A 230,686-nucleotide genomic window follows, 5' to 3' on the forward strand; every position below is an offset into this window, starting at 1 on the left:
CAGGCTGCCGGTCATGCCGGCGGTGCGGTGGTGCAGGTAGTCGGTGAGCTCGAGCAGGCTTCCGGGTTTGTGGCGGTGCAGCCGTAGCGCGCTCGATGGTGGCGATGAGGCTGTTCCACTCGGCGGTGCGAGGGAACGCAGTAGTCGGCCATCCGGGGTGTTGCTGCTGGAGGGACGGTCCTATAGAGGACCGGAATCCGGTCGTTGAGGCCGGGATGGCGGGCGGCGTCAATGGCCTGGTGAGTCTTGCCGAACTGGGTGATCGCGGTGGTTTTTGCCGGTCCCGGCCGGCCCGGAGCGGATGAGTCCTCGCCCGGCGGAGATCGCGGGCCGGCTTCTACGACGCCGGCCCGCGCGCGGATTGGGCCCGGCGGAAGGCGCCGGGTGCCATGCCGTAGGCCCGGCGGAAGGCGCCGGCCAGCGCCGACTCGGTGGAGTACCCGGCGCGGCGAGCGATCGCCGCGAGCGGCGCGTCGGTCTCCCGGAGCAGGCGGGCGGCGTGGCCGAGCCGGTGGGTGAGCAGGTAGTCCGCCGGGGGGCGGCCGACGGCCGAGGTGAAGCGGCGCGTGAAGGTGGCCCGGGACATGCCGGCCGCCCGGCTCAACTCCTGCACCGTCCAGCGGGTCTCCGGGTTGGCGTCGATCGCCCGGACGGCTGCGGTGATCTTCGGGTCGGGGGTAGGGAGATGGTTCGCCGCCGCCAGCCACCGGCCGAGAGCGCTCGCGAGCATGAGGTCGAGAAACGCGTGGCGGGCCGCGTCAATGAGCAGCCCCGCCGCCTGTTGTTCGTCGAGCAGGGCAGCCACCGGGTCAGCCCGGCCGGCCGCCGGAACCACGATCGGGTCGGGCAGGGTGGCCAGAAAGGGGTGCACGTCCTGGCCCGGGTGCAGGCGGTACGCGCCGCAGAGGAATTCGAAGCCGTCGGCCCCGGATGCCGGCTCGTCGGTCCCCAGCACGACCGGCGGCAACCCCCGCAGCGGTCGGGGAAGGGAGGCGAGCCCGTGGTCGACGCCGGAGGTGATCACAACGACATCGCCCGGGTTGAGCTCGACCGGCGGCCGGTCCTCGGTCAGAAGCCAGCCGGTGCCCCGGAGCACGACATGAAAACCGCTGCCGGTCAGCCCGGCGTAGCTCAGGCCCCACGGGCCGGCCATCCGAAAGCGTCGCACCGTGCCCCTACCCACCCGCAGCGCGGCGATTGCCTGACTTATCCCATCCACCGGCGTCATGCTACATACAGGCATCTACGTGCGACACGGAAGCATTTTCGCCTCGCTGGGGAGGCGATTAACTGGACCCATGTGGGACTGCGTAATCATCGGGGCGGGTGCGGCCGGGCTCAGCGCCGGGCTGACGCTCGGGCGGGCACGGCGTACGACCCTGGCCGTCGACTCAGGCCGGCCGAGCAATGCAGTCGCGCGCGCGATCGGCGGCCTGCTCGGGCACGACGGGCGACCGCCGCTGGAGTACTACGCCCTGGCCCGCGCGGAACTGGCTGCTTACCCCTCGGTCGAGCTGGCCGACGGGGAGATCACGGCGGCGGACCGGCAGCCCGACGGCACGTACGCGGTGACCTTCGCCGACGGGCGCCGGGAGCAGGCCCGAACCCTCCTGCTGGCAGCCGGGATGGACTATCGGTACCCGCCCGTTCCGGGGCTGGCCGAACTTTGGGGCGGCGACGTGTTCCATTGCCCGTTCTGCCACGGTTGGGAGGTGCGCGACCGGCCGACGGCCGTCCTGGCCACGGGGGCGGTCGGTCTGCACGGCGCACTGAACCTGCGCGGCTACACCGACGACATCACCTTGCTGACCAACGGCGCAGAGCTTTCCGGGGCCCATCGGGACCAGTTGGCCGCCGCCGGTGTCAAGTGGAACGAGCGCCCCCTCGCCACCGTCGAGGGCGCCGGCTCCAGGCTGCGCGCAGTCACCTTCGCCGACGGCACCGAACTCGCCGTCTCGGCCATGCTGGTCAAGGCCTTCCTCCGCCAGCGGTCGACCCTGGCCCGAGACCTCGGCGCCACGGTGTCCATGTCGAACGAGAACCTCGGCGTCGAGGCGATCGCCGTCGACCCGATGTTCCGCACCGGCGTTCCAGGGCTCTTCGCGGCCGGCGACGCGGCCACCTCGATTCCGCCGTCGATGGCGGCCGCGGTAGCCTCGGGTTACCTGGCCGGCGCGAGCGCCGCCGTGCAGTTGACCGCCGGATTCTGAAGGGCACGGCAGCAGTTCCCGTTCGGCCGGAACAGCCGTAGCAGGGTGCGGTAGCGGTGTGGGGAACGCCGCATGCGTCGAGGCAGGCATCGTCTACCCCATACTCGTGGCGTTCGAGAGTGCGGGATGGCTGGTCAGCCGCGAGGAGGATGCGGATCCGCACACCGAAGGCCGTCCGCGGCGCCGCTATGCCGTCTGACACCTGACGGTGTCGCTGCGGCCAGGCGTGTTCAGGTGGCCTCGGAGCTGCGTCGCCGCCGGGCCGGTGCCCGGCAAGGCTTGGCATGGTGAACAGAGAACGTGTGCTTGGCACGCCTTGCCGAGGCGTTACCGCATCGCGCTGCGCGTTGTCGCCGGCTACCGGACCGGCGGCCGACGTCGTCAGTTGGACTCCGCCCGGCGCAGGCTTGGGCAGCGAGTACCTGGACTGACGGTATCGAAGGCGGGACACCAGGCCCTCTTACAGTGATGGTTACCGGGTCCTCGCTGCCAGAGTCTCGAGACCGCCCACAAGCAGGTTCGTCTGATCAGCCAGGGACGCGATGATCGCGTTCACGTCGGCGATCTCGTCGACCGAGCGTTCCAGCGCCCGCACTCTCTCGCCGGCGGAGGCCGCGGCGTCCTTGCCTTCGGCCGTCGAGGTGGCCGCCGCCCGCGGCTGACGGCCACCACTTCGCCGATGAAAGACGAGGTGAAGAGCAGGATCACGGTTTGCAGCCGGAGATACCGCCAGGAGGTCTAGCGTCCTCTACAGAACGGTCCGAGGCGGGGGATTTCCAGGATGACAGATCACGGCCTGAGGCCCGAGTACGGCGACCCGGCGCATCTGGCCGTCGCGGTGGGCGGGCTCCCAGCGGACGGCCTTGCCATGGCGTACGACATCTTCACCCGGGCGATCGGTGCCTTGGCCGTGCGCTCGACGCCCGGGGACGGAACGAAGTGCACCATCCTCCCTTCCGACGTGACGGTACGGGCGTGACACACGCGCACTCGCGGATCCCGTCCGGCCCAGACCACCCCACGGCCGGCGCCCCCGCCTCCCGGACCTCTGTCAGCCGTACCGGACAAGGCGCGGAACAGGCCGGCGCGAGATCGGAAAGGCGCGCACGCTCCGGCCTGTCCGTGCTCTCCCGGCTGTGGATTCTGACCGGCGTCGGACTGCTGTCGGTGCTGTCATTGGGCGTATCCGCCTGGTACGCGTCCGCCGAGCAGACAGCCGCCATGAGGCAGATCACCTCGATCAGCGCGGGCATGGACCGCCAGTGGAACGCGGACATGATGCACGACGCCCTGCGCGCGGATGTGATGGCCTCGCTGTACGCCACGACGGACCGCCAACGCGAGTTGTACGCCGTTGACGAGGTCGCCGACCACGGCGACGCCATGATCACCAACTTCGACGCCGCCGCGAGCTATGCGCCGGCCTCACTGACTGAGCGATTCGTGGCTACCCGCCCAGCCGTCCAGGAGTACGCGCGATCAGCTGCGGATATCGCGGCAACCGCTGGTACCGACAGGAGCGCCGCGATCGCTCGCCTCGACGGTTTCCTGACGCTCTACTCCCAGCTCGAGGAGAACTTGGGCGGCCTCGACGAGGACATGGCCACCGCGGTCGCAGCCGCCGGAGCGAACGGCGCCACGGCAACTCGCGTAAGTCGACAGATCATCACGCTGGCCGCCGCTGCGCTTGTGGCGGTCATACTGATCGTCGGGATCAGCACGCACCGGGTAATCCGGCCGCCGCTGCGACACATGCTGGCCGGACTGCAAAAGGTCGCCGGTTATGACCTCGACGTGCAAGTCCCCGTCCTGCGACGCGACGAACTGGGCACGATGGCCGGCGCCCTCAATCACGCGGTGGCCGCGGTACGCGAAACTGTCGCGGCCACCGCCACGGGAATCGAGACCCTCTCCAGAACCAGCACCGACATGCGCGCGTTCGCCGCCGAACTCGATCAATCGGCCGAGCGGACCTCCCAGGAAGCCGGGCAGGCCGGCGCCGCCGCACACACCGCCCAGTCGGCGGCCGACCAGATGACGCGGGCCACCGAAACGATCGCCGGGTCGGTGAGCGACATTGCTCGCCAGGCCGGCGCGGCTACCACCATCACCGGGCAGGCCGCGGCCAACGCAGAGCACACCGCCGCGACGGTGACCAGCCTGAGCCGGGCCAGCGGCGAGATCGGCGAAGTCGTGGCGCTGATCAGCAGCATCGCCGAACAGACCAACCTACTGGCGCTGAACGCCACGATCGAGGCCGCCCGCGCCGGAGAGGCGGGCAAGGGATTCGCTGTGGTGGCGACCGAGGTCAAGGACCTCGCCCAGGAGACCGCCCGCGCCACCGCTGACATCACAGCCAAGATCACCAACATTCAGCAGATGGCCACCGACACCGCCACAGCGATCACGGCCATCACCGACGTCATCGCCGACATCGACGCCAGCCAGCGCGAGATCGCCTCAGCCGTCGACCAGCAAGCCGCCACGACCAGCCAGATGAACGGCCAGGCAAACGACATGACCGACGCCACGAATCAGATCGGCGCCACTCTCGCAACCATCGCCGATTCCGCCCGGACAACCGCACGCAGCGCCGCCGCGACCCGGGAAAGCGCCGAGCAGATCAGCGCCGCCACCAGCGACATCCATACCCTCATCAGCCGGTTCCGGTACGTCTGTCCATGATCCGATGCGGCGTTCTCGGTGGGTAGAGCGTGGGCGGATAGAATCGCCAAACGCTCGCAGGAGGCACCGGGCAGCCATGTTCGGACATATCTGCGAGCGAGAAAGCTCGCAAGGCACCGAGCGGCTGGCCGAATCGGAGAGCCGCTCTCGGCCGACCGACCCGGCCGTGTGATCGCCGGCGGAGTCAGCCTGGCCGCCGTGGTGGAAGCCCGCTTGTCGCGGCCGGGCACCCAGGCTGCAGGTATTGTTCGCCGGCGGTGAGCACGAAACTTCGCTGCCTGTGCTGCGCATCGTGCAGCTGACTGCGCAGACCGACCGGCGATCAACCTCGGGGCTCGGTTACGTGGGCCGGCCCTGGAGGTCCGCGTCCGGCCGCTCGTCGACGTGTTGCCCCCGCCGAGGCGGTTGTCAGCTCATGACCGAGGGTGCGGACTCGCGGGGCCTACGTTGCTCGGCGTATGCGGAGCCGCGCTCTCCCGGCCGGCAAGGTGCCTGCCGAGGTGCTCGGCGGCGATGGCGATGAGGTCGAAATGGGGCACGAGCCGGTTGTTCTCGGGTGTGCCCATGCCGATCAGTGGTCGCTGCAGCAGATCGTTGGTGGTCTTGGCGGACTCCTCCCAGACGGATTGTTCGATGGCGTGCAGGTCCGGGACGACGAGCCCGGCGGTGGCGCCGGGGGCGACGGTCACCAGTAGCACCCGGTCAGTGGCGGGGTCGGGCGTGTGTGGGCGCCCGAGTAGCACGGGCAGGTTGATCAGCGGAATTGTGGTGCGGCGGTGAGTGAACATGCCGATCAGCGGGGCCTCGTCGAGGCTGAGATGGTGGCTGGGGTAGGGGAGGATCTCATCGATCTGCTCCAGTGGCGTGGCGGCCTCGACCCCGATGCTGTAGGTGAGGAACTTCCGCACGCTGGGGATGACCCTGTGCTTGTCCCGCCCGGCGGCGTCGGTGTCGCCCGGCGGCGGATCGGCCGGGGAGGCTTGCGAGTCGAGGCGTAGGTTCAGTGCTCCGAAGGCGGCCAGTTCGGGGTTCTCGCGCAGTGCCTGCCCATCGAGGACGAGGTACTGGCGATCGTCGGTGGTGAGCAGCCCGGCGAGCAGGGCGTGGTCGGGGCTCGGCAGCTTCGGGATGGGCAGGATGTCGTCGGCGGGCACGGTGGTGATGTCGGTGACGTCAGTCGCGGTGAGTGTGATCAGGCCTCGTGGCAGGGAGACCACGACCCCGCGGTGGGTGTCGGTTGTCGCCTGCAATCCCAGGCCGAGCAGCTTGATGGGGTCGATGACCGGGACGGCGTGGCCGTCGAGGTGGGCGACGCCGCGGCAGATCGGGCCGTCCAGGGGTGAGGAGTGCAGCTCGAGGTCAGGCATGACGGAGTGCACGTGGGTGACGTCGATAGACAATCCGGTGCCGCCGCACTCGAACATCAGCAGGGTGCGGTGGGGCTCCTGCGACTGCGCTGCGACCGAGGCCGTCACGGGGGTGGGAGTGCCCGGCTGCTGGGCGGGGTCGGCAACGGCGGGGATCGCCGGCGTGTCGATGATGGTGGCGGCGTCCAGCAAGGCGACGACGGCGCGGTCGTCGGCGCGTTCAAAGGTGTGCGAGAAGAGGGCCGGCACGCCGCCGCCGATGCGCACTGCGAGCAGGGCGTCGGCGGCCACGTGGGTGGAGCCCTCGATAGCGTCGGCGAGAAGGCCGAACAGCCGGCCGTCGCTGGAGACGATGATGATGACCTCGCCCGTCTCGGCCGCTGACGGCCGCCCGGCGAGCAGGCACGGATCGAGCACCGGAATCACGGTGTGGCGCAGGTTGACCGCGCCGAGCAGTCCCACCCCCGCGGTGGGCAGAGGGCTGAACTCGGCAGGCCGGACGATGACCTCACGAAGCTCCTCGAGTGGCAGCGCCATGCGCAGGCCCCCGGTGCGGAAGACGCCGTAGAGGGAGGAGACAGCCGTTGGTGTCATGACGCGGCCCGGTCGTGCTGGTCGGCGCTGCTGCCGTTGACCAGGTCGTTGATGAGCCCGGCGACGTGGTGCGACACGGTCTGCTGCTCCTCGGTCGAGGCAGCGATTCGCCGGATGGTTTCGCTGGTCTCGGCGACGTTGGACAGGATCTGCCCGAAAGAGCTCTGCGCGCGCTGGCTGACGGTGGCGCCCTGGCTGACCCGTCCGGCGGACTCGTGGATCAGCTGGGTGATCTCGCGGGCCGCGGCAGAGGACCGCTCAGCGAGCTTGCGGACCTCACCGGCGACCACGGAGAAGCCGATGCCGTGCTCGCCGGCGCGGGCGGCCTCGATGGAGGCGTTGAACGCGAGCAGGTTGGTTTGGCCGGCGATCTCGCCGATCACCGTGACGATCGCCGCGATCTGCTCCGACGACTTCTGGATCAGCTCGATGGCGTCGATCGATTTGCGGAGTTCCTCGTAGCCCTCCTGGGCGTTGTGATTGGTGGTGTCGGCCAGGGTGGTGGCCTGCGTGGCAGCCGCGGTGATCTCGTCGATCGCCGCGGTCAGCGCGGTCACCGACGCCTTCATGTCGTGGGTCTTGGTCGCCAGCTGGTGCTCCAGCAGGACCTGGTCGGTGATGTCGTAGGCGTACTTGACCACCTTGTAGACGACGTCGTGCAGGTCCCGGATCGGGATGTAGCTGGCCCGGATCCACACCTCGCGGCCGTACTTGCCGACCCGGTGGAAGCGGCCGCTGTGGATCTCACCGGCGGCGAGACGGTGCCAGAAGTCGCGGTATTCGGGCGAGACGATGTAGTCGGCCGGGCACAACATCGAGTGGTGCTGCCCGATCAGTTCTCGCTCGCTGTAGCCCATGGTGCGTTGGAAGTTGTCGTTCGCGGCGAGGACGTTGCCCTCGAGGTCGAACTCGATGACCGCCTGGGCGAGGCTGATCGCCGTGTCCTTGCCCTCGAACTCGGCGGTGCGCTGCTTCGCGGTCGTGACGTCGACGGCGAACTTGATCACCTTGGCGGGCCGGCCCTCGGCGTCGAGGATCGGGTTGTAGGTGGCCTGCAACCACACGTCGTGGCCGTCTTTGGCAATGCGCTTGTACTCCCCGCCCTGGAACTCGCCGCGCGCCAGCCTCTCCCAGAACAGCGAGTACGCGGCCCCGGAAGCCTCGGACGGGTCGACGAACATGCGGTGGTGATGTCCGACGATCTCGTCAAGGGTGTAGCCCGTGCTGTCGAGGAAGTTCTGGTTGGCGGTGAGGATCGTGCCGTCCAGGTCGAACTCGATGACCGCCTGGGACCGGCTGATCGCGGCGACCTTGCCCTCGAACTCGGCGGTGCGGTGCTGCTCTTCGGTGATGTCCGCGGCGAACTTGAACACCTTGACCGGCCGGCCCTCAGCGTCGAGGACCGGGTTGTACGACGCCAGCAGCCACACCTCGCGGCCGCCCTTGGCCATCCGCTTGAACTCACCGGACTCGAACTCGCCGCGCGTCAGGTGCTTCCAGAATTCGGCGTACTCCGGGCGGTCGGCCATGCCGGGCGGCATGAACATGCGGTGGTTCTGTCCGACGATTTCGCCGAGTTCGTAGCCCATGGTGTCAAGGAAGTTCTGGTTCGCGGACAGGATCGTGCCGTCCAGGTCGAACTCGATCATCGCCCGCGACCGGCTGATCGCGTCGATCTTGCCCTCGAACTCGGCGGTGCGCTGGCGGTCGGCGGTGATGTCCGCAGCGAACTTGACCACCTTGACCGGCCGCCCATCAGTGCCGAGAATCGGATTGTAGGTCGCCCGCAGCCATACCTTCCGGCCGTTCTTGGCCACCCGGGTGTACACCCCGGATTGGAACCGGCCCTCGCCGAGCGCTTCCCAGAGCTCGCGGTACTGCGTCCCGCGGGCCTCCTGTTCCGGCACGAACATGCGGTGGTGCTGACCCACTACCTCCTCGCGGGTGAAGCCCATCGTTGCCAGGAAGTTCTCGTTGGCGTCCAGGATCGTGCCCGACAGATCGAACTCGATCACCGCCTGCGAGCGGTTGAGGGCCGCGATCTTGCCTCGATCGTCAGCGGCGCGCTGCGCCTCGTCGACCATCTGCTCGACCCCGGCCGTGGACGGAGAAAACTTCGAATCCGGCATGCCTGCTCCTCACCCTGGATGTTGTGTCAGGCTCTTCGGCTGGCCGGTATGGCAGTTGACGGCTCGATCAGTGAGCATTGCGTTGCGATTCCGGCCATCTGCCGGCCCTTTTGGGGGCGCCGAGTCGATAACCGCCACTTCGTCGCGCTCGCCGGGGTCACCTTGGCGCTCACGAGACCGTGACTGGACCCCGATCATCACCTCAGCCCTGATCCCTTCGGCTGGTTGCGCGGCGTGGGTGTCGTTCGTCCACCCCTGCCTCCGCCGCGTGCGTGGTGGACGGTAGCCGCCTCGAAGTCTGGTGCACGCGCTACCGGCAGCAGGGATGGGCGGCGCCACCGGACACGAGGGCAAGCTGCCGGTGTTCGCACGCATTCAGGCGATCGGCCTGCTCCCCGGTGATGACGTCGCAGACCCAATCCCAGTGCAGCGCCACCCGGTCGCCGGGGGTGAGACCGGGCAGCAGCGATCGACCGTCCACCGCCCAGCTGACCACTTCGTCGCGCTTCGATCCGTGAGCCAGCACGCCGTCGCGCCAGAGCAGCGGCCGGGACCGGACGGTGGCGATCTCGCTGCGCACGGCGACGACGGTGCCTGTGCGAATTCGGCACCGGTCGAGCACCGAGACTGCGGCGGGGTTCCCGGTACGCCGCAGGACGGCCGACCAGGGATACACCTCGAACACGTGGAAACTGTGGTGTGCGAGCGCCCGGGCGGCCGCGCCGGCCCAGGTGCCGCCGGGCTGCCCGGCGAATCGGTCCCGCAGGAAGGACACCAGGTCCGGCGACGGCACCCGGTCGAGCAGCTCGTTGCCGACCCAGTACGCCTCCACCACCGCCTCGTCGAGGGGATCGGTGAGGCCGGCCGCGCGCGCAATGAACTCCAGGTAGCTCCACGCGCCCTCGAAAAGGCGGGCGCGCCGGGCGATCTCGTCCGGGGCATCCCCGCGCAGCAGGGCGCCGGCGCCGTCCGGGCCGCAGTAGCCCAGCTGGTTCGGAGGGTAGGCGTACCGGGCGAACAACAGCGTCCCGCGCACGCTCACGTCAGCAGATCCTGGGCAGTTGCTCGCCGATCGGCATGCTGACCACGCGGGTGCCGCCGAGCGCGGTGCGGGCCACCACCATGCCGGGGTGCTCTGCCACGCAGGTGCCGATCCGGCGGGCGCCCGCGCCGTACGGGTGGGCCCGCATCGCCGCCAGCACCTCGTCGGCGCGCTCGGCCGGCACGAAGGCCAGCAGCTTTCCCTCGTTGGCCACCTGCAACGGGTCGAGGCCGAGCAGGTTGCACGCGTCGGAAACCTCGGACGGGACGGGCAGATCGCGCTCCACCAGGTCGACGCCGACCCGGGCGGTCCGGACGATCTCGTTGAGCGACGCCGCCACCCCGCCGCGCGTGGGGTCGCGCAACACGTGCACGTCGGCGCCGGTGGCCAGCATCGCGGCGACCAGCCCGTGCAGCGGCGCGGTGTCGCTGGACACCGTGGTGCCGAATTCCAGGCCCTCCCGGCAACTCATCACCGCCACCCCGTGCACCCCGATGTCGCCGCTGATCAGCACTGCGTCGCCCGGCGCGGCCCGGTGCGGCGCGATGTCGACGCCGTCCGGGACGATGCCGACGCCCGAGGTGTTCACGTACACGCCGTCGCCGCTGCCGTTGTCCACCACCTTGGTGTCGCCGGTGACCAGCCGGACACCGGCGGCCCGGGCGGCGGCGCCCATCGCTTGGGCGATCCGGCCCAGGTCCGCCATCGCCGTGCCCTCCTGCAGGATGAAGGCGGCCGACAGGTACAGCGGCGTCGCGCCCACCATGGCGAGGTCGTTGACCGTGCCGTTGACCGCCAGGTCGCCGATCGAGCCACCCGGGAAGAACATCGGCTTGACCACGAACGAGTCGGTGGAGAACGCGATCCGGGTGTCGCCGGCCGTGACCACCGCGCAGTCCGCCAGTTCGGTGGCGGCGCCGGCCGCGCCGTACCCCGGCAGGAACAGGTGCTCGACCAGCTCGCCGGACATCGCACCACCGCCGCCGTGTCCCATCACCACGGCCGGGGTGTCGCGCAGCGGCACCGGACAGGTCCAGTTCTCGAAGTCCAGCTCGGCGGTCATGAGATCTGCACCAGGTCCAGCCGGCGGTACGCGTAGTAGGCCGCGCATGCACCCTCGGAGGACACCATGGTCGCGCCCAGCGGGTTGCGGGGAGTGCACTGCTTGCCGAACGCCGCGCACTCGTTCGGCTTCAGCAGACCCTGCAGCACCTCGCCGGAACGGCACAGCGCTGACTCCTGGGTGTGCAGGCCGGACACGTCGAACCGCAGCTCGGCGTCGAATTCCCGGTACCGCTCGGAGAGCCGCCAGCCGCTGCCGGGGATCGTCCCGATGCCGCGCCAGGTCCGGTCGGTCACCTCGAACACGTCGCGCAGCATGGCCATCGCGGCGACGTTGCCCTCGGCGCGGACCGCCCGCGGGTACGCGTTCTCCAGCTCGTGCCGCCCGGATTCCAGCTGTACCAGCGTCCGGCGGATGCCTTCCAGGATGTCCAGCGGCTCGAACCCGGTGACCACGATCGGCACGCCGTACTTCTCGGCCAGCGGCGGGTACTCGGCGGTGCCCATCACGCTGCACACGTGCCCGGCCGCCAGGAACGCCTGGACCCGGCAGCGCGGCGACTCCATGATCGCGGCGATCGCCGGTGGCACCAGCACGTGTGACACGAGCAGCGAGAAGTTCGGTATGCCGAGCCGCCGGGCCTGGTAGACGGTCATCGCGTTGGCCGGCGCGGTGGTCTCGAAACCGATGCCGAAGAAGACCACCTGCCGGTCCGGGTTCTCCCGGGCGAGCTTCAACGCGTCCAACGGCGAATAGACCACCCGTACGTCACCGCCCGCGCTCTTGATGCCGAACAGGTCCTGGCTGCTGCCCGGCACCCGGAGCATGTCTCCGAACGAGCAGAAGATCACCCCCGGCTGCGCCGCGATGGCCAGCGCCTTGTCGATGATCTCCAGTGGGGTGACGCAGACCGGGCAGCCCGGCCCGTGGATCATCTCGACACCTTCCGGCAGCAGCTGGTCGATGCCGTGCCGGATGATCGAGTGCGTCTGCCCGCCGCAGACCTCCATCATCGCCCAGGGCCGGGTGGTGACCGCGTGGATCTGGTCGACCAGCCGGCGGGCCAGGTCGGGGTTGCTGAACTCGTCGAGATACTTCACCGGTCTGCTCCCGCCTGGTCGCCGAACTCCTCTTTCAGGATGCCGAGCCGCTCGAAGTTGGCGAGCGTCTCCTGCGCCGAGGCCTCGTCGAGGCGCTGAATCGCGAATCCGACGTGCACGATGACGTATTCGCCGACCGCGACGTCCGGTACGTACTCCAGGCACACGTCCTTGCGTACGCCGCCGAAGTCGACCTGCGCCATCGATGTGCCGTCGACTTCGGTGATGCTCAGGACGCGCCCGGGAACGGCCAGGCACATGGGCGTACTCCCTTCTCTGTGAGGCTCGGCTCGATGAGCGTCAGCCGGACGCGCCGATGACGAGCTGGCCGAGGGCGATGCCGCCGTCGTTGGGCGGCAGCAGGCGAGGGCGCAGCACGGTGAAGCCGCGCTCCCGCAGGTTCTGTCCGGCCGCGTCGATCAGCAGCGCGTTCTGGAAGACTCCGCCGCCGAGAACGACCACGTCGAGCCCGGTCTGCGCCCGGCAGCGCTCGGCCAGCTCGGTGATCAAGGTGGCCACGGCGGTATGGAACCGGGCGGCGATGACCGCGGGGGCCACGCCGGACCGCGCCTGGACCGCGATGGCCTGGATCACCGGGCCGGGATCGGCGACGATCGGGCCGCCGGCCGGCTCGTGCAGGCCGAAGGCATAACCGGCGCCACCGTCGGCGTGCCGCGCCAGCCCTTCCAGCACGATCGCCGCCTCCGCCTCGAAGTCGGCCCGGTGCCGGACGCCGGCCAGCGACGAGACGGCGTCGAACAGCCGGCCCATGCTGGAGGTGGGCACGCACCCGAATCCCGTCGTCAGCTGGTGAGCGAGCACATCGCGTTCGGCCGGCGGGCAGGCGGCCACCGCCGGCAAGTCAGGCTGCCAGCCCACACCGGCGGCGCGCAGGTGCGCGAGTGCCATCCGGTACGGCCGCAGGACGCCGGCGTCACCGCCGGCCAGGGGCACGTAGCCGAGGTGGGCCGCCCGCCGGTACGCCTTGTAGTCGGCGATCAGCACCTCGCCGCCCCACACCGCGCCGTCGTCGCCGTACCCGGTGCCGTCGAACGCCACCCCGATCACCTGTTCGTCGGCGCCGATCCCGTGTTCGGCCATCACCGCGGCGATGTGGGCGTGGTGGTGCTGGACCCGCCGGACCGGCCGGCCGGCCGCGTGTCGCCGGGCCCAGTCGCCGGACCGGTATTCCGGGTGCCTGTCGGCGACCAGTATCTCCGGCCGGACGCCGGTGAGTTCGCCCAGATGCCGTTCGGTGCGGGTGAGCGCCTCGATGGTGCTGACGTCGTCCATGTCGCCGATGTGCTGGCTGACCCAGGCGTACCGGCCGCTCCCGAGCGCGCAGGTGTTCTTCAGGTCCGCCCCGGCGGCGAGGATGGGCGGGACCTCGAACGGCAACGCCAGCGGCAGCGGGGCGTAACCGCGGGATCGGCGGATCGGCAGTTCGGCACCGGCGACGTGCCGGCTCACCGAGTCGTCACAGGGCACGCGGATGCCGCGGTCGTGGCGCAGCCATGCCTCGGCGAGCGGCGCGAGGCGGGTCAGCGCGTCGGCGTCGTCGGTGACGATCGGCTCGCCGGACAGGTTTCCGGAGGTCATCACCAGCGCGTCCGGCCCGGACTGGTCGCCGGGCAGCCCGAACAACAGGACGTGCAGCGGAGTGTAGGGCAGCATCAGGCCGAGGTCCGGGTTGTCCGGCGCGACCTCGTCAGCCACGCCGTCGGTGGTGCCGGCGCGCCTGGGCAGCAGGACGATCGGCCGCCGGATCCCGGTGAGCAGATCCTCCTCCCCGGGGGTCAGCGTGGCCAGCCGCCGGGCGGCGGCCAGGTCGGCGGCCATCACGGCGAACGGCTTGCCGCCCCGGCGCTTGCGGCGGCGCAGCTCGGCCACGGCCGCGGCGTTACGGGCGTCGCAGGCCAGGTGGTAGCCACCGAGGCCCTTGACTGCCACGATCCGTCCCGCGGCCAGCAGCTCTCGCGCGCCGCGCAGGGCGTCCTCGCCGTACGCCGCCGGGTGGCCGCCGGTGATCAGTTCGAGCCGCGGACCGCAGTCCGGGCAGGCGATCGGCTGGGCATGGAAGCGGCGGTCGGCCGGATCCTCGTACTCGGTGCGGCAGGCGGCGCACATCGGGAAGCGGGCCATCGTGGTGGCGTCCCGGTCGTAGGGCAGCCGGGTGATGATGGTGAATCGCGGGCCGCAGTTGGTGCAGGTGATGAACGGGTGCCGGTACCGCCGGTTGCCCGGGTCGCGCAGCTCGCGCAGGCAGTCCGCGCAGATCGCGACGTCCGGCGACGCCAGCGTCCGGGCGGGTCCCTCCCCGCCGGACGCCGCGATGGTGAACCCGGTGCCGCCTTCGACCGGCAGGTCCGCTTCGGCCACGGCGGTCACCATGGCCAGCGGCGGCGCGTCCTCCCGGAGCCGGAGGCCGTACTCGGCGACCGCGTCCGGGTCACCCTCGACCTCGACCACCACCCCGTCGACGGTGTTGCCGACCGATCCGGTGAGCCCCAGGCCGGCCGCAGTCACGTAGGCGAACGGGCGGAACCCGACGCCCTGCACCAGACCGGAAACCGTGTACCGGCGCCGGATCCGGTCGCCGTCCGGCACCTCGTCGCGGGGCCGGCCCATCAGCTCCAGTCCGCCCATCGCCTCCTCGGCCCGCGCGGCGTCGATGACCTCCAAGGCGAAGCCCATGTGGATCAGCACCCAGTCGCCCGCCGCCGGCGGCGCGTCGAGCATGCCGACGTTCACCCGGCGCTGCGCGCCGACCACGTCGACCAGCGCGAGCTGGCCGGCGTAGCCGGGAACGATCTCCACCACCCGGCCGGGTATGCCCAGGCACATGGTCAGCACCTCCGGATGCCGGCCGGTGCGGCGGCGATCAGGCGGCCCACCAGGGTACGCACGGCCTCGACCGCGGCCGGGACGGCGGCGGCCACCGGCGCGCTCAGCCCGATGCCCTCCCCCACGTCGGCCACCCGGCAGCCGACGACGTAGGTGGCCGGCAGCGTGCCGCCCAGGCGCTCCACGCCGGCCAGCATCGCCACCGGGTTCATCCCGTGCGCGTCGAACTGGCCACTGCCGAGATCGTCCGGGCCGATCTCGAAGACCACCACCTCGCCCGGGGCGCCACCGCCGGGAAGCGCGTCCACCAGCACCAGCGCGTCGCAGGGGTCGAGCAGGTCATGGGCGAGATGCATGCCGCGGATGCCGTAGTCGACGACCCGCACCTCCGGCTCCAGCGCGTTCTGCTTCGCCAGCCGCCGGACGACCTCGGGGCCGAAGCCGTCGTCGCCGAGGAAGAGGTTGCCGATCCCGGCCACCAGCATGCGCGCCGCCATGTCAGGCCTGTCGGTGGGGTCGGTCATTGTGGGTCAGCCTCCGGGTTGAAGGTTGGGTGCGTCCGGGTCCTGCGGCGCCTCCGGCGTCTCGCTCATGGCATGCGCCTCCTCCGGCTCACATCGTGCGGATCTTCAGGTAACGGCGGATGTCCGGTATGGACCGGACCAGCACAACCGCACCGATCACGGCGACGGCCATGGACACGGCGGTGGTGATGACACCCAGGGTCTTCACGATCGATACTCCTCTCCAGGAGCCGGCCCGGCCACCGGCTGCAACTCGTCAGGGGCGAAGTAGAAGTAGCGGCCGTACCAGTCGTGCAGGTCGGCAGCCGGATCGTCGACGAGCACAACCGCCACATGCACGTTGTCGTCGAAGTCGGTGACCACCTTGGCGACCCGGGCGATCTGATCGGCGAAGAACAGATCCTGGGCGTCGGCGCGCCGGGACGGGTGGACCCGGACGAGGCTGCCCTTGGCCACCCGAACGCCGGCGATGACGACCGCATCGAGGTCCGGTTCGACCGCGACGTCTTCGCGGATGTCTCGCCGGGCGCCGTGCAGGCGCAGCAGGTCGGCGGCTGACATCGCATCGCACCGGTCCACAATGGCCTGTGCCCGCGGATCGGTGGCCCGTGCCTGGGCCTTCTCCGCCTCGGTCATGGTCATCACGCGCAGGGTCAGGATCTCGTCGATCTCCGTGGAGTCGAACAACTGCCCCGGACTCTGCTCGGCCACCTCCGGGTGGTCGTACAGGATGATCGGCGCGCCGAGCACCACCGTCCGGGTGCCGGGCGGTCCGGCCAGGACCGGCCAGCAGCGACGCTGCCGGCACCGGGCGGCGGCCGCGGCGGCCTCCGGCGGCGGCTCCAGCAGCGACACGAATGCCACGCCCTGAGCCTCCACCAGCAGGTGGGCGCCGACCAGCGAGCGACGGATGGCGCTGTCCTTGCCGGTCACCGTGCCGGGGTGCTCGTTGGCGACCGCCACGGTCAGCCGGAGCAGGCCGTCGTCCGGCTCCACCGTGGTACGCACCCGCGCGGTCAGCGGCCATCGGCGCCGCACGATCCGGCCGGCCGGCCCGCCACCTGGCCCGGCGATCGGTTCGATCTCCTCACCGCCGGGCACGTCGACCGGGAACTCCGCCGGACCGGTCAGCGGCAGGTCCGGCCGGCTGATCTCCCGCTCCACCGCCTCGTCCCAGCTGAGCAGCGTGGCGCCGGCGACGGTCAGGGCGTCCACCGGCCGGTACGACCCGTCCGGTTCCAGCCGCTGCACCTCGCGTGCCTGCACCTGCAGGAAGCGCAACCGGACGGTGACCCGGCCGGTGCCCTCGCCGGGAGCCACCAGGCACTGCATGGCCATGTCCGGTGGCTCGCCGAAGGCCTGCGCCGCGGCAGCCGGCGGGCCCAGCACGCCGAACTGCCACCGGGATCGGTTCTTCGCCGCGCCGGCCCGGTACGGGTACAGCAGATACCCCTCGTAGAGCACCGCGTCGGCGACGGCGCGCACCGCGTCGGTGGTCATCGGGCCGGCCCGTCCGCGGCGGTCAGGAGCTTCTGCATCGTCTCGTCCCAGCTGACCAGGCCGTGCCGGGCCCGATAGGCGGCCAGCTCGGTCAGCACGTCCGAGCCGATCCGCAGCCAGCCGGTGTTCGGGTAGTACGACTCGATCATCTGTCGCCACACCGCCACCGGCAGGCTGTGCCGGGCCTCGCACGACCACGGGATCTGCTCCACCCCGAAGCCGGTGCTGCCGCGGGTGAACACCGTGCCGGAGAAGAGGAAGGTCAGCGGCACATCGCCGGCGTCGAGCGCGTGCAGGTAGCGGCTGCCGATGACCTCGAGGTCGTACGTGCACGGCAGCGCGAGGTCGGCCTCGGTGCGGCCGGTGAAGCCCTGCACCGTGGTGTGGCACTGCATCCACTGGAACGGCTTGACAGTGTCCGCCCACCGCTCCCGCTCGCCGAACAGCCCACGAAGCCGCTCCTCCTCGGCCGGGTCGTATCGGCGACGCTGCGGTTCGATACGCACCTGGCAGCGCAGCGTGATGGCGTGGATTCGCTGGCCGGTGGTCTCCTCGATCCCCAGCCGCGCGGTCAGTTGGGGTGCCATCGCGTACGGCTCGGCGGCTACGTCGAGCACAGCGAACCGGTAGTCGCTCATGCCGCACCGGCCGGCGGAGCGGGCCGGCTGAGCGCCCGCACCCGATCGAAGAACTCGTCCATGGCGTCCTGTGCCTCGCGTCCGCCGTCGAAACCACGCCACCGGGCGCGGAGCCGTCCGACGAGTTCGTAACACGCGTCGATGGGCACCAGGTGGCACACCGTGTCCGTCGCCGGGCCCGGCCGGGCCGGCCGGCGGACCAGCACCGCCTCCACGTCCGGCCGCAGCACCGCCAGCTCCGGGGTACGCGCTACGATCCGGTCCCAGGCGGCCAGCGGCAGCTCCGACTCGGTGGCCCCGGCCGGGCCGGGATAGAGCGCGACCATCCGGTCCTGCACGGAGTTGCGGAAGAGGAAGGCCAGTCCGACCGGGATCTGCAACTCGTCCCAGGCCCGCTCGTCGAAGGCGGAACCGGGGAAGGACAGGTAGCGGTCCGGCACGGCCCGGTAGTGCAGCACCGCATGCTCGTCGGTGAACAGCAGAGAGCAGGGCCGGCACGCGCACATCAGCGCCCGGCTCTGCAGGTCGACCACGTGCCGGTGGTCGTCGCCGATGACGGCCGAGCACATGTCGCAGTGCTCGGCGGCCGCCGCGGCCGGCCGGCTGCGGGCAATCCGCCGCAGCGCGGACAACGGCGCGCCGGACCGCGGAGCAGTCATGTCGCCACCTTCCGGTCCCCGCCGACCCGGGTGAACAGGGCGGACACCGGGATCACCGCCGCGGCGGCCAGTGCGTCGTCGACCTCGACGGCGGTCACCTCCGGCGCCGCGGCCTCGATCGCCGCCTCGACCGCGGAACGGTGCGCGGCCGACGAAGACCCGCAGCCGGCCGGCATCCGCAACCGGACCACCCCGTCCGCGGTGATCTCCAGCAGGTCCACGTCGTGGCCGGCGAGCGCCCGCTCGATCCGGGTCTGCGCGTCGTACGGATGCAGGCCGTGCACCAGCAGCAGGCCGGACACCAGGTCGTCGTCGGCGACCGCGTCGAGCGCCTCGTCGGTCAGCGCGCCGTGCTCGTGCAGCACCTCGAGCAGCCGTTCCAGCCCGGCGCCGTACAGGTCGGCCACCAGGCGCACCAGTTCCTCGGCCCGGTGGCGGGCGGCCGGACCGGCGGACGCGCTGGCGGCGATGAGCGATTCGATGCGTTCCCCGGCCGCCTGCCAATCCTGTTCCGGCACCGGTCACTCGCCTCCGGCCGACTGCGTCGGCGAGTGCAGGAGCTCCAGCTTCTTGCCGCCGCCGAGATACATGTGCACGCCGCAGGGCAGACACGGGTCGAAGCTGCGCACCGTACGCATGATGTCGATGCCCTTGAAGTTGTCCCGGTCGTTCTCCTCGAAGATCGGCTGCCCCTGCACCGCGTCCTCGTACGGCCCGGGGGTGCCGTAGCTGTCGCGCGGGTTGGCGTTCCACGGCGTCGGCGGGTACGGGTGATAGTTCGCGATCTTGCCGTCACGGATCACCATGTGATGCGAGAGAACGCCACGGACCGCCTCGGTGAAGCCGCAACCGATGCCCTCGTCCGGCACCTCGAACGGCTCCCAGGTCTTGGTGCGGCCGGCCCGGATTTCCACCAGCGCCTTCTCCGCGAAGTGCAGGGCGCAGGCGGCGGCGTACGCCTGGAAGTAGGTGCGGGCCCGGTTGCGCTCGATGGTGTTGCTCCAGCGCGGGATCGTCCACTCCAGCTCCACCGGGCCCTTGAGCGCGGTCTTCGGCAGGTTGATCCGCACCGAGCTGCCGGTGGCCTGCACATAGCCGATGTCGACCAGGCCGGCCAGCGCGGTCACCCAGAGCCGGGCCAGCGGGCCGCCGCCGGTGTCCAGCGCGAGGTAGTCCTTGCCGTCGTACCAGCGCGGGGACATCACCCAGCTGTACTTGTCGTCCAGGTCGCGCTTCTGCGGCTTCGGGTTGGTGTGCTGATTCCACGGATGCCGCCGGTCCACCGGGTTGCCCAGCGGGTCGTGGGTCACGAACATCTCCTGGTCCGTCCAGTCGTCGTAGTAGGACGAGCCGAGCAGGATCCGGATGCCCAGGTTGATCTTCACGAGGTCGGTGGTGATGAGTTTGCCGTCCACGACGATGCCCGGGGTGACGTACATCTTGCGGCCCCAGTCGGTCATGTCGGCGTACGAGAAGTTGCAGTGCTCCGGGTCCTGGAACGAGCCCCAGCAGCCGAGCAGGACGCGCCGGTTGCCGACCTGCTCGTAGCCGGGCAGCGCCTGGTAGAAGAAGTCGAACAGGTCGTCGTGCATCGGCACGACCCTCTTCATGAACTCCACGTACCGCATCAGCCGGCTGAGGTAGTCGGTCATCAGCTGGATGGTCGCGACCGTGCCGACGCCGCCCGGATACAGCGTGGAGGGGTGCACGTGGCGGCCCTCCATCAGGCAGAACATCTCCCGCGTCATGCGGCTGACCTGCAGCGCCTCGCGGTAGAACTCACCGGTGAACGGGTTCAGCGACCGCATGATGTCGCCGATGGTGCGGTAGCCGTGGTCGCCGGCGTGCGGCGCCTCGGTCCGGTTCGCCTGCTCGAGCACGCCCGGGTTGGTTTCGGCGACCATCTTCTCGCAGTAGTCCACCCCGACGAGGTTCTCCTGGAAGATGTTGTGGTCGAACATGTACTCGGCCGCCTCGCCGAGGTTGACGATCCACTCCCCCAGGTGCGGCGGCTTCACCCCGTACGCCATGTTCTGCGTGTAGCAGGAACAGGTGGCGTGGTTGTCGCCGCAGATGCCGCAGATCCGGCTGGTGATGAAGTGGGCGTCACGGGGATCCTTGCCCTTCATGAAGATCGAGTAGCCACGGAAGATCGAGCTGGTGCTCTTGCACTCCGCGACGATCCGCTGCTTGAAGTCGATCTTCGTGTAGATCCCCAGGCTGCCGACGATACGGGTGATCGGGTCCCATGCCATCTCCACGAGATCGGCCATCCCAGCGTCTCCTTCCGATCACCAGGTGCGGGTGGCACCGGTGGTCAGCTTCCGGCCCGGCTTGCGCCACTTGGGCTCGCGGTCGAGGGTGTGCGTGGTGATGCTGCGCAGCCGGCGGATCGCCGGCCCGTACAGCCCGACCGCGCTGGTGGAGAGGCGGCCGCCGGGCGGCTCGTCCATGAACGGCATGAACTTGTCCGGGAAGCCGGGCATGGTGCAGCCGATGCAGATGCCGCCGACGTTCGGGCACCCGCCGATCCCGTTCATCCAGCCCCGTTTGGGCACGTTGCACTTCACCACCGGGCCCCAGCAGCCGAGCTTGACGATGCACTTCGGCGACCCGTACTCGTCTGCGAAGTCGGCCTGCTCGTAGTAGCCGGCACGGTCGCAGCCCTCGTGCACGGTCTGCCCGAACAACCAGGTCGGCCGCAACGCCTCGTCCAGCGGGATCATCGGCGCCTGACCGGTGGCCATGTAGAGCAGGTAGGTCAGGGTCTCGGAGAGGTTGTCCGGCTGGATCGGGCAGCCCGGCACACAGACGATCGGGATGCCGGCCTTGGACTTCCACTCCCAGCCCAGGTAATCGGGCACGCCCATGGCGCCGGTCGGGTTGCCGGCCATGGCGTGGATGCCGCCGTATGTCGCGCAGGTGCCCACGGCGACCACCGCGGTCGCCTTCGGCACCAGCCGGTCCAGCCACTCGGAGGTCGTCATCGGTTGTCCGGTGGCCGGATCGTTGCCGAAGCCGCACCAGTAGCCGTGATCGTGCAGCTTCTCGTTGGGGATCGACCCCTCGACCACCAGCACGAAAGGTTCCAGCTCGCCGCGGTCGGCTTTGAAGAACCACTCGAGGAAGTCGTCGGCGCCACCGTTCGGACCGCATTCGAAGTCGATCAACGGCCAGTGCACGGCGATCCGCGGCAGCCCGGGCAGGGCGCCGAGCGCGATCTCCTCGATGCTCGGCTGCGTGGCCGCGGTCAGCGCGACCGAATCACCGTCGCAGCTGAGCCCGGCGTTGATCCAGAGAACGTGGATGAGGGTGTCGGCTGCTTTCACCGCTTCTGCTGAGGGCATGGCAGACCCGCTTCCCGGGGTCGTCCGGACCCCTGCGGCGCTCAAAAGATCGACACTGGGTATCAGCAGTGTGACGCACGGAACAGCCTGCTCCTCCACGTGCGACAATGTCAACCGATCCGACCCGGGCCGGAGCGAGGGCTGATGCACGAATTGTCGATCGCCGAGAGCGTGGTGGCGGCGGTGTGCGAGCGGGCCGGCGACCGCCGGGTGCACAGCGTCCGGATGCGGATCGGCGCGTTCACCGCGGTGGTGCCGGACGCCATGCAGTTCTGCTTCGGACTGGCCGTCGAGGGCACCGTCGCCGACGGCGCGCGGCTGGACATCGAGCACCGGCCCGGTGCCGTGCACTGCCGCGCGTGCGGCGCCGACACCGACCTTGCCGACATGCTGCTGCTGTGCCCGTGCGGCAGCGCCGACGTGGCCGTGACCGCCGGCCGCGAGCTGCAGATCGTCTCGATGGAGGTGGGCTGAGCCATGTGTGCGACGTGTGGATGCGGGCAACCCGACGACCGTCCGCACCCCACGATCACCCCCACGCCCACAGCCCGGCCACCGAGACGATCTCCCTCGAGGAGAAGGTGCTGGCCCGCAACGACGCGATCGCTGCGGAGGTCCGCAGCCGGCTGGCCCACCGTGGCATCGTCGCGGTCAACCTGATGAGTTCGCCCGGCTCGGGCAAGACCACGTTGCTGGAACGGACGATCCGGGATCTGGACGGTGACCGTCCGGTCGCGGTGATCGAGGGCGATCAGGAGACACCGCTGGACGCCGAGCGGATCCGCCGCACCGGCTGCGCCGTGGTGCAGGTCAACACGGGCGCCGGTTGCCACCTGGACGCGGCGATGATGCGTGCGGCGGTGAACAAGCTGGATCCGTCACCGGGAACCCTGCTGTTCGTGGAGAACGTGGGCAATCTCATCTGTCCGGCGCTGTTCGACCTCGGCGAGCGCGCCAAGGTGGTGATCATCTCGGTGACCGAGGGGGCCGACAAGCCGCTGAAGTACCCGCACATGTTCGCGGTGGCGGATCTCGTGCTGGTGAACAAGGTGGACCTCCTGCCGTACGTGGACTTCGACCTCGACGCCTGCCGCCGGCATGTGTCGGCGGTCAATGCCGGGGCGCGAGTGCTGGCGCTGTCGGCCACCCGCGGCGACGACGTCGATGCCTGGTACGACTGGCTCACGGCACCCGCCATCAGGTGACGCTCGGCTCGGGGTGCCGCCGCCACACCTGGTACAGCTCGGCGCCGCCACCGGTGCCGAACACCCGCAGCACCCGGTCGGCCCGGACCAGACTGGAGATCTCGGCCGTGACGTCGTGCAGGACGCCCGGTGCGGTGAACACGACGGGCAGGCTGCCTGCATCGAGGGCCCGCTTCAGCGTGACCGCCTGCCGGCGCGTCTCCATGCCCGGCCCGCCGACCTCCAGGCCGAACACATCACGCCGGGGCAGCCGGCCGCGCAGCCGGGTGACCACCGCGTCGTGTCCCGGCCGGATGCAGGACGCCCGCTCGCAAACCACCAGCAGCTCGTCGTCGGCGGCCAGCTCGGCCAGTCGGGCCATCACCGCGTCGATGCCCGCGTCGTGGTCGCGCAGGACCGCGACGGTGGTCGTGGCGTCGCCGCCGTGTCCCTCGTCGAGATCCGCCTGCGCACGCCACCAACCCTCCTCCGGTTCCCGGATCACCGCGGCCGGCGCCGCCGTACGACGGCACAGTGCCTGCGGTCGCCCCGACGCGAATCGGCGCGTGGCCGGGAGGCCCGGTGGGCGCCGCGTGGACTTTCCTTGCCAAATCACGTTTCTGCCACCTCAGCTCGTCCGGCGCCGTGGGTCCGGCACCGGCACCCAGCGTGCACGGCGCCGGAAGGAGGCACCATACCCAGCCCTGTCCACCCACAAGTGGCCGTCACGCAGGCCGCTGCCTGAGACATCTTCCCTGCTCAGGGCGGCGATGGACAGAAGTGTCCACCGGGACCCCCGAGCCTCTGTACCCCGAGCGGGGTAACCCTCACCGCCCGGCCGGCCTCGGCCGGGCCGACACCTGCAGCAGCGGGAGCGGCGCCGGCGGGACCACCACGTCCACGCCGGACAGCTCCGGCGCGGCCCGCATGACGACCGCTTCGACCTGCCGCACCACCGCCTGCCGGGACGACGGGCAGCCACCACCGCCGGCGAGGCGCAGGTGTGCCGTCCCGTCCCGGTCCACGCCGAGCACGTCGACCCCGGCCGCGGGTCGCATCCGGTCCAGCGCACGCCGGATCCGCGCCGCGGTGTCCATCGGATGCAGGTCGTGCACCAGCAGCAGGCTCTCCACCAGCGGATCAGCGCACAGGTCGGCGAGCCGGGCCGGGCCGAGCCGCTCGGCGATCCGGGCCAACCCGGCGCCGTACAACTGGACGAGGCACGCCGTCAGCTGCTCGGCGGCCTCGGCGGCGCGCCGGTCGGGCCGCGCGCGCAGCTCCGCGAGCAGCTGGCCGACGCGCTCGGCGGTCTGCTCCGCGGCGTCGTCGGTGGCGTTCACGGCGACCTCCGATCAGGGGTAGGCAATCAGCCGGCTATCCGCACCGTGAAGCCGCGGAGGGTCTTGACCACCGGTGCGTACACATCGCCGGACGGGATGCCGCCGGCCACCGGTGTCTCCATGAACGGCATGAACTTGTCCGGGAACCCGGGCATGGTGCAGCCGATGCAGATGCCGCCGACGTTGGGACAGCCGCCCACCCCGTTGATCCACCCCCGTTTGGCGACGTTGCAGCGCACCACCTGGCCCCAGCACCCCACCTTGACCAGGCAGGTCGACGACCCGTACCCGGAGGCGAAGTCGTTCTGGTCGTAGTAGGACGCCCGGTCGCATCCGGAGTGCACGGTGGTCTCGAACAACCAGCTCGGCCGCAGTTCTTCGTCCAGCGGCATGGTCGCCGCCTGCCCGCTGACCTGATAGAGAAGGTGCAGGATGGTCTCGGAGAGGTTGTCCGGAGGGGTGGGGCAGCCCGGCACGCAGACGATCGGCAGCCCGGCGCGGGACCGCCAATCCCGTCCCAGGTAGTCCGGCACGCCCATGGCGCCGGTGGGATTGCCGGCCATCGCGTGGATGCCGCCGTACGCCGCACAGGTGCCCACCGCCATCACCGCGGTGGCCTTGGGAGCGAGCCGGTCCAGCCACTGCGTGGTGGTGATCGGCTGGCCGGTCAGCGGATCGTTGCCGAACCCGCTCCAGTACCCGTCGCCCTTGTTGTCCTCATCCGGCACCGAGCCCTCGACGATCAGGATGAACGGATCCAGCTCGCCGCGGTCCGCGCGGTGGAACCACTCGATGAAGCTGTCGGCGGCGCCGTCCGGGCCGTTCTCAAAGCTGAGGTACGGCCAGTGCAGCGCGATCTGCGGCAGCCCGGGCAGCGCACCCAGCACCAGGTCCTCGATGCTCGGCTGGGACGCCGCGGTCAGCGACACCGACTCGCCGTCGCAGCTGAGCCCGCCGTTCATCCAGAGGATGTGCAGCACTTCGTCCTCATCGGCGGACAGGCCGTTCACAAGCCGTCACTCCGATCAGGATCGAGGTCGGCCGGACCGTGTCACCCTAGTCTCGTCGACGGTCACAGCAAAAGGTGACAACCGCGGGCGTCACCCGATCGGGTACGGCTGGGCACCGTAAGCTGGATCTGTCACACCGGACGCGGCGGAAGGGGACGCAATGCCGGCGCCTCCCGATCCCCGCACCGGGCACATCGAGGTTCTCCCGCTCATGGTCGTCGCGCAGGCCTTTCCGGCGCGGCCCTCGGCGCTTCCGGACGTCCGCGACTTCGTCCGCCGGCAACTGACCGACACGCGGTTGTCCGACGACGACGTCCGCATCCTCGGCGAGCGGGTCGCCGACGTGCTGCTGGACGCGGCCGGTTCCAGCGGTGCCATCCAGGTGTCCCTGCGGATCTTCCCCGACTCGGCCGAGGTGGACGTGCTGTTCTCGCCGGACCCGGCGGTGGCGGCCGGCCCGGCCGGGTCGCCGCGCCGAGGCGCACCGCCGGCGGCCGGCACCAGCCCGGCCGCCGACCGCGGCGCCCGGATCGCGGACCATCGGCCCCGGCCCGCGCCCGAGCCCGAGGCGCTGCAAGCGCCGCCGGACAACGGGTCGCCGTCGTTTGCCGCCTGGTTGTCCAATCGGCTCCGCGCCGAGGGTCTGACCATGGACGCGGCCGCCCGGCGGCTGGAGGTGTCCACCAAGACGATCAGCCGCTGGGTGAGCGGCACGACCGAGCCGCGCCTGCGCGATCTCTACCGCATCCGGGACGTCTTCGGCGAGCCGCCGTTCCGCTGACATGGGCCGCGCCGCCCGCCGGCCGGCAGCCACCTCACGGTGACCTGGAACGCGACCGCCCTGCACCACCCGACCTGCGGCAACGTGGACGCGCAGGCCGCCGCCCTGAGCTGAGCGACGGCCCGCGATCGGTGGGCTCGGATCAGTTCGCGCTGCCGACACCGGTGAGAATGCGGCTGCGGATGTACCGGCCCGACTCGGTCAGCACGCCGGCGCCGGCGAAGTTCGTCCCGGCGCAGGTGCCCTGCACGAAGGCCGAGTTGGTCTCGCGGCCGTCGGAGAGGCTCCACATGGCGTACCCGATCTTGTTGTCCTTGAGCAGGTCCAGCCAGGCGTCGGTGCTGGCGAAGTCGTTGCCGCCGTCACCGGTGAAGGTCTGGGTGCCGAACTCGCTGACGAACAGCGGGAGCTTCTGCGCCGCGCGGGCGACGACCGTACGGCGGTCGGCGCCGTGCGAGGCCGCGTAGAAGTGGAACGTGTACATGATGTTCTCGAAGCCGATCGGGTCGTCGAGGATCTCGGTCTCGTCGGCGCCGTCGGTCAGGCCGAGCGACGAGAACCCGCGGGTGCCGACCAGCACGACGCTGTCCGGGGCGTTCCGGCGGATCACCGGGATGACCTGGTCGGCGTAGTTCTTGATGCCGTCCCAGCTGACCCCGTTGGGCTCGTTGGCGATCTCGTAGATGACGTTGTCCTTGTCCCGGTGCGCGGCGGTCACGTCGGCGAAGAACTTCTTGGCCAGGTCCGTGTTCGCGTTAGGGTCGCCCGGGGTGAGGACGTGGAAGTCGACGATCACGTAGAGGCCCAGCTCCGTGGCGTCGTCGACCAGGCCGTTGACCTTGGCGGTGAAACCGGCCGGGTCGGTCTCCAGACCGCCCTCCTGTGCGTACATGCTGAGCCGGATGAAGTCGGCGTTCCAGTCGTTGCGCAGCGCGTCTAGCGAGTTCTCGTTCACGCAGTTCGGGAAGAACTGCAGCCCGTGACTGCTCATGCCGCGCAGCTGGATCGCGGTGCCGGCCTCGTTGCAGAGCTGCACCCCGCAGACCTGGAGCCGGCCGTTGCGCGCCACCGGGGTGCCCGCCGGCGCCTCCTGGTCGTCAGCGTCGTCGCCCGCGGGCGGGGCGGTGGTCTCCTCGGCCTCGGCCGGGACGCTCTCCTGCGGCGCCGCGGTGGTCGGCGCGGCAGTCGGGGCGGTGGTGGCCGGCGCCGCGACGGTCGGGACCGCGGTCGGCTGCTGCCCGGACGCGCCACCCTTCTGGTTCAGCGTGCACGGGGCCAGGCCCTCGGCGTCGAGGTCGGGGCGGGCGGCGTTGCGGGCGATCGCGGTCTCGATCCGTTCGATGGTGGCGAACCGCTTGTCCCGCAGCGGACCGAGGATCGCGTTCTGCACGAAGTTGGGGCCGCCCTGGCCCTGGGTGCTGACGATCCGCTTGTCGGCCTCGTCGATCTGCTGGTTGAGCAGTTCCAGGTTGCGTTGCACGTCGGCCTGCTGCTGGGCGGGCACGGCGACGCCGATGGTCAGTTTCGGGCAGTTGACGGTCGGCACCGACTCACCGGCGGAGGCGACCCCCAAACCGACACCGACGCCGAGCACGGTGACCCCGGCCACCGCGGCGACCTGCCATCGGCGCACCTTGGTCGGGTTCTGATTGAATCGGGATCTACGCATGGGGGCCTCCGCTGGCGTTCACTGACACCAGTCATTACGGGAGCGCTCCCAATTCGGATCAACGGCCGGTCGACCGGCCCGGCCGGGGACGGACCACCCGGCCGCGCGACGGGGAGACCCCGTCGGACCGATTCGTCGCGGGCCCGAGCGGATGCTTCGTGGTAGCCGTCTCAGCTCGCACGTGGGTTCGGCATGCGCCGCAGCGTCACTGTCATGCGGATCAAGCTGGCCGGCACGGCGAGCGTCATGGGCCAGGCCCACGAGGGCGCGGCGAGAACCAGGATCGTGAGCATCACCGCGTCGAGGACGACGAGCGCGGCCGCGCCGATGTGGCCCAGTCGGGTGCGGCGATAACCGTGCCGGGTGGTCGCGGCAAGTGCGAGGCATCCCACGACAGCGAGGAGGGAACCGGCCAGCATCACCGCCATGGTGGCGGGAACCGGCCACGTCCAAGCTCGACCCGCGACCAGGCTACTGCCCCAGCAGACGCCGACGATGGGGCCGGAGGCGAGCAGAAGACGAGCCGTTCGACGCCCGCCGGCGTGGGCGACGAAGGCGTCTACGATCTGGGCCGGAGCGCCGAACTCGGCGATCGCGGCGTGCGCGGCGCCCGCCGGATCCAAGCCGCGTTCGAGGTGATGTCGCCACGTTTCGTACACGCCGTCGGCGAGCTCGTCAACGGCGTCGCCCGGCAGGCGATCGGCCAGCTCGTCAAGGTAGTCGTCGATCAGGTGGCAGCCGGCCATGACTTACCGTCCAGGATGGCGGTGACCGCGGCAGCGAAATCGCGCCACGAGCCCCGGTCGGCGTGCAACCGCCGATGCCCGGCAGGCGTCAAGTGGTAGGTCCGCCGGCGGCGCCCGTCGACGACTGACCACGCCCCGGCAACCAGCCCCGCATCCTCCAGCCGATGCAGGGCCGGGTAGATGGTTCCGGTCGGCAGATCGAACCGGCCGCCGCTGCCCTCACGCAGCGCCTCCTTGACCGCATAACCGTGGCGCGGACCGTCATCGAGCGCCGCGAGCAGCAGCACGTCAAGGTGACCCTTCAGCGCCTGGGCATCGGCCTTCATGAACGCGATCCTACCGGCCTATAGGTAGGTATGCTACCGTCCGATGATAGGTAGTAAATCTAGCTATGATCGCGGTGATGGCGATGACTGATCAGCCTGCGGTAGCGGCGAACGGCCTGGTCAAGCGGTTCGGCGGGGTGACCGCGCTGAGCGGACTCGACTTGGTGGTGCTGCCCGGGCAAGTGCTCGGTCTGCTCGGCCCGAACGGAGCCGGCAAGACCACCGCGGTACGCATCCTGACCACGCTGCTGGTTCCGGACGCCGGAAGCGCCCACATCTTCGGACGAGATGTCATACGTGAACCGGCGCGGGTGCGCCCGCTTCTTGGGCTCTCCGGCCAGTACGCCGCGGTGGACGCCTACCTGACAGGCCGGGAGAACCTGCGAATGATCGGCCGCCTGTCCGGCTTGACCCGGCGGGGCGCCAGGCGCAGGGCCGACGAGCTACTGGAACTGCTCGACCTCACGGCGGCCGCTGACCGCACCGCCCGCACCTTGTCGGGCGGGACACGCCGCCGTCTGGACGTCGCCGCGAGCCTGGTCATCCAGCCGCCGGTGTTGTTCCTCGACGAGCCCACCACCGGCCTGGACCCGCGGGGGCGGACCCACCTCTGGCGGCTGCTGGAGGAGGTGGTCGCCAACGGTACCGCCGTGGTGCTGACCACCCAGTACTTGGAGGAGGCGGACCGGCTCGCCGACCAGATCGTGGTCCTCGACAGCGGACAGGTGATCGCCGCCGGCAGCCCGCAGCGGCTCAAGAGCCAGATCGGCGGCGACCGGCTCGAACTGCAGGCCGCGCCCGACACGGATCCTCACCAACTGGCGGTGGCGATGTCCGGGCTCGGCGCCCCACCGAGCGTCGATCGCGGAACAGCTCGCGTTCTGGTTGCGGTGAACGGCGGGCCCGGCATCCTGCCCGACGTTGCCAGGCGGCTGGCCGCCGGTGGACTGCGGGTGACTGAGCTGGCACTGCGCCGCCCGACCCTGGACGAGGTGTTCCTCGCTCTCACCGACCATCCGCGGCCGTCCACGCGTGCCGCAGCCGGCACCGGGACAAAGCCATGACGTCCGCCGTCCGCCCCGTCGAAGTGACCCGATCGGGGGGCGGTCCGCGGCGGCTCATCATCGACATCGGCGCCGTGACCGGCCGCAACCTGCGCCGGCTGGTCAGGGTGCCGACGCTGATCGCGTTCGCGACCGTGCAGCCAATCATGTTCGTACTGCTGTTCACCTATACGTTCGGCGGCGCAATCCATCCGCCGGGCGTCACGACGTACATCGACTACGTCCTGCCTGGCATCTGGGTGCTGTCCCTCGCATTCGGCTGCTCCCAGACCGGCGTCGCGGTCGCCGACGACCTGGCCACCGGCATGATCGACCGATTCCGGGCACTGCCGGCCGCTCGCTCGGCGCCACTGGCCGGCCGCGCGGTCGCCGACGCTGTCCGCAACCTGTTCGTCCTGGCCCTGATGACCGGCGTCGCCTCGCTGATCGGATTCAGGTTTCACGCCGGCCTACCGGCCGCCCTTGCCGCCATCGGCTTGGCGCTGAGCGTCGGGGTCGCCTTCTCCTGGATCTTCGCCTTGCTCGGGCTCCTGGTACGCGACCCCGAATCCGCCGGGATCGGCGGCCTGCTCGCTGTCATCCCCCTGATCTTCACCAGCTCCACGTTCGCCCCAGTGGCCACCTTTCCCGGCTGGCTACAGGCCTTCGCAAAGATCAACCCCATGACTGCGGTTGTGGATGCGCTTCGCGCGCTGACCCTCGGCGGACTCACCTCGGAGGTCATATGGCTGGCCGTGGGGTGGGTCGCCGGGTTGCTCGCCGCCGCCATCCCGGCCGCGGTCATCGCATTCCGCAGAGCGGCCGCCTCCTGAACTCCGGCGCCGGCCCGAATCCGCTGCTCGAGCGCCGTGTCACGGGCACCGTACCGGGCGACAGCACCGCTCGCGAGGCGGGCTACGACCCGTACTCCGTCGAGACGGTCGCTGACGATCACATGGGCTACCACCCCGAGCCGTATCCGCATCACCGGCGACCGGGCCGATCCCCAGCACTGCCGACACGTCGAAGTTGATTGCCGCCCGCGAAGTCGTCCAGCCGGGCGGGGACGACAGTGGCGGGCGCCGCGCCGGACCAGGCGTCGCCCAGCAGACTCCGCCATTGGGTGGCTACGCCTGCGCCGCGGCTTCCGGTCGTGCGGAATGCCGCTCAGCGACATCCGCCGGTACGCGGAACTGATCGCGGCCGGGCCGGGCAACGAGCGGGAGGGCTGGAGCGGCTGCGCGCCCACGAGGTCCGCGTACGGGCCGAGCTCTCCGAGAACCTCGGGGTGATCGAGCCGAAGGCCACGTTGTACGCCGAGCGCCTCGACGCCGGCACCGCGTCGAACCTTTGGACGGGCGACGCCGTCCTGCCTCGCACCGGAGGCGACCGCACCCCGCAGCCGCTGAGCACCGCCGGCTCAATCCCGTGGTGGGTTCAGTCGGCGTTTGCAGTGGCGCCGAACCACGACTTTGCCGGGGCCCCGGGCCGTGACCGGAAGAGTGTCTCCCGCCGGCCACAGCCCGCTCGTTGGTCAGCTGCGGCCGAGCATCTCGGCGGTCAGAATGTTGCCGCCAAGGCCCCAGCCGCCTTCGGCAACCTCGTCGACCAGCACGAGCGTGGTCGCGCGGGCGCGCTCGCCGTAGACGTCCGCGTAGGCGTCGGTCACGGCGTCGATGAGCTTCTTCTTCGACTCGGGCGTCAGGGTGTCAGCGGGAACTTTGAGGTTGGCGAAAGGCATGTCGCTCTCCTGGCTGGTAGTGGTTTTCAAAGCGCGGCGTTCGAGGGCAGCAGACCCTCGACGCCGAGTCTGCGGTAGAACTCAGCCCGGATCCGGTCGGCCACCACGGAGACGACCTCGCTGCCGTCGCGGCTCGGATCGATGTGGGTCCGGAAGGGCCGAGAGTCATCCGGCAGGTCGACGACGCGGGCGATCTCGTCGGCCACCGACTGCACGTTGGCGTCAGGCGGGACGAGTGCCGGCAAACGCCGGTCGATCAAGGCACGGATCTCACCGTAAAGACCGTCGTACGCAGCCTCGGTGGTTGTGTCCTGCGGATGACCGGCGTGCGCAAAGTGGTTGGTTCCCGAGGTGAAAGCGCCGGGCACGACGATCGTGGTGCCGATGCCGAAACGGATCAGCTCAGCGGCGTAGCTCTCGGCCAGGGCGTCCATCGCCGCCTTGGCCGCGAAGTAGGGCGCCAGGAACGGTGGGTGACCGCCGCGGGTTGAGGAACTGCCGACCCAGACCAGCAGCCCGGCGCCTTGGCCGCGCAGGGTGGGCAGGGCGGCACGGTTGACCCGCTGAGTGCCCACCACATTGATGTCGTACACGGCAGCGAGTTGCTCGGGCGTGAATGCCTCGGCCGGTCCCAGAACCATGTGACCAGCGTTGTGCACCACCACATCGAGCCGGCCGTGGCGCTCGAGGATCACGGCGATGGCCTCGTCGGCGGAGGATTGTGACTGCACATCGAGCTCCACGGCGGAGAGCGTCAGATTCTCGATGCTGCCCAGCTCGTCGAGTTCGTGCGCCGCTGCTGCGTTACGTGTCTGGGTTGCTCTCATACCGGCCACGACACGGTGGCCGGAGCGTGCCAGGGTCTGGGCGGTCAGCCTGCCGAAGCCGCTGGAGGCGCCGGTGACCAGGATGACCTTTTTCCCGGCAGGCATCAGATGATGCCCCCGTTGGCGCGCAGAACCTGACCGTTGACCCACCGTCCGCCCGGGCCGGCAAGGAAAGCGACGACGTCCGCGATGTCCGCCGGGGCGCCGAGCCGCTCGAGCGGGGGCTGCTTGGCCAGCCGCTCGATGGTCGCCTCGTCCTTGCCCTCGAAGAACAACTCTGTGGCGGTCGGACCGGGTGCGACAGCGTTGACGGTGACATCGCGGCCGCGAAGCTCCCGGGCCAGGATCAGCATCATGGCCTCGACCGCGGCCTTACTGGCGACGTATGCGCCGTAATTCGGGAACTGCAGACCGACCACCGATGTCGACAGCATCACGATCGCGCCACCGGCACGAATGCGGCGAGCGGACTCGCGAGCGATCACAAAGGACCCGCGGATGTTGGTCCGGTGCAAGTCGTCGAGCACGTCGAGGTCCAGCTCGGCGATCGGTGACAGCGCCAGTTTCCCCGCGGAGTTGACGACCACATCGACGCCGCCGAACGCATCGACGGCGAGGTCGAACATTGCCGACACCTCATCCTCCTCGGCCACATCGGCCTGCGCCGCGATCGCCTTGCCTCCAGCGGCGGCGATCTCCTCGACGACCTCCTTCGCCGCCGCCTCGTTGCCGGCATAGCCGACGACGACCGCTTGACCGTCCGCGGCAAGGGTGGTGGCGATGGCGCGGCCGATACCGCGCGACGCTCCGGTAACAACAGCGACCCTCTGATCTGCCATGACACCTGTCCCATCAGTAGCAGTGATAGCTCGCGTGCATTTCACCGATACGAAGACGCTAGCACGGACGTCGAATCAGCGCTAGCAATGTGACGTATCATCGATTTTCGGGTGACCGGAACATCGACGCGGGAAGAGAGCCGCAGAGGCGTCGACGCAGCACTGCCGGGCTTGCCCGGCGACCAAGAGCCGGCTGAGCCGTCCGCCAGTGGCCGCCCGCACTCATCGACAGCGCAACCACTAACCTTACAAATTACGGTAAGGTGTGGTCATGGCGAAGGGGCGCGTGGATTGGGCGCACGTCGACTGGCCGGCGCCGTTGCGCGACGCCGTCCTCCGGTGGGGTACGCCGGTCGGGGTGGAGGATGCCCGTAAAGACTGGGCGCGGTTGATCGACTCGGCGCAGGCAAGGGTACCGACGTTGATCACCTACGAGCGCAGCGGCTGGATGTGGGCGGTGCTGGTGCCGCTGACCGAGTTGAACGAGCCGCCGGCACTCCTGCCTTCTCATCAGGTGTCGGAGGCACGACCGAAGATCGCCGAGCTGTTACGCGCAGCTCACGCCGGCACGCCGCAACTGCTGCGCCGCCACAACACGGCGGTCGCGGCGCTCATGAGCACGACTCCCAGCGAACGGCTGAACGTCGAAGAGCTGCTGCGCGCCGGAGCGACTATCACCCTGCAACACGACCCCGGCGATCCGGGAGACGTGAGCGAGGACGGCAACGTCGGCCGGTTGCCGCAGCCGGAAACCTTCCGGGCCATCGCGGTCGACCCGTCCGGCGCTCACATCGGCGCGAGCACCGGCGCCAGCGTCGCCCACGCCCTCGCCCGCCTACGCCGTCCGCCCGCAGAACCACCCATCGAGTACGGCGAGACCGCCCCGGCCTGAGCGAGCTGCTGACGCAGCAGCGGATTCGGCGCGGCGGAAGGTCACGAACACGACGCGCCCTCATTCAGCCGCCGGCAAAGCGCGCAGCCACGGTGGAGCATCGCCACTCCGCTGCTGGCGGTCAGCGCATTCATCCCCGTCCTCCTGATGGCCCGGGAACCCGGTCGGCGCAGCGCGACTCCGAACGCCGAACCGTCCAGCTAGGAGCGCACCAGCGCGGCGAGGATGTCGTCGGCGTGACCGTAGAAGAGGAAGTGCCCTTCTTGATTGAAGAACTCGAGGGCGGCTCGCGGCACGGCTGCGGCGTAATGCTCGTGGCGAAAGGCGACCGTGGGCGGGTCAGCATGCCCACGGCCGCCGGTGACGCGAAGGAACGCAGCGGCATACCGCCGCTGAGGACGCCTCGCTGAGCGGCGGTGAATCTAGCGACGGTTCGCCAGGTCGAGCCAGACCAAGCGGTGGTCGGAGGTGGGGAAACCGTTCACCGCCGACCACCGCGGGTCGTAGACACCGCTGAGCCGGGACAACGGGTCGGCCTGGACCGGCCAAAAGACGCCGGCACCGGTGACCTTGAGACCGCGACGCGGCAGCACGTAATCGGCCCGCAGGTTGCCTGGCGCGGTGTCGGCGAAGTCGGCCGTGTCGAGGTGCGGGTCTCCCTTGTGTGTCAGGTTGGCGCCGCCCTGCAGCGTCGCCGCCTCGGCCGCGCCGTCGGCGGCCGGGGCGGTCCGTGAGTTGACGAAAGGGTGCGACAGGAGTTGGCGGATGGCGTTGTCGTACGAGTCGCCGTCGTACGGGTCGGCGTTCTGGTCGCCGGCGATGACGAACGCCGCCCCTGGCCTCAGCCCGCCCCGAAGGCCCTGGTCGTCGTAGAAGTACGACTTGCCGCGGACGTAGTCGGCCCAGAAGCGGATCTCGTCGTGGTTACGCCGGCCGTTACGGTCCTCGGGACCGTCGAAGGTGGGCGGCGTCGGATGCGATACCAGCAGGTGCAGGGTCTTGCCGCCGACCCTGATCGGCACGTCCCAGTGGCTCTTCGAAGACAGCCGCAGGACCGCCTGCTCCTCGGGCGAGTAGAAGTCCGCCGGGATCAGGTTGCCGGGCATGTCGCGCCACTTGAACTTCTGGAACGTACGCACATGGTGCCGATCGATCGGGTACTTCGAATACACGACCATGCCGTATTGGCCGGGGAACAGGCCGAAGCCGAATGAGTCGTCGCCGTACGCCTGGTCTCCCGCTGTGGTGTCGACGACGCCGTTGTTGTTCAGGTCGAAGCCGGAGGCGATGCCGGTGTTCGAGGGCGCGGCAAACCGGTACGGGTAACGCTGCGCGGGCGCGCCGTTCTGCGGTACCGCGAGGAAGTTGTCGGCGAACAGCCGTACCGCCTCGGGGTCGTAGTCGAACTCGTTGAGCAGCACGATGTCGGGCGCGGCGCGTTGAATCACCTCGGCGACGTTGCGTGCCTGGCGCCGGTACACGTCGTCGACGTCCGGGCTTGCCAGGTGCTCACGCAACAGCCCTTCGGCGGGCCGGTTCAGCGAGAGGTTATAGGTGGCGATACGCAGATCATGGTCGCGGTTGTGCGCCGACGCAACGGTGGACGGCGCCGTCACGAGCAGGACCGCCGCGAGCGCGGTACTGAGAAGTTTCATGGGGTCTGATTACCATCTACATCTCCCCGTACATGGATGATGATCTTGTCAGGACGGCGGCCGCAAAGCGGACGAGGCGGTGAGGCTACGGAACGCGGGTATAGATGACGCCGAGCTTGTCGATCTCCGCGCCGGACCGGCCGTGGAAGCCGCTGATCTGCCAGCCGGTCGGCGCGGCGTAGGTGACGGTGCTCGTCGTCGGGGTGCCGCCGGCGAGGGTACGGCCGAGGTTGGTCGCGAAGCGGGCGTAGAAGACGCGGGTACGGCCGTCACGCCGGCCCGTGTGCAGCGTCACCGAGGTGAGGTGCTCGCCCGTGTCCAGATTCAAAGTGCTCAGCGTGCCGCCCTGGCCGCCGTGATCGTATGACAGCCCGTTGGCCATCGTGATCCCGAGACCGTCCACCCGCGAGCCCGCTCGCAGACGTAGCTGACCGACCCGCCGGCCCACCGGCACCGCGGCGACGTCGGTGAACGCCGTGCCGTGCGGCCCACCGAAGGCGTCGCTGAGCGAGAGTTCGGGGTTGAGCGTCCAGCGGAAGTCGGCAGCGATCGGGTAGTGGTCCGACAGCATCGCGCCGGCCGCGGTGCGGAACGCGGCATTCTCGTTGCGGTACGAGGTGAGGGCCAGCGTCACGTACTGGTTGCCGCGGTACAGGATCTTGTCGACGACCTCGCAGGCGTCCGTGACGGTCGCGTCGTCGCAGACCAGCGCCGGGCTGCCGGCAGCCGGCGGCACCCCACCTCGCTCCTCCTCGACCCAGGCGTCCGTCAGGCCGTTGGCGGTCAGCAGGTCACGGATGTTGTCACCGGCGCGGGTGTAGCGGGTGTTGGTGTCGCCGGCGACCACGACCGCGTTGCCCGCGGAGTTGGCCGCGATGAAGGCCGAGAGCTCGGTGAGGTTGGCGCGCCGGGCGGCGAGATCGGCGTCGGTGCTGCCCGCGTTGGGGTGCAGGTTGTAGAAGTCGATGGCGACACCCTCGGCGATCCGTTCCCGCGACCAGGTGAAGCCCTTGGGCGTGAGGCAGTCGGTGCCGTTGCAGGCGTTCCAGTCCTCGCGGGTGAGGTCGTCGTACGGGTAGTCGGACAGGGTGTTCAGGCCGTCGCCGAACGCGGCGCCGCCGCTGGTGGGCGTCCGGTACGGATGGGTGTTGTTGGCGTACAGGGCGGCGTGGTAGTTGAAGTCCTCCTGGACGTGTACGACGTCGTACGGCCTGATCCGCTGGGCGATGACCGGCGTGTTCGCCTTCGGGCTACCACTGGACAGCCCCTCCGGCAGACCGGCGATGTTGTAGCTGAGCACCGAGAAGGATCCGGTGGTGGCCGACGCGGCCGCCGCCGGCGAGGTGGGGACGGCTGTCGCGGATATTGCGGCCGCGAGGCCGACCACCGCGCTGAACAAACGAAGGGGTCTCATCGGGGGCTCCCTGGCGTCAACGAGATCAGGGAGGGGACCATATCAAGATAGGTGAATGTTTTTCGGAACCAATGAGTGGCCGCGAGATGATCGGTTACCTGTGGATGGATCATGCCGGGTTCTCGGAGGAACGTTTGGTAAACAAGGTGAATGACATCTGACTGGTCGACCATCGGCGCCGTCGAGGTGAACGGTGTCCGCCTTGGCTACCGGGATTCGGGCGATCCGGCGGGCACACCAGTGGTGCTGCTGCACGGAAGCGGCAGCAACTCGCGCACCTGGGACCGATTCGCCGCACAACTGATCGCCGCGGGTCATCGGGCGGTCGCCGTCGACCTGCGCGGGCACGCCACCAGTGCCCGCACCGCCGACTACCCGCTGGCCGGCATCCGGGACGATGTCCTCGGCCTGCTGGACACTCTGGATCTGCGAGACGTGGTCCTGATCGGGCACTCAGTCGGCGGGTACGCCGCGCTGGCCGCCGCCCAGCACTCGCAGCGCCGAATCGCCCGGCTGGTCATGGAAGACTTGGCGGCCCCGCCACGACGCACCGCGCTGCTGAACGGCATCGGCCCGATGCAGCTCCTGGCCGCGGCGGCCGCCGTCGCGATCACGCCCCGCGACTTCGAGTTGCGGGCGATGCGGTCCATCTTCCGCCAGCTGGCACGCCCGGACCCTGGCTGGTGGGCGCGGCTCGGCGATGTGCGGCAGCCGACCCTCATTGTGTCCGGTGGCCCGTCCAGCTTGATCCCGCCGCAGCGGCTGGCCGACGTGGCGGCGGCGATCCCGGGCGCTCGGTTCACGACGATCCCGGTCGGGCATCGCGTGCACAGCCTCGCGCCGGGCCGATTCAGCGCCGAGGTCATCGCCTTCCTCGACGAGAAGGTAGCGGGAGCCGGCACGTCCGGCGCCGGACGAATCGCCTGACCCAGCTCGGATCCGCCCAGGGCCGCTCACCCAACGCGTCGATGACGGCGAATTTCTCGCCGTCCACCGTTCCGTGATTCTTGTACTTGGCCGGCCACGGCAGATCCGCTTCCGGCGTGGGCCGGAGGTCGAGACCCGATACACAGACGACACCGCGTGGCCCCTACCTCCGGAGAACTCCATCATCAGAGCTGATTGGAGAGACAGACGGTGGGGATGCCTGAAATCTGCATGGCCCCGCGGTTGAGAACGGCACGGCCCAGTCGCCGTCGGTGAGGGACGCCAGCAACGCTCAACTGAGCGGCGGCCTCGATCGAGGAGTTGTCGGCAGGCCGCCACCAGGGTGCCCGTCGTACCGGCCATCCGTGTCACCTTCCGGTACCGCGATGCTTTGGGCGGTCAAGCCCAGGCCTGGTCGAACAGCGGTCGACCTGCCGACGAAATGTTCACCACATCACGGCAACGTCACGACGGCCGTCCGGAAGCGCGCAGCTCAGCCATGAGCTCCCGCTCCACCAGGAGCGGCACGAAATCCCGGACTCGCGCGTCCGCGTACCGCTGGTGGGCGCTGCGGACCCGCTCCGCGATAGCCTCGGTCGGAACGCCGGGGTAACGGTCCCGAACCGACCGCGCCACATGGTCGAGCGCCTGGGCCTCCTTCGCACTCACCGCTGCCTTGCCGTCATCGCTCATACCGCCAGCGTCGCCTGTGACAGGCGGGTCTCGCATCGCACGAAGGACTCCTCCTCTCCGGACCAAGAGCCCTGGTGAGAGGGCGGCGCGATCGGCGCCGTGGTGGGGTCGGTCGCACCCGGCGAGGCAACGCGCATCGTCCGCACCAAGCCGGACGGGCAGCGCCTCGGCGCGGAAAAGGGAATCGACCTGATCACCGCGCTGGATGAAATCCTCACCCGCATGGGCGCGGTGCGGCACAAGAGTCGCACGCTGCTGCGTCGCATCCGATCCTGGGACGACCAATGAACCCAACCTCGCGGCATCGCCGACCGCGCCTGTCACGGCTGACGGCGAGTCGTCCGTCACGGCACAGCGATCAACCGGACGTGGGTGACGACGACTCCTTCGACAAGACGGCACCGAACGAGCGGCTGGTTCTTCACCCGATCCGCCGCCCCGCCCAGGCCGGCAGCATCCAACCGCGCCGGGAGGCTGACACCGTGCCTCCCAGCCGACGGCGCTGACGTCTGGGAGGCACGGCGGGTCTCAGTGGTTCAGCCGGCCCGGCAGGAGGTGTCTCGGGCCGGCATCCTGCCCTCGACCAGCCAGTCCGTGGTGATGTTGAGGGCGCAGGCGTTGGTGTGGACAAGGAAGACGCCGTGGCCGCTCTCCTCGGCCGTCACCAGCTTGGCGCGCTGGGCGAACTTGTCGCGCAGCAGCTTTCCGCCGGCCCACGGGGTGACCGGGTCGCGGCGGTTCTGCAGGATCAGGATGTTGGCCGGGCCCGTGTTGTCGACCTGTACCGGGGGCTCGTACGGCTCGTGCTTCCAGTTGGCGCAGGGGGTGATGTTGGCGGTTGCGGCGCCGTACAGCGGGTAGCGCCTGCGGTCCTCAGCGACGGCCCGGCGGTAGGTCGCCACGTCCTCGGGCCAGTCGACGTCGTTGCAAGTGGTCGCGAGGAACGCCGTGAAGGCGGTGTCCTGAGGGCTCGGCGTCGCAGCCTGCTTGGCCGCCGGGGTGGTGCTGGGGTGCAGATAGGTCTGCCAGATGCGCGCGGTCCGCCCGTACAACATCTCGCTGTAGAGGCCGGCGAAGGTGAGGTAGCGGAAGACGGCGCCGTCCACCCCGTCGGGGGCGGGAGCCTGGTCGAGCCGCCCGGCGATCTTCAGGTAGGCCCGGCGGACCTGCTGCGGCGTACGACCCAGGCCGTACGCGTCGTGCCGGGCCGCCGCCCACCGGGCGAAGTCGGGGAACGTCTGCTCGAAGCCGAGCCCGAACCGGCGCAGGCCTGCCCGGTCGAGGTGGGTGTCACCGACGTTGCTGTCGAGGACGATCCGGTCGGTGGTCTTGGGGAACAGGGAGACGTACGCCGCCCCGAGCGCCGAGCCGTAGGACGCCCCGTAGAAGCTGGCCTTCTTCTCACCGAGCGCGGCGCGGACCCGGTCGAGGTCGCGGGCCGTGTTCGCGGTGGAGAGGTGCCGCAGCCGGTCCTGCTTGTCGTTGGCGGCGCACTTGTCGGCCACCTGCTTGGCGATCACCGCCTGGCGGGTCACGGCGGCGTCGTCGACCGCGTACGGCGGAATGTTGGCCCAGTACGGATCCTCGAGGGTGAATCCGCAACTCATCCTCGTTGAGCCTCCGACGCCGCGGGTATCCATGCCGATCAGGTCGTACGCGTCCGAGACGGTGGCCGGCAGGCCCCTGCTGACGAGGAAGGCGCCCTGGTCGATCCCGATGCCGCCGGGCCCGCCCGGGTTCAGCAGCAGGATGCCGCGCCGCTTGGCCGGGTTGGTGCTGGCGATCTTCGAGATCATGATGTCGATCTGCTCGCCGTCGGGGTCCCGGTAGTCCAGGGGTACGTGGATCTTCGCGCACTGCACCGCGACCGGCGCCGGCATCACGACCTCGGCCGGGCACGCCTCCCACGTCAGGCCGGCTGCGGCCTCCCGCGCCACCGCCGCCGGCCCGGCCACGACGAACGTGCCGAGCAGGGCGACCACGCCGACCAGCACCACGCCACGTTTTCGGTACATGTCCAACCTCCGGTGTCGTCCGTCGACTTTCGGTACCGATGCGACACCGTGTCACCGGAACACAGTCAAGAGGCGGCCGGACATCGGAACAGTGGCGCAGCTTCGGCCGCAGGTCGTGGCGGGCCTGACCGGGCTGAAGAAGGGCCGCGGTGACATCCCGCCGGCCACGCTGACCGTGTCGGTGACCGTTGGTACCCCGGTACCAGCGGTGGCGCGGAGGTGTCGACCGCGGTACCACAATTGCACCTTCCCGCGCTCCTAGCGTGGTGAGCATGATTCAGGTACGCGAACTCACCAAGCGGTACGGTGCGAAGACAGTCGTGGACCGGCTGTCGTTCATCGCGGAGCCGGGGCAGGTCACCGGCTTCCTCGGACCCAACGGCGCCGGCAAGTCGACCACCATGCGGATGATCGTCGGCCTCGACGCGCCGGCCTCGGGCGACGTGTTGATCAACGGGCGGCCGTACGCGTCGTCCAGGGCCCCGTTGCACGAGATCGGCGTGCTGCTCGAGGCCAAGGCCATGCACCCCGGCCGCACCGCGGTCAGCCATCTGCTCAGTCTGGCCCGTACGCACGGCATCTCCCGCTCGCGCGTCGATGAGGTGCTGGGATTGGTCGGGCTGTCGGACGTCGCCCACAAGCGGGTTGGCGCCTTCTCACTGGGCATGGGCCAGCGGCTCGGCATCGCCGCCGCGCTGCTCGGCGACCCGGCCGTCGTGATGCTGGACGAGCCGGTCAACGGGCTCGACCCCGACGGTGTCCTCTGGGTGCGCAACCTGCTCACCGGCCTGGCCGCCGAGGGGCGCACCGTGATGCTGTCCTCGCACCTGATGAGCGAGGTCTCGCTGATCGCGGACCACCTCGTCATCATCGGCCGGGGCAGGCTGCTGGCCGACACCACCGTGGCCGACTTCGTGACCACCGAAGGTGTCCGGGTCGTCACCGCGGCGCCCGACGAGTTGCGGAGGCTGATCGCCGGGCCCGGCGTCACCGTGACGTCGACCGGTGTCGAGGAACTGCTGGTTGCCGGCACCACCGCCCGCGAGATCGGGCTGGCCGCGGCCGCCCGAGGCATCCCGCTGTTCGAACTCACCCCGCAGAACGCCTCCCTCGAGCAGGCGTTCATGGACCTGACCCACAACGCTGTCGAATACGAGGCCTCCCGATGAAGATCACCCCTGCCGGCGTCGTCGCCGCGGAGTGGACCAAGTTCTCCTCCCTGCGTTCCACCTGGATCACGATCGGCATCTCGGTCGTGCTGCTGATCGCGTTCGGCGTGATCGCGTCGGCGTCCTTCTCGGGCGACAACCTGTCGGCCGTCGACCTGGCCCTGTCCGGCAGCATCCTGGCTGCCCTCGCCGTCGGCGTGCTCGGCGCGCTGCTGGGTGCCGGCGAGTACACCACCGGCATGATCCGGGCAACGCTGGCCGCGGTGCCCCGCCGGCTGCCGGTGCTGTGGTCGAAGAGCCTGGTGGCCGGGGCCGCCGCGCTGGTGACGATGACCGCCGGGGCCTTCGCCGCTTTCGCGCTGGGTTCGGCCGTGCTCAACGACGCGGTCGGCGGTGTCGGCCTCGGCGACGACGGCGTGCTGCGCGCGCTGCTCGGCGCCGGCCTCTATCTTGGCCTGGTCGCGGTTCTCGGCGTCGCGCTCGGCATGCTCGTCCGGTCCGGCGCCGGCGCCATCGCGATCCTGGCTGGGCTGCTGCTGATCGTGCCCGGCCTGGCCGCCCTGCTGCCGGACCCGGTCGCCGAGACGATCACCCCGTACCTGCCGAGCAACGCGGGCAGCGCCGTGATGGCGCTGACCCCCGCTGACGGCGCCCTGGGACCGTGGACCGGGCTCGCGGTTTTCGCCGGCTACGTCGTGGTGGTCCTCGCCGCCACGGCCCATCGCCTCAAGAAGACCGACGCGTAAGAGGAGAATCAGGCGATGAGCGCGCAAGGATGGCTGGTCGACCGGCAGACATGGCTGCGGGCGCTCGACCGGCACCGCCCACGCGTCATGGACACCCTGGTGGCCGTCCCCGTCGTCCTCTTCAGCATCCCGAACCTGATCGAGAAGCCCGTCTCGGCCACGATCGCGACCCTGGTGCTGCTGCCACCGCTGTACTGGCGGCGACAGCACCCGTTCCTGGCGTTCCTGGCCGTCGTGGTCATCGACCTGATCGAGGGCGTGCTGGACGCCGCCGTGGGCGCCGGGGTCATCCTGCTCGTGATGCTCTTCGGGGTCGCCTCGCGGGGAACGTGGCGGGCGCTCGCCGGGGCCTCCGCGATCACCGTCGCGCTGTTCACCGCCGAGATCTACTTCCTCGGGCCGGTGACGGAAACCCCCACCCTCACGATGTCCCTGGCGCTCGGCATCTCGGTGGCCGCTGTCGCTTCCGGCGTCGCGGTGCGCACCCGCCGGGCGTACCTGGTCGCACTGGAGGACCGTGCCGCCCGGCTCGAGGTCGAGCGGGACCAGCGGGCCCGCCTCGCCGTGGCCGACGAGCGGGCCCGGGTGGCCCGCGAGATGCACGACATCATCGGGCACCACGTGTCGGTGATCGTCGGCCTCGCCGACGGGGGCGCCGCACTCGCCAGATCGCGGGAGGAGCAGACCGCCGAGCCGCTGCGGCTCATCGGCGAGACCGGCCGGCAGGCCCTCGCGGAACTTCGCCGGACGCTGGGCGTGCTGCGCGGCGAGGACGCCGACCCGCAACTGAGGCCCCAGCCCGGCATCGACGATCTCGACCGGCTGTTGCCCAGCATCCGGGGAGCGGGGCTCTCGGTGACCTACTCGACCTCGGGTGAGCTGCACAGCCTGGGCAAGGGCCTGCAGCTCGCGGTCTACCGCATCGTGCAGGAAGCGCTCACCAACACCCTCAAACACGCGGGACGCGGCGCGGCTGCCACCGTCACGCTCACTGCCTCCGACGGGGAGGTACGCGTACGGGTCAGCGACAACGGCCGTGGCGGACCTGCCGCCCTCAGCCACGGCCTGCTCGGCATGCGCGAACGCGCCGCCATGTACGACGGGGTGGTGACCGCCGGCCCGGCCGAGCAGGGCTGGATCGTCGACGTCGTCCTCAAGGAGCCCGCGTGACCACTGTCCTGATCGCCGACGACCAGCCCTTGCAGCGCCTGGGTTTCCGGATGCTGCTCGACGGCACCGCCGGGATGATCGTGGTCGGCGAGGCGTCCAGCGGCGGCGAGGCGGTGCGGCTGGTGGACCGGACCCACCCCGACGTGGTCCTGATGGACGTCCGCATGCCCGGCATGGACGGCATCGAGGCCACCCGCCGGATCACCGCGGCCGGCCCACGCACCCACGTGCTGATCCTGACCACCTTCGACCTGGACGAGTACGTCTACGCCGGACTGCGGGCCGGGGCCAGCGGGTTCCTGCTCAAGGACGCCCAGCCGGACGAGCTGATCGCCGGCATCCGGGCAGTGGCCGGCGGGGACTCGGTGGTGGCCCCGAGCCTCACCCGCAAGCTGATGAACGCCTACCTCCAGGACACCGCACCGGCCGCGGACCCGGACCCCCGGCTGGCCATGCTGAGTGAACGGGAGCGGGAGGTGCTCGAGGCGATCGGCCGCGGCGCCACGAACGCCGAGATCGCCGTCCGTTTCACCCTTACCGAGTCGACCGTGAAGAAGCACGTCGGCCGCGTCCTGGCCAAGATCGGCGCCCGGGACCGGATCCAGGCAGTGATCTTCGCCTATGACAACGGCCTGGTTCAACCACGCACCTGAGCTGCTTTAGGAGAGACGACGTGGCCTGGAGCACGCGCGAACTCGCGGAGCTGGCCGGAACGACCGTGAACACCGTCAGGTATTACCACCGGGTCGGCCTGCTCGAGGAACCCGGGCGCCGGTCCAACGGCTACAAGGAGTACGGACCTCAGGAACTCGCACGTCTCGTACGCATCCGGCGGCTCGTCGAACTGGGCGTGCCCCTTGCTCGCATCGGCTCGGACGGCGCCGTGCTACCGGAGACGCTTCGCCAGGTCGACGCCGACCTGGCGGCGGACATCGAACGCCTGAACCGGGCCCGCACCGGCATCGCGGCCATCCTGCGGGGGTCAGCAGGTCTGGAAGGGGTTTGTCCCGAGTCACATCCAGGTCCTGGCGCCCCAAGGCAGCCGTTCTCAAAGCCGATTGGTGCGGGTGGTTGAGTCCGGCTCATTTCCTCTGACCGGGGGACGCACCGGGTCAGGGGGCCAGCGTCGCGGTGACGATGGTGCCGGCGGCATCCGATTCGACGCTCACCTCTTGACATAGCTGGCGGACGATCCACAAACCGCGGCCACCGGTCGCCGTGGGCGGTACCGGTTCACGTCCCGCCAGCTCCGGATCGGCGATCCCAGGTCCCTCGTCGCGGATCTGACAGTGCAGCAGACCATCGGCATGCCAAAAACGCAGGGTGCCGCTCCCGCCGCCATGCCGCACCGCGTTGCTGGCCAGCTCACCGATGACGATGAGGAGGATGTCGACTGCGGCCGACGACACGCCGCCGGCGTGGGCGTGCGCGGTGACGGCAGCCCGAAGCGTATACAACTCGTTCTCGGTGAACGGCTGGGTCAGGTCGAGGATCGCGGCTGGCTCGACGGCGCGCGTCTCCTGCTCCGGGCCGGTCATGGCGCGACGGATACCCGGAGTTGTTCGATATCAACCCCTCCGCATAACCGCAGGAGCTTGCCCACCAGCGGTCCGCACAGCACTGTCATGTGACGCCCGGGTGGCAGCTGTGCCGCTGCGCGTACGATCTCGGCGGCGCATGCCGCGTCCGTGTAGTGCAGCTGCCGCAGATTGAGATACAGGTTGTGATCGAGGCGGATCGATTCGGCGAGTGCTTGCTGCAGGACGGTGATGTTGCGAAAGTCCAGCTCCCCGGCGATGCGGACTCCCGGTGGCCGGTATTGCCGGCACACCCGAAGCAGCGCGTCCTCGTGGTAGACCTGGGCGGCGATCGCGTTGTTGTGGACCTCGGCGGCGAACGCCAGGGTGACCGGGTCGAAGATCTCCCGGTCGTACTGGCAGATGGTGGTCAGGAAGCGCGCCGGAGCGAGGGAGCCGAGCTGGCGTTCGAACCGCAGCAGCTCCTGCGCGGCAGCGTGCGGCCGACCGGCCCAGGCCATGTCGGCGGTTACGCGCAGACCTCTGAATCCTCCGGCTGCGGCCGCGGCGAGTTCTTCGGCGATGGTGTCGAGCATTCTCTGGGCGGTCGGTACGCCCGCCTGCAGCCAAGCGGCGGCGCAGTCGGCGACACGTAACTCGCCGCGGCTGGTCGCCTCGTCATACGCGATCGACCGCTCACTCAGTTCGGCGGCGAGTGTCCCGGATGCCACCGCATCGGTGAAACAGACGACACGGTCGCCGGCGTCCAGACCTTCACCCACGAACGCGGCCAGCAGATCAAACCGCTCGTCCTGGTCGGTGAAGGTCAGGCACGCGTGAGTGCCTGCCGCGAGTTGATCGACCGTGATTGCCTCGGCCATCGCGGCTGTCCACCCTCTCCTTCATGTGTACGCACACCCTAGTACTGCACCGGCACGTGCGTGTCGGCTGGCTGCTGTTTGCGCTGACTGGTTGCGACTTGCGTTGACGTCGAGTCGTGGCAGGCTGGGCTCGACGGCCTGCTGGAGATGGTTGGTTCGCGTTTCGGCAGGTCAGAACCGCGTGGACCCCGGGCGACCCGGAGTTCCCCTACGTCGGCGAGTACGTCAACACGCTGGCCCTGGCCCAGGTGCGCACCCTGAACTGCGGCTCGAAGACCCTGGCTGACCGGCCTGGGCAACTCGCCGTGCCGGGCGCCCGCATGCCGCTGCTCAGCGAGGTCTTCGCCCTGGTCAAGCGATACCGGGCGCTGAAAAACGCTTGGCGGGGCGCGGGTCCCGTGCGCCCCGCCGAGCGCTGCCCCCGGGCGGCGGTCCCGGTTCGCAGCCAGGTCACGGCGACGGCGACCAGTCCGACGACGCCGAGCACCGGACAGGACATCAGGCCGGCTGCGGTCAGCCGGCAACGGCTGCCCCAATCCTGGGGAGGCGAGGCCGGTGTCGGGCTCACGGAATGCGTGCCGGGCGTCTCGCGGTCATGTGGCCGTCATGCGGGGTGCAGGCGGCCGTCAGCTGGACGGCCTAGAACCGGAACCCATGACAGTGAAGATCGGCAATGCCATTGATCGGCGCCGGCTGATCGCCGGGGCCGCCGCGGTCGCCGGTGTCGCGGCCCTGGCGCAGGTTCCCGCCGACGCCGTTGAGGCCGCCCCGGCGGTGCCCGGCGGCAAGTACCCGTTCACGCTCGGCGTGGCCTCCGGCGACCCCACGCCGACCGGGGTGGTGTTGTGGAGCCGGCTGGCGCCGGAGCCGTTCGCGCCGGACGGCGGTCTGCCGGCGCGACCGCTGCCCGTGCGCTGGCAGGTGGCCCGCGACGAGCGGTTCAAGCGGGTGGTACGCGAGGGCGTCGCTTGGGCGCTGCCCCAGCTGGGTCACAGCGTCCACGTCGAGGTGGACGGTCTCGCCGCCGACAGCGAGTACTACTACCGTTTCGCGTACCGTGATCATCGCTCGCCGCTCGGACGGACCCGGACCGCTCCTGCCCGCCGCTCCCCCGGCGGGGTCCTGAATCTGGCGGTGGTGTCCTGCCAGTCCTGGGGTGACGGCTACTACCCGTCCTACGCCCATATCGCCCGCGATGATCTCGACCTGGTGCTGCACCTGGGTGACTACGTGTACGAGGGTGGCATCTCGGCGACCGGCGGCTACCGCAACGTGGCCGTGCCGGAGACCGCCCGGCCCGCGCCGGGCACGCTCGATCAGTGGCGGATCCGGTACGCGCTCTACAAGTCCGACCCGGACCTGCAGGCCGCCCACGCCCGGGTGCCGTTCGCGGTGACCTGGGACGACCATGAGGTGGTCAACGACTACGCCGGGACCGCCCAGGAGCACAACCCGGACATCTCCGCGCTGCGCGCCGCCGCCTACCAGGCCTGGTACGAGCACCAGCCGGTCCGCGCCCCGGCCCGGCCCACCGGCGACGGGCCGCGGATCTACCGGCGCCTGCACTGGGGCCGCCTGGCCCAGCTCGACATCGTCGACGGGCGCCAGTACCGCACCGTCCCGGCCTGCTCATGGGGTGAGGGCGACGCCTGCGCCGGGCAGTACGCGCCGGAGGCCACCATGCTGGGCGCCGCCCAGGAGAAGTGGCTCTACGCCGGCCTGGCCGCCTCCACCGCCCGGTGGAACCTGCTCGGCAGCAACGTCATGCTGGCCCGCCTCGACCACGACGGGGACGCCGGCGACCGGCTCTGGCACGACGCCTGGGACGGCTACCCGGCGGCCCGCAACCGGCTCACCCGGGCGTGGGTCCGGCACGAGGTGTCCAACCCGGTTGTGCTCACCGGCGACTGGCACTCCACGTTCGTCAACGACATCCACACCGACTTCGACCAGCCCGGCTCACCGGTGGTGGCCACCGAGTTCGTCGGCACGTCAATCTCCTCCAACGGCGACCGGGAGGTCTACGGCCCCTACTACGGGCCGATGATCAAGCACAATCCGCACATCCGGTACTTCGACGGTGACCGGCGCGGCCACCAGCGGATCCGCCTTGAACGCGGCGCCCTGCGGGTGGAGGCCCGGATGGTGACCACGGTGTCGCGGCGCGACGCCCCGCAGTACACCCACGCCGCCTTCGCGGTGGAGAACGGCCGGCCCGGCGCCCAGCAGGCCTGAACCGCGTGGGCCCGCCTTCCCGCCGGGTCGGCATGACCGGCCCGGCGGGCAACCGGCTGTACGTGTTCTCGCAACGCGCGGCACGTCCGAATCCTGGTGAGCGGTGTCACCTACTACGTGACCGGGCCTTTCCGTGCCTGAGCGTGTGATCGATAGCCGGGCTGTGAACGCTGCCTGAACCCTCGGCGCAGCCCCGCTCGACCGCCCTGCGACCCGCCTAGCATCGACGGACAAAGGGGAATCGGCCGGAGGCTGTCATCGAATTCTGGTGGAGCGTGGCGCTGGCGACGTTCGGTGTGGTGGTGCCGGCCGTCGCGGCCGTGTACGAGTTCGTCATCAAGGGCCGCAAGCGACTCGGCTACCGGGTGCAGATGGACACCACGGTCACCGACGTCGTGCAGAGCGAACACGCCGGACCGCTGCGCGAGCTGCGCCAGGGCGGCGACCCCCTCGCCAAACCCACACTGGTGCTGCTGCGCATCGAGAACAACGGCGCCACCTTCATCGACACCCACGACTACGCGGTGCTCGACGACAGCCGGGTCGGCCTGCGGGTCCGCTTCCCCGGCCGCCGCGTCGCCGGCATGGTGGTCACCGAACTCAGCGACGACTACCTGCGCGACAGCTTCACCAACGGCGACGGGTTCGCCGCCGACGGCGATCTGATCGAACTGCCCCGTACGCCGATGAACCGCTCGGCGCACTACAAGGTTCTCGCCGCGCTGGAACGCGCCGACGGCAGCGCCGGCGCCACCTTCGACCCGCCCGAGGTGATCGGCGGAATCAAGGGCGGCCGCATCGTCGAGACGCAGAGCCGCACCGGCACCCCGAAACGGGCCATCGCCCTGGTCGGCTTCCTGGTCGTCCTGGTCGTCGCCCAGCTGCTCGTGTTCCTGCGCAGCAACACCACCGCGCCACTGGACTGCGCCACCGGCCGGCTGCAGGTGGTCGGGTCGACGGCGTTCGCCCCGATCGTGCGCGAAGCCGCCGACTCGTACCGCAAGCTCTGCCCGGGCGCCGAGTTCGCGATCGACATGCGCGGCAGCGGCGAAGGCCTGCAGGCGCTGCAGCAGGCCGACGCCGGCGTGCTGGCCTTCTCCGACGGCGAGAAGCCGGACGGCATGCCCGCCCTGCTCCCCCGGCCGATCGCGTTCTTCCTGTTCACCCTCGTCGCGCATCCGGACACCGGGGTGCACGATCTGTCCCCCGAGCAGATCCGGCGCATCTACCGCGGCGAGCTGACCAACTGGCGCGAGATCGGCGGCAACGACCTGCCGATCCGCCTGGTCAGCCGCAATCCCGGCTCCGGCACCCGGGCCGCGCTGCAACGCCGCGTGCTCAACGGCGTCCGCGAGCCAGGCAGCAACTCCGACGACTGCCACACCCCGGATCCCGGCGCCGAACCGGGCGTGCTGCGCTGCGCGCGCAACTCCACCCAGGAGGTGCTGCGCACGGTGGCCGACACCCCGGGCGCGCTCGGCTACGCCGAACTCGGCGCCGGCGAGGGCCAGGACGGCCTGACGCTGGTCCGCATCGGCGGGCACCGCGCCACCGTGTCCGAGGCCGACCACGGCACCTACCCGTTCTGGGAGACCGAGTACGGCTACACCCACGGCGAACCGGACGCCCGCTCCCTGACCGCGAGCTTCCTGCGCTATCTCACCAACCAGGTCGGCGCGGACATCATCCGCGCGAACGGCGACCGGCCCTGCGCCGACCTGGCCAACCCCGCGATCTGCCGGCCCGCCTGAGTGTCCCGGTCATCGCTGCTCGCCGAGCACGTCCTGCTCTTCTACGGGCTGACCGGCCTGCTGTGCGTGGTCGACGTGCCCGGCGGGCCCATCCCGGTGCTCCTGGTCGCGGCGGCGATCGCTGGCGCGTACCTGATGCACGTTGCCAAGACGGAACTGTGGCGGGCCTGCAGCGCAAGCGGTCACTCACCGGCCCACCCACGGTGATTCGTCGGCCAGGTCGACGAAGAAGCCAATCCAGCCGTGACTCCATTGGCGCGTCTCGTACCCACCCAGCTCGGCGCGGAGCGGCCCGGCCCATCCGAGGCGCTGCCCGTCGACCGGCAGACCGGCGTCGCCTTCCGGCACCGGCTCGAACGGTGGCAGCTCCGGCCGCCGCCCGTCCGGCATATGCGGCAGGGACTGGCTCGCGACCGCTACGAAGACGGCCGACTGGCGCGACATCGCCGGCATCACCAGATAGCGGGTCAGCGTGTTGCCGTCGTCCCAACCGATCCCGAACTCCCACTCCACAACGCCGTGGAAGGATCGAGGGCCGGTGACGTCCGTCTGAACGTCCAGGTTCGCGCGAATGACGTCACGGATGAACGCCGCTGCCTTGTCGGGGAACACGACGTCCATTGTGACCTGCCGGGCGACGCCGTCACAGCCTGATCCGACCGGCCGACGTGGCGGATCCGCGCGACGCTCGTCGTAGGATTCCTTCCGGGAGCGGATCGGGGCGGCGGCCTCACGCGACAGAACCGACATGAGCCCGGGTCGAACGCATCGACGGTTATGGCCTTCGGCAGGCGGCGGGCTGCACAGGTGAAGTCGAGCTTCAACCGCTCGCGGCCCGGAGTAATGCGGCGGCGCGCACGTCGGCGGCGGTGTTGAGGTCCCGGCGCTGAACTGCGGTGAGCTTGCCCGCATGCCGGCGGCCCAGCCGGTCGACCAGCGGGGGCAGCCCGACGGCGAGCGCGCACTCGCCGTCCGCGACTGCCACCGCTGTCTCGAACGTCAACGCTTCCCCGGCGGGCCGGTTGGCGCGGAGGGCGCTGCTCACGGCGGCGCGCGCCGCGCTCATCGAGTCGTACGGGTGGCCCCGGCCACGCATGCACGAGGACCACTTTCGCGTCGCCTCGTGCAGGTCCGGATCAGCGGCGATGTGCGGGAGCAACGCGTTGAACGCCTCCTGCGGCACGTAGTCGGCCCGCGCCGCGTCCATCACATCGCCGTACAGCCTGATCCGGCTCTCGGCGAGGCAACCGGTGGTGGCGAAGGTGAACCGGGGCCCGCTGGACAACCGCAGCGTCGCTCGCCGTTCCCCGGACAGCGCCGATTCATAACCGCTCCGCTGGGAGCCGGTCAGGCCGGGAGGGTAGCGGCCGGCCGACGGACCGGGCCGGGCGAATCCGTACCCGTGGCGGCGCCGGCTGTCGAGATCCGGACGCCACGGGTCGTCGAGAACGGTGTCGGTGCCGGCCGCCGGATACGGGTAGCCCCGCCGGGCCATGCAGTCGCGGGTCAGCGCGTGTTCGGTGCGCCTCAGGAGCGATTGCTCCTCCCGGTACGGCTCGGCTCGAACCGCCAGGTCGAGTGCCGCCGCGGTGAGGACGGCCGAGCCGCCGGCGGGGTCCGCGGGCGGTCCGGCCGGCGGCACGGTGGTGCAGCCGGCCAGCCCGGCGACCAGGACCGCGACCGCGAACCCCGATCGCTTGGTCCCCATCGCTATCCACACCACCAACTGTTGGAGCTGATCTTGTCGTTCCAGTTGCCGCCGCCGGGCATGCCCCAATCGGCGAGGTCGGCGGCCTCCGTGTCCCGGTTGATCACCCACGAGGCGCCTGTCATGTTGATTCCGTCGTAGACGACCGCCTCGCAGTGGAGGCCCTCGTTCCGGATCGACGACGCGCAGTTGCTCCACCGTCTGCGGTCGGCCTCGTCACATCCACCGTTGAAGTAGCTCCAGTCGGTGTTCGAATTGACCACGTGGCCGAATCTTCCGCCGAAGTTCGCATGCTGCCAGAAGCACAGCCAGCCGCTCTCGTCCGTACAATCCGATCGGGCGGCCTGCGCCGCGCCGGGGAAGACCATCCCGGCGCCGACGCTGAGCAACGCACCGGCAATGACGACGCCGACGCGTCGCATCATGGGACTCTTGGCCATTGATGTGCCTCCTCGTCGACAGTGGGGATCACGGCGTGGTGCGGATGCGGAAACCGAGCGCTGGCTCACCCGTGTTGGCCAGCTGAGTCGTCACGTGGGAATGGATGTTGGACACCGGCGTGTAACTGCTCCACTCGGTGCCGGCGGGGCTGGCCGGGCATGCGCCGGTTCCCGCGTGACCGGTGGACAGGATGCCGTACGCCATGCCGTCGATCTCGCTGAACAGCGGGCCGCCGCTGTCCCCGGGCCGGGTGCAGATGTTGGTGCGGATGCCGCCGTCCTTGCCCGTCACCTCGCCGCAGCGGGTGCCGGGCACGTAGTTGACGTTGCGCGTATAGCCCGAATCGGAACCCGCGTCGCCGGACCCGGTACCGCAGACGACCCAGCCGACAGCGATCGAGTTGTAGGTGTAGAAGCCGCGGATCGCGAAGGTGCCGTCCACGCAGCCCTGCCACGTCGAGGAGGTCCACCAGCACCAGGAGACGACCTGGTTCTTCGCGTACGGGCCGGACCAGTAGTCGTACCAGTTGTAGCCGTCGTTCACCTGGTACGGCTGGATGGAGTAGTCGTACGGGTAGGTCGGGCCGCAGTCCGAGCCGTTGCACCCGTTCTCGTAGTTGTGCACCTCGTAGCTGACCGGGGTGTAGGTCCCCGCCGAGTAGGTGCGGTTGATGCCGACCTTGTAGCTGCCGACCATGCAGTGCCCGGCCGTCATGATGTAGTTCCAGCCGCGGTTGTCGGACACGTTGAACCCGTTGGTGCACTGGCCGTACCAGGGGTTGAGATATCCGGTGCTCGAGCCGGTCGGCGCCGCCTGGCTGCGGCGGACGTTCAGCCGCATCCCGCCGCGCATGGGCGGCCCGCACTGCCGGGTGTCACAGCCCGGCCCGACTGGCGCGTCCATCGTCACCGGTCCGGTCTTCTCCGCGCCGGCGACCAGCTGCCGCACCTCGGCGCGACCGGCCTCGGCGACGACCGCGGCGGTGAGCGTCGCGTCGGCTACGGCGGGGCGGGCCTGCGCGGCGTCGGCGGCCGCGGCGCTCAGCCGGGCCGACGACGGTGCCGTCATGCCGGCCCGCTGATAGACCGCCACGGTGTTGCCCGGCACGTCGATCGCGAACTCGGCCTTGCGCGCCGTCGTCTCGTGTGGGTCCCCGACGGTCCTCCGCAGCCGCGCCTCGGTGGCGGTCAGCTCAGCCAGGCTCCACTTCACCTTCGCCGCCACCACGTGGGCGCTGTCCCCCGCGGCGGCCAGGGCAGCTGTCATGCCTGCCGGGTCGGTGCTGTTCACCACGAGCCGGCCGCCGCCCGCCTGGTCCAGGTACGACCCGGCGAACGTCTTCGGGAACTTCTTCGCAAGCTCGGCGTCCAGCGCCGGAGCCAGCTTCTGCAGAGCAAGCCGCCGCAGCGCCTCGTCCTCGGAGATCTTGTAACGCGCGGTCAGGTAGGCGATCGATCCGCGGTTCTCCTGGGCCACCGGAGCCGCCTGCCGGGGCAGGTCCAGCGACACATCCGCGGCAGCCGGACCCGCGACGGTCAGACTTCCCGCCGCCAGGACCGTCGCGGTCACGACCGCGATGACGCTTGTTCGTTCCACTGTTCCCCCTTCAGTGGGTGTTACTGCGATTGATGGACGGAATGGATCCGGCGGAACCTGTCGCGCCAGGTCACCACCGCTGCTCCCAGCTCGAGACGTAACCGATGTTGATGTCGGGGGAACACGTGTTGACCCCGACCTCGGTCCGCGCGGTCTGTGTCGAGGAATTGCGGGTCACACCGGTCCGCTGGGCCGGGTAGTAGCCCGGGCCGGTGAAGTCGGCTGACGTGAAGGTGGGCCGTGGGACCCCGTTGACGAGGAAACCAAGCCGCAACCGGATGCACCGGCCACCCGTGTTGACCATGTAGGCATCGCCGACAAGTTCCTTCGAGGAGTCGCGATAGCTGATGCAGGTCTGGACAGTTACACCGCCGACGCTCTGCGTGCGGCAGCCGCCGCCCGAGATGGGGCCGGCGTAGGCCGCGGTGGGATAGAGGATCGCCGTCGCCACCGCCGTGGCGACGACACCGGCCATGAGTTTTCGCACGTGGTCCTCCAGGTAGAGCTAGATTCGCCAGAAAAAATGGTCAGCAGGGTTCGATGGAGTCGACCCGGTACCAACCCATGCCGGAAGACTGCTCGGAGTACGCGCCCGGCACGTACCAGTGGGTGCCGTCCATGTAGTTGATCCGTGCCCGCGTACCCGGAGTCTGGTTGTTGATCCAGGACCCGTTGGTCGAGGACCATCGGAACTTGTACACAGCGGCACAGTCCTCCGCGTAGACGGCCTGGCCCCGGAAGTTCGCGTATGGGAACGCGCAGAAGGTGTAGTACGGGCAAGGGCTGGACGCCTGTGCCGCGCCGGCGGGAAGCAGGGCGCCGAACAGCCCGAGAAGGGCCGGCAGCCCGAACGATCCTGCGGCCCGGCGGTTGTTCTTCAGCATGTCAGTTTCCCCTCACTCTCCAGGGCGCGGCATGGACGTTGTGCCGTTCGTCGAGGTCTGTGTCTAGCAAGGTGCGAGTTGTCTGGGCCCTGCTCGCGGTCGTCAGACAAACAACTCTGGACAACGCGAATACAGTGGACGGTGGGCTGAGGGGAGTCGGGGAATGCCGAGGCCGGAGCGACCTCTGGACGGGCTGGGTGGCCCGATCGAGCAGTTCGCGGCTGAGCTACGGCAGTTGCGGGAGAAGGCGGGCCGGCCCGGGTACCGGCAGATGGCCGCGCGGGTGAACTACTCCGTGGCGACGCTGTCCGCAGCCGCGTCGGGCCGGAGGCTGCCGACGCTGGAGGTGACCCTCGCCTACGTCGCCGCGTGCGACGGTGACCCACAGGAGTGGGAGCGGCACTGGCGAGAAGCGGAACGCCGCAGCGCTGCGCCGGCCGAGGATCCGGACACGGCGGACGGGCACGACCGTGCGCCGTATCCGGGACTGGTGACGTTTCAGCCGGAGGACGCGGACCTGTTCTTCGGCCGTGCCGCGCTGGCGGACGAACTGGTGCGCCGCCTGCGGGAGCGGCGTTTCCTGGCGGTGTTCGGCCCGTCGGGAGCCGGGAAGTCGTCGGTGGTCCGGGCAGGGCTGATCCCGGCCGCGGGAAGGCCGGCGATGGTGTTGACGCCGGGTGCCCACCCGATGGGTGAACTGGCGGTTCACCTGGCGCGGCACGTTGGCGTTCCGGCCGGCGGGCTGCTGGACGAACTGCGCCGGGATCCGGCACGGGCGAATCTGCTGGTCAGGCAGGGCCTGCCGGGCGCGCGTACGGATGTTGATCTCCTGGTTGTGGTGGACCAGTTCGAGGAAGTGTTCGTGAACTGCGCAGATGCGGCCGAGCGGAACGACTTCGTGGCCGCGTTGCTGGCGATGTGCCGGGAACCCGACGGCCGTGCCCGGGTGGTGCTGGCCGTGCGCGCCGATCACTACGTCCGGTTCACCGAGTATCCGGAGTTGCTGGCCACGCTGGCGGACTCGCAGGTCCTGATTGGCGGGATGAGCCCGACGGAGCTACGTGAGACGGTGACCCGACCGGCTGAGCGGCGTGGTGCCCGGGTGGAGGGCGCGCTGGTAGCCACGATCGTCGCGGAGGTGAGCGGTTCGCCCGGGGCGTTGCCGATGGCCGCGCACGCGCTGCGCGAGGCTTGGTTTCGCCGACAGGGTGCAGTCGTGACGCTGGCCGGTTATCAGGCCGCCGGCGGCGTGGCCGGCGCGGTGGCCCACACCGCGGAAGCGGTCTACAACGGATTCGACGACCGACAGCGGGACACCGCCCGGCAGGTTCTGGTTCGACTGGTCGCGTTAGGGGAGGGTGTCGAGGACACCCGCCGCCGGATCAGGCGCGGCGATTTGGACCTGCCTGGCCTCGGCGCGGTCCTCGACCGGCTCGCCGCGGCCCGGCTCATCGTGCTCGATGAGGACACCGTCGAGATCGCGCACGAGGCTCTCATCCGCGCCTGGCCGCGGCTGCAACGCTGGCTGTCCGTCGACCGGGACGGGCTGCGCACCCATCGGCAGCTCACCGAGGCCGCCCGCTCCTGGGAGTCGCTCAGCCGCGACCCCGGTGCGCTGTACCGGGGAGCGCGGCTGGCCGTAGCCCGCGAGTGGGCCGGCCTCGATGGCCGTACCGCCTCCATGACGGCGGCGGAGCGGGCGTTCCTGGACGCCTCGATCGAGCAGGCCGGCCGGGAACAGGCCGCCGCCGCCCGCCGTAACCGACAGCTCAGTTACCTCGTTGCCGCCTTGAGTGTCCTGTTGGTGGCCGTGGTCGGCGCCGGCACGGTCGCTTTCCTTCAGCGCCGCGACGCGGTCGCGCAGCAGCAGATCGCGGTCTCCCGGCAACTCGCTGCCGAATCGCTCGGGCTGACCGGCACCGAGCCGGAAACGGCAATGTTGCTCGCCGTGCAGGCGTACCGCACCGCGCCAACGATCGAGGCGCGCAGCGCCCTGCTGAGCATGTCGGCCCACCGTGGCCACCTCGGCAAGCTCCTCGGCCACACCGGAGCCGTCTCACGGCTCGCGTTCCGCCCGGACGGCAACACGTTGCTCAGCGTCGGCCGCGACCGGACCCTGTCGCTGTGGGACACCGGACGGCGCGCCAGAACGGCCGTCCTCACCGGTCACGACACGTGGCTGACCGCCGCCGCAGTCAGCCCGGACGGGCGCACCGCGGCGACCGGCGGCGACGACAGGAAGATCGCCGTCTGGGACCTCGACCGACGCGGCCGCATCGCTACCCTGACCGGTCTCTCCGAGCAGGTACAAGACATCGCGTTCAGCCCCGACGGCCGCCGCTTGGCCGCCGCCACCGGCAACGACGTGATCCTCTGGGATCTTCAACGGCAAACCCGCGGGCCCGTCCTGTCCGGTCACACCCGGGCCGTGCGTGCGCTGGCGTTCAGCCCTGACGGGCGCACTCTTGCGACGGCCTCCACCGACTCGACCGCAATCCTCTGGGACCTTACCCGCTCTGCCCCGATTGCCACATTGACCGGTCACACCGGCGGCGTGTACGCCATCGGGTTCAGTCCGGACGGCTCGACACTGGCCACCGGGGGCGACGCCACGACGATCATGTGGGACGTGGCCACCCGCACCCGGCTCGCCACCCTCTCCCGGAAGAGCGGTCAAGTGCTGGCATTGACCTTCAGCCCCGATGGGCGCACCCTCGTCACGGCCGGTGACGACACCTCGGTGCTGCTCTGGGACACCCGCCATCGGATCCTCCGCGCCCGGCTGGCTGGACCCCGAACCTCGGTCTACACCCTGGCGTTCAGCCCACGCACCTCGATGCTTGCCGCGGGCGGTGAGGATGGCGCCATCCTGCTGTGGGATCTCAGGCAACCCACCACCACCGAGCACCCCACCATGGTCAACGCCGTCGCGTTCAGCCCCGACGGCAACACCCTCGCCACCACCAGCCGCAACCGGACAGCACTGTGGAACGCCGCTGACCGATCCCTCCGTACGATCCTCCCCGACAACCGCGTGTTCACCAACGCTGTAGCCTTCAGCCCCGACGGCCATACCTTGGCCACCGTCACCCAGCCGTCACCGTGCTGCCCGCCAGGTGAGGCCGGCAACACGCTCACCCTCTGGAATCTCCACGCCGGCACCGCCGTCCGGCTGGCCGGACACACCGCCGCGGTGCTCGACCTCGCGTTCAGCCCCGACGGGGGCCGCATCGCCACCGTCAGCGTCGACCGCACTGTCAAGGTGTGGGACGCCAGCACCGGCGTCGTCCTCAAGACCGTCACCGCTCACGCCGGTCCCGTCAACGGAGTCGCGTTCAGCCCCGACGGGCGCCTACTGGCCACCGCCGGCCACGACGGCACCGTCAAACTGTGGGACGCGCGCACCGGCGCTGAGCTCGCTGCCCTCACCGGTCACACCAGCTGGGTCCGGAGCGTCGCCTTCAGCCCCGATGGACGCATCATCGCCAGCGCCGGCCACGACCAGAGCATCATCCTGTGGGGCGTCGCCACCCACACTCGGCTGACCACCATCACCGACCACAGCGACGCCGACTTCACCGGCACGGCATTCAGCCCCGACGGCCGCACCCTCGCGTACACCAGCGGCGAAGCCGACATCGTCCTCTGGGACGTACAGCGCCGCGCCGCAACGGCTCGCCTCACCGGCCACACCGACCGCGTCCACGCCGTCGCCTTCAGCCCCGACGGCAACACCATCGCCAGCGCCGGCTCCGACCAAACGCTCATCGTCCAGGACGTCAACCCGCAACGCGCTATCACTCAAATCTGCACCGCGACAGTCCGGAACCTCACCCCCGAGGTTTGGCGCCGCTACCTCCCCACCACCCCGTACACCGACACCTGCCCAAAACAGTGACCGCATCTGCCTCCTGACCCGTGTACGGGAGCGGGACCTGGCGCTGTGTGTTCAGGGTGAGGGCCTTCTCGCCGCGCCGCGGGCTCGAGGCGCTCGATCCCGAGGACTCGTTCCATCCGAACACCCGCGGCTATCAAGCGGTCAGCGATCGCCTGCGGAGTGCGCTGGGCCTGCCCTGACCCAGGGGCCGGGCCGCGGCCGGCACCGCGAGCTCGCCCGGCTGCCCACCGTCTGGCGGCCGGTCACGGAACCCCCGAACACCACCGCCTCGCCGACCACAGCCGCATCGACACGATGACCGGGCGGCCAGGACAACGTCCGTAGCAGGTTGCGGGCAGAGAACCGGCCTGAAGCATCCAGCCGCGCCTGATCCAGCACCAGCGGCCGGGTGATCGTTCACCACGCTCGCAGCTTCTCATCTCTGACCATCCGAACTCGACAGTCAGATGATCACCGAAGGGCTACGCGCCCGCATTTCCAAGCCGGATCGGTCAGCGCCCCCGCTTCAACTTCGCGACCCCCGAGACGTTCGTGGCGTGGCGTGACCGAAACGGCTGGTAGCGGACGCCAGGGCCGCCTGCGACGATTTCCGCCATGCAGACTCCAGGACTGCTTGATCGTGGACCTACTGCCAGGGGCCGGTCACCAGGCCGGTGTTCGTGGCTGACGTCAAGCGCCTGGTCCAGCACGTCAACCGGAAGATCCATCTGATCGGGGACCGCCACCCTGTGCACCGCCGGGTCGAGATCCGGAACTGGCTGGCCAAGACGGCGCCCAGATAAAAGTGTCGCCGGGCACGCAACCGAGCGAGACCCGGTCGACCTGCTCAACGGCCTCGAATACGTGAGGCAAGCGAATGATCGCAGCGATTCGGAGGTGTGTTCGATGGCCGGGTTTGTCGAGGTGGCTTTAGGCGATGGTGGTCGGCTGCTGTTGGAGTCGATGGAGGACAGTTCGGGGCCGGTGAAGGCTGGTCGGGCGGCAGACGCGGTCGAGGAGCTGAGAGGAGGACTGCAGTCGATCTTGCGGCCGGTGGTACAGGCGTCGCGGGAGGTGCTGGTGGAGTTGCGTGCGGCTGGTCCGGATGAGGTGACGGTTGAGTTCGGGGTGAAGGTGACTGCCGGGATGGGTGCGGTGGTTGCTCGGAGTACGGCCGGCGGTCATTTCAAGGTCACGTTGGGATGGACGCGTGACGACGGCGCCGAGTCCGGTTCAGAGAGTGGTCAATCGTGACGCTGGTCGGTGACCTTGCCAAGGTCACGGCGGGTTCCGAGCGTGGCCGCGGCGTAGTGGTCGTTCTGGATGCGGCCGGGGGCTCACGTGGGGTGGGGTTTCTGGCCGCGGATGGTGTGGTGGTGACCTGCGCTCATGTCGTTGAGGCAGCCGGGGAGGGGCCGGGCGGGCAGGTGTCGTTGGCGTTCCCGCTGCTGGAGGGGGCTCCCAGGGTTACTGGGCGGGTTGACCTCGACCGGTGGCGGCAGGACACCGACGTGGCCGTCTTGCAGCTGGGAGACGTTCCTGCCGGTGCGGTCCCGGTGGTGTTGGGTTCGTCGTCGGGGTGCCGAGGGCGGCGGGTGTCGGTCTTCGGCGTGCCTGACGGCGAGATGCGGGGCCGGTTCGGTTATGCCCGCGCTGGTGATGTGCTGCCGGAGGTCGATGGCAGTGGGGCGTTGTTGCAGCTTGCCGAGGCCAACGATGTGACCGTGGGGTTCAGCGGTTCCCCTGTCTTCGACGAGGTGACCGGGCTGGTCATCGGGATGGTCACCGCGATCAACCGGGTGGACGCCTTTGAGCGTGGCGCGGGGGTGGCGTACGCGACAGCTGTGGAGACGCTGCGGGAAGCGGATCCTGCTCTGTCGGTGCGGGCAGTGTCTCCATATAGGGGGTTGGCGCCGTTTCGGGTCGAGGACGCGGGCTGGTTCCACGGCCGTGACACTGCGGTGGCGCGGGTCGTTGACGCGCTGGCGCGGGATGCGGTGCTGCTTCTCGGGCCCTCGGGTTCGGGGAAGTCGTCGCTGGTGCATGCCGGGGTGCTGGCCGAGATCGCCGCCGGCCGCTTGGTGCCGGGCTCGGACACCTGGTATGTCATCTCGGCGCGGCCGGGTCAGGACCTCCTCGCCGGGCTCGAGCAGGCGGGCTTGGCTGGGGCGCGTACGGGGGGCCTTGACGCGGCGGTCCGGGCTCGGGCTGCGGCATTGCAGGCGGGGTCGCGGCTGTTACTGGTCATCGACCAGTTCGAGGAGGTCTTTACCCAGCAACCTGCGCGGGATGCGGCCGGGTCGGAGGTGTTGCGGCAACTCGGGGAGCTGATCGGCTCCGTGCTGCCGGTGACGGTGGTGCTGGTGATGCGCGACGACTTCTACCCACAGCTTGCCGCTGCGTCGCCGCAGTTGTTGGAGGCCTTGTCGGCTGGGGTCGTCAATATCCCTGCCGGGCTTACCCGCGGCGAGCTTCACGACATCATCGCCGCGCCCGCCGACATGGCGGGGCTCCGGTTCGAACCGGGGTTGGTCAACCAGATCCTCGCCGACCTGCAGGCTCTCGGTGACGGCGACGCCGGTCGGCGGGTGCCGGTCACCGTGTTGCCCATCTTGGAACTCTCCCTGTTGCAGTTGTGGGAACGCCGGGTCGAGGGCCGGTTGACCCATGACGGCTACCAGCGGATCGGTCGGCTGGCCGGTAGCCTGACCAGCCGCTGCGATCAGAGCATCGCCGCGCTCGACATCGCGCAGCAGTTGGTCGCCCGGCGGGTCCTGACCGCGCTGGTACGCCCCGCGGATCCGGAACGCAACATTCCAGCGGTGCGTCGGCAGGTGCCCCTTGACGAGTTGCGAGAGCTAGCCGCCGGCCATAGCCGGACGGAGAAGGATGAGAGTGCTTTCGACCTGGTTCTACACGCGTTGACCAGTACGACTCCGCTTATCGTCACTCATGCCCAGCCGGACCGGCCCGACGCGCCGCCGGTCGCTGAGCTGATCCACGACGCGCTGATCCGGGACTGGGCAAGCCTGCGTGACTGGATTCGCCAAGACGCCCGATTTCACGACTGGCTGCGCCGCGCCGCGGAGCAACACCAGCGTTGGACAGCAACGAGCAACACCGCGGATCTGCTGCACGGCTCCGACCTGGCCGAAGGGCTTGACTGGGCACGCACGCGCCAACTGCCCAGCACCACGACCCTGTTCCTGACGGCCAGCCAACGCGCGGCGACGGCACGGCAACGACGAACCCGCATCACGATCGCCGCCATGGCCACCTTGCTGGTGCTCGCGGTGACCGCAGCTACTGTCGCGTTCATCCAGAGGCAACGCGCTGTCCAGCAACAACACGCCGCGCTCTCGCGCCAACTCGCCGTTCAGTCCCAGACACTCGCCTCAGGCAACCCCGACCTCAGCGAACTACTGGCCGCCTACGCCTACCGCACGAGTCCAACCAGCGAGGCGCTCAGCGCCCTCGCCTCCGCGTACTCCCAAAGTCGTCCGTTGCGCCGCACCCTGGCCGGCCACACCAACTCGGTCGCCTCGGTGGCGTTCAGCCCGGACGGCAAGACCCTGGCCACCAGCAGCGACGATGCCACAGTGCGATTGTGGGACCTGGCGACCGGCACCAGCTCGCGCACCCTGACCGGCCACACCGGCGCTGTCTACTCGGTGGAGTTCAGCCCGGACGGCAAGACCCTCGCCACCGGCAGCCTCGATAAAACGGTGCGGTTGTGGCAGGTGGCGACCGGCGCCAGCCAGCGCACCCTGACCGGCCACACCCACGCGGTCGCTTCGGTGGCGTTCGGTCCGGACGGCAAGACCCTGGCCACCGGGAGCGCGGATGCCACGGTGCGATTGTGGGACCTGGCGACCGGCACCAGCTCACGCACCCTGACCGGCCACACCGGCGCTGTCTACTCGGTGGAGTTCAGCCCGGACGGCAAGACCCTGGCCACCAGCAGCGACGATGCCACGGTGCGATTGTGGGACCTGGCGACCGGCACCAGCTCGCGCACCCTGACCGGCCACACCGGCGCTGTCTACTCGGTGGAGTTCAGCCCGGACGGCAAGACCTTGGCCACCGGGAGCGCCGATGCCACGGTGCGGTTGTGGCAGGCGGCGACCGGCACCAGCCAACGCACCCTGACCGGCAGCACCATTGGGGTCTTCTCGGTGGTGTTCAGCCCGGACGGCAAGACCCTCGCCACCGGCAGCCTCGACAAAACGGTACGGTTGTGGCAGGTGGCGACCGGCGCCAGCGAGCGCACCCTGACCGGCCACACCAACACGGTCACCTCGGTCGCGTTCAGCCCGGACGGCAAGACCCTCGCCACCGGCAGCCTCGACACCACGGCGCGGCTGTGGGACGCGGCGACCGATGCCAGCGAGCGCACCCTGACCGGCCACACCAACACGGTCGCTTCGATGGCGTTCAGCCCAGAGGGCAAGACCCTGGCCACCGGCAGCCTCGACAACTCGGTGCGGTTGTGGGACCTGGCGACCGGCACCAGCCAACGCACCCTGACCGGCCACACCAATGGGGTCTTCTCGGTGGAGTTCAGCCCGGACGGCAAGACCCTCGCCACCGGCAGCCTCGACACCACGGCGCGGCTGTGGGACGCGGCGACCGGCACCAGCCGGCGCACCCTGACCGGCCATACAGGCGCTGTCTTCTCGGCGGCGTTCAGCCCTGACGGCAAGACTCTGGCCACCGGCAGCCGCGACAACACGGTGCGGTTGTGGGATCTGGCGACCGGCACCAGCCGGCGCACCCTGACCGGCCACATCAACGAGGTCGTCTCGGTGGCGTTCAGTCCCGACGGCAAGACCCTGGCCACCGGCAGCCTCGACAACTCGGCGCGGTTGTGGGACCTGGCGACCGGCACCAGCCGGCGCACCCTGACCGGCCACACCAATGGGGTCTTCTCGGTGGAGTTCAGCCCGGACGGCAAGACCCTGGCCACCGGCAGCCTCGACGCCACGGTGCGGTTGTGGCAGGTGGCGACCGGCACCAGCCGGCGCACCCTGACGGGCCACGCTGACACTGTCTTCTCGGTGGCGTTCAGCCCTGACGGCCAGACCCTGGCCACCGGCAGCCGCGATGACACCGTGCGGTTGTGGCAGGTGGCGACCGGCACCAGCCAGCGCATCCTGACCGGCCACGCTGACACTGTCTACTCGGTGGCGTTCAGCCCTGACGGCAAGACCCTGGCCACCGGCAGCGCCGATAACACAGCACGGCTGTGGAATACCGCCGTTCCGCCCCCAGCTGCCATGATCCAGCATATTTGCGCAGCCATCGGCCATGACATTCATGCGGATGATCTGCATACATACGTAGCCGATCAATCCACCGGTCGGGCATGCCGGTGACAGTAAGGCCGGCATTCGCATTCAAACCGCGCATCTGCCAGCTCACCGGGCTGGTCATCTGCGGACCGTGCCGGCGCCGGGCCGAAGGGCACATTGGTGGGGTCAACGTGTCCGGCGCCCGACCTCGCCAATCGGGTTGCCGTCCGGGAAGTCGACGGTGACCGTGAGGCCGCCTTCGGGGCCGGGTTCGGCGGTTACGGCGCCACCGTGGGCGCGGGCGACCGAGCGGACGATGGACAGGCCGAGTCCGGTGCCGGTGGCCGAGCCGACCCGGTCGGTGAGGCGCTGAAACGGTTCGAACAGACGAGGGATCTCGTACGCCGCGATGACCGGCCCCGTGTTGGTGACGGTCATCCGACCGGGTCCGCAGGTGACGGTGACCGTCCCACCGGGTTGGTTGTAGGCGACCGCGTTCTCGACCAGGTTCTGCACCATGCGTTCCAGCAGAATCGGGTCGCCGCGCATGGGGGCCGGCTCGGTCGTCACGTCCGTCACCTCGTGAATCGAAGCCACGTGGGCGACCACGTCGGCCAGGTCTACAGGAACGAGCTCGGCCGGCGAGTGATCGCCGCGCGCGAGCAGCAGCAGTCCGTCGATCAGACGTTCGTGGCGAGCGTTGATGACGAGCAGGGTCTCGCCGAGGCGGCGTACATCGGCTGACGGGTCGGGGTGGCTGAGCGCGACTTCGATCAGGGTTCGGTTGATGGCCAGCGGCGTACGCAGCTCATGGGAGGCGTTGGCGGCGAATCGGCGCTGAGTCTCGAATGCTGCGTCCAGCCGGGCGAGCATGTCGTCGAAGGTGTCGGCGAGTCGGCGTAACTCGTCCTTGGGGCCGGTCATGCCGATGCGTTGGTGCAGGTTGCGGTCGGCGACCCGGCGTGCTGTGGCAGTGATCTCGTTCAGTGGCCGCAGGGTGCGTCCGGCCGCGAACCAGGCCGCCAACACCCCGGCGACCCCGACCCCGCCCAGCGCCAGCACGCCCTGCTGGAGCAGCGACATCATGGTTGCCGACCGGAAGTCCTGCTGGAGCCTGACTGCGAGGTCGTATCGGCTCACGAGCTCGCCTTGGGTGAGAAGGGCGGTTTTGTCATCGGCGGGCACCGCCGCCCGGGCCGGCACCGAGGAGGCCTCTGTCCCGGTCGCCGGAACGCTGATCGTGGCGGCGCTGATCGGCTGGCGGGCCAGCGCCTGCCCGAGCAGCAGATAGGTGATGGTCAGCAGAGCCGCCCCGGCGAGCAGGAACAACCCGCCGTAAAGGGCGGTCAGCCGGAGACGGACGGTCCAGCGGTTCCTCATCTGATCCGGTACCCCACTCCGGTGATCGTCTCGACCACCTGCGGCGGTCCGAGCTTGCGGCGCAGGGTCATCACGGTGACCCGTACGGCGTTGGTGAACGGGTCGGTGTGCTCGTCCCAGGCCCGTTCAAGCAGCTGCTCGGTGCTGACTACGGCGCCGTCCGCGCGCAGCAGCTCCTCGAGCACGGCGAACTCCTTGCGGGACACGCCGACGACGCGGCCGTCCCGGAACACCTCGCGATGGGTGGTGTCCAGGCTGAGGCCGGCGCGTTGCAGGACCGGCGGGGCGGCCGGGCGGGCACGGCGGCCGAGGGCGCGGACCCGAGCGACCAGTTCGGCGAAGGCGAAAGGCTTGGCCAGGTAGTCGTCGGCGCCGAGGCCCAGGCCGTGAACCCGGTCGGTGAGGTCGCCGGCGGCGGTCAGCATCAGGATGCGTACGCCGGGGTGCTCCCCAACGACGGCCCGGCACACGTCGTCGCCGTGCACCCGGGGCAGGTCACGGTCGAGGACGAGCACGTCGTACTCGTTGACGGCGAGCCGTTGCAGGGCGGCGTCACCGTCGTTCACGGTGTCGACTGCGAGCGCCTGGAGGCGCAGCCCCTGGGCAATCGCCTCTGCCATCACGACCTCGTCCTCGGCGATCAGTACACGCATCGGGACATGGTTACCCGTCCGGCTATAAGGAAGCTGTAAGTGTTCGCGCTGATGTGGATCTTATGAGCGGTGGAGTCTGCTGTGCGGCATGAAGAAGTTCGTCGTACCCCTGCTGGTCCTGACCTTTGCTCTGAGCGGTTGCTCGAAGGCGCCACGTGAGCAGCCGGAGCCCGAGAACGACACGGCCAAAGTGCTCGCATACACGAAATGCATGCGCGAGAACGGCATCGACATGGAGGACCCGCCGCCCGGGAGCATGGCCGTCCCCGGGATCCCTGCGCTGGACGCCGGCTCGCCCGCGATGAAGAAGGTGGAGGCGGCTGCGGAGAAGTGCGCCGAACTGCTGCCCGCGGACACCGCCGAGGGACGCAAGATCACGCCCGAAGACCTGGAGAAGGCGCGGGCGTTGTCCAGGTGCATGCGGGAGAACGGACTGCCGGACTTCCCTGACCCCGATCCGGAGAGCGGCGCGGTCAAGCTCGATCCGGACGTCAAGTTCGACGTGCGCAAGGTGGAAGAGGCCGGCAAGAAGTGCGGCGGCACGCTCCCGGTCCAGGCGCGCTGATGGGGCGCCGCACCATCGTGGGTGTCTCGGTCGCGGTCGCCGTGCTGGCCGGGGCGGGCACGACGGCCGTCGTGCTCCGTCCACCGCCGGGGCCGCCCGAGTCCAGCGCGGTTGACGGACCGACGACCACGGTCGAGCGCGAGACGTTGCTGGGTTCGGTCACGGTCGATGGAGAACTCGGGTACGGCGAACCGGTGCCGATTGCCGCGAAGGCGCCCGGCACGGTCACGTGGCTCCCGAAGGTGGGCGCCAGGATCAGACGCGGCGGTGCGCTGCTGCGCGCCGACGACATGCCGGTCGTGCTTCTCTACGGGGCGCTGCCGATCTACCGCGAGCTGCGGCCCGGCGCCGAAGGTCCGGATGTGGCCCTGCTCGAACGCAACCTGCGCGCCCTGGGCTACACCGGCTTCACCGTCGACGACGAGTACACCGGCGTGACCGCCGAGGCGGTGCGCCGCTGGCAGAAGGACCTGGGCCGCGAGGAGACCGGGGTGGTGGACCCGACGTGGCTGGTCGTCGCCGACGGTGCGATCCGGGTGGCGGGCCTGAAGGTGCGCCCCGGTGCGGCGGCGACCGGGGAGGTGCTCACCTGCACCGGCGCTGCGTCCGTGGTCACAGTCGACGTCGAGGCGGACGGGGCCGGGTGGGCGCAGCCCGGCGTCAAGGTGACAGTGACGCTGCCCAACGACAAGAAGACGCCGGGCACGGTCGCGTCGGTCGGCGCCAAGGCGGAGCCGAAGGAACCCGGCGGCACGGCCACGATCCCGGTGACAGTTGCGCTCGGTGACGAAGCTCCGCTCGGGAAGCTGCGCGAGGGGCCGGTCACCGTGACGTACGTCAGCGAACGGCGCGAGAACGTGCTCGCCGTGCCGGTCGCGGCGTTGGTCGCCCTCCCCGAAGGCGGCTACGGGCTCGAAACAGTCGACGGCGGCACGCGCCGTTTCCTGCCGGTCGAGGTGGGGTTGATCGCCGACGGCAAGGTCGAGGTACGCGGTGCCGGCCTGGCCGTAGGCATGACGGTGGGGCTGCCCAAATGATCATGATGAGGAACGTCGCCAAGCTCTATCCGGGCGGGGTGACCGCCCTGCACGACGTGTCACTGTCGGTGGAGGCGGGCGAGATGCTCGCCGTCGTCGGACCGTCCGGCTCCGGCAAGTCCACCATGCTGCACCTGCTCGGCGCCCTCGACCGCCCGTCCGCCGGGACCGTGCACATCGACGGTCATGCGGTCGCCGCGCTGTCCGACCGGTCGCTGTCCACGCTGCGGGCCCGGACCATCGGATTCGTCTTCCAGCAGTTCCACCTGGCGTCCGGGGTTTCCGCCCTGGACAACGTCGCGGACGGCCTGCTCTACACCGGGGTACGCCGCCGGGAACGCCGGGCTCGGGCGGCACGTGCGCTGGAACGGGTCGGTCTCGGCCCTCGGGTCCACCACCGTCCGCACGAGATGTCCGGTGGTGAGCGGCAGCGGGTGGCGATCGCTCGCGCTGTGGTCGCCGACCCGGCTCTGCTGCTGGCCGACGAGCCCACCGGCAACCTCGACTCGGCTTCGGGCGCGGTCGTCATGAACTTGTTGCACGACCTGAACCGGGCCGGCACGACGACGGTCGTGATCACCCACGACCGGGACATCGCCGCCACCCTGCCCCGCCGGGTGGCTCTGCGCGACGGCCGGATGGAGGCGGCGTGACCTCGTTACGCCCTGCTCGCCTGGCGGGCTCCGACATCCTTCGGCTGGGCGCGGCCGGGCTGCGAGCGCGGCCGTTGCGCATGGTGTTGTCGGCAGCCGGCATCGCCATCGGCATCGCGGCCATGCTGGCGGTGGTCGGCATCTCCACGTCCAGCCGAGCCAACCTCGACCGTGCCCTCGATGCCCTGGGCACGAACCTGCTGACCGTCACCCCCGGCGACAAGCTCACCGGCGGCGAAGCGAGCCTGTCGCCGGACTCGATCGCCATGATCCGCCGAATCGGCTCGGTGCTGTCGGTCAGCGCCACCGGGCGGCTCGAGGCGAGGGTCTACCGCAACCAGTACATCCCGGTCGCCCAGCACGGCAGCATCAACGTGCTGGCCGCCCGCCCCGACCTGCTCGCCACCCTCGGTACGCGCATGGCCCACGGCCACTGGCTCACCATGACCAAGCCGGGTGTACCCGCGGTCGTGCTCGGCTCTGACGCGGCTGGGCGGCTCGGCATCCGCGCGCCCGGCCCCCGGGTCTGGCTGGGTGGGCAGTGGTTCGCGGTGATCGGCATCGTCGAGCCCACTGCGCTGGCACCCGAGCTGGACTCGTCTGCCATCGTCGACTGGTCCACCGCCACCGGACTGCTGGGCTTCGACGGCCATCCGACGACCGTCTACACCCGATCCGTCGAGAACGAGGTGGAGAGGACCCGCCACCTGCTCGGCGCCACGGCCAGCCCCGGAGCCCCCAACGAGGCACGGGTGTCCCGCCCGTCCGACGCGCTGGCCGCCGCCCGGGCCACCGACTCGGCCCTCAACGGCCTGCTCCTCGGCCTGGGCGCGGTGGCCCTCCTGGTCGGCGGCGTAGGCGTCGCCAACACTATGGTCATCTCCGTCCTGGAACGCCGCGGCGAAGTCGGCCTGCGCCGCGCGCTCGGCGCCACCAGCCTGCATATCTGCCAGCAGTTCCTCACCGAGTCGTTGCTGCTCTCCAGCATCGGTGGCCTGGCCGGCACCGCGTCCGGGGCCCTGGTCACAGCCGCCTGGTCGTGGTGGCAGGGCTGGCCGGTGGCGATCCCGCTGTGGGCCGCGTCCGGCGGCCTCGCCGCAACCGTCCTGGTCGGCGTGATCGCGGGCCTCTACCCGGCCGTACGAGCGGCGCGCCTCGCCCCGACCGAAGCGCTGGCCCGCTGACCACCATGCCTTGACGCCCGCATCGATCAGCTGCGCTGAACTCACCCGGCGGCGCAAGTCGCGGAACGCCCTCGAAGCCTGCTCGCGGATGTCGTGGAGCGGCGGGACCGGCTGCCGGCGAACGCGTCCACCCGGAACCCGTCAACGACGGCCCCGAGCGACGCCGTGCCGCAGCGCGAACCCGCCGTGCAGCAGCCGCCGCGGGCATCCCAGCTCCTCGAAGCGGATACTCGCGGCTTGCCGGTCACTGTCCGGGGTCAGCCGCGACGCGCGGGCTGACCTGCGGCCGGTCGTCGGCCGCCTTGGCCACGCTGTACGCGACCTGGTCCTCCCCGCTGACGTAGCTGCCGGGGAAGAACGACACCGTCGCGACGAGCGCGCCGGGCCGAAGCACGGGCACTGCCAGCACGGTGGCGGCATAGTGTGCGCGCACGCCCGAGGTGAACATGTCGTCCCACACCCGCAGCGGCTGCTCCCAGAACGGGCCTTGCATGTCCGCGTAGCGGTCCTCGTGGTAGGCGGCATAGCCGCCCCACACGTTGTTGACCAGCAAGTCCAATCCGCCGTGCTCGGCCTGCACACGCTCGAACAGCGTGGCCGTCTGCTCGTCGTCGGTGTGGTCGCAGGGCACCGGCACACCGGCGCCGCCGGCTGCGGTCACCGCCGCGGCAGTCTCGTCAACCGTTCCGCCGACCGCCGGAAAGGTCACCCGGTCACCGGTCGAGCGGCCGGTCACGTACACGACGTAGCCAGCCGCACCGAGCGCCAGCGCAATCCCCTTGCCCACTCCTCGGCTCGCGCCGGTCACCACCGCTACCCGTTGCCCGGTCATGGCAGGAAGGATGGCAGAGGGGTACGACAAGAACCGGCGACAGCGCCGGAGGCGACGGCGGACAACGGCCAAATCCTCTCAGGACGGTCGCGGCCGATGATTTGCCGGAAAGGGCTTCGAATCCCTTCCGAGCACGCATGCCTCACAATAGACGCGACCCTGCCGGGCTGACCAAAAAGCATTTTTATTGGCTCTTGTCGGATCGAGCCGCAGAATATCAAATTACCTGAAGGGAGTTCCAGCCGCCGGGCGGGCCTGCTCTGCACCGGCTGGAAAAGACACCCGAAAGAGGCTTGCGCGTCACTTTGGGTCATGGGAATGTAACGGTTATCGACCGCCCCTGAAAGGGGTTCTGGGATGTCCGAACTTCCTGTGATTCGCTCCGCCGCGGAGGCCCGCGACGTCGACCCCGAGTCCCGCGTTCTCATCGAGGTTTCCGGCGCCAGTGCCGCCACCATGTTGTGGTTGGAAAAGATGCTGACCGACCCGGACGACAGCGAGCCGGGCCGCGTGGTGAAAAAGCTGATGGCCGCCACCAGCCGACCGGCCGAGTGAGCGCCCCGATGGAGACCGTGCTGGCCGGCCCGCCGGCAGTCCCTCGTCAGCTGTCGCTGGTCGGCGGCGTGCACTTCAGCCACCCGTTCGATCTGGAGGACGGGTCCTCCGCGGCCCTCGAGCTCTATGTCGAGGAGCTGGACCGGCTGGCCCTCGAGCCGATGGCGTCCGGGTGCGGTTGCACCTGGTCCAGCGTCGCCTGCGACTGCCTGGAGACCCTGTCCACGATTTTCTGCTACTCCGCTGAGCCGGAGACCGTGGAGTCCTCGTTCGAGGCAGCGTGAGCGCCACCGCCGGCTGGATCTACCGCAAGGTCTACGTGGGCGTTGTGGATGCCGGGCTCGACCACCTCATCACCCGCCTGGCGCCACAGATTCAGGCGCGGTCCGACCTGCGCGGGTGGTTCTTCATCCGATACATCGACGACGGCGGCCCGCACCTGCGGTTGCGGGTCCTGCCACGCGACCCGGACGGTGATCTGGCGGCATCCCTCGACGCGATGATCGGCGACGCGCTCCGGGCCCTGCCCACCTTGCCGCCCTCGTGGTATCGGCCGGTCATCGTGCTCCCCCGCGCCGAGCAGCGCGGACGGCCGGCCGTGCTGCGTTCCGTTCCCGATGTGTACGAGCCGGAAACAGACAAATATGGGCTGCACACGACAGTGATCGCCGAGTTGCTTTTCCAGCATTCCAGCGCCGTCGCGGTTCAGGTGCTGCGGGACGAGAACAACGACGAGTATTCGCGCAAAACGGTCGTTCCCTGCCTCATGCAGGCGGTCGCCGACGCGTTCGTACCGTCGCTGGGGTCGCATTTCTGGGAGAACTACAGCAACTATTGGCTCAGGGTCTGCCACGCCGACCCGGGGTGGCGCGAAAGGTTTGCGGCGAAAGCCGGCGAGTTGCGCGCCACCGGCGTTGCCGTCGTGGCGGCCGAGGCCGATCTGCCGGCGCAGGCGGCGGCCGCGGTGTCGGCCTGGCGGGGTTACGTCGGCGACGCTGCCGAGGCGTACGCCGCCGATCAGCACGAGCCGGCGCCGAGCGCTGTGTCGCTGGCCTTCCACTTCGCTCATCTGATGAACAACCGGCTGGGCGTAGGCCCGCTCGAAGAGGCCTACTACGGCAGCCTTCTGAGTGCCCACGCCACGGCGGCCGTATGAGCGGCACGACCGGCGTCGCGGAACCGGGCCTGCTCGCCACGCTGCGCGCCGGCAACCGGATCGGTTCGCTGGTGCAGCCGCGCGGCGGGCTGATCGGCGCGGTGCAACGGCTACCGGTGCGTCCCGGTGAGGCTGAAGCCGAGGTGGTGGCCGCCTCTCTCGGCGCGCTGAGCAGGACGCTGCCGCAGGTCACCGCGGGTGACAGCCCGGGCGGGGCGGGCAGCGACCGCACCGTCGAGATCGCCTGGCTCAAGGCGGTCGTCGAGGCCGCGGAACGGTACGCGTGCATCGTCCACGACGAGAACGACTTCACGATCGCGTCCGCCACCGATCTGGGCCGGGCGGCCATCGACCTGACCGGGATCGCCCGCTGCTCGGCCCGCGAGTACGCCGATCCGCGGTGCCCGGTGCGACCGGCTGACCCCGACCGGCCGATCCGCTGGGTCCGCGGTGTCTCGCTGATCGACCACACCGACCGGTTCGTGCCGGCCGCCATGGTCCACCTGCACTTCGAGCCCACCGTCGACGAACGGTTCTGGCTGCAGACCTCGACCGGGGTGGCCGCGCACACCAGCCTGCCCGCCGCCCTCATCGCCGCGCTCTGCGAGGTTGTCGAGCGCGACGCGCTGGCCCTGGCCTGGCTCGGGCGTCTGCCGCTCGACCGCCTCGCCGGGACACCCCGGGCCGAGCAGCCCGAGCGCACTTCGCAGTTGCTGGCCCGGGCGGCCGGCTCGATGGTGGACTTCCACTATTTCGACGCGACCACCGACCTCGGCGTCCCGACAGTCCTGTCCGTCCAGACGCGGACCGGCCATCCGTACTGCGACGTGACCGTCAGCTGCGCCACCGCCCTCGACGGGAACTCCGCCCTCGCCAAGGTGATCTGCGAGGCGACTTCGGCCCGGATCGCCCTGGACAGCGCGCAGCACATTCCGGCCGCTGTCGAGGACTTCACCAGTCTCACCCACGGCGCCCACTACTACGGGCGCGGCGGCCAGCGGAGGGCGTTCGATTTCCTGCTCGACCGGCCGGCCACCGAGCCACCGGACGGGTGGGCGATTCGTAGCTGCCTGCCGGACCTGTCCACGGCCAGTGACGAGCACCGGCTTGCCGCGCTCGTCGCCGTGCTGCGACAGCACGGCATGGACGTCGTCGCCGTCGATCTGACGACCGAGGAACTGCGCGAGGCAGGACTGTGGGTGGTGCGGGTGGTCGTTCCGCAGCTGATGCCGATCTCCTTCGTGCACCGGGCCCGTTTCCTCGGCACCCCACGGCTGACCGGGTACGTGGGGCGAACCCGGCCGGGATTCACCGAGTCCGACGCCAACCCCGACCCGCTCCCGTTCGCGTAAAGCCATGACCTTCGTTCTGTTCACCGCCGGTGAGTTCGGCGACGCCGTCGGGGAGCACCTGCGCCCACGGGTGCCGTCGCTGCATGTCACGCCGATCTGGGCCGCGCCCGACCTCGAAGACCTCGTGGCCGCGGCGGACTTCGTGGCCACCGCCCTCTGGCGCCGCTATCCGGCCGAGCTCGACCGGCTCGACGAGGCCTGCCACCGGCGTCAGGTGCGCTGGACGAGCGCCGTCCTCGAGGAGACGCAGCTCCGCACCGGCCCGCTGATCCGGCCCGGCCACGGGCCGTGTCACGCGTGTTACCGCACCCGATGGATGACGCACACTCCGGCCCCCGACCGCCAGGACACCTTGGACACGGCGTACGCGACTCATCCGTTGATCGGGGTTCCCGGCTTCACCCCCGGGACCGTGGCGATGGCGGCGGCGGCGCTGCTGATGGACCGCGACGAGCCGGACGCCGCACCCGGCAGGCTCCGCGTCATCGACCTGCTGCAGTGCACGATCGAGCAGTCGCAGGTGGTCCCGGTGCACGGCTGCGCCCGCTGCGGACCCGCCCACGAACCGGGAGAGCGCTATCACCGGTGGCTGGGCGCCGCGCTGCGCGAGGGCCCGCCATGACCAGAGCCGTCAACATCGTCCACGCGCAATCCATCGGCTATGCGTTCGCCAGCGACACCGAGCTCACCCTGCCACGCCGGCCCCGGCTGATTCCGGAGCTGCTGATCTGCCCGAGCCCGCCCGACGGGCTCCTGTTCGCCGGCGCCGCCGGCACCGAGGTGATCCGCGGCAGCAGCGCACGACAAGTGCTCCCGCGCCTGCTGCCGCTGCTGGACGGCCGCCATGACCTCGACGACCTGCCGTCGGCCCTGCCGCCGTTGACGGCCCGGCAGGTGCACGACGTCGTAGCCCTGCTGCACAGCCGTGGCCTGCTCGAAGACGCGGACACCGGCCCGCCCGCGGCGCAGGACGAGGACACCGCGGTCGCGTCGTTCGTCGGCCGCCACATCGACGTGACCCGGGTCAACCGTAATCGCCGGGAAGCCTTGGCCAGGCTCGCCACCGCCCGGCTCCGGCTGATCGGCGAACCGGAACTGTGCCGTCTGCTGCGCGTGCAGCTCACCGGATCCGGCGTACAGGTCCTCGACGACGATCCGACGGTGACCGTCGTGGTGTCCACCGGGGCCGCCCCGGTCGTGCCCGGGGATCTGCGGGACGGCCCGTTGTTCCCGATCCGGCTCGGCGCCGCGGAGGCGCACCTGGGGCCGATCCTGACCGACGGCGTGACAGCCTGCCCGGCCTGTCTGGCGGCTGTCCATCCGCACCCGCCGGGCGCGCCGGCGCCCCTTCGCGCCGAACTGTGGCTCGGGCTCGCCGCGCACCAGCTGGTTCTGGAGCTGACCCGTCTCGGCTCGTCGGTCGCCTACCGTGGCCTGCGACGTTACGTGACCGACCCGGTTGACGGCGGCGGGGAGATCCGGCTGACCCCGCGCATGCCCGGCTGCCCGGCCTGCGGCATACCCGGCGAGCGCTGGGCGCCGGACGATCCACGCCTGCTCGGCTGGATCTACCACGTGGGCAGCAGCATGACCCCCCGGGCGACACTGGCGCTGAAGGACCACCAGAGCCACTACTCGGGGGCCAACCTGCAACTGAGCACAAGCAGGACCCCGATGATGTACGGCGTGGCCATACCGCTGCCGGAGCCTGCCACGGCGGCGCAGCCGGGACCACTACGCCTGGCCGTCCTGGCGACCGTCCTGGCCAAAGCCGCCGGCGAGTCGGGCACCGGGCATCTGCGTCGCCGGCTCGCCCCCACCGGCGGGAACCTCGGCTCGTCGCGGCTGTGGGTGCTCGCCCGCCGGGTCGAGGACCTGGACCCGGGCGCCTACCTCTACGAACCACATGACCATTCGCTGCGGCGGGCGGGCGATGTCGACGACGCCGGCGCGCTGCACGCCCTCGACCCCCACGGCGACCCGCCCGGGCAGCTCGCCGGTGATCCCGACTGCGTGCTGCTCGGCGCCGGAGATCTGGCGAAGGCGTACCAGAAATACCAGGCCTTCGCGTACCGGCTCGTGCACTACGACGCCGGTGTCGCGCTGGCCTACATCCACCTGGTGGCTCGCACACTCGGCGTGACGCTCACCGAATATCCCGACGCCGGCCACCACCTGGCCGCCACGTTCGGCGTCGCGCGGCGCTGGGAGTTCCCGCTGCCGACGTTCGCCGTGGGGCTTGGTGGACGCCGTGCCGAGCCCGCGGCCACCCCGGCCATTCCCGCCCCTCGAACAGCATCTGCCGGACGACCGGCGACGCTGACCCCGCCCGACTACACGCTCAACGCCGTCGTGCCGATGATGCAGGCGGCTTCGGCGGCGCCCGCGGCGATCCGCCGGCCCACCCCCGCCCCTGCCGAGATCCTGCCGGCGCGTTCATTGGACCAGGTCATGACCGTGCGTCGCGCCATCCGCACGTTCGCCGCCGAGCCGCCCACCGCGGAGGCCGCCCGGGCCGTGGTGGCGGCGGCCGGCGCCGTGCTGCGAGCCCGGCAGGCGGCCGGTTCCGCGCGCAGCCTGGTGCGGCCCGTCCTGCTGGTGAGCACCGATCTGCCGGGGCTGGCCGCCGGCGTCTACGACACCGTCATACCGGGCGCCGAACTGACCCGGCTGTCCGGCTTCAGCACCGAGGACGCCGTCGAATCCACCTTGCAGCAGGGCCTCGCGGCCGCCCCCGTCACCGTCATCATCGTTGCTGATCTGCGCACCGCCCTGACCGATCGTTCGGCCCGCGGATACGCCGACCAGGCCACCCACGCCGGTGCGGCGATCGGCGCGGCATGGCTCGCGGCCACGGAGCGGGGGCTGGTCGGCACCGCGGCCGGCGGGGTCATCCCCCACGGGTTGCGCAGGGCCGCGGGCTTCGACGGATTCAACGACTGCCCCCTGCTCGGCCTGCACCTCGGCCTGCCGGCAGCGGACGGCGACTAGCCGTGCTGGCCCCGTTCGCTCTGCTGCGCACCGCGGGTCTGCCCTTCGACGCCCTGACCGCGCTCACCTTGCCGGGAACCTCAGCCGCCATCGGCCGAGCCCGCCGAGCGCGACGTGCCATGGCCGCGGAACGGGAGCAGCTGGAGGCGGCGCTCTACGCGCTCATCCCCGGCTTGAAGGCTGCCGACCGGGCGCCGGCGCTGGCGCTGCGCCGCGACATCCACAACGGACGCAGTCACCTCGCCCGCCCGGCAACAGCCGCCATCCGAGCCCAGCTCCCGGCCGAGGACGGCGCTGCCCTCGACACCTGGCTCGCCGCTGCCGCCCGGCTGGCCGAGGCCAGACAATGGGTGCGGCAATACGGCGACGACGAGATCCACCGTCACCTGAGGCCCGCCCTGCGCACCACGACCACAGGCGAGGATTTCCGGCGTCCGCTCGCCCTCGCCGCGCCGCAGTTGCTGGCGAAACTGCTGTCAGCACCGGCCGGGGACTCCGGCATTCGCGCCACCAGGACCGAACGCTCCCTGATCAGCTACCTGATGCGCGCGGCCGCGAAGACGAGCCCGTTCAGCACGTTCATGTACACCAGCGTCGTCGACCTGTCCGCGGGCGCCGGCCCCGAACCCTGCCGGCGCACCTCCCGAAGCACCCTCAACCGCGGGCTGGTGGACGCCCTGCGCCGTGCCGCCCGGGGCTGCTGCGGCGATCCGGAACACGCGCGCCTGGTCAAGAACCCGGCGATCACCTGGACCTCCTCCGGCCTGGAATCGATGGCGCCCACGCGTGGCGCCCACGACGGCCGCGTTCTGCGGCTCGCCCGGCCAGTTCGCGCGACCCTCCCCCATCCGGTCGCCCGCGCCGTCGCCGGCCTCCCGGCCGAGTTCGGCGCCGCCGAGCTCGCCGCGGTGCTCGATGAAGACACTCCGGTACGCGCACTGATCGACCAACTGCTGAGCATCGGCGTCCTCGCCGCGGCACCGTGGACCGACGCCTTCGACGAGCGCCCGGACACCCCGGTCAAGGAAAGCAACTGCCCGCGCGCCGGCGAGCTGGACGCCCGTCTGTCGGTCATGGCGCGCCGGGCGACGCAACTCGCCGGGCAGACAGCGTCCGAGCGGCTCGGCACGCTCGCCGGCATCCGTGCCGGCGCCGAGCGCGCCGCCCGAGACCTGGGGATCGAACTCGGCGAGACGTTGCGGACGCCCGTCACCGAGGACGGCTACGCCCACCACAGCGGTCACCCGGTGCCCGAGTTGTCGCCGCTGCTGCGGGAGGTGGCCGCGGTTGTCGCCGACCGCGTCGAGGAGCACCCGCACCACGCGGCCCTCCGACAGCAGTTCGTCGACCTGTACGGCGAGGGCGGCACCTGCTACGACACGATCGAGTTCCTCCGGCACGCCGCCTCCGGACTGTCTCCGGACACCATCCCCATCCCGGGTGCCGTCGCCTCGGCCCGGCCGCCGGTCCCCGTCACGGCAATGCTCCAGCTGTCGCCCGACATGGCCGTCCTCAACGCGCTGTACCCCGGCTGCGGATCCTTGAGTGCCCGGCGCGCCCGCGGGGACACCGACCTCACGAACGCTCTGCGCGACTGGTTGCCCCGGGTCACCTCGCCCGCCGAGCCGGTCGACGTGATCGTGAGTGGCGACTGCAACGAGCTGCAAGCCCACCCGTTGCTCACCGACCGCGTCCTGGCCGGGCCGCTGGAACCCAGCCTGCACCCGGCGACCTTGTCCTGGCGGGACGTGATCCTGCGCCACGACGCGGAACACGGTCGCATCACCGTCGAAGCTGACGGCCGCGCCATCGCACCGGTCTACCTCGGCGCCACAGTGCCGCACCCGGGCTGGGGGCCCACTTACTGGCTGCTCCTGCTGTCCAACCCGTGGCGGCCACGGCCGCTACGGGCGCCCCCGCCACCGAAAGACGCCGCCACCATCGGCTTTCACGAGCGCCGGACCATCGGCCGGGTCCTGCTGCGCCGGCGTACCTGGTGGGTGCCCACCGCACGCATCCGTCAGCGGTGGCTGCGAGGCGCCGGTGCTCAACGCGCCTTCGACACCGCGCTCGACTGCGCCGATCTCGGGCTGCCGGACCAGTTCTTCCTCACCCCGTACGGCACCGTGCCCGCCACCACCGCGCGCCACCGCAAGCCCTTCTGGATCGACGTCGGCAACCCGTTCCTGCTGGACTGCCTCGAGCACCTGATCGGCGACACCTCCTGGGCCCGGGTGGTCGAACCGCTCCCCGACGGCCCAACCGGCCGTCGCCAGGTCAGCGAGCTGCATGTGGAGATGCTCGTCTGAGCGCCGAGGCACCCGGGCAAACCTCGCCGGGTTCGGGCGAATCGGACGACTGCTCCGTATCCGGTGGCTTCAGCCGCGGTCCGGCTCGGGACGCCAGTCCTGCACCGAGACGATTCCCGGTTCCCGCAGCTCCAGACCGGTGAAGGAGCGCGAGACCTCGGCCGGCGTGCACGGGCGGCGGTGAGGGCGGGCAGGGGCTCCGGGCGCGGCGAACGCCGGACCGGTACGGACTCCGAGAATTCCGGCAAGGTATCGAGAGTTTCAATGACGTGTGTGTTACGGTTCGGCAACTCCACTGATGATGGTCGATGGGACACCGGCCTGAAGTTTCGGCGTGTCCGCAGGAAAGGAGCCCGATGTGAGACGCACCGGACGCCGGACGATGCTCGCGACAGTGGCCGCAGCGGCCCTGGTGGCGGGAACGGTCGTCGCCGTACACACGAGCCCGCCGGCAGCGGCGGCCGAGACCACCCTGCGGGCCGCGGCCACGCAGGCCGGCCTGTTCTTCGGCGTCGCCGCGAACCCGAACCGGCTCAGCGGGATCGTCAACCAGGAGTTCGGGCAGCTCACGCCCGAGAACGCGATGAAGCCGGACACGCTCGCCACGTCCAGCGGCGGCCTGCAGAACACCGGCGGCGCGGACACCCTGGTCAACTACGCTGCGCAGAACAACATGCTGGTCAAGGGCCACACCATGGTCTGGCACTCGCAGGCCGGCGCGCTGCAGGGGTCGAACCAGAACACGCTGAACAACTTCATCGGCAACGCGCTGCTGCGCTGGGGCAACCGGGTCCAGTACTGGGACGTCGTCAACGAGGCGTTCGAGGACAACAACACCGGACGCCGCCGCACCCAGTGGCCGCACACGATCAGCCGGGACGCCAACGGTGACGGCGATGTCCTCGACGCCGGCGACACCGACGTCATCCGGGACTCGTTCCGCCGGGCCAAGCAGGTCGTCCAGCAGAACAACCTGACCACCAAGCTCTGCATCAACGACTACGACGTCGAGGGCCTGACGGTCCAGGGCGGCGCCCGCAACAACAAGGCGCAGGCGCTGTACGAGACGGTCCGCGCGTACACCCAGAGCTCGGAGAAGCTGATCGACTGCGTCGGGTTCCAGGCGCACTTCAACGACAACCCGAACAGCATCATCAGCAACGACCTCCAGGCGAACATCCAGCGGTTCGCCGACCTCGGGGTCGAGGTGCACATCTCCGAACTGGACATCGACGACGACCTGAGCAACAACGACATCGGCCAGGGCCAGGCGGAGAACTACCGCAAGGTCGTCCGGGCCTGCCTGAACGTCTCGATGTGCAAGGGCATCACGGTGTGGGGCATCGCCGACAGCGAGTCGTGGCGCGCGTCCGAGCGGGGCCTGCTGTTCACCGGCGGCAACGGCAACTACCAGAAGAAGGCCGCGTACTACGCGGTGCTGGAGGAGCTGAACCGCGGCCGGAACCCGGACAGTCCCACCTCGCCGCCGACCAGCTCAAGTCCGTCGAACCCGCCGTCCGACCCGCCGTCCGACCCGCCACCCCCGGCCGGCTGCTCCGCGACCGCGTCGTTGAACTCCTGGAACGGCGGCTTCGTCGCCACCGTCCGGGTCACCGCCGGCTCGTCCGCGATCAACCAGTGGACGGTCACCGCGAACCTGCCCGGCGGCGCCGCGGTCACCAACGTGTGGAACGCCGACCGCAGCGGCACCAGCGGCACCGTCCGCTTCGGCAACGTCAACTACAACGGCCGGATCGGGGCCGGGCAGTCGACCGAGTTCGGCTTCCAGGGCACCGGCTCGGCGGAGGGCCTGACCGTCGCCTGCTCCGCGTCCTGAGGTTCACCTTCGCGGCCCGGGTCACCATCGGTGACCCGGGCCGCTCCGGTTCCCCACCAAGGCTGGCAGACAACCACGCTCTCGCCGCTCGACGGAATCCATCGGGACACCCCCGCGGCTGCGTCATCAACCTCACCCACGCCACTTCATGATCAACGCAACGAAACCGGTCAACGGCTTGCGTTCAGCTGCACTAGGGTGGCGTGGTGAAGTTCGGTCTGCTCGGCCCGCTCGAAGTCGTCCACGAAGGACAGCCGGCGCCGATCCGGGCCGGCAAGCATCGGGCGTTTCTCGCCGCTCTGCTTCTGCGTACGGGCCGCTCCGTGCCCTTCGGCGATCTGGTCGACATCGTGTGGGGTGATCGGCCGCCGGCCAACCCGCGGGCCACCATCCAGGTCTATGCGACCCGGCTTCGCGCGGTGGTCGGTGACCTGGTCGAGACAACATCCGACGGGTACCGCATCACCGTTCCGGCAAGCGACACCGACATCGGGCGTTTCGAGGACCTGCTGGTTCAGGCCCGGCACCACGGCGAGCGCGACGACCCGCACGCGGAATCCGAGGTCCTGCAAGAAGCGCTGTCCTTGTGGCGGGGCGAGCCGCTCGCGGACGTGCCGTCCGATGCCCTCCACCGCGACTTCGTCCCGCAGCTGCTGGAACTGCGGGTGCGTACGATCGAGCGACGTCTCGACGCCGACCTGAGACGAGGCCGACATGCGGAGCTGATCGGTGAGCTGATGACTTTGACAGCCCAGCATCCGTTGCGAGAACGGCTGTGGGGGCAGCTCATGACGGCGTTGCACCGCGACGGCCGGCAGTCCGAGGCGTTGCAGGCATACCGGACCGTACGCGACTTGCTCGCCGACGAGCTCGGCATCGAGCCGGGGCCGGAGCTGCAGGAAACGCATGCAGCTGTGCTTGACGGCCGGCCCATACCGAGTGGGCCCCTGATATTGCCGAGGCAACTACCGCCCGCGCCGCCGGGATTCTGGGGCCGGGCCGGCGATGTGGCCCGGCTCGATGCGATGCTGCGCGACACCGGCCGGAGCCCAGCCGGCGCACCCGTGATCGCCGCTGTCAGCGGCACCGCCGGGGTCGGCAAGACCGCGCTCACCGTGCACTGGGCGCACCGCGTTCGCGAGCACTTCCCGGACGGGCAGCTCTATGTGAATCTGGCCGGTTACGACCCGGGCGATTCGCTGGTGACCCCGACCGAGGCGGTTCGCGGCCTGCTGGCTGGGCTGGGCGTGCCGGCTCAGCAGGTTCCGCCGGACCTGGCCGAGCAGACCGCGCTCTACCGCAGTCTGCTGGCCGATCGTCGCATGCTGATCCTGCTGGACAATGCCCGGGACGCCGAGCACGCGCGGCCGTTGCTCCCGGCGTCGTCCGGCAGTATCACCCTGGTCACCAGCCGGGACGCCCTCGGTGGACTGGTCGCCGAAGGTGCCCGTCCGATCGTCCTCGGCCTGCTGTCGCCGGACGAGTCGGCCGGCCTCCTCACCCAGCGCATCGGCCGGCCGCGGATGGGCGCGGAGCCGCGAGCGGTGGCCGGGATCGTGGCGAGCTGCGCGGGCCTGCCGTTGGCGCTGGCCGTGGTGGCGGTGCGCGCCGCCACCAACCCGTCCTTCCCGTTGTCCGCGCTCGCGGCGGAGCTGCGCGACACCCGCGACGCCCTGGACGCCTTGCACGCGGGCGACCCGGCCAGCGACGTACGCGCAGTGCTGTCCTGGTCATACCGGGCACTGGACCCGGACGCGGCCCGGCTGTTCCGGCTCCTCAGCTTGCACAGCGGCCCCGACATCGGCGTTGCCATGGCGGCGAGCCTGTTCGGTGCGCCGGCCCGCCGGGTCCGGGCGCTGCTCGCGGAACTGGCCAGGGTGCACCTGCTGTCGGAGCACCAGCCGGGTCGATACGGCATGCACGACCTGTTGCGTGCGTACGCCACCGAGCTGTGCGGCGAGATCGACTCCTCCGTCGACCGGCGCGACGCCAGCGGCCGGGCGCTGGAGCATCTGGTGCACACCGGCTACGCGGCAGCCATGCTGATGCACCCGACCCGGGAGCCGATCGAACTGGCCGCGCACCGGTCCGGCGTAGTCCCGGAGCAGCTCGCCGGCTACGAGCAGGCGCTGGACTGGTTCACCAGCGAACACCGGGTCATGATGGCCACCTTACGCCGCGCCCAGGATCCTGATGTGGACCGGCTCCTCTATCAGCTCGCCTGGACCATGACCACCTTCCTGCTCCGCCGCGGGTTGTGGCACGACTGGGTGGACGTCCAGAGCGCGGCGCTGGCCGCCGCGCGGCGACTCGGCGACCGCGCGGCGCAGGCCGCCGCGCATCGTGGTCTGGGTCGTGCCCTGGGCGCACTGGGCCGGGCGGAACAGTCCGACGCCGAGTACCGCCGAGCGTTGGAAGGCTTCGCCGAACTCGGGGATGTGGCCGGTCAGGCAACCACCCACGACAACCTGGCGGCCCTGTTGGCCGGGCAGGGCCGGTACCCGGCCGCGCTGGCGCACGCCCGGCAGGCCCTGACCCTGTACCGCGCCGCCGACCGGACGGACGGCACGGCGAGCGCGTCGAACTCGGTAGCCTGGCTGCTGACCCAGGTCGGCGAGCCCGGACAGGCGATCGGGCACGGGCAGGAGTCGCTGGTCCTGCACCGGGCCATCGGGGACCGCGACGGCGAGGCCGCGACGTGGGACACCCTCGGCTACGCGTACCACCGCCTGGGCGACCTGCCCGGCGCGGACGCCGGCTACCGGCATGCCCTTGCGTTGTACCGCGAGCTTGGCGACCGCTACAACATCGCAGCCACCCTGTCCCACCTGGGCGATACCCAGCAGGCCGCGGGCGACACGGCCGCCGCCCGTAAGTCGTGGCAGGAAGCGCTGACCGTGCTGGAGGCGCTCGGCCATCCTGAGGCGAACGATGTCCGGGCTCGGCTGGCCGGTTCCTGATCCGGCGAAAGCGCCGCGAAAGCACTGCGAAAGCACTGCTTCCTAGGCTCAGCGCAATTGATCACGGTGGGCACCGCCGCGAGGTGCCTCGCGGCCGGGCCAAGCCGGCCGGATCCCGAATCGGAAAGGGAACCCGATGAAGAAGCCGATGTACTCCATGCGACGACTGGCGGCTGTGGCCGCGGCCGGTCTGCTTTCGATCGTAGGCATCTTGGCCGTGCCCACGCCGGCCATGGCATCCGCCGACAGCTGCACGGGGGCCCCGAACGGCTACGTGTGCGTGTACGTCCAGGGCGAGGGTGCTTTCATCGACACGATAACGGTCAGTCGTGGGAGCATCAACATTCCCATGGGCATCTGCAACTGGCGGGCCGACGCTTGGATCGACGACAACACCGGCCGCCAGATCAAGTTCCTCCGCTACGATTACGCGGGCTGCAACTATGGCCGTGCGTGGGTCGACTTCCCGCTCAATCACGCGTGGGTCGGTTGCGGCTCGCGGGTCTACGCCGCGTTCTACGAGGACGGCAAGCGGCAGGGCGGCTACGCCGGACCGGTACGAATCTGCGGCTGAGCCACGAGGCGAGGGCCCGGCCGGCTTGAGCCCCGGCCGGGCTCACACGTCGGACGAGCAGCCGCAGGAACTGTCCAGTGGTGCCCGCAGGGTCAGATGTCGCGGCTGTTCAGCGTCGTTCGGATCTGGTGTAGCAGCGTTTCGGCGTTGAAGGGCTTGTCGATGATGGGAACGCCCGCGGGGAGCCGGCGCTCGTTGTCAGCGGTGTACCCGGACATCAACACAATCCGGATCGTGGGGCGGAGGGCGAGCACCGTCTCGATGAACTTGAGCACCGGCATTCCCGGCATGATGACGTCCGACAGCAGCAGGTCGAACGAGCGTGTGTCGTCGCGGAGCAACTCCAGCGCTTCCTCCCGCGTGGCGGCGTCGGACACCTCGTATCCGCTACGGGTCATGATCCGGCGAGTGATGGAGCGGATGCCGTCGTCGTCCTCGACCACGAGTATTCGCTCGCCCTGGCCCTCGCCGGGGCTTGCTTCGGCGGTCGGTTTGTCCGGCGCCGTGGTGAGTGCCCCCGCTGCCGCGGCCGGCAGGTACACGCTGATCCGCGTTCCCGCCCCCGGTGCGGAGTCGACCGTGATCGCGCCCGACGCCTCTTGGACGGCGCCGTAGACGGTGGCCAGGCCCAGCCCGCTCCCCTGGCCCGTGCACCTGGTGGTGAAGAACGGTTCGAACGCGCGCCGCTGGACCTCCTCGCTCATTCCGCAGCCGGTATCGGCGACGGTGAGGCAGACGTAGTCCCCCACGCCCGGCGGCACCCCGATCGCGGTGGCGGGAATGTCACTCGCGTCTGCCGTCCGGATGCGGAGATGCCCCCCCTCGGGCATCGCGGCGCGGGCGTTGACCACGAGGTTCATGATGATCTGTTCCAGGCGGCTGGGGTCGATGGTGACCCATTCGCGACCCGACGTGAGCTCGACGCCGAACTCGATGTCCGCGCCGATCGTCCGGCGTAGCAGCCGTTCGATCTCGCCGACCACGGTGTTCAGGTTCACCACCTGGGGCCGGGACGGCTGCAGGCGGCTGAAGATGAGCAGTTGACGGGTCAGGGCGGCCGCGCGCTGGGCGGCGTGGTCGATGTTCGCGAGGTCGGAACGGCACGGATGGCCGGGGCCGAGCTCGTCGAGCACGAACTTGATGTGGCCGCTGATCACGCCGAGGATGTTGTTGAAGTCGTGGGCGACGCCGCCGGCGAGCTGGCCGAGGGAGTCGAGCCGTTCCGCCTGGTGCAGTTTCCGCTCGAGTTCCTGGCGCTGCTCGGCCGCCTCCACCTGCTCGGTGATGTCACGCAGGATGCCCTCGACGGCGATCAGGACGTCGTCGTCGTACACCGCCACGAGACGCTGTTCGGCACACGCACGGGCGCCGTCGGGCCGCGACCAGCGGAGCGGGAGAGGACTGGCGGTCGGTGACTGCCACGACCGCCGCATGAGGTCACGGTCTTCGGGCTCCATGATGTCGAAAAGCAGGTCCGGCCGCTCGTAGAGCTGCTCCGGAGAAAGCCCGGTGATCGCGGCGATGGCCGGACTGATGTATTCGAGCACCGGCGCCGGGCCGGGCCGGAACCGGAACAGCACGTCCTGCAGGTTTTCCGCGACGAGCCGGAACCGCTCTTCGCTGTCGCGCAGCGCTGCCTGCGCCCGCCGCCGCTCCTGACGGTCGCGGGCTTCGCGCAGTTCGCGTTGCACCGCCGGTCCGAGCCGAGTGAGCTTGTCCTTGAGCACGAAGTCGTGTGCGCCGGCACGCATCAACGCGGTGGCGGACTCCTCACCGATCTGACCGGAAACGACGATGAACGGAACATCCAAGCCGGTGTCGCGGAGCAGCCGCAGCGCGGCCTCCGCGTTGAATGCCGGCATCCCGTTGTCGGAGATCACGATGTCGGGTGCTCGGCGCCGCAGCGCAGCGGCCATCGCGTCGGCGGCCTCGACGCGTTCGTATTCGATGCGCAGGCCGGCCCGGCGCAGCCGGTTGGCCACGAGGAGCGCGTCGTCCTCGCTGTCCTCGATGAGCAGCACTCGGACGGCTGGTTCGTCAGCCATGGAGCTGTCCTGCGGGTCGGTTGACCAGCAGCCAGTACATGCCCAGCAGACGCACCGCCTCCAGGAACTCGTCGAACGCGACGGGCTTGCGGACGAAGCTGTTGGCCCCGAGGTCGTAGGTGTTCACGATGTCGCGCTCCTCGGTCGAGGTGGTGAGGATGACGACCGGCAGATATTTGGTGCGGGGATCGGCCCTGATGCTGCGTAACACCTCCAGGCCGTTGATCTTGGGCATGTTCAGGTCCAGCAGAACCAGTGCGGGCAGGGCTGCCGTCCGCCGGCTCGCCGCCTCGTCCGATCCGAACAGGTACTGCAACGCCTGTTCGCCGTCGGTGGCGATGTCCACGGCGTTGGTGATGTTGTTCTTCCTCAGGGCACGCAGGGTGAGCGCCACATCGTCCTGGCTGTCGTCGACGAGGAGAATCCTGTCGCCGAAGGTCATGGCTTGTCCTCTCCGGTGCCGGCCAGGCTGAAATAGAACGTCGCCCCCCGGTCCACCTCTGCCTCGGCGAAGATCCGGCCGCCGTGGCGGCGCACGACGCGGGCCACGATCGCGAGCCCGATGCCGGTGCCCTCGAAGTCGGAGGTCGTGTGCAACCGCTGGAAGGCGTCGAAGAGTTTGCCGGCATAGGCCATGTCGAAGCCCACGCCGTTGTCCCGTACGAAGAAGAAGGTCTCGCCGGAGCGGACGACCTGGCCCACTTCGATGATCGCGTCGGACCGTTTGCCGGTGAACTTCCAGGCGTTGGACAGAAGGTTTTGCAGAGCAAGACGCAGAAGCTGGGGATCGGCTTCCACGGCGAGGCCATCCGGCACGGTCAGCGTGGCCACTCGCCCCGGATTGGCGGCCCGCAGGTCGGTGAAGATCTCCTGGGTCATCCCGGTGAGGTCGACCGTGCTGCGCTCCAGGTCGGCCCGGGTGGCGCGGGACAGGTTGAGCAGGTCGTCGATCATCCGGCCCATACGTCCCACGTTGCGCTGCAACCGCCGCAGGTAGTCCTGGCCGACGTCGTCGAGGACGTCGCCGTAGTCCTCCAGCAGCGCATCGCTGAATCCGTGCAGAGAGCGCAGGGGCGCCCGCAGGTCGTGCGAGACGGAATACGCGAACGCGTCGAGCTCCTTGTTCGATGCTTCCAATTCGGCCGTACGCTGCAGAACCCGCGTCTCGAGACTCGCGTTGAGCCGCCGGACCTCGTCCTCGGCCCGCTTGCGCTCGCTGATGTCGGTGGAGATGCCGCACACGGCGTAAGGCTTTCCGGTGCCGTCCAGCACCGGGAACTTGACGGAGATGTAGGTGCGCTCGCCGTCGATCCCGTCCGCGGTCTCCTCGTACTGCACCGATCTACCGGCGGCCGCGACGCGAAGGTCGTTGGCGCGCAGCTGGTCGGCGAGTTCGGCCGGGAAGACGTCGTGGTCGGTCAGGTTCACCACTCGGTCCCGGGTGACTCCGAACAGTCGTTCCCATTCCTTGTTGACGAGCAGGTACTGGCCGTTGTCGACCCGCTTCATGTAGATGTTCGACTCGGTGTTGTCGATCAGCTTCTGCAGCTGGTTGTCGCTGGCGGCGGCCTCGTTCTGCGCTTCGGCGCGTGCTCGGTCCGCGCCCTTGACCGCCTTCAGCGCATACACCCCGAAGGCGCCCAGCAAGACGACCTGGGCGCCCGCCATCACCGTGGTCGAGACGTCGACGTCCGGGAAGACAAGCAAACAGCCGAGGGCCGAGCTCGCCGCCACCGCGGCGAGCAGAGCCCGGCGCAGTGCGGTCGCTGTCGCGACATGAGCCAACCCGCGCCTGCGGACTCCGAAGCCTCGCCGTGCTCCCGGCTGAGTGCCGATCACAGGAGTCGTTGACATGGCGGTCCCCGATGCCCCCCATCACGCTGAGAGTCGAAGCTATCACCGTGAGTAGCCGCGCGTGCTCGGTTCAGGGCTTCGCGGTGAGGTGGTCGTACTCGATGTCGAGCGTCGAATGGATGAGGTCCACCAGGCGCTGCACCTCCCGGTGGGCCGGGGCCGACCCGTGCACGATGCCGAGATAGGCGAGTGTGCCCCGCCTCCAGTCCAGGGCCGCACCGGGCTCGGCGAAGATCTCGACCAGATGGATTCCGGCGGCATGACCGAGTTCCTCGACTCCCTCGAGACGCCGCAGCGCGACCGCTTCCATGGGGGGAGTCAGGAAGTACTGGAACGCATGCCGTCGGTACGCCGTCGAGGGCGGGGCACACGGCCGCCCCAACGCCACCGTCAACGCCGCCCGCACGAGATCGAATCCGCGCGCACGCCGCACCAGGTCGGCGACGTATCCGCCGAGCCGGCCGTTGACCTCGATGATCCGCGGACCGTCAGGGGTGAGCTTGACCTCGGTGTGCGTGACTCCGTGCCGGACACCGAGGGCGGTGAGGGCTGCTCCGGTGAGCGCCAGCACCTCCTCCCGCCGCTTGCCGCTCAGCGTGCTGGGCACCACGTAACCGGTCTCTCGCAGGGGCATGGCCAGCGGGAACTTCCCGGTCACCTCGACGTGCCGGACGTCGCCGTGCGAGGTGACGGACTCCACCGAGACGTAGTCGGCCCAGCCCGCCCCGGCGATCGAGGGGTCGCCGCGCAGGAGTTGCTCGATGACGAATTCGCCGCTGATGCCGCGGGTCACCGGATCTGTGAAAGCCCGCAATCGCGCGGCGGCCTCGGGGCGGCTGTGAACGGTGCAGGTGTAGGTGCTCGCCGCGCCGCGGCGGGGCTTCAGCACCGCCGGCAGGCCGACGACGTCCAGGGCCGTGTCGAGGTCGGCGAGATCGCGGACGAGGCGGCACTCGGTGTCCTGCACGCCCGCCTCGGCGAGCATCCGCCGCTGTGTGTACTTGTCGGTCACCGCTGCGGCGGTGCGGACGTCGAGGAAGGTCAGGTTGAGACGGGCGGCCAGGGCGGCGGTCCGGTTGATTTGGCTCTCGCTGAAGGTGACGATGCCGGCCAGGTCGGCCGCGGCCGGCTGAGCGAGGACCTCGTCGTCGGTCAAGCCGGTGATGTCACCGACCGAAGCCAGCGTACGAAGCTCGTCGAACAGCGGCCGGACGTGGGGCAGGTCCCGGTCGCAGAGGAACACGATCTCGGCCAGGTCGCGGGCGGCGGCCAGGATGCTCATCGGGCTGGCCGAGCCGAAGTCGAACACGACCGCCAAGCGGGGCAACCGGCCGGGGGGTGTCACGACGCTCCGGAACGCGAGTCGCTGATCTCACTACTGGCGTCCGGGACGGGGAAGTACCCGGAACGCTGGAAGAAGCGGACGTAGTGGCCCAGCAGCGCAGCATCGACCGGAGGCATCGAGAGGGCCGTTCCGGCCAGTGCCCGCTCAGCGTTGCTCCGGCCGAAACGGGGGAAGTGGGTGGCGAAGTACATCTCCTTGACCACGAGCCCGCTCCGCGGACATCGGTCCACCCAGAGCGGCACGAACGGAGTGAAGGGGTGCCGGGGGTTCTCGGCGACGAACGCCACCGCCCGAGTCACCCAGTCGTCGAACGACAGGGTACGGATCCGGTAACCGTGCCCGCGCAGAACCTCGGTCATGGCGCCCAGCGTGGCGGGCCTCGGGTTGGTCAGGTGGTAGGTACGCGTCTCGCGGGTACGGGTCAGCGCGATGTGCACGATCTGCGCCGCCAGGACGTCGACCGGCACGAGGTCGAGCGCAAGATCGATGTCCGGCGCGATGCCCGTGTCGACGATCAGCCGCAGCAGTGCGCAGGTGGCGTTCTCCAGATTCCACGCCCCGTGCGTGAGATCACCGGACACCTCGTACGGCCGGTGGATGCCGACCGGCAGCCCGTCGCGGGCCGCGTGGCCCAGCACCGTCTCGGCGACCCACTTGGTCTCGGTGTAGCCCATGAACAGGTGCTCGGGGTAGGCCAGCGGCGTGTCCTCCGAGACGTCACGCACCCCCGCCGCCCCGAACCCGGCGAGCACAGCAAGCGTGGAGACGAAATGCACGGGAACGCGTCTCGGCATGGCGAGCCGCACGATCTCCCGGGTGCCGCCCACCGTCACCGGCGCCAGTTGGGAGTACGGGTACGTGAAGTTCACGTAGGCGCCGGCGTGCACAACCAGGTCCATCCGATCGGCCACCTGGCCGAATTCCCGGTCTGACAGCCCGAGCTGCGGGCGGCCGAGGTCACCCACCAACGGTCGTACCCGATCGGGCGGAAGATCGCCGAGGCCGTACCGTTGCTGCCCGTCCAGCAACCGACGCCGGGCCGAGTCCTCGTCGGCCGCCCGGACCAGGCAGTGGATCGTCGCCTCGGTGGTCGTCAGCAACCGACGTAACAGGTAGCCGCCGAGGAAACCGGTGCCACCGGTCAGCAGAATCGCTCCGCCCGGCAAGCGCAGCGGCTCGGTGGCCCGGCTGTCGTCGGCCGGCAATCGTGGCCGGGTCACCGCCCTCGGCGCCTCCGTGCCGGGTCCTGTCCGGTCATCGGCGTCAAGTCCGCTCTCGCGCCGGAAGTCCGGGTCCAACGCGACGCTGTTCCGGTCGAGCAGGCCGGTACGCGCTTCCTGTACGGCGGCGGCACTGGCGGCCAGGGTCGGATCGGCCAAGAGCCTCGACGTCAGGAACCTGCCTTGGGCACGGCCGACACCGAACATGGTCTGCAACCGGACGAACAGGCGCGCCGCCAGCATCGAGTTGCCGCCCAGATCGAAGAAGCTGTCGTCCAGGCCGACCTCGTCCGCTTCCACGTCGAGGACTTCCGCCCACAGCCGCGCGACACCCACTTCGATCGGTGTTCTGGGCGGGCGGACGGCCGGCACAGCCGACGTGCCGTCCGTACGGTGTGCGCCGCGCACGGTCCCGGGCTCGAGCGCGGCCAGCGAAGCCCGGTCCACCTTGCCCGTGCCGGCCAACGGCAGCCGGTCCACCGGCACGATCCGGGCCGGCATCATGAAGTGCGGGAGGCGGTCGGCGAGAAAAGCCCTGACTTCCGTCTCAGTCACGCCGCCCGGGTCATGCTCGCCGCCGTCGCGCGGTGTGCGGTGAGCCGGCTGGTAGTACGCCACGATCGTCCGCGTGTCCGAGTCGTCACCGGTGGCCACGACGGCCGCCGCGGCAACACCGGCCGAGCCGGCAAGCACCGCCTCGATCTCGTCCAGCTCGACCCGGAACCCCCGGATCTTCACCATCCGGTCACGCCGGCCGAGGAAGTCGATGTCGCCGTCCGGCAACCACCGGGCCCGATCACCGGTACGGAACAGTCGCGCGCCGGGGTGGCGCCCCAGCGGATCCGGCACGAAACGCTCGGCGGTCAGCGCGGTGTCGTTGACGTATCCCAGCGCGACGCCGTCACCACCCACCCATAGTTCACCTTCGACACCGATCGGCACCGGATCACCGCGGTCGTCCAGGATGTGGCAGGTGGAGTTGGCCACCGGGCGCCCGATCGGAATCCGTCCGGCCCCGTCCGGCACCTCGGCAATCCGATAGGTGGTGGAGAAGGTTGTGTTCTCCGTCGGCCCGTAACCGTTGAGCAGCCGCTCCGGTGGCCCGCTGGCCACCACCTGGCGTACCAGTGCGGGATCGAGCACGTCGCCACCCGCTATCAGGCAGCGCAAGCCGCCGAACATGCCCGGCAGAACCCGGACGCACTGGTGGAAGACTCCGGCGGTCAGCCATGCGACCGTGACTCCCTCTCGCGCGAACAACTGGTCGAGCCGGACCGGATCCAGCAGGACAGCCTGATCGACGATCACCAACCGGGCGCCGTTGAGCAGCGCACCCCAGATCTCGAACACCGACGCGTCGAACGCCGGATGGCCGGTGTGCGACACCCGGTCGGCCGGACGAATCCGAAGATCGTCGTCGCCGAGGACGAGCCGGGCCACCGCTCGATGCGGCACGGCAACAGCTTTCGGCGCACCGGTCGACCCGGAGGTGAACATGATGTAGGCCGGATCTGCACCACCGGTTCCCGGCGCCGGCGGCGGAGGGCCTTCGCGATGCTCCGTAGCCACGAGCGAGACGGCGCCCTCCAGAATTCCCGCGGTGCCCGACAACGTGACGACGTGCCGGATCCCGACCTGGCCGGCCAACGTCGCCAGCCGGCTTTCCGGGTCCCCCGGGTCCAGTGGCACATACGCCCCACCGGCCTTCATGATGGCGAGCATCCCCGCCGGCGCCTCGAGGCACCGCTCGCCCAGCAAACCCACCGCGTCACCGAGCCGCACACCGGCCTCGAACAGCCGCCCGGCCAACGCATCGGACCATCGGTCGAGCTCCGCGTAGGTGATACGGCGATCCCCGTCGATTATCGCCGTCGCATCGGAAGACGCCGCGACCTGCCGCGCGAACAGGTCCACGATCGAGGACTGGTCGGGATAGTCGGTTACTCTGCCGAACCACTGCACCGGCGGCAACGCTGCGCCGGATTCGTCAACAGTCATGTCAGGCCTCCCTCCGCCGTCGGGCATGGGCCCGACACCCACGCCGCAGTCCAAGAAGCGCTCCCCACCAGGCCTTTCCCCATGCTGTGGGCAGGCAACCTGTTTGTGAAGGTCAGTCCTTCCATCTGCTGACAGGCGGTACGCCTTGTCAGATCAACGGCGCCGCGTTCCCCAGCCGCCCGAGCGTGCCCGACGCTGATGTCCTATCCCCCGAACGGGCGATCCGGTCAATGGCCCCACCCGGGGACAACCGGTACCGTCGATCGGGACCGGTGCGGGAAACGACGGAACCCGCCCCGGATGACGCCACCCGGGGCGGATTCTCAGATGTCACGGTAAGCAACAGCGGTGCGGTCGAGGTTGGTCACCCGTCCTCGGGGTCGAGCGGCCCGCTCCGTTCCATGGCCTGACGTAGACCGGGCACGTCGACGACGATCAGCTCGGTGTCGTCGGCGCGGCCCGCGATGCGGCCGTCGTTGCCCGGGAAGTTGTTGTCGTTGGCAACCAGCACCTTGTCACCGGACAGCGGCAGGACCGATTCGACCGACTGCAACGGGAACGAGAACAGCGGACCGACACCGTACTCGTTCGGACGGGCCGGGGTTGACACGCCGGACGGGTCGGCGATGCGCATCAGGTCGACGGCGGTACGACGCGGAAGGACCCCCGAGGCGTCGGCCTCGTCGAGGTCCGTGACCACCAGACGCTTGACCGCGGACTGCGGGCCCATCGCGTTGTCCCGCTCGATCAGCAGCAGCCGGCGGCCGTCCAGCACCGCGGCGTCCCCCACCACGAGAGACGGGTCGTCGACGCGGAACGTCCAGGTGCGGCTCGTGTAGCGGTTGGCGCGCACGTCGAACTCGTACACGATCCGGCGGCGCTGGTCGGCGTCGTCGATGCGGGCGCCTTCGAGGATGGGGTAGAGCGTCTTCCCGTCCTGGCTTATCGCGACCGCCTCGAAGCCGCGGCTGGCCGGCACGGTCGCGGTCTCCCCCGGTGCCAGGTCCGGCGACTGCGGTGACTTGCCCCCGTCCGGCAGCGGGATGGGCGCCTGCAGCACCTTGCCGGTGCGGTCGGTGCGAACCAGGTACGGCCCGAACTCCTCCCCCAGCCACAGGTCGCCGCGGTAGTCACGGGCCAGCGACTCGATGTCGAAGTCGGCGCCGGTCAGCAGCCGGTCCTTGGTGGCCGCGTTGACGATCGGGAACGGCACCTTGCGGTCCGGGTCGCGGAAGCTGATGAAGCCGCGGACACTCACCTCGTGTTCACGGTAGTCCGGGTCGATGCGGTACGCGCGGAGCAGGAAGTCGGCCGAGTTGTTCTTCGCCCCGAAGCCGTTGTCCGGCATGGCGAGCAGGTGGCGGCCGGACCGGTCACCGGCGTCGGCCGGGATCACCGCCGAGAACCCGGGGATCGGCTGGCCGGGGAACGGCGCGGTGATGCCGTTCACCGGGGTGGGATCCAGCTGCGTGCCGGAGACCGGACCCGGCTGGTAGGCCGTCGCCGACAGGATCGCGCGGCTCCGCAGCGTGGCCTCCGGACGGATCGTGACGGCCAGCGTGTAGAGCCGGGTGATCTGGGTGGCGCTGCCGTTGTCGTCGGAGATCAGGTGCAGCACGCGACGACCGCCGGGCAGTCGCTCGCCGAGCGCCATGCCCTCGATGTTGTCGAGCAGCGGGTTGGGCTGCGGCTGCTTCGCGGTCGCGCCGGACGCCGGGCAGTTCACGAGGTCGACCAGCAGTTCCTTGCCGAGCCAGGCGCGCGGGTCGGTGAGCGTCGTCAGCGACTCGACTGCTGTCACGTCGGGCGCGCCGGTCGCCGAGACCCGATAGATCCGTACGGTGTTGCCGACGCCCGCGGTGAAGCCCCGCTCCATCGCGAGCAGCTGGTTGTCGCCGAGCGCCACCAGCTCGACCAGGCCCAGGGCGGGGTCGGTACGGTACGCGTACTGGGCGACCGGCTTGTCGTTGAAGTACCGGATGATCCGATGCCCGTCACCGTCGCCGGCCAGCGGTCCTTCCATGCCGGCGTAGAGCACCTGGTGGTCCGGGGTGGCTGCCAGCGCCTCGAAGGTCTGGTTCACCGCCGCCTGGCCGGCCGGCGTCACCTGGAACCGCGCGGGCACCGGCAACGAGGCGATCTCCCGGCCGTCGGTGAGCCGGAACCGCCGGATCGACGGCTCCCTCTCGGAGCTGGCCAGCACGGTGCGCCCGGACCGCTCGACCACGAGCCCTTCACCGTCGAAATCAGTTCCCGTATACGCCGTTCCGTCCGGCCGGGTCAGGAAGGTGACCCCGCGGACGGCCTTCCGGGCCAGGTCCACGTCGTAGATCCGGGCCGGGGTGGCGCCGATGTTGTCGACCAGCGCGAGCGCCCGCGGGCCCTGGGCCGGGGCCAGCGCGGACAGTCCGGCGACCTGGGTGCCCCGGAACATGGTCTTGTCGAGCGCGTCGGAGAAGCCGAGCAGCGAGGCGTCCGGCCCGCAGGACTTCTGGGTGCCCGCCGCCGCGGGCGAGGCCGGCGTCACCGCCAGCGCTGAGATCACAACGGCCGCCACGGCGGCCGCCCTTACCTGTCGCGGGATTGTCGTCACGCGGACAACATGCACCATCGCCGGGAACGCAGCGTGCCATCGCTGCCGCTCGATGGTCACCACACAGTGAACAACTGGACCGTGCTCCAGCACAGCGCCGGCCCGCTGAGACGCGCACGCCGGCAGCGCCGTGACCTTCAGCGAGCCCCGTCCGCACCGCCGGCCATGGCATCAGGTCATGCGCGATCTGCACCATCAGGCCGCGGTGCGGGGTCGGTGACCTTTCCGTTCCCGCCCTTCCGGAATGCGCGAATGCGAAAGGCCTACGGGTCTGCCCTTTCGGGCACATCACCATTCAGCGATGCCGCCGCCGCGGAGTCGGCCTGACAATCTTTTTCATCGCTTCCGGCGCGGCGACGAGCGGGATGGCCTGCTTATTTATGGACAGCGTCGATGAAAATGTTTTTCGCACTTCACCGCGGCCCGCGAGCCGATGCCTCAGCGCTCGGATCGCTAATAAAAATTAGCGATGTCAGCAATTGACAGTTGTGCATGCCTGCTGTTTCCTCGGGGTGCTTGCCCCATCCCCTTCCCACTCCCCCGACCCCCGGAGACTGCGCATGTCGCACACGCGCCGGATCGCCGGCATCACCGTCGTCGCCCTCGCCGTCACCGCCGCTCTCGTCGAGGCCGTCCACTCCGCGGACCAGGCCGGAGCCGATACTGTCGCCCCTGCTCCCGCCGCCTTGGCGGTCACCTTCGGCCGCACCACCCTGGGCGGCGCCGACCCCAGCGTGATCAAGGTCGACGGCCGCTACGTCTCGGCGAAGTCCGCCGACGGCGGCATCGTCGTCCGCACCGCCTCGACGCTCGAGGGCATCGCCTCCGCACCGAAGAAGAAGGTGTGGTCCGACACCGGCAATCTCGGCGAAGTCTGGGCTCCGGAGATCGTGCATCACGGGGGCAAATATCGCATTTACTTCTCCGCCGGGCGAAGCTCGGCGCATCGGATGTACCACATCAGCTCCACCGCTCCCGATTCCGGTTACAGCTCGCACACCAAGGTCGCACTGCCCGACGACCAGTGGGCAATCGACGGCGCACCATTCACCTATCAGGGCCGGCGCTGGTTCGTCTGGTCCGGCTGGTCCGGCGCGGCCGGAGCCAACGAGCAGAACCTGTACGTCGCGAGAATGAGCAACGACACCACTGCGACCGGCAGCCGCTACGTCATTTCCCAGCCGCGCGAGCCGTGGGAGCGCACAGTCGGCAATCCGTACATCAACGAGGCGCCGCAGCCGGTGATCGACCCGGACGGCCGGCTGCACGTGGTGTACTCCGCGAACGGCAGCTGGAGCAGCAAATATTGCCTGGCCGACCTGCGGCTGCGGGCCGGCGGGAACCCGACGTACGTCTGGGACTGGTACAAGAGCAACGGCTGTGTATTCGGCTCGCACGCCCCCAACATGATGGCCGGCTGGACGCCGACGGTGCAGGTGGACGGTCCCGGGCAGAACACGTTCGTGCTCGACCACGGCGACATCGCCAAGAGCCCGCCGTCCGGCAACCGGTTCCCGATCATGTACCACGCGGTCGCGAAGGGCACGCCGTACTCGTGGTCGGCCCGGTACTGGTACACCGGCACCGCAGTCTGGTGGAGCAAGACCACGTACCGGCGGGCGAACGTCCCCGGCGCGACCACCGACTCCGGCTACAGCTTGAAGTTCTTCGAATGAGCCGGCCCGTGCGCCTCTCCCGACGTTCTCTGCTGACCGGATCGGCCGCCACGCTGGGCGCTCTCGGAGCTGCCGCGGCGGGCCTGTCCCCCGGCGCCGCCGAAGCGGCCGCGCTGCCGAGCGACGTGTCCCGGGCGATCGTGGACTCGACGACGACCCGCTTCACGCCGGCCAGCTTCGGCGACTGGAGCTACCACAAGGCGCTGTACCTCTACGGCCAGTACCTGGTCTACAAGCGCACCGGCGAGGCTCGCTACCTCGACTTCATCAAGGCGTGGGTGGACCGGTTCGTCACGGACTCCGGCAGCACCAGCAAGTTCAACAGTCTCGACTCGATGCGGCCCGCGCAGCTGCTGCCGTGCAGCGCGGCTGGCTCGGCGAGGAGTACCGGGCCGTAGCCATGAAGGGGTCGTTCATGCCCACCCGCCGGGCTCTACTCGCCGCATTCGGTGCCGCCGCCGGCACCCTGGCCCTTCCTCTTCCCACCCTCGCGGCGGCCGCCGACCCGGTCGCCGACCAGTACCACCGTCTGCTGCTCCTGCACACCCGCTGGGTGCAGCAGCAGTGGGACACGACGATCGGCGCCTACCGAGGGGACGACTTCCGGTTCGCCGCCGTGCTCGGCAACGCGGTGCTGCTCACCACCGACGGCTACGACGCCGACCTGGCCGGCGTCGACGCGGACACCCTGCGCCGTCGCACGATCGACACCATCACACACTTCGCCGCCACGAACCGGCTCGCCGGCGGCAGCGACTGGGGGAAACGTCTCTTCTGGGACTCGACGTTCGAGCTCTACTTCGTCCTGGCCGCCCGGCTGCTGTGGGCCGACCTCAGCGCGGCGACCCGGACGAAGATCGACGCCATCGCGCGGGGCCAAGCCGCATACGCGTACGGGCTCGGCACCGGAAACGACCCGCTGAGCGGCTCCTGGAGTCCGAACGGCAGCTCGGGCGGCTTCGCCGGCGACACCAAGCTGGAGGAGATGGGCGTCTACGCCCAGGCCATCGCGCCCGGTCTGGCATGGGCTCCGACCGGCGACGCGGAGGCGGCCCGCTGGCGGGAGCGGTTCGTGTTCTGGGCGGCCAACGCCAGCGGCCTGCCTGCCGCCGATCGGGCCAACCCGGCGGTCGTGGACGGCAAAGCGATCAACACGTTGAACGTCGCGCACAACCTGCACGACACGTTCGCGGTGGAGAACCACGGCTCGATCAACCCGCACTACCAGGCCGAGTTGTGGCGCACCGCCGGACGGGCGGCGGCGCACTTCCTCGTCGCCGGCCGGGACCTGCCGCAGGTGCTGACCCGTCAGCCGAACGGGCGCGAGCTGTGGGCCACCCTGCGCCAGCTCGCCAGCGACGCGGGCGAGCCGGTGATGCCCATGGTCGCCGACCGATATCACCTGTACGGCCGGGACGTGCTGCCGCTGGCGTTCCTCGCCCAGGTCCAGGGTGACACCCATGCCGCCCGCGCCGAGGCCGACCTGGCCACCCGGCTGGAGCCTTACCTGAAGTACGCGCCGGAGTACCGGCTCACCAAGTTCAGCGGCGAGGAGAAGTACGAGCCGGAGGCCCGCGCCGAGCTCGCCATCGCGTACCTGTTCCACCGCAGGCGGACCACGCCGGTGCAACCGGTGACCAGCGCGGCGTTCTTCGCCGCGGCCGCGGGCGCCCGCTCCTTCGGTACGGCCGTCGGGCTGACCGCGCACCAGAGCGTCACCGGCTTCGCGGCCGCCGTCACCAAACCCGGCCAGGAACGCTTCCTCTGGCAACCCGGACACGACAACTGGCTGATCGACACCCGGTCCTCCGCGTTCCTGCCGCCTCAGACGACCTCACCCACCCGCAAGTGGACGGCCGCCTACACCGCCGCCCGCGACGGCGCCGACGCCACCGCCACGGTGCTGCAGACCGCCGCCGGATGGGCCGGTTACGCCACGCTGCCGACCGGCACCGTCGTCTACGCCGGACCCGGGCCGTCGGCGCTGGCGCTGTTCAACCTGACCATGCCCGGGGTACCCGGGCTCGACGGCTCCCGCAGCTTCACCGGCTCGGCCGGCACCGTGACACCGGCGGCCGGTCTCGGCGACGGCGGCACCGACAAGGTGACCTTCCCCGCCCGCGCCGCCCGGCATGTGCGGTTCCTCGGCCAGTCGGCGGCGGACCAGTACGGCTACTCGCTGTTCGCCTTCCAGGCGTTCGACGCCGCCGGAACTGACCGTGCCCGGGGGCGCACCGTCACCGTGTCGTCGGCCGACCCGGCGTATCCCGCGGCGAACGCCGTCGACGGCAACGCCACCACCCGCTGGGCGGTCGCCAGGGACGAGCGGGGACGGGCCGACAGCTGGCTCGCCGTCGACCTCAGCGCCACCGTCCAGCTCACCGGGGTGACCCTGACCTGGGAGTCGGCGCACGCGACGACGTACCTCATCCAGACCTCGACCGACGGCACCACCTGGACCACCGCCGTCGCCGCCCCGGCCACCGTGACACTGGGTGCGTGGGCCGGGATCGACGGCCGGGCCGGCGTGGTGGCGCACGGCGCCACCGGCCCGATCACGGCGTCGCCCAACCGAGTCAGCATCCCGCCGGCCACCCTGATCGAGGGCTACACCGGCAATGGCACCGACCTGGCCGCCGCGGCGAACCGGCGGCTGCCCACCGGCGGGCCGGCCGCCCTCCGGCTGAGCGACGCCGACGGATACCTCACCCTGTTGAACCTGTCCTCCACGGCCATCAACGGAGCAAAGCTGACGCTGCCGCGCGGGGACCGGCTCTACCGCGGCGTGTCGATCGTGCGCGCCGACGGCGGGCTGGATCTGACCGCGTCGGTGCCGGCCGGCGGGGGTGCCGTCCGGCCGGCCCGGTTCACGGTGAGCGGGGCAGCGCCGACCGGTACCAAGTTCTCCGTCGCCGACTCCCATCACGTCACCGTCACCGCACCCGCCGGGGCCGCCGTCGACGTGGACCTGACCGCGGGCTCCTGGTCAGCGCGCGCCCAGGTGGCCGCCGGGGCGAGCCAGAGCTTCGCCGTGCCGGTCACCGGCCCGGTCACGCCCACCTCCGACCTGGCTCGCGGGCGTGCCACTTTCCCCACCTCGCCGCTGCCGGCCGGGATGGGCGAACCATCGCGCGCCGTCGACGGCAACCCGGGCACCGCGTGGCGCCCCGGCCCGAACGGGCGAATGGTCGTCGACCTGGGCTCGGCACGGACCGTCAAGGCCGTCGCCCTGACCTGGACCAGCGGCACTCGCCCGGCCGCCCGCATCGAGACGTCCACCGATGGCGTGGCCTACACCGCGTTCGGCTCACCGGCGTCCGCACGCTACGTCGCCGTGGCCGTGCCCCAGTGGCGCACCGGTGACCCGGACCTCACCGAGCTGGCGGTGACCGGGGACGCCGTCTGAGCGACAGCCACTCTGGAGGTCAGCACGTCGGCGGCGAGGATGACCTGTTACGTCTCGCCGCCGGCGTCCACATTCTGAACCGCTCCCACCCCGAGTGAGCCGGCGGTCGCCGATACCTCCGCGACGCGGGGGCACCCGCCCGCGGACCGTTCCTCGTACCACCCGTACGAGGCCGGGATGCGCGCCGCGGCCGCCCTCGTGGCGGTGAACCACGGCCGGGCGGTGCGGACGACGGGAGCTCAGACGACGGTGCAGGGAACGCCGTTGAGGGTGAACCGCCGACGTGAGAGACACCTCCGCGATCATCGAGGTCGGTGACTCGGGCAAAGGATGATCACGAAGGCTGGGCCTTCGTGATCATCGGACGTGCGGGACGGTCAGCACCTGGTCCAGGCGAAGTTGAAGAGGGTGTCGACGTCGCCGTCGCTGGACGTCATCGACATGCTGCTGGTCTGGCCTGAGGCACCGCCGTTCACCCGCAGCTCGGTGTTGATGTTGAGGACGCGCTCCTCGGCGCAGGGCACGTAGATCAACGCGGGCGCCACATCGTGGGTGGACCAGTTGCCGTAGAGGGGGCCGGTGAAGCTCTCGTCGGTGCGGTTGTTCGCGGCGGAGCCCTGCCAGTAATAGTTGGTGCGCTGCAGACCGGTCGAGCCGGCGGCGAGCCGCGCCCGGCCGCGGTAGCTTGCCTCGGCGATTGCGAAGGTCCACCCGGCCGGGACCGACACGACCACGCCGAGCTGGCAGTTCTTCCGCCGGTCGGTGACGTCGGTGGAGCTGCCCGACTCGGCCACGAAGTCGCGGTAGCGCACCCGGAAGCCGGTGCGGTCGCTGTTGGCGGTGACGGTGGCGGTGCCCGGCGCGCAGCCTGAGCCGTTGGCGGCCACCACCTCGACGGTCACGGCGCCGTCCGGAACGGACGCGTCGACCTCGGCGGCGCCGGCCCCGTCCGGAACGGACGCGTCGACCTCGGCGGCGCCGGCCGAAGCGGGCAGGGACAGCACGAGGACTGTGCCCAGTGCGGCGGCGATCGCAGTGCGCGCGCTTTTCTTCATGGGTATTCCTCTCGGGTTGGTGGACGCGGTTCAGGGGCGCGCGGATCATCGCGAATGCCCGGGGCGACAATGCCTCGAGGATCGTTGGCCGGTGTCCGTGTCATGGCTTAGGAAACCGCCACGGCGATGTCCCGGACGGAATGCTAGCCACGAATGCCCAGCAGGCACAAGCATTCATGGCGGTCGATGGAACAGGATCATGATCAAGCCCCAAAAGTGCATCGCATACGTGGTCAGGGGCGTTCTTCGGCATGAAGAAAGGATTCCTTCCCATTGATGTGTTGCCCCTCTTGCCCGACTCGCCCCGCACTGAGGCTTTGCGCGGCTTCCCGCAATCCTCGGAAAAGAGCAGAGGTTAACGGGGAGATTCGGGTGCCCTCGAACAAGCGAGATAGGAATTGACGTCTGTCTATGTGACGGCTAATACTGACGCGGCGCGCGCTTCGAACCCGTACTCGAAAGGAGTCTCATGCGTAAATTGCTGGTGCGTGGGGGAGCCGCACTTGCGCTACTCGTCTCGTCGTTGATGGTGAGCTCGCCGGCCCGAGCCGGGAACATCATGGACGACCCGCCGTCCGACAGGATCGTCATCGACCTCGTGGCAATGGCCGGCTCGGGCTGCCCGCCCGGCACGGCGGCGGTCGCGGTGTCACCCGACAACACAGCGTTCACCACGATCTACAGCGAGTACGTGGCCGAGGCCGGCCCAGGCATCGCGAGCACGCAGGGCCGCAAGAACTGCCAGCTCAACGTGCTGGTCAACGTGCCGCAGGGATTCACCTTCGCGATCGCCAAGGTGGACTACCGGGGGTACGGGCTGCTGCAGCAGGGCGCGGTCGCCTCGCAGCGGGCCAACTACTACTTCCAGGGCATGAGCCAGAGCACGTACGTCAACCACCCGATCGCCGCTCCACTCGACGACAACTGGATGTTCAGCGACGACGTCCCGGTCGCCGCAATGGTCTGGCACCCGTGCGGCGAGCGGCGCAACCTCAACATCAACACTGAGCTGCGGGTCTCCAAGGGAACATCAAGGGACGCCAGCTACCTCGCCATGGACTCCATCGACGGCAGCATCACCACCACCTACCACTTCGCGTGGCAGCGCTGCCGCTGAGCAGGCACAACGGGGTGGCCGGCACCGCCGGCCGCCCCGTTCGCACGCGGGCCGGCGGCGCCCAGGGCCGAGGCCCAGGGCGCCGACCGTCACCCGGCCGGTGCGCCACCGACCCCGGCCGTGAAGAGCGACCCCGGCCGACGCACCAGGGGCTCGATCTCACCGGCCGGCACCGGCCGGGAGAACAGATAGCCCTGGCCGTGCGTGCAGCCCAGCTCGCGGACCAGGGCGAGCTCCTCCTCGGTCTCGATGCCCTCGGCGATGACCTTGAGCTGAAGGTTGAGACCCATCGTGACGATCGTACGCACGAGCTCCCGGCTGCGCGGGCTGCCGGCCAAGCGCGACACGAACGAACGGTCGATCTTCAGCGCGTCGAACGGCAGGTCGTGCAGCGCCTCCAGCGAGGAGTAGCCCGTCCCGAAGTCGTCGATGTGCACCTCGGCGCCCATCGCGATGAGATCGGTGAGCGTGCGGGTGGCGTGCCGGGCGTCACGCATGATCACGCCCTCGGTGATCTCGACCGCCAGGCAGCTCGGATCGGCGTCGGCCGCAGCCAGCGCCTCCACCACGTCCTCGATCAGATTGCCGTGCCGGAACTGGCGGTCGGAGACGTTGACGCTCATCCGCATCGACTCGCGGCCGGGCAGACAGCGCCACGCCGCGATCTGCCGGCTGGCCGTGCGCAGCACCCACGCACCGATCTTGGTGCCGAGGTCGCTCTCCTCGGCGATCGGCAGGAAGACCGGAGGCACCAGCAGGCCCCGGGTCGGGTGCCGCCAGCGCAGGAGCGCCTCCACCCCGGTCACCATGCCACTGTCCAGGGCCACGATCGGCTGGTAGAAGAGCTCCAGCTGCCCGTTGTCGATGGCGTGCCGCAGCTCCGCCCCGGTGCGCAGCCGGTCGAGCGCCGACGCGTGCATCGACGGCGCGAACAGCGCGTGCGTACGCTTGCCGCTGCTCTTGGCGAAGTACATGGCGGCGTCGGCGTCGCGCATCACCGCCTGCGTGTCGACGTAGCTGTCGGAACCGACCGCGATGCCGATGCTGGCCGTGACGGTGACGTCGGTGTCGCCCAGGCGGCAGGGCGCGGACACGGCCGCCTGCAGCCGCTCGGCCACCGCGCCCGGGGCGTCCGGCCCGGCGATGTCCTCGATCAGGACGGCGAACTCGTCGCCGCCGAGCCGGGCCGCCACCTCGTTGGTCCGCAGCACCGCGGCGACCCGGCGGGACACCTCTTGGAGCAGCTGGTCGCCCGCCTCGTGGCCGAGGCTGTCGTTGACCACCTTGAAACCGTCCAGGTCGAGCAGGAGGACGGCGTAGCCGTATTCCGGCCGGCGCCGGGCCCGGTCCATCGCCAGCATCAGCCGGTCGCGGAACTGGCCGCGGTTGGGCAGCCCGGTCAGGTCGTCGTAGAGGGCGGCCCTCCGCAGCACTTCCTCCTGCTCGCGCAGGCTCTGGAGGACCGATTCGTGTTCCAGGGCGACGCTGAGCAGGGCCGCCCATTGGTTCATCGTCTCCCGGCCCTCGGCCAGTTCCCCCTGGACCGGCCCGACCAGGGCGAACATGCCCCAGTCGCCGTCGCCGACCTTGAGATGGGCGATGTAGATCATGTCGCCGGCGCCAGTGTCGGCCGTCGCCAGCAGACCGGGCGGCGGAAACCGCTCGATTTTGGTCCGGCCGCCGCCCGAGGTGGTGGTCCCGGCCGCCCGGTCGTAGGTCGCGATCACGTCGAGCGTGCCGCCGGTGGCGTTGCGCTGGCCCGGCCACAGCCCCAGGCAGCCGGCGCGGATGTCGGTGGCCCGCAGCCACTCCAGCGAGCGCGGGTCCCGTTCCTGGCTGCGCAACAGCTCCATGCTCACGGCGTACTGGGTGCCGAGCGCCGCCATGGCCGACCGGCCGCGTTCCGCCTCGCGCGACACCTGCGTGTGGGCCAGCACCACGAAGATCTGGTGCACGAGGTCCTCGATCGGCCGGTGCACCGTGCGGTCGCCGCCTGCCGCGAGCCGCAGCGCCCGGCCGTGGTCGCGGATCAGCCGCATCACGGCCACCGCCGCCTCGTAGTCCACCAGCCGGTGGGCGACCGGCAGCAGCATCCGGCGCAGCCCGGCACCGACCGGCGTGGGGACACCCGAGGCGGCGTCGTCGAGTGTCGAGGCGATGCTCTCGACCGACATCTCGAGTGCGGTCTTCCGGGCGTCGGAGGACGGGGACGGGGTTTCGCAGCCGACCACCGTACGGATCTGGGTCAGCAACCCCTCGCGGCCGGACCCGTCGTCGGAATGCTCGGATGCCAGCGCCAGCGGGCCCGGGCAGCCGCACGACTCGCGGATCACCAGGTGCGCCGGCATCCGGTGCTCCTCGTCCGGGACCTGCTCGCCGTTCACCAGCCGCAGTGCGAGGTTCGCGGCCAGCCGGGCGATGTCGCCGAGCGGTTGCCGCAGGGTGGTCAGGCTGGGAATGATGGCGGCGCCGCCCATCATGTCGTCGAACCCGATCACGGCCTGGTCCGCGGGCAGCTGGCAGCCCACGGCGGTGAGCGCCCGCAGGACGCCGAAGGCGTTCTCGTCGTTGCCGCACAGCACCGCCGTCGACGGGAGGCCGGCCGCCAGCATCGCCTCGGCCGCCTGCTCCCCGCCCCTCTCCTGCATGCCACCGGTGTCGAAGTGCAGCCCCTCCGGATCGAGGCGGTGCTCGTCCATGACCTCGCGGTAGGCCTCATAGCGTTCCAGAGCGTCGGACTGGCCCAGGTGCCCGGCGAACGCGATCCGGCGGTGGCCGTGCTCGATCAGATGCCGCATCGCGGCGCGGATGCCCGGTTTGTTGTCGGGCAGGACGATGGGGCAGCTCACCCCCTCGGGGCGTGCGCTGATCACGACGACGGGCCGTCCGGTCGCCTGGGCCGCCCGGAGGTAGGCCGAGCTCGCGCCGGTCAGCAACGTCACGAACCCGTCGATGTAGTCCCAGGCCACCTGGTGGGGAAACGGCGGCGGGTCCTGGAAGTCCCGGTTGAAGGTGCCCGCGTCCAGCGTCTGGATCGCGATGATCCGGCCGCCGTGCGCCGCCACCTCGGCCTGGATGCCCGCCAACAGCGCGCCGTAGTAGAAGCCGCCGAACGAGGTCGACAGCACACCTACGACCGGACCCTGTTTCCCCATGCAGCCCCTCCCGGCGCCGAGCGGACGTCCCTCCAGGCTAGAGCGGACAGCTCGACCTTTCCGGCGAATCGGGCGCGGGGCCGGGACCGCGGTCAGCCGGGCGAACCGGCGACGCCCGCGGCCTTACACCAGTTTCCGGTGTCCTGAGCCAGGACGCCGTCGTCCGCTCCCCTTCTCCTTTCGCCCCTTCTCCTCCGGGGTTTCGGCGACCCGCCATTCGGCGGAGAGATTCCGCCGGCTGGCGCTCGTCCCGCCGTGCGATCGGGTCGATCCTGGTGACAGCGATCACACGCCTGCAACGAAGGACGAACGCCGATGACACACCCGCCCGTACCCTTCGACCCCGAACTCGCCGCCGCCCTCGCCGCGCTCGGCGACCAGGTCCCCACCGCGATCACCCCCGACATGATCGCGGCCGCGCGGCAGGCGACCGACCCGGCCATGGCGCCGCCGACCGACGAGGAGCTCAGCCTCGGCGGCACCTACACGGTCGCCGAGCGGGTCGTGCCCGGCCCGGCCGACGCCCCCGACATCTCGCTGCTCATCTGCACCCCGGCCGGCGCCGACAGCGCGTGCCCGGCGATCTACTACACCCACGGCGGCGGGATGATCCTCGGCGACAACCGCAACGGCATGGCCGGCATGGTGGAGATCGCGGCCCGCTACGGCGCCGTCGTCGTCTCGGTCGAATACCGGCTCGCCCCCGAGACCCGGCACCCGGGGCCGATCGAGGACGTCTACGCCGGCCTGGTCTGGACCGCCAAGAACGCGGCCGAGCTCGGCATCGACCCCGACCGGATTCTCATCGCCGGCGGCAGCGCGGGCGGCGGCCTCACCGCGGCGCTCGGCCTGCTGGCCCGCGACCGGGGCGGCCCGGCCGTCCTCGGCCAGTTGCTGATGTGCCCGATGCTCGACGACCGCAACGACTCGGTGTCGGCCGAGCAGATGGCGGGCCGCGGCGTCTGGGACCGCACCGCCAACGCCACCGGCTGGGGAGCCCTGCTCGGCGACGCGGCCGGCGGCCCCGACGTCTCGCCGTACGCCGCGCCGGCTCGGGCGACCGACCTGTCCGGGCTGCCGCCCGCCTTCATCGACGTCGGCTCGGCCGAGACCTTCCGCGACGAGGACGTCGCCTACGCCACCGCCATCTGGCAGGCGGGCGGGCGTGCCGAACTGCACGTCTGGCCCGGCGGCTACCACGGCTTCGAGGCGTTCGCCCCGGCCGCCGCGGTCAGCCAGGACGCCAAGGCCGCCCGGCTGCGGTGGCTGGACCGCCTCTTCGCCTGACCGGGCCGCGCACCGGCAGTGGCCGATCACAGGCCAGGGCTAGGAGGATGACGGTATGAAGGATCTCGCGGTGCGGCTCGAGGCGCTGGACGCGGACGCCGGGGCCGCGCTGCGGGTCATCGCCTACTTCGACAGCCTCACCGAGTCGCGGGCCGGCCTGCAGGCGATCGTCCGCGGCGCGGCGGTGCTGGCCGGCGTTCCCGCCCGGCTCGACGACGCCGAGCGGCGGGTGCACGTGCGGATCACGCCCGCCGGGGTCAGCGAGGCCTCCGCGGAGCCGGCGGACACGGGCTGGCCGCGTACCGAAATCGGTGCGCGAGCCGTGCTCGCGCTGGAGCGGACCGGTGAGCCCGGCCCGGTCGACGCCATGATCCTGGAGCGGGCCGCCGGGGCGGCCCGGGCGGTCCTCGACCGCACCCGGGGCCGGGCCCCGGCGGAAGACCCGGCGCTGGTCGAGCTGATCGTCGACGCCGCGGCGCCGCTTTCCGTACGCGAGGTGGCCGCGCGCAAACTCGGCCTCGACGGCCCGGTGCGGGCCGCCGCCCGCCCGGCCGGCCCGCTCGTGCTGCCGGCCGGCGCCGCCGTCCCGCCCGGCCGGATCGGGCTCGGCCCCGCCGTCCCGGTCGCCGACCTGCCGGCCTCCTACGCCGCGGCCCGCGTCGCGCTGCGCTTCGCCGCCGACGGCACCGACGACGACCCCGGCCCGCCCGTCGTCGCCTACGAGTCGCTGGGCGGCCTCGCCCTGCTCGCCGCCGCGCCGCTGCCCGAGGCGATCCCCGACCTCGACGCGCTGGCCCACGCGATGGCGAGCGCGCCGTGGGCCCTGGCCACCCTGCAGGCCTTCGCCGACACGGCCAGCCTGCGCGCCGCCGCGACCGCCCTGCGGCTGCACCACTCGACGCTGCAGGACCGGATCATCCACCTCGAACACCTGCTCGGATGGCCGACGCGCACCACCGCCGGGAAGCTGCGGCTGCAAATCGCGCTGGCCCTGCGCCGCCTCGCCCGGCACCCGTGAGCTACAGCGTCTGCTCGCCCGCCCCGACCGCGATCGGCAGCGTGTTTTCCAGCTTGAACGACGGTCATGACGTTCATTTCTGAACACACGGACTGCTTCGCGGTCGCGCTCCTGCTACGGGTCCTGAACATCGCCGAGTCGACCTACTACCAGTGGGTCAAGCAGGCGAAACAGCCGTGTGACCGGGATCTGGTCGATCTCGGGCTGCTGTCCAACATTCATGAGATTTGGGAGGCTTCCGGGTTCACCTATGGCGCTGACCGGGTGCACCGGCGGCTGCGCCGCGACACGACGCGAACTCGGCTACCTCAGCCCCGACGAATACGAAACCGCCTGGCACGCCACTACCGAGCCGGATAACCTCACCCCTGCCCCGACCGGAAGCAGGTAACCACCGCTCCGTCGAAACGGGGGGGGCTCGTCCGAGACGATAGTCATAAACCCGTCGGCTTACCGGTCCGCACCGACGGTGTACGGGTCGATCCTAAACAATCTGGTTCGTCGCCGAAGCTTGGCAACGACAGCACCCGGTCTGCCTGCTCCTGTGCGGCCTCCGCCGTGGAATAGACGCCGAGCAGCTTGACGTCATCCCCGTCTGACTCGTCCCCAGTCCAGTTCCCCATCGTCGCCACGATGCCGATTCGCCGGCCATCGGTGAAACAGGCGTGCCGGACGTGCCACAGCAGGAGGGTGCGTACCGAGATCGGCACAGTCCCCGGAGGCCATCGGCCGTCAGTTGAGGCTTGGCGTCAACATCGCTGCAGGAACCGTCCTTCTGTCGTGGGACTGCCCGGCGGCCGCAGAACCGGTTAACCGAGACTCGATTCGGTCTATTCGCATTCATCCAGAACGGATACAGCCTTTCGACCGACTCCCTGACGTGACGTCTAGAAGACCGGTTCGTTCATTGCCTCTCCGTCGACGAATCCTCCGGGGAGGCGGGATGCGGGCGCGTCGTCGTGGCTCATGGATTGCAGGACCTGAGCCCCGTACTGATCGTCGGCCCGCAGGACGAGGGACTCTGTGTCGGTGGCCGGCCAGACTTCCAGGCGGTAGGTCTCGGTGAGCGGTGTGGTGCCGTCGATGTCGGTGTCTCGGCCGGTGGCGTAAGCCCTGATCCGGTAGGTGCCTCGTCCGGCAGGGGTGAGGGCCGGGCCTTCGGGGTCGGTGTCGTACGACCGCAGGCGGAGCTTGCCGCGTTTGGTGACCACGGCGACTTCGGCGATGCTCTCCCAGTTGTTGCTGGTGTCCGGCGGTGGCGCTTCGGTGAAGGTGACGATTTGGACGTTGACCAAACCGCTGTGGATGCCGGTATACACGAAGGCGCCGCCGGGGAACGGGTGGATGAGGCCGTTGGGGGGTGCGGGCAGGTCCAAGGGCCACTCGGCCTTGTTGTCGATGACGCCGAAGGCGTGGTAGGTGACGTGTAGTTCGGTGTTCACGCAGCTCCTTGATCGATGGTTACCGGTTGGAGCCCGTCCAGCGTGAACGGGCTCCAACCGGCTCTATGGTGCGGCGTTGACCCGGAACTTGTCCTGTCTCATCAGGCGCTGTGACGAGCAGAAGGTCTGCAGAACACGCCCACCTTTCTGGCTCTGCTTATCGTCGATCATGCAGACGCTGTGACCTCTCGGCCCCGATCCGGTCACGGTAACGCCGGGAATCGCGCATCCCACGTGTGCGCGCGCCGAACCGCCGTTGAGCGAGGCGCCTTGGTACCTGCTGGCGAACGGGTATTCGCCCAGGACTTTCCGCTCGGTCGCGGGTAGCGCCGCGGGCAGGCGACAGATTGGCGACCTTGCCGTTCTCGTCGGGCACGCAGGTCTCGTCTCAGGACTCCGGGACGAAAATCGCCAGTCCAGCACCGCCGACGCCGCATCCGTGGCGGCGTGAACGCTGACCGCGATCTGGCAGTTGCCGACCTTACCGAGGGTTCCGGAGTACTGCCGGGCCACACACGCCGACGCCGGCCCGTTCTTGGCGAACCGGCACGCACTCACTCACACACCGATGGGGTCCGCCGCCGCCCACGGCGCACTCAGCCGCGTCCTGATGTGTTCGATGAGCGGCCGCAGCCCGCAGCACTCGTCCCGATGCCCGGGATGGTGCCGCCGCGACACGTACCGCTCGTGCGGGCACCAGCCGTTGCAGACGGCGTACTCGGGGCAGCGCCGCATCCGTTCGTGCGCGGCCGCCTCCTCCGCCCGCAGCGCGGCCATGGCCGGGCCTGCACGCATCGCCGCGAAGGAGTCAATCTCCACGTGGCCTAGGGTGTAGCGGTCGTCGCCGCGGAACAGGTCGCAGTGTGCGACCTCGCCCGACGGCTCGACGAGGTAGAACGAGCCCAGACAGCCGCCGGCGAGGGTGCAGCTGCCGGCCGCGCCGAGCCGGATCCGGTTCTCGACCGACCGCAGCTCCCGGACGTCGATCGCCGCGTCGCCCCGCTCCCGCCAGCAGTCGTACAGCTCCGCGAGGAACGCCGTCGTGCGCTGCGGGTCGAGGTAGCCGGCGATCGGTGTGCCGGGCCGGGCGTTCGGCTGGTTGACGGGCTTCACGCTGAGCAGCGAGTAGCGGGTGACGCCCAGCGCGGCCATCGCCTCCAGCGTGACCCGGGCACCGGCCCGGACGGCCTCCTCACCCAGCACCATCAGCACGGTGAAGTCCACACCATGGCGGCGCAGCACGGCGATTCCCGCCTCCACGTCGGCGAACGTCGGCCGCCCCGAGACCGTTCGCCGGTGCCGGTCGTGGATGTGCGGCGGGCCGTCGAGACTGATGCCGACCCCGAAGCCGTACGCGGCCAGGAACCGCGCCCAGGCGTCCGTCAGCCGCGTGCCGTTGGTCTGGATGATGTTGCGCACTGACTGGCCGGGGCGGCGCAGGCGCTGCTGCAGGAAGATCGCCCTGCGGTAGAAGTCCATCGGCAGCAGCGTGGTCTCGCCGCCGTGCCAGATGAAGTCCACCGAGCCGTGCTCGGGGTCCCCCAGCGCCCGCGCGACGAGCGCCGCCAGGACCGGCAGTCGCATGGTCTGCCCGGGGCCCGCCGCCCAGTCGTGACAGTACGTGCAGCGGAGGTTGCACAGCCGGGTCGCCTTGACGATGAGCCCGACGTTCCTCATGCCGGCCGCCCCGCGCCCGGCCCGGCGGCACCGGCGACCACGGCGGCCTCCTCGGCGCTGAGCAGCCCGACCGGTTCGAGGAACCGCATGCGCTCCATCGGGTCCATCGAACCGGCGAGCAGCCGCTCAAGCAGGACCCGCTCGGCCGGCCGGAGCTGGTCGGCCCACCTGCCGAGCCGCCGCGCCAGCGACGCTGCGTCCGCCGGGCTCGCCCCGGTGACCCGCAGCCCGGCGCTCATCCGCTCTTCTTCCACGGTTCGGAGGACTTCTGCCAGCGGTCAGGCTCCGGCTTCCTGTCCCCGGTGGCCGACGGGGCCTGGAGCGCGCCGGCTTCGACCAGCTCGCGCAGGAAGGGCCCGACGACCTCGTCGAGTCCTTGCTCCGCCGGGAATGTGAAGTCGATCCCCTCGTCCCGGTCGGGTCCACGCCCGGCGGAGCGTTCCAGCACGAGCCGCAGGAGTGCCTTCTCTCCCGGCGGCAGCGCGTCGGCCCAGGCGTTGAGCTTGGTGAGGAAGCTGTGCAGCTCGGCGTCGTCGATCGCTTCGTCCGAGGCTGTGGACATGATTGCTCCTCATTGCATAGCGTGCCGGTTCTGCAACACAACGTAATGCAGGGCGCGGCGATTCGCTCGTTTTTCGAGCCGCCGTCGTCACAGCGCCGCTGGCGAGCGGCGGCGCCGACGTTGCGCTCGTAGGCGACCGAGGCGACCGTAATGCGCAGCCGGTCAAACCCGGTGTCATCGCCGATCAGCAGCCCGTTCCGGCGACCGGAGCGCTCGATCCCATGGTCACGCACACCAGCCCGACCGCCGTTGCAGTGCTAACTAGAGGTTGTGCACGGCCAGCACGTCCGCCAGGGCCTTCGCAGGGACGCCGCGGCCGTCGGGACGCGGCCAGTGCACGCTGACCTCGTCGAAGCCCAGCGCGGCGAGGCGGCCGACGGTGTCGGCGTAGCGGTCGCGGCTCTCGAACGGCCAGTACGACTCGAGGCCCACGTTGACGATCCGGCGGATCCGGCGGCCCTCGAGCACCGCGTCGAGCTGCCCGGACTGCTTCTCGAGGGCGGCGAACCACTCCTCGGGGCTCACGGCGGGACCGTACGGGCCGTACGTGACCCAGGCCTGGCCGTGCCTGGCGACCAGGCCCAGCGAGCGCGGACCGGTGCCGGCCACGGTGAACGGCACCCGCGGCGTCTGCACACAGCCGGGCAGCTGGTGGGCGTCGACCGCGTGGTAGCGCTCGCCGTGGGCGGTGACGACGGGCTCGACCAGCAGCTTGTCGAGCAGCCCGATCCACTCGGCGAAGCGGTCCATGCGCTCGCGCGGGGTCAGCCGCGGCTCGCCCAGCACCAGCGCGTCCAGGCTCTCGGTGCCGGCGCCCAGGCCGACCTCGAGGCGGCCGCCGCTGAGCTGGTCGAGGGTCATCAGCTCCTTGGCGAACGGCACCGGGTGGCGGTAGTTGGGCGTGGCGACCTGCACGCCGAGGCGGACCCGCTCGGTGGCCCCGGCCGCGGCGGCGAGCAGCGGCACGCAGCCGTACCAGGGGTTGTCGCGCAGCAGCGGCCAGGTCAGGTGGTCGTACGTCCAGACGGTGTGCACCCCGGCCCGCTCCGCCTCGACCACCTCGGCCAGCCAGGCGCTCGTGGGGTGGCGGTCGGGAAGCACCAGCACCGACAGATCGGTCATCCCAGCGCCTCCACCACTGCGGCCGCGATCACGAGGTCCTCCCAGCCCATCCCCACGGTCTTGATCAGCCTGGGCCGGGCGGGGATGGTTCCCCGGACCAGGTCGGCGAAGGTCACGAGCTCAGTCTCGTCGAGGCCGGCCTGAATGATGTCACCGGCTTCCCGTACGGCCACCGCGCGCGACTCGACCAGCGCGCCGCAGCGTCGCACGGTCTCGGTGTCGACCTCGCGGGCCTCGGGCTCGTGCGAGCCGACGGCGACCACGACAGCGCCTGGTTTCAGCCGGCGACCGTCGAAGAGCGGCTCGCGCGCGGTGGTGCAGCAGGCCACGATGTCGGCGTCGGCCACCGCGTCCGCGTCGGCCACCTCGGCCTTGGCGATCTCCCCGGCGAATCGGGTGGTCCGCTCGTGGCTGCGCCCGACGACTCGTACGGAGTCAATGGGACGCACCGCCCGCAGCGCCTCGATGTGACCGCGCGCCTGCGGACCTGTGCCGAAGACGACGAGCTTGCGGACGCCGGGCGGCGCGACGAGGTCGACACCGAGCGCCGAGACGGCCGGGGTGCGCAACAAGGTGAGCGCGGCGCCGTCGAGCACGGCCCGCGGCGCCAGCGTGGGCGCGTCGAACAGCACGTACGTGCCGTGGATGCGGGGCAGGCCACGGGCCGGGTTGCCGGGAGCGATGCCGACCAGTTTGACGCCGGCGATGCGATCGTCACCGGACGGCATGATGAGCACCTCGCCGCCGCCGAGCGCCACTCGCGAGCGGGCCGGCTCGGACTCGGGGTCGAGACCGCCGCCGAGGGCCTCGCGCAGAGCCTCGACCGCGCGCGGAAAGCCCAGCGCGAGCACCTGTTCGGCCGAGATCATGCGCTGTACCATGTCACATACCACCGAGGGAGGCAACAGACATGACGTCACCGGTCATCGGCCCGCTGCGCACGGCCGGCAGCTTCCGCCAGCACGTGGAGGACGCGGTGGCCGCCGCCATTGTCTCCGGCGAGTTCGCCCCGGGCACGATGCTCACGGCCCCCACCCTGGCCGCCCGGTTCGACGTCTCCGCCACGCCCGTACGCGAAGCCCTGCTGAACCTCGAGAAGCGCGGCTTCGTCGAGATCGCCCGCAACAAGGGCTTCCGGGTCACCCAGGTCAGCGAGCACGACCTCACCGAGATCGTGCAGATCCGCCAGTGGCTCGAGGCCCCACCGATGCGGCTGCTGGCCGGCGCCCTGACCGTGCCCGACCTGTCCCGGCTGCGCGCCGAGGCCGAGGCGATCGTGATCAGCGCCGCCGCGTCCGACCTGCCGACCTACCTGGCCGCCGACACGACGTTCCACCTGCATCTGCTCAGTCTCACCGGCAACGACCGGCTGGTCACGCTGGTCGGCGATCTGCGCCAGCAGACCCGCCTGGTCGGGCTGGCCACCATGCTCGGCTCGCCCGAACTGGCCGAGTCGTCGGCCGAGCACCTCACGCTGCTCGATCTGCTCGAAGGGGGCGACGGCGCCGCCGCCGAAGAGCTGATGCGCCGCCACCTCGGCCACGTCACCGGCTGGTGGAGCGGGCGGGCCGAGCAGTGAAGGTGATCGTGGTGGGCGCCGGCATCGTCGGAGCCGCCATCGCCCGTGAGCTGGCGGCCGCCGGGGTATCGGTGACCGTCCTCGACCGCTCGGCGTCGGCCGGCGGCACCTCGGCCGCCGGCGAGGGCAACCTGCTGGTCTCCGACAAGGGTCCCGGCGCCGAACTGTCCCTGGCGCTGCGATCGCTCACGCTGTGGCGTTCGATCCTGCCGGAGATCTCGGACGGCTTCCCCTCGATCGAGTACGAGGCCAAGGGCGGCCTGGTGGTCGCCACGACTCCCGCCGGTGCGAGCGCTCTGCACGCCTTCGCGGACACTCAGCGGGCAGCGGGCGTCTCAGCTTCCGCCGTCAATGGCCTCGACTACGAGCCCGACCTCAACCCCGCCCACACCGCGGCGGTCTTCTACCCCCAGGACGCGCAGGTGCAGCCCGCGATCGCGACCGAGGCCCTGCTGGCGGCCGCCCGCCGCCGCGGCGCGGTCGTACGCCAGGGGGTCGAGGTTCTCGGTCCGGTACACAGCGGCGAGCGGCTCACCGGCGTGCTCACTTCGGAGGGCGAGTTCCGCGCCGATCACGTGGTGGTGGCGGCCGGCCCGTGGTCGGGCGAGACGGCGCGACGACTGGGCGTCGACCTGCCCGTACGCCCCCGCCGCGGCACGATCCTGGTCACCACCCGGATGCGCCGACGGATCCACCACAAGGTCTACGACGCCGACTACGTGGGCGCGGTCGGCTCGAACGACGCCGCCTTGCAGACGTCCAGCGTGGTCGAGTCGACCGCGGCCGGCACCGTCCTGATCGGCTCGTCCCGCGAACGCCGCGGCTTCGACGAGCGGATCGAGGCCCGGGTGCTGTCCGCCGTCGCCGCCAAGGCCCTCGTGCTGTTCCCGTTCCTGACCGACGTGGCGGTGATGCGAGCGTACGGCGGCTTCCGCCCCTTCGTCCCCGACCACCTGCCGGTCATCGGCCCCGACCCCCGCCGACCCGGCCTGTGGCACGCAACCGGCCACGAGGGCGCCGGCATAGTCCTCTCCACCGCCACCGGCGAACTGCTCACCGACCTGCTGCTGAACCGCCCGCCACACGTGGACGCCGCCGCCTTCGCCGTCGACCGCCCCACCCTGCTCCCCCACTTGCAGCCCGCACGCGGCTGAACCCGCCACCGCCGTAGGCGCCTCTCCTCGGCCGGGTGATGGCTTCATCGGCCTGACCCAGCGGTCAGCCCGGCCGTGTCGCGGTCGGGTTCGAGTCCCGCCGCTCCTTCGCGGGAACCCAGGGGGTGCAAGGCGCTGCGCGAACCTCGCGGCCGCTCGGCCGAGCCAGGGCGCGCTCGCGACGATCGGGCTGCCACTGTCAGGTGGGTCGGCTTTGAGTCTGCTGCTTTTCTTGCGGTCGCTCTCGCCGTCCGGCTGTAGTGTGTGACATACTACTGAAGTGACAGCGACCGGACCGGCTTCCATGGAAACCCAGTACGATCCGGTGCGACCTGGGGAAACGTCGCCAATCACGATCATTGTCGATGGGACTCCGGTGCGTGGACTGAACGGACAGACGGTGGCCGGGGTCCTCATGGGGGCCGGGCGGCTCGCCTGGCGCACGACGCGCAACGGGCGGCCGCGCGGCGTCTTCTGCGGCATCGGGGTCTGCCACGACTGCCTCGTCGCCGTGAACGGCCTCTCCGACGTCCGCGCCTGCCAACGCCGAGCAGCCGACGGCGACTCCATCTCGACTGAGGCGCAGGCATGAGCGCCGCCGGCATGACGGTGGAGACCCCCGATGTGCTTGTCGTCGGGGCGGGGCCGGCGGGGCTTGCCGCTGCGGATGCCGCGCGGAACGCGGGCGCCCGGGTTGTGCTGCTTGATGCAGCCGGCGACGCGGGCGGCCAGTACTGGCGGCACCTCCCGGCCGAGCGGCCGGCGGCCAACGAGCGAATCCTGCACCACGGCTGGGACAGGTTCACGGCGCTGCGCGGGCAGGAGATTCTGACCGACGCGCAGGTCTGGCTGGCCGAGCGTCACGACGACCGCCCGCCCACGCTGCACGTGCTCGTCGGGCCGGCGGACGGCCGTGACCGCGTACCGCGAACATTCGCTCCGAAGGCACTGGTTCTCGCCACGGGCGCGTACGAACGCACCCTCCCCTTCCCCGGCTGGGACCTGCCCGGCGTCTTCACCGCGGGCGCGGCCCAGGCCCTCGCCAAGTCGGAGCGCGTCGCCGTCGGCCGCCGCGTGCTCGTCGCCGGCGCCGGCCCGTTCCTGCTGCCCGTCGCTTCGAGCCTCATCCGTACCGGCGCCGAGGTGGTCGGTGTGCTCGAGGCCAACGGCTGGCCGCGTCTGGGCAGGGGCTGGAGCCGCCGACCGACCGAGCTCCTGGCCACCCGGCACAAGACCGGCGAGCTGGCGGGCTACGTCCGGGACCTGGCCCGCCACCGCATTCCCTACCGCGCGGCCACCGCCGTCGTCGCCGCGCACGGCGCCGGGCAAGTCAGCTCGGTGACCGTCGCCCGCCTCGACCCGCGGTGGGCGCCCATCCCCGGCACGTCCCGTGACATCAGCGTCGACGCTGTCTGTGTCAGCCACGGCTTCGTACCCCGGGTCGAGCTCGCCGTCTCGGCCGGGTGCGGCCTCGACGCGTACGGCGCCGTGGTGACCGACCACGACGGCCGGACCACCGTCCCGGGGGTCTATGCCGCCGGCGAGATCACCGGCATCGGCGGCGCCGACCTGGCCCTGGCCGAGGGCGTCGTGGCCGGCCTGGCCGCGGCCGGCGCGACCGCCTCCGACGCCCAGCGTCGCTCGCTGAGCGAGAACCAGCGCTTCGCCGCCCGTCTGGAAGCCGCGCACGGCATCCGCCCGGGCTGGGTGGGCTGGCTCGGCGACGACACCACCGTCTGCCGCTGCGAAGAGGTCACGGCCGGCGACCTGCGGGCCGGCGCGGCCGCCACCGGGTCGCGCGGCCTGCGCTCACTCAGGCTCAGCACCCGCGCCGGCCTGGGCGTCTGCCAGGGCCGCGTCTGCGGGCGCACCGTCGAAGAACTGCTGCATCGCCACACCGGCGGCCTGCTCGACCCGGGCCGCACGGAACAACGCCCCCTCGCGGCTTTCGTCCGGCTCGGCGAGCTGGCCGCCGCTGAAGAACAGGAGCACTCATGACCACCGCCCTCCGCGGCGTCGTCGTCGCCACCGCCCTGCCGTACAAGGAAGATCCGTCCGCCCCGGCCGGCCTCGCCGTCGACTTCGACCGGTACGCCGAGCACGTCGACTGGCTGATGAGCAACGGCTGCCACGGTGTCGGCCCCAACGGGTCGCTCGGCGAGTACTCGTCGCTCACCGACGAGGAGCGGCGCCGCGTCGTTCAAGTCGCCGTCGAGGCGGTCGGCGGGCGCGGCACGGTGATCGCCGGCGTACACGGACCGGGGTGGCACCAGGCGAAGAAGTGGGCCGAGATCGCCGGTGAGGACGGCGCGACCGGCGTGCTCGCTCTGCCGCCGACCATGTACCGGGCCAGCAACAGCCAGGTGGTCGAGCACTACACGAAGATCGCCGAGGCCGGGCTGCCGATGATGATCTACAACAACCCGTTCGACACCAAGGTCGACCTGGTGCCCGACCTGGTCGCCGAGATCGCTCGGATCCCGCAGGTGGTGGCGATCAAGGAGTTCACCGGGGACGTGCGGCGGCTGTTCGAGATCCGTGAGAAGTGCGAGATCGACGTGGTCGCCGGAGCCGACGACGTACTGTTCGAACTGATGGCTGACGGCGCGGTGGGCTGGTTCGCCGGGTTCCCCAACGTGTTCCCGGCCGAGTCCCGGCGGCTCTACGACCTCATGCTCGACGGGAAGTTCCTCGAGGCGCGCGAGCTCTACCAGCACCTGGTGGCCGTGTTCCGCTGGGATTCCCGTACGGAGTTCGTGCAGGCCATCAAGCTCAGCATGGACCTCATCGGCCGGTACGGCGGCCCGTGCCGTCCGCCCCGCGGCCCGCTCACCCCGGAGCACCGCGCCCAGATCGAGGCCGAGACCAAGCGGGCCGTCGAAGCGCTGGCGGGCTGACATGCGGGCCTCGCGGATGTTCACCGCCGTCGACTCGCACACCGAGGGCATGCCGACCCGGGTTGTCACCGCCGGCGTCGGCACCATCCCCGGGGCGACCATGAACGAGCGGCGCCTGCACTTCATCGAGCACTTGGACGACGTACGCAAGCTGCTGATGAACGAGCCTCGCGGGCACGCCGCGATGAGCGGGGCCATCCTGCAGCCGCCGACGCGCGCGGACGCCGACTTCGGTGTTGTCTACATCGAGGTGTCGGGCTGCCTGCCGATGTGCGGGCACGGCACGATCGGGGTCGCCACCGTGCTCGTCGAGACCGGCATGGTGGCGGTCACCGAGCCCGTCACCACGATCCGGTTGGACACCCCGGCCGGGCTCGTGGTGGCCACGGTTCAGGTCAGGGACGGTCACGCCGAGTCGGTGACGCTGGAGAACGTGCCCGCGTACGTGGAACGCCTGGACGCGACGATCGACGTGCCAGGCCTGGGCTCGGTGCCCTACAGCCTGGCCTTCGGCGGCAACTTCTACGCGATGGTCGACCTGGACGCGGTCGGGCTGCCCTTCGACCGTACGCGGCAACGCGACATCCTCGACGCCGGGCTGGCCATCATGGACGCGATCAACACCCAGGACCCGCCCAAGCACCCGCTCATCGACGGCGTCGACCACTGCCACCACGTCGAGTTCATCGCGCCCGGCTCCGGCGCCCGTCACTCGCGCCACGCGATGGCCATTTACCCGGGCTGGTTCGACCGGTCCCCCTGCGGCACCGGCACCTCGGCCCGCATGGCCGAGCTGTGGGCGCGGGGCGAACTGGCGATCGGCGACGACTTCGTCAACGAGTCGTTCATCGGCAGCCGTTTCACCGGCCGCCTCATCTCCGAGACCACTGTGGCCGGCCGGCCCGCGGTCGTCCCCACCATCACCGGCCGTGCCTGGGTGACCGGCCTCGGACAGTATCTGCTCGACCCCTCCGACCCGTACCCGACCGGCTTCGCCTTCTGAGGTGTATTCATGAGCTCAGTTCTCGCCGCCGCCGCGGCGGCCTCCCCCGTCCTCGCCACCATGCCGCCACGGCAGCGGGCCGAGGCCCTCGTGGCCGCGGCCGACGCGCTCCTCGCCGCTGCCGACGAGCTGGTGCCCCTGGCCATGGAGGAGACCGGCCTGGCCGAGCCGCGCCTGCGCGGTGAGATCAAGCGGACGGCGGTGCAACTCAAGCTGTTCGCCGACGTCGCGGCGGCCGGTGAGTTCCTGGGCGTACGCCTCGACGCCGCCGACCCCGACTTCGTGCTGGGACCCCGCCCCGATCTGCGCCGCTACCTGGTGCCGCTGGGCCCGGTGCTGAACTTCGCGGCCGGCAACTTCCCGTTCGCGTTCTCGGTGGCCGGCGGCGACACCGCTTCGGCCCTGGCTGCCGGCTGCCCGGTCGTCGTCAAGGCCCACCCCGGCCACCCGCGCCTGTCCGACCGCACGGCGCAGATCGTCAGCGCCGCGCTGCCGCCGGGGGCGCTGGGCGTCATCCACGGTCAGGAAGAAGGCGTGGCCGCCCTGCGTGACGAGCGCATCGCCGCCGCCAGCTTCACCGGGTCCCTGGCCGGCGGCCGGGCCCTGGCCGAGATCGCCGCCGCCCGCCCCCACCCCATCCCGTTCTACGGCGAGCTGGGCAGCCTGAACCCCGTCGTGGTCACCCCTGACGCCCTGGCCGAGCGCGCGTCCGCCATCGCCCAGGGCTTCGCGGCTAGCGTGTCCGGGTCGGCCGGTCAGCTCTGCACCAAGCCCGGCCTGCTCTTCGTACCGGTCGAATTCGCCGCCGCTGAGGCCTTCGAAGGCGTTGCCCCGCACCCCTTGCTGCACCCCGGCATCGTCGACGGCTACACCCGCCGCCGCGCCGAGATCCTCGAGACACCCGGCGTGACGGTTGCGGTCGAGGGCGCCGTGACGGACGACGGCGTGACCCCCACGTTGGTCGAAACCGACCTGGCGACCCTGCTCAAGCACCGCGACACGCTGCTGCAGGAGGCGTTCGGCCCGCTGTCGGCCGTCGTCCGCTACACCCCCGGCGAGTCGTTGGGCGCGGCGCTGACCGAACTGGTGGAAGGCTCCCTGACAGCCGGTGTCCACATCGGCGCCGGCGAGGACTCCCCGTGGCTGCGCGAGCTGGTGGCAGCGCTGCAGGCCTTGTCGGGCCGGGTGCTCTTCAACGGTTGGCCCACCGGCGTGGCGGTGACCCCCGCCATGCAGCACGGCGGCCCGTTCCCCGCCGCCACGAACCCGACCACCACCTCGGTCGGCACGGCCGCGATCACCCGTTTCCTGCGCCCGGTCGTCTACCAGGACTGCCCGCAGTCCCTGCTCCCCGAGCCGCTGCGCGATGACAACCCGTGGAACGTCCCGCAGCACCGCTCCCCCGCCGGCGAATCCTCGACCTGGGGTTCACTGGCCGCCTGAGCCGACGAGGAGCGGGACGGCTGGCGGGAAGTGTCGCTCCGCGCCTTCGGCACGCAAACGGGCTGAGCCCCGGCGCAGGCCGTGACGGCCTGCCCGAACGGCCCGGAGCATCGTGCTCCGGGCCCTTCCGCACGGCAGTTCTCAGGCGCCTATGCCGTACCGGTTGCGGGCGGCGTCGGCGGTGATGTTGCGGTCGAGCACGTCGGCCCGTACGTCGTCGGCCGCACGCTCGGTCGGGTCGCCGTAGCCGCCCCCGCCGCCGGTCGCGCAGCGCACCACGTCGCCCTTCTTCAGGGACATTCCGTTGATCTTCAGGATGCGGCGCTCGTCCTCGCGGCCCGGATTGACGACGACCTCGGGACCGACCGCGTCCTCGCCGCCGAACAGGCCCCAGGCGGGTTGGCGGGAACGCTCGAACCACAGCGAGACGGTCAGGTCGGTCTGCGCCTCGTACTCCCGGATCACGCCGTTGCCGCCGCGCCACCGGCCCGAGCCGCCCGAGTCGGGCCGGATCCGGTACTCGTTGATCCGCCACGGGTAGCGGGTCTCGTGCACCTCGATCGGGATGTCCTTGAGCGAGCCGTTCACGTTGTTGATCAGCGCACTCTCGCCGTCCGAGCCGTTCCAGGCGCCCCAGCCGCCGATGGTGGCCTCGAGGCTGACGAACTCGCGGTTCACCCGCGGGTCGGTGCCGGCCGACAGGATGATCATCGAGTCGCCGTGGCTGGCCCCGGCCACCTGGTCGGGCATGGCCGGCGCGAGCGCCCGGGCCACCATGTCGATCAGCAGGCCGAGGTGCGAGAAGTACCACTGACAGGCGGCGGGCGACCGGGCGCCGAGCACCGAGCCCTCGCGTACCTGGGTGGTCATCGACCGGAACGAGCCGCCGTTGCCCGGCAGGTCGGGGCTGACCAGCAGCTTGTAGCCGACCCGGAGCGCCGAGACAGCCTGCGAGACGCCGCAGTTGACCGGGCCCACCGTCTGGTCGGCCGACTCGGTCACGTCGAAGTCGATCTGCTCGCCGGACACGGTTATCCGCAGCCGGATCGGCACCGGGGTGTCGAGGTCGATGCCGTCGTTGTCGAGCACACCCTCGGCGCTGTAGACGCCGTCCGGGATCTTGGCGATGACCGCACGCTCGAGCAGCTCGGTCTGGTGGAAGATCTCGTCGCGCGCCGCCTCCAGCGTGCTCAGCCCGAACCGCCGTACGATCTCCTGAAGCCGCCGCTCCCCCATCTGGATGCAGGCCATCATCGCGTGCATGTCCCCCGTGGTCGGGTAGGGGAACCGGACGTTGGTGGCGATCGTGTCGGTGACCGAACGCTCCTCGACGCCGCCCGAGACCAGCTTCTGCGGGCCGAGGCGCAGCCCCTCCTGGAAGATGTTGACCGAGTCCATCGAGCCGCCCGGGTCCTTGGATCCCACGTCGATCCAGTGGGCGCGCGAGGCGGTGAAGCCGACCAGCGTCTCGTCGACGAAGACCGGGCCGAAGATGGTCACGTCGTTGAGGTGCGTGCCGCCCAGGTAGCTGTCGTTGAGGATCCACACGTCGCCCGGCTGCCACACCTCGCGGCCGAACCGCTCCTCGGTGGCCAGGGTGCAGGTCTCCAGGTTGCCCAGGAAGATCGGCAGGCCGGCCGACTGGCCCAGCACCTGGTGGTCGGCGTCGAGCAGGGCCACCACACAGTCGCCGCACTCGTAGATGATCGGCGTGTAGGCCGAACGGATCAGCGTGGCGTTCATGTCGTCCGCGGCCGCGTTGAGCGCGTTGCGGATGATCTCGACGGTTACCGGGTCGATGGTCACTGGCCGTCCTTCCGAGAGATGATCAGCGAGCCGATGTCGTCCACGTTCACGGCGTACCCGGGCGGCACGACCGTGGTGGCGGTGTCCTCGACGACCACGGCCGGGCCGTCGAACGTGTGGCCCACGAAGAGGTGGTCGCGGCGGGCCACGAGGGTGTCCTGTGCCTCACCGTCGAAAACCACCGTGCGGATCTCGTGGGCGAACTCCGGCGTGTCAGCCGCAGGCCACTTCTGCGGGTCGGGCCGGCCCAGGTCGCCGAAGGCGGCTGCGCGGAGGGCGACGAACTCGATCGGCGCGCCCAGGTTCGCGTGGCCGTACCGGCTCTTGTGCAGGTCGGCGAAGCGCTGCGCCACATCGGCGAGGAACGTCTCGCCCAGCGGCTCGTCGGCGCCGGTGAGCGGCACGGTCAGTGTGTACTCCTGGGCCGCATACCGGATGTCGACCGCATGGCTGGCATGCCGCGCGTCGCCGGCGACGCCCTCGCGGTCGAGCCCGTCGAGGCCGTCCTTCTCCACACGGGCCAGCGTCGCGGCCATGTCGGCGGTGTCGAGGTCCTGATCCAGATAGAAGTACGGCTCGGTGTAGTCCTGCCGGATCTGGGTCTGGAGCATGCCCCAGGCAGAGAACGCGCCCGGGAACCGCGGCACCACCGTCTCGGCGATGCCCAGCTCGCGGGCCAGGAACACGGCGTGCATCGGGCCGGCCCCGCCGAAAGCGACCAGCGCCGAGTCGCGGGGCTCGATGCCGCGCGAGACGGTGATGGTGCGGATCGCCTGCGCCATCTTGGAGTTGGCCACGTCGCAGATGCCCTCGGCCATGGACGTCGTGGTCATGCCGAACACCTCGGCCAGCCCGTCGACGGCCTTCTCCGCCGCCTGGACGTCGAGGGTCATCTGCCCACCGGCGAAGCCCTGCGGGTCGATGCGGCCGAGCACCAGGTTGGCGTCGGTCACCGTGGGCTCGGTGCCGCCGCGGCCGTAGCAGGCCGGTCCGGGCCGGGCGCCCGCGCTGCGCGGTCCGACACGCAGACCGCCGGCCTCGGCCCAGGCGACCGAGCCGCCGCCGGCGCCCACGGTGTGGATGTTGACCACGCTCATCAGCATCGGCAGGCCCTCAAGCTGAGCCTCGGCCGACACGTCGGGCTCGCCGTCGACAATCAGCGACACGTCGAAGCTGGTGCCGCCCATGTCGATGCCGATCAGGTGCGGGCGGCCGGTCTGCCGGGACAACTCCGCGCCGGCGATCGCGCCGCCGACAGGGCCGGACAGCAGCGTCTGGAGCGGGCGGCGGCGGGCCGACTCCGCGGTCAGGATGCCACCGGACGACTGCATGACGTGCAGTGGCACGCGCAGCCCGCGCGCGTCGAGGCGGCCCTCCAGGTCGAGCAGATAATTCCGTACGATCGGGCCGGTGTACGCCTCGACCACGGCGGACGAGGTGCGTTCGTACTCGCGCCATTCCTTCGCCGCCTCGTGCGAGACCGACACCGTGACGTCGTCGCCCAGCTCGTCCTGGAGGATCTCGCGGGCCCGCAGCTCGTGCGCCGGGTTCTTGTAGCTGAACAGGAACGCCACCGCGATCGCGCCGTGCCCGCCGGCGCGGGCCTTCCGAGCGGCGGCGCGTACGGCGTCCTCGTCGAGCGGGGTGAGCTCGGCGCCGTCGGCGGCGATGCGGCCGCCGATGCCGAGGACGTCGCGGCGGGGCACGAGCGGCGTCGGCTTGCGGTAGTGCAGGTCGTACAGCCGGGCCCGCGGTCCCCGGGCGATGTGGTACGTGTCCTCGGTCCCGGCCGTGCCGAGCAGCAGCACGGGCACGCCGCGCCGCTCGAGGAAGGCGTTCAGGCCCTGCGTGGTGCCGTGCACGAGGAAGTCGATGCCGGACGGCTCGTCGACCACCGCGTCCAGGCCGGCCAGCACGCCCTCGCTGAGATCGCCGGGCGTGGTCGAGGCCTTGGTCGCCGCGAACGCGCCGCTCTGCTGGTCGTACGTCACGACATCGGTGAACGTGCCCCCGATGTCCATCGCGACTCGATACCGCCCCATGTCATCTCCCTCGCGTCCAGGCCGGTCAGGTAAGGCGCAAGGTAGGGGGCGGCGGTACGCCGGGAGTGTGCGCACGGCATAGCGCCCGGGTGGCTGCGCGTGCGGCGCGCACGATCGGCGCCCGGTGGCCCCGGGCAGGATGCCCCGAAACCGGTGATCCCCTGGGAGGCCCTGTGACCAGCACCGACAAGCGGGACCGGACGGCCGAGATCGCGGCCGCCGCCGATGCCGTCGTATCCGGCACCGGACTGGTGACCGTCGATGCGGGCCGGACCGGCCGGCGCATCGATTTTGTGCCGTCAGCGCCGTCCGGCGGCTGGTCGCCCGAGGTGCGCGGCGACACGCTTCTGGTCGAGCTCGGCGCTTCCCCGACCCGGGAGTCGGCGCGCCGGGCCGCGATCACCGCCGGCGCCCGCCTGCGAGACGGGGACGCCGTAACCGTGTCGGCCCCGCCCGAGCTGACCGGGCCGATCATCGACGGTCTGATCACCGGCAGCCCGCCCGGCGCCGCGGTCACCCTGCTCGTCGACAGGCCCCAGCTACCGGCCGCGCTGCGCGGGCAACTGGCAGCCGACGTCGCGCGTCTGGCCCGGCTCCTGGTCAGCGCGCCGGCCAACCTGCTCACCCCGGGCGTCGCAGCCGGCTGGGCCGCCCGGATCGCCGAGAACGCGGGCCTGACCTGCACCGTTCGCGGCCCCGACGAGGTGCGGGCGCAGGGTTTCGGCGCGCTGGCCGCGATCGGTGGCGGCTCCGCCGACGGCCCGTACCTGGTGACGCTCGACCATCTGCCGGAGGCCGGCGCCCCCGAGGTCGTGCTGGTCGGCAAGGGCATCACGTTCGACAGCGGCGGCCTGTCGCTGAAGTCGCCCGCGGCCATGCAGAGCATGCGCCTGGACGTCGCGGGCGCGGTCACCGTGCTCGCCGTGATGGCCGCTCTGCGCCGGGCGGGCTGCTCGATCCCCGTACGCGCGGTGTTGCCTTTCGCCGAGAACCTGCCCGGCCCCGGCGCCGCCCGGCCCGGCGACATCGTCACCGCCTGGAACGGCACCGAGATCCAGATTTTGGACACCGACTTCGAGGGCCGCGTCATCCTGGCCGATGCGCTGGCCCTGGCCGCCGACTCCGCCCCGCGCCTGCTCGTCGACCTGGCCACCCTGACCTACCAGGCCGAGATCGCGCTGGGCCCCGAGATCGCCGCCGTCCTGGCCCGCGACGACGACGCCGCCGCTGAGTTCCTCGCGGCCGGCTCGAGGGCGGGCGAGCCGCTGTGGCGCCTGCCCTACGACGAGCGCTATCTCCACCAGGTCAGAACCCCTTCCGGCGTACGCAACCATCCCCTGCACGACTCGGGCCGTGCGATCACCGCAGCGTTGTTCCTGGGCGAGTTCGTCCCCCGCACAGTCCCCTGGGTGCACTGCGACATGACCGGCCCGGCCTGGTCCGGCAACGCCTCGATCGACGGTGCGACCGGTTTCGGCGCCCGCACCCTGCTGGAGCTCCTGGCCCGCGCCTGACGTACACCACCAGAACCGCACAGCCACGACCGCATCCCCGCCCTCGGCATCGATCGACCTTGGCCCAGCCCACCCGGATGGTAACCGCGCGGCGGAGGGTGCTGGGGAGGCGGTCGCGCCGCACGACAACGCGGCCGGGCGGTATGAGCTCAGTCGGCGGCGGTGTCGCTCCACAGCGCGGTCAGGGCGTAGGAAAGCACGTGCAGGGCCAGGCGCTGACCCGGCTCGTCATAGGTCAGGCCGAGCTGGCGGGCCCGGGCGAGCCGGCCCAGAACCGTATTGCGGTGTACGCCGAGATGCTGCGACGCCTGGCTCAGCGAACCGCCCGCGTCGAGCACCGCGAGCACCGTCTGCACCAGCGCGGCCCGGTCCTTGGCGGCCATCAGCTCTTCCAGGCACAGGTCGGCCACCTGGGCGATCTCGGTGGTGGGCAACCAGGCCAGGGCCGCGTTCGCGCCCACCTGGTCGAACCACTGCACCGCGCCCGGGCCACCCTCGCGGGCCACGTGCGCGGCGAGCCGGGCCTCGGCCACCGAGCGCATCAGGCCGGCCACCCCGGCGTGGGCCCGGCCGACCCCGATCACCAGCCGGTGGGCGACCGCCGAGTCGCGGAACCCGGCCAGGGCGCGGCGCAGCGCGACCACGTCGTCCGGGTCGGCGCCGCTGTGCCACGAGATCCAGCCGTCGCCCTCGGCCACCAGCGGCCAGGTCGAATGGCCGCGTTGCCACGAGGCGCGGATCAGGTACGTGATCTCGGGCGGCGGCTCGCCGGACGGGCGCAGCGGTGCCAGCCAGACCGCCCGGTTGGCCTCTCCCACCTGCCAGCCGAGTTCGCTGGTCCAGGCTGGAACCTCGATCCCGGCCTGCTCGCCGGAGGGCGGCGGCGCGGACGGCAGCCGGCGCAGCAGCCCGAACGCTGCCTGCTCGTGCGCGGCCCGGGTGGCGGCGTCGAGGCGACTCTGCGCCCACGCCGCCTGCAGCGACGGGCGGGCCAGCCGGAGCAGCGACTCCACCTGCTCGACCGAGGCCGGGCCGGACACGGGCACCGCGGCCACCAGGCGGGCGGCCGACCGCTCCCCCGGCGCGTGCACCTCAACCTCGATCCGGCGCGCCTGCGGCCGTTCGGTCAGCGCCGCGCTCTGCCCGGCGATCACCACCCCGCCGATCATCAAGGCGACCGGCACCTGCTGCAGCTCGCGGTTGAGCACCCCGAGCACGCCACGGATGCCGGTCTGCTCGGCCAGCAGCTCGGCCAGCCGGGCCTGGCGCAGCGCGCGGGCCGCGGCGGGCGCGCTGACCTGCCCGGCCAGCTGCAGGGCGACGTCGACCGGGTCGTCGTCGATGAGGATCAGCGACATGTGGAGGCGCTCGGCCAGCGCGACGCTGGAGCCGCCGGCCACGGAGCGCGAGACGACCACCGCCGACAGGTTGCGTTCCCAGGCAAGGTGCAGGGCGGCGGCCAGCGACCAGCCGCCGGTGGCCGCCTCGTTGTGCAGCACGACCAGCACGTGCGGGGTGCAGCGCCGCAACCGGTCGAACGTCTCGGCCAGCACCACCTGCTCGACGGTGCGGGACGGGTCGGCCAGGTGCGGCTCGGCGGCGGCCAGCGGCTGGACGCGGGCCAGCTCACCGAGCGTGATGGGCAGCGTCGAACTACGTCTCATCGGCGCCTCGACAAGGAAGCGCGCCCCCACAAAACCGCGGGACCCGGCGAAACAGCGCGCCCCGGCGAAGAGGGGATCATCGGCGCCTCGGGTGGGCCAGGGGGATGCCGTGCGAGGCCATGCCGACCATCTCCATGCCCCGCGGCGAGTACCAGACCGCGTCGGCCGGGGTCGCCAGCACGTCGACCAGGTCGCCCGGCTCCAGGCTGTCCAGCGTGGCCAGCACACCCCGGGAGACGTCGAGCAGGCTGATCAGGTCGGGGGCGCCGGCGACCAGCGCGCCGTCGGCGAACACCGCCACGATCTCGCTGCGCAGCTCGATGCGCAGCTGCCGGCCGAGCCCGCCGGTCTCCTCGATGACCAGGCTGGAGGGGTGGGCCGGGATGGTGACGTCACTGGGCCGGCTCAGGTGCTCGAGCTCGGCGATGCGGCCACGGGCCACCCGGCGACAACCCGTGATGGTGCCGAGCCGGGTGACCAGCACGTCGGGGTCGGTGCGGTCGAGCAGCAGCCGCCCCACGTTGGCGATCCGCGACACGGTGCCGGGCAGGGCGGCGCGCCGCAGGACGCCGGCGGTGGTCGGGTACGCGGCCAGGGCCGCCCAGCCGCCGACGGTGTCCACGTTCGCCCGCAGCATCCGGTCGGCGCGCGGCCCGGACGGCACCTCGACCAGCACGCTCTCGCCGGTCGGCCCGACCGCGGCCAGCGGCGTCGGCGACACCCCGGACAGGTGCATCGCGGTGTGGTGGATCAGGGCGAACGTCCGGCCCATGCCGTCCGCGTCGAGCAGCGGGACGCGCAGCTGGGCCGCTGCCACCACGGCGACCAGCGCGCTGATCGTGGCGGCGGCCAGCGGGTAGACGGCGCCGAACGAGACCCGCTGCAGCCGCTCGATCTGCCGGACCGCCACCTCGAACTCGTCCCCGGCCGGCGGCAGGTCAGCCATCGCCGAGCCGGAACCCAGCACACACACCGACACGCAGGCCGTCTCCGGCGGAACGGCTTCGACGCGCAGCAGCGGCACCGGGCCGTTGCGGTCGAGCAGACCGGCCAGCCACGACGTGATCGACGAGCGGTTGGCGTCGCCGACCGCGGGCGAGTAGAACTTGGCCCCCTCGTACAGGGCGGGAACGTCCTCGGCGGTGATCGACGCGCTCGCGCCGATGTAGCCGGGCTGCCCGGTCACCGGGACTTCACCGGCCGGCCAGCGACGTGTCGGGCGAGCCGGCGACCCGCACCCGGATGCGGATCGTGCCCGACGGGCTGTAGGGCACGGCCACCGTGGAGACCTCGGCCACGCGCGTGGAGCCGGGGGCGGCGCCGTTGGCCATCACCATCGCGGTGGCCCTCTCCTCGGCGTCACGGCGCACGTGGTCCAGCTCGGCTGCCGACTCGATGAAGGCGACCTCGTCGAGCCAGGAGGCGGGCTGACTGATCGCGGCGCCGACGCAGGCCAGCACGTGGGGCGGCGCATCGGGCCGGATCACCGGAACGTCGGCCCCGCCGGGATAGGAGTCCGGCGGGGCCCCGGTCAGCACCGCCATCGGCACCACCAGCTCGGTGCCGATGCCCACGGGCACGTCCGGGCGCACCACGGCCAGGCCGTGCCGCACCTCGCCGGCCACCGGGCGGCCGTCGCGCGACAGCAGCACCCGGCAGTCGTCGAGCCCGGCCAGGTGAGCGGCGCCGCACAGTTCCAGCGCCTCGGTGGCGCCGAACGCCACGACCGGCGTGACCCGGATGCGCGAGGGCGTGCTGTAGCCGCCGTCGCCCCGGGCCACGCGCAGCTCGAGCGATCCGGGGAGGCGGGCCAGCGTACGTTCGCAGCGGTCGAGCACCCGCTCGGTGAGTGCGGTCAGCGCGCTGTCGATCACCACCGTCGCCTCCCGGGCCACCAGCCCCTGGCCGCCGTAGTCGCTGGCCACCGAGATGCGCGCGCCGGGCACGGCGGCCAGGATCGCGTCGGCCACCTCCCGTTCGTGCGCCGGGCGGGCCTGCGAGCCGGCCGCGACGATCGCCACGTGCCGGATGCCGGTGCCGGCCAGTTCCTCGCAGAGCAGGGCCAGCCCGTCCCCGTCGAGCGGGGTCAGCTCGTTGCCGAGCAGGTCGTGCCCGCCGGCCACGGTCCAGCGGCGGGCTATCCGCCGCTCGACCAGTTCGGCCGGCGAGCGGGCCAGGGCCGGGTCGGTGGCCGCGCGCGGCACGATCCGGACGGCGGCCACCGGCGGCACCTCGGCCTCGGTACGCACGAGGGTGTCCAGCAGCAGCGGGGCGAGGTCGACCGTGACCGCGCCGGCGCCGCCGGGAGCGGCGCGCAACGCCACCCCGACAGCCGCCGCGACCACGCCCTCCAGGTCGGCGCGGGCCGGCGCGACCGGTTCCACCGGCAGGACGGTCGCGCCGTGCACCACGGCGGCGTAGGCCCGGTGCGGGCGCAAGGTGACGCCGATGTGGGCGACATCATCGCCCTGAGCAGGCATTTGATGATCGTACAAGGGCCCTCCGGCGGATCACGTGGGAGTGAGGCGAGGTCCAGGTGGTGGCTGGCGTCGGAGGGGCCTTGTGGTCAACGGGAACGTTTTCGCAGCCAGCGGTCCATGGTCACGGCGAACAGGATCAGCAGGCCCTGCAGAACCTGTTGGTAGATCGTGTCCCAGCCGAGCAGGTTGAAGCCGTTGCCGATCAGGGTGAGCAACAGCGCGCCGACGAGGGCCCGCCAGACCGCGCCCTCGCCGCCGAGGATGCTGGTGCCGCCGACCACGGCGGCCGCGATCGCGGTCAGCTCCATGCCGGTCGCCATCGTCGACTGGGCCGAGCCGGCCCGGGAGGCCAGGATGAGCCCGGCCAGCGCCGAGCACACGCCGCTGATCATGAACGCGGTGACGTGGATCGACCCGACCCGGATGCCGGACAGGCGGGCCGCCTCGGCGTTGCCGCCCACCGCGTACAGCCGGCGGCCGAACGTCGTGCGGGACACCACGACGCCCAGGATCGCCACCACCACGACGAACATGATCGTGGCCGAGGTCAGCCCGAACAGGGACGGCCAGGTGAGCATGCCGAAGTTCTCGGCCGACGCGGTCAGCGGGTAGACGATCGCGCCGCCGGTCACCATGACTGCCAGGCCGCGGTAGACCAGGCTGGTGGCCAGCGTGCCGACGAACGAGTTGACGCCGCTGCGCACCACGACCGTGCCGGTGACGAAGCCGAGCAGCGCGCCCGCCACGACGGCCGCGGCGAACCCGACGTACACGTCGGTGACCCGGCCGACCTGGACGCCGATGATCGCCGAGAGGGCGAGCGTGGCGCTGGCCGTCAGGTCGAAGACGCCGCTGATGATGCAGATGGTGGCACCGGTGGCCAGCAGGCCCAGCACCGCAGTCTGGTCGAGCAGGTTGACCAGGTTACCGCTGGTCAGGAACGTGTCGGTGCTGAGCGACAGCGCGATCACGATGATGACGAGGGCGGCCACGATGCCGTAGTCGCGCATCCGGAAGGCGAGGCGCGACATGTTGTTGCCCGCGGACGGCGTGGGCGCCGCGGCGGTCTGTGGCGTGGTGTCGACGCTCAACTGGGTTCTCCTTCGTGCGAACCGAACGCGGCGGCGATGACGACCTCCGGGGTGGTGCCGCGCGGATACTCGCCGACCGGCTCGCCGTGCCGCAGAACGAGCACCCGGTGCGAGAGCGCCAGCAATTCCTCGATCTCGGACGACACGCAGACGACGGCCATGCCGTCGGCGGCGAGCCCGGTGATCAGGTGGTGGATCTGGGTCTTGGCGGCGACGTCCACGCCGCGGGTGGGCTCGTCGATGAGCAGCACCTTGGGGTTGCGCAGCAGCCACTTGGCGAACAGCGCCTTCTGCTGGTTGCCGCCGGACAGCGTCTCGATGGCGGCCTCGGGATTGGCTGCCCGGATGTCCACCGACTTGCTGATCGCGCCGATCGCCGTCTTCTCGGCCGGGCGCTTCACGAACGGCCCGGAGCGCCGCCCGGACAGCGACGAGAGGGCCACGTTCTCGGCGATCGAGCGCTGCATGACCAGTCCCTGCTCCTTGCGGGACTCGGGCACCATCGCGACGCCGGCGGCCATCGCGGCCCGCGGCGTGTGCTGGGTCAGCCGTACGCCGTCGACCTCGACGACGCCCTCGACCGGCCGGTCGGCCCCGAACAGCAGCCGCAATGTCTCCGTACGCCCGCTGCCGACCAGACCGGCGATGCCGAGGATCTCGCCCGAGCGCACCTCGAGGTCGACGCCGTTGACCAGGCCCCGGCGCAGCCCGCGGGCGGCCAGCACCACCGGGGAGCCGTCGGGCACCGGCCGCGGGTCGGGATAGAGCACATCGATCTCACGGCCGACCATGTGCCCGACCAGTTCCCGGGGCGAGGTCTCCGAAGCCGTCACCGTACGGATGAGGGCGCCGTCGCGCAGCACGGTGATCCGGTCGGCGACCGACAGCACCTCCTCCAGGAAGTGCGAGACCAGGATGATGGTGGTGCCACCCGCGGCCAGTTTGCGGATGAGCGCGAGCAGGTTCTCCTTCTCGTGCTCGGCCAGCACGGCGGTCGGCTCGTCCATGGCGATGACCCGGGCCCCCCGGGCCAGCGAGCGCAGGATCTCGACCTGCTGCTGGACGCCGATGGGGAGCCGGTCGACCCGCTCGTCGGGGTTCACCGAGAAGCCGGTGATCTCGAGCAGGCCGGCCAGGCGCTTGCGGTCGGAGCGGGCGCTGACCAGGCCGCCGCGGTGCGACCAGCGGGCCAGGAACACGTTGTCCAGCACCGACAGGGCCGGGACGAGCGCGCCCTCCTGCGAGATCAGGCTGATGCCGTGGGCGATCGAGTCGCGCGGGCTGCCCAGGCTGACCTGCTCGCCGTCGAAGCTCAGCGTCCCGGCGTCCGCCTTGATCGCCCCGCCCAGGATCTTCAGCAGCGTGCTCTTGCCGGCGCCGTTCTCGCCGACCAGGCCGTGCACCTCGCCCGGCGCGATGTCCAGGTCGACGTCGTGCAGCACGGTGACGCCGCTGTAGCTCTTGCCGACGCCGCGCACCGCGATCGACGGCGCTTTCTGACTGCTCACAAGGCCTCCTCAACACGGAGGGCGCCGGGGGAGCTCCCCGGCGCCCTTCGCCGTCAGTCCGAGTAGTCCGCCGTCTTGCCGGTCAGCGCTTCCTTGGTGCCGAGGCAGTTGTAGTCGGTCAGCGCCTCGCAAGCCACCGTGGAGTCCGGGACGCTCTCGCCGCGGGCCTTCTTGATTCCCAGCTCGGCCGCCTTCGCGCCCTCGGCCTTCTCCGGCAACGCGTAGGTGGCGTACCAGGTGCCCTTGTTGACGAAGTCGTAGGCCTGGGTCGAGTTGCCGTTGCCGACAAAGGTGATCTTCTTGCCGGCCGCCAGCGGGGTCGCGCCCTGCAGCGCCTGGGACGAGCCGATCACCACGTTGACGTCCGGGTGCGCCTGCAGCAGGTTCTGCATCGCGCCGCGGCCGCTGTCCGGGGTGTAGCCGCCGACGAAGTTCGAGATGACCTCGGTGGCGCCGCCGGCCTTGAGCGCGTTGACCGCGGCTTCGGTGCGGGCGGTGTCGAGCGGGTAGTTGGCGAAGCCCTGCAGGTATGCCACCTTGCACCCGCCGTCGGTCACGGTCTTGCAGGCTTCCAGGCCCATCTTGGCCAGGCCCTCGCCGTTGACCGTGGGCGGGTCGATGATGTTGATCGTGCCCGGCACCTGCGGGGCGGCGGTGTCGTACTTGCCGCCGACCGGCGTGAACTCGACGACCACGGTGATCCCGGCGGCGACCGCCTGCTTGATCGGATTGACCATCGCCGTACCGTCGTTGGCCTGCACGATGACCACGTCGTAGCGCTTGGACGTCACCGCGTCCTGCAACTGATTGACCTGGGTCGGCCCGTCGAAGTTGGAGTCGAGGAAGGTGGCCTCGGCGTTGTTGGCGTTCGCGTACTCCTGCACGCCGGCCCAGGTGGCCTGGGCGAACGAGTTCGCCTTGGCGAAGCCGAAGAAGCCGATACTGAGCTTCTTGTCGGCCGGGGCGGCGGAGGCCGCGCTCCCCGCCGCGTTGTCGTTGTTGTTGGGGTTGCTGCAGGCGGTCAGGGCCGCCACGGCGGCCAGGCCGACGGCGAGGGGTCGGGCAATTCGTATCACTGGTGCTCCTCTAGTTCTGCGAAGGAAGCTCGACGAGCTCGAAAACTCCGCCAACGAGCGGCTCGTCGTCGTTTTTGTCCAGCAGTGCGAAGAGCCCCTCGGACAAAGAGGCTCGCCACGGGTCGTCGACCCAGTTGCGGTAGTCCGCGGCCGAGTCCCAGTCGGCGATGACCAGGTGGGTCGCGGGGCTGTCGTCGACGGATCGCAACAGTTCGGCGGCACGGCACCCGGGGAACGCCCGGGCCCGCTCCAGAATCCGTTGATCCGCGTAGAAAGCTTCCAGCTCGCCACCGAGGCCGGCGGCAGCTTGAAGAGGGAGGACGCTGCGGATCATCGGTACCCCCGTTGTCTCGGGTGGTTGGAGTTGGCAAATGCTGACGGTGGCCGTTCCGCCACGGATGTGCGCCGAGCACAGCCGCGGTGGGCGGCGCTGTGCAGCGCCGCCCGACGGCCCGTTCACAGCAAGCGACGCCCTCACCAGCACCGATTGACACCTCAGAAACCGCTGTGACAGGTTCGGGGCCTCGCCGCGCCAACCGGCGACCACCATCAGCTGACCCCATGCCCGCCGGACAACGGGCCACTTCTCGTCAGCTGTCACTCCCGCCTTGAAAGACAGCGGCGTCGCCGTGTGCGCGGGAAAAGGCGAAAGGCGATCTCACGATGACCAGCAACAGCCGCGTCGCGATCGACGTCGGCGGCACCTTCACCGACGTCGTCGAACTCAACCCGGCGACCGGCGAGATCCGGTTCGGGAAGGTGCCGACCACGCCGTCGCAACCCACCGCGGGCGTCCTGGACGCCTTCGGCACGACCGAGGCGCCGATGGCCGAGGTCAGCATGTTCACCCACGGCACCACGCTCGGGCTCAACGCTCTGCTCACCCGCACCGGCGCCCGCACGGCGGTGGTCGGCACGGCCGGTTTCCGCGACGTCTACCTGCTCGGGCGCACCGACCGGCGGACCAACTACGACATCACGTACAAGAAGCCGCCGTCGCTGGTCGAGCGGTACGACACGTTCGAGGTGCCCGAGCGCAGCCTCTTCGACGGCTCGGTGCACCGGCCGCTGGACGAGGAAGCCGCGCGTACGGTCGCCGCGACGATCGCCGAGCGGGGCTACGACTCGGTCGCGGTGGCGTTCCTCCACTCGTACGCGAACCCGGCCCACGAATCCCGGATGCGGGAGATCCTGGCCGAGGTCGCGCCGGACGTGGTCGTGACCGTCTCGCACGAGCTGTCCCGCGAGTACCGCGAGTACGAGCGCACCAGCACCGCCGTGCTCGACGCCTACGTCAAGCCGATCGTGCGGCGCTACCTGGAACGGCTCGAGGGCGAACTGGCCGGCGGCGGCTTCGCCGGGCGGTTCCTGATGACGCGTTCCGGCGGCGGCGCGATGACCGCCAGCTCCGCCCGCGAGCAACCGGTCAGCCTGATCCTGTCCGGCCCGGCCGGCGGCGTCATCGGCGCCACCGCGTTCGGCGAGCTGATCGGCCAGCCCAACCTGATCACCATCGACATGGGCGGCACCAGCCTGGACGCGTCGCTGGTGATCGACGGCGAGCCGGTGCTGCACCAGGGGGCCGAGTTCGAGAACCTGCCGATCAACACGCCCTCGCTCTACATCCACACCATCGGCGCCGGCGGCGGTTCGATCGCCTGGCTCGACGACGCGGGCGCGCTGCAGGTCGGCCCGCAGAGCGCCGGCGCCGACCCCGGCCCGGCCTCGTACGGCAGGGGCGGCGCCCAGCCCACCTTCACCGACGCCGCGCTCGCAGTCGGCTACATGGGCACGACGGCGGCGCTCGGCGGCCGGCTCAGCCTGGACGACAGGCTCGCCCTGGGCGCCCTCGAGCCCCTCGCCGAGAAGCTCGAGATGACGCCCCTGGGCCTGGCCCGGGGCATGATCCGCATCTCGACCACGAAGATCATGGGTGCCGTCCGGGCCATCACGGTCGAGGTCGGCCGCGACCCCAAGGACTTCGCGCTGCTCTCGTTCGGCGGCGGTGGCGGCCTGGTCGCCGTCGACGTGGCGCACGAGCTGGGCATTCCCACCGTCATCGTCCCGCCGGGGCAGGGCGCGTTCTCGGCGTTCGGCATGCTCTTCGCCGACGTGCAGCACGACTTCGCCCGTACGGCGGTGACCGCGCTGGCCGAGCTGGACAACCCGGCCGTCACCGCGAGCTACGACGAGATGGCGGCCGAGGCGGCCGAGGCGCTGGCCGCGGAGGGCTTCGCACCGGACAAGCAGGTGCTGACCCGCAGCGTCGACGTGCGCTACGCCGGTCAGGAGCACACGGTCACGGTCCCGGTTCCCGGCGGTACGACCGGTCTCGCGGCAGGTCTCGCGGCCGTCGTCGAGCGCGAGTTCACCGAGCTGCACGAGCGGCAGTACGGCCACGTCATGGCGGACCCGATCGAGATCACCACGCTCCGGCTGCGCGCCTCGGGCCAGGTCGACAAGCCGACGCTGCCCAAGCTGGGCGTACGGGAGTCCGGCCCGGCCGAGCCCGAGGGCCACCGCGACGTGTACGTCTCGGCCGATCAGCCGGCCGTGCCGTACGCGCTCTACACCCGCGAGGAGCTGCTGGCCGGCGACGAGATCGCCGGTCCGGCCGTGATCCACGAGCACACCGCGACCACCGTGATCCACGCCGGCGACCAGCTGCGCGTCGGGGCGCACGGCGAAATGGTCATCACCGTCCAGGGGGCACCGGTATGACCGCCTGCACCGAGCGGCACCCAGCCGGACCGGACAACGGCGTCGCAGGCGAGGGCCAGAAGGGCATGCCAATGAAGCACAGCATGAGTACCGCCGTCGATTCGATCACCATCGAGGTCATCCGGCACGGCCTGCTGGCCGCGGCCGAGGAGATGGCCCGCAACCTGTGCCGGACGGCCTACAACACGGTCGTCTACGAGATTCACGACTACGGCATCGGGATCCACGACGCGAACGGCGACGTGGTGGCCGACGCGCCCGGCATCGCCGTGTTCACCCGCGGCAACGACCACGGCATCAAGCGGGCGGTGGAGTTCCTGGGCCGGGACAAGCTGCGGCCGGGCGACGTGATCCTGCTGAACTACCCGTACTGGTCGTCCGCCCACACGCTCGACCCGCTGGTGTTCGCGCCGGTGCACAGCGCGGACGGCGAGCTGATCGGCTTCACCTCGTGCCGGATCCACGTGCTCGACCTCAAGCAGAAGGACGCCGGCTACGTCCTCGACTCGACCGACATGTACCAGGAGGGCATCTTCTTCACCGCGGCCAAGCTGTACCGTGAGGGAGAGATGAACGAGGACATCTTCAACGTTGTCAAGTTCAACAGCCGGATGCCCGAGCGCACCATCGGCGACCTCCAGGCGCAGGTCTCGGCCTGTTTCTCGGGCGTACGGCGGACGCAGGAGATCGCGGCCAAGTACGGCGCCGGCACACTGACCGAGGCCATGGCCGCGATCAACGACCACGGCGAACGCCTGGCCCGGATCGCCCTGGCCAAGCTGCCCAAGGGCACCTGGACGGCACACGACTTCGTCGACCAGGACGGCGTCGACCTCGACCGCATGATCAAGATGAACGTGACCGTGACCGTGACCGACGACGAGATGATCGTCGACTGGACCGGCAGCGAGAAGGACGTGCGCGGCCCGATCAACCTGCCCGTGGGCCAGACCGAGGCGTTCTGCAGCCTCATCTTCAAGTCGCTGACCACGCCCGACACCCCGGTTGTGGCCGGCAACTTCCGGCCGCTGCGGGTGATCACCGAGCCCGGCTCGGTCATGCACGCCGTGCCCCCGATGCCCACCTTCACCCTGTGGACCGGCCTGCTCGGCGGCGAGGTGGTGCTCAAGGCGCTCGCCCAGGGCATGCCCGACCTGGTGCCGGCCTGCTCCGGCGGCGACGTCTGCTCGATGATGGGCCTCGGCGTGAACCCGCGCAACGGCGAGGCGTGGCTGGAGGCCACGAACGAGGCGGTCGGCTTCGGCGGGCACGCCCACGGCGACGGCGCAGACGGGATCATGCACATCTCCGAGCCGGGCTGCCGCAACAACCCGGTCGAGGTGCTCGAGACCAAGTCGCCGATGTTCATCGAGTCGTACGGGTACCGGCCCGACACCGGCGGTGCCGGGCGCAACCGCGGCGGGGTCGGCGTGCAGCGGACGTATCGGTTCACGGCCCCCTCGACCGGCATCTGCATCGTCTACAAGACCAAGACCAAGCCGTGGTCGATCGACGGCGGGGCCGAGGGCGACAACAACCACATCGTGCTCAACCCCGGCACCGACCGCGAGAAGGTCACCGGCGGCAGCTACAACCTGCTCGACACGGGCGAGGTGCTGGTCAACAACACCGGCGGCGGTGGCGGCTACGGCAACCCGCTCGAGCGCCCGGTGGAACGGGTCGCGGCCGACGTCCGCAACGGCTTCGTGTCGGTTTCCTCCGCCCTCGAGGATTACGGCGTCGTGGTCGACCCTGTCACCTTCGAGGCCTCGCGCCCGTGAGCACGCTGTCGATCGTCAACGCCACGATCTTCGACGGGCTCTCGGACGACCTCGTCGAGGGCGCCGTGCACGTCGTCGACGGCCGGATCACGGCCGTCGGCGGCGCGCCGCAGCAGGCGGACAGGACCATCGACGCCCGGGGCAGGACTGTGCTCCCCGGCCTCATCGATGCGCATTGTCACGCGTACGGAATCGGTCTCGACATGCTCGAGATCGAATCGCGCCCGCTGAGCTACGTCGCGCTGGTGGCCGCTCGCCGCCTGCAATCGGCGTTGTCCCGCGGCTTCACCACCATTCGCGACCCGTCGGGCGGCGACGCGGGACTGGATCGGGCGATCCGCGAGGGTCTGCTGCCCTCGCCGCGCTATCTGTGGACCGGCGCGGCGCTGAGCCAGACCGGTGGGCACGGCGACTTCCGGGCCGCCGACTCCGACGTCTGCGGCTGCAACACGCACACGTGCGAGGTCGTGGACGGGGTGGACAACCTGCGGGTGGCCGTGCGCGAACGGCTCCGCCGCGGCGCCCACGCCATCAAGATCATGGCGTCCGGCGGGGTGGTGTCGCTGACCGACCCCATCCGCATCCCGCAGTACTCGCCGGAGGAGATCCGGGCGGTCACCTCGGAGGCGGCACGGCGCGGCAGCTACGTGGCGGCGCACGCCTACTCCGCCGAGTCGATCCGGCACGCCATCGACAACGGCGTGCGCACGATCGAGCACGGCAACCTGCTCGACGCCCCGACCGCGGCCGCGATGGCCGCGACCGGCGCCTTCCTGGTGCCGACGCTCGCCGCCTACGACGCCATGGACCGCCGCGGTGCCGCGCTGGGCATGGCCGCGGTGTCCCGCGCGAAGAACCGCGAGGTTCTGGACGCCGGACGGCAGGCGGTGGTGCTCGCCCGGGAAGCCGGCGTCCGGGTCGGCTTCGGCACCGACCTGATGGGCGTCCTGGAGGACGAACAGCTCAACGGGCTGCGCCTGCAGGTCGAGGTGGACGGCGCGCTGACCGCGCTGAAGTCGGCCACCTCGGTCAACGCCGCGCTGCTCGGCCGGGACGATCTCGGCCGGGTGGCGCCGGGCGCGGTGGCCGACCTGCTCATTCTCGACGGCGACCCGCTCGCTTCACCCTCCGTCCTCTGGACGGGCGGGCGGACCGTGGTGCAGGGAGGCGTGGTGGTCAGCGGCTCTTCTTCTGAACAGCCTTGACCAGCTCGCCCCTCTTCATCTTGGAGCGGCCGGTGATGTCGAGCTTCTTCGCCACCTCGAGCAGGTGATCCTTGCTCGCGTTGGCGTCGACGCCACCGGCCGTCTTTGCCTTGGTGGCCCGGCCACCGGCCGCCTTCTTGTCGCTGGGGCCCTTCTTCACCCTGGGCTCCCAGTGGTCGCGCTGGCCGACGACGGCGCCATCCTGGTCGGGATGTCCAGTGGCCTCGCCGTCCTGCAACCGCACTGACGCCTCAGCGGTCGGCGCGTTCGTCCCAGACCGCTTCCGCCGAGTCGTCGATCCGGCTCCGGGTCACCGTGAGCCGCACCTGTACGTACCGGTCCGCCCCGCACGTGGGGCAGGCGCCGTGCAGCGTGCCCACGAAACCGTGGTCCGCGCCGGCGTAGTGGTCGTCGTCGACGTACTCCCAGGCGATGGCGCCCTCGGCGCGGTGCCAGGTTCCGCACTCCGCGCAGAGCACCAGCAGGCTCGCCCTCTCCGGCTGGAAGCGGGCGGAGAGGGCAGCGGGCCAGTTGTACCCGAGCGACACCGTCCGGCCGTCGGACGTGTGGGCCACCAGGACGTCCCCGTACGTGATGTCCGGGACGGCGGCGGCCTCGTTCAGCGCCTCGACCGGATCCTCGCCGTCCAACAGCAGGCGGCACAGCCGGCCAGGCGGCATTGGGTCGGCCCCGGCGCGGATGAGGCGAGCCGTGTACGCCTGGGCCAGCCGGGCCAGGGCGTACGCCCGCCGCGCGGCGATGACCGGCCCCCGGGCAGGGTCGAGCTCTCTCGATGCCTGATCGCGCCGGGCCGCTTCCGCCGCTACCCGTTGACCCGTGCGTAAGGCGTACTGGACGTCACCGGACACGGCAGCGCGCAGGCAGTCCCAGACATGGTTGATCTTCGATGGGTGCGTGCCGTTCTCGGCTTCCAAAACCGCCACCAGCGCGGCGCGGGTCGACTGGCTGGGGGCTGCCAGCCACGCTACGAGGCTCGCCAGGGCCCCGGCCTCCCCGTGGTCCGGTGCGCGGGCGACGCAGGGCTCGATCACCGTGACGGCCTGGCGCAGGGCCTCCCGATGGAGTCTCGTCCGCTGCGGCTCGTCCAGGCCGTCGGCCGGGTCTCCCCGGGCGGGTTCGTCCGGTGGCCCCGGCACCGCGAGCGCGATGGGCAGGACGTGCCAGTACCGGTCCCGGCCCTTGTAGCGGAGCAGGCGCTCCAACAGGTCCCGCAGTCCAGGAGCGTGAGTGAGCAAGTGCTTCTGGTGCAAGAGCCCGCACATTTCCGCATCGTCGGGTTCGATCAGTACGCGGAAGGCGACCGCCGCACCGACGGTCGCATCATCCACGGTGCGCAACGCATCGCGGGCCGCGCGACGCACGTACACAGCGGCATCAGCCAGGAACGCCACAATTGCCAGCACGTTCGCCCGATCCCGGCGGCGGTAGGTCAGGCACGACAAGAGCATGATCCGTACGGCTGGGTCGTTCTCCACTCGCGCCGCGGCGATGAACGGCTCGCTGCCGATCGCCGGCGAGAAACGCAGCGACCGGGCGGCCACCTCGCGCACTCGCGGGCTCGGATCGTCCCGCAGGAAACGCAGGTAGACCTCGGAATCGTGACCACGCGCCACGTTCAGCGCCTCGACTCGTACCGCCGCCGACGTGTCCGTGAGGAACCGCGCGCCGAACTCCGTCGTCCGGTGGATCGACAGCACGGCCCGGATGGCTCGCAGCCGTACCTGATCCTCGGCGTGCGTTTCGAGCTCCTGCCGCAGCGGCTCGTAGCGCGCTCCAAGGTAGTACAGGAGGCTTGCGACCCGGTCGTCGTCCTGGTCCAGATCGAGCGCCACCGCGCGGATCCGTGGATCGAGGCCGTTCCGTCTCCCCAAGATCTTGCCGAGCGCCCCCGCCGCCGCGTCGCCGACGTGCTCGTACACCTCAGCGATCCCGCCGATCGTCCGGACCTCGGCGTTGTCGTGGAGGGCCAGATCCAGCAGCTTGTCCACGAGGCCCAGCTCACCGGAGCCCGCCGCGACCCGTGCCGCCTCGAGCCGCACCTCGTCGTCCGGATGGCCGAGCCGGTCAAGCAGTGACATGCCACCCCCAGACCCTGCAGACGCCGCGGAGGCCTGGTGGCGCCGTCGCGGGGGCCAGGACACAAAGCCCGACCAGGGAACATCACATCGCCGACCTGGACCACCGTACAGGCGGTCTGCAAGGTCGCGGGCCGGTCCGGGCCACTCCCCGCGGGGAATTGTCGGTCACCCGCGCCACCCGGAGGATTTGAGCCGAAGCGATCAACTCGGCAAGGAGAATCCACGATCGAGGTCAGCCCGCAGGCCCTTGGCGGACCGCTACATGGCACATTGGACGGAGCCGGGCGCCGCCGAACACCGCGCGGCCATCGAGCGGCTCGGGGCCGCTGGGTGGTACCCGCCCGCAGCGCCGGATCGAGCTGGCTGAGATGAAGGCGGGTACGGCGCTGGTCGGCCGCGGAAGGAGAGCGCTGGGGCTTGGCATGGGAATCTACGCTGACTGGGTGTCGCCGCCGGAGTTCCCGGAGCACCAGCCGCTGCCCAGCACGGACGTCGGCGGACAAGGAGGCGGCAGGTCTGCCGGCTGCGGCCGAGGCCCATCTCGAACGCGTCCGGCAGGCGGCCAATACATGACCCGGCGAGTGGTCGTACTGATGCTTCTCGCCACCATGGCTGTGGGCGGGTGCGGCGCCGACCGGAGCGGCTACGTGATCGATCCGATCGAGCAGGTCACCTATGCGGCGGGTTTTGGACCGGACGGGATCGTCCAGGAAGCCGACGAGAAAGGCTTCTACGGCGACGCGGGAATCGACGTCGACGTCCGGACCGACATCAGTACGCTCAGTTCCGGGCCGGCCCAGTTCAGCGCCCTGAACCTCGCCGAGATGCTCCGCGACCGGGACACCTTCGCCGGATGGCGGGTAATCGCGGCCCTCGATCAGCAGAACAGCGACGTCCTGATCGTCCGCGACGACCTGATCGCCCAGGACCGGGACCTGGTCTCGCGCTTCACCACGGCAACCCTGCGCGGCCGGAACTTCGGGCGCCTCGACGAGAAACTGGTCCCCGCCGAGGTCGCCGACTTCGGCTTCGTCAGCGGATCCTGACAAGTCGAGCCTTTCGTGCCGTCATCGGTCGGCTGGCCGGGCTGGGTAGAGAGGTACGCCTGCGCGAGTCGGACGGCACGGTCGCGGTGCCGCGGACCCGGATCGCGATCCACCACGCGACCGGCGAACGGATGCGGTCATGGCCGTTCACGATCGCCGAGTTGATGGCGTGAGGCGGCGCCGGTCGGCGAGCGTGTCGACGGTGATCAGGGCGAGGTTCGCCACGGCGGCCGCCCCGACGATGGCGGTGAGCAACGCGACGAGACCCGATGTCGCGCCGAAGCCGAGGGCCGCCCCGCACAGGGCTCCGCCGATCGCCGCCGCCAGGCCCGCGCGCCGGGTCCACGCCGGCCGGTCGCGGCGGGTCCAGGCCAGGTAGGCGCCCAGACCCACGGCCAGGCCGGCCGAGGGCACGGCCACCGCCGCGCCGCCCACGAAGATCTGCGGCCGGATGATCCAGATCAGCAGCACGGCCAGCAGCCACCCGCCCACGCCGAGCGGGAGCGGCGTCAGAACCCGCAGCCAGGCGCCGGTCCGGCGCCGGAAGCCGCCGCGCCGCCGGGCGTGCCGGGCCATCGCGACGAGCAGGAGCACGGCGAGCAGCGCGCCGCCGGTGGCGACGCCGAGCAGGATCCGGGCGATGGCCGTCATGGTGAGCGGTGCGGGCTGGAAGTCGACGGCCCGCGGGCCGAACCGGGAGGCGTCCACCGTGCCGCTGTCGAAGAACGTCGTCAGCAGGTGCCGGCTCGCCTCCGGACGGTGCTCCCAGAAGTCGCCGCTGTGGCCCAGCTCGGGGAGGATGACCTGCTTGCCGCGGGACAGCGACGGCAGCAGTTCCGTGGTGGCCAGCTCAGCCGGGGTGGAGAAGTCGACCGTGCCGCCGATCAGCAGGGTCTCGACGTCGCTCGGGCGCACGGTGCGGTACTCGGCGTTGTCGGGGCTGTCCGGCCACACCTGGGAGAAGCCCGCCGGGCCACCCCAGAGCAGGTCGGTGGCCACGTTGCCGAGGATCGAACCGGGGTCGCCGCCCGCGGCGTAGTAGCGCGCGGCGGCCGGCGCGTCGATCATCCCGAACGAGGCGAACTCGCCCCACACGAACGAGCCGGGCAGGGCCAGGTCGGCGAGCGTCGACAACGCCCAGAAGGAGCCGGCGTCGGCGCGCAGGTACGCGTCGATGAGCGTGGGCGCGTTGAGCGGCGCCGAATCCCTGCCGTTCTCGAACATGCCGAACATGCCCGCGATCCGGACGTTGCCCTCCTTGACGGGCAGCGGCCCCCAGCGCCCGGGAACGCCGTCGGCGGCCTTCGTCATCGCGGCCACGAGATCGTCCGTACGGGCGGAGCACTTGCTGTCCGCGCTGCACAGCTCGGCATACCGGGCGAACTGCCGGTCGGTGATCCGCGGGTCCCAGACGAAGTGGCTGGGGGGATTCACCGAGATCATCGCGGACCGGTACAGCGAGCCGGGGTACCGCCAGGAGTAGATCATCGCGGTACGGGTGCCTGCGCTCGTGCTGAGCAGGTTGATCCGCGCGTAGCCGAGGGCGGTGCGGGCCGCCTCGAGGTCGTCGGCCCGCTGCGCGATCGAGTAACCGGTGAGGTCGATGCCGTCCGCCGTCAGCCGGCCGGCGCATGTCTCGAAGGCTCGGGTGGCGGCACGCTGGGACTCGGCCCCGGCGAGGTCGGCCGACGACCGCAGGGCCTCGGTGACCTCGGGACAGTCGAGCCGCCGCGATCCGTCGACGCCCCGGTAGCCGACCAGGACCACGTCGTGGCGGCCGGTGAGCCGGCTCGCCTGCGGGAACTTCAGGTTCGTCGCGCCGGGACCGCCGTTGAGCCGGAAGATCGGCTCACCGGGACCGGGGCCGGTGGACCGGATCCGGATCACCGGCAGCGCGATCAGGTCACTGGCCGGGTCGCGCCGGTTCTCCGGCACGACCAGCGTGCCGCAGTCGGCCGGCACGGTCCCGGCCTCGGTGTCGTAGTCGCAGGGCTGCATGGTCAGCGAACCGGGCCGGGCCCCGTCCGGGACCGCGAGGGTCTCCGGCGGCCGCAGGTTCAGGTAGGTGAGGGCCAGGACGAGGATTGCGGCGAACCCGAGGGCGATGGCGCGGGCGATGGTCGTCATGCCGAGAACCTAGAAATCCATGGCCGTACGCACGTCCCTCCGTGGAGGGGGGCTCGCGTACCCCAGCTGGGGTACGCGACCCCGGCCCTACATCAGGCCTCCCCGGTAGGCGACCACGACCGCCTGAGCGCGGTCCCGCGCGTCGATCTTGGCGAGGATCCGCTTCACGTGCGTCTTGATGGTCGACTCCGCGATCGTGAGCAGGGCGGCGATCTCGGCGTTGGAGTAACCCTCGGCGACCAGCCGCAGCACCTCCCGCTCGCGCCCGGTGAGCTGCTCCAGCCGCCTGGACTCGGGGGACGCCGGACGGCTCGGCACGGACCGCGCGACGAACTGGCCGACCAGTTCGCGGGTCACCGCCGGATCGATCAGGGCATCTCCCGAGGCGAGGGTGTGCACCGCGTCGATCAGTCGTTCGGGCGCCGCGCGCTTGAGGAGGAATCCGCTGGCACCGGCCTGCAACGCGCCCCAGACGTACTCGTCGTGGTGGAACGTGGTCAGCACGAGCACCCGGGTGGAGAACCCGGCCGCGACGATCCGCCGGGTCGCCTCGATGCCGTCGATCCCGGGCATCCGCACGTCCATCACGACCACGTCCGGGCCGAGGGAGCCGCACAGCGTCACCGCCTGCAACCCGTCGGACGCCTCGCCGACCACCTCGATGCCGTCGGCGGTGCCGAGCACCACGGCCACCCCCGCCCGCAGCAGCGCGTCGTCGTCGGCGAGCAGGACCCGTACGGTCATGGGGTCGTCGCCTCGGCCGGGGTCAGCGGCAGGCGTGCGGTGACCTGGAAACCGGCCCGGCCAGCGGGACCGTAGGTCACGGTGCCCTCGAAAAGGGCGACCCGCTCGCGGATGCCGAGCAGGCCCCGGCCGGGGCGGTAGTCGGTGGCCGGTCCTCGCCCGTCGTCGCGGATCGCCATCTCCAGCCACTGCCCGTCGCGGCGCAGCGAGACGCCGGCGGTGCGGGCGTCGGCGTGCTTCAGCGCGTTCGTCAGGCTCTCCTGGATGATCCGGTACGCGGTGAGGTCCAGGCTCCGCGGGAGCTCAGCCAGGCCGTCGTCGATCCGGACGGTCACCCGGAGCCCGGCCTCGGTCATCCGCCGGGCGAGGTCGGGCAGCAGGGCGAGCCCGGAGGCGTCCGCCGGTTGGTCGCCGCCCGGGTCGTCGCTGCGCAGGACGCCGAGCACCCGGTCGAGCTCGGTGAGGGCGTCGCGTCCGGCCCGCTCCAGGTCCGACAGCAGCCCACGGGTTTTCTCCGGGTCCTTGTCCAGCACCCGGCGACCCGCGCCGGCCTGCATGAGCATGAGGTTGACCGTGTGCCCGACGAGATCGTGCAGTTCCCGGGCGATGCGGGCCCGTTCGCCGGCCACGGCACGTTCCTGGACGAGCCGGCGAGCGGTCTGCTGCTCCTCGCGGCGCCGGGCCATCGCATACCCGACCGACCACATCGCCAGCCACACCAGCAGAACCCCGGCCGGCTGGGTGGGCGCGGTGATGCCGCCGCGAGCGGTGAAGTAGACGGCGATGCAGCCGAACAGAACCCCGAGACTCCAGCGGGCCTGGCGGCGGGTGGCGTACAGCGCCACCGAGAAGACGCCGAGCAGGTTCGCGTACGGCGCCAGCCAGCTCGGCGACGCGACCAGCACTTCCAGACACAGCGCCGCGGCGCTCAGCAGGAAGGCGCCGAACGGGAACCGCCGGCGCAGCGCTGTCGCCACCGCGAGCCCGGCGCCCGCCACCACCGCGGACCCCGGCGGCCCGGGCGCCTGCATGAACCGCTCGACCAGCAGCGCCACCAGGAAACCGGCCCCCAGAACCGTGTCGACGGCGAGCGCCGGCAAGCGCCCGGTCGCGCTCACCGGCAGCGTTCCCGACGCGGGAGTGGCCATGATGGACGCACGCTACCAGCCACTAGATCCAGCCCTGTTCCCACGCGACACGGGCGGCGGCGTGCCGGGTCGTCGCGCCGAGCTTCGCCATCGCCGAGGAGAGGTAGTTGCGGACCGTGCCCGGGGCGAGGTGGACGACGACGGCGATCTCGGCGACCGACCCGCCGCTCCGGGCCGCGCGCAGGACGTCGAGTTCCCGGGCGGTGAGCGGGCAGGCGTTCTCGGTCAGCGCGGACGCGGCGATGTCGGCGTCGACGTAACGCCGGCCCGCGTGCACGTCCCGGATTATTTCGGCGAGCCGGCTCGCCGGTGTCGTCTTCGGTACGAAGCCGCCGATCCCGCTCGCGAGCGCGCGGCGCAGCACGGCCGGCCGGGCATGCCGGGTGACCAGCACGATCGGGATGTGGAGGCGGGCCCGGATCTCGGCGGCCGCGTCCAGCCCGTCGCCGGGCGGCATCTCCAGGTCGAGCACCGCCAGGTCGGGCCGATGCCGCACGGCCATCTCCACCGCGGCCGTGCTCGTGGCGGCCTGACCGACGACCGACAGGTCCGGCTCCAGCTCCAGCAACGCGGCGAGCGCACCCCGGATCAGGTCCTCGTCATCGGCGAGGAGCAGCCTGATCATCGTGCACCGACCGGCAGGCTCGCCCGTACGGTGAAAGCGTCGGCCGTGCCCTTCCAGGTCAGCTCGCCGCCGGCCGCCGCGAACCGGTGCGCGAGCCCCGCCAGCCCGCCGTTGCTGACCCGGTCCGGATCGGGCTGGGCGGCCAGCGGGGCGTCGTTGGAGAACCGCAGCCGTATCCCGTCGGTCGTGGCGATCAGGGCAATCTCGGCCCGGTGGGCCCGGCTGTGCCGGATGACGTTGGTGGTGCCCTCGCGGACCACCAGCCCGAGCAGCCGCTCGTTGTCCTCGGAGAGCTTCGCCCCTTCGGGCTCGCGCCGCATCCGGCAGTCGACGCCGGCCGCGGCCAGGACCCGTGTCGCGTTGTTGATCTCGGTGTCGAGGGACACCGCCCGGTAGCCCTCCACCACCTCGTACGTATCCCGCAACGCCTGCCGGGCCAGCGCCTCCACCTCCCGCATCTGGGTGGCGGCCCGGTCCGGGTCGGAGCCGGCCAGGCGGGCGGCCAGTTCGCTTTTCAGCACGATGGCCTGCAGGGTGTGGCCCTGGATGTCGTGCAACTCCGCGGCGAAGCGCTGCCGCTCGCCGGTGACCGCCACCTCGCCCTCGGCCTGCCGGGCGCGGTCCACTCGCACCGTCACCTCCCAGAACCACACCTGCAGAACGACCAAACCGGTGACGAACGTGGTGATCGCGGCGGCGCCGGCCACCGGCTGCCAGTGCACCGAGCCGGCGATCCAGCCGTTGAGTGCCGCGACGAGTGCCGACAGCGCCACCCCGGCCCCGGCGACCCGCCACCGCGGCCATCGGCTGCCGACCACAGCGGCGCTGGTCAGCGTCGCCGGGAACAACACCCATGGCCAGTTGACCATCAGGTTCCCGGACAGCAGCACCGTCGCGGCGGCCGCCGGCGCGCCGGCCGCGACAAGCCATGGCAACGCCGCGCCGCCGCCGGACGACCAGCCGTACACCGAGGCGTGGAACAAACGGAAGCAGACGCCGACGACCACCAGGATCGCCAGCACCAGGCCGGCCCGGACGGGAGTGGAGTCCGGCTGGGCCGGCATGTAGCCGATCGCGACCAGGCCGGTCATGACGATCGTCAGGACGAGCGTCCACCAGGTGAACAGGCGCATCCGGCGGACACCGCTGGAGGTCGGGGCGGTAGACACGACCCCATGATGCGGGTGCCGGCCGGTGCGGCCAACGGTTGACCGGTGACCGATGACATCTGTCATGCGGATCGGTACGCCACGTCACTACACCGCGATGTCCCCCCGGCCGACCCTGTTCACATGACTCCGGAATCCGTCATCACCTGCACCGGACTGCGCAGTTGGTACGGCCGCTTCGAGGCCGTACGGGGCATCGACCTGGCCGTCCGGCCCGGTGAGCTCTTCGCCCTGCTCGGCACGAACGGCGCCGGCAAGACCACCACCCTGGAAACGTTGCAGGGCCACCGCCGGCCGGGCAGCGGCTCGGTCCGCGTGCTCGGCCTGGACCCGCGCCGGCACCGGCGGCAACTCGCGTCCAAGGTCGGCGTCGTCCTGCAGGAGTCCGGCTTCGCGCCCGACCTCACCGTGGCCGAGACGGTACGCATGTGGCGCCGGCTCCGGCGGCTCCGCGACGACCCGCGGGCCCTTGACGAGCTGCTGCGGGAGGTCATGCTCATCGACCGCGCCGACATCCGGGTCGGGCAGCTCTCCGGCGGGGAACGCCGGCGGCTCGACCTTGCCGTCGGCCTCACCGGCGACCAGCGGCTGCTCTTCCTCGACGAACCGACCACCGGGCTGGACCCCCAGTCCCGGCAGCGGACCTGGGACGTGGTCCGCGACCGCCTGCGGCGCGGCATGACCGTTCTGCTCACCACGCATTACTTGGAGGAAGCGGAGGCCCTGGCCGACCGGGTGGCCATCATGGACGCCGGCCGCATCGTCGCGACCGGCACCGTCGAGGAACTCGCCGCGCAGCAGCCCGCCCGCATCCACTGCACCGTGCCCGCCGGCTTGCACGGGGCGACGATCCCCGGTCTCTCCGGCGAGCCGGCCTGGACGTCCGGCACCGCGGCGGGCAGCGCCGATCTCACCATCGTCACCAGCGACCTGCAGGCCGACCTGGCCCGGCTGTCGGCCTGGGCGGCCGCACACGACGCGAAGCTCGGCCGCCTTCAAGCCGCCGAGGCGTCACTGACCGACATCTTCCAGCGGATCACGGGAGTACCGTCATGACCACACTTCCGGCCGGCGCCGTCCTGGCCACCGCCGAACTGCTCCTGCTACGTCGCAGCGCGCTGGTCGCGCTCATCGCGATCGCCCAGCCGATCGGGCTCGGGATCCTCCTGGCGTTTCTCACACGCGACAGTGGCCTGGCGGCCGACTACGGCTCGGCCGCCGCGTTGCAGCTCCTGCTCCTGCTCGCCAGCACGCCGTACATGGCCGGCACCACCGCGCTCGCCGCCCGCCGCCAGCACGGCGTGCTCAAGCGATGGCGTACCTCGGGCGCCTCCGACGCCGACCTGATCATCGGCCTGCTGAGCCCGTACGCCCTGCTCGCCGTCGTCCAGGCCGTCCTGCTGTGCACCGTGACCGCGGTGATCGGCGGCGACGCTCCCGCCCGATGGTGGCCGCTCGCCGTCGGGGTGCTCGGCGGGACGGCGATGGCCGGTGCTCTGGCGTTCGCGACCGCGGCGTTCACCAGAACACCGGAGCTGGCCCAGCTGACCACCGCGCCGGTGTTCCTCGCCCTGTTCGGTGGCGGGATGTGGGTCACGATGACCCCGCCCGACGAGGTGACCTGGGTGATGCTGGCGGTGCCGGGCGCGGCCGTCGCGCAGCTGGTCCGGGTCGGTTGGAACGGCGCCGCGCCGGGACAGCTGCTCGGCCAGACCTGGCCGAGCATGGTGGCGCTGTCCGTCCTGGCCGCCCTGGCCGTCGCCTTGGCGTTCCGCGTCTTCCGCTGGGAGACACGATGAGATCAGGTCGCCGTGAACCCGCCCAGCGCCCGTCGATCTTCGCCCCATCGTCTGGCCCCATACCTTCGACACGGCCGGACTGGCCGCCGCCTGGATCAACCAGACACCCGGCCACACCCGCCTCGGTGTTCGCGCCGACGACCCGCCCCGTATCTCCATGAGCAGCTCGGCCTGGTTCCTGTCGAACAGCTCACCCGAGCGGTCAACGTCGAGCCGGGCTTCGTGCCGGACGAACAGCCGGCCCTGGCGGAGGTCTCCGCGAGGGCGATACCGGCAGTGACAGCCGACAACGCGACGCGTGGACGGTTCCGGGGCGGGCTCGCCAGCTCGGTGCCGTAGCAACGGGCGTTGTCGTCGGTAAGCAGATCGACTCGAGGGCTGCACCATCGTGAGGTCGCCGCTGTGCCGGTGATCGCCGCCCATGAACGTGGCGGGCGGTCAGAGCGTTTCGATGCCCAGCACCAGCGGAGCCACGGCGACGAGCATGATAACGGTCGGCGTACCGACCCCCTTCTTGTCGCCCGCACGCAGGTGCGTGATCACGGCACCCAGGAAGTAGAGGACGACACCGATCGCCGCCGCGATGCCCAGAGGGCGATAAACGATGCCGGCGAGCAACCCCAACGCGCCCGCGATCTTGACAAGGCCGAGAGGCAGGAACCAGCTGTCACGCACCCCGAGCGCTTTGATCGGCTCCGTGATCTTCGGGTCGCGGGTGATGTCGCCACGGGCGGACATGAGCAGGACCAGCGACAGCAGGGCAGCGACGACGACATAGGCGATAAACACGGAGGACTCCAGAGAAAGACGGTATAGGCCCGAACAGCCGGGACCGCTGCGGCATGTGGCGCTTTGCGCAGCTGACTTCGATATGAGGCTGCCGCACTCTTTTCCGCCGTCCGCGAGCCGGCCAACGAGTACACACCGGCGAGCCGGCGGTCAGGAAAAGTACTTGAGGAATGCTGTCGTGTCGGCGTAGTAGGCGGTCAGCTTGCCGATCTTCCCGCCGGCGAAGTCGTACCGTTCGATGATCGATGTGCGCCAGCCGCCCGGATAGCCTTCGCGTGCGGAGAAGTCGATCTCGTAGTAGTGCAGCACGGTGTCACCGTTCTCGAAGAACTGTGATCCGCCAGTCACGAACCGGACCCCGGTTCGCATTGCCATGTCGGCCGCGGCCGTGCGCCACTGGTTCCAGCCGTTGAATCCGACGAGGCGCCCGAAAAGACTGTCGGGTTCGGCCAGGACGGATTCATCAGTGATGTAGTGCGGCAGCTTGGCGAGGAATGCCTGCTCGTCGAGCATTGTGGATTCAATGAACGTGCTGTACGCCTGAACGAACTCGATGTTGCTCATCGGACTCACCTCGGGTCGGAGGAGTGGAAAGCCCACCGGCACGCGGATCCGGCGAGCAGGTCGATGTGCGACCGCTGCTTATGCGGTCTCGAGTCCAGGTAGGTATCCGCCGGCGGTGCCGCGTACGGCGGACTCGGTGAGTTTTCTGATCTGGTCGGCGGGGACCGCGACGCCGGGGTTGGTGACGTGCCAGCGGTATTCCTCTTCCGGATCGAGGCCTTTGGGCGCCTGTCCGGCGAAGTAGGGCTGGACGTAGACCGGGGTGGTGGGTTCGCTGCGCCAACTGTCGGCGAGCGCGCCGAAATCCACTGTGTCGTAGCCCAGAGTGTCGAGCAGTGCGGCCACCTGGGCCTTGGCGACGGTGTCGTCCCCGGCGACGGGAAGGGCGCTGCGGTCGGGATCGCCTGCCGGCCGCGCCAGTTTGCCGAGGCTGAAGGACACGATGTTGTTGAACGCCTTGACCACGCGGGAGTCGGCCAGGTGCTGCTGCACCAGTTCGCTCGAGGTCAGCTCGTTGGAGTCGAGCTCTGGGATGTGGCCGTCGCGTTGCGGGTAGTAGTTCATCGTGTCGATCACGGTCTTGCCGGCCAGTGCCGCCGCCGGGAGTAAGCGGTAGCCGTTGAGCGGGATGGCAGCCACCACGAGTTCACCATCGCGCGCGGCGTCGGCCGGGGTGCCGGCGCGGGCGCGCTCGCCGAGGTCGGCGACGAGGTCGGCGAGGGTCTCAGGGCCGCGGGAGTTGCTCAGGACAACGTCCAGGCCGGCGGCAACGGCCAGGCGGGCCACCGTGGTGCCGATCATGCCGGCGCCGATCAGTCCAAGGGTTGTGGTCACTACAGCCTCTTCCGATCGAAGTAGTACTACAACCGTAGGTTAACCTACAGATGTAGGCAATGTACGCTGGCTCACGTGTCTGTGACGCAAGGCGGCCCTCCGGCCAGCGATCGGCGAGTGCGGCGTACCCATGCAGCACTGCGGGGAGCGCTGATCCGTCTCGTCGAGGATCGGGAGCTGTCGCAGATCAGCGTTGCCGACGTCGCCGAGGGAGCAGGCGTGAGCCGCTCGACCTTCTACGATCACTACCGAGACGTGCACGAACTGGCCGAGGCCGCCTGCACTGGGATGATCGACGAACTGGTCGGGGTGATGACTGCCCTTGGCGGCGACCCCGAGACCGGGGACCCCATCGAATCTCTGCAGACCTTCTTCACCGCTCTCGGCGAGCACGCCAGCCTGTACCGCAGCTTGCTCGGACCGCAGGGGAGCGCCCGCGTGATCGACCACATCCGGCGCCGCATGGCAGCCGCCGGGCTGATGAGATCGACCGGCAAGAGCGCGGCCACACCCGACGATCCGCACAACGTACCCGCAGCGTTCGTCGCGGGCGCGCTCGTCGGGGTGGCCACCGACTGGCTGCAACGCGGCTGCGCACACACACCGTCGGAAATGGCCAGACTGACCTGGCCCATTCTCTCCGACTGCCACTTCGACGCGCACGCAGCGGCACCCCCGCCCCGACCGTGACCCTCCGGTTTCGTTTGGTCGTCCTCGGCCGCGGACTGCTCGTTGGCGGAACTGGGGGTCTGAGATTGTTCTCTATCCGACGGGCCGCACCTGGCGCGGCGGTTGCCCGTCCGCAGCAGCCGTCGCCTCCACGATCGAGAACGGGGTCGGGGTGGTCACGATCCGGTCGACCACGAAACCCGCATCGGTCAGCAGCGTCGTGTACTCCTCGGCGGTCCGCTCGCGGCCGGGCACCATGCCCAGCATGGTCAGGTCGACCATCTTGATCAGATGCGGCTGGTCGCCGGGCGGAACCAGACCCTCGACCAGCAGGAGCCGGGCGCCGTCGGACGCCGAGCGGCGGATCGTCGCCAGGATCCGGCCCGCCGCGTCGTCGTCCCAGTCGTGCAGGATGAAGCTGAGAACGTAGACGTCCGCCTCCGGGACCTCGGTGAAGAAGTCGCCCGCGACGACCGCCACGCGGTCGTCCAGGCGGCGGGTGACCATCGCCGCATTCCCGGACGGGACCATCGCGGGCAGGTCGAAGAGGATGCCCTGCCGGTCCGGCCGGTGTGCGATGAGCTCGGCGAGCACCGACCCGTCCGCACCGCCCACGTCCGCGACCCGGTCGCCGGCCGGCAGCTGATACGCGTCGAACATGCCACGCCGCAGTGAGCCGGTCAGGTCCGCCATCGCCCGGGCCACCTGGCGCGCCCGGGCGGGATCCTCACCGACCCAGGCGAAGGCCGGCTTGCCGAAGTATCGGGTGGCGCCCGGCTCGCCGGTGCGTACCGTGTGCAGCAACTCGCTGAACGGCAGATAGTGGGTCTCCATCCACATCTCGGCGATGTGCGCCACCGTCTCCGGATGGGTGCGCGACAGCGTCGCCCCCAACGGTGTGGTGTGCACCAGGTCACCGGTGGTGTGGAAGATCCCGGTCGAGGCCAGCGTGCGGATCAACCGGCTGAGCGGCTCGGGGCGCGCCCCACTGCGCTCGGCGAGCTCGGTCACCGTCAGCGGCTTCTCCTCGAGCAGCGTGCAGATGTCCAGCTTTGCCACGACGTAGAGCGCCTGGGAGAGCTGGAAGCCGCCGAGCAGCTGCGACATGACGACGGCCGGAGGCGGGCCGTCCGGTGGGACAGGGTCGGACACGGTCGATGCTCCCTTCCGGAACGAGCGGTACCGGCCCATCGTCTGCCGTCCCCGTCCACAGGGCGTGGACATGTCGTAAACGGGGGCGGGGTGACGGCCGTGGCTACGCTGGCGCCCAACCCGTCCTGTTACTGACCGTGGAGGCCAGGCGTTGGAGGTTGATGTACTTGGAGCGGTCCGGGTACGCGTCGACGGCGTCGACCAGCCGACCGGCCCGCCACAGCAGCAAGCGCTGCTGGCCGCACTGGCGTTACGCCGAGGACGAGTTGTCCCGGCGCGGGAACTCGCGCAGGACGTGTGGGGCGCCGAGGCGCCGCCGAGCGCGTCGGCGATCGTCCGGAACTACGTCCACCATCTGCGCCGGATGCTGGGCACCGACGCTGTGCTCCCGGTCAAGACGGGTACGTCCCATCGGGGTTACCGGATCGGCCCGGCGGTGCTCGATCTCGACCGTTTCGAGGCCTGCGTCGAGAACTCCCGGACGGCTGAGGAGTGCGGCGACCTCGACGAAGCGGCCGCCCTTCTCCAGGCCGCTCTGGCGCTGTGGCGGGGCACTCCCCTGGCGGGGGTGCCGGGCCCGGAGGCGGAGCGTCGGCGAACCGCCCTGACCGAGCGTCACCTGATCACCGTCACCCACCGTATCGAGCTGGACGTCCGGCGTGGCAGGCACCGCGACGTGCAGCCGGAACTACAGGCGTTGGTCGAGGCGCATCCGCTCGACGAGAGCCTGCGTGCGTTGCACATGACCGTCCTCTACCGATGCGGCCGCCAAGCCGATGCCATCGACGCCTTTCAGCGGTATCGCGGCCTGGTCGACGAGGAACTCGGCATCGACCCCGGCCCCGCCCTGCGCGCCCTGTACGCGCAGATCGTCCAGGCCGACCCGAGCCTGCTGCCGCCGCGCCGCGGTCCGGAGCGGTCCCGTCCCATCCAGCTGCCCGCCGCGGTGGCCGGGTTCATCGGCCGCGCGGACGTGCTCGCGCGAGCCGATGCGCTGCTGGCGGATCCGGGACTGCTCGTCCTGATCCTGGCCGGCATGGGCGGCGTGGGCAAGACGACGACGGCCCTGCAGTGGGCCCACCACATCACCGACCGCTATCCGGACGGGCAGCTCTACGCGGATCTCCGCGGACACCGCCCGGGAGCACGAACGTCCGCGGACGTACTCGGTGAGTTTCTGCAGGCCCTCGGCGTCCGCGCGGCAGACCTCCCCGGACCGGCCGCGGCCCGGGAGGCGCTGTTCCGGACCCTCATGGCCGACCGCAGAATGATCCTGCTTCTCGACAACGCCGCCGACACCGATCAGGTCAGCGGCCTGCTCCCGGGAAACCCGCACTGCGTCGTCATCGTGACCAGCCGGTCGACGTTGTCCGCGCTTCAAGTCGGTACAGGCGCGCGACTGCTGCTCCTGGAACCGCCGGAGCACGAGGAGGCGCTCGACATGTTCGCCGCGCGTGTCGGCGACCATCGGGTACGCGCCGAGCGGGCCGCCTCTCGCGAGATCGTCGACCGCAGTGGACGCCTTCCGCTGGCCATGGCGCTGGTAGCCGCGCGCGCGGCAACCCGGCCGGCCGTTCCCCTGGCGGCGTTGGCGGCCGAGCTGCGAGAGGCGGACGCGACCCTGGACGGTTTTCGGGCCGCGGAATCGGCGGCGGACGTGCCGACGGTCCTGTCGTGGTCCTACCGGGCACTCGACGCGCCGGCTGCCGCCGCCTTCCGGCTACTCAGTTTGCACCCCGGGCCGGATCTGACGGTGCCCGCCGCCGCCGCCATGATCGGGCTCCCGATCACCCGTGCCAAAGCCGTGCTCACCGAGCTCACTGCCGCTGCGCTGCTGAGCGAACACCGGCCGGGCCGGTACGCCACCCACGACCTCGTCCGGGCCCTCGGCCGCCACCTCGCCGACGAACACGAATCCCGCGAGACGCAGGACGACGCCGTACGCCGGCTGCTCGATCACTACCTGCACATGTCGTACGCGGCGGCGAAACGCATGTTCCCGGCGACGACCCGGATCATCCCGGACCCCGCCCCGTACGGTGTGCCGCTGCCCGGCACCGGACCATCGGCGTGGTTCGACGATGAGCACCTCGTGCTGCTCGCCGTCCTCGAACCGGCAGACCGCCGAGGCTTCGAGCGGCATGCCTGGCAATTGGCCTGCCTGGTGCGCGACTACCTCAACCGGCATGGCCTGTGGCATCACCTGCAGGCATCGCAGAGCATCGCCATGGCGGCGGCCGTCCGCCTCGGCGATTCCCTCGCCGAGGCACACTGCCATGGGGGCCTCGCGCTCGTCGAAACCAACATGGGCCGCTATCCGGCAGCCTACGAGCATCTGGAACGGGCTCTCGCCCTCTTCGCCGCCGCCGGTGACCACCTCGCCGTCGCCACGACCCACCATCGGATGGCGTGGACGCTGGCCCAGCAGGAACGGCACGCGGAGGCGCTGGTGCAGGCACAGGCCGCGCTTGCGCTGTTGCCCGCCGACCCGGAACGACGGGCGACCGTGCTGAACACGATCAGCTGGCTGTCCGCGAAGATGGGTAGATTCGCCGACGCCGTCGAGCACGCCCACCAAGCGCTGGCTCTCGCCGACGACATGGGCCCCTTCGGACTCGCGGACGTGTGGGACACCCTCGGCTTCGCACAGTCCCTGGCCGACGACCACGGCGGCGCCGAGGCCAGCTACCGCCGCGCCATCGAGATCTACCGGCGCCACGGCGCCGAGTTCCGCGCCGGGGACTCCTGGCGATCGCTCGGCGACGCGCGGCGCGCCGCCCGGGACCCGGCTGGGGCGGATCAGGCCTATCGGGAGGCCATCGCCATCGCGACGACCTCCGACGATCCGCGAGCCGCCGGGCTGCTCGAGACCTGTTTGCGGCGTCTGCCCCTGCTCGACGCCGTCCCGCCGCCCGACACGGAGGGTCTCGCTGACGCACAAATGCGGACGGCCTACCGACCGCGCCCCGGCGAGCCCGCGCACGGTCTTGCCGTCAACGGCGATGACCCCAAAAGCTTTCCGGGCCGTGTAGCGCTTGAGGGGGCCCCAGGGCTCTGAACTGGTGCTGATAGGAAGTCCACTCGGTCGAATCGTCAGGTGCGCCGTGCGCTACGAGGCGTGCGCGCACGGGAGAAGACCGGCGAGTCGATGGACCTCAGGAATCTGCCCGATCGTCGAGTTTCCGATCCTCGTGGCGTTTGCCGGGAAAGATCGGGGAGGCGTCGCCGTAGCCCATGGTGATGACGTCGTCGGACGTCCTGGGCGGTCTCGTATCTGAGGAGTGCTGGCGGTACCGGTCGCGTTGAACGGCAGACCGTGCCGGTGCGCGGCCTTGACCGCCCGGGTACACGGGGCGGCGGGGGTGCCGGCCGAAGCGACCGGGCCGCCGACGCGGTCCAGCCAGAGGACAGCGGCGAGCTGCGAGCGGGCCGAATTGTGGGGGTGCAAACGAAAGCGACCCGCTCCCCGGCATGCAGCCCAGCCGGGGCAAGGCGCGGGTAGGTCTGGCGGCGGTCGCCTTCCGACCGGCTCCGCACCGCCGGCCCGGCATCCTGGGCAGTTGACTTCAGCACGTCGACGAGTGCCATCCGGGCCGGATAGCCGAGCGCGGCATGCACCCAGGCCTGCCCGTGAGTGAGTGGTGAACGTGAGCTGCCGCCCGGATCGCGGTAGATCCGCGCACGTCGAGTCGGTACGTCGTCGCGGGTCTCGCACCCCGTGGCCGTATTCCCCATTCCCCGCCTTGCGATACCGCCGTGGCGGGCGCATTCGTCTATGTTTCCTACCATCAAGCTTGTGACAGTGCCCAAGCCTTCCGTACGCGATACCGGTCGCTGGCCGGCCGAGATCTGGATTGCCGCCGCGTCCACGGCGGCCGTGTTCTTGCTGCTGCTGCTGCCGATTCGTATCCACGCCCCCGGCGACATGGAGTCCAAGAAGAGCTGTGGAAACGCGCTGTCGCTCAATTTACGCCCGTGGGCAGGCCCGTCCGACGGCGACTACTTCACGCCGGCCTTTCAGTCCTGCACCAGCCGGCGTCAGGACCGCTTCGCCGCGACGGCCGTCATCATCTCCATAAGCGTCCTGGTTCTCTCGGGAATGGCGGCTCGCCGTTGGCGACCGACGGCCGAATCTGATCGATCCGGCCCCGTGTGACCTCGGCGTGCAGGCCACCGGCCGGCATCTCGCGAGCGGAGATCAACGCAAGCCGTGATCATGCGTGGTCATGGTCGGAAACGGAGGTCCGCTCGGCCCGTACCGGTTCGAAGGGACAACGCTGGTACGCATGGACGTGGATCGCGGCCGGCTCACGGCACTACCTGCTGGTCCGCCGTCACCTCACGAGCAGCGCTTCGCTGCTGGCGGAGCAGGCAATCGAGTTGCCCTCCTGGGCTTTCGGCAACTCCGGCACGCGATTCAAGGTGTTCGGCTCGGCCGGAACAGCCCGGGACCCGTACGAGAAAATCGCCGACGTCGCGGCTTGATCAGCCGGGCCGCGGCGGGAGACCTTCAGTGCTCGCCCGCCTGCACGACGGACCCATCACTGCCCCAAAGATCATGAGCGAATGCAGCTGCTGTCGTCGGCGTGGCCGTCGCTGTGAACTGGCGTCCGTCGTGCCGTTGAGGAGCTCTGTGCGACTGGCGCTCGGGGTTGGACTGCCGCCGCTGGGGGTTGGACTGGCACCGCCCGCGGAGCGGTGCCCACGCCTCATGTCGAGCGAGGCTGGACGCCGAGATGGCCGAGGGCATCCTCGACGACGCGCGCGACGAACACCGCGTCGAGTGGCTCGCGGGAGAACCAGCGACGGTAGAACAGCGGGCCGGCGACGGCAGCGGTGACGTCAGCCGGTCCACGGTCCGTGCGGAGCTCGCCCCGAGCTCGCGCGCGTTCGGCCACCACACCGAACGGAGCCATCAGGCGGGCATGCAGATCCGCATGAAGCCCGGCCAACTCGGGCTCGCGCTCGGCGGCGTCCACGATGGAGGGCAGGACCGTCGCCCAGCGCGCACTGCGTAGCTGCTCGGCCAGTTCCTCGGTCAAAGCGGTGAGATCGCCGTCGAAGCTGCCGGTGTCGGGCACCGCGGGGGCGGACCCGATCGTCGAGCAGGCCTCCACCAGCAGCGCGGCACGCGACGGCCAGTGACGATAGATCGTGGTCTTGGCCACGCCGGAACGTCGCGACACCTCCTCGATGCTGACACCACCGATACCGCCGGCAGTCAACAGCTCGTACGTCTGAGCGAGAACCGCTGCCTTGGACCGCCGGACTCGGACGTCGACGGAGTCCCCGGATCGGGCCACGTTGTGATCTCCCTATCTCCCCAGCGCCAGAAACAGTACGCTACCGTAGCGTACTGTTTCTGAGGCCGGATGCACCGGCTTACCGAAGACAGTCGGGAGAACGCCATGAAATTCGCCTCAGTCCGCCTCGTCACCGACGACATGCCCGCTTTGGTCGCTTTCTACTCCGCGCTCACGAACACCGAGCCGGTGACCCCCTTCGGGCCCGGCGACTACGCCGAACTGCACACCGACGGCGCCATCATCGCGCTGGCCGCCGGCACTGCGGTCAACCGTTACAACAACAACGCCGCCGTAGCCGCCGCCAACCGGTCCGCGATCCTCGAATTCGAGGTCGACGACGTCGATGCCGAACGGGCCCGCCTCGGCGACCAGATCACCGACTTCGTCCAGGAACCCACCACCCAGCCGTGGGGCAACCGGTCCATGCTCTTCCGCGATCCCGACGGCAACCTCATCAACCTCTACTCCACCGGCCACTGAACGACCCCGGACAGATGAAAATCAACGGCAACACCACCTTCGTCGCCGGCGCCGCCTCCGGCATCGGACTCGGCCGCCGTACGGCTGTGAAAAGCTCACCGGGCGCTGAACGCGTGGTGTCGCCGAGAACGTCGGCCGACATGCCCCCGACGGCATAGCGATGACAACGCTGGTTCCAGTCCGTCAGTCACGAATCGCTGCAGTGCGGCCGTCGGCCACGTGCGCAGTCCTGCACCGCGCCTGATGGGCTACAGCCGCTGGCCCGGCCGGCATCAAGAGCCCGGCGAGGCCCTGGCCGCTGCGGGAGGATGGGTGCCGGTAACTAACGTGTCACCGGACGCCGGGCCCGGCGCGGGGAGGGCCGGCGCCCGGGGCTCGGCGGTGTCGCGGCCGAGGCGGGTGAGGAGGACCCGCATGGCGGCGAGCGCGCGGCGGGCCGAGGTGACGACCGCTGTGAGGTCGTCCCGCTCGGCGGCGGACTGGATCGCGGCGACGTGCTTCAGGACGACGTCGCGCAGGCCGGCCGCGAAACGGTAACGCTCGTCCCGGGCCAGCTCGGCGGATCGGACCCGCACTGCCTCGATCGCGCCGTCGTCGCGGGCGCGCCGCCGCTTGCGGCGCCACGCCGCGTACCCGGTCAACCAGATCAGGAACATGGGCGGGAAAAGAAGGGTGGCAGCCATCAAGGCGACGACACCGCCGACCATGGCCTGCTGCGTCCACTGGTCGGCTCCGGCCTCGCCAGTGAACGCCGGGTCCAGCTCGACCAACACCATGAGGACCGCGCCCGACCAGACCGCCGCTGCCACGGCGCCGAGCCAGGTCAACGCCGGCGGCCGTCCCCACGAGCCCAACACGTACACCGCCTGCAGTTCGACCATCAGCAGGCACGCGAACTGCCCGGAGCTCTCGGCGGGCGCCAAGTCGGTCACGATCAGCAGCGGGCCGAGCCACGAGGTCAGCGCAACCATCGCGAAGGCCGGCCAGGGGTGGCGTCGGCGCAGGAGCAATGGCGCAGCGTGCGCGAGCAGGGCGAGAAACGTCGGCGTCACGGCGGCGGGGGGAAACTCGGATACCAGTGCGGCAGAAAGGACAAGTGGCCCCGCAAAGGGGATGAGCAGCCGGCCGACACCGCGGGAGACCGAGGACCAGGTCGGTACCGCGAGCCGCCACCGCAGCTTCGCCCGGACCGCCGCGTCCGTCGGTGTGCTGCCGGAGAAGGGGAGGACCGCGTGGACCCGCCAACCGCCGTCGGGCCGCGGGCCGGCCTCCAGCCGTCCGCCAAGGATCTGCGCCCGCTCCCGCATGCCCTGCACCCCTCGGCCACTGCCGAGACCAGTCCTCGCCGACGTGTCCGGATCCCCGCCGTCGTCCTCGACTGTCAGCTCTGCCTCGCTCCCGGCGTACGAGAAACGCAGCCGCACCGTGCCGCCCGGCGCGTAGCGCAGGATGTTGGTGAGCGCCTCCCGGGCGATGCCGTATGCAGCCGCGGCCGGCGCGGCCTGCGGGGCTGTGGCCGGCAGGTCCGCGATGACCGGCTGGCCGAGTTGGCGGAAATCGTCCACCAGGGTGGCCAGGTCGGTCGTCGGCGCGTCCGGCCAACCCTCGAAGGGGAGCGTGTCGACAAGCCTGTTCAGCGCCGTATGGGCGTCGCGGCTGGTGCTGGTGGCGAGCTTGAGTGCCTGGTCGCGCAAGTCCGGACGCTCCGCCCCAAGCACTTCCGCGGCCGACGCGTTGATCACGATGGAGGTCAAGTAGTGGGCGGCCTCGTCGTGCAGTTCGCGGACCAGCCGGCGCCGCTCGATCGACACCGCCTCGCTGCCGGCCTGCCAAGCCTGAGCGACCTGTTCCGCTGTCGCCGACCGGTCCCGCCTCCAGTAGCGCGGGTGAGACCCGGCTGCGGCGGTGTGCTCCCGCATCCGGCGGGCTCGGCGGTACCCGAGCGCCGCGGCCAGACTGCAGACGCCGGCTGCGAGCAGCGGCGTCACCACGACATTGCCGCCGAAGCCCTCCATGACACCGGTTTCGACGGCCTCGAACGTCAGCACGCCGACAATGACCAGCGCCGTCGTGCGACGCGTGTGGTACGCGCCGACGTGGAAAAGCGCCACGATCATGGCGACGATGGCTGGCATCAGCGCGTCGCCAGGCTCGAGCAGGTGGGGCTCTTTCGGCAGGATCCAGAAGCCGGCGGAGAACAACACCTCCAGCGCGAGGGCTACGAGCGCCGGTCGGCGGTGCCGCCAGCCCAGCAGCATCGCCGTCACCAGAGCAACGACGCCCGCCACGCCCGCCCACTCCGGCGCCAACGCCGCGCCTCGGAGCAGCGGTAACCCCGGCCACCACGCGATCTGAAGCAAAGCGATCAGGGTGGGCAACAGCCACGTCCTCCAGCGCCCCACAACGCGACACTGCCATCGACAGCGGGGAACCGTGACCGATTCCTCAATCCTCATTTGGCTGTGAGATCGGACGGAGCGCTGCGTTCGCGGTCCGCCGAGGCGCTCACCCCTGCCGGGAGCCTCTGCGCGGTCCGCCGTGGCGGGCGGCGCCGTCGTGGCGGGCGGTGGTGTTCCGTTCTGGGTGTGGGCGGCTCGGCGCTGCTGTTGCGGCGGCCGGAAGCCGGGGGCGTCCGGCGGAAGCGTCAGCGTGGCAGCTGCGGCAGGGTGAACCAGAAGCGGCTGCCTCCGCCTGGGTTCTCGTCGACGCCGATCTGGCCACCGTGCCGTTCGATGATCCGCCGGCAGATGGCCAGGCCCAGGCCCGTGCCGGGGTAGCCGCCGCTGTTCGCGGAACGGTGGAACGCGTCGAACACCTTCGGTCGGTCGGCCACGGGGATGCCGATACCACGGTCGGCGACCACGATCCGGACCGTGCCGCCGGAACAAGCCTCGGCGGTGACCTCGACTTCGGCTCGGCAGCCGGCTGGCGTGTACTTGACGGCGTTGCCGATCAGATTGTCGATCACATGGCGCAGCAGCTTGGGGTCGGCCAGCACCGTCGGCAACGGGCCGCCCGCCGTCACCCGGGATCCGCCGGCCGGGGCGAGTCGCTCGGCGGTCACGTCGGCCACCATCTCGTTCAGCGGCACCGGGCGCAGGTTGAGGGCTGACTGGTCCGCGGTGGCGTGCTGGAGGAGGTCCTCCACCAGCCGGTTGATCCGGTGCAACGCGCGCTCCACCGTGCGGAGGTCCTGGCTGCCCTGGTCGCCGAGCGCCCCGGCGTAGTCCTGCCGGAGCATCTCGAGATGCGCTGTCGCGGCGGCCAGCGGCGACCTTAGGTCGTGGCTGGCCATGGTCATGAATCCGCGCAACTCGGACTCGCGGCGGCGCAACCGCCGCTCGATCGCCAGGCGCCGCATGGCCCACCGGTACGCGAGGGCGGCGGTCAGCAGTGCCACTGCCGTCGCGGCCACAACCTCGCCGCCGACCACGTGGGGCACCGGTGATCGGGGAGACATTGCGGCGAGCCCGAACAGGGTGATGCCGACGCCGGCGAGCAGGCGAAGGGGCGGAGGCCCGCTCCCGTCGGCGATTGGCGATTCCGCGGCGGTCTGCAGGCGTACGTCCGACATCTCGGCTCCTTCATGGCGTGGACACCCTACGAACTGCGCATATCGTGCGTGTTCGGAAGCTGTCGAGTCGCCCACCTGGAGCGGTGTCCGTCGGGTACCGCGGGAGTGTCGTCCAGGCGGCGGCAAGGACCGAGGGATACCGCTGTGGTTGTACAGCGGCTGGCGCATGCGGCGTGATCACGCCACGCAGTGAGGGGTTAACCGGTAATAATTCTTATATGTCGTGTTTCGCGGCGGTGGACCGGAGCCGACGATGAGCATCCGCATCGTCCTCGCCGAGGATCAGTTGCTGATCCGGGCGGGCATCGCCATGCTCCTGTCCGCCCAGCCCGACCTGGAGGTGGTCGGCGAGGCGGGCGACGGCCTCCAGGCCGTGGACCTGGCCCGCGAGTTGCAGCCCGACATCGTCGTCATGGATCTGGGCATGCCCCGCCTGGACGGGGTGGCGGCCACCCGGCAACTGACCGCCGACGACTTCGCGGCCGAGGCCCGCCACACCGTCAGGGTCCTGGTGCTCACCAACCTCAGCGACGATACTCAGGTGTATGCCGCGTTGCGGGCCGGGGCGTCCGGCTACCTGCTCAAGGACGGTGCCCCGACGGATCTCGCCACCGCGATCCGCGAGGTGTGCGGCGGCAACGCCTACCTCGACCCGGCCGTCACGCGCGGCATCATCCTCGACATCGCCAACCGGCCCGGCCCCGTACGCCCAGTGTCTGCTGTGCTGGACCGGCTGACCCGGCGCGAACGGGAAATCCTCGAACTGATGGCGCTCGGCCTCACCAACCGGGACATCGCCACGCGGCTGTTCCTCGCCGAGGCGACGGTGAAGACCCACGTCTGCCGCGTGATCATGAAGCTGGAGGTCCAGGACCGTACCCAGGCCGTGGTGGCGGCCTACCGGAGCGGCTTCGCAGGAACGGGAGACGCGCGCTCAGATTGAGCGCTCACTCGCGGGCGGGGGACCTGCCCCATTCTTTTTGGTGGCGTACGTGGCTCTGCGCTCGAAGCCGTTACGCCGACCCCTGCCGCCGGAGCTTCTCGACTTCCTTGGTGTAGGTGTAAAAGTGCAGTCTCGCCGCTACCTGTGGACGCGGCTCGCACCACGATCAGCGTACGGGGTCCGGGCCGGTCCGGGAGGCGGTCCGCGCCGCCGGGCGGCCGGCCGCCTCGTCGGTCAGCGCGGCCAGCAGGGCGAGCGCGTCGGCGGTCGGCGAGCCCGGCGCCGCCCGGTAGACGACCAGCAACTGCCGGTCGGCGTCGGTGACCGCGAACTTCTCGTAGTGCAGCTCAAGGTCGCCCACGATCGGGTGGCGCATGTGGTGGATGCCGCCGCCCGGGTGCGGCTTGGCGTCGTGCCGCGACCACAGTCGCCTGAACACGTCGCTCTTGATCGACAACTCGCCGACCAGGTCGGTCAGGCGGGGGTCGTCGGCGTCCGGGCCGGCCGCCGCCCGCAGCGCGGCGATCAGGCTGCCGATCCGGCCCTGCCAGCCGGGCAGGAACTCCTGCGCCTCCGGATCGAGCAATACCGTACGCAGAACGTTGCCGCCCGGGGCGAAGACCGGCGACAACGCCACGGCCAGCCGGTTGGCCGCCAGGACGTCCTGGAACGGACCCTGGACGTACGCGGGAGTGCCGGGCCATGCGTCGAGCAGGAGTTGCACGCCCGGCCGGACCCGCGACGGGTGCCGCCGTCGAGGCGCCTCCGGGGCGCCGAGCGCGTGCAGGTGTGCGGTGGCGTCCTCGTCGAGGCCGAGCGCCCGGGCGACCGCGTCCAGCACCTGGGCGGAGGGGCGCCGGTCGCGGCCCTGCTCGAGCCGGGTGTAGTACTCGGTGCTGATCCCGGCCAGCATGGCCAGCTCGTCGCGCCGCAGCCCCGGCACCCGCCGGTGGCCGTTGTCGAGCAATCCGACATCCTCGGGCCGGATCAGCTCGCGCCGGGCCCGCAGGTATTCGCCGATCAGGTTCACCTCTACGACGATAGGTCGGGGCGGCCCGGTGCCGGGTAGCCCTGGTGGCACCCCTCTCGGCGGGAGTCTGGCTGGTGCGGCGGGCCAGCCCGCAGGCTACCGCAATGACTTCACGAAACTGGCTCATCACCGGCGTCACCAGCGGCTTCGGCCGGCACCTCAGCGAGCAACTGCTGTCTCGGGGCGACCGGGTGGCCGGCACCTTCCGAACCGCGGCCGGCGTGGACGAGATCTCCGCGAGCTGGCCGGACACGTTCCACCCGGCTCGCCTCGACGTCACCGACCCGGCCGGGATCGTGACCGTGGTCGACCGGGCGTTCGCCGCGCTGGGCCGGATCGACGTGGTGGTCAGCAACGCCGGCTACGGCCTGATGGGCGCCGCCGAGGAGCTCTCCGACGAGCAGATCGTGCACCAGATCGCGACCAACCTGACCGGGTCGATCCGGTTCATCCGGGCGACGCTGCCGCACCTGCGCCGGCAGGGCGGAGGCCGGATCCTGCAGCTGTCGTCGGTCGGCGGGCAGGCGGCGTGGCCGGGGGGCTCGCTCTACCACGCCACGAAGTGGGGCATCGAGGGCTTCGCCGACGCGCTGGCCGGGGAGGTCGCCCCGTTCGGGATCGGGGTCACGATCGTCGAGCCGGGTGGCGCCCGCACGAACTTCCGCTACGGCGGCTCGGTGCTGGCCGAGCGAATCGAGGCGTACGACGCTACGCCGGCAGCGCACATTCGGCGGATCCTCACCGAGCGCACGACGCAGGGCATCGGCGACCCGGCCCGGATGGCCGCCGCGATGATCGACAGTGCCGACCGGGAGCCGGCGCCCCGGCGGCTGGTCCTGGGCAGCGACGCCTACCAGGGCATCGAGACGGCTCTGGCGGCCCGCCTGGCCGACATCCGGGCCCAGCGCGAGTCGGCCGCCGCGACCGACGCGCCGCTGCCCGGAACGGCCACCGGCGGCGTGGCCGAACTGCGCACCGCCCCGACGCGGCTCTAGGCGGTGGGGTGGTGCCGGGCATCCAGGGTCAGCGCAGGAGTCGTTGCCGAAGGAGCACCTGGACAGCTACCGTGTCCGGTCGCGTGCAGCGGCCGGACACGGTAGCTGTCAGGACTTCAGGACGACCTTCTCGCAGTTGTCCTCCTTGTTCTTGAACAGCTCGAAGCCACGCTCGGCCTCGTCGAGCGGCAGCCGATGGGTGATGATCCGGGTCGGGTCGATCTCGCCGCGTTCGATACGCTCCAGCAGCGGCCTCATGTAGCGCTGCACGTGGCACTGCCCGGTGCGCAGGGTCAGCGACCGGTTCATCCAAGCACCGGCCGGGAACTTGTCCAGCAGGCCACCGTAGACGCCGATCACCGAGACCACGCCGCCGCTGCGACACGACATGATCGCCTGGCGCAGCGCGTGCGGGCGCTCGGTCTCCGACCGTACGGCCTGCTTGACCCGGTCGTACGCGGCGATGTGCGCGCTGCCGTGGGTGGCTTCCAGCCCGACCGCGTCGATGCACTTGTCCGGTCCCCGGCCGCCGGTCAGCTCAAGGAGCCGCGAGCGCACATCGACCTCGTCGAAGTTCACCGGGATGTGGCCGGCCTGTTCGGCCATCCGCAGCCGGTACGGCTCCTTGTCGATGGCGATCACCTTTGCGGCGCCGAGCACCCGGGCACTGTCCATCGCGAACTGCCCGACCGGGCCGGCGCCCCACACCGCCACCACGTCGCTGGGCTGGATGTCGCACATCTCGGCGCCCATGTAGCCGGTGGGCAAGATGTCGGACAGGAACAGCACCTGCTCGTCGGTCAGATCGGACTCGATCTTCAGCGGGCCGACGTCGGCGAACGGCACCCGCGCGTACTGCGCCTGACCGCCGGCGAAACCACCGGTCAGGTGCGAGTAGCCGAAGATCCCCGCGACCGGGTGGCCGAACATCTTTTCCGCGATCCCCGCGTTGGGGTTGGTGTTCTCACAGCACGAGTACAACTCTTTGGCGCAGGCCGCACACGCGCCGCAGGCGATCGGGAACGGCACGACCACCCGGTCGCCGACCCGCAGCTTGTCGCCGGGCACCCTCGAGCCGACCTCGATCACCTCCCCCATGAACTCATGGCCCATGACGTCGCCGTCCTGCATCGTGGGGACGTATCCGTCGACCAGGTGCAGGTCCGAGCCGCAGATCGCGGTGGACGTGATCCGTACGATGGCGTCGCGGCTGTTCAGGATCTTCGGGTCCGGCACGTCGCGGACCTCGACCTTGTTGCGCCCAGCCCAGGTGTTCGCCCTCATGCCTCGGGTCCCTTCTCGAACTCGGCGTCCGACAGCGGTTGCGCCGGGCGCTGCGGGAATTCCTTGCGGGCCCGCTTGCCCCACGGGGCGCCGTCGGACCGGACCACCTCGCCGGTCTCCAGCACCTGCTTGAACCGGCGCAGGTCGTCGTCGAGCTGCTGATGCGGCTCCTCACCGAAGTACTTCGCGACCGCCTTACCGATCGCGCCGCCCGGGATGTCGTACACCAGGGAGACGTAGACCTCGGTGCTAACCCCGTCGGGGGCCGGTACGAAGGAGACCGTGCCGGCGTTGGGCACGTCGGCGTCGCCGGTCGAGCGCCACGCGATCCTCTCGCCGGGCGTCTCGTCGGTGATCTCGGCGTCCCATTCGACGTCCTTGCCGAACGGGGCGGTGGCGGTCCAGTGGCTGGTCCGGTCACCGGTGGTGCGGACCTCCTCCAGGTGCGCCATGAACGTCGGCAGGTTCGCCAGGTCGCGCCAGAACGCGTACACCTCCGACGCGGGTTTGCGGACAGTCGCCGTGGCCGTCAGGTCCATGTGTCCTCCTCTGCGGCCGGAGCCGCTCCGTTGTGCCCGGGTGGCTTGCACGGCGGTCAGCAGATCCAGCGCGGTGATGCCGACGATGGCACCGGTGACAGCGATCAGCCGCCGCCGACGCCGCCCGTCACGATGGGCGATAGCCAGCCCGAGCGAGGTCAGATCCATCGCGTCGCCCATGACCCGGGTCCACGCCCAGATACCTTTGCGACGGCTGGCCAGGAGTCCGGCTGCGTGGACCAGTTCTCGCACACCGACCAGGGGCACCATCGTCCGAGATGTACGCGAGTCGTCCACCCCGCTGATCCGGCGCACCGCGTCGGGCGCCGCGAGCTGGGCGACACCCAGACCGAGGCTCATCCACCCGAGTTCCCGGCCCCGCCGCTGCACTTCGTCGTCCCGTGCTTGCACTTCCTCCCGGGATGCGAGTTGCGTCATGGCAACCTCCGTGTCATGAGGACCGGTCCTGCGTGCCGATACACAGTGACCTCGGTCGCCTGCGGCGCACGGCTACCCGATGCGATTTCGGCTAAACCGGCATTCGACAGCTACGGTGAAATTCGGCCCCGGCCCCGGCGGCCATCCCGACAGCACCTGCCAGACGAGGCCCCATGGCCGACGAGGAGGAGCGATGCGGCTGACCACCCTGCGCCACCCGTGGCGGGCGGCGCTGGCCCGATGGGGCCGCATCCCGGGGATCCGGACCGCGAAGGTCACGCTGGCCGCCGTACTGGCGTACGTCATCGCCGATCTGCTCAACACCACCGCGTCACCGATCCTCGCGCCGCTGACCGCGATCCTCGTGGTGCAGGTGACCGTGTACCAGACGGTCACCGAAGGACTCCAGCGTGTCCTGAGCGTGCTGGCCGGCGTCCTGGTCGCGGTCGGGCTCGCCACCGTCGCCGGGCTGAGCTGGTGGAGCCTCGGGGTCGTGGTGGGCGCGAGTCTCGTGCTCGGGCAGCTTATCCGCCTGGGGCCGCACACGCTGGAGGTGCCGATCAGCGCGATGCTCATCCTCGCCGTCGGCGGCGGCGCGGCACCGCAGGCGGCGACCGGGCGGGTGTACGAGACGCTCATCGGCACGGCGACCGGCATCGTGGTGAACTTCGCGATCGTCCCCCCGGTGCACGTGGGATCCGCCGGCTCGGCGGTTGCCGGCCTGGCCACCCGGCTGGGGGACTTCCTGCGCTCGCTGGCTGCCCAGTTGCGCACCGGGTGGTCGCGCCAGGCCGCGGAGGACTGGCTCACGGCGGCCCGGGGCCTGAGCGCAACGGTCCTGGAGGCCGACCATTCGCTGGTCCGGGCCGAGCAGAGCGCCGTGCTGAACCCGCACGGCGGGGAGGTCCGGGTGGCTCAGCCCCGCCTGCGCACGGCCCTCACCGCGATCGAGTACTGCACCATCGTCGTCCGCACCCTGTGCCGGGAGATCTTCGACCGGACTTTCTATCTACCGCCGGAGCTCGAGGCGGAGGCCTACTCCGCACCCGCCCGCGTCGCCCTGGCCGATACGCTGGACGCCGCCGCCGCGGCCCTCGACGGCGTAGCCGCTGTCGCCCGGGGCGCCGAGCCGGTCGACACCACTCGCGCCCGGGTGCTCGCTCAGCTGGACGAGTTGTACCAGCGACGGGAAATTCTGGGCCGCCTCTTGCTGGTGGACCCGCAGGCCGACGCCGCCGCCTGGCAGCAACACGGCGCGTTGCTCACCGCGGTGGACCGGCTGCGGGTCGAGATCGAGGCGGCCGTACGCCCGGCCGCCCAGCCGTGGCGCCCGCCGTCGCTGACCGAGGGACCGCGACGCGCGGCCCAGCGCGTCGTGGGCGCCGCCGAGCAGACCCTTCCACTGGTCACCGACCGTTCCCGCCAGGCGGTACGGCGGATGATGGACGCCGCGGCGGAGCATCTGGCCGGCCCCGGCCCTCGTACGGCGCCTCCTGGCCGGCCGGGCCGCGGCACCGAGCCACCGGTCGAGGCGGAAGACCCGGCGACGCCTCCGCCGCGACCGGGCACCATCGAGCCGTGACCTCGGGCGGTCGGCGGCCCGATGACACCCGGCCTCAGGTCTGTCCGTCAAGCTGTCGTGTTCCAGCAGTGCCTCACCGAAAGCACGGGGCGACCTCGACGAGGCGCGGTCCACCATCGCCCGGCACTTCTCTACCACCTTCGTCGACGCACTCACCGGGGCAGCGTGCTCCAGGAGCCTGCGGGCGACTCGTCGTCGGCTGGTTCGCCGAGCAGAACGGCGGTGCGGCTGCCCAGCGCGATGGTGAAGCCGGCAATCAGATAGATCGCGCCCAAAGCCACCGGTGTACCAGGGAACGCCCTCGGTGTGGTTGCGTACGCTGACGAGCGCGGCCAGCGCGAACGTGCCCATGCCGGCGGCCATCACCCGCGTGGATCGGTACTGGTGGGCGCCCGGGAGCGACATGAGCATGCGGTCGAGGGCAGCCGCGACGATCTCCGGCAGCACGGTGACCAGGAACGCCGCGCGGTCGTCGGGTGTGAGGCGGACCAGCACGAACTGCCACGCGGTGGCGAGGAACGCACCCGCGACGGTGATGACGTCGACGGCGTACGTGGCCCGAGCCGGCCGGTGGCCGAACGGCGCCGCCGCGAGCAGTCTCGAAGCGAGTCCCACACCCCGCTGATCAGCACGGATCTCTACGAACGCGCCCAGCGAACCGTGAAGACGCGTGGCGCCATCGGAGAGGGCGGCAAGGCACCGCGACGTAGCCGGCATGCCTACCTCTTCCGCGTCCTCCTACGGTGCGGCCTGTGCGATCGCGTTATGGAGGGCAGCGTCAACCACGGGCGCACTGGCTGCGCTACGCCCGCAAGCATCTGCGTGGGATGTTCCCGTACCTGCCTTGCCAGGACGGCTACAACAAGCGGATGCGCAAGGCCGGGCCGCTGCTGGCCCTGGTGATGCGGCATCTGGCCACCCGGACCCCGTCCTGGCACGACAACCTACGGCTGATCGACTCCACCCCCATCCCGTGCGCCGCCTCCCGGGAGACAGCGAAACGATCGGAACTGGCCGGTGACGCCGGATACGGCTACTGCGCCTCGCACTCCCGGTTCTTCTGGGGATTCCGGCTGTGCCTGGTCTGCTCCGGCGATGGACTGCCGGTGATCTGGGGCCTGGCGAACCCGAAACTCGGCGAACGGGAGGTGATGACCGCCCTGCTCGAAGCCGACCACGACCTCGTCCAGACCGGTCAGGTCCTGCTCGGCGACAAAGGCTTCGCCGGCCGCGAGTTCGAAACCTTCGTCACCGAACAACTCGGTGCGCACTTCGTACGCCCGGACCGCACCCCTGACCGGCGTCTTCGTCCGCGTCGCACAACGACTACTGGCCCTGACCACCGTGATCTGGCACAACTGGACCATCGACGCACCCGTCAAGCGTTCCCTGATCGCCTACGACCACTAAAGACTCAAGGAATCAATCATCTAGTGTCCTGCGCCAGGAATTCGTTGAAGATATGAGGCGAGACGTTCGAGGATCTCGTCAGCGGTTTTGGTCCAGATAAAGGGTTTCGGGTCGCTGTTCCACTGGTCGATCCAGGAGCGGATGTCTTTCTCCAGTGCTGGGATCGATCGGTGGGCGCCGCGGCGGATCTTCTGGTCGGTGAGCAGGCCGAACCAGCGTTCCACCTGGTTGAGCCAGCTGGAGTAGGTCGGGGTGAAATGCATGTGGAAGCGAGGATGCGCGGTCAGCCACTGCCGGACGCTGGGGTGTTTGTGGGTGCCGTAGTTGTCGCAGATCAGGTGCACGTCGAGGTCGGCGGGTACTTCACGGTCGAGTTTGGTGAGGAACTTCTTGAACTCGATCGCCCGGTGCCGGCGGTGGATCGAGCCGATCACGGTACCGGTGGCCACGTCCAGAGCTGCGAACAGCGTGGTGATGCCGTGCCGGACGTAGTCGTGAGTACGCCGTTCGGGCATGCCCGGCATCATCGGCAGCACCGGCGCCGACCTGTCGAGGGCCTGGATCTGCGACTTCTCGTCGACCGCCAGCACGAGGGCCTTCTCCGGCGGGTCCAAGTACAGACCGACCACGTCACGAACCTTGTCGATGAACTGCGGATCGTTACTGAGCTTGAACGTATCGACCAGATGCGGCTTGAGCCCGAACGCCTTCCACACCCGGCCAACCGTCGACTTCGACAACCCCGACTGTTCGGCCATCGACGCCCGCGACCAGTGCGTCGCGTTACCCGGGGTCGATTCCAGCGTCTTGACGACCACGTCCTCGATCCGCTCGTCGCTGATCTTGCGGGGCGCGCCGGGCCGTTGCTCGTCGACCAGGCCGTCCAAACGGCGCTCGAGGAAACGCCCGCGCCACTTGGTCACCGTCTGCGGCCAGATCCCCAACTGCGCCGCGACGTCCTTGTTCGAGCGCAGACCCTCATCCTGCGCACAACCCAACACGATCCGGCACCGCACCGCCAGAGCCTGCGACGACTTCGCCCGGCGAGACCACCGCACCAACGTGACCCGCTCATCCTCGGTCAACACCAACGGCACCTTCGGGCGTCCACGACCAGCCATGAACGAACTCTACATTAATTCAACGAATTAACGGCGCAGGACACTAGTGGCCGGCTAAACCTGAGGGCTACCGTGCGATCGGGCCGGCTGGAGACGGGTCAGGCGGTTCAGGTGCTTCTCGATCTTGTCTACCACTTGAGGCGTTCGAAGGTTACCCATCAGGTCTCGGGCCAGCCGCCAGGCGGCGCGAGCGCCGGCCGGGTCGTTCAACGCGAGCGCGATGTCGCCCTGATTGAGCAGGGCCGAGGTCAGGCCCATCTGCCACCCGATCTGGCGGTACAGCTCGGTGGCCTTCTTCCAGTAGGTCAGTGCGGTGGAAAGGTCGCCGGCGGCACGACAGCTGTCAGCCAGCGCCTCGTAACTCAGGCCCAGCGCGTTGGGGTCGCCCAGCTGTTCCGCGATGAGCAGCGCGCGGTTCGCCAGCTGCCTGCAGACGTCGACCTGGCCGAGGTTGGAGTGAGCCTCGGTCAGCACGGACAGGACGCCGAGCTCACCGGTCCGGTCGCCGAGCGACGCGAAGATGTCCCGGGCGCGTCCGAGCAGGACGACAGCCTCGGGGTCGTCGCCCTGCTCGACGCTCAACTGGCCCAGGTTGCGGTATACCAGGGCCTGCTCCGGGCGAAGTCCGAGGCTCGCGAAGAGGTCGAGCGACCGCCGCAGCAGGCGCGACGCGGAGTCGTAGCGGCCCCACATCATCTCGGCCCCACCCAGGCTCCGGGTGGAGTAGGCCCGGCCGAGGTCGTCCCCGGCTTCGGAGGTCGCCTCGAGACAGGCGCGCGCCATCGTGGCCCAGTCGTGGTACCACCCCTCGCCCTGGTTGAAGCGCTGCAGGCTCAGCGCCAGTCGCCAGGCGGTCGCCACCTGGCCATACTCGAGCAGGCGATGAACCATGGCCCGCAGAGCCTGTCGATCGGCGCTGAACCAGGCAATGGCCTCGGCCGCCGTGCTCGGGCGGGTGGCGACCACGTACCCCGGCGCATCGGGCGGTTCCAGCACCACCGTGGGCGAGAGGAGCAGATCCGCCGCGTAGGCACTCTGCCGATAGTGGCTCGCGAGCCGCCGGAAGGCGTCGTCCCGGGCCGGGCCGTCCTCGTGCGCGCGGATCAGTTCGTGGGCATAGGCCCGGATGAGGTCGTGGGTGGTGAACCGGCCCGGCGACCGTTCCGTGAGTAGTCCCGTCCGCACCAGTTCACCGGTCAGCGGCCGCGCCTCAGCCAACGGCACGCCGGCCAGGCTGGCGATGGCCGGGACGGTCGCATCGGGCCCGGGATGCAGGGACAACAGCCGGAACGTCCGCGCAGCAGGCGCACTGAGCATCCGGTAGGACCACGAGAAGATCGCCCGGATGCTGTTGCCCATGTCGTCGTCGGAGAACCCGTCCAGGCCGCCCTGCGCGTCCCGCAGCTCCCTGGCGATGTCGGTCAACCGGTGATCGGGATGGGCCAGAGCCCGGGCGGCCACCACTGCCAGCGCCAGCGGGAGCCGTCCGCACCGCGCGGCGATCTCGGCCACCGCGTCGGGGTCGGCCGACGTCCGGGTGTCTCCGATCCGCACGGCCAGGAACTGACGAGCGTCCTCGTCCGACAAGACGTCGAGGGTCATGAGATGCGCGCCGTGCGCCGTGGCCAGACCCGTCAGCCGCTTCCGGCTGGTGACCAGTACCAGGCAACCGGGAGCGCCCGGTAACAGCGGGCGCACCTGCTCGACGCTGCGCGCGTTGTCCAGGACCACCAGGATCCGGCGACCGGCCAGGACGCTGCGATACAGCCCGGACCGGGCACGCGGACTCGCCGGAATGTCGGAGTCAGGGACGCCGAGGGCGTTGAGAAAGGCCCGCAGCGCCTCCTCGGGCGGCAGCATGGCCTGTTCCGGGTCGAACCCCTGCAGGTCGACGTACAGCTGCCCGTCCGGGTAGGCGTCGGCCAACTGGTAGGCCAAGCGGATGGCCAGCGTCGTCTTCCCGATGCCGGGGATGCCGTCGATGACCAGCACGGGCGTGGAAACCTGGCTCATCACGTGTCCGTTGAGCAGGCCGAGCGTCCGGCGCTGGGCCTCGTCGCGGCCGGTGAAGTGTGGCAGTTCGGCCGGCAGCTGCGCGGGCAGCACCGCGCTGACGCCGGGGGTCCGGCCGATGAGAGTCCCGCCCGGTGACGCGATCGGGTCCGACGGGTCCGCGGCGCCGGGGCCGGCTTCGCCCACGCTCTGGTCCAGGACAATCTGATACGCCTCGCGCAGCTCCTCGCGGGGATCGACGCCCAGCTCGTCGGCCAGTCGGCCGCGTACGTCGTGGTAGAGGGCGATCGCCTCGGCCTGCTGCCCATCGGCCGACAAGGCCAGCAGGAGCTGGGCCTGCAGCCCCTCGTCGAGCGGGCGGAGCTCGCTCACCCGTCGCAGGACGGGCAGGACGGGACGTACGCGCCTCAGGCGCAACGCCAGCGTTGCCGCCTCCCGTACCAGGTCGGCGCACTCGTGGTCGATCAGGTCGAACGCCCGGCGGTCGCCGGAGGCCAGCTCGGCCGCCCCGCCGCACGGTCCGCGCCACAGGTCGAGGGCCGCCTCGTACGCCGCCATCGCCTCGGGCCGCCGCCCGGCCGCGTCCTCTGATCGGGCCTGCTCAGCCAGCTGACGTAGGCGCAGCAGGTCGAGATCCCCGGGGCCGACCCGCATCCGGTAGCCGGCGGCGTCACCCAGCAGCCAGTGCCCGGGCGACCGGGCCGGAAGGCCGGGTTCGAAAAGGCGCCGCAACGCACCCACGTAGCGGTGCACGACGTTGACGGCGCTCACCGGCGGTCGCGGGCCCCACAGCACCTCGACGATCTCGCCGACGCCCACCGGCTGGCCCGCCTTGGCCAGCAGCAGGGCCAGGATCAGGCGCTGCTGGCGGGCTCCCGGATCGATTTGGGTGCCTTGACGCCGAACCCGCAGCGGGCCCAGCACGCCAAAGGACACCGATGCGCCGCCGCCATTCGAAGGCACGGAAGAACTCCCTAGGTCGGCCCGGCCCTCAGCTTACCGCCGAGCTTGTGCGGGCCGAGCCGATCGTACCTTCAGCGATCACCGCTGCTCTCTCACTGCGGACTGAGCGAGTGGGTCGAGCGGATCATGTCCGAAGCCTTCTCGCCGATCATGATCGTCGCGGCGTTGGTGCCGGCCGAGACGATCCGTGGCATGACAGAGGCGTCGGCCACACGTAACCCGTCCGCCCCGAGAACCCTCAGCTCGGGATCGACCACGGCCTGCGCGCCGCGGCCCATGGCGCAGGTTCCGACCGGGTGGTGAGAGGCTCCGGTGCCCCACTGCAGATAGTGACGGAGGCCGCCCGGCTGCCGCACGTTGTGACCGGGCAGCACCTCGCGATCACGCCAACGGGCCAACGGTTCGGTGGCGGCGATGTTGCGAGCCACCTCGATGGCCTCGACCAGGCGGCGGACGTCCTGACCCTCGGCCAGGTAGTTCGGGTCGATCAGCGGCGGAACCCCCGGGTCGGTTGAAACCAGGCGGAGCGTTCCGCGTGATTCGGGCACGGTCGCGATGCCGAGGGTGAAGCTGTTCGCGGGTGCGTGCAACGCGGGCCGATGCAACGGCGCCTCGATGAACGTGAAACGGTGACCGCCGGCTGTCGCCGCGTCGACGAAGGCGCGGGCCAGCGGGCTGGGATCGGCCGCGGGTGCCGGCCGCATGGGCCCGTCGTCTCCCCTGAGGGCCGGATCGCCGTCGTTGACGGTCTCCATCCGGCGGAAGTACGGCAGCACCGAGGCGTAGTCCCAGCCGTCGGCCCCCTGTTCGGCCCAGCCGTCGTAGTCGGCCGCGTGACCGCGCCGGAACATCATGGCGTCGATGCTGCTGGACCCGCCGAGGGTGTGTCCTCGCGGCCATGCGTGGACGGCATTGCCGGTACGGACCTGCGGGACAGTGACGTACGAGTAGTCGACCCCGCTTCCCCGCAGTGCAGGCCAGGCCGAAGGCACGGCGATCTGCGGCAGCGTGTCGGCCGGCCCCGATTCGAGCAGAAGCACCCGCACGCGCGAGTCCTCGGACAGGCGGGCGGCGATCACCGAACCGGCCGAGCCCCGCCGACAACGATGAAGTCGTAGTGGTTGACCATACGACCACTGTCGCCCGGTGCTGGCCCGCCCCTTTGCCGATCCTCGCCGCCGGTTTTGACCAACGATGACTATGCCCCGCGAGGCACCCGGCGCGGTCAATCGAAGCGGGACACTGCGGTGAGCTTGCTCAGGACGGCCTGCAGCTGCTCCGTGTCCTCGGCCGACAGTCCGAGATGCTCGCGCGCGGCTGACGACATCGGCTCGACCCGCCGGCGCAGGGCCTCCCCCTCGGACGTCACGGTGATGATGACCTTGCGCTCGTCGGCCGGGTCACGTTCGCGGCGCAGATAGTGTGCCGCTTCGAGTCGTTTCACCAGGGGCGACAGGGTGCCGGAGTCGAGATGCAGCAGATCGCCGAGCCGACGGACCGAAAGCGGACCGTGCTGCCACAGGGCGACCAGGACCAGGTATTGAGGGTGGGTCAGGTTCACCTCGGCCAAGAGGGGTCGGTAAAGCCCGACGACGTGCCGCGTCGCTACGGTCAGCGCGAAACACACCTGGTTCTCCAGGGCCAGCGAATCCATCGAACCTCCTCTGCGGAATGCAATATATCGCGGATCTTTCGGAGAGACAAAAGTCGCGGGATTGATCCCCGCGGCATGTCATCCGTCGGTTCAGGCGTGACCGACAACCTCGAAACCCGCCCGTGGAAAGCCGCCGATCTGACCGCCCTTCGAGCGGCCGAACCTCTCTTTCCGCCTGACACCTACCCTCGCCGTTTCATCGCCGGTAGCCGACAGCTGCGGCCCCTGCATCGCAAGGTGGAACACCGACTGGCCGAGCCGGAGCACCGGTGGACCGGCCAGGTAGCGCTGACCGGCGATCGGCTGGTCGCCCTGGCCGAGTGCTCGTGGGATCCGGCCGATCCCGGGACAGGCACCCTCGCGGTCAATGTGGCCGAGGCCTGGCGCAGTGGCGCGCTCGGGTACCGGGTGCTGCACGAACTGGTCGGCCGGTGCGTGCGGCTGGGGATCACCACCTTCGACCTCGACTATGCGGCATCCAACATTGCCCTGCAGTCGGCCATCGACGCCATCGCCACCGAGACGGGCGTGCGCTACACCCTGAGCGGGGTGACCCGGGCCGGCATCGGGCACCTGACCGTCCGGGCCGAGCACTGACCGATCCGGCCGAGACAGCACGTGGCGTAGGATTCGGGGATGGCAAGTCCCTCCCGCCCGGAACGCCGGACGCGTTCCGACGGCGAACGGAGCCGGCTGGCCATCCTCGACGCCGCGGTTGCCCTCACCACCGTGCTGGGGCTCGAAGGCCTGTCGATCGGGCGCTTGGCCGACCACGTCGGCATCAGCAAGAGCGGGCTATACGCCCACTTCGGCTCCAAGGAGGAGCTTCAGCTCGCCACTATCCGCACAGCCGAGCTGACGCACCGGCGCGACGTCGTGAGTCCCGCGTTCGCTCAACCCGATCCCCTGTCGCGCCTGAGATCCCTGTGCGAAAACTTCCTCGATCATCTGAAAGACGATCTGCTGCCCGGCGGTTGCTTCTTCGTCTCGGTCAACGCGGAGTTCGACGCTCGTCCGGGCGCGGTCCGCGACCGGCTCGCCGAAATCCACACGGCCTGGTTGCTAATGCTCGAGGAGCAGTACGCCGCGGCACAGGCGGCCGGCCTGCTCAGCCCGGAAACACCACCTGATCAGGCCGCTTTCGAGCTGAACGCCTATCTGCACATGGCCAACAACATGTACGTGCTGTACCGCGACGCCGACTATCTCGAACTGGCCCGGCGCAGTGTCGCCAACCGCCTGGGCATGCTGAGCCCGACCAGCAGCCGAGCGGTCACCGAGGCGTCACACTAGGGTCGCATTCGCCACCGGGTCACCCGGGTAGCACCCCAGCGAGCTGCTCAGAGGTCGCCCCAGGGCGCCGGCCGCCTGAGCCTGCAGGGTGAGGATGTCGGTCATCGACGCCACCGAGCGGGCGAACCCGCCGGCCGTCTCGCCGCTCCACAGCGCGGGAACGACGGCGATCCCCTGGTCGGCCCGAAGCGCCCGTACGTCCTCGCGCCAGCGTGGCCACAGCAGATCACCGTAGAAGTGCGGAAGGTCGCCCGACACACACCAGGCAAGCCACTCACTGTGTGACATCTTCATCCTCGCCCAGTTCAGCGAAGGGGGATCGAAATAGATGACCTCGCCCGGCACCCCCGGCCGACCGGCGCCCGGTCGCAGCCCGTTGAGAAAGAAGACTCCGCCCAGCACGTCATGCGCCACGATCAGGCCCGCCGTCGGTGTCCAGGTCCGATCGAGCAGGGCGGGAAAGTCATTGACCTCGCCGATGCTGGGGAGTCCGAACTCGGCACACGGCGAACCACCGAAGATCCGGAGCCAGCCGTCGTACAGCAGGATGCCGCTGCAGTTGAGGGCCACGGCGCCGAGCGGTGAGCTCGCAGCGACCTGAAGCTGCTGCAGACCGGCCCGGGCCAGCGCCCGGTCCGGCGGCAGGATCCGAGGCGCGGCGAAGCTCCGCATCAGCACGTCCGACAGCGCTCGCCAGGGAGCGTCGTCGTCCTCGGCCGGATCGAGATCGCTCATCAACCCGTCACCCCGGAAGCACCGTCAAGGATCGGCTCGGAAGTTGCGTGTCCCATACTCGACACGACGAAGCGAAGTGCGGGAAAGTTCAGTGCCTGGCCGGCGGCTGTTCGGGGGTAGTCTCGTCGAGGCCGGCCAGGCTCTCCTGCACCTTGGCAACGTCCGGCACGTGCAGGTGACGCAAGAGGTCCAGCGCCTCCACCCACGCCGCGCGAGCGGCGGCCCGGTCGCCCAAGGCGAGCGCGGACTCGCCCAGCGAGTGCAGGCATCCGGCAGCGTTCATGCGCCAGCCGGCCTGTCGGAACAACTCGGCTGCCCGCTTCCGGGACGCCAGTGAGGCCCGCAGGTCGCCCCGGAACAGGCAGATCTCGGCCCGCGTCTCGTGACCGAGCGCCTGAGCGCTGGGGTTGCCCAGCGCCTCGGCGATGGACAGGGCACGGTCAGCGAGGTCCATCCCCGTGACGAAGTCGCCTTGACGGCCGTGCGCGCCAGCCAGACAGCTGAGCACGTTGACCTGGTCGGACAACTCGCCCAGCGATTCCGCGACACGCAGGGCGGACTCGAAGTATCCGACTGCCTCGGCATACTCCTTGCGGTGGACGCTCACCTGTCCGAGATTGCGGTACACCAACGACTGCTCGCGTCGCAGTCCCAACCGGTCGAACAACTCGAGCGACTGTCCGAGGTGCCGAGCCGCGGCCGTGAGGTCCCCCAGCTCGATCTCCGGGCCCGACAGGCTGCGCAACATGTGCGCCCGGCCGAGGTCGTCGCCGGCTTCGGTGGCCGCCCGCAGGCAGGTTCCGGCCAGCGCGGTCCAGTCGTACCACCAGCCCTCGCGGTGGCACAGCCGCTGCACGCTCAGCACCAGCCGCCAGGCCGAACCGGCACGTTTCTCGTCTATCTCGCGCTGGACCACCGCTTTGAGGACCAGACGCTCTGCGCTGAACCACTCCATGGCATCAGTGGCAGTGGCCAGGCGGGCTGTTGTCACGGCGTCCACCGGTTCCGGTGGGTGCACCGCGATGGTCGGGCCCAGCAGGAGGTCGGCCGCGTAGGCAGTCTGCCGGTAGTGGCCGACCAGCCGGTGGAAGGCCTGTTCCCGGTCGTTGTCGTCCTCGTGCAGCCCGACGAGCTCGTGGGCGTAGGCCCGGATCAGGTCGTGCGTGGCGAACCGGGACGGTTGGTGCTCGGCCAACAGACCGGTCCGCACCAGCTCCCCGGCCAGGGTCCGCGCCTCGGCCCGGGACACACCGGCCAGGCTGGCCATCGCCGGCACCGTGACGTCCGGCCCCGGATGCAACGACAGCAAGCGGAACATCCGGGCCGCCGCGGCCCCGAGCATCCGGTACGACCACGAGAAGATCGCGCGCAGGTCGTTGCCCATGTCGTCGCCGGCGAAACCGTCCAGGCTCCCCTGCGCGTCCCGCAACCCGCGGGCGATGTCGCTCAACCGGTAATCGGCATGGATCAAGGCCCGGGCCGCCACCACTGCCAGCGCCAGTGGAAGCCGCCCGCACCGTTCGACGATCTCGTTGACTGCCACCGGCTCGGCCGCAGTCCGCGCCGCTCCTATCCGGGAGGACAGGAACGTCCGCGCGTCCTCGACCGACAGCACGTCCAAGGTCAGCAGGTGCGCACCGTTCGCCGTGGACAGCCCGGTCAACCGTTTACGACTGGTCACCAGCACCAGGCAACCCGGCGCGCCCGGTAGCAGGGGACGCACCTGTTCCACATCACGGGCGTTGTCCAGCACCAGCAGGACGCGACGTCCGGCCAGCACACTGCGGTACAGACCCGGCCGCGCGTGATGACTCGCCGGAATCTCCGCGTCCGGCACGCCAAGAGCGTTCAGAAACCCTTGCAGGGCCTCGGCTGGGGACAGAGCCGCCTGCCCGGGATCGAAGCCTTGTAGATCCACGTACAACTGGCCGTCAGGATAGGCATCCTTCAACTGGTGGGCCAGGCGAATGGCCATCGCCGTCTTTCCGATTCCCGGAATACCGTCGATGGCCAGCACCGGCATCGTCGCGTGGGCCAACACATGACCGTTGACCAGGCTCAGCGTCCGCCGCTGAGCCTCGTCCCGGCCGGTGAAGTGGGGCAGATCCGCCGGCAACTGCGCCGGCAACACCGCGGTCGAGGCCGGCAGCGTGTTCGAAGCCGGGCCTCCGTCCTCTCCCGGCGATCCCGGCCGGTCCGCGCTCTGCGACAACAGCAGCTGGTACGCCTCGCGCAGCTCCTCGCCCGGGTCGACCCCGAGCTCGTCGGCCAGCCGGCGGCGGATGTTCCGGTACACCGCGATCGCCTCGGCCTGCTGACCGTCGGCCGACAGGGCCAGCAGCAACTGGGCCTGCAACGCCTCGTCCCACTCACGGTGCTCGGCCACCCGCCGCAGGAACGGCAGAACGGCCCGGGTGCGATTCTGGCGCAACGCGAATGCCGCGGCCTCGCGAGCCAGGTCACCGCACTCATGGTCGACCACGGAGAAGGCCAGGTGGTCGCTCGATGCGAGTTCGGCCGCCCCTCCGCACGGTCCTCGCACGAGGCTCAGGGCCTGCTCGTAGGCAGTCATCGCCTCGGCGAGCTGCCCGGCGGTGACCCGGGACCGGGCCTGCTCGGCCCGGTCCCGCATCTCCAGCAGGTCGAGGGTGGCTGCCCCGACCTGCATCCGATAGCCCGCAGCGTCTCCGAGCAGCCAGCTCCCGGCCGTCCGGGCCGGCAGGCCGGGCTCGAGCAACCGGCGCAACGCGCCCACGTAACGGTGCACGACGTTGACGGCGCTGCGCGGCGGCCGCTCGTTCCACAGCACCTCGACGATGTCGCCGACGCCGACCGGCTGCCCCGTGTTGGCCAGCAGAAGGGCCAGAATCAGGCGCTGCTGCCGGGCGCCCAGGTCCAGCTCGACACCGTGACGCCACACCTTGACCGGACCGAGCACACCGAACCGGACGCCAGTCGCGTCATCGCCGTCCAGCATCACGAGCCCGGCCTCCCCCGGTGAGGTCGTTCCGCATGACGGCCTCGCCCGTCCTACGCGAACGGCCGACAATTTTCATGTGCGGATCTGAGCGGCTCACGCGCAGACCCGCCCCGCAGAGCAGTTACTGTAAGTGACCACCTGTGCTCACCCTCGAAAATACTCCAACAGTCCGTCGTAGTTTCCAGAGGTTACACACGACGTGCGGTTTCGCCGCCGCCGATCAGCGCTTGGACTGATACACGACAGCTCTACTTTCGCGAATCGATCGACCAAGCCGGCGGCTCCGACCAGGACGGCCACCCGGGAATCGGTCCGATGTCCAGCCGAGCCGCCCCGGCTTCAGCCATCACGCAGCGTGTTTCCGAGGCGGCGCTCCCGTAGATGGAAATGACTGTCTGTGAGCGGCCTCAAACCCCGTCCACTGCCCGCAGGATGATGTCGGCCACCGCCTGCGGCTGCGACATCGGCAACGCGTGGGACGCGCCCTCAACCTCCACCGCCTCCCGGGCGTTGGCCCGCTCCGCCATGAAACGGAACGACTCCAACGGGATCGCCCGGTCCCGTTCCGGCGAGATGAACCAGGACGGAACCATCTTCCAGGCGGGTTCGGCCGACCCCTCGGCGAAGGCAGCCGAGTTCGCCGGCCGCTGGGTGGCCGCGGCGAGGGCGGCATCGGCCGCCGGCACATCCGCGGCGAAGTGCTCGTGGTAGGCCTCCAGCCGCACATAGAGGTCCGTCGTGCCGTCGTCCAGCGGCACCTCGTGCAGGTGCTCGCCCAGCGTCGCGCCCGGGAACCGGCCGGTCAGATCCGGGACGTTCTCGCCCCGGTCCGGCGCCAACGCGGCCACGTAGACGAGAGCCTTGACGTTCTCATTGCCGGCGGCGGCGTTGGATGCCACCGCACCCCCATACGAATGACCGGCCAGCACGACCGGACCCTCGATGGTGGCCAGCAACGAAGCGACCGCGGCCGCATCGCCGGACAAACTCCGCAGCGGATTGCCGACCGCCAGCGTCCGGTACCCGGCGGCCAGCAGCCGGGTGATGACACCGTTCCAGCTGGCCGACTCGGCGAACGCGCCATGGACCAGAACGATGGTGGGTTTCATGTGCTTCTCCCTGTAGGCGAACGGCAGCACGTCCGGGGCAGGACGCCGTGGGCTCCACGGTCCCCTCCCGCACCGGTGCGCGAATCAGTCATTCGCCTGCGATACGGCCAGTGATCGCGGCGGAGCCGACGCCGGACCCGCAGACCCCGGCTGGGGCCACCGTCTGTCGCGACGAGCCCGGCCCGTGGTCGTCGTGGTGGCGATGCCGTGCTTGCGCCCGCTTCAGGTCATACGACAGGTGGGCGGCCGGGTCGCCGCCCGAACCCCCATGTCACTTCGGTGTCACAAATCCGGAAGGTCGTCCTCCTTACGGTCGAATCGGGCCGCGTCGGCGGCCGGTCGCCGACCAGCGCCTGCACTACGCCCTGCGGGCCCTGCGGGACGCCGTCATCCGCTGAGGCTCAGCAGCCGGGCGAGTCCGACCGGGCCTACGGAGCGGCGGTCGGGCTCAGAAGTGCTTGGAGCGGATCAGGTCGGCCGCCTTCTCACCGATCATGATGGTGGCCGGGTTGGTGTTGACGCTCACGATGCGGGGCATGACGGAGGCGTCGGCCACCCGCAGCCCGTCCACGCCGTGCACCCGCAGCTCGGGGTCGACCACGGACTCGGGGCTGACGCCCATGGCGCACGTGCCGACCGGGTGGTAATAGGTTCCCGTACCTCGGCGCAGGTACTGCTGCAGCTCGGCCGGCTCCCGCAAGTCCGCCCCGGGCAGCACCTCGGCGCCCCGCCAGCCGTCGAACGGCCCCGCGGCAGCGATCGCCCGGGCGACCTCGATCCCTTCGACGAGGCGTCGACGGTCGGACTCGGCAGCCAGGTAGTTGGGGTCGATCAGCGGCGCGACGCCCGGGTCGGCCGAGGCGAGGCGCACCGTCCCGCGCGAATCGGGCACCGTCGCGACGCCGAAGGTGAAACTGTTCGGCGGCACCACGAGCGCCGGCGGCGCGAACGGCACGTGGATGAACATGATCTGCATGTCGGGCCCCGGCAGAGCGGCGTCGCTGCGCCACAGCATCGAGGTCTCGGCGTGGTTGCTCAAGCCGCCCGGGATCGGCCGGGTCGCCTCGTAGATCACGCTGACCAGCGGGTGGTCGTGCAGGTTGCGGCCGACCCCGGGCAGGTTCTGGGTCACCGGGATCCCGAGCCGGGTGAGATCTGCAGCGTCGCCGATACCCGAGTACATCAGCAGGCGCGGCGAGTCGACGGCGCCCGAACTGACCACGACCTCGTAGTCCGCGTAAACGACCGTCTCAGCGCCGTCCCGCGCGAAGGCGACCCCGATGCAGCGCCCGCGCTCGATGATCAGCCGGTGCGCGCGAGCCCCGGTGAGAACGGTGAGGTTGGGTCGTTCGTCCGCCGGGCGCAGGTACGCGACTGCCGTGCTCTGCCGCTGACCGTCGGCGATGGACAGCTCGTGCCAGCCCACCCCTTCGCCCACCGCACCGTTGAAGTCGTCGGTGCGCGGGTGACCGGCGGCCACCGCGGCGTCCACGAAGACCTGCGACAGCGGGTTGGCGTCGGTGGCGATCGACGGCCGCATCGGGCCGTCGGTTCCCCGGTACGCCGGATCGCCGTGACCCGCCGTCTCCATGCGGCGGAAGTAGGGCAGGACCGAGGCGTAGTCCCAGCCGTCGGCGCCCAGCTTGGCCCACTGGTCGAAGTCGTTGGCGTGACCGCGCAGGTAAACCATGGCGTTGATGCTGCTGGAACCGCCGAGAGTGTGGCCCCGGGGCCAGTTGTGCACCGCGTCGTCGAACCCAGGCTGCGGGACCGTGACGTACGCGTAGTCGACGGCGCTGCCCCACAGGGCCGGCCACGCCGGAGGCACCGAGATCTCGGGCAGGCTGTCGGCTGGTCCCGACTCGAGCAGCAGGACGCGGACCCGGGGGTCCTCGGACAGGCGGGCCGCGATGACGGCTCCGGCCGAGCCCGCCCCGACCACGATGAAGTCATAGTGATTTGTCATGCCGTCAACGCTGACCGTGTGTCACAGCGGGCGATTGACGAATTCCGCCCACGCCTTTGACCTGGAGCGACTGAACTTCTGCGCCGTCCGTGCGTCGAACCTGACGTGACATCCTCCGTTGTTTCCTCACCGCGGTCATTCGCGGGCCGCCCCGCGGCCTGCGGTGCGAGCGGGCCGGCTGAGCCGATGTCCCGCGCGACACTGGGCCCGCTGACGGTGAGCCGGGTGGGCGGGGAGCCCCAGATCGTGCGCCGCAGCGCGGAACCGGTCTCCCGGCTCAAGCTCGGCTTGCTGCTGCACGGCACCGCCGTAGTCAGCCAGAGCGGCCGTCAGGTGCTGCTCGAGCCCGAGCAGATGGCTCTGTACGACCCGACCCTGCCCTATGAGATCCGGCTGGAGCAGCGATGGTCGTTCCTCGTGCTCACGTTTCCCCGGAACGGGCTGTCGCTGCCCACCAATATCGTGCGCCTGGCCATGCGGCAGGCCCACCCGTTCCGGCAGGGCCCGGGCGCAGTGCTGGCTGGCTTCGCGGCCGCCGCACTGCGTCAATGCGGTCTGGACGGGGCCTGCGCCACGCGCCTCGGTGAGGCTGGACTCCATCTCATCGCCGGCGCGCTCGCCACCACGAAGCCTGGCGACGGCACGGCGACGGCCGACAGCCAGCGGCAGCAGGTTCTGGAGTACGCGCGGAAGCATCTGTCCGAGGGCGGATCTGACCCACGACCGTGTGGCGGCCGCGTACCGGATGGCCCCACGCACCCTGCACCGGCTCTTCGAGCACGAGCCGCACACAGTGACCGAGTACATCCGGCTGCAACGGCTGGAGGCGGCCCACCGCGATCTGGTTGATCCGATGTTGAGCCATCTGAGTATCGCGCGGGTGGCCGCCCACTGGCAGTTCGGCAGCCAGGCCCATTTCACCCGGGCTTTCCAGGCCCGGTTCGGGGCCGCACCCTCGACAGTCCGGACGACGTCCCGCTCGTCCGACTCACCGCGGTCGGGATCCTGACTTGACATCCGTGAAAAAACGTCGTGCAATATATTGCATGTCGGATGCCTCGGCGCTACCAGATCGGGCCCTCCGCGCCATCTGCGACGCCATCGTGGCCGGCTCGCTCCCTCCAGGCACCGAGCTCACCGAGGTCGGCCTGGCCGCATGCCTGGGAGTCGGCCGGAATCCCGTCCGGCAGGCTCTGGTCCAGCTCGAGCAGGCGGACCTCGTCCGGGTCGAACCCGGTGGCTACACGATGGTCAGCCCGGCCGACCTGCACGCGAGCCGAGTGGCACATTCGGTGATCATGGCCATGCACGAGCTGGCGACCCAGGAGGCCGGCTCCCGGCTCACCGTCGCCGACCTGGACGCCATGCGCCGGGCCAACGCCGTCTTCGACCAGGCCCTGCGGGCCGACGACGTGGACGCCGCCATAGCCGCCGACGACCGCTTCCACGGTGTCGTGGTCACGGCCTCCGGCAATGCGCCCCTGCGTACGGTGCTCGAGCAGTTCGACCCGACCCTGAGCCGCGTTGTCCGGTTGCGGTTCGCTTCGCTGAGCGGCCGCGACTCGGTGCTCCAGCACGAGCGGATCGTCGAGTTGTTGGCGGCCGATGACGTCGACGGCGCGGTCGCCGCCACCCGCTCCCACTGGCAGAACCTGGCCGTCCTGCTGGACGTCCTGGGTTCCGGCCCGGCCCTGGCCTGAGCGGACAGATCATGGACGAACTCTTCGGTCGCGAGGTGGAACTGGCCCGTATCGCTCGTTTCATGCAATCGGTGCGCGACGGCGGTGACGTCCGGTTCGTCCACGGCGAGCCCGGCGTCGGCAAATCGGCGCTGCTGGCGGCGGGCGCCCGGCTGGCCGAGGAGGCGGGCCTGCGGGTCCTGCGGGCGGCCGGCTCCGAGTTCGAGGCGGACGTCAGCTATTCGCTGCTCAACCAGCTACTGCTGCCGTTGCACGACGACATCCAGCGGCTCCCTCCGGCGCTGCGGGACGCCCTGCTGGTCGCCGTAGGCTTCGCGTCCGGTCCAGCTCCCAGCGCGCTGCTGGTCGGCAACGCCGCACTGTCACTGCTGACCACGGTCGCACGGACCATACCGGTGCTGTTGATCGTGGATGACATCCAATGGGTCGACCGGGCCAGCGCGATGGTTCTCGGCTTCGTGGCCCGCCGCCTGCCGGGGTCGCCGGTGGGCGTCATAGCCTCCTCGCGCACAGGTACCACCAGCTTCCTCGACCGCCAGGGGCTCACCGAGGTGACGGTCGAGCCGCTGTCCCACGAGGCCGCCGAACGATTCGTGACGGCCCACCACCCGGCGATGACCGCCCGCGACCGGCAGCGCCTGCTCGACCTGGCCCAAGGCAATCCGCTGGCCCTGGTCGAGCTACCGGCCACCCTCGCCGGCACCCGCAGCAGCCGTTCCGACCGGGCCGACGTGGTGCCGCTCAGCGACCGCCTGCAGGACATCTTCACCGCCCGGATCGACGGCCTGCCCGATGCCACCCGCCTGCTGCTCCTGCTGGCCACCTTCGAGGGCAGCGGCGAGGTGCGGGGGCTGCGCGACCTGGCCGACCTGGCCGACCTGGCCCCGGCCGAGCGGGAGCATCTGGTGCGGGTGGACGACGAGCGGGGACGCATCACGTTCCGTCATCCGCTGATCCAGTCGGCCATCGTCGCCCGCTCCACCCACGAGGAGCGTCGCCACGCCCACCTCGCGATCGCCGCCGCCCGGTCCGGTGAACCGGAACGCCGCGCCTGGCACCTGGCGGCAGCCACCGCGGGCCCGGACGAGGCGGTCGCCGAGCAGCTCGAGGAGGCCGCGCGGCGGGTCCTGCCCCGCGATTCCGCGGCCGCCATCGCCATCCTCGTCCGCGCGGCCGACCTGAGCGCCACGGCCGAGCACCGGGCCCGGCGGCTGGCCGAGGCGGCGTACATCGGGGCCGAGGCCGGCGGCGTGGGTGATGCCGGCACGCTGCTGGCCGACGCGACCGCCACGAGTCCCGGCTCGGCCGGCTCGCTGCACGCCGCGGGAGCCGCCGCGCTCCTGCTGATCAACGGTGACGGGGACGTGCAGACCGCCCATCGCCTGCTGGCCGGCGCGATCGAGACCGGCGGTCACTGCTGGCGGGCCGATGACCCGGCTCTCGACGAGGCGATGCAGACGCTGCTGCTGCTTTCGTGGTACGCGGGCACGCCGGAGCATTGGGCCGTGTTCCACCGGGCCATGGCCCGGTTCACCCCGGCCCCACCCGACATCCTGGCCGTGATGAGCCGGACGTTCCCCGACCCGGTCCGCACCGGCACCGCAGCCCTGCCCGACCTCGAAGCGCTGATCGCCACCCTGCCCGACGAGACGGACCCCACGCGGGTCATGCGGATCGGCACGGCCTCGGCCTACGTCGACCGGCTCGGCGAGAACCGGGAACACTCGTGGCGCCTGGTGCACCAGGGCCGCGAAGGTGGTCCGCCCCGCCGGCGCCTCGGTGCGCTCATGCATCTGTGCCTGGACGACTACCTCACCGGGCGGTGGGACGAGGGCGAGGAGCTGGCCGCGGAGGCCGAACGAGCCTGCGCCGCCGCCGGGCTCCCGTTCCTGAGGTGGTACTTCCTGTTCAACCGGGCGCTCATCGCGGCCGGGCGGGGCCGGTCCGACGAGGCGTTCAAGCTGGCCGACGAGATCACCCACTGGGCGCTGCCGCGGGGCGTCGCCGGAGCCGCCACCATCGCCCATCTTCCCCGCGCGCTGGCCGCCGCGGCCGAGGGCGACTTCGAGGCCGCCTTCCTGCACGCGAGCGAGATCAGCCCGGCCGGAGCGCTCGCCCCGTACGCCCCGATCGCCACGTGGGCGATGTTCGACCTGGTGGAGGCGGCCCTTCGGACCGGCCGGGTGGACGCCGCCCGGATCCACGCCGAAGCCATCCGGACCGCTCAGGTTGCCGCGCTGTCACCGCGTCTGCGGCTGATCCAACACGGCGTGGATGCGCTCGTGCTGGACAGCGAGGACGCCGAACTGCGGCTGGAGCAGACCCTCCGGGAGCCGGGCAGCACGCGCTGGCTGTTCGAGTCGTCCCGGATCCGGCTGGCCGTGGGTGAGAAACTGCGCCGGCGCAAGGACTTCCCGCGGGCGCTGGACCATCTGCTGGCCGCCCGAACCGGTTTCACGGCCGTCGGGGCCGAACCGTGGCTGGCCCGCACCACCGTTGAACTGCGGGCCGCCGGCTACCGCCCGGCGCTCGCCCAACCGTCGGTGGCCGGGCTGACCGCTCAGGAACTCGAAATCGCCGAGCTGGCGGCGGCCGGGCTGACCAACAAGCAGATCGCCGAACGGCTCTACCTGTCGCACCGGACGGTCGGCGCCCATCTGTACCGGATCTTCCCGAAGCTCGGCATCTCGTCGCGGGCCGGACTGCGGGATGCCTTGTCGGCCCAGGGCGGGCAACTTCCGCGTTGATCGCGTGACGGCGGACACAAAGCACCGCTAATTGTGGCCGAGCCAACACAGAATGGCTTTCATAATGGCGTTGAATATCCGCTCCACAACGACGTAACTAGCGTTGAAGTTAAATATAACTGGCCACCCATACGCTTTTCCCATGAGCAGCGCTACCAGCGTTTTGGAACGCGACGTCACGGCCCCTCGGGAATGCAACGCCGAGAGCCACATGCACGAGATCCACCGCAACAACGGCAACGCGCTTCTGCATTTCCTGCGCGGTCTGGTGTCGCCGGGCGCCTCGCACACCGCGGAGGATCTGGTGCAGGAGACGATGCTCCGGGCCTGGCGCAGCCTCGACGCCGTACCGGTCGAGCCTGAGTCGCAACGACGCTGGCTGTTCACGGTGGCCCGACGTCTGGCCATCGATGCCTACCGCAAGCGCCAGGCCCGCCCGGTCGAGGTCAGCCTGGTCGACACCGAGCCGGCGGGGTCGGGCAGCGGGGCCGCGGAGACCGTGATCGCCAAGCTCACCCTGCGCCACGCCATCAGTGACCTGAGCGTCGCGCACCGGTCCGTCCTGGTGGAGCTGTACATCGACGGCCGCAGCCTCGACGAGGTGGCGAGCCGGCTCGGCATCCCGGTCGGCACGGTCAAATCACGGGCGCACTACGCCATGCAGAGTCTGCGCGATGCGCTGGTCAACGGCTGACCACAGCCGGGCCGGCGTCGGAGAATCCGAGGTGAGCGAACGATGGAGCGAGACATCTGCCGGCTGCTGGGGGACCTCGCCGGCCGCCTTCCGGACGACTTCCGGACCGAATTGGGTCACCGGCTGGCCGACGGCCACGTCATCGAGGTGGCGCACGCCATTGTGTTCGCCGCCGTCGCGTCGCCGGCGGCCCTGAGCGAGGCTGAGGCCGGGCTGCTGATCAGCACGCTGGCCGACGCCGGCGAGGACACGGGCCTGGCCCGGGCCGTCCGCCCCGCTGAGCCCGCCCGGGCCGGATGACTCAGTCGGCCGAACCCGGGGCCGGGTCGAGGTCGAAGGCCTCGTCGAGACTGAGCCAGTTGTCCCGGGCGGCCGTGGCCGCCGCCTCCGCGTCACCGGTCTCGCAGAGCGTGATGATGCGGTCATGCAAAGCCACGGAATCACGCCCGCGCCATGACGAGAATCGCAGCCTCTCCATTCGGCGCAGAACTGGCGTGAATTGCTCGAGCACCGCGCGCAGGGCCGGATTGGCGGAGGCGATGACGGCGACGCCGTGGAATTCGTCGTCCGACGCGATCGCGGCATTGACGTCATCGCGTTCGAGCGCCTCGGCGAAACGTTCGTTGGCCGCCCGCATGGCCGCGATCTCGACGGATGAGAACTGCGGCACGGCCTCGCGGACGGCGAGTTCGTGCATCGCCGCCGTGACCGTCTGGGCGGCGCGCGCGGCCCGTGCGTCAATCGGGCTGACCATCGTGTACCGGCCTGGTTTGGTGTGTACCAGACCGGCTTCCTCGAGCCGGGTCAGCGCCTCGCGCACCGGGGTACGACTCACCCCCAGCCACTGGGCCAGTTCCGCGTCGTTCAGGCGCTCGCCCGGGGCCAGAGTCCCGTCGACGATCGCGTCCCGGATCGACCGGTAGGCGTTCTCACGCAGTAAGGACCGCGGGATCACGCCCGTGTGCTCAGGAACTGGCATGCAATATATTCCACACCGCTTGTGGGATGCCGTCAAATGGGCCTCGCCATGCACCCGACGTGTCGCGTTTCACGCCGCTTCCTCTGAGCGAGGGCGTCCGCCGCACGTCGCATGGGGTGAGGGCCACCGGCGATCCGGCTGCACAGAGACGCGGAGCAAGATGACCGACGAAGAAGAGTCCGAACAGCGATTCGCCGACGCGGTCGCGGCCGCCCAGGTGATCGAGCTGTGGTCGACCGGCGCGCAAGCACTCAGTCTGCTCGCCGCGGCCCACGAATGGGGTTGGATCCGGTTCCTGGCCACGCCCCGCGAGCTCGACCGGCTGGCCGACTTCACCGGGCACTCTCCCGAGCGGATCGTCGTCGCCGTGGACGCGTTGCAGGCTCACGGGGTCGTCCGCCGCGATGGTACGGCGGTAAGCCTGACCCCCACCTTCGCGACGCTGGCGGCCGACGACGCCTGGCTCACCCTGAGCGACGTGCTGGACAGCGCCGACCTGGCCCGCCGCCTCGTCCGGGGCGCCGTCCAGGGCGCGACGGCTCCCCTGACGGGGCCCGACGCCCTGATCGCCGCCCGGACAGCCGGCGGCCGGCCCACCCCGGTCACCTCGGCCCTGGTCGAGCGGCTGCTCCAGGATCTCCCCGAGTGGCACGAGACCCTGCCGCGCGGATGCCTGCTCGATGTGGGCTGCGGCGTCGCCACCACCACGCTGACTCTCGCTCACCTGTTTCCCCGCCTCCGCGCCACCGCGGTCGAAGTCGTGCCCGAGGTCGCGGTCGAGGCGAGACGCCGCGCCAGCCGGCTCCAGGTCGCCGACCGGGTCGAGGTGCGATGCCTGGACGCCCGGGACCTCACCGGCGACGCCGCGTTCGACAGCGCCTGCTGGGCTCAGTCGTTCTTCCCGGAGCCGGTGCGCGCGGCGACCCTGGCTGTGATCCGGCGCGCCCTGCGGCCGGGTGGGTGGCTGGTCCTGGAGGAGGAGGACGCCGACCGGCAGGACCTGGACCAGCGTTCCGGCACGCTCCGGCGGCTCGTCCGGGAGCAGGAGCACCCCGCGCTCAACCGCAGCGCGGAAGAACTGGCCGCCGAGGCCGAGGCCGCCGGCTTCACACTGCACCGGGTGGCCTCGACCCGTTTCGGTCGTTTCGTGCTACTGCGCCGGCCGGTGTGAGGTGCAGGAACCCGGAGGGGCGGACTTCGTGCTGAGCGAGAAGCGCGGCACGCCGGACGCTCCCGAGGCGGTCGGCGACGAGCTGTACCGCCAGCGGACTTACGAACTCGGCATCGCGGAGGACGACGTCTACGTCGCCACCGGATCACGGAATGCCCCGCAGGCCCACGGCTCCGCGGCCGAGATGCTCGACAGCGCGGCCGGCCGAGGCCCCGGTGTTGAGACATTGGCGGCGCCAGGGTTCGTGCTGACGGCCCTGCGCCACTTCCAAGACGCGCTCACCTGATCGACCCTGGAGACGATTGCCGTGACCGACGCATCCCCTGCCCGGCCCAACCGGCCGGCCGATGATCGCGACGTGCCGTCCGGCGGCATCGCGGCCGACGGACCGTACGGTTCCCCCCAGGAAGCCTGGCAATTCACACCCGAACTGCCCGACGCCGAGGGCACAGTCGCGGTGATGCTCGATCTCAGCGGCGAACCGGACCAACTCGACGAGATCGACGGGGCCGCCGTCGCGGCCGTCACGCAGATCCCCGGCGCGAGCGCGCTGTGGCGGGCCTGGCGGTGGGATGCCCCCGATCGGCCGTCGCCCGAGCCCGTGCGCATATATCTGCTGCTCACCGACGATGCCGACGACCGGGCGGCGGACCAGGCCCGGGCCGCTCTGGCCGCGGCCGGAGTCACCGACCCCCAGGTCGAGGTGATCCACGACAGCACGGCGCTGCCGACGTACCAGCGGCAGGCGCTCGGCCGGTCGGCGCTGCTGTGGACGGTCAGCGGGGCCGCGCCGGTGACCGTGGCCCGCGTCTTCGACTCCTACCACCACGCCGCCGGCGGTTCGTTCGCCGCCGACCGCCTGACCCTGGCCGGCGACGAACTGGAGCAGGTGGCGCACTACCTCGAGAGCGGATCCGTGCTGCTCGCGACGGAGGCCCTCGACCACGATCCGTTCGACGAGCAGCTGGGCCCGATCGTGCCGGTCACCGTGCGCACCGACGGGCGCTGGGTCTGGAACGACGCGGTCGTCTATTTTCTGCGCACCTACGCGATCAGCCCCGATCCCGAGCTGCTGAAGCACATCCGCACGCGGCAGTACCGGACGACCGCACCCGGCCTGGCCGCTGAGCACCGGGCTCTGGCCGCACTGATGCGCCCCTGAGAACGAAGTGACCGGGGCCTCCCCGGTTGAACTGAATCTCCGGCAGAGCCACGCGTCTACTCGTAATAGGTCCACACTCGACTGTCACGGGAGATGACATGACCGAAGGACACATTGGCCGGCGCCGGCTCCTGAAGATGTTCGGGTTGAGTGCCGGCGCCACCACCGCGGCTGTCCTGGCCGCCGATCCTGTCCTGGCGGCGACGCTCGGCTACGACGAGGTCCACGGCGTGACGCCGGAGACCTACCGCCCGCCGACCGGTCTGGCCCGGGCGAGCACGGCCAAGGCCACCGCTCTGTCCTGGATCGACGCCAACCAGAAGACGCTGACCGGGCTGAGTGATCGCATCTGGCGGCATGCCGAGCTCTCCCTGCGGGAGTGGAACTCGTCCCGGGTGCTGGCCGACCTGCTACGCGCGAACGGGTTCAGCGTTCAGTGGGGTTCGGCCGGGTTCCCCGCCGCCTTCGTGGCCACCGCCGGCTCCGGTGGACCCGTGGTCGGCTTCAACGCCGAGTACGACGCCCTACCCGGCCTGTCGCAGAAGGCCGGCGTTTCCCACCACGGGCCCGCGGGATCCAGAACTCACTCGGTAAGCCCGAGGTGGGCATGCCCACGGACCTCGTCCCGCTCACGCCCCCCGCGGCCGGATACACCGGCGGGCTGTCGACCGACACCGCCGACGTCAGCTGGCAGGCGCCGACCGCGGTGCTGCTGGCGGCGGCCTTCCCGCCCGGTCTGCCCAATCACAACTGGGGCTTCACCTCGACCGCGGCCAGCACCATCGGCCACCAGGCACTGCTGTCCGCGGCGCGCTACCTGGCCGCGTCCGCTGTCGACCTCGTCGAGCAGCCGGCCCGGCTCGAGGCGATGAGACAGGAATTCGTGCAGCGCAAGGCCGGGGTCAGGTGGACCAGCATGATTCCGGACGACTTGCAGCCGCCACTGTATGAGCCGCCCGCCGGCTTCCTGGCCGCGACCGGGCAGAAGTGGCCCCCGTCCGGCGTCACCTGGCCGGTGCCTCCGGTCGTGTCCGAGGAACGCCTGGGTACGACCGGACCAGCCATGCCGCCGGTGACCTGATCGCCGGCCGGCCGTACGGGGATCCGGAGCCACCTCGGACCGATGAAGGGCCGACACACCAACCGGCTCGGGCCAGGATCGATGCGTCGACCTCACTGATGTCGACGCGGTGGTGACGCGATGGTTCAGCCCGCGGGCCGCCGGACAGCGTGGGCCGGCTCACAACCGGTCCACGCCTCGCGGGGTGGGTCAGATGACGCCGGCCCGCACCGCGTAGGCCACGACATGCGATCGGTTACGTAGCTGGTACCGGTCCATGACGCCGTAGATGATCGTCTTGACGGTGCGGACGGAGTAGCGCATCTTCTCCGCGATCTCGTTGGTGTCCAGGCCGTCGGCCATCAGCCGCAGCACCTCGACCTCCCGCGCGGTCAGCCCGGACAGCGTGAGACCGTTGGGCTGCAGGACCTCCCGCTGCATCCGGCGGAAATGATGCAGCAGCTCGCCCATCAGGCGAGCGGGCATCACCCCGCCGCCGTCGGCGGCGGCCAGCACGCTGTGCACGAGACGCTCGCGTCCGACTGCCGCGCGCGGGATGATGGCGGCCACGCGGTTCTCGACCAGCACCATCAGCTGCGACTCGTCGATCTCGGAGACGACCAGCACGACCGGGCGGTCGACGGTCGCCGTGAAGTGACGCAGCATCGAGATGATGCCGAAGGTGAGGCGGTCCGTCTCCACCAGCAGCACGTCCGGAACCTCGGCGACATCGTCGGTGAGCACGGTGATGTCCGGGTGCTGCCTGAGGTAGCTCGACAGCCCTTCGGCCGCGAGCGCGTCGGCCGTCCGCACCTGCACGCGCACCATCGCCACGGCCAGTCTCCTTGTCTCTGCCCAGGTTTCTCCTCTCCCACCGACGCAGCCGGGCGGCCGGGGTTCAGCTTCTCCCCCGATCATGTGCGCTCCCCTGCGGGGCGGAACGGCGCGGTCCCGGTGATCTGAGCTGATCACCGGGACCGCTTCTTCCTCGCCCCCGTCAGGCGGCGATTCCCCGCTTCAGCGCGCCCGCGATGCGGACCACGCGCTCGGCCTGGTGGCGGGCCGCGTTGCGGGTGTCCTCGCTGATCGAGCCCAGGTCCGGCCCGAATTCGGCGTGGTGGGAGGTGCCGTACGGGTTGCCGTCGACGAACTTGACCGGGTCGGTGTACCCCGGCGGCACGATGATGCCGCCGAAGTGGATGAAGCTGTTGTTCATGGCGAGCAACGTGGACTCGTGCCCGCCGTGCCGGGTGCCGGTCGACGTGAATCCGCTGTAGACCTTGTCGGCCAGCGCACCCGACATCCACAGCGGGGACAGGGTGTCGAGGAATTGCTTGAGCTGCGCGGCCAGGTTGCCGAAACGGGTGGGCGAGCCGAAGATCAGAGCGTCGGCCCAGGCGACGTCGTCGAGCGTCGGGGCTGGGACGCCGGCGGTGTTCGTGTGGTGGGCCGCCCAGATCGGGTTCGCGTCGATGGCCGCCTGGGGCGCCAGCTCGGCCGCCTTACGGACCCGGACCTCGGCGCCGGCGTTCTGGGCCGCCTTCGACATCTCGTCGACGATCGCCGTCCCGGTGCCGGTCGAGGAGTAGTAGATGATGGCGAGCTTGACGGGGTCGGACATGGCTGATGTTCCTCTCAGAGTCTTTGGTGATAGGTCACCTATAAAGATAGATGATGCATCACCTATCTGGCCGGAGGACCGACCAGTGGTCGTCCTCACTCCTGCTCGACGCATCCGGCGGCTCGGAGTTCACCCCCGTTGCCGCAGATTTGGGCGGAGCGGCCCGAATACCTCCGGTCCGCCCCGCCCCGCCGGCATCACCAGGCGACGACGCCCTGACGGGCCGGCTGCAGCGTTCCGACTTGAAGAGACGCCATGGTGATGGCAGTCGCCTCGGGAGCCGGGAAACCGGACAGGACTGCTACCGGACCATCAGTGCCGGCCTGCAGGTTGAAGCGGAGGGTGTTGCCGACGCCACACGTGACCGAGCCCTTGTCGCAGGGACGCCACTTGATGCCCTCGAACGCGGATCCACCCGGCCGCAGCAGCGCGGGCACCGAGCGGCCGGGCTGGTCGACGTTCCGGGTGGGCACGTCGACCACCTCGTCGGCCGGATTGACCAGTGAGATGGCGGCGCGGCCCTCGACCCGGCAGGTGAACGTGGACCGGTTCGTCAAGGTGATCAGCCCGCGGGCCTGTCCGTCCGACTGGTCCGGCTGCAGGGTCACCACGACCGACATGTCGTCGTTGGCGCAGGCGCGTACGGCCGCGGGCGACGACCAAGCGGGCGACGCGGGTTGCGACGCGGTCAGGGCCGGCCGCTCGCTGGTGGATGCGCTCGGCGCATGCTCGCCGGCCACGCAGCCCTGCATCATGACAATGCCTGCCAAGGCGGTCACGACGCCGGTCGCTCGCTTGATCGTCGGTGCCACGGGATCAGACCGCTTCCACGCCGTACTTCTGGAACAGCCCGAGGATGCGGTCGTCGAAACGCTCGGGCCCCCAGTTGTCGACCTGCACACCCGGCGTGGGTTCGTCCCCGCCCTCGAGGAAGAGGCCCTCGGCGCCGGCCGGCGTATAGATGAACAGCAGCCGGGTAGTGTGCAGGCCGACGTTCTTGAACCGGTGCTTGACCATCCGCGGGATGTGGACGATGTCGCCGGTCACCGCGGTGAAGGTCTCCTCGCCGTTGAGGAACTCGAGCTCACCCGAGAGCAGATAGAAGGTTTCGTCCTGCTCGGCGTGGGTGTGCGGCACCGGGCCCCCGCCCGGCGGCACGCTGGCCTCCACGATCCCGACGGAACCCGCGGTCTGGGCCGACTGCAGGCGAACGGTGTAGACGTCGCCGGAGAACCATTTGGTGACGCCGTCGCCGGCCGGCACGTAGAGCCCGCCGCCACGGGCGTCCCGGGCCTCGATCGTGCCTTCAGGGATCGTGAGACTCACAGCACTCCTCAAGTCATGACTACGGATGATCGATAGGAGGACGGTGGCGCTACCGTGGGGCGCGGCGAACCACCGTCCTACCTACCTGACGCAGAGTTCGCCCCGAGGTTCACGCAGTCCGGCCATCTGACGGGCTTCGAGGGCACACACGGCGAGGGCACGGACCGTCCCGGGTCCGGCCGCACGCCGCGCAGTCCAGGCAGCGGGCGCCCGGGCGACGAACGTCACGACCGCTTACGCCCACTTCTTCGAGATCACGCCTGACTGCCCGCAGGTGCCGCCGGCCAGCCCTTACCAAACGCCGGGCGCTGAACAACAGCGTCGACTTGCTCAACGGCGTCATCAAGCAGCAGGCTCACCTCACCGGGACCGCCGCGGTCACTCGTCGAAGGGCTCGTCCCGCAGATTGTCGAGTACCGTCTCCGACATCGCAGCCAGGGTGTCCAACTGGTCGGGTGTGAGGACGTCGAAGAACAACCGCCGCACGTGAAGCACATGCAACGGGAGCGCCTGATCGATCACGGCCCGACCCTCGGCCGTCAGCGCGATATTGGTGCCGCGGGCGTCGTCGGCTGCAGCCTGCCGCTCGACCAAACCGCGTCGGACCATGCGCGAGATCTGGTGAATGATCCGGGTTTTCTCCCACCGGAGCGTGTCGATCAGCTCGAACACCCGCATCGGCCGGTCCGGGGTGAGGCGCAGAACGCTGAGGATCGAGAAGTCGGCCAGCGAGATCCCGGCCTCCCCCACCAAGTGGCGGTTCATGTGGCGCCGTATGTCCTCCTGCATGATCAGGAAGCCACGCCAGGCCCGCAGCTCGCGCTCGTTCAGCCTCTCCGGTCTGCTCACCCGTTCATGCTAGTCAGCCGGCAGTAAGCCGCTCGAGGGAATGCCGGGCCAGCTCGGCTCGCCACCGGCGATGAACCACAGCCTCGTCATCGGCGTATGGGGAGCGGCCGGGTCAGACGGACCCGCTGTGCACAACCGGAAATGATGGGATCAGAGGAGCTGACGATGTTCGGAATGTTCAAACGCCGCCGCGACAGCCGCCTTCAGAGCGGCCGCATGCACGTCGTGACCCCGCAGGCGCCCGCCGTCTCCTCCCAATCACTCATCCGGGACGCGCTGGACGAGATCGACCGGCACCTGCCCGATGGCGGGCCGGCCCGAGACGCGCTCCTGGACGTGCGGTTGAAGCTCAGTCCACCGGCCAGCTCCGCTCCGAGCGACCGGGCCGACCACGCCGAGTGCGCCACTTTCCGTCTCCTCGGTCTCCTGCTGCCCGACAGCTACCCGACCGTCCCGCCGGGCGAGCCCGACCGGCTGCTCCGTCAGCGTCCGCCGGCGTGAACTTCGGCCTTCTTCCCCCGTCTGCTACCGGAGCAGGCCGAGATCCGGGGAGCGCGCATGATGACCAGTTCCGATCCATTGACGCAGCCGGTATGGGCCTCGCTCACCAGCGGGCACGCCACTCTGGCTGAGGTGTGCGGGCTGGCCGCGGGGTATCCGACCGAGGTCGCCGACCTGCACGCTGTGGCGGACCCGCTCGACCGCCGGGCGTGGGCCGACCTGGCCGTGCTGGCCGGCCCGGCCACGGCGATCACCGTCCCAGGCGGGCCGGATCTGCCGGGCCGGGGCTGGACCGTGCATCGGCGCCGCTCCGCCATCCAGCTCACCGGGCCGCGGATCCGTGTCTGCGCCGACCCGCGCGTGGTTACGCTGACCAACGACGATCTGGCCGACATGCACGCACTGGCGCAGCGGGCCGGCACCAAACGGCTGTGGACCCGCTGCCTCGCCCTCGGACACCATCTGGGGGTGCGCCGCCGCGGCCGGCTCATCGCCATGGCCGGTGAGCGGTTGAGGCCGACGGGGTGGGCCGAGATCAGCGCCGTCCACGTCGATCCCGCCTTCGCCGGCCGCGGGTGGGAGGCCGGGATCGTGGCGGCGCTGGCTCACGCCATCGAGCAGCGTGGTGAACGGCCCTTCCTGCACGTCCTGGCGTCCGACGCCGTTCGCGTCCGCCGCTTCGGGGCTCTGGGTTTCACCGACCGGCGCCCGATCACCTTCCACTCCTACCGGAGGGTCACCTCGCGCCGCCTATGACGACGCCGGCGCCAGCACGAAGTCGTAGTGCGTGACCAGGAAGGGTCGGTCCATGATCGTCCCGTCCGGGCCCGGTCCGGGCTGGTACTCGACGAACGGGGTCACCAACGCGTCCTTCACCCCGAACACCACATCCGAGTCCAGATGGTCGGTGCCCGCCGGGAACAGATGGGTGACCAGTCTGCGGTAGCCGGGCTGGTCGACCAGGAAGTGGATGTGCGCCGGACGGTACGGGCTGATCCCGGTCCGGCTGATCAGCTCGCCGACCGGTCCGTCCATCGGGATGGTGTAACCCAGCGGGGCGATCGTGCGGACGCAGTACTTCCCGTCCGCTCCGGCCCGGTACTGGGCGCGCAGCCGGGCCTCGTCGATATCGGCCAGCTGTGACTCGTACGCCCCGTCGACGTCGGCCTGCCACACGTCCAGCACGGCCGACGGCACCGGTCGGCCGTAGAGGTCGGTCACCCGTCCGACGATGAACAGCGGGGTGCCGGAAAGCCCCTCCGACATGTCGAACCCGGATTCGACCACCGGCGATCCGTCGATGTGGAACGGTCCCAGCACGGTCGCCGGAGTGGCCCGCTCGTCGGACTTCTGGTCGAGCTGCACCACCAGGGAGCTGAGCCCCAGCACGTCGGAGGCAAGGATGAACTCCTGGCGCTTGTCGTCGCTGATCCGCCCGGTGCGGGTCAGCCAGTCCATCGCGGTCATCCACTCGTCGGTGGTGAGGTCGACCTCGCGCGCGAAGGCGTGCAAATGCCTTACCAGCCCGGTCATCAGCTCTGCCATGCGGGGCGGGTGAGCAGTGCCCCAGCGCCGGACAGCTTCCTCGGTGAGGCTCTCGCCGGAGTCGGTCATGGTGGATCCCCTCGTGCAGTGCCGGTTGCTTCGTACGCGACAACGGGCCCCTCCCGGCCAGGTTCAGATAAGCCCGCCCCCCGAGGTGAACCCCACACCGGCCGGTCCGTCGTAGAAGCGTCAGCACTGCGCACCGAAAGGACCGAGATGAATGGCAGCCGCACGCCGTCCGACCATGGCCTGGTGGCCGGCCGCTACCGGCTGCTCGATCTGCTCGGGCAGGGCGGCATGGGACGGGTGTGGGAGGCGCACGACGAGCTGCTCGGCCGGGCCGTCGCCGTCAAGGAGGTAGCGCCCGAGGGGTTGAGCCCGGCCGAACTGGGCGACCTGTACGAACGGGCGATCCGCGAGGCTCGGGCCATCGCGCAGATCGACCATCCGCACGTGGTGCGGATCTTCGATGTGGTCGAACATCATGGCAACCCCTGGATCGTCATGGAGCTGGTGCGGGCCCGCTCGCTGTACGACGAGGTGAAGTGGGAGGGCCCGCTCGACCCGGCGCGGGCCGCCCGGATGGGCCTCGACCTGGTGAGCGCATTGCAGGCCGCTCACCGGGTCGGCGTTCTGCATCGTGACGTCAAACCGGCCAACGTGCTGCTCGGCCGGGACGGCCGGACCGTGCTGACCGACTTCGGGCTGGCCACCTCGGTCGGCGACTCGACGATGACCAGGACCGGCGTGATGATCGGGTCACCTTCGTACCTGGCTCCCGAGCGCGCCCTCGACGAACCCGCATCGGCGGCGTCCGACCTGTGGTCGCTGGGAGCGACGCTCTACACCGCCGTCGAGGGCCGGCCACCGTACGTCCGATCGTCGCCCATGGCCACGCTGGCCGCGCTGACGGTCGACCTGCCCACCGCGCCGAAGCAGGCCGGCCTGTTGGAGCCTGTCCTGGAAGCCCTGCTCGAGAAGGACCCGGCCGCGCGGGCCACCGCGGACGAGGCGACCGAGTTGCTCCGTTACGTGCTGTCCCGCCCCGCGCCGCTGGTGACCCCGCCGCCGGTCACCGAGGCGCCGGTCACTCCGACACCGGCCGAACCGCCCCGGCCCGACCGGCGCCGACGCGGCCCGGTCGTGGTCCTGCTGGCCGTGGCGACGGCCGTCGCCGTGACGACCGTGGCCGCATTGTTGGTCGGCCGGAACCCGCCGGAGACGGCCGTCCAGTTCGCCGTGAGCGCGGACCCGGTGGACCGCCAGGAGACCCTCGAACCGATGCCGGCGGTGGGACCGACGGCACCGGCATCGGCCACCCCCAGCCGCACACCGAGTCCGTCCCCGTCGCGCCCCGCTTCGCCGACCCGGACGCAGGCCCCGAGCAACAGCGCTCCCGCCGCGGGCCCCACCGTCAGCAAGAGCCCGAGCCCGGCGCCGATCCGGCTGACCTTCGAGGCCGAGTCGTACACCGACAACAACGGGACCGTGGACTCCTTCCCTTCGACCGCCAGTGGTGGCCGGGTGGTGGGGCACACCGACAATGGGGACTTCGTCGGCTATCGCAACCGATCGCTGGCCCGTGTGCGTCAGGTCCAGCTGCGCTACACCGCGGGCAGCGGTGACACGGTCATCGAACTGCGTGGCGACTCCGCGACGGGCATCTTGCTGGCGACCGTCACGCTCGGCGGTACAGCAGACGTCAACACCTACGCGACCGCCACGACCACGCTGGACCGGAGCACATCGGGCCCGCTGTTCATCGTCTTCCGCGGCCCCCGGGCCTCGGACATCGACACCATCACGTACCGCTCATAACCGGGCGATCCCTCGCCGCTGACCGGTCCCGGTGCCGGCCCGGCCGGGCCGGCACCGGGATCACAGGGTGACCAGGACGAATACCCGGCCCTGCTCGTTCACCACTCGGACTGCCATGACCTGGGCCGGGTCGACCAGGGCGCTCCCGTCCAGGCTCGTGCCCTCGGACTCACCCGCGGCGGAGACCACCCAGCTGCCGGCCGTCCGCGGGGTCCCGCTCCGGTCGATCACCTCCAACCGGCATCGCTCCCCCGCCGGGATACCGGAGACCGCGGCGTGCACCCGCACCCACCCGGCCGCCGGCGCCACCGCGAGCTTCATCCGAGCCCCGGTGGCCGGATCGGTCGTCTCGGCCAGCCGTGCTTGCGGCAGCGACGATGCGTTCTGCGCCACCGCATCGCCGGGGACGCCGGAGGGACGGACCACTGCACCGGCGCCGAAGGCGGCCACTACGACCACTGCCGCGGCCACGCCGATCAGGGCCGTACGCCGCCGGCGAGAACCGGTCGACTCGGCCCTTACCCGCCGCAGCGTCCGCTGGAGCAGCAGATCACCTCCGTCCGGCGGGCCGTCCAGCCGCATCGGCTCGGGCACGGCAGCGAGCGCGTCGCTCCATGTCCGCAGCGAGTCGATCTCTTCCCGGCACTGCTCGCAACCGGCCAGGTGCTCCTCGGCCGGCGTCCTGTCCTCGTCGTCGAGCGTCCGCAACAGCAGGCCCGCCACGTCGGCGTGGTCGCCGGGGGACACCACGTTCCCGCTCGTCATACGACCGACCGCTCCTTCATCGTCTCGTCGGCGGCGTGCAGGTCACGCAGCGCCCGTAAACCATGGAAAACACGGGACTTGACCGTTCCCGGCGGCACGCCCAGAACCTCGGCCGCCTCCGCGATGCCGTAGCCGTGCAGATAGGTGAGCTCGAGCGCCGCCCGGTGCTCGGACGAGAGCCGGGCCAGCGCGTCGATGACGACCATGGAGGCGACCACCTGGTCGGCATGGTCCCGTTCGGTGGCCACGTCCGGCGGCGCCTCGAAGGTCTCGGGCGCGCGACGGGAGCGGGCTCGCACCTGATCGTGGAAGAGGTTGCGAACCACGGTCAGCAACCAGCCGCGCACTGAGCCCTTGCCGTCGGACCCGAGGTCGTCGGCGTGCCGCCAGGCGCGGACCAGGGCCTCCTGAACGATGTCCTCGGCCGCGGCCCGGTCGCGGGTCAGCTGGTAGGCGTACCCGAGCATCGCCCGGCCGTGCTCGGCGAACAGCGATCGAACGAAGGCCTCGTCGGCCATGTCTCGTCGGCGTGCGCTTTTCGTTGTCGGCATGGCTTCCATTCCTGCTCAGGCCCCGGCAGGGGGCTGGACACTCCTCCTGACGTGGTTCGGCCCGCTCTGTTCAGGACCCGGCGTTTCGGCGGCGAACGACACAGTCCGCCCAGGTGAACTCGTCGATGACGCCGGCGTCTTTGTCTGCGCAACGGTCCACCGGAACGAGAGGCACACGACGATGGCGCTGCCCGAGACCCCCGATCTCGTCACCCCGGCCGCCGGAGTGGGGAAAGCCTCCGGGCGGGCGAAGGTGCCGCCCTACATGGCCCGCCCTCGTCCGGAACATATACCTCCTTCTGGTTGGATCTGGCAGCCATCGACCGGCTGGACGCCTCCGCCGCCGATGGTCTATTACGCTGCTGATCCCGCCAGGCGCGGCACGCTCCGGTACCGCACGCTCCGGCGCGGCACGGTGTCGTTGGCGCTGATCTCCGGTGCGGTCGCCGTAGCCCTCGTGGTCACCGGCCTGATCACCGGCGGACCGTTCGGCTCACGAAGATTCGAGACCACGTCGCTGGAACAGGGCGTCCTGGCCGTGGTGCGCGACACCTACCTGCTCGACGTCGAGCAGATCGCCTGTCCGCGTGCGGTGCCGGTGCGGCCGGGGCTCCGGTTCTCCTGCAACATTCTGGCCGACGGCCAGGCCGGGTCCGTGACCGTTCGTGTGCTCGACGACTCGGGCCGGTACGAGGTGGTGCGTCCGGTGTGACGCGGCTACGCGTTCGGCATCTTCTTGAACAGCTTGCCGTCGACGTCAACGGCCCACCACTGACCGTCCTCGTCGCCCTGCCCGTCCACATCGCCCGGCCCCAGGTCGGCGACGTAGTAGTAGAGCGGCCATTCGCGCCGCCACAGGCCCCCAGGGCTACGAGAGCGGCCGTACCGATGACGACAATGGACTTTCGCATTGTTCCTCGCCACAGCGGGACTCATGGCGGCTTTGGGGACGCCGGCGAGCGCGCACGAGGGCCATGGCCCGGCGGCCGCGACCGGACAGCAGACCCGGCCGGCCGAGACTGCTCCCGAGCCGAGCCTGGCCGAGGGCGTCGAGCGCTCCCGGCAGCGCGCCTTCTACTTCGCCGCCACGATGAGCGGGGACCAGGAGGTGCCGACGGAGGGCGGTCCCGCCGTGGGCGATCCGGACGGCCGCGCGACCACCGTCGTGCGGGTCCAGGGCAACCGGGTGAGTTTCGTGGCGAGCTGGCGCAACCAGCAGGCGGCCACGCTGTTTCACCTCCACGAGGGCCGGCGCGGCCAGAACGGCGACGTCCGGGTCACGCTTCTGAGTGCCGCCCTGCCCGAGACGGTGACCTCGGTCGCCGGCGTGGCCCGTATCGACGACGCGCGGATCACCGAGCCGACCCTGGGCCACATCCACCGCGGCCAGCGCGGCGCCAACGGCGACGTCGTGGTCCCGCTGTTCACCACAGAGATCCCCGACGGCGTCGTCGCCGTGTCCGGCTCGGTCCCCGTGAAAGATGCCGGCCTGCTGCGCGAGATCAAGGACCGTCCGCGCGACTTCTACCTGAACCTGCACACCGAGGAGCAGCCGGGCGGCGCCGTCCGGGGTCAGCTCTTCGCGCGCCGCTGACCACAGCCGGCTGACACGGCTCGGAGGCCACCGCTGTGTGTCCGCACGGCTCTGGGCGGGTCGAGACCGGCCAAGCGGCTCTCGGCTGCGGCTCGCTCCGGCACTGACTGCTGGCCGATCAGCTCGAGTGCCTGCCGCCAGGCCGCGCGGGCGGCATCGAGATCGTCCAGGGCCAGCGCCGTGTCGCCCAGCTCCAGCAGGCAGTCGACAGTGTTCATCCGCCAGCCGATCCGTTGGAAGATCTCGGCTGCCCGCGCCCAGGCCGCTCGTGCGGAGACGTGATCGCCCTTGGCAGCAAAGGACCGGGCCACCGTTTGACAGCACAGTGCCTGGCTGGCCGGCTCGCCCAGCGCCTCGGCCATCGTCAGAGCCCGGTTACCCAGTTCCATGCTGACGTCCGAGCGGCCGAGGCCCGAATGCGCGTCGGCCAGCAGGCACAGGACAGCGACCTGGCCGACCGGATCCCTCAGCTCCTCGAACAAGCTCAAGGCCCGCTCGTAGTGGGCCACGGCCCCGCCGTGGTCGCCGAGCGCCGAACTCACCTGACCGAGGTTACGATGCACGAGCGCCTGCTCAGGACATCGTCCGAGCCGTTCGAAGAGGCCGAGCGAGTGCCGGAGCAACCGGGCCGCGTCTTCGTGCCGGCCCAGCACGTGCCAGGCACCGGCCAGCCCGCGGGACATGTGAGCGCGGCCGAGGTCGTCCCCGGCGGCGACGGTCGCGTCCAGACCGGCCTGGGTGGCCGCCGCCCAGTCATGCCACCATCCGTCGCGCTGCAGGAACATCTGCATACTGACCACCAGCGGCCAGGCCGAGGTGGCTCGGCCCTCCTCGATCTGACGTTGCACGACGGCTTTGAGGACATGCCGGTCCGCGTTGAACCAGGCTTCGGCGTCGGCCGCGGTGCCCATGGGGGTGACGCACACGTCCGCCACGGCCGGCGGCGGGTCGAGCGCCAGAGCCGGGCGAAGGAGCCGATCCGCGTGGTAAGAGGTCAGGCGGTAGTGGTGGAACATCCGGCGGGACGCCTCGGCCCGCGACTCGCTGTCCTCGGGGCCGATCAGTTCCTGGGCGTAGGCGCGGATGAGGTCGTGCGTGGTGAAGCGGCCCATCTTGTGCTCGGTGAGCAGGCCGGTGCGCACCAGCTCCCCGGCGAGCAGACGGGCCTCAGCCGGTGGGATACCGGCCAGACTGGCCAGCGCCGGCACCGTCATGTCGGGTCCGGGATGGAGCGACAGCAGCCGGAACATGGTGGCGGCGCGCTCGCTGAGCATCCGGTACGACCACGAGAAGATCGCCCGCAGGTCGTTGTCCATGTCGTCACCCGAGAAGCCGTCCAGGCTCCCCTGAGCGTCCCGCAGCTCCCGGGCGATGTCGGTCAGACCGAAGTCGGGGTGGACCAGGGCCCGGGCGGCCACCACGGCCAGGGCCAGCGGAAGTCGCCCGCAGCGTTCGATGATCTCGTCGACCGCCACGGGCTCGCGTTCGGTCCGGTCGACGCCGATCCGGGCCGCGAGGAAATCCCGGGCGTCCTCGATCGGCAGGACGTCCAGCGTCATCAGGAAAGCGCCGTGGGCGGTGGCCAGCCCGGTCAGCCGTTTCCGGCTGGTCACCAGAACCAGGCAGCCGGAGCTGCCCGGCAGCAACGGACGCACCTGCTCGACGCTGTGGGCGTTGTCGAGCACCACCAGGATCCGGCGCCCGGCCAGCACGCTCCGGTAGAGCCCGGACCGGGCGTGGTCACTGGCCGGGATCTCGGCGTCCGGGACGCCGAGGGCGTTGAGGAACCCGCGCAGCGCTTCTGCGGGATGCAGCATCGACTGCTCCGGATCGAATCCTTGAAGATCCACGTAGAGCTGCCCGTCCGGGTACGCGTCGGCGAGCTGATGGGCCAGGTGGATGGCCAGCGTCGTCTTCCCGATCCCGGGTATCCCGTCGATGGCCAGCACCGGCATGGAGGCCTGGGTCAGCACGTGACCGTTGACCAGGCCGACAGTTCGGTGCTGGGCCTCGTCGCGTCCCGTGAAGTGCGGAAGGTCGGCCGGCAGCTGGGCCGGAAGCACCGCGGCGATGGCCGGCGACCGGTGAGTCTGCGTATGGCGCGGATGGGCCGGCTCCGCCGAGTCATAACTGTTCTGCCCGAGGACGACCTGGTAGGCCTCGCGCAATTCCTCGCCCGGATCGACGCCGAGCTCGTCGGCGAGCCGTCGGCGAACGTTCCGGAACAGCGCGATCGCCTCAGCCTGCTGCCCGTCGGCCGACAGCACCAGCAGCAACCGGGCCTGCAGGGCCTCGTCCCACTGCCGGTGCTCGGCCACGCGCCTCAGCACAGGCAGGATCGACCGGACCCGCTCGAGACGCAAGGCCAGCGAGGCCGCCTCACGGGCCAGATCCGCGCACTCGTGGTCGACAGCGCTGAACGCCGCGTGGCTGTAGGAGACGAGCTCGGATGCGCCGCCGCACGGTCCGCGCCACAAACCGAGAGCCTGCTCGTAGGCGGTCATCGCCTCGGCCGGCCGCCCGGCCCGCTCGGCCGACCGGGCCTGCTCGGCCAATTCCCGGAACCGCAGCAGGTCGAGGTGGCCGGGGTCGACCCGCATTCGGTAGCCGGTCGCGTCGCCCAGCAGCCACCGCCCGGGCGACCGGGACGGCAGGCCGGGCTCGAACAGGCGGCGCAGCGCCCCCACGTAGCGGTGCACGACGTTCAGGGCGCTCGGTGGCGGCTCCTTGTCCCACAGCACCTCGACGATGTCGCCGATCCCGACCGGCCGCCCGGCGTTGGCCAGCAGCAGAGCCAGGATCAGGCGCTGTTGCCGGGCGCCGAGGTCCAGCTCGGCGCCCCGCCGCCAGACCCGCACCGGCCCGAGCACGCCGAAACGGGTCGCTGGTTCTTCGTCGTCGGTCAGTGACACGGGACTGTCCTCCTCAGCAGTGCTGAGTCACAGAGCAAGGAAAGGGAAGCCGCAGCGCGCCGACCATGGTCGTTGTCCCGCGGGCCGGGCTGCCCACCGAGCCCGGCCCGCGGTCGCTCAACCGGAAATGACGCTGACGGCAATGGCGATCGTCACGGTGTTGTACAGGAAGCCCAGGATCGAGTGGGACAGGATCTGCAGGCGCATGGCGGAGGTCTGAGTCTCCACGTCCGACACCGAGAAAGTGGTGCCGAGCGTGAACGAGAAATAGGCGAAATCGATGAACGTCGGCCGGTCCGTGTTGGGGAAGACCAGCACCTGCTCGGGCAGGCTGCCGTAGTAGGTCTTGGAATACCGCTCGGCGTACCCGAAGTGCAGGATGGCCCAGGCCAGGGCGATGGCCGGGACACCGACGAGCTTGGCCGCCGCCTGTTCGCCGTCCTCGCTGAGGACGATCATCAGGCCGGCGATGATGCCCACCAGGCTGGTGAAGATGGTGAAGATCAGCCCGGCGCGGCCGCCGAGACCGTGCGTGAGCCAGCCGGCCGGCTCGCCGTTGCGGGCCTTCCGCAGGGTGCGGATGCGAGTCACGAGATAGACGACGGCTAGAAGATCCCAGCACGCGATCCAGACCGTGGTGTTGTCGAGCACCACCACCATGACGCCGAGGACGATGAGTGCCGCCTCGATGAACCGGGAGGCGATGAGCGCCACCTTGCTTGTCATGAACGTTCCCTAATGATCGGTTTCGGATTACCTCCCGCTACGACGCATCTCACATCTCGCAGTTCACCCCGTCCCGTCCTCGTCCGGTCGGCCGCTCGCGGAGCCGGCCGACCGCACGAGGACGTCGCTCAGCGGGTGGCTCGGGCGGCCCGCTCGATCAGGTCCGCGACGGCTTTGGGCTCGGAGACCGTGACCGCGTGGGAAGCGTTGATCTCGACCGTCTGCGCCTTGGCCCGCTTGGCCATGAACCGCATCGACTCGGCCGGGATGGCCAGGTCCTGCTTCGTGATCATGAACCAGGACCGGATCGATTTCCAGGCCGTCCGGGTCGCCTTCTCGTCCAGCGCCGCGCTCGTGATCGGCCGCTGGGTGGCGGCCATCAGCGCCGCCTCCTGACGCGGCACGTCGGCCGCGAACACCCGGCGGAACTGGTCCTGCTTGATGTAGAGATCGGTGGCCGCGCCGGCGCCCGGCACCGTCACCGGAACCTGGTTGAGCGCCTCGCCGAGCTGTCCGCCCGGAAACTTCGCGGCCAGGCCCGACGTGCTCTCCCCCTTGTCCGGGGCGAAGCTGGCGATGTACACCAACGCCTTCACGTCCTTGTCACCATCGGCCGCCTCGCTCATCACCGAGCCACCGTAGGAGTGCCCGGCCAGCACGACAGGGCCGTTGACGCCGGCCAGCACCGTCCGCACGTACTCGGCGTCCGAGTGCAGGCCGCGCAGGGGGTTCGACGCCGCCACGACCGGATAACCGTCGCGCAGCAACCGCTTGACCACGCCGTTCCAGCTCGACGAATCGGCGAACGCCCCGTGCACGAGCACCACCGTGGGCTTCTTGGCCCACGGCCGGGGTTCCGCTGCCGCACCGGCCGAGCCGGCGACGAGCGCGGCCACGGCGACCCCGGCGGTCAAGACGGTCCGCAGGGCCACTCGCCGAGGTGTGCCTGAGAACTGACGCTTCATGGTTGGTTCCTTTCCGAAAAGCGATCCGGGCATCGGATCGCCTGGCCTCCACAGTGATCGGCTGGTCGCACGGGTGAATCAGTCATTCGCCTGCCGTGGGAGCAGGCCCGGTTCGACAACCACCGGCACCGACCCGTCCCTTTCGCCCGGAACACCCGATCCGGTATGGAGGAGGAGGCAACGTACGGGCCGCTTGGCCGGGACCGGTCGCGCCGTGATCGGTGGGAGAGGCAACCGATGCGGTTAGGTCATTCGACAGATATCGCGGCACGGTCGACCAGTCCCGCGTCCGACACTGTGAGTAACCAACGCCCGGCCGCCGTTGACATATTGTCAATTGCCGAGAAATTGCTGGCCCGAGGCGGTCCACAACGACGTAACTAGCAATTAAGTAGGATTACACAGGCGACTTAATACGCTCTCCCGGACTCAGCCATAATCGCCACCGGGACGTAGCCATGACCACCGTGACCAGCATCGTCGGCCGAGACCAGGCCGATATCCGATTGCGGCAGATCCAGCGCGACAACGGCGGGGCACTGCTGCATTTCCTACAGGGCCTGCTGTCGTCGACCGCCGTGCACACTGCCGAGGACCTCGTTCAGGAAACCTTGCTCCGAGCCTGGCGCACCATCGATTCCGTACCGGTCGAGCCGGAATCCCAGCGCCGTTGGCTGTTCACCGTTGCCCGTCGACTGGCCATCGACGCGTATCGCAAGCGGCAGTCACGCCCGACGGAGGTCGGCCTGACCGGAACCGAGCCGGGCACCGCGACCAGCGAGGCGGCTGAGACGGTCATCGCCCTGCTCGCCCTGCGGCACGCCGTGAACGAGCTCAGCCCGGCTCACCGGTCGGTGTTGCGCGAGCTGCACTTCGAGGGTCGCAGCTTCGACCAGGTGGCAACCCGGCTCGGGATCCCGGTCGGCACCGTCAAATCCCGGGCTCACTACGCCATGCGGCAACTAAGGGACGAGCTGTCGGCCCGGTAGCCAGCACCGGCGATCCGCCCGAAAGGAAGGCGAACCTCAATGACCACCGCCGTTGTCCCTACCCCGGCCGGCAATCTTTTGTCGTCGTCCGAAGAACAGTTCTTCAATTTGTTCCTGAGCGCCGCGGCGGCCGTGCACCGACGGGTCAGCACCGATCTCGTCCACGATCACAGCATCACGCTCAGCGACTACCGGGCCCTGCGCAACCTCGACGTCGCCACCGACCGGCGCATGCGCCTGCAGGCCCTTGCGGACGCGAGCTTTCTGTCCCGGAGCCGGATCAGCCGGATGGTCCGGACCTTCGAACGCCGCGGTTTCGTGCAGCGCGAGCGAGCCGAGGACGACGGCCGCGGCTGGTATGTGCGTCTCACCCCAGCCGGGCAGAGCTGGCTCACCTACTTCGAGCACTCGTACGCGCAGAGCGTGCGTCGCCACGCGCTGAGCGCACTCGACCCGGCCGCCGTCCGAGCGGTGACAGCGGCCGCCCAGCTGCTCGCCTGACGCATCCATCGCCCCTGGGTTCACTCAGGACGGGGGAGCCCGGCGTCACCCATCGACCCCTGAACCAAGCCCCCACGCCCGCGTCGACGGAAGAGAAATCACCGCGATCGACCACGAGACGAGGGACAGTCGATGAGGCATACGCGCACGGGCTACTACATCGCCGGCGAAGGGACGGTGGGCGACGGTCTGCGTGGTCGTCACTGGACGAAGGAGCCGCTGCGCGCGTTCCGCTTCTCCCGGATGGGGCCCAAGGGCTCGTCTGTCGACCGCGCCGTGCTCGAGAAGGTGGCGAAGGCAATGACGGCCCAGGTTCGGCCGGCGCCGGAGGACGCGCGACCGGACGTGCCGCCGGTTCCCGCCGGATACACCTACCTGTCGCAGTTCGTCGGACACGATCTGACGATGGACCGCACCGGCGGCCGCCTGGACGAACAGGTTTCGCTGCGGGACCTGGTCCAGGGCCGGTCGCCCGCGCTCGACCTGGACTCGGTGTACGGGCGCGGGCCCGACGATGCGGACGACGACCGGTTCTACGCGCCCGACCGGGTCCGGTTCAAGGTCGGCATCACCGCGGCCATCACCGGCGCCGGGACCGACGTCAACCTCAACGGGTACGACCTGCCACGGGTCACCCACGGCGAGACCAAGGCCGAGCGGCAGGCCCCGCTGATCGCCGACCCTCGCAACGATCAGAACCTGCTCCTGGCCCAGACTCACTTGGCCTTCCTGCACTTCCACAACCGGGTCGTCGACCAGCTGATTCACGACGGACTGCGCGGCCCGGCCCTGTTCCGGGCGGCCCGTGAGACAGTGGTGCGCCACTACCAGTGGGTGGTCCTCACCGACGTGCTGCCCCGCGTCGTGCAGCCGTCGATCCTGCGCGACGTCTTCACCCACGGCCGCCGGTTCTTCGAGGTCGGCGAGACCGACACGCCGACGTTGCCGATCGAGTTCGCCGTCGCCGCCTACCGCTTCGGGCACAGCATGATCCGGCGCAGCTACGACTGGAACCGCGTCTTCGACGGCGAGCGCGGCACGCTGCCGTTGATGTTCGTCTTCACAGGTCTCAGCGGCAACTTCGATCCGGCCGCGGCGGATGTCAACGATCAGGAATCCGGCCTGTTCGAGCGCCTTCCGACCAACTGGGCGGTGGACTGGCGGCGCCTGTACGACTTCGCCGGGGAGAACGGCCGGCCCGACCTGGCGGCGCCGGCCGGCGTCAACCTCGCCCGTCCGGTCTCGACCGTCCTGGTCGATCCGCTTGACATGTTGCCCGAAGGCGCCTTCGGCGGCGCCGGCACCGACCCCGAGAAGATCGAGCTCAATCAGGCCTTCCGCGACCTGGCCCGCGCCGCCACCATGGACCTGGCCGACGGCCAGCAGATGGCGGAGTTGCTGGGCGTGCGCCCGCTCAGCCCCGAACAGATCCTCGCCGGTCGGCACGGGGCCGTCCTGGACGACCTCACCAGCTCCGAGCGCACCGCCTTCGCCGAGAACACCCCGCTGTGGTTCTACCTCCTGCGGGAAGCCGAGCTGGCCGGCGGGCGGCTCGACGGCGTCGGCGGCCGCATCGTGGCCGAGGTCTTCCACCGGGTGCTGGAGGCCAGCCGCACGTCGATCGTCCGTGACCGTTCCTGGCGGCCGACCCTGGGACCGTCGCGGGACACGTTCCGCATGACCGATCTGCTGCTGTTCGCCTTCCAGGGCCGCGCGGATCTGCTGGCTCCGCTCGGCGACTCCGCGCCTCTCTGACCCGAGCCGGTGATCGCCGACACAAACCGACCGAACGGTCCGGCCCCACTGAACCGCGGGCCGCAAGCCGTCGTATGGACCGCGAATGACGCCGGAACACGGCGTCGAATCCTCAGGAGATATCACCCATGAGCAAGAAGACCTTGATGGCATGTGCCCTCGCGGCGGCCGGCGCAGTCCTGCTGTCGGCCTGTTCGAGCGGCGACAGCCACGACGCCGTCGGACCGGCCCCGGCCCTCACGACACCCGCCTCCGCCGCACCTTCGGCCGACAACCTGAACGGCCTCGCCGCCCTCACCTCGGGCACCGCGTCCTCCAACAAGGCCGAGGCCGAGACCGGCGACTGGGCCCTACCCAACGGTGGTGCGCCCAAGGCCGAGCAGAGCGAGAAGGCCGCCCGCTGGGTTCAGATCACCCGCAGCCGGGCCGGCGAGCTCGATCCGGTCCTGGTCAACGGGGCCCGGCTCACGCTCTACCGGTTCGACAAGGACTCCGCCAGCCCGTCGCGGGCCACGTGCAACGGCGAGTGCGCCCAGACGTGGCCGCCGGTGCTCGTCAAGCCGGGCGGCAAGATCTTCATCGCCGGCGTCAAGCGATCGGCCGTCGGGGTGGTCCGCCGTGACGATGGCAAGCTCCAGGTCACCGTCAAGGGCTGGCCCGTCTACCGTTTCGCCAAGGACACCCGGCCCGGTCAGACCAAGGGTCAGGGCGTCGGCGGAACCTGGTTCGGCATCACCCAGGACGGCACCAAGGCCGGCGTGCGCGACGGGGACGACGCCGAGCAGGTCCCGGACATCAACAACGGCGACGCGGGCTCGCGCCGACCCGCCACCTTCGTCACCCTGTTCGACGAGCGTGACTTCCTCGGCTCCTCGCAGGGCATCTCCGGCTCGGGGTGTGTCGACCTCACCCGGCCGATGATCGCCGGCTCGCTGAGCACCGACGGCACCGCCAAGATCTGGTCTCGGCCGAACTGCCAGGGCACCTCCAAGGTGATCGACGCCGATGTGAACGACATCCGCGACGATCTGGGGTTCAGTGACCAGATCGCCTCGATCTTCTTCGGCTGACCACGACCACCGCCCCGGGTGGGCTCGGGCCTTCGTCCGGGCCCACCCGTTCTTCTGTGACGAGGATGTGCATGATGCGACGCCTGCTACCGCTGGTCGCTGTGGTGCTGACCCTGGCCGGATGCAGCCGCACGGTGGCCGGTCGAGCCGTGCCGGAGATGTGGACCGCCGACCGGGTGGCCGGGTTGGCCATCACCGACGGCCCGAGTGGGCTGCGGGAGAACGCGCCCGCACCACGGGCCGAGGTCACCGGGGCCGGGGACGGGCAGATCGACCGGCTCGCCACCGCGGCGGTCGAGGACGTGCAGCAGTTCTGGATCAACGAGTTTCCCTCCCTGGGCCGGGGCGAGTATCGACCGGTGGCCAACCTGCTCTCTTATGACTCCGCCATCGGCGCCGGCAAGGCGTGCGGCGCCGAGACCCGAGGGCTGGTCAATGCCTTCCACTGCCCGTCCGAGGATCTGGTCGCGTGGGACCGGGGTGAGCTGTTGCCCGATCTGACCGAACGCTTCGGCGACATGGCCGTGGTCACGGTGATGGCGCACGAGATCGGGCACGCGGTCCAGTCCCGTCTCAGTGTGAGCGGCCGTACGATCCTGCTGGAGCAACAGGCGGACTGCTACACCGGCGCCTATTTCCGGCTCGTGGCCGCGGGCGAGTCGTCGCGGTTCACCCTGTCCACCGGCCCGGGCCTGAACCAGGTGCTGACGACAATGTTCTTCATCCGGGACTCCCCCGGCACGGCCGTCGACGCCCCCGACGCGCACGGAAACGCCTTCGACCGCGTGTCGGCGTTCCAGGCCGGTTTCGGGGAGGGACCGGCCCGGTGCGCCCGGATGGACGAGTCCGAGGTGGACCGCCGGGTCACCCAGGAGACCACCGAGAGCGCCACCGCCGACGAGGGCCAGCTACGGCCGAGTGATCCCGGCGCCCGCGCCGATCTCGAAGCCACCGTGCGCGCGGTGTTCGGACCCGACCAGCCACCGCTCACCACCGAGCCGGTCTGTGGCGACGCGCCGGCCTCGTTCTGCCCGGATCAGGGGGTCGTCGCGCTGGACCTGGAAGCGCTCGATCGCATCGCCGCTCCAGCCCGGGACGGCGGGCTCGGTGACTTCGCCGCCTTCGCCGAGATGGTGTCCCGTCTCGCGCTGGCCCGGGAGGACCGCTCGGGCCGGCCGGTCGAGGGCCTGGTCGCCGCCCAGGGCGCCGCCTGCCTGACCGGGGCTTGGGCCGCGGCCATCGGCCCCGGGGACGGGCAGGCGCTGAGCCTGTCCCCCGGTGACCTGGACGAGGCCGTGGCCGAGATGCTCGGCCGGCAGTCCCGGATCGCGGCCGATGTCACCGGTGTGGCCGTGCCCTCCGGGTTCGCCCGGGTCGACGCCTTCCGCACAGGCTTCAACCGTGGTGTCGAGGTTTGCGCGAACCTCGGTCGCTGATCACGTCACCGATGACGGAGGCCCGGGACAGCGTGTCCCGGGACACCTCGGGCGGAGGCGGCTGACCCGAGGTGGGCGGATGACGGCCCTCGGCTGGAGGCGTACGAAGACCGTCATCCGTCCTGTCCGACGGATCTCGGGCCGCGAAGTTCAGGCAATCGGAAAAGTGCCTGTCACGAATTTCGGCCGGCCAAGTTCACTCCACACCGGACTAATACTGTCTAGATCTTCATAGCCTGTGCCGTTGCCGATCGAAGACATCAGAGAAAGGCTGATGTCGGCCGGATTACATGCCGCGAGGGAGATCTTTCCTCGTCCAGGAATCCATCAGGAGGAACAGCATGGGCAAGAGAATGCGCACTGTGGCGGGTCTGACCACGGCCGGCCTCGCCGCCGTGATCGGCTTGCAGGCGCAACCGGCACAAGCCGCCGTCGAGGTCCCGGCATCCGGGCTGACCATTTTCGAGGGCACGTTCGCCGCGGTGCTGCTGCACGTGGCCGAACCGGACGGCGCCTGCCTGACCATGCCACCGACCGCGGCCTCGCTCACCGGCGAGCGGATCGTCGCGCAGGTCAGTGTCTTCACCGGCCCCGGCTGCACAGGGCTCCAGCAGAACCTCGGCACGTTCCGCACGTTCACGGCCGGCAAGTACCAGTCTTTCCGCGCCTACTCGTTCTGATCGGCCGCAGCCGCGTGATCCCCCGTTCGCGCGGCCGTGCCAATCCGGTAGGCCGAGTTGATGAGGCCGGGCCAGGGCGTGCTCGCCGTGGTCCGGCCCGCCTCGTAGAGCCTGAGGTACTGCTCGCGCAGCGCGGCCGCGTCCGGCCGACCGGCCAGGGCCAGGGTGTCGTGGCCGAGACCGATCGATTCCGGCAGCACGAGGGTCCGCACCACGACCCCGCCGGCGGCGCCGACGCGGGCCGGCACAGCCGTCGCCGCCGCCGTGTCGACCACGTCGTCGAGCGCGCTGATGGCCACGGCGATCGACTGCAGACCGGCCGGCCGGGCCGGGGTGGCGAGGTGACGGCTGATCGCCAGGTACCGGCTGACCGACCGCAGCGAGTACCCGCGGCTGGTGACCCGGTCCGGCAGAAGGCTCCGGCTGTACAGGAAGGTCAGGGGCCGCAGCAGCGGGGCCGGCACCCGGCCCGGAGCAGGGCCGAAGAACGGCGAGAGCAACAGCAGCCGGTTCACGGCCGGGCCGCCCTGCAGCGTCAACCAGGTGGCCAGGATCGCGCCGGCCGAGATGCCGACGACACCGACCTCGTCGCCGAGCGCGGCCGTGATGCCGAGGCCCCGGGTCGCGTACGCGGTGAGATCGCCGGTCTTGACGCGGCGGTGGTCCCGGGAATCGGTCGTACCGTGGCCCGGCGCCCGCGGGACCCAGACGTTGTAGCCCCGCGCGTGGAAGTCACCGGCGAGCGCGTCCATCTGCTCGGGACCGTGCGTGTAGCCGTGGAGCAAGAGCACCGCCCGCGGAGTCCGCGATCCGTGGCTGAGCAGACGGCTGCGCGACTGCGACCGGACGGCGGGATCGGCAGCGTCCGCCGCGACGGCAGCCTGCGCAGCGTGAGCGGCCGTCACGAAGTCCGAGTGGTCGTCGAGGAGTTTCATCGAACAATGAGACGGGACGGAACGGTGCTGGTTCAGTCCGGCCGCCGAACATCCGGCCAGAACCGGGCCGGGTCACTCGGTCAGCAGCGGCTCGAGCACGAAGTCATAGGTCGCGATCCGTACGTCCCCGGTCAGCTCGACCGGCACGATGAGCCCGTCGCGCACCGCGTTGGCGGCGTCGCTGGCGAGATAGTCCCCGTCGGCGAAGTAAAGCTGGATGGTGAGCACCTCGTGGTCCGGGGCAGTCACCTGAAGGTGCAGGTGGGCCGGCCGGTAGAGGTGCCGTCCGAGCTCCCGCAGGACGCTGCCGATCGGGCCGTCCCCGGGAACCGGGTAGGGTGCCGGCTGAATGGTCGTCACCTCGAAGGTGCCGTCGGCGGCGGCGCCGAACCGGCCCCGCAAATTCCACGGCGGGATGCCCGGCACCATCCCTGAGTAGTTGCCGTCGGCGTCGGCCTGCCACATGTCGAACTCCGCCGCGGGCAACGGCTCGCCGGTGGTCGAGTGCACGGCGCCTCGGAAAATCAGGGTCTCGCCCTTCTCGTCCGGCCGCCGCGGCATCACGTTCGGCGGCTCGAGGCGCGGGGCGCCCGGCAGATAGAACGGCCCCAGCAGGCCGAGCGGACTGCCGTGGCGGTGGGCGCTCTCGGCCGGCTGGTCGTGGATCAGGGCCAGGGCGGGCCACAACTCCGCGTCCGCGTAGAGGCGTAACCAGCCGGCGTCGGCCAGGTCGCGCGAGTCCAGTACGGATCGCAGGACGTCGGCCATGAGGGCCTGCGCGTACTGCTCGGTGATGTGCGCGAAACCCGGAGCCCGCCGGGACAGCTCGTGGACTATCCGGTCGATCGGATATCGGACGGCCGGAGCGTCGCGGACCCGGACCACGGGCGGCAAAGCGTCGAGAAGCCGCTCATCGGGGCCGCTCCCGGCCTGCCTGATGAGGCCTACCATCTGCTCACCCCCGAGCGGGACGATCAGACCTGGCCGGCTGTGCAGGAGTTGGTCGGCGTCCCGGGGCTCGACCCCCGGGTCGCTGGCCAGAACGAACGGCACCCGCCCGCTGGGCAGGGTCAGTCCCTCGTTCTCCAGGCGCTCCGGGGCTGCACCGTCGGCGAGCAGCCAGCCCGGGCCACGGACGATCACCGGCAGCTGCCTGCCGCCACGGAAGCGCACAGCCCAAGGACCCTCGCCCGCGGTGAATCCCCCGGAGATCCCGCACCGTCCACCATAGGTGGTCAGCGCCTCGGACAACGGATCGGTCTCGAGCACTTCGGTACCTCTGCTCTCATGCCGGTGGTTCTCCCTGCGGACGACGCGCTCGCCGCCACCACGTTCACTGCGAATGTGAGAAGAAACCGGCGACTCACCGTGAACATGCCACCAAAGTCGCGGGACCTGCGAAAACAGCCGCTCCGGACGCATGACCAGTAGGCATTCGACCAGTGCGTTTGCGAATAGCTTGCCACGATGTCCCGTCCCCCGCACAACCTCGTGGCCGACCGTTACCGCCTGGTCAGCAGCATCGGCGAAGGAGGCATGGGCCGGGTCTGGCACGCCCGCGACGAACTGCTCGGCCGGGACGTCGCCGTCAAGGAGATCACGCCCGAGGGCCTGACCCGCACCGAGCTGGGCGACCTGCATGAACGAACCATCCGCGAGGCCCGGGCGATCGCCCAGATCAACCACCCGGCGGTGGTGCGCATCTTTGACGTCGTGACCGACGGCGGCACGCCGTGGATCGTCATGGAGCTCATCTGGGCGCAGTCCCTGCAAGCGGTGCTCGAGCATGACGGACCCCTGACCCCGGCCGAGACGGCTCGGATCGGGCTGGCGGTGCTGAGCGGCCTGGGCGCGGCGCACCGGGCCGGCATCCTGCACCGTGACGTCAAGCCGGCCAACGTGCTGCTGACCGAGGACGGCCGGGTAGTGCTGACCGACTTCGGGCTGGCCGTCCTGGCCGGTGACTCGTCCATGACCCGCACCGGGGTCGTGCTGGGCTCGCCGTCATACCTGGCGCCCGAACGCGGCCTGGACGAACCGGCGGGCGCCCAGGCCGACCTGTGGTCGCTCGGCGCCACGCTCTACGCCGCCGTCGAGGGCCGGCCGCCGTACCAGAAGTCACATCCGATGGCGACCCTGACCGCCCTGATGACGGAGCCGCCGCCGGTGTCGGAACGGGCCGGTGCCCTCGGGCCGGTGCTGACCGCCCTGCTGGTCAAGGACCCGGCGGAGCGCGCCGACGCCGACGAGACGGAACGCCTGCTGCGCGAGGCACTCGCGGGCGGCTCACCGACGCTGGCGACACCGTCTCCGGAGCCGCCTTCGCCGGCGCCGGCACAGGAGCCGCCCACGGCCGACGCCCCGAAGCGCCGGGCGCGCTGGCTGATCCCGGCCGTGGTCGCGCTGGCGCTGGCGGGCGGCGTGGCCGTGGCCCGGCCGTTCACGCCGGTCACCTCGACCGGGGCCCCGGCGGCGTCGGTCTCGTCCGTGCCGGCCGGGCCGGTCGGGCCGTCGGCGTCCGGCCGTCCGGTGCCGGGCGCGCCGTCCAGCGGCCCGGACGGCCCGTCCGCCTCGCGCCCGGGCCGTCCCCCGTCCGATCCGGTGCCGGCCCCGGTCGTCGTCGCTCCGCCGGCCTCGAGCCGTCCGCCGGTCGCGCCTCGCACCACCGGCCCCACTCCACCCGCGGCCGCCCCGGCCACCACCGACGTCGCCGTCGGCAGTCCGATCTGGAACCACGGTACGAGCACGTGCCTGCACCTGCCGGGCCGCGGCCGCGAGGTACAGCTGTGGTCGTGCGACGGCTCGGACAATCAGAAATTCGACTTCCCGGGCGACGGGACGCTCCGAGTGCTCGGCCAGTGCGTGCAGGCCGCGTCGACCGAGACCGGCGCCCGGCTGCGGGGCGCCCGCTGCACCGGATCGGCCCAGCAGCGGTTCGTCCTCAACGCGGCCCAGGACCTCATCCTTCTCCCGGCCGACAAATGCGTAGACGTGCCCGACGGAAACAGCGCGAACGGTGTGCCGGCCCAGATCTGGACATGCGCCGGCACCGATAACCAGAAGTGGAACTGACGCCGCCGGGGGATCAGGCGGCGGAACCACGGTTCAGGCCGGCCAGCCGGCGCCGGATCTCGGGAACCTGCTCCTCGATTCCGGCGGCGGCTCGGACCTCCTCGGTCGCCGCGCCGGCCCATTACGCGTCGTCGATGAACACCACCAGATATTCGCCGCCGCCGTGGGCTACGGCGACGCACCGGGACCGCCACGCGGCCTCCTTCGTATAATTCGTGCGCACCACAACGGCGTCCGGATTCCTCCGCTCGCCGAACGAGGGAAGGCGGGGTCGCCCGGTCAGGTCAGCCGTTCAGTCCGGTCAGGAAGCGGCGCACGATCGGCACAGCGGTCTCGGCACCGGCGCCACCGTTCTCCACGAGGACGGCGAAGGCGATGTCACCTTGCCAGCCAACGAACCAGGCATGGGTCTCGGTCGAGGAGTTGTCGAACTCGGCGCTGCCGGTCTTGCCGAAGACCGGACCGCCCTCGACGTTGTTCAGCCCGCGGCCCGTGCCTGATGTGACCACCTCGCGCATCAGCCGCTTCAGGGCGCTGACGGCATCCTTGTCGAGGGCGGCGCCGTCAGCGGCGGGCTCGGCCGGAGCCGGGTCGAGCACCAGCCGGGGCTGGAGGAACCGGCCGCGTGCGACCGCCGCTGTCGCGCCGGCCATGGCGATCGGGCTGACCGCGGTCTGCCCCTGCCCGAAGGCCGCCTGAGCCAGTTCGGCCGGGTCGCCGGCAGCGGACACCGTGCCGCTGAACGCCTTGACGCCCAGGTCCCACTCGCTCCCGAGCCCGACCGCGGTGGATGCGGACTGCAGGCCGGCCGCGCCCGCCAGCACGGCCGAATCGCTGATTCGGACGGCGACCAGTGAGCTCGGCCGTGACTCGGCGGCGGTCGCGCGGTCGGCCGCGACCTGGGTCGGCTGATCGATCGTGGTCCGGACCGGCGTGCCTTCGACCGGCTCGGTGCGATGCAGCTCGACCGGCTCGTCCCGGCCGTCGCGTTCGATCACCACGGCGAGCGCCGGCGTGCCGCGCAGCCTGCTGTCGTATCGCTGCTGCAGGCCACCGTGCCCGGCGTCGTCCCCGGCGGCCAGGGTTCCCGGGTCGGCCTTGAGGTCGTCGGCCGTGACCGGGTCGACGGTACCGAGCAGGGCGCGGGCGAACATCCGGCTCGGTGCCAGCTCGCGCTTCTGCGCGTTCAGCGTGACCCCACGCAGCTTCCGCAGCACCTTCTCGACCTTCGAGAAGTCAGCCTCCCGCAGGGTGACGACCTCGACCGGGCCGGTGGCGGTGCCGATCGGCCAGGCATCGAGGAAATCGTCCAGCGCGCCCCCGGCGCCGCCGGAGCCGCAGGCGGCCACGCCGGATCCGAGCATCACCGCGGTGAGCAGGGCCGCCGACGCCCGCCGGCTTCTCATCGTGGCCGAAGCCAGTTACCTGGATGTGGAGCGGAAGTTGAACCCCGCTCAGACGGCCTCGGTACCCTTGGCCCGCCGCAACGCCGGGTTCCACTGCTCAGGAAAGGTCCAGCCGAATCGTACGGCGCCCAGCCGGACGACCGTGGTGACGGCGAGACAGACGAGGCCGGCCATCGGGATCGGTGTGCCCACGGTGACCAGCACGATGAGGGCGGCTGCCCCGGCCCCGGCAGCCACGGCGTACAACGTGCCGACCCGCAGGAAAGAGATCGGCCGGCTCAGGATGAGGTCGCGCAGCATGCCGCCGCCGATCGCACCGATGACGCCGACGACCAGCGCCCCGGCCGCGCCGACGCCGAGCGACAGCGCCTTCGAGGCGGCGATCGCCCCGAACAGTCCCATCACCACCGCGTCCAGCACCGTGATCAGCCAGTCGACGCGAGCGAGCAACGGTTGCAGCACCATACCCAGCACGGCCGCGCCGCCGGCCACCACGAGGTACCAGTTCTGCCAGATCACAACGGGCGGCTGGTTGAGCACGATGTCGCGCAGCAGGCTGCCGCCGAGCGAAACGGCGAGCCCGATGACGATGACGCCGAGCAGATCGATGCGACGGTGTCTCTCCCCCGCGGCGAACAGCGCACCTTGCAGGCCGCCGAGCCCGGCGGCGAGCAACTCGATCCACAGCGCAACTTGGAACGGCATGACCGACATGCGTACACCCCTTCGCCCTCGCCCTCCACCACTGGCAATGTGCAATATATTGCCGACGTCATACCTGTTCAACATGGCGTCACGCACACATCTAGGTCAAGGCACAGAAGTTCGGAAAGTTCATTCGCGCGGCGTCTGGGTTAACAACGTCACCCTCACTTCGATTCGCGAGGCGTGGCTGGCGCGGACTGGTCAGCAAGCGCGCGACGGGCCGACCACTCCATTGATCGTCACGCCTGGCTGCTGCCACGTCGGTACGATTGCTTCGAGCATGGGGAACGGGAAGGGCAGCGGCACCCGCGTCAGCTCGTCGAGCCGAGCGAGGTCAGCCGCCGGGATCTCGACCCGCAACGAGCCGAGGTTCGCGTCCAGCTGCTCGACCGTCCGGACGCCGATGATCGTCGTCGTCACCTCGGCCCGTCCGGTCACCCAGGCCAGGGCGACCGAGGCCACCGTGGTGTTCAGCCGGTCGGCGATCTCGGCGAGCTCGTCGAGGAGCACGTACGTGGACTCGGGCAGCGAGTCGGCGTTGCCCATCTTGGCCCGGCCGGAGTCGGTCGGCCGGCCGACCGATCGGGTGTACTTACCGGTCAGCACGCCCCCATGGAGCGGGCTCCACGGGGTGACGCCGAGACCGAGGCCCCGGACGGCCGCGAACAGCTCACCCTCGACCGTCCGTTCGAGCAGGGAGTACTCCACCTGGATACCGGCGAGAGCACTCCAGCCGCGCAGTTCGGCGATGGTCGCCAGGCGGGCGACCGCCCAGGCCGGGGTATCCGAGAGCCCGATGTAGCGGATGTGTCCGGCCCGCACCAGGTCTTCAAGCGTGCCTAGAGTCTCTTCGAGCGGGGTATGCGGATCTTGGTTGTGCAGCCAGTACAGGTCGATGTAATCGGTGCCGAGCCGGCGGAGCGAGGCCTCCAGTTGATGCCGGATCGCCTTGCGGCCCGCCCCTCCGCCGTTCGGGTCACCCGGGAACATGCTTCCGGCGAACTTCGTCGCCAGCACGACCCGGTCGCGCCGCCCGGGCCGCTTGGCCAGGTAGCCGCCGATGACCTCCTCCGAGTTTCCACCGGTGTAGCCGTTGGCGGTATCCAGGATGTTGCCGCCGGCCTCCAGGTAGCGGTCGATGATCGCCTCGGCGGAAGCCTCGTCGGCCCCCCAGCCGGCGTCACCGAAGTTCATGGTGCCCAGGGTGAGAGGGCTGACGCGCAACCCGGTGCGCCCGAAGGTCCGATAATCAGTCAGTTCCACAGAGGTGCCCTTCTCGGTCAGGCCAGGTCGTGAATGAACGCCAGCAGGAGGCCGGTCACGGCCTTCGGCTGCTCCAGATGAGCCCAGTGCCCAGCGCCCGGGACGATGACGGTGCCCTGGAACCCGGGGTGGCTCTGCTCCAGGCCCGTGGCGAACTGGGGGTCGTCGAGCACCGAGCGGACCACGTCGCGCTCGCCCAGGACGAGCTGCGAAGGCATCGAGAGCCGGACGTCGTCGAAGGCCGCGGTCAGCTCCCACGAGCGGTCCATGTTGCGATAGAACGCGAGGGAGCCGGTGAAGCCGTATTTCTCGTACGACTCCACCAGCGTCTCGAAGTAGTCCTCGGGCATCCAGGCCGGCCGCTGCCCGGGGTCGGGCCAGATATCGAGCATGCCCTGCCCCGGTTCGAGCACCAGACGCCGGTCGATGTCGCCGACCTCGTACTCGTGGCTCAGTGCGTGGAAGATGCCGCGCAGGGACGCCCGCGGATCCCGGCCGAATTCCTCGTCGGCCGGTCCCACGTCCTGCAGATAGTCGAGATAGAACCGCCGGCCGTCGGTGAACATGCCCCGGGTGCCCTCGGCCAGGCCGACCGGCCCCCGGGGGATCTGTGGGGGCGCACTGATCGCCACGACCCCCCGGACCAGGTCGGGACGCATCATGGCCAGCCCCCAGGCGGTGAGGGCCCCCCATTCGCGCCCGATGACGGCGACCGGGCCGGCGCCGAGGTGCTTCAGCAGCGCGACGAGATCGCCGACGACGTGCAGGACCGTGTAGGCGTCGGCCGCCGGCGGGTGCTCGCTGTTCCCGAAGCCGCGCAGGTCGGGTGCGATCACCCGGTACCCACCGGCGGCGAGCGCCTCGATCTGATGGCGCCATGTGCGGGCGCTCTCCGGGAAGCCGTGCAGCAGGACGACGGGTGGCCCGGAGCCCTCGTCGAGGTAGGCCACCCGGATGCCGTTCACGGTGGTTTCGTGCCACCCGTGGTCGTGGGTCACGGCGATCAGGCCCAGTCGTTGTCGCCGGGCAGCAGGATCATCCGGTGCGCCTCGAGGGCTGACCCCATCGCCTCGTACCGTTCCTGGGTCCACTCCGGCGGCGGGTTGCCGGACGGGTCGGGGTCGTCGCCGTACTTACTGAAGAACGACTCGGCCCCGCCTGGCGTGAAGAACACCATCAGCGTCCCCGTCTCGGCACTGTTGTTCTTGAACGCGTGCCGTGTCCCACGGGGGATGTAGACGAAGTCGCCCGGGCTGGCGTCGAAAGTCGTGGAGCCGTTGATGAACGAGAATTCACCGGCCGCGACGTAGAAGGCCTCGTCCTCGCCCCCATGGGCGTGCGGGATGTTGCCGAAACCGGCCACCACGTCCATCTCCAGCATGCCGAGCGCACCGCCGGTCTGGTCAGCCGTGACCTTGACCCTGGCGATCTCCCGTCCACCGTTGACGTGCTTGGGCGCTCCGTCGTTCTTGCGGGCCACGAAACCCCTGGCCGCCGTCCAGATCGGGTCGTCCTTGGGAGGTACCGGAACCTGCACGTTCATACCACTCACCACCTTGCTGGTCGTTGTTCTGAATTACGGTCGGGCCGCGGCGGCCCGGCGCCGCCCCCGGCGGCCTCGACCGACGACGTGTTGATGATCGAGCCGCCGCCGCCCCCGGCCATCACGGGAATGGCGTACTTGCTGCCGAGAAAGACGCTGACCAGGTTGACCTCGAGCGTCCGCATCAGATGGTCGCGGCTGACCCCGACGACGTCGGTGTCCTGGTTGATCCAGTCGGCGCCGATCATGCCGGCGTTGTTCCACAACACGTCGAGCCGGCCGTAGGTCGCCGTCGCGGTCCGGACGACCGCCGCCATGTCGCTTTCGACGCTGACATCGCCCACGTACGGCGTGACGTCGAAACCGTCCCCGGCGAGTTCCTTGGCCCGGTCGGTCACGGCCGGTGACAGATCCATCATCACCACCCGAGCGCCCTCCGCGGCCATGGCCCGCACTCCCTCGAGGCCGAGGCTGCCGGCCGCGCCGGTCACCACCGCCACTTTCTCCCTCAGCCGGTCCATGACCACCCCTGACAGGTAGTTGAAATTTCAGCGCTGAGAGGACGATATCATTGACGCTGAAGTTTCAACTACCACTGTGAGGATGGCCATTATGGACAGTCGCTGGCTGAACGATGACGAACAGCGGACGTGGCGCAGCTTCCTGATGGCCACCCGGTTGCTGTTCGATCAGCTGGAGCGGGACCTGAAGGAGGAATCAGACCTTTCCTTCGCCTACTACGAGATCCTGACCCGGCTCTCGGAGGCACCCGGGCGCTCGATGCGCATGGCCACCCTGGCCGCCGCCTGCGTCTTCGACCGCAGCCGGCTGAGCCACGCCGTCGACCGGCTGGTGCGGGCGGGCTGGCTGCGGCGGGTGCCGGTCGGCCAGGACGGGCGGGGGCAGCTGGCCGAGCTCACCGACGAAGGCATGACGGTGGTCCGGCGGGCCGCCCCCCACCACGTCGAACGGGTCCGGGCCCTGATCTTCGACCGCCTCACCCCCGATCAGCAGCGGGTGCTGGCCGAGATCAGTGCGGTGGTCGCCACCGGCATCGCCCCTGCGGCTCAGCTGAGCCGGATGGGCTGGCCGGACGCGGAGCTCAGCCGGCCGGCTGCACCCGAGCGGCCAGTGCCGGGTCGAACAGCGAGGTGATCGGGTCCAGCATGTTCGCCACCCGCAGGAAGGCGGCGCCAACGGCCGGGTCAGTCGCGGCGGCGACCCGCAGCAGGTCGAGGTACTGGCCGGCCGCCTCGCCCTCGGGGCTGCGCACGCCCTCGACACCCGGGAAACGCAGGTCACTGCCGGTGGCCAGAGCCCATGGCTCGGCCAGCAACTGGGCCGCTCCGGTGAAGTAGCGCCGCTCCAGCTGGTCGAAGCCTTGGCGCAGCAGCGACTCGAGCAGCTCGGCCTCGAGGACGGCCACCGTGATGCCCTGGCCGTAGAGCGGGTTGAAGTTGCCCATCGCGTCCCCGACGACCAGGTAGCGCTCGAGGCGGCGGTCCAGCTTCTCGAAGTGCTTGAGCGAGCTGGCCGGGTTCCGCATCTTGGCGGCATCGTCGATCGGCACGGCCGTACGCAGGAACTCTGCGATCTCCGGGGCGGCCAGGGTCGAGGCGAACGCCAGCATGCCCTCGGCGTCGGTCGGCGGCTCATCACCCAGCATGCCGGCCAGGAACACGGCGATCTGGCCGTCCTCCTGACGGACGGCGGCGCCGCTGCGGGGGTTCTCCGGGTACGCACCCGAGACCACGGCCTGCCGCCCACCCGGCTGGTCCGGCTCCTGCTTGAAGTGACGGGTCACGTAGACCACGTTCGTCCGGACCACCGTCTCCTCCGGAGCGGGGTAGCCCAGCTCGGTCAGCCAGGTGACGGCGCGTGAGCCCCGGCCGGCCGCGTCCACCACCAGGTCGGCGTCGAGGTCCCGCTCGGACGGGTTCCCCGGTACGGGCCGTACCCGGACGCCGTTGACGCGGCCGTCCACGGCGAGCAGCCCCACCACCTCGGTCGAGTCGGTGATGACCACGTTGCCCAGCGAAACCGTGCGGCGGCGGATCAGACTCTCGATCAACGGGCGGGTAGCCAGGTAGTTCGGGGTGCCGGCCGACGCCGTGGCCAGCTTCCGGCCGTCGAGGTAGTAGTGGTAGTCGGCCAGCGCGTCGGCCCGGGGTGCCCCGGCTGCGGTCAGCTCGTCCAGGAAGCCGGGAAACAACGCCTCCAGACCGGCGGCCCCGCGGGCGGTCAGCCCGTGCACGTGCCGGCCCTGCGGAACGCCGCGCCGAGTGGCCGGACCGGCCGGAAGCTTGTCACGGTCGAGGACCGTCACCCGCTCGAACGAGGCGCTCAAGGCTCGGGCCGCGAGCAGTCCCGCCACGCTGCCGCCGATGACCACCGCGTGCCGGCCGGACCGGGTATCCGATGCGTTCGCCATGTGACTCTGCCCTCCAGTAGTTGTCCTCTCTCCGTTCGACGTTGCGGCCGCGCCGCAGTTCATCGAGGTTCGGTCTCCTCGGGTGGCGACCGAACCATCGACGGCCGGCGAACTTTTGCGGTATGCACCACGTCAGCTCTGAGGCAAGCCCGGATGGAGCGTTACGCCGAGCTTCGCGTCACGACTACTGCCGCTAGAGGACCGGCAGGTCGAAGAACTCCCAGGGGCCCACGCTCTCGCGGTCGGCGATCAGTGGTCGGGCCCCGCCGTCCTCGGCGCTGACGAAGCGGCCGGTGGCCACAGACTGCAGCGTCACGCTGCCGTCGCCGTGGGTCTGGATCCGGAATCGCTGTTCGGAGCCGACCGTGGTGGCCGAGGCGATGAGCGGCTGGGTCGCCGTGGCGGTGACGTACTTGTCGTTGGCGTGGGCCCGCAGCGCGTACGTACCGTCGGTTTGGGGGATCCGGTCGAACGTCTCCCAGAGGCCGATCGCTTCCCGGTTGGCGATCAGCGGCTGGTCGCCGCCGGCCTCGGCCGAGACGTAGCGCTGGTTGTGCCGCGACTTGAGGCCGACGACCAGGGTGGGCTCGACGACCGGGCCGGTGGGCGGGCCGAAGACGGTCAGGTCGATCACGTCGGCCATGGCTTGCAGGCCGGCGCTGTTGGGGTGCAGGTGGTCGCCGATGTCGAGGATGGGCCGGAACCGGCGCTGGTCGGCCGGGTCCTCGGTGGCGGTGGCGAAGTCGGCCACGGCGTCGCAGCCGCTGCCGGAGCCGCGGACGTACGCGTTGTACTCGGCCCGGGCGCTTTCGGCGGTCTCGGTCCACCGCTCGTGGCCGAAGAACGGCGTCAGGGTCGCGCACATGACTTTCACGCCCCGGGCGTGCGCGGCGCCGATCTGGCCGGCGAGGGCGTCGATCAGCCGGTCCACCGGCGGGCGGTCGCCGAGCAAGTCGTTGATCGGGGTGTCGGCGATGACGACCCAGGCCACCCCCGGCTGATCGAGCACGTCGCGCTCGAACCGGCGCACAGCGCTCTGACCACCGCCGTCGTTCAGGCTGGCATTGCCGCTGACACCCTGGTTGAGGACACCGACGACCCGGCCGGTGCCGGCCAGCCGCACCGCGAGGTCGTTGGGCCAGCGCCGGTTGGCGTCGAGCGGCGAGACAAACCCGTCGGTGATCGACGCGCCGAGGGCCACCACAGCCCCGGCCGACGCGTCGTTCGTGACGTCCAAGTTGGCCAGCAGGGTGTAGCTGGTGTTCGTCGTGAAATCGGTCAGCGTGGCGTCGCCGGCGACGTTGCCGTCGGCGACGTAGTTCGTCTGGAACGAGTCCAGGTGCTGGGTCGGGTCGGTGATCCGGCCCGGGATGTGGAAGCTGACCGCGACGTCGGCCAGCGGCTCGACCGCGAAGGTGGCCTCGTCGCTGACGACCTTGCCACCGGCCGGGATCGTGACCGTGCGCTGCCCCCCGAAGGTGATGCTCCGGTCGGAGGCCGGGTCGACCTGCGGCCCGGCGACCCGGTCCGCGAGGTGGACGTCAGCGATCGTCACCGCGGTGTCGCCGAAAGCGTTGGAGAGCTGGATCCGCGCCGCCGACCCGCCGATACTGGTCCGCACGATCTGGCGCAGGGTCTGGTCCTCGAACGACTTACCCTGGCCCTTGGTGTTCCACGGCGAGGCTGCCCATGTACCCGTCCACGGTTCCTCGGCTGCTCCCGCGGGCGTAGCTGACGGAACCATACCGATTGCGGCCAGCGTGACGATCACCGCGGCCGACCAGAGTCCTCTTCGCACTCCCGTGCCTCTCCCTCACATGACCTGCATTCGTTCAGCAGACGTGGAAACGGCGGAAAAGGTCATCAGCGTTGAACGATCCGAGTGGCTCTGCGTCGGCATGTTTGTCGTACGAACGATCAGGGGAGACAAACGATGGCGACCGTACCCGCCGCCGAAGTTCCGGCCCGGACCCTTCGGCTGTCACAGGACGGTCCGGTGCTGACCGTTCTGGTCGATGCACCGCCGCACCACTACATGACGGCGGCGATGCAGCTGGACCTGCTGAATGTGGTGCGCGCGGTAGAGACCGACGACACCGTGCGGTCGGTCGTGGTGACCGGTGCCACCGCGGGCCGCTACATCACCCATTACGACATCGGCGACCTGCACGCCGCTGCGGAGGCCGCGCCCCTGCTGCCGGCCCCGGTCGCCCGCTTGCTGGTGCGCGGCGCCCGGGCGCTGACATCGATCGGCGGCGACCGGATGCTGAGCCGGTCCAGGCTCGCCGGTGTGCTGGCCATCACTCGGTTCCACGAGCTGGTGACCCGGCTGCTTCGCTCGCGGGCTGTGTGGATCGCGGCGATCGACGGGCCCTGCGGGGGCGGCGGCC

At 70.6% G+C, this 230,686-nt stretch carries 205 protein-coding genes and 3 pseudogenes (2 of these 208 running past the window's edge); 94 read left to right on the forward strand and 114 right to left on the reverse strand.

The genetic code is table 11. From position 1 onward, the window contains the following. Nucleotides 1–87, forward strand: the final stretch of a protein-coding gene (locus C8E87_RS43450; RefSeq protein WP_166661040.1) for a hypothetical protein. It extends 93 nt beyond the left edge of the window; 87 of the gene's 180 nt are visible here — the last part of the coding sequence; its start codon lies beyond the left edge, outside the window; it ends in the stop codon at nt 85–87. A 250-nt stretch (nt 88–337) separates the two neighbouring features. Here the strand turns inward: C8E87_RS43450 and C8E87_RS02480 are convergent, their stop codons facing one another. Next, nucleotides 338–1,219 (reverse strand): AraC family transcriptional regulator, encoded by an 882-nt coding sequence (locus C8E87_RS02480; protein ID WP_166661041.1) that lies wholly within the window; start codon nt 1,217–1,219, stop codon nt 338–340. A gap of 79 nt (nt 1,220–1,298) precedes the next feature. Between C8E87_RS02480 and C8E87_RS02485 the strand changes: the two genes are divergently transcribed. The 3 genes from C8E87_RS02485 (at nt 1,299) to C8E87_RS02505 (ending at nt 4,895) form a co-directional block, all read left to right on the forward strand. Beyond that, on the forward strand, nt 1,299–2,210 hold the full coding sequence (locus tag C8E87_RS02485) for an NAD(P)/FAD-dependent oxidoreductase (RefSeq protein WP_133871578.1): 912 nt from the start codon (nt 1,299–1,301) through the stop codon (nt 2,208–2,210). 781 nt (nt 2,211–2,991) lie between these two features. Continuing rightward, nucleotides 2,992–3,189 carry a hypothetical protein gene (locus C8E87_RS02500; RefSeq protein WP_133871579.1) on the forward strand — a complete coding sequence of 66 codons (198 nt, stop codon included), beginning with the start codon at nt 2,992–2,994 and terminating at the stop codon, nt 3,187–3,189. Between the two features lie 143 nt (nt 3,190–3,332). Beyond that, nucleotides 3,333–4,895 carry a methyl-accepting chemotaxis protein gene (locus C8E87_RS02505; RefSeq protein WP_239080398.1) on the forward strand — a complete coding sequence of 521 codons (1,563 nt, stop codon included), beginning with the start codon at nt 3,333–3,335 and terminating at the stop codon, nt 4,893–4,895. A 413-nt stretch (nt 4,896–5,308) separates the two neighbouring features. Here the strand turns inward: C8E87_RS02505 and C8E87_RS02510 are convergent, their stop codons facing one another. The 15 genes from C8E87_RS02510 to C8E87_RS02575 all read right to left on the reverse strand — a co-directional run bounded on the left by C8E87_RS02510 (nt 5,309) and on the right by C8E87_RS02575 (nt 21,684). After that, nucleotides 5,309–6,856: a chemotaxis protein CheW gene (locus tag C8E87_RS02510; RefSeq protein WP_133871580.1), complete on the reverse strand. Its 1,548-nt coding sequence runs from the start codon at nt 6,854–6,856 to the stop codon at nt 5,309–5,311. Then, entirely contained in the window at nt 6,853–8,985 is a 2,133-nt protein-coding gene (locus C8E87_RS02515; protein WP_275409111.1) for a methyl-accepting chemotaxis protein, read from the reverse strand. Before C8E87_RS02515 ends, C8E87_RS02510 begins: the two co-directional genes overlap by 4 nt. Nucleotides 8,986–9,295: 310 nt before the next feature. After that, nucleotides 9,296–10,027 (reverse strand): DUF6390 family protein, encoded by a 732-nt coding sequence (locus tag C8E87_RS02520; protein WP_133871581.1) that lies wholly within the window; start codon nt 10,025–10,027, stop codon nt 9,296–9,298. Between the two features lies 1 nt (nt 10,028). Beyond that, complete coding sequence (gene hypE, locus C8E87_RS02525; protein WP_133871582.1) at nt 10,029–11,090, reverse strand: hydrogenase expression/formation protein HypE; 1,062 nt, start codon at nt 11,088–11,090, stop codon at nt 10,029–10,031. Further along, nucleotides 11,087–12,190, reverse strand: a complete 1,104-nt coding sequence (gene hypD, locus C8E87_RS02530) for a hydrogenase formation protein HypD (protein ID WP_133871583.1) — start codon at nt 12,188–12,190, stop codon at nt 11,087–11,089. Before hypD ends, hypE begins: the two co-directional genes overlap by 4 nt. Further along, nucleotides 12,187–12,450 (reverse strand): HypC/HybG/HupF family hydrogenase formation chaperone, encoded by a 264-nt coding sequence (locus tag C8E87_RS02535; protein ID WP_133871584.1) that lies wholly within the window; start codon nt 12,448–12,450, stop codon nt 12,187–12,189. The genes hypD and C8E87_RS02535 overlap by 4 nt, the downstream gene beginning before the upstream one ends. 40 nt (nt 12,451–12,490) lie before the next feature. Continuing rightward, on the reverse strand, nt 12,491–15,034 hold the full coding sequence (hypF, locus tag C8E87_RS02540; protein WP_133871585.1) for a carbamoyltransferase HypF: 2,544 nt from the start codon (nt 15,032–15,034) through the stop codon (nt 12,491–12,493). A gap of 2 nt (nt 15,035–15,036) precedes the next feature. Further along, nucleotides 15,037–15,558 (reverse strand): hydrogenase maturation protease, encoded by a 522-nt coding sequence (locus tag C8E87_RS02545; protein ID WP_275409112.1) that lies wholly within the window; start codon nt 15,556–15,558, stop codon nt 15,037–15,039. A gap of 88 nt (nt 15,559–15,646) precedes the next feature. Next, on the reverse strand, nt 15,647–15,766 hold the full coding sequence (locus C8E87_RS46905) for a DUF6893 family small protein (protein ID WP_438866002.1): 120 nt from the start codon (nt 15,764–15,766) through the stop codon (nt 15,647–15,649). After that, nucleotides 15,763–17,058: a hypothetical protein gene (locus tag C8E87_RS02550; protein WP_133871586.1), complete on the reverse strand. Its 1,296-nt coding sequence runs from the start codon at nt 17,056–17,058 to the stop codon at nt 15,763–15,765. The genes C8E87_RS46905 and C8E87_RS02550 overlap by 4 nt, the downstream gene beginning before the upstream one ends. Then, entirely contained in the window at nt 17,055–17,696 is a 642-nt protein-coding gene (locus C8E87_RS02555; RefSeq protein WP_133871587.1) for a DUF6084 family protein, read from the reverse strand. Before C8E87_RS02555 ends, C8E87_RS02550 begins: the two co-directional genes overlap by 4 nt. Further along, nucleotides 17,693–18,355, reverse strand: coding sequence for a DUF5947 family protein (locus tag C8E87_RS02560; RefSeq protein ID WP_133871588.1), 663 nt, complete (start codon nt 18,353–18,355; stop codon nt 17,693–17,695). The genes C8E87_RS02555 and C8E87_RS02560 overlap by 4 nt, the downstream gene beginning before the upstream one ends. Further along, nucleotides 18,352–18,873 carry a NifU-related iron-sulfur-binding protein gene (locus tag C8E87_RS02565; protein ID WP_133871589.1) on the reverse strand — a complete coding sequence of 174 codons (522 nt, stop codon included), beginning with the start codon at nt 18,871–18,873 and terminating at the stop codon, nt 18,352–18,354. The genes C8E87_RS02560 and C8E87_RS02565 overlap by 4 nt, the downstream gene beginning before the upstream one ends. A 3-nt stretch (nt 18,874–18,876) precedes the next feature. Next, on the reverse strand, nt 18,877–20,628 hold the full coding sequence (locus C8E87_RS02570; RefSeq protein WP_133871590.1) for a nickel-dependent hydrogenase large subunit: 1,752 nt from the start codon (nt 20,626–20,628) through the stop codon (nt 18,877–18,879). Nucleotides 20,629–20,646: 18 nt separating this feature from the next. Beyond that, nucleotides 20,647–21,684 (reverse strand): NADH-quinone oxidoreductase subunit B family protein, encoded by a 1,038-nt coding sequence (locus tag C8E87_RS02575; RefSeq protein WP_239080399.1) that lies wholly within the window; start codon nt 21,682–21,684, stop codon nt 20,647–20,649. A gap of 162 nt (nt 21,685–21,846) precedes the next feature. On the opposite strand from C8E87_RS02575, the gene C8E87_RS02580 reads away from it, so the two are divergent. Together C8E87_RS02580 and hypB are read left to right on the forward strand one after the other, a co-directional pair. After that, the gene (locus C8E87_RS02580; protein ID WP_133871592.1) at nt 21,847–22,176 is read left to right on the forward strand and encodes a hydrogenase maturation nickel metallochaperone HypA/HybF; all 330 of its coding nucleotides are present in this window, start codon (nt 21,847–21,849) and stop codon (nt 22,174–22,176) included. 20 nt (nt 22,177–22,196) lie between these two features. After that, the gene (hypB, locus tag C8E87_RS02585; protein ID WP_133876569.1) at nt 22,197–22,907 is read left to right on the forward strand and encodes a hydrogenase nickel incorporation protein HypB; all 711 of its coding nucleotides are present in this window, start codon (nt 22,197–22,199) and stop codon (nt 22,905–22,907) included. On the opposite strand, the gene C8E87_RS02590 is transcribed toward hypB, so the two are convergent. The 3 genes from C8E87_RS02590 to C8E87_RS02600 form a co-directional block, all read right to left on the reverse strand. Beyond that, on the reverse strand, nt 22,900–23,391 hold the full coding sequence (locus C8E87_RS02590) for a hypothetical protein (protein WP_133871593.1): 492 nt from the start codon (nt 23,389–23,391) through the stop codon (nt 22,900–22,902). The genes hypB and C8E87_RS02590 overlap by 8 nt on opposite strands. Before the next feature lie 322 nt (nt 23,392–23,713). Next, a complete protein-coding gene (locus C8E87_RS02595; RefSeq protein WP_133871594.1) occupies nt 23,714–24,226 on the reverse strand; it encodes a NifU-related iron-sulfur-binding protein in 513 nt (170 codons plus the stop codon). A gap of 26 nt (nt 24,227–24,252) precedes the next feature. After that, nucleotides 24,253–25,236, reverse strand: coding sequence for an NADH-quinone oxidoreductase subunit B family protein (locus C8E87_RS02600; RefSeq protein WP_203720781.1), 984 nt, complete (start codon nt 25,234–25,236; stop codon nt 24,253–24,255). A gap of 160 nt (nt 25,237–25,396) precedes the next feature. Here C8E87_RS02600 and C8E87_RS02605 point away from each other — a divergent pair, with 160 nt between their 5' ends. Then, entirely contained in the window at nt 25,397–26,017 is a 621-nt protein-coding gene (locus tag C8E87_RS02605; protein WP_133871595.1) for a helix-turn-helix domain-containing protein, read from the forward strand. Nucleotides 26,018–26,159: 142 nt separating this feature from the next. Here the strand turns inward: C8E87_RS02605 and C8E87_RS43455 are convergent, their stop codons facing one another. The 3 genes from C8E87_RS43455 to C8E87_RS02620 form a co-directional block, all read right to left on the reverse strand. Further along, the gene (locus tag C8E87_RS43455) at nt 26,160–27,686 is read right to left on the reverse strand and encodes a glycoside hydrolase family 5 protein (protein ID WP_166661042.1); all 1,527 of its coding nucleotides are present in this window, start codon (nt 27,684–27,686) and stop codon (nt 26,160–26,162) included. Nucleotides 27,687–27,856: 170 nt separating this feature from the next. Beyond that, nucleotides 27,857–28,432 carry a hypothetical protein gene (locus C8E87_RS02615; RefSeq protein ID WP_133871596.1) on the reverse strand — a complete coding sequence of 192 codons (576 nt, stop codon included), beginning with the start codon at nt 28,430–28,432 and terminating at the stop codon, nt 27,857–27,859. Then, entirely contained in the window at nt 28,414–28,758 is a 345-nt protein-coding gene (locus tag C8E87_RS02620) for a PadR family transcriptional regulator (RefSeq protein WP_133871597.1), read from the reverse strand. Before C8E87_RS02620 ends, C8E87_RS02615 begins: the two co-directional genes overlap by 19 nt. 83 nt (nt 28,759–28,841) lie before the next feature. Between C8E87_RS02620 and C8E87_RS02625 the strand changes: the two genes are divergently transcribed. Continuing rightward, on the forward strand, nt 28,842–29,822 hold the full coding sequence (locus tag C8E87_RS02625) for an ATP-binding cassette domain-containing protein (RefSeq protein ID WP_133871598.1): 981 nt from the start codon (nt 28,842–28,844) through the stop codon (nt 29,820–29,822). Nucleotides 29,823–29,896: 74 nt separating this feature from the next. After that, entirely contained in the window at nt 29,897–30,634 is a 738-nt protein-coding gene (locus C8E87_RS02630) for an ABC transporter permease (protein WP_239080400.1), read from the forward strand. Nucleotides 30,635–31,335: 701 nt separating this feature from the next. Here C8E87_RS02630 and C8E87_RS02635 read toward each other — a convergent pair. The 3 genes from C8E87_RS02635 to C8E87_RS02645 are packed head-to-tail and all read right to left on the reverse strand — an operon-like array spanning nt 31,336 to nt 33,208. Then, entirely contained in the window at nt 31,336–31,542 is a 207-nt protein-coding gene (locus C8E87_RS02635) for a 4-oxalocrotonate tautomerase family protein (protein WP_133871600.1), read from the reverse strand. A gap of 26 nt (nt 31,543–31,568) precedes the next feature. Then, nucleotides 31,569–32,474 (reverse strand): SDR family oxidoreductase, encoded by a 906-nt coding sequence (locus tag C8E87_RS02640; protein WP_133871601.1) that lies wholly within the window; start codon nt 32,472–32,474, stop codon nt 31,569–31,571. Further along, a complete protein-coding gene (locus tag C8E87_RS02645; protein ID WP_133876572.1) occupies nt 32,474–33,208 on the reverse strand; it encodes an SDR family oxidoreductase in 735 nt (244 codons plus the stop codon). Before C8E87_RS02645 ends, C8E87_RS02640 begins: the two co-directional genes overlap by 1 nt. Before the next feature lie 271 nt (nt 33,209–33,479). Between C8E87_RS02645 and C8E87_RS02650 the strand changes: the two genes are divergently transcribed. Then, a complete protein-coding gene (locus tag C8E87_RS02650; RefSeq protein WP_133871602.1) occupies nt 33,480–34,100 on the forward strand; it encodes a type II toxin-antitoxin system prevent-host-death family antitoxin in 621 nt (206 codons plus the stop codon). 422 nt (nt 34,101–34,522) lie between these two features. Here C8E87_RS02650 and C8E87_RS02655 read toward each other — a convergent pair whose 3' ends face one another. Together C8E87_RS02655 and C8E87_RS02660 are read right to left on the reverse strand one after the other, a co-directional pair. Beyond that, nucleotides 34,523–35,755, reverse strand: coding sequence for an endonuclease/exonuclease/phosphatase family protein (locus C8E87_RS02655; protein ID WP_133871603.1), 1,233 nt, complete (start codon nt 35,753–35,755; stop codon nt 34,523–34,525). Between the two features lie 85 nt (nt 35,756–35,840). Further along, nucleotides 35,841–37,169 carry a jacalin-like lectin gene (locus tag C8E87_RS02660; RefSeq protein WP_133871604.1) on the reverse strand — a complete coding sequence of 443 codons (1,329 nt, stop codon included), beginning with the start codon at nt 37,167–37,169 and terminating at the stop codon, nt 35,841–35,843. A gap of 150 nt (nt 37,170–37,319) precedes the next feature. Between C8E87_RS02660 and C8E87_RS02665 the strand changes: the two genes are divergently transcribed. Continuing rightward, complete coding sequence (locus C8E87_RS02665) at nt 37,320–38,096, forward strand: alpha/beta fold hydrolase (RefSeq protein WP_133871605.1); 777 nt, start codon at nt 37,320–37,322, stop codon at nt 38,094–38,096. Between the two features lie 465 nt (nt 38,097–38,561). Here C8E87_RS02665 and C8E87_RS02670 read toward each other — a convergent pair whose 3' ends face one another. Beyond that, nucleotides 38,562–38,789, reverse strand: coding sequence for a three-helix bundle dimerization domain-containing protein (locus tag C8E87_RS02670; RefSeq protein WP_203720782.1), 228 nt, complete (start codon nt 38,787–38,789; stop codon nt 38,562–38,564). Between the two features lie 99 nt (nt 38,790–38,888). On the opposite strand from C8E87_RS02670, the gene C8E87_RS02675 reads away from it, so the two are divergent. After that, a complete protein-coding gene (locus C8E87_RS02675; protein WP_133871606.1) occupies nt 38,889–39,077 on the forward strand; it encodes a hypothetical protein in 189 nt (62 codons plus the stop codon). 248 nt (nt 39,078–39,325) lie between these two features. Here the strand turns inward: C8E87_RS02675 and C8E87_RS02680 are convergent, their stop codons facing one another. Then, entirely contained in the window at nt 39,326–40,804 is a 1,479-nt protein-coding gene (locus C8E87_RS02680) for an alpha/beta hydrolase (protein WP_133871607.1), read from the reverse strand. Nucleotides 40,805–41,076: 272 nt separating this feature from the next. On the opposite strand from C8E87_RS02680, the gene C8E87_RS02685 reads away from it, so the two are divergent. The 5 genes from C8E87_RS02685 to C8E87_RS02705 are packed head-to-tail and all read left to right on the forward strand — an operon-like array spanning nt 41,077 to nt 44,964. Then, a complete protein-coding gene (locus tag C8E87_RS02685; RefSeq protein WP_133871608.1) occupies nt 41,077–41,973 on the forward strand; it encodes an ABC transporter ATP-binding protein in 897 nt (298 codons plus the stop codon). After that, nucleotides 41,970–42,719 carry an ABC transporter permease gene (locus C8E87_RS02690; RefSeq protein WP_133871609.1) on the forward strand — a complete coding sequence of 250 codons (750 nt, stop codon included), beginning with the start codon at nt 41,970–41,972 and terminating at the stop codon, nt 42,717–42,719. Before C8E87_RS02685 ends, C8E87_RS02690 begins: the two co-directional genes overlap by 4 nt. Before the next feature lie 15 nt (nt 42,720–42,734). Beyond that, the gene (locus C8E87_RS02695; RefSeq protein WP_133871610.1) at nt 42,735–43,889 is read left to right on the forward strand and encodes a sensor histidine kinase; all 1,155 of its coding nucleotides are present in this window, start codon (nt 42,735–42,737) and stop codon (nt 43,887–43,889) included. After that, the gene (locus C8E87_RS02700) at nt 43,886–44,542 is read left to right on the forward strand and encodes a response regulator (protein ID WP_133871611.1); all 657 of its coding nucleotides are present in this window, start codon (nt 43,886–43,888) and stop codon (nt 44,540–44,542) included. Before C8E87_RS02695 ends, C8E87_RS02700 begins: the two co-directional genes overlap by 4 nt. Nucleotides 44,543–44,562: 20 nt before the next feature. Then, nucleotides 44,563–44,964 carry a helix-turn-helix domain-containing protein gene (locus tag C8E87_RS02705; RefSeq protein WP_133871612.1) on the forward strand — a complete coding sequence of 134 codons (402 nt, stop codon included), beginning with the start codon at nt 44,563–44,565 and terminating at the stop codon, nt 44,962–44,964. 37 nt (nt 44,965–45,001) lie between these two features. Here C8E87_RS02705 and C8E87_RS02710 read toward each other — a convergent pair whose 3' ends face one another. Both C8E87_RS02710 and C8E87_RS02715 read right to left on the reverse strand, forming a co-directional pair. Then, entirely contained in the window at nt 45,002–45,427 is a 426-nt protein-coding gene (locus tag C8E87_RS02710) for an ATP-binding protein (RefSeq protein ID WP_133871613.1), read from the reverse strand. After that, nucleotides 45,424–46,287, reverse strand: a complete 864-nt coding sequence (locus C8E87_RS02715) for an MEDS domain-containing protein (protein WP_133871614.1) — start codon at nt 46,285–46,287, stop codon at nt 45,424–45,426. Before C8E87_RS02715 ends, C8E87_RS02710 begins: the two co-directional genes overlap by 4 nt. A gap of 654 nt (nt 46,288–46,941) precedes the next feature. Here C8E87_RS02715 and C8E87_RS02725 point away from each other — a divergent pair. The 3 genes from C8E87_RS02725 (at nt 46,942) to C8E87_RS02735 (ending at nt 50,480) form a co-directional block, all read left to right on the forward strand. After that, nucleotides 46,942–48,522 (forward strand): alkaline phosphatase D family protein, encoded by a 1,581-nt coding sequence (locus C8E87_RS02725; RefSeq protein WP_133871615.1) that lies wholly within the window; start codon nt 46,942–46,944, stop codon nt 48,520–48,522. 275 nt (nt 48,523–48,797) lie between these two features. Next, on the forward strand, nt 48,798–50,273 hold the full coding sequence (locus tag C8E87_RS02730) for a PstS family phosphate ABC transporter substrate-binding protein (RefSeq protein ID WP_239080401.1): 1,476 nt from the start codon (nt 48,798–48,800) through the stop codon (nt 50,271–50,273). Beyond that, complete coding sequence (locus C8E87_RS02735; protein ID WP_133871616.1) at nt 50,274–50,480, forward strand: hypothetical protein; 207 nt, start codon at nt 50,274–50,276, stop codon at nt 50,478–50,480. It begins immediately after the preceding gene. Here C8E87_RS02735 and C8E87_RS02740 read toward each other — a convergent pair. The 6 genes from C8E87_RS02740 to C8E87_RS02765 all read right to left on the reverse strand — a co-directional run bounded on the left by C8E87_RS02740 (nt 50,460) and on the right by C8E87_RS02765 (nt 54,902). Further along, entirely contained in the window at nt 50,460–50,885 is a 426-nt protein-coding gene (locus tag C8E87_RS02740) for a hypothetical protein (protein ID WP_133871617.1), read from the reverse strand. The genes C8E87_RS02735 and C8E87_RS02740 overlap by 21 nt on opposite strands. A 208-nt stretch (nt 50,886–51,093) precedes the next feature. Further along, on the reverse strand, nt 51,094–51,981 hold the full coding sequence (locus tag C8E87_RS02745; RefSeq protein WP_133871618.1) for a hypothetical protein: 888 nt from the start codon (nt 51,979–51,981) through the stop codon (nt 51,094–51,096). Nucleotides 51,982–51,983: 2 nt separating this feature from the next. Beyond that, nucleotides 51,984–52,421: a peptidase inhibitor family I36 protein gene (locus tag C8E87_RS02750; RefSeq protein ID WP_133871619.1), complete on the reverse strand. Its 438-nt coding sequence runs from the start codon at nt 52,419–52,421 to the stop codon at nt 51,984–51,986. A gap of 28 nt (nt 52,422–52,449) precedes the next feature. Then, nucleotides 52,450–54,018, reverse strand: coding sequence for a chymotrypsin family serine protease (locus tag C8E87_RS02755; RefSeq protein ID WP_133871620.1), 1,569 nt, complete (start codon nt 54,016–54,018; stop codon nt 52,450–52,452). A gap of 70 nt (nt 54,019–54,088) precedes the next feature. Further along, on the reverse strand, nt 54,089–54,505 hold the full coding sequence (locus tag C8E87_RS02760; protein ID WP_133871621.1) for a hypothetical protein: 417 nt from the start codon (nt 54,503–54,505) through the stop codon (nt 54,089–54,091). Nucleotides 54,506–54,545: 40 nt separating this feature from the next. Further along, complete coding sequence (locus C8E87_RS02765) at nt 54,546–54,902, reverse strand: hypothetical protein (RefSeq protein ID WP_133871622.1); 357 nt, start codon at nt 54,900–54,902, stop codon at nt 54,546–54,548. A 163-nt stretch (nt 54,903–55,065) separates the two neighbouring features. On the opposite strand from C8E87_RS02765, the gene C8E87_RS02770 reads away from it, so the two are divergent. From C8E87_RS02770 to C8E87_RS02780, 5 genes are all read left to right on the forward strand, one after another. Beyond that, nucleotides 55,066–58,800, forward strand: coding sequence for an nSTAND1 domain-containing NTPase (locus C8E87_RS02770; RefSeq protein WP_133871623.1), 3,735 nt, complete (start codon nt 55,066–55,068; stop codon nt 58,798–58,800). Between the two features lie 56 nt (nt 58,801–58,856). Further along, the gene (locus C8E87_RS46240) at nt 58,857–58,979 is read left to right on the forward strand and encodes a hypothetical protein (RefSeq protein WP_275409113.1); all 123 of its coding nucleotides are present in this window, start codon (nt 58,857–58,859) and stop codon (nt 58,977–58,979) included. Between the two features lie 480 nt (nt 58,980–59,459). Continuing rightward, nucleotides 59,460–59,582, forward strand: coding sequence for a transposase (locus tag C8E87_RS45195; protein WP_239080402.1), 123 nt, complete (start codon nt 59,460–59,462; stop codon nt 59,580–59,582). Between the two features lie 103 nt (nt 59,583–59,685). Continuing rightward, entirely contained in the window at nt 59,686–60,033 is a 348-nt protein-coding gene (locus tag C8E87_RS02775; protein WP_133871624.1) for a CU044_2847 family protein, read from the forward strand. After that, complete coding sequence (locus C8E87_RS02780) at nt 60,030–64,154, forward strand: nSTAND1 domain-containing NTPase (RefSeq protein WP_133871625.1); 4,125 nt, start codon at nt 60,030–60,032, stop codon at nt 64,152–64,154. The genes C8E87_RS02775 and C8E87_RS02780 overlap by 4 nt, the downstream gene beginning before the upstream one ends. A 102-nt stretch (nt 64,155–64,256) precedes the next feature. On the opposite strand, the gene C8E87_RS02785 is transcribed toward C8E87_RS02780, so the two are convergent. Next, on the reverse strand, nt 64,257–65,450 hold the full coding sequence (locus C8E87_RS02785) for a sensor histidine kinase (RefSeq protein ID WP_133871626.1): 1,194 nt from the start codon (nt 65,448–65,450) through the stop codon (nt 64,257–64,259). Then, nucleotides 65,447–66,103 carry a response regulator transcription factor gene (locus C8E87_RS02790; protein ID WP_133871627.1) on the reverse strand — a complete coding sequence of 219 codons (657 nt, stop codon included), beginning with the start codon at nt 66,101–66,103 and terminating at the stop codon, nt 65,447–65,449. Before C8E87_RS02790 ends, C8E87_RS02785 begins: the two co-directional genes overlap by 4 nt. Before the next feature lie 88 nt (nt 66,104–66,191). On the opposite strand from C8E87_RS02790, the gene C8E87_RS02795 reads away from it, so the two are divergent. Genes C8E87_RS02795 through C8E87_RS02810 form a run of 4 tightly spaced genes read left to right on the forward strand, consistent with a single transcriptional unit; the run spans nt 66,192 to nt 69,542 of the window. Further along, nucleotides 66,192–66,668 (forward strand): hypothetical protein, encoded by a 477-nt coding sequence (locus C8E87_RS02795; protein WP_133871628.1) that lies wholly within the window; start codon nt 66,192–66,194, stop codon nt 66,666–66,668. Beyond that, complete coding sequence (locus C8E87_RS02800; protein WP_133871629.1) at nt 66,668–67,705, forward strand: peptidoglycan-binding protein; 1,038 nt, start codon at nt 66,668–66,670, stop codon at nt 67,703–67,705. Before C8E87_RS02795 ends, C8E87_RS02800 begins: the two co-directional genes overlap by 1 nt. Continuing rightward, entirely contained in the window at nt 67,702–68,358 is a 657-nt protein-coding gene (locus C8E87_RS02805; RefSeq protein ID WP_133871630.1) for an ABC transporter ATP-binding protein, read from the forward strand. Before C8E87_RS02800 ends, C8E87_RS02805 begins: the two co-directional genes overlap by 4 nt. Then, nucleotides 68,355–69,542: an ABC transporter permease gene (locus tag C8E87_RS02810; RefSeq protein ID WP_239080407.1), complete on the forward strand. Its 1,188-nt coding sequence runs from the start codon at nt 68,355–68,357 to the stop codon at nt 69,540–69,542. The genes C8E87_RS02805 and C8E87_RS02810 overlap by 4 nt, the downstream gene beginning before the upstream one ends. 244 nt (nt 69,543–69,786) lie before the next feature. Here C8E87_RS02810 and C8E87_RS02815 read toward each other — a convergent pair whose 3' ends face one another. Further along, entirely contained in the window at nt 69,787–70,374 is a 588-nt protein-coding gene (locus C8E87_RS02815; protein ID WP_239080408.1) for an SDR family NAD(P)-dependent oxidoreductase, read from the reverse strand. Between the two features lie 357 nt (nt 70,375–70,731). Here C8E87_RS02815 and C8E87_RS02820 point away from each other — a divergent pair, with 357 nt between their 5' ends. From C8E87_RS02820 to C8E87_RS02850, 7 genes are read left to right on the forward strand one after another with little or no spacing between them, the layout of a single operon-like run. Beyond that, nucleotides 70,732–70,929 carry a hypothetical protein gene (locus C8E87_RS02820; RefSeq protein WP_133871631.1) on the forward strand — a complete coding sequence of 66 codons (198 nt, stop codon included), beginning with the start codon at nt 70,732–70,734 and terminating at the stop codon, nt 70,927–70,929. Between the two features lie 8 nt (nt 70,930–70,937). Beyond that, entirely contained in the window at nt 70,938–71,213 is a 276-nt protein-coding gene (locus C8E87_RS02825; RefSeq protein WP_133871632.1) for a hypothetical protein, read from the forward strand. Beyond that, nucleotides 71,210–72,085 (forward strand): lantibiotic dehydratase C-terminal domain-containing protein, encoded by an 876-nt coding sequence (locus C8E87_RS02830; protein ID WP_133871633.1) that lies wholly within the window; start codon nt 71,210–71,212, stop codon nt 72,083–72,085. Before C8E87_RS02825 ends, C8E87_RS02830 begins: the two co-directional genes overlap by 4 nt. Continuing rightward, the gene (locus C8E87_RS02835; protein WP_133871634.1) at nt 72,082–73,437 is read left to right on the forward strand and encodes a YcaO-like family protein; all 1,356 of its coding nucleotides are present in this window, start codon (nt 72,082–72,084) and stop codon (nt 73,435–73,437) included. The genes C8E87_RS02830 and C8E87_RS02835 overlap by 4 nt, the downstream gene beginning before the upstream one ends. A 4-nt stretch (nt 73,438–73,441) precedes the next feature. Continuing rightward, complete coding sequence (locus tag C8E87_RS02840) at nt 73,442–74,059, forward strand: TOMM precursor leader peptide-binding protein (RefSeq protein WP_133871635.1); 618 nt, start codon at nt 73,442–73,444, stop codon at nt 74,057–74,059. Then, complete coding sequence (locus C8E87_RS02845) at nt 74,056–76,428, forward strand: nitroreductase family protein (RefSeq protein WP_133871636.1); 2,373 nt, start codon at nt 74,056–74,058, stop codon at nt 76,426–76,428. Before C8E87_RS02840 ends, C8E87_RS02845 begins: the two co-directional genes overlap by 4 nt. Before the next feature lie 2 nt (nt 76,429–76,430). Further along, nucleotides 76,431–78,737, forward strand: a complete 2,307-nt coding sequence (locus C8E87_RS02850; protein WP_133871637.1) for a hypothetical protein — start codon at nt 76,431–76,433, stop codon at nt 78,735–78,737. 69 nt (nt 78,738–78,806) lie between these two features. Here C8E87_RS02850 and C8E87_RS46755 read toward each other — a convergent pair whose 3' ends face one another. Next, a complete protein-coding gene (locus C8E87_RS46755) occupies nt 78,807–78,977 on the reverse strand; it encodes an SAM-dependent methyltransferase (protein ID WP_133876576.1) in 171 nt (56 codons plus the stop codon). 118 nt (nt 78,978–79,095) lie between these two features. Here C8E87_RS46755 and C8E87_RS02860 point away from each other — a divergent pair, with 118 nt between their 5' ends. The 3 genes from C8E87_RS02860 (at nt 79,096) to C8E87_RS02870 (ending at nt 84,108) form a co-directional block, all read left to right on the forward strand. After that, nucleotides 79,096–80,574, forward strand: a complete 1,479-nt coding sequence (locus C8E87_RS02860; RefSeq protein ID WP_307870764.1) for an endo-1,4-beta-xylanase — start codon at nt 79,096–79,098, stop codon at nt 80,572–80,574. Nucleotides 80,575–80,780: 206 nt separating this feature from the next. After that, complete coding sequence (locus C8E87_RS02865) at nt 80,781–83,534, forward strand: AfsR/SARP family transcriptional regulator (protein WP_166661043.1); 2,754 nt, start codon at nt 80,781–80,783, stop codon at nt 83,532–83,534. A gap of 136 nt (nt 83,535–83,670) precedes the next feature. Then, nucleotides 83,671–84,108 carry a hypothetical protein gene (locus C8E87_RS02870; RefSeq protein ID WP_133871639.1) on the forward strand — a complete coding sequence of 146 codons (438 nt, stop codon included), beginning with the start codon at nt 83,671–83,673 and terminating at the stop codon, nt 84,106–84,108. 92 nt (nt 84,109–84,200) lie between these two features. Here C8E87_RS02870 and C8E87_RS02875 read toward each other — a convergent pair whose 3' ends face one another. The 6 genes from C8E87_RS02875 to C8E87_RS02900 form a co-directional block, all read right to left on the reverse strand. Beyond that, nucleotides 84,201–86,153: a hybrid sensor histidine kinase/response regulator gene (locus C8E87_RS02875; RefSeq protein WP_133871640.1), complete on the reverse strand. Its 1,953-nt coding sequence runs from the start codon at nt 86,151–86,153 to the stop codon at nt 84,201–84,203. After that, complete coding sequence (locus tag C8E87_RS02880; protein ID WP_133871641.1) at nt 86,146–86,595, reverse strand: response regulator; 450 nt, start codon at nt 86,593–86,595, stop codon at nt 86,146–86,148. The genes C8E87_RS02875 and C8E87_RS02880 overlap by 8 nt, the downstream gene beginning before the upstream one ends. Next, on the reverse strand, nt 86,592–88,007 hold the full coding sequence (locus C8E87_RS02885; RefSeq protein WP_133871642.1) for a sensor histidine kinase: 1,416 nt from the start codon (nt 88,005–88,007) through the stop codon (nt 86,592–86,594). Before C8E87_RS02885 ends, C8E87_RS02880 begins: the two co-directional genes overlap by 4 nt. A 70-nt stretch (nt 88,008–88,077) precedes the next feature. Further along, nucleotides 88,078–89,352 (reverse strand): ATP-grasp domain-containing protein, encoded by a 1,275-nt coding sequence (locus tag C8E87_RS02890; protein WP_133871643.1) that lies wholly within the window; start codon nt 89,350–89,352, stop codon nt 88,078–88,080. Further along, nucleotides 89,349–92,570 carry an amino acid adenylation domain-containing protein gene (locus tag C8E87_RS02895; RefSeq protein WP_166661044.1) on the reverse strand — a complete coding sequence of 1,074 codons (3,222 nt, stop codon included), beginning with the start codon at nt 92,568–92,570 and terminating at the stop codon, nt 89,349–89,351. The genes C8E87_RS02890 and C8E87_RS02895 overlap by 4 nt, the downstream gene beginning before the upstream one ends. Before the next feature lie 364 nt (nt 92,571–92,934). Beyond that, the gene (locus tag C8E87_RS02900; protein ID WP_243755139.1) at nt 92,935–95,127 is read right to left on the reverse strand and encodes an esterase-like activity of phytase family protein; all 2,193 of its coding nucleotides are present in this window, start codon (nt 95,125–95,127) and stop codon (nt 92,935–92,937) included. Between the two features lie 596 nt (nt 95,128–95,723). Between C8E87_RS02900 and C8E87_RS02905 the strand changes: the two genes are divergently transcribed. From C8E87_RS02905 to C8E87_RS02915, 3 genes are read left to right on the forward strand one after another with little or no spacing between them, the layout of a single operon-like run. After that, nucleotides 95,724–96,839 (forward strand): glycoside hydrolase family 43 protein, encoded by a 1,116-nt coding sequence (locus tag C8E87_RS02905; protein WP_203720789.1) that lies wholly within the window; start codon nt 95,724–95,726, stop codon nt 96,837–96,839. An 8-nt stretch (nt 96,840–96,847) separates the two neighbouring features. Then, a complete protein-coding gene (locus tag C8E87_RS02910; protein ID WP_203720790.1) occupies nt 96,848–97,237 on the forward strand; it encodes a glycoside hydrolase family 88 protein in 390 nt (129 codons plus the stop codon). Beyond that, the gene (locus C8E87_RS02915) at nt 97,198–100,245 is read left to right on the forward strand and encodes a discoidin domain-containing protein (RefSeq protein WP_133871647.1); all 3,048 of its coding nucleotides are present in this window, start codon (nt 97,198–97,200) and stop codon (nt 100,243–100,245) included. Before C8E87_RS02910 ends, C8E87_RS02915 begins: the two co-directional genes overlap by 40 nt. A 377-nt stretch (nt 100,246–100,622) precedes the next feature. On the opposite strand, the gene C8E87_RS02920 is transcribed toward C8E87_RS02915, so the two are convergent. Then, the gene (locus tag C8E87_RS02920; protein WP_239080410.1) at nt 100,623–101,300 is read right to left on the reverse strand and encodes a DUF4360 domain-containing protein; all 678 of its coding nucleotides are present in this window, start codon (nt 101,298–101,300) and stop codon (nt 100,623–100,625) included. Between the two features lie 469 nt (nt 101,301–101,769). Here C8E87_RS02920 and C8E87_RS02930 point away from each other — a divergent pair, with 469 nt between their 5' ends. Continuing rightward, nucleotides 101,770–102,417: a DUF4360 domain-containing protein gene (locus C8E87_RS02930; RefSeq protein WP_133871648.1), complete on the forward strand. Its 648-nt coding sequence runs from the start codon at nt 101,770–101,772 to the stop codon at nt 102,415–102,417. An 89-nt stretch (nt 102,418–102,506) separates the two neighbouring features. On the opposite strand, the gene C8E87_RS02935 is transcribed toward C8E87_RS02930, so the two are convergent. After that, nucleotides 102,507–105,572 (reverse strand): EAL domain-containing protein, encoded by a 3,066-nt coding sequence (locus C8E87_RS02935; protein ID WP_133871649.1) that lies wholly within the window; start codon nt 105,570–105,572, stop codon nt 102,507–102,509. A 315-nt stretch (nt 105,573–105,887) separates the two neighbouring features. Between C8E87_RS02935 and C8E87_RS02940 the strand changes: the two genes are divergently transcribed. From C8E87_RS02940 to C8E87_RS43460, 3 genes are all read left to right on the forward strand, one after another. Then, nucleotides 105,888–106,859 (forward strand): alpha/beta hydrolase, encoded by a 972-nt coding sequence (locus tag C8E87_RS02940; RefSeq protein WP_133871650.1) that lies wholly within the window; start codon nt 105,888–105,890, stop codon nt 106,857–106,859. 55 nt (nt 106,860–106,914) lie between these two features. Further along, nucleotides 106,915–107,877 (forward strand): helix-turn-helix domain-containing protein, encoded by a 963-nt coding sequence (locus C8E87_RS46245; protein ID WP_133871651.1) that lies wholly within the window; start codon nt 106,915–106,917, stop codon nt 107,875–107,877. Nucleotides 107,878–107,943: 66 nt separating this feature from the next. Continuing rightward, nucleotides 107,944–108,237, forward strand: a complete 294-nt coding sequence (locus tag C8E87_RS43460; RefSeq protein WP_166661045.1) for a hypothetical protein — start codon at nt 107,944–107,946, stop codon at nt 108,235–108,237. A 527-nt stretch (nt 108,238–108,764) separates the two neighbouring features. Here the strand turns inward: C8E87_RS43460 and C8E87_RS02950 are convergent. The 7 genes and pseudogenes from C8E87_RS02950 to C8E87_RS02980 all read right to left on the reverse strand — a co-directional run bounded on the left by C8E87_RS02950 (nt 108,765) and on the right by C8E87_RS02980 (nt 113,549). Then, nucleotides 108,765–109,319 (reverse strand): hypothetical protein, encoded by a 555-nt coding sequence (locus C8E87_RS02950; RefSeq protein ID WP_133871652.1) that lies wholly within the window; start codon nt 109,317–109,319, stop codon nt 108,765–108,767. A gap of 408 nt (nt 109,320–109,727) precedes the next feature. Then, nucleotides 109,728–109,862, reverse strand: a pseudogene (locus tag C8E87_RS02955) (transposase); the annotation flags it as partial. Between the two features lie 15 nt (nt 109,863–109,877). Then, nucleotides 109,878–110,996 (reverse strand): radical SAM/SPASM domain-containing protein, encoded by a 1,119-nt coding sequence (locus C8E87_RS02960; RefSeq protein WP_133871653.1) that lies wholly within the window; start codon nt 110,994–110,996, stop codon nt 109,878–109,880. Continuing rightward, nucleotides 110,993–111,235 (reverse strand): hypothetical protein, encoded by a 243-nt coding sequence (locus C8E87_RS02965; protein ID WP_133871654.1) that lies wholly within the window; start codon nt 111,233–111,235, stop codon nt 110,993–110,995. Before C8E87_RS02965 ends, C8E87_RS02960 begins: the two co-directional genes overlap by 4 nt. Next, nucleotides 111,232–111,558 carry a hypothetical protein gene (locus tag C8E87_RS02970; RefSeq protein WP_133871655.1) on the reverse strand — a complete coding sequence of 109 codons (327 nt, stop codon included), beginning with the start codon at nt 111,556–111,558 and terminating at the stop codon, nt 111,232–111,234. The genes C8E87_RS02965 and C8E87_RS02970 overlap by 4 nt, the downstream gene beginning before the upstream one ends. Nucleotides 111,559–111,819: 261 nt before the next feature. Beyond that, nucleotides 111,820–112,680 carry an LLM class flavin-dependent oxidoreductase gene (locus tag C8E87_RS02975; RefSeq protein ID WP_133871656.1) on the reverse strand — a complete coding sequence of 287 codons (861 nt, stop codon included), beginning with the start codon at nt 112,678–112,680 and terminating at the stop codon, nt 111,820–111,822. Continuing rightward, nucleotides 112,677–113,549: an ornithine cyclodeaminase family protein gene (locus C8E87_RS02980; RefSeq protein ID WP_133871657.1), complete on the reverse strand. Its 873-nt coding sequence runs from the start codon at nt 113,547–113,549 to the stop codon at nt 112,677–112,679. The genes C8E87_RS02975 and C8E87_RS02980 overlap by 4 nt, the downstream gene beginning before the upstream one ends. 41 nt (nt 113,550–113,590) lie before the next feature. Between C8E87_RS02980 and C8E87_RS02985 the strand changes: the two genes are divergently transcribed. The 7 genes from C8E87_RS02985 to C8E87_RS03015 all read left to right on the forward strand — a co-directional run bounded on the left by C8E87_RS02985 (nt 113,591) and on the right by C8E87_RS03015 (nt 120,756). Then, entirely contained in the window at nt 113,591–114,259 is a 669-nt protein-coding gene (locus C8E87_RS02985; protein WP_133871658.1) for a GntR family transcriptional regulator, read from the forward strand. 2 nt (nt 114,260–114,261) lie between these two features. Then, nucleotides 114,262–115,413: an NAD(P)/FAD-dependent oxidoreductase gene (locus C8E87_RS02990; RefSeq protein ID WP_239080411.1), complete on the forward strand. Its 1,152-nt coding sequence runs from the start codon at nt 114,262–114,264 to the stop codon at nt 115,411–115,413. A 304-nt stretch (nt 115,414–115,717) separates the two neighbouring features. Next, nucleotides 115,718–116,005 carry a (2Fe-2S)-binding protein gene (locus C8E87_RS02995; protein ID WP_133876580.1) on the forward strand — a complete coding sequence of 96 codons (288 nt, stop codon included), beginning with the start codon at nt 115,718–115,720 and terminating at the stop codon, nt 116,003–116,005. Then, nucleotides 116,002–117,411 (forward strand): NAD(P)/FAD-dependent oxidoreductase, encoded by a 1,410-nt coding sequence (locus tag C8E87_RS46250; protein WP_133871660.1) that lies wholly within the window; start codon nt 116,002–116,004, stop codon nt 117,409–117,411. Before C8E87_RS02995 ends, C8E87_RS46250 begins: the two co-directional genes overlap by 4 nt. Next, the gene (locus C8E87_RS03005; protein WP_133871661.1) at nt 117,408–118,310 is read left to right on the forward strand and encodes a dihydrodipicolinate synthase family protein; all 903 of its coding nucleotides are present in this window, start codon (nt 117,408–117,410) and stop codon (nt 118,308–118,310) included. The genes C8E87_RS46250 and C8E87_RS03005 overlap by 4 nt, the downstream gene beginning before the upstream one ends. A gap of 1 nt (nt 118,311) precedes the next feature. Next, nucleotides 118,312–119,313 (forward strand): proline racemase family protein, encoded by a 1,002-nt coding sequence (locus C8E87_RS03010; RefSeq protein WP_133871662.1) that lies wholly within the window; start codon nt 118,312–118,314, stop codon nt 119,311–119,313. A 9-nt stretch (nt 119,314–119,322) separates the two neighbouring features. Then, nucleotides 119,323–120,756 carry an aldehyde dehydrogenase (NADP(+)) gene (locus C8E87_RS03015; protein WP_133871663.1) on the forward strand — a complete coding sequence of 478 codons (1,434 nt, stop codon included), beginning with the start codon at nt 119,323–119,325 and terminating at the stop codon, nt 120,754–120,756. A gap of 141 nt (nt 120,757–120,897) precedes the next feature. Here the strand turns inward: C8E87_RS03015 and C8E87_RS03020 are convergent, their stop codons facing one another. Continuing rightward, nucleotides 120,898–122,562 carry a hydantoinase B/oxoprolinase family protein gene (locus tag C8E87_RS03020; protein WP_133871664.1) on the reverse strand — a complete coding sequence of 555 codons (1,665 nt, stop codon included), beginning with the start codon at nt 122,560–122,562 and terminating at the stop codon, nt 120,898–120,900. After that, nucleotides 122,559–124,604, reverse strand: coding sequence for a hydantoinase/oxoprolinase family protein (locus C8E87_RS03025; protein WP_166661046.1), 2,046 nt, complete (start codon nt 124,602–124,604; stop codon nt 122,559–122,561). The genes C8E87_RS03020 and C8E87_RS03025 overlap by 4 nt, the downstream gene beginning before the upstream one ends. A 173-nt stretch (nt 124,605–124,777) precedes the next feature. On the opposite strand from C8E87_RS03025, the gene C8E87_RS03030 reads away from it, so the two are divergent. Beyond that, the gene (locus C8E87_RS03030; protein WP_166661047.1) at nt 124,778–126,118 is read left to right on the forward strand and encodes a M17 family metallopeptidase; all 1,341 of its coding nucleotides are present in this window, start codon (nt 124,778–124,780) and stop codon (nt 126,116–126,118) included. 149 nt (nt 126,119–126,267) lie between these two features. On the opposite strand, the gene C8E87_RS03035 is transcribed toward C8E87_RS03030, so the two are convergent. From C8E87_RS03035 to C8E87_RS03065, 7 genes are all read right to left on the reverse strand, one after another. Continuing rightward, complete coding sequence (locus tag C8E87_RS03035; protein WP_133871666.1) at nt 126,268–127,782, reverse strand: PucR family transcriptional regulator; 1,515 nt, start codon at nt 127,780–127,782, stop codon at nt 126,268–126,270. Between the two features lie 76 nt (nt 127,783–127,858). Next, nucleotides 127,859–128,968, reverse strand: coding sequence for a DUF917 domain-containing protein (locus C8E87_RS03040; RefSeq protein WP_133871667.1), 1,110 nt, complete (start codon nt 128,966–128,968; stop codon nt 127,859–127,861). A gap of 7 nt (nt 128,969–128,975) precedes the next feature. Then, nucleotides 128,976–130,262: a hydantoinase/oxoprolinase N-terminal domain-containing protein gene (locus C8E87_RS03045; protein WP_133871668.1), complete on the reverse strand. Its 1,287-nt coding sequence runs from the start codon at nt 130,260–130,262 to the stop codon at nt 128,976–128,978. 86 nt (nt 130,263–130,348) lie between these two features. Then, nucleotides 130,349–131,353, reverse strand: a complete 1,005-nt coding sequence (locus tag C8E87_RS03050) for an ABC transporter permease (protein WP_203720791.1) — start codon at nt 131,351–131,353, stop codon at nt 130,349–130,351. After that, on the reverse strand, nt 131,350–132,861 hold the full coding sequence (locus C8E87_RS03055) for a sugar ABC transporter ATP-binding protein (RefSeq protein WP_133871669.1): 1,512 nt from the start codon (nt 132,859–132,861) through the stop codon (nt 131,350–131,352). The genes C8E87_RS03050 and C8E87_RS03055 overlap by 4 nt, the downstream gene beginning before the upstream one ends. Before the next feature lie 53 nt (nt 132,862–132,914). Further along, nucleotides 132,915–133,937 (reverse strand): sugar ABC transporter substrate-binding protein, encoded by a 1,023-nt coding sequence (locus C8E87_RS03060; RefSeq protein ID WP_239080413.1) that lies wholly within the window; start codon nt 133,935–133,937, stop codon nt 132,915–132,917. A gap of 10 nt (nt 133,938–133,947) precedes the next feature. After that, entirely contained in the window at nt 133,948–134,487 is a 540-nt protein-coding gene (locus C8E87_RS03065) for an antibiotic biosynthesis monooxygenase family protein (RefSeq protein WP_133871670.1), read from the reverse strand. Nucleotides 134,488–134,600: 113 nt separating this feature from the next. Here C8E87_RS03065 and C8E87_RS03070 point away from each other — a divergent pair, with 113 nt between their 5' ends. From C8E87_RS03070 to C8E87_RS03080, 3 genes are all read left to right on the forward strand, one after another. After that, nucleotides 134,601–136,658, forward strand: coding sequence for a hydantoinase/oxoprolinase family protein (locus tag C8E87_RS03070; RefSeq protein WP_133871671.1), 2,058 nt, complete (start codon nt 134,601–134,603; stop codon nt 136,656–136,658). Between the two features lie 83 nt (nt 136,659–136,741). Continuing rightward, nucleotides 136,742–138,439 carry a hydantoinase B/oxoprolinase family protein gene (locus C8E87_RS03075; protein ID WP_133871672.1) on the forward strand — a complete coding sequence of 566 codons (1,698 nt, stop codon included), beginning with the start codon at nt 136,742–136,744 and terminating at the stop codon, nt 138,437–138,439. After that, a complete protein-coding gene (locus C8E87_RS03080) occupies nt 138,436–139,644 on the forward strand; it encodes a metal-dependent hydrolase family protein (RefSeq protein WP_133871673.1) in 1,209 nt (402 codons plus the stop codon). Before C8E87_RS03075 ends, C8E87_RS03080 begins: the two co-directional genes overlap by 4 nt. On the opposite strand, the pseudogene C8E87_RS03085 reads toward C8E87_RS03080, so the two are convergent. Next, nucleotides 139,616–139,822: pseudogene (locus tag C8E87_RS03085) on the reverse strand (ChaB family protein); the annotation flags it as partial. The gene C8E87_RS03080 and the pseudogene C8E87_RS03085 sit on opposite strands and share 29 nt — an antisense overlap. Before the next feature lie 73 nt (nt 139,823–139,895). Next, nucleotides 139,896–141,743, reverse strand: coding sequence for a HEAT repeat domain-containing protein (locus C8E87_RS03090; RefSeq protein ID WP_133871675.1), 1,848 nt, complete (start codon nt 141,741–141,743; stop codon nt 139,896–139,898). A gap of 593 nt (nt 141,744–142,336) precedes the next feature. On the opposite strand from C8E87_RS03090, the gene C8E87_RS03100 reads away from it, so the two are divergent. Further along, nucleotides 142,337–142,789 carry a substrate-binding domain-containing protein gene (locus tag C8E87_RS03100; protein ID WP_133871676.1) on the forward strand — a complete coding sequence of 151 codons (453 nt, stop codon included), beginning with the start codon at nt 142,337–142,339 and terminating at the stop codon, nt 142,787–142,789. A gap of 147 nt (nt 142,790–142,936) precedes the next feature. On the opposite strand, the gene C8E87_RS03105 is transcribed toward C8E87_RS03100, so the two are convergent. The 5 genes from C8E87_RS03105 to C8E87_RS03125 form a co-directional block, all read right to left on the reverse strand. Continuing rightward, entirely contained in the window at nt 142,937–144,916 is a 1,980-nt protein-coding gene (locus C8E87_RS03105) for an alpha/beta fold hydrolase (RefSeq protein ID WP_133871677.1), read from the reverse strand. Between the two features lie 87 nt (nt 144,917–145,003). Further along, entirely contained in the window at nt 145,004–145,660 is a 657-nt protein-coding gene (locus C8E87_RS03110; RefSeq protein WP_133871678.1) for a response regulator, read from the reverse strand. Next, nucleotides 145,657–146,808 (reverse strand): sensor histidine kinase, encoded by a 1,152-nt coding sequence (locus C8E87_RS03115; protein ID WP_133871679.1) that lies wholly within the window; start codon nt 146,806–146,808, stop codon nt 145,657–145,659. The genes C8E87_RS03110 and C8E87_RS03115 overlap by 4 nt, the downstream gene beginning before the upstream one ends. Before the next feature lie 22 nt (nt 146,809–146,830). Further along, nucleotides 146,831–147,433 (reverse strand): response regulator transcription factor, encoded by a 603-nt coding sequence (locus C8E87_RS03120; RefSeq protein WP_133871680.1) that lies wholly within the window; start codon nt 147,431–147,433, stop codon nt 146,831–146,833. Continuing rightward, nucleotides 147,430–148,602, reverse strand: a complete 1,173-nt coding sequence (locus C8E87_RS03125; RefSeq protein WP_166661048.1) for a sensor histidine kinase — start codon at nt 148,600–148,602, stop codon at nt 147,430–147,432. Before C8E87_RS03125 ends, C8E87_RS03120 begins: the two co-directional genes overlap by 4 nt. A 123-nt stretch (nt 148,603–148,725) precedes the next feature. Between C8E87_RS03125 and C8E87_RS03130 the strand changes: the two genes are divergently transcribed. Then, a complete protein-coding gene (locus C8E87_RS03130) occupies nt 148,726–149,658 on the forward strand; it encodes an ABC transporter ATP-binding protein (RefSeq protein WP_133871682.1) in 933 nt (310 codons plus the stop codon). Then, the gene (locus C8E87_RS03135; RefSeq protein ID WP_133871683.1) at nt 149,655–150,401 is read left to right on the forward strand and encodes an ABC transporter permease; all 747 of its coding nucleotides are present in this window, start codon (nt 149,655–149,657) and stop codon (nt 150,399–150,401) included. The genes C8E87_RS03130 and C8E87_RS03135 overlap by 4 nt, the downstream gene beginning before the upstream one ends. Nucleotides 150,402–150,839: 438 nt before the next feature. On the opposite strand, the gene C8E87_RS03140 is transcribed toward C8E87_RS03135, so the two are convergent. From C8E87_RS03140 to C8E87_RS03150, 3 genes are all read right to left on the reverse strand, one after another. After that, entirely contained in the window at nt 150,840–151,190 is a 351-nt protein-coding gene (locus C8E87_RS03140; RefSeq protein ID WP_203720793.1) for a DoxX family protein, read from the reverse strand. 150 nt (nt 151,191–151,340) lie between these two features. After that, a complete protein-coding gene (locus tag C8E87_RS03145) occupies nt 151,341–151,754 on the reverse strand; it encodes a hypothetical protein (RefSeq protein WP_133871684.1) in 414 nt (137 codons plus the stop codon). 78 nt (nt 151,755–151,832) lie between these two features. Then, nucleotides 151,833–152,588: an NADPH-dependent F420 reductase gene (locus C8E87_RS03150; RefSeq protein WP_133871685.1), complete on the reverse strand. Its 756-nt coding sequence runs from the start codon at nt 152,586–152,588 to the stop codon at nt 151,833–151,835. A 75-nt stretch (nt 152,589–152,663) separates the two neighbouring features. Here C8E87_RS03150 and C8E87_RS03155 point away from each other — a divergent pair, with 75 nt between their 5' ends. Beyond that, complete coding sequence (locus C8E87_RS03155) at nt 152,664–153,278, forward strand: TetR/AcrR family transcriptional regulator (protein WP_203720794.1); 615 nt, start codon at nt 152,664–152,666, stop codon at nt 153,276–153,278. 72 nt (nt 153,279–153,350) lie between these two features. Here C8E87_RS03155 and C8E87_RS03160 read toward each other — a convergent pair whose 3' ends face one another. After that, entirely contained in the window at nt 153,351–154,409 is a 1,059-nt protein-coding gene (locus C8E87_RS03160) for a methyltransferase (RefSeq protein ID WP_166661049.1), read from the reverse strand. A gap of 151 nt (nt 154,410–154,560) precedes the next feature. On the opposite strand from C8E87_RS03160, the gene C8E87_RS03165 reads away from it, so the two are divergent. Further along, nucleotides 154,561–157,467 carry an AfsR/SARP family transcriptional regulator gene (locus tag C8E87_RS03165; RefSeq protein ID WP_133871687.1) on the forward strand — a complete coding sequence of 969 codons (2,907 nt, stop codon included), beginning with the start codon at nt 154,561–154,563 and terminating at the stop codon, nt 157,465–157,467. A gap of 738 nt (nt 157,468–158,205) precedes the next feature. Continuing rightward, entirely contained in the window at nt 158,206–158,565 is a 360-nt protein-coding gene (locus tag C8E87_RS03175; protein WP_133871688.1) for a hypothetical protein, read from the forward strand. A gap of 553 nt (nt 158,566–159,118) precedes the next feature. Here C8E87_RS03175 and C8E87_RS03185 read toward each other — a convergent pair. After that, nucleotides 159,119–159,712, reverse strand: coding sequence for a TetR/AcrR family transcriptional regulator (locus C8E87_RS03185; protein ID WP_133871689.1), 594 nt, complete (start codon nt 159,710–159,712; stop codon nt 159,119–159,121). Between the two features lie 105 nt (nt 159,713–159,817). Here C8E87_RS03185 and C8E87_RS03190 point away from each other — a divergent pair, with 105 nt between their 5' ends. Beyond that, nucleotides 159,818–160,195, forward strand: coding sequence for a VOC family protein (locus C8E87_RS03190; protein WP_133871690.1), 378 nt, complete (start codon nt 159,818–159,820; stop codon nt 160,193–160,195). 272 nt (nt 160,196–160,467) lie between these two features. Here C8E87_RS03190 and C8E87_RS03195 read toward each other — a convergent pair whose 3' ends face one another. Next, nucleotides 160,468–162,573, reverse strand: a complete 2,106-nt coding sequence (locus tag C8E87_RS03195) for a sensor histidine kinase (protein WP_166661050.1) — start codon at nt 162,571–162,573, stop codon at nt 160,468–160,470. A gap of 266 nt (nt 162,574–162,839) precedes the next feature. Continuing rightward, the gene (locus tag C8E87_RS03200; RefSeq protein ID WP_166661051.1) at nt 162,840–163,769 is read right to left on the reverse strand and encodes a sensor histidine kinase; all 930 of its coding nucleotides are present in this window, start codon (nt 163,767–163,769) and stop codon (nt 162,840–162,842) included. Between the two features lie 253 nt (nt 163,770–164,022). Between C8E87_RS03200 and C8E87_RS03205 the strand changes: the two genes are divergently transcribed. After that, nucleotides 164,023–164,712 carry a response regulator gene (locus C8E87_RS03205; RefSeq protein WP_133871693.1) on the forward strand — a complete coding sequence of 230 codons (690 nt, stop codon included), beginning with the start codon at nt 164,023–164,025 and terminating at the stop codon, nt 164,710–164,712. A gap of 166 nt (nt 164,713–164,878) precedes the next feature. Here C8E87_RS03205 and C8E87_RS03210 read toward each other — a convergent pair whose 3' ends face one another. Next, entirely contained in the window at nt 164,879–165,742 is an 864-nt protein-coding gene (locus C8E87_RS03210) for a helix-turn-helix domain-containing protein (protein WP_133871694.1), read from the reverse strand. A gap of 104 nt (nt 165,743–165,846) precedes the next feature. Here C8E87_RS03210 and C8E87_RS03215 point away from each other — a divergent pair, with 104 nt between their 5' ends. Then, entirely contained in the window at nt 165,847–166,737 is an 891-nt protein-coding gene (locus tag C8E87_RS03215) for an SDR family oxidoreductase (protein WP_133871695.1), read from the forward strand. A gap of 108 nt (nt 166,738–166,845) precedes the next feature. Here the strand turns inward: C8E87_RS03215 and C8E87_RS03220 are convergent, their stop codons facing one another. Continuing rightward, nucleotides 166,846–168,021: a zinc-dependent alcohol dehydrogenase gene (locus C8E87_RS03220; protein ID WP_133871696.1), complete on the reverse strand. Its 1,176-nt coding sequence runs from the start codon at nt 168,019–168,021 to the stop codon at nt 166,846–166,848. Continuing rightward, entirely contained in the window at nt 168,018–168,998 is a 981-nt protein-coding gene (locus C8E87_RS45220; protein ID WP_133871697.1) for an SRPBCC family protein, read from the reverse strand. The genes C8E87_RS03220 and C8E87_RS45220 overlap by 4 nt, the downstream gene beginning before the upstream one ends. A 193-nt stretch (nt 168,999–169,191) precedes the next feature. Between C8E87_RS45220 and C8E87_RS03230 the strand changes: the two genes are divergently transcribed. After that, nucleotides 169,192–170,580 carry an aromatic acid exporter family protein gene (locus C8E87_RS03230; RefSeq protein WP_166661052.1) on the forward strand — a complete coding sequence of 463 codons (1,389 nt, stop codon included), beginning with the start codon at nt 169,192–169,194 and terminating at the stop codon, nt 170,578–170,580. Between the two features lie 152 nt (nt 170,581–170,732). Here the strand turns inward: C8E87_RS03230 and C8E87_RS46255 are convergent, their stop codons facing one another. Further along, nucleotides 170,733–170,861: a hypothetical protein gene (locus tag C8E87_RS46255; RefSeq protein WP_275409114.1), complete on the reverse strand. Its 129-nt coding sequence runs from the start codon at nt 170,859–170,861 to the stop codon at nt 170,733–170,735. 507 nt (nt 170,862–171,368) lie between these two features. Between C8E87_RS46255 and C8E87_RS03240 the strand changes: the two are divergent. Next, a pseudogene (locus C8E87_RS03240) lies at nt 171,369–171,990 on the forward strand (transposase); the annotation flags it as partial. A gap of 20 nt (nt 171,991–172,010) precedes the next feature. On the opposite strand, the gene C8E87_RS03245 reads toward C8E87_RS03240, so the two are convergent. From C8E87_RS03245 to C8E87_RS03260, 4 genes are all read right to left on the reverse strand, one after another. Further along, nucleotides 172,011–173,111, reverse strand: coding sequence for an IS630 family transposase (locus C8E87_RS03245; protein WP_133871700.1), 1,101 nt, complete (start codon nt 173,109–173,111; stop codon nt 172,011–172,013). 54 nt (nt 173,112–173,165) lie between these two features. Then, a complete protein-coding gene (locus tag C8E87_RS03250) occupies nt 173,166–176,087 on the reverse strand; it encodes an AfsR/SARP family transcriptional regulator (protein ID WP_133871701.1) in 2,922 nt (973 codons plus the stop codon). A gap of 92 nt (nt 176,088–176,179) precedes the next feature. Beyond that, nucleotides 176,180–177,133, reverse strand: a complete 954-nt coding sequence (locus C8E87_RS03255; RefSeq protein WP_208116357.1) for a GMC oxidoreductase — start codon at nt 177,131–177,133, stop codon at nt 176,180–176,182. Nucleotides 177,134–177,312: 179 nt separating this feature from the next. Further along, nucleotides 177,313–177,741: a MarR family winged helix-turn-helix transcriptional regulator gene (locus C8E87_RS03260; protein ID WP_133871702.1), complete on the reverse strand. Its 429-nt coding sequence runs from the start codon at nt 177,739–177,741 to the stop codon at nt 177,313–177,315. A 237-nt stretch (nt 177,742–177,978) separates the two neighbouring features. Between C8E87_RS03260 and C8E87_RS03265 the strand changes: the two genes are divergently transcribed. Both C8E87_RS03265 and C8E87_RS03270 read left to right on the forward strand, forming a co-directional pair. Continuing rightward, nucleotides 177,979–178,338, forward strand: coding sequence for a GNAT family N-acetyltransferase (locus tag C8E87_RS03265; protein ID WP_133871703.1), 360 nt, complete (start codon nt 177,979–177,981; stop codon nt 178,336–178,338). 39 nt (nt 178,339–178,377) lie between these two features. Further along, nucleotides 178,378–179,034: a TetR/AcrR family transcriptional regulator gene (locus C8E87_RS03270; protein ID WP_133871704.1), complete on the forward strand. Its 657-nt coding sequence runs from the start codon at nt 178,378–178,380 to the stop codon at nt 179,032–179,034. Here the strand turns inward: C8E87_RS03270 and C8E87_RS03275 are convergent. From C8E87_RS03275 to C8E87_RS03290, 4 genes are all read right to left on the reverse strand, one after another. Continuing rightward, entirely contained in the window at nt 179,026–179,769 is a 744-nt protein-coding gene (locus tag C8E87_RS03275) for a DUF2625 family protein (protein ID WP_133871705.1), read from the reverse strand. The genes C8E87_RS03270 and C8E87_RS03275 overlap by 9 nt on opposite strands. 88 nt (nt 179,770–179,857) lie before the next feature. Continuing rightward, entirely contained in the window at nt 179,858–182,746 is a 2,889-nt protein-coding gene (locus C8E87_RS03280) for an AfsR/SARP family transcriptional regulator (RefSeq protein WP_133871706.1), read from the reverse strand. A gap of 410 nt (nt 182,747–183,156) precedes the next feature. Next, the gene (locus C8E87_RS03285; protein WP_133871707.1) at nt 183,157–183,858 is read right to left on the reverse strand and encodes an alpha/beta fold hydrolase; all 702 of its coding nucleotides are present in this window, start codon (nt 183,856–183,858) and stop codon (nt 183,157–183,159) included. A 448-nt stretch (nt 183,859–184,306) separates the two neighbouring features. Continuing rightward, a complete protein-coding gene (locus tag C8E87_RS03290) occupies nt 184,307–185,824 on the reverse strand; it encodes a GMC family oxidoreductase (RefSeq protein WP_133871708.1) in 1,518 nt (505 codons plus the stop codon). Between the two features lie 186 nt (nt 185,825–186,010). On the opposite strand from C8E87_RS03290, the gene C8E87_RS03295 reads away from it, so the two are divergent. The 6 genes from C8E87_RS03295 (at nt 186,011) to C8E87_RS03320 (ending at nt 191,265) form a co-directional block, all read left to right on the forward strand. Then, the gene (locus tag C8E87_RS03295; protein ID WP_133871709.1) at nt 186,011–186,673 is read left to right on the forward strand and encodes an AraC-like ligand-binding domain-containing protein; all 663 of its coding nucleotides are present in this window, start codon (nt 186,011–186,013) and stop codon (nt 186,671–186,673) included. Continuing rightward, the gene (locus C8E87_RS46760) at nt 186,570–186,833 is read left to right on the forward strand and encodes a helix-turn-helix transcriptional regulator (protein WP_133871710.1); all 264 of its coding nucleotides are present in this window, start codon (nt 186,570–186,572) and stop codon (nt 186,831–186,833) included. The genes C8E87_RS03295 and C8E87_RS46760 overlap by 104 nt, the downstream gene beginning before the upstream one ends. A 37-nt stretch (nt 186,834–186,870) precedes the next feature. Next, a complete protein-coding gene (locus C8E87_RS03305) occupies nt 186,871–187,524 on the forward strand; it encodes a GntR family transcriptional regulator (protein ID WP_133871711.1) in 654 nt (217 codons plus the stop codon). Nucleotides 187,525–187,535: 11 nt separating this feature from the next. Further along, nucleotides 187,536–190,271: an AAA family ATPase gene (locus C8E87_RS03310; protein ID WP_133871712.1), complete on the forward strand. Its 2,736-nt coding sequence runs from the start codon at nt 187,536–187,538 to the stop codon at nt 190,269–190,271. Nucleotides 190,272–190,413: 142 nt separating this feature from the next. Then, nucleotides 190,414–190,965: a sigma-70 family RNA polymerase sigma factor gene (locus C8E87_RS03315; protein WP_133871713.1), complete on the forward strand. Its 552-nt coding sequence runs from the start codon at nt 190,414–190,416 to the stop codon at nt 190,963–190,965. A gap of 42 nt (nt 190,966–191,007) precedes the next feature. After that, on the forward strand, nt 191,008–191,265 hold the full coding sequence (locus C8E87_RS03320; protein ID WP_133871714.1) for a hypothetical protein: 258 nt from the start codon (nt 191,008–191,010) through the stop codon (nt 191,263–191,265). 1 nt (nt 191,266) lies between these two features. Here the strand turns inward: C8E87_RS03320 and C8E87_RS03325 are convergent, their stop codons facing one another. Next, entirely contained in the window at nt 191,267–191,980 is a 714-nt protein-coding gene (locus tag C8E87_RS03325; RefSeq protein ID WP_239080615.1) for a GntR family transcriptional regulator, read from the reverse strand. A gap of 124 nt (nt 191,981–192,104) precedes the next feature. Here C8E87_RS03325 and C8E87_RS03330 point away from each other — a divergent pair, with 124 nt between their 5' ends. From C8E87_RS03330 to C8E87_RS44485, 4 genes are all read left to right on the forward strand, one after another. Continuing rightward, nucleotides 192,105–193,115: an SAM-dependent methyltransferase gene (locus C8E87_RS03330; protein ID WP_133871715.1), complete on the forward strand. Its 1,011-nt coding sequence runs from the start codon at nt 192,105–192,107 to the stop codon at nt 193,113–193,115. Between the two features lies 1 nt (nt 193,116). Then, nucleotides 193,117–193,401 (forward strand): hypothetical protein, encoded by a 285-nt coding sequence (locus tag C8E87_RS03335; RefSeq protein ID WP_133871716.1) that lies wholly within the window; start codon nt 193,117–193,119, stop codon nt 193,399–193,401. Between the two features lie 21 nt (nt 193,402–193,422). After that, complete coding sequence (locus C8E87_RS03340; RefSeq protein WP_133871717.1) at nt 193,423–194,277, forward strand: hypothetical protein; 855 nt, start codon at nt 193,423–193,425, stop codon at nt 194,275–194,277. A 607-nt stretch (nt 194,278–194,884) separates the two neighbouring features. Next, nucleotides 194,885–195,358 carry a hypothetical protein gene (locus C8E87_RS44485; protein WP_203720943.1) on the forward strand — a complete coding sequence of 158 codons (474 nt, stop codon included), beginning with the start codon at nt 194,885–194,887 and terminating at the stop codon, nt 195,356–195,358. A 189-nt stretch (nt 195,359–195,547) separates the two neighbouring features. Here C8E87_RS44485 and C8E87_RS03350 read toward each other — a convergent pair whose 3' ends face one another. From C8E87_RS03350 to C8E87_RS03370, 5 genes are all read right to left on the reverse strand, one after another. Continuing rightward, nucleotides 195,548–196,171, reverse strand: a complete 624-nt coding sequence (locus C8E87_RS03350; protein ID WP_203720942.1) for a helix-turn-helix transcriptional regulator — start codon at nt 196,169–196,171, stop codon at nt 195,548–195,550. Nucleotides 196,172–196,334: 163 nt separating this feature from the next. Next, nucleotides 196,335–196,958 carry an NAD(P)H:quinone oxidoreductase gene (wrbA, locus tag C8E87_RS03355; protein ID WP_133871718.1) on the reverse strand — a complete coding sequence of 208 codons (624 nt, stop codon included), beginning with the start codon at nt 196,956–196,958 and terminating at the stop codon, nt 196,335–196,337. Between the two features lie 197 nt (nt 196,959–197,155). Beyond that, nucleotides 197,156–197,770 (reverse strand): DUF4232 domain-containing protein, encoded by a 615-nt coding sequence (locus C8E87_RS03360; protein WP_133871719.1) that lies wholly within the window; start codon nt 197,768–197,770, stop codon nt 197,156–197,158. A 4-nt stretch (nt 197,771–197,774) separates the two neighbouring features. Next, a complete protein-coding gene (locus C8E87_RS03365; RefSeq protein ID WP_133871720.1) occupies nt 197,775–198,284 on the reverse strand; it encodes a cupin domain-containing protein in 510 nt (169 codons plus the stop codon). A 378-nt stretch (nt 198,285–198,662) separates the two neighbouring features. Next, the gene (locus C8E87_RS03370; RefSeq protein WP_203720941.1) at nt 198,663–199,133 is read right to left on the reverse strand and encodes a MarR family winged helix-turn-helix transcriptional regulator; all 471 of its coding nucleotides are present in this window, start codon (nt 199,131–199,133) and stop codon (nt 198,663–198,665) included. A gap of 165 nt (nt 199,134–199,298) precedes the next feature. Between C8E87_RS03370 and C8E87_RS03375 the strand changes: the two genes are divergently transcribed. Together C8E87_RS03375 and C8E87_RS03380 are read left to right on the forward strand one after the other, a co-directional pair. Continuing rightward, complete coding sequence (locus C8E87_RS03375; RefSeq protein ID WP_133871721.1) at nt 199,299–199,634, forward strand: hypothetical protein; 336 nt, start codon at nt 199,299–199,301, stop codon at nt 199,632–199,634. Nucleotides 199,635–199,691: 57 nt separating this feature from the next. After that, a complete protein-coding gene (locus tag C8E87_RS03380) occupies nt 199,692–200,390 on the forward strand; it encodes a GNAT family N-acetyltransferase (protein ID WP_133871722.1) in 699 nt (232 codons plus the stop codon). Here the strand turns inward: C8E87_RS03380 and C8E87_RS03385 are convergent. Continuing rightward, nucleotides 200,385–201,248, reverse strand: coding sequence for a dioxygenase family protein (locus tag C8E87_RS03385; protein WP_133871723.1), 864 nt, complete (start codon nt 201,246–201,248; stop codon nt 200,385–200,387). The two genes, C8E87_RS03380 and C8E87_RS03385, sit on opposite strands and share 6 nt — an antisense overlap. Nucleotides 201,249–201,395: 147 nt before the next feature. Here C8E87_RS03385 and C8E87_RS03390 point away from each other — a divergent pair, with 147 nt between their 5' ends. Then, nucleotides 201,396–202,997, forward strand: a complete 1,602-nt coding sequence (locus C8E87_RS03390; protein ID WP_133871724.1) for a protein kinase domain-containing protein — start codon at nt 201,396–201,398, stop codon at nt 202,995–202,997. A 60-nt stretch (nt 202,998–203,057) separates the two neighbouring features. Here the strand turns inward: C8E87_RS03390 and C8E87_RS03395 are convergent, their stop codons facing one another. Continuing rightward, nucleotides 203,058–203,762 (reverse strand): anti-sigma factor, encoded by a 705-nt coding sequence (locus tag C8E87_RS03395; protein WP_133871725.1) that lies wholly within the window; start codon nt 203,760–203,762, stop codon nt 203,058–203,060. After that, a complete protein-coding gene (locus C8E87_RS03400; RefSeq protein WP_133871726.1) occupies nt 203,759–204,313 on the reverse strand; it encodes a sigma-70 family RNA polymerase sigma factor in 555 nt (184 codons plus the stop codon). The genes C8E87_RS03395 and C8E87_RS03400 overlap by 4 nt, the downstream gene beginning before the upstream one ends. Before the next feature lie 181 nt (nt 204,314–204,494). Between C8E87_RS03400 and C8E87_RS03405 the strand changes: the two genes are divergently transcribed. Then, complete coding sequence (locus C8E87_RS03405; protein WP_166661054.1) at nt 204,495–205,025, forward strand: DUF4333 domain-containing protein; 531 nt, start codon at nt 204,495–204,497, stop codon at nt 205,023–205,025. A 5-nt stretch (nt 205,026–205,030) separates the two neighbouring features. On the opposite strand, the gene C8E87_RS03410 is transcribed toward C8E87_RS03405, so the two are convergent. After that, the gene (locus C8E87_RS03410; RefSeq protein WP_133871728.1) at nt 205,031–205,237 is read right to left on the reverse strand and encodes a COG4315 family predicted lipoprotein; all 207 of its coding nucleotides are present in this window, start codon (nt 205,235–205,237) and stop codon (nt 205,031–205,033) included. 10 nt (nt 205,238–205,247) lie between these two features. On the opposite strand from C8E87_RS03410, the gene C8E87_RS03415 reads away from it, so the two are divergent. Then, entirely contained in the window at nt 205,248–205,907 is a 660-nt protein-coding gene (locus tag C8E87_RS03415; RefSeq protein ID WP_133871729.1) for a CHRD domain-containing protein, read from the forward strand. On the opposite strand, the gene C8E87_RS03420 is transcribed toward C8E87_RS03415, so the two are convergent. The 3 genes from C8E87_RS03420 to C8E87_RS03430 form a co-directional block, all read right to left on the reverse strand. Further along, on the reverse strand, nt 205,886–208,819 hold the full coding sequence (locus C8E87_RS03420; protein ID WP_133871730.1) for an AfsR/SARP family transcriptional regulator: 2,934 nt from the start codon (nt 208,817–208,819) through the stop codon (nt 205,886–205,888). The genes C8E87_RS03415 and C8E87_RS03420 overlap by 22 nt on opposite strands. A 117-nt stretch (nt 208,820–208,936) precedes the next feature. Beyond that, on the reverse strand, nt 208,937–209,545 hold the full coding sequence (locus C8E87_RS03425) for a DUF1345 domain-containing protein (protein WP_133871731.1): 609 nt from the start codon (nt 209,543–209,545) through the stop codon (nt 208,937–208,939). Nucleotides 209,546–209,673: 128 nt separating this feature from the next. Next, nucleotides 209,674–210,510 carry an alpha/beta fold hydrolase gene (locus tag C8E87_RS03430; protein ID WP_133871732.1) on the reverse strand — a complete coding sequence of 279 codons (837 nt, stop codon included), beginning with the start codon at nt 210,508–210,510 and terminating at the stop codon, nt 209,674–209,676. A 458-nt stretch (nt 210,511–210,968) separates the two neighbouring features. Between C8E87_RS03430 and C8E87_RS03435 the strand changes: the two genes are divergently transcribed. The 6 genes from C8E87_RS03435 (at nt 210,969) to C8E87_RS03460 (ending at nt 216,941) form a co-directional block, all read left to right on the forward strand. Beyond that, a complete protein-coding gene (locus C8E87_RS03435; protein ID WP_133871733.1) occupies nt 210,969–211,499 on the forward strand; it encodes a sigma-70 family RNA polymerase sigma factor in 531 nt (176 codons plus the stop codon). Between the two features lie 39 nt (nt 211,500–211,538). Next, on the forward strand, nt 211,539–212,000 hold the full coding sequence (locus C8E87_RS03440; RefSeq protein ID WP_133871734.1) for a MarR family winged helix-turn-helix transcriptional regulator: 462 nt from the start codon (nt 211,539–211,541) through the stop codon (nt 211,998–212,000). Between the two features lie 132 nt (nt 212,001–212,132). Continuing rightward, on the forward strand, nt 212,133–213,755 hold the full coding sequence (locus tag C8E87_RS03445; RefSeq protein ID WP_203720940.1) for a peroxidase family protein: 1,623 nt from the start codon (nt 212,133–212,135) through the stop codon (nt 213,753–213,755). Between the two features lie 128 nt (nt 213,756–213,883). Then, a complete protein-coding gene (locus tag C8E87_RS03450) occupies nt 213,884–214,825 on the forward strand; it encodes a hypothetical protein (protein WP_133871735.1) in 942 nt (313 codons plus the stop codon). A gap of 74 nt (nt 214,826–214,899) precedes the next feature. Then, nucleotides 214,900–216,261 carry a neutral zinc metallopeptidase gene (locus C8E87_RS03455; RefSeq protein ID WP_203720939.1) on the forward strand — a complete coding sequence of 454 codons (1,362 nt, stop codon included), beginning with the start codon at nt 214,900–214,902 and terminating at the stop codon, nt 216,259–216,261. 341 nt (nt 216,262–216,602) lie between these two features. Beyond that, nucleotides 216,603–216,941, forward strand: coding sequence for a hypothetical protein (locus tag C8E87_RS03460; RefSeq protein ID WP_133871736.1), 339 nt, complete (start codon nt 216,603–216,605; stop codon nt 216,939–216,941). Here the strand turns inward: C8E87_RS03460 and C8E87_RS03465 are convergent. Both C8E87_RS03465 and C8E87_RS03470 read right to left on the reverse strand, forming a co-directional pair. Further along, nucleotides 216,929–217,876 carry an alpha/beta hydrolase gene (locus tag C8E87_RS03465; RefSeq protein ID WP_133871737.1) on the reverse strand — a complete coding sequence of 316 codons (948 nt, stop codon included), beginning with the start codon at nt 217,874–217,876 and terminating at the stop codon, nt 216,929–216,931. The two genes, C8E87_RS03460 and C8E87_RS03465, sit on opposite strands and share 13 nt — an antisense overlap. Before the next feature lie 72 nt (nt 217,877–217,948). Further along, the gene (locus C8E87_RS03470) at nt 217,949–219,145 is read right to left on the reverse strand and encodes a dioxygenase family protein (protein WP_166661055.1); all 1,197 of its coding nucleotides are present in this window, start codon (nt 219,143–219,145) and stop codon (nt 217,949–217,951) included. A 198-nt stretch (nt 219,146–219,343) separates the two neighbouring features. On the opposite strand from C8E87_RS03470, the gene C8E87_RS03475 reads away from it, so the two are divergent. Further along, nucleotides 219,344–220,948 (forward strand): protein kinase domain-containing protein, encoded by a 1,605-nt coding sequence (locus tag C8E87_RS03475; RefSeq protein WP_133871739.1) that lies wholly within the window; start codon nt 219,344–219,346, stop codon nt 220,946–220,948. 284 nt (nt 220,949–221,232) lie between these two features. Here C8E87_RS03475 and C8E87_RS03480 read toward each other — a convergent pair whose 3' ends face one another. The 6 genes from C8E87_RS03480 to C8E87_RS03505 form a co-directional block, all read right to left on the reverse strand. After that, on the reverse strand, nt 221,233–222,354 hold the full coding sequence (locus tag C8E87_RS03480; RefSeq protein WP_133871740.1) for a penicillin-binding transpeptidase domain-containing protein: 1,122 nt from the start codon (nt 222,352–222,354) through the stop codon (nt 221,233–221,235). Between the two features lie 48 nt (nt 222,355–222,402). After that, a complete protein-coding gene (locus C8E87_RS03485) occupies nt 222,403–223,059 on the reverse strand; it encodes a trimeric intracellular cation channel family protein (RefSeq protein WP_203720938.1) in 657 nt (218 codons plus the stop codon). 201 nt (nt 223,060–223,260) lie between these two features. Continuing rightward, nucleotides 223,261–224,322 carry an aldo/keto reductase gene (locus C8E87_RS03490; RefSeq protein WP_133871742.1) on the reverse strand — a complete coding sequence of 354 codons (1,062 nt, stop codon included), beginning with the start codon at nt 224,320–224,322 and terminating at the stop codon, nt 223,261–223,263. A 17-nt stretch (nt 224,323–224,339) separates the two neighbouring features. After that, entirely contained in the window at nt 224,340–225,320 is a 981-nt protein-coding gene (locus C8E87_RS03495) for an alpha/beta fold hydrolase (protein WP_166661056.1), read from the reverse strand. 5 nt (nt 225,321–225,325) lie between these two features. Continuing rightward, entirely contained in the window at nt 225,326–225,865 is a 540-nt protein-coding gene (locus C8E87_RS03500) for a cupin domain-containing protein (RefSeq protein WP_239080614.1), read from the reverse strand. A gap of 5 nt (nt 225,866–225,870) precedes the next feature. Further along, nucleotides 225,871–226,386: an SDR family NAD(P)-dependent oxidoreductase gene (locus tag C8E87_RS03505; RefSeq protein ID WP_133871744.1), complete on the reverse strand. Its 516-nt coding sequence runs from the start codon at nt 226,384–226,386 to the stop codon at nt 225,871–225,873. 91 nt (nt 226,387–226,477) lie between these two features. On the opposite strand from C8E87_RS03505, the gene C8E87_RS03510 reads away from it, so the two are divergent. Next, a complete protein-coding gene (locus C8E87_RS03510) occupies nt 226,478–227,020 on the forward strand; it encodes a MarR family winged helix-turn-helix transcriptional regulator (protein ID WP_133871745.1) in 543 nt (180 codons plus the stop codon). Here the strand turns inward: C8E87_RS03510 and C8E87_RS03515 are convergent. Both C8E87_RS03515 and C8E87_RS03520 read right to left on the reverse strand, forming a co-directional pair. Continuing rightward, complete coding sequence (locus C8E87_RS03515; protein ID WP_133871746.1) at nt 226,968–228,296, reverse strand: FAD-dependent oxidoreductase; 1,329 nt, start codon at nt 228,294–228,296, stop codon at nt 226,968–226,970. The genes C8E87_RS03510 and C8E87_RS03515 overlap by 53 nt on opposite strands. A gap of 193 nt (nt 228,297–228,489) precedes the next feature. Next, a complete protein-coding gene (locus C8E87_RS03520) occupies nt 228,490–230,094 on the reverse strand; it encodes a GDSL-type esterase/lipase family protein (RefSeq protein WP_133871747.1) in 1,605 nt (534 codons plus the stop codon). A gap of 135 nt (nt 230,095–230,229) precedes the next feature. Between C8E87_RS03520 and C8E87_RS03525 the strand changes: the two genes are divergently transcribed. Then, nucleotides 230,230–230,686, forward strand: the beginning of a protein-coding gene (locus C8E87_RS03525) for an enoyl-CoA hydratase/isomerase family protein (protein ID WP_133871748.1). 512 nt of this gene lie beyond the right edge of the window; only the first 457 of its 969 coding nucleotides appear in the window; its start codon is at nt 230,230–230,232; its stop codon lies off the right edge, out of view.

Origin of the sequence: Paractinoplanes brasiliensis (assembly GCF_004362215.1) — a bacterium.
Taxonomy (GTDB): domain Bacteria; phylum Actinomycetota; class Actinomycetes; order Mycobacteriales; family Micromonosporaceae; genus Actinoplanes; species Actinoplanes brasiliensis.

Bases quoted from the DNA above. Each gene is read 5' to 3' on its own strand.
- C8E87_RS02485 (WP_133871578.1), top strand. From the start codon at position 1,299: ATGTGGGACTGCGTAATCATCGGGGCGGGTGCGGCCGGGCTCAGCGCC.
- C8E87_RS02500 (WP_133871579.1), top strand. From the start codon at position 2,992: ATGACAGATCACGGCCTGAGGCCCGAGTACGGCGACCCGGCGCATCTG.
- C8E87_RS02510 (WP_133871580.1), bottom strand. From the start codon at position 6,856: ATGACACCAACGGCTGTCTCCTCCCTCTACGGCGTCTTCCGCACCGGG.
- C8E87_RS02515 (WP_275409111.1), bottom strand. From the start codon at position 8,985: ATGCCGGATTCGAAGTTTTCTCCGTCCACGGCCGGGGTCGAGCAGATG.
- hypE (WP_133871582.1), bottom strand. From the start codon at position 11,090: ATGACCGCCGAGCTGGACTTCGAGAACTGGACCTGTCCGGTGCCGCTG.
- C8E87_RS02535 (WP_133871584.1), bottom strand. From the start codon at position 12,450: ATGTGCCTGGCCGTTCCCGGGCGCGTCCTGAGCATCACCGAAGTCGAC.
- hypF (WP_133871585.1), bottom strand. From the start codon at position 15,034: ATGTGCCTGGGCATACCCGGCCGGGTGGTGGAGATCGTTCCCGGCTAC.
- C8E87_RS02545 (WP_275409112.1), bottom strand. From the start codon at position 15,558: ATGACCGACCCCACCGACAGGCCTGACATGGCGGCGCGCATGCTGGTG.
- C8E87_RS02550 (WP_133871586.1), bottom strand. From the start codon at position 17,058: ATGACCACCGACGCGGTGCGCGCCGTCGCCGACGCGGTGCTCTACGAG.
- C8E87_RS02555 (WP_133871587.1), bottom strand. From the start codon at position 17,696: ATGAGCGACTACCGGTTCGCTGTGCTCGACGTAGCCGCCGAGCCGTAC.
- C8E87_RS02560 (WP_133871588.1), bottom strand. From the start codon at position 18,355: ATGACTGCTCCGCGGTCCGGCGCGCCGTTGTCCGCGCTGCGGCGGATT.
- C8E87_RS02570 (WP_133871590.1), bottom strand. From the start codon at position 20,628: ATGGCCGATCTCGTGGAGATGGCATGGGACCCGATCACCCGTATCGTC.
- C8E87_RS02580 (WP_133871592.1), top strand. From the start codon at position 21,847: ATGCACGAATTGTCGATCGCCGAGAGCGTGGTGGCGGCGGTGTGCGAG.
- hypB (WP_133876569.1), top strand. From the start codon at position 22,197: ATGCGGGCAACCCGACGACCGTCCGCACCCCACGATCACCCCCACGCC.
- C8E87_RS02605 (WP_133871595.1), top strand. From the start codon at position 25,397: ATGCCGGCGCCTCCCGATCCCCGCACCGGGCACATCGAGGTTCTCCCG.
- C8E87_RS43455 (WP_166661042.1), bottom strand. From the start codon at position 27,686: ATGCGTAGATCCCGATTCAATCAGAACCCGACCAAGGTGCGCCGATGG.
- C8E87_RS02615 (WP_133871596.1), bottom strand. From the start codon at position 28,432: ATGGCCGGCTGCCACCTGATCGACGACTACCTTGACGAGCTGGCCGAT.
- C8E87_RS02620 (WP_133871597.1), bottom strand. From the start codon at position 28,758: ATGAAGGCCGATGCCCAGGCGCTGAAGGGTCACCTTGACGTGCTGCTG.
- C8E87_RS02625 (WP_133871598.1), top strand. From the start codon at position 28,842: ATGACTGATCAGCCTGCGGTAGCGGCGAACGGCCTGGTCAAGCGGTTC.
- C8E87_RS02635 (WP_133871600.1), bottom strand. From the start codon at position 31,542: ATGCCTTTCGCCAACCTCAAAGTTCCCGCTGACACCCTGACGCCCGAG.
- C8E87_RS02640 (WP_133871601.1), bottom strand. From the start codon at position 32,474: ATGCCTGCCGGGAAAAAGGTCATCCTGGTCACCGGCGCCTCCAGCGGC.
- C8E87_RS02645 (WP_133876572.1), bottom strand. From the start codon at position 33,208: ATGGCAGATCAGAGGGTCGCTGTTGTTACCGGAGCGTCGCGCGGTATC.
- C8E87_RS02650 (WP_133871602.1), top strand. From the start codon at position 33,480: ATGGCGAAGGGGCGCGTGGATTGGGCGCACGTCGACTGGCCGGCGCCG.
- C8E87_RS02655 (WP_133871603.1), bottom strand. From the start codon at position 35,755: ATGAAACTTCTCAGTACCGCGCTCGCGGCGGTCCTGCTCGTGACGGCG.
- C8E87_RS02660 (WP_133871604.1), bottom strand. From the start codon at position 37,169: ATGAGACCCCTTCGTTTGTTCAGCGCGGTGGTCGGCCTCGCGGCCGCA.
- C8E87_RS02665 (WP_133871605.1), top strand. From the start codon at position 37,320: ATGACATCTGACTGGTCGACCATCGGCGCCGTCGAGGTGAACGGTGTC.
- C8E87_RS02670 (WP_203720782.1), bottom strand. From the start codon at position 38,789: ATGAGCGATGACGGCAAGGCAGCGGTGAGTGCGAAGGAGGCCCAGGCG.
- C8E87_RS02680 (WP_133871607.1), bottom strand. From the start codon at position 40,804: ATGTACCGAAAACGTGGCGTGGTGCTGGTCGGCGTGGTCGCCCTGCTC.
- C8E87_RS02685 (WP_133871608.1), top strand. From the start codon at position 41,077: ATGATTCAGGTACGCGAACTCACCAAGCGGTACGGTGCGAAGACAGTC.
- C8E87_RS02690 (WP_133871609.1), top strand. From the start codon at position 41,970: ATGAAGATCACCCCTGCCGGCGTCGTCGCCGCGGAGTGGACCAAGTTC.
- C8E87_RS02695 (WP_133871610.1), top strand. From the start codon at position 42,735: ATGAGCGCGCAAGGATGGCTGGTCGACCGGCAGACATGGCTGCGGGCG.
- C8E87_RS02710 (WP_133871613.1), bottom strand. From the start codon at position 45,427: ATGACCGGCCCGGAGCAGGAGACGCGCGCCGTCGAGCCAGCCGCGATC.
- C8E87_RS02715 (WP_133871614.1), bottom strand. From the start codon at position 46,287: ATGGCCGAGGCAATCACGGTCGATCAACTCGCGGCAGGCACTCACGCG.
- C8E87_RS02725 (WP_133871615.1), top strand. From the start codon at position 46,942: ATGACAGTGAAGATCGGCAATGCCATTGATCGGCGCCGGCTGATCGCC.
- C8E87_RS02745 (WP_133871618.1), bottom strand. From the start codon at position 51,981: ATGGGGACCAAGCGATCGGGGTTCGCGGTCGCGGTCCTGGTCGCCGGG.
- C8E87_RS02750 (WP_133871619.1), bottom strand. From the start codon at position 52,421: ATGGCCAAGAGTCCCATGATGCGACGCGTCGGCGTCGTCATTGCCGGT.
- C8E87_RS02765 (WP_133871622.1), bottom strand. From the start codon at position 54,902: ATGCTGAAGAACAACCGCCGGGCCGCAGGATCGTTCGGGCTGCCGGCC.
- C8E87_RS02770 (WP_133871623.1), top strand. From the start codon at position 55,066: ATGCCGAGGCCGGAGCGACCTCTGGACGGGCTGGGTGGCCCGATCGAG.
- C8E87_RS02775 (WP_133871624.1), top strand. From the start codon at position 59,686: ATGGCCGGGTTTGTCGAGGTGGCTTTAGGCGATGGTGGTCGGCTGCTG.
- C8E87_RS02785 (WP_133871626.1), bottom strand. From the start codon at position 65,450: ATGAGGAACCGCTGGACCGTCCGTCTCCGGCTGACCGCCCTTTACGGC.
- C8E87_RS02790 (WP_133871627.1), bottom strand. From the start codon at position 66,103: ATGCGTGTACTGATCGCCGAGGACGAGGTCGTGATGGCAGAGGCGATT.
- C8E87_RS02795 (WP_133871628.1), top strand. From the start codon at position 66,192: ATGAAGAAGTTCGTCGTACCCCTGCTGGTCCTGACCTTTGCTCTGAGC.
- C8E87_RS02800 (WP_133871629.1), top strand. From the start codon at position 66,668: ATGGGGCGCCGCACCATCGTGGGTGTCTCGGTCGCGGTCGCCGTGCTG.
- C8E87_RS02805 (WP_133871630.1), top strand. From the start codon at position 67,702: ATGATCATGATGAGGAACGTCGCCAAGCTCTATCCGGGCGGGGTGACC.
- C8E87_RS02815 (WP_239080408.1), bottom strand. From the start codon at position 70,374: ATGACCGGGCAACGGGTAGCGGTGGTGACCGGCGCGAGCCGAGGAGTG.
- C8E87_RS02820 (WP_133871631.1), top strand. From the start codon at position 70,732: ATGTCCGAACTTCCTGTGATTCGCTCCGCCGCGGAGGCCCGCGACGTC.
- C8E87_RS02825 (WP_133871632.1), top strand. From the start codon at position 70,938: ATGGAGACCGTGCTGGCCGGCCCGCCGGCAGTCCCTCGTCAGCTGTCG.
- C8E87_RS02835 (WP_133871634.1), top strand. From the start codon at position 72,082: ATGAGCGGCACGACCGGCGTCGCGGAACCGGGCCTGCTCGCCACGCTG.
- C8E87_RS02840 (WP_133871635.1), top strand. From the start codon at position 73,442: ATGACCTTCGTTCTGTTCACCGCCGGTGAGTTCGGCGACGCCGTCGGG.
- C8E87_RS02845 (WP_133871636.1), top strand. From the start codon at position 74,056: ATGACCAGAGCCGTCAACATCGTCCACGCGCAATCCATCGGCTATGCG.
- C8E87_RS02870 (WP_133871639.1), top strand. From the start codon at position 83,671: ATGAAGAAGCCGATGTACTCCATGCGACGACTGGCGGCTGTGGCCGCG.
- C8E87_RS02875 (WP_133871640.1), bottom strand. From the start codon at position 86,153: ATGGCTGACGAACCAGCCGTCCGAGTGCTGCTCATCGAGGACAGCGAG.
- C8E87_RS02880 (WP_133871641.1), bottom strand. From the start codon at position 86,595: ATGACCTTCGGCGACAGGATTCTCCTCGTCGACGACAGCCAGGACGAT.
- C8E87_RS02885 (WP_133871642.1), bottom strand. From the start codon at position 88,007: ATGTCAACGACTCCTGTGATCGGCACTCAGCCGGGAGCACGGCGAGGC.
- C8E87_RS02895 (WP_166661044.1), bottom strand. From the start codon at position 92,570: ATGACTGTTGACGAATCCGGCGCAGCGTTGCCGCCGGTGCAGTGGTTC.
- C8E87_RS02905 (WP_203720789.1), top strand. From the start codon at position 95,724: ATGTCGCACACGCGCCGGATCGCCGGCATCACCGTCGTCGCCCTCGCC.
- C8E87_RS02920 (WP_239080410.1), bottom strand. From the start codon at position 101,300: ATGAAGAAAAGCGCGCGCACTGCGATCGCCGCCGCACTGGGCACAGTC.
- C8E87_RS02930 (WP_133871648.1), top strand. From the start codon at position 101,770: ATGCGTAAATTGCTGGTGCGTGGGGGAGCCGCACTTGCGCTACTCGTC.
- C8E87_RS02935 (WP_133871649.1), bottom strand. From the start codon at position 105,572: ATGGGGAAACAGGGTCCGGTCGTAGGTGTGCTGTCGACCTCGTTCGGC.
- C8E87_RS02940 (WP_133871650.1), top strand. From the start codon at position 105,888: ATGACACACCCGCCCGTACCCTTCGACCCCGAACTCGCCGCCGCCCTC.
- C8E87_RS46245 (WP_133871651.1), top strand. From the start codon at position 106,915: ATGAAGGATCTCGCGGTGCGGCTCGAGGCGCTGGACGCGGACGCCGGG.
- C8E87_RS43460 (WP_166661045.1), top strand. From the start codon at position 107,944: ATGACGTTCATTTCTGAACACACGGACTGCTTCGCGGTCGCGCTCCTG.
- C8E87_RS02960 (WP_133871653.1), bottom strand. From the start codon at position 110,996: ATGAGGAACGTCGGGCTCATCGTCAAGGCGACCCGGCTGTGCAACCTC.
- C8E87_RS02965 (WP_133871654.1), bottom strand. From the start codon at position 111,235: ATGAGCGCCGGGCTGCGGGTCACCGGGGCGAGCCCGGCGGACGCAGCG.
- C8E87_RS02970 (WP_133871655.1), bottom strand. From the start codon at position 111,558: ATGTCCACAGCCTCGGACGAAGCGATCGACGACGCCGAGCTGCACAGC.
- C8E87_RS02975 (WP_133871656.1), bottom strand. From the start codon at position 112,680: ATGACCGATCTGTCGGTGCTGGTGCTTCCCGACCGCCACCCCACGAGC.
- C8E87_RS02980 (WP_133871657.1), bottom strand. From the start codon at position 113,549: ATGATCTCGGCCGAACAGGTGCTCGCGCTGGGCTTTCCGCGCGCGGTC.
- C8E87_RS02985 (WP_133871658.1), top strand. From the start codon at position 113,591: ATGACGTCACCGGTCATCGGCCCGCTGCGCACGGCCGGCAGCTTCCGC.
- C8E87_RS02995 (WP_133876580.1), top strand. From the start codon at position 115,718: ATGGAAACCCAGTACGATCCGGTGCGACCTGGGGAAACGTCGCCAATC.
- C8E87_RS46250 (WP_133871660.1), top strand. From the start codon at position 116,002: ATGAGCGCCGCCGGCATGACGGTGGAGACCCCCGATGTGCTTGTCGTC.
- C8E87_RS03005 (WP_133871661.1), top strand. From the start codon at position 117,408: ATGACCACCGCCCTCCGCGGCGTCGTCGTCGCCACCGCCCTGCCGTAC.
- C8E87_RS03010 (WP_133871662.1), top strand. From the start codon at position 118,312: ATGCGGGCCTCGCGGATGTTCACCGCCGTCGACTCGCACACCGAGGGC.
- C8E87_RS03015 (WP_133871663.1), top strand. From the start codon at position 119,323: ATGAGCTCAGTTCTCGCCGCCGCCGCGGCGGCCTCCCCCGTCCTCGCC.
- C8E87_RS03025 (WP_166661046.1), bottom strand. From the start codon at position 124,604: ATGGGGCGGTATCGAGTCGCGATGGACATCGGGGGCACGTTCACCGAT.
- C8E87_RS03035 (WP_133871666.1), bottom strand. From the start codon at position 127,782: ATGAGACGTAGTTCGACGCTGCCCATCACGCTCGGTGAGCTGGCCCGC.
- C8E87_RS03045 (WP_133871668.1), bottom strand. From the start codon at position 130,262: ATGCCTGCTCAGGGCGATGATGTCGCCCACATCGGCGTCACCTTGCGC.
- C8E87_RS03065 (WP_133871670.1), bottom strand. From the start codon at position 134,487: ATGGTGGTCGCCGGTTGGCGCGGCGAGGCCCCGAACCTGTCACAGCGG.
- C8E87_RS03070 (WP_133871671.1), top strand. From the start codon at position 134,601: ATGACCAGCAACAGCCGCGTCGCGATCGACGTCGGCGGCACCTTCACC.
- C8E87_RS03075 (WP_133871672.1), top strand. From the start codon at position 136,742: ATGAGTACCGCCGTCGATTCGATCACCATCGAGGTCATCCGGCACGGC.
- C8E87_RS03090 (WP_133871675.1), bottom strand. From the start codon at position 141,743: ATGTCACTGCTTGACCGGCTCGGCCATCCGGACGACGAGGTGCGGCTC.
- C8E87_RS03100 (WP_133871676.1), top strand. From the start codon at position 142,337: ATGCTTCTCGCCACCATGGCTGTGGGCGGGTGCGGCGCCGACCGGAGC.
- C8E87_RS03105 (WP_133871677.1), bottom strand. From the start codon at position 144,916: ATGACGACCATCGCCCGCGCCATCGCCCTCGGGTTCGCCGCAATCCTC.
- C8E87_RS03110 (WP_133871678.1), bottom strand. From the start codon at position 145,660: ATGACCGTACGGGTCCTGCTCGCCGACGACGACGCGCTGCTGCGGGCG.
- C8E87_RS03115 (WP_133871679.1), bottom strand. From the start codon at position 146,808: ATGGCCACTCCCGCGTCGGGAACGCTGCCGGTGAGCGCGACCGGGCGC.
- C8E87_RS03120 (WP_133871680.1), bottom strand. From the start codon at position 147,433: ATGATCAGGCTGCTCCTCGCCGATGACGAGGACCTGATCCGGGGTGCG.
- C8E87_RS03130 (WP_133871682.1), top strand. From the start codon at position 148,726: ATGACTCCGGAATCCGTCATCACCTGCACCGGACTGCGCAGTTGGTAC.
- C8E87_RS03135 (WP_133871683.1), top strand. From the start codon at position 149,655: ATGACCACACTTCCGGCCGGCGCCGTCCTGGCCACCGCCGAACTGCTC.
- C8E87_RS03145 (WP_133871684.1), bottom strand. From the start codon at position 151,754: ATGAGCAACATCGAGTTCGTTCAGGCGTACAGCACGTTCATTGAATCC.
- C8E87_RS03190 (WP_133871690.1), top strand. From the start codon at position 159,818: ATGAAATTCGCCTCAGTCCGCCTCGTCACCGACGACATGCCCGCTTTG.
- C8E87_RS03200 (WP_166661051.1), bottom strand. From the start codon at position 163,769: ATGTCGGACGTACGCCTGCAGACCGCCGCGGAATCGCCAATCGCCGAC.
- C8E87_RS03205 (WP_133871693.1), top strand. From the start codon at position 164,023: ATGAGCATCCGCATCGTCCTCGCCGAGGATCAGTTGCTGATCCGGGCG.
- C8E87_RS03215 (WP_133871695.1), top strand. From the start codon at position 165,847: ATGACTTCACGAAACTGGCTCATCACCGGCGTCACCAGCGGCTTCGGC.
- C8E87_RS03220 (WP_133871696.1), bottom strand. From the start codon at position 168,021: ATGAGGGCGAACACCTGGGCTGGGCGCAACAAGGTCGAGGTCCGCGAC.
- C8E87_RS45220 (WP_133871697.1), bottom strand. From the start codon at position 168,998: ATGACGCAACTCGCATCCCGGGAGGAAGTGCAAGCACGGGACGACGAA.
- C8E87_RS03230 (WP_166661052.1), top strand. From the start codon at position 169,192: ATGCGGCTGACCACCCTGCGCCACCCGTGGCGGGCGGCGCTGGCCCGA.
- C8E87_RS03245 (WP_133871700.1), bottom strand. From the start codon at position 173,111: ATGGCTGGTCGTGGACGCCCGAAGGTGCCGTTGGTGTTGACCGAGGAT.
- C8E87_RS03260 (WP_133871702.1), bottom strand. From the start codon at position 177,741: ATGGATTCGCTGGCCCTGGAGAACCAGGTGTGTTTCGCGCTGACCGTA.
- C8E87_RS03270 (WP_133871704.1), top strand. From the start codon at position 178,378: ATGGCAAGTCCCTCCCGCCCGGAACGCCGGACGCGTTCCGACGGCGAA.
- C8E87_RS03275 (WP_133871705.1), bottom strand. From the start codon at position 179,769: ATGAGCGATCTCGATCCGGCCGAGGACGACGACGCTCCCTGGCGAGCG.
- C8E87_RS03280 (WP_133871706.1), bottom strand. From the start codon at position 182,746: ATGCTGGACGGCGATGACGCGACTGGCGTCCGGTTCGGTGTGCTCGGT.
- C8E87_RS03285 (WP_133871707.1), bottom strand. From the start codon at position 183,858: ATGAAACCCACCATCGTTCTGGTCCATGGCGCGTTCGCCGAGTCGGCC.
- C8E87_RS03290 (WP_133871708.1), bottom strand. From the start codon at position 185,824: ATGACAAATCACTATGACTTCATCGTGGTCGGGGCGGGCTCGGCCGGA.
- C8E87_RS03295 (WP_133871709.1), top strand. From the start codon at position 186,011: ATGTCCCGCGCGACACTGGGCCCGCTGACGGTGAGCCGGGTGGGCGGG.
- C8E87_RS46760 (WP_133871710.1), top strand. From the start codon at position 186,570: ATGGCCCCACGCACCCTGCACCGGCTCTTCGAGCACGAGCCGCACACA.
- C8E87_RS03305 (WP_133871711.1), top strand. From the start codon at position 186,871: ATGTCGGATGCCTCGGCGCTACCAGATCGGGCCCTCCGCGCCATCTGC.
- C8E87_RS03310 (WP_133871712.1), top strand. From the start codon at position 187,536: ATGGACGAACTCTTCGGTCGCGAGGTGGAACTGGCCCGTATCGCTCGT.
- C8E87_RS03315 (WP_133871713.1), top strand. From the start codon at position 190,414: ATGAGCAGCGCTACCAGCGTTTTGGAACGCGACGTCACGGCCCCTCGG.
- C8E87_RS03320 (WP_133871714.1), top strand. From the start codon at position 191,008: ATGGAGCGAGACATCTGCCGGCTGCTGGGGGACCTCGCCGGCCGCCTT.
- C8E87_RS03330 (WP_133871715.1), top strand. From the start codon at position 192,105: ATGACCGACGAAGAAGAGTCCGAACAGCGATTCGCCGACGCGGTCGCG.
- C8E87_RS44485 (WP_203720943.1), top strand. From the start codon at position 194,885: ATGCCCACGGACCTCGTCCCGCTCACGCCCCCCGCGGCCGGATACACC.
- wrbA (WP_133871718.1), bottom strand. From the start codon at position 196,958: ATGTCCGACCCCGTCAAGCTCGCCATCATCTACTACTCCTCGACCGGC.
- C8E87_RS03375 (WP_133871721.1), top strand. From the start codon at position 199,299: ATGTTCGGAATGTTCAAACGCCGCCGCGACAGCCGCCTTCAGAGCGGC.
- C8E87_RS03380 (WP_133871722.1), top strand. From the start codon at position 199,692: ATGATGACCAGTTCCGATCCATTGACGCAGCCGGTATGGGCCTCGCTC.
- C8E87_RS03385 (WP_133871723.1), bottom strand. From the start codon at position 201,248: ATGACCGACTCCGGCGAGAGCCTCACCGAGGAAGCTGTCCGGCGCTGG.
- C8E87_RS03390 (WP_133871724.1), top strand. From the start codon at position 201,396: ATGAATGGCAGCCGCACGCCGTCCGACCATGGCCTGGTGGCCGGCCGC.
- C8E87_RS03395 (WP_133871725.1), bottom strand. From the start codon at position 203,762: ATGACGAGCGGGAACGTGGTGTCCCCCGGCGACCACGCCGACGTGGCG.
- C8E87_RS03400 (WP_133871726.1), bottom strand. From the start codon at position 204,313: ATGCCGACAACGAAAAGCGCACGCCGACGAGACATGGCCGACGAGGCC.
- C8E87_RS03405 (WP_166661054.1), top strand. From the start codon at position 204,495: ATGGCGCTGCCCGAGACCCCCGATCTCGTCACCCCGGCCGCCGGAGTG.
- C8E87_RS03415 (WP_133871729.1), top strand. From the start codon at position 205,248: ATGGCGGCTTTGGGGACGCCGGCGAGCGCGCACGAGGGCCATGGCCCG.
- C8E87_RS03425 (WP_133871731.1), bottom strand. From the start codon at position 209,545: ATGACAAGCAAGGTGGCGCTCATCGCCTCCCGGTTCATCGAGGCGGCA.
- C8E87_RS03430 (WP_133871732.1), bottom strand. From the start codon at position 210,510: ATGAAGCGTCAGTTCTCAGGCACACCTCGGCGAGTGGCCCTGCGGACC.
- C8E87_RS03435 (WP_133871733.1), top strand. From the start codon at position 210,969: ATGACCACCGTGACCAGCATCGTCGGCCGAGACCAGGCCGATATCCGA.
- C8E87_RS03440 (WP_133871734.1), top strand. From the start codon at position 211,539: ATGACCACCGCCGTTGTCCCTACCCCGGCCGGCAATCTTTTGTCGTCG.
- C8E87_RS03445 (WP_203720940.1), top strand. From the start codon at position 212,133: ATGAGGCATACGCGCACGGGCTACTACATCGCCGGCGAAGGGACGGTG.
- C8E87_RS03450 (WP_133871735.1), top strand. From the start codon at position 213,884: ATGAGCAAGAAGACCTTGATGGCATGTGCCCTCGCGGCGGCCGGCGCA.
- C8E87_RS03455 (WP_203720939.1), top strand. From the start codon at position 214,900: ATGCGACGCCTGCTACCGCTGGTCGCTGTGGTGCTGACCCTGGCCGGA.
- C8E87_RS03460 (WP_133871736.1), top strand. From the start codon at position 216,603: ATGGGCAAGAGAATGCGCACTGTGGCGGGTCTGACCACGGCCGGCCTC.
- C8E87_RS03465 (WP_133871737.1), bottom strand. From the start codon at position 217,876: ATGAAACTCCTCGACGACCACTCGGACTTCGTGACGGCCGCTCACGCT.
- C8E87_RS03475 (WP_133871739.1), top strand. From the start codon at position 219,344: ATGTCCCGTCCCCCGCACAACCTCGTGGCCGACCGTTACCGCCTGGTC.
- C8E87_RS03480 (WP_133871740.1), bottom strand. From the start codon at position 222,354: ATGAGAAGCCGGCGGGCGTCGGCGGCCCTGCTCACCGCGGTGATGCTC.
- C8E87_RS03485 (WP_203720938.1), bottom strand. From the start codon at position 223,059: ATGCCGTTCCAAGTTGCGCTGTGGATCGAGTTGCTCGCCGCCGGGCTC.
- C8E87_RS03500 (WP_239080614.1), bottom strand. From the start codon at position 225,865: ATGAACGTGCAGGTTCCGGTACCTCCCAAGGACGACCCGATCTGGACG.
- C8E87_RS03505 (WP_133871744.1), bottom strand. From the start codon at position 226,386: ATGGACCGGCTGAGGGAGAAAGTGGCGGTGGTGACCGGCGCGGCCGGC.
- C8E87_RS03510 (WP_133871745.1), top strand. From the start codon at position 226,478: ATGGACAGTCGCTGGCTGAACGATGACGAACAGCGGACGTGGCGCAGC.
- C8E87_RS03515 (WP_133871746.1), bottom strand. From the start codon at position 228,296: ATGGCGAACGCATCGGATACCCGGTCCGGCCGGCACGCGGTGGTCATC.